The sequence below is a fragment of the Streptomyces sp. NPDC050658 genome (genome assembly GCF_044457025.1).
In the GTDB taxonomy this organism is placed as follows: domain Bacteria; phylum Actinomycetota; class Actinomycetes; order Streptomycetales; family Streptomycetaceae; genus Streptomyces.
This window is the reverse complement of record NZ_JBITGM010000005.1, coordinates 340,401-567,629: the sequence shown is the minus strand read 5'-3', so window position 1 is coordinate 567,629 and position 227,229 is coordinate 340,401. Positions and strand designations below refer to the sequence as shown.

General features: G+C 70.1%; 210 protein-coding genes and 3 pseudogenes (2 of these 213 running past the window's edge). 132 read left to right on the top strand and 81 right to left on the bottom strand.

What is annotated here, in order from left to right; translation table 11 throughout:
* A protein-coding gene (locus tag ACIBKX_RS20910; RefSeq protein WP_363275994.1) for a CHAT domain-containing protein crosses the window boundary here: on the top strand, positions 1-1,811 show its 3' end. Its footprint begins 2,383 nt before the window's first position; the window shows 1,811 of its 4,194 coding nt (coding positions 2,384-4,194); its start codon lies beyond the left edge, outside the window; the stop codon is at positions 1,809-1,811.
* A 19-nt stretch (positions 1,812-1,830) separates the two neighbouring features.
* Here ACIBKX_RS20910 and ACIBKX_RS20905 read toward each other — a convergent pair whose 3' ends face one another.
* Entirely contained in the window at positions 1,831-3,720 is a 1,890-nt protein-coding gene (locus ACIBKX_RS20905; protein ID WP_363275995.1) for a caspase family protein, read from the bottom strand.
* A 192-nt stretch (positions 3,721-3,912) separates the two neighbouring features.
* On the opposite strand from ACIBKX_RS20905, the gene ACIBKX_RS20900 reads away from it, so the two are divergent.
* From ACIBKX_RS20900 to ACIBKX_RS20875, 6 genes are all read left to right on the top strand, one after another.
* A complete protein-coding gene (locus ACIBKX_RS20900; protein WP_363275996.1) occupies positions 3,913-4,398 on the top strand; it encodes a hypothetical protein in 486 nt (161 codons plus the stop codon).
* Positions 4,399-4,502: 104 nt separating this feature from the next.
* A complete protein-coding gene (locus ACIBKX_RS20895; RefSeq protein WP_363275997.1) occupies positions 4,503-6,278 on the top strand; it encodes a hypothetical protein in 1,776 nt (591 codons plus the stop codon).
* A complete protein-coding gene (locus tag ACIBKX_RS20890) occupies positions 6,275-6,529 on the top strand; it encodes a hypothetical protein (RefSeq protein WP_363275998.1) in 255 nt (84 codons plus the stop codon). Before ACIBKX_RS20895 ends, ACIBKX_RS20890 begins: the two co-directional genes overlap by 4 nt.
* A complete protein-coding gene (locus ACIBKX_RS20885; protein WP_363275999.1) occupies positions 6,526-7,221 on the top strand; it encodes a hypothetical protein in 696 nt (231 codons plus the stop codon). Before ACIBKX_RS20890 ends, ACIBKX_RS20885 begins: the two co-directional genes overlap by 4 nt.
* A gap of 99 nt (positions 7,222-7,320) precedes the next feature.
* Positions 7,321-8,886: an AAA family ATPase gene (locus ACIBKX_RS20880; RefSeq protein WP_363276000.1), complete on the top strand. Its 1,566-nt coding sequence runs from the start codon at positions 7,321-7,323 to the stop codon at positions 8,884-8,886.
* 93 nt (positions 8,887-8,979) lie between these two features.
* Positions 8,980-9,432, top strand: a complete 453-nt coding sequence (locus ACIBKX_RS20875) for a phospholipase A2 (protein WP_363276001.1) — start codon at positions 8,980-8,982, stop codon at positions 9,430-9,432.
* 115 nt (positions 9,433-9,547) lie between these two features.
* On the opposite strand, the gene ACIBKX_RS20870 is transcribed toward ACIBKX_RS20875, so the two are convergent.
* Positions 9,548-10,900 (bottom strand): M14 family zinc carboxypeptidase, encoded by a 1,353-nt coding sequence (locus ACIBKX_RS20870; RefSeq protein WP_363276002.1) that lies wholly within the window; start codon positions 10,898-10,900, stop codon positions 9,548-9,550.
* A 166-nt stretch (positions 10,901-11,066) separates the two neighbouring features.
* Between ACIBKX_RS20870 and ACIBKX_RS20865 the strand changes: the two genes are divergently transcribed.
* Entirely contained in the window at positions 11,067-12,422 is a 1,356-nt protein-coding gene (locus ACIBKX_RS20865) for an Nramp family divalent metal transporter (RefSeq protein WP_363276003.1), read from the top strand.
* Positions 12,423-12,487: 65 nt separating this feature from the next.
* Here ACIBKX_RS20865 and ACIBKX_RS20860 read toward each other — a convergent pair whose 3' ends face one another.
* Positions 12,488-13,501, bottom strand: coding sequence for a chitinase (locus ACIBKX_RS20860; RefSeq protein WP_363276004.1), 1,014 nt, complete (start codon positions 13,499-13,501; stop codon positions 12,488-12,490).
* 315 nt (positions 13,502-13,816) lie between these two features.
* Here ACIBKX_RS20860 and ACIBKX_RS20855 point away from each other — a divergent pair, with 315 nt between their 5' ends.
* The 12 genes and pseudogenes from ACIBKX_RS20855 to ACIBKX_RS20800 all read left to right on the top strand — a co-directional run bounded on the left by ACIBKX_RS20855 (position 13,817) and on the right by ACIBKX_RS20800 (position 25,170).
* Positions 13,817-14,704, top strand: coding sequence for a hypothetical protein (locus ACIBKX_RS20855; RefSeq protein ID WP_363276005.1), 888 nt, complete (start codon positions 13,817-13,819; stop codon positions 14,702-14,704).
* Positions 14,705-14,797: 93 nt separating this feature from the next.
* Positions 14,798-15,514 (top strand): Flp pilus assembly protein CpaB, encoded by a 717-nt coding sequence (gene cpaB / locus ACIBKX_RS20850; protein ID WP_363276006.1) that lies wholly within the window; start codon positions 14,798-14,800, stop codon positions 15,512-15,514.
* Between the two features lie 138 nt (positions 15,515-15,652).
* Complete coding sequence (locus ACIBKX_RS20845; RefSeq protein WP_363276007.1) at positions 15,653-17,260, top strand: AAA family ATPase; 1,608 nt, start codon at positions 15,653-15,655, stop codon at positions 17,258-17,260.
* A gap of 77 nt (positions 17,261-17,337) precedes the next feature.
* A pseudogene (locus ACIBKX_RS20840) lies at positions 17,338-17,709 on the top strand (TadE/TadG family type IV pilus assembly protein); the annotation flags it as partial.
* Positions 17,710-17,832: 123 nt separating this feature from the next.
* The gene (locus ACIBKX_RS20835; protein ID WP_363276008.1) at positions 17,833-19,173 is read left to right on the top strand and encodes a CpaF family protein; all 1,341 of its coding nucleotides are present in this window, start codon (positions 17,833-17,835) and stop codon (positions 19,171-19,173) included.
* A gap of 175 nt (positions 19,174-19,348) precedes the next feature.
* Positions 19,349-20,299 carry a type II secretion system F family protein gene (locus ACIBKX_RS20830; RefSeq protein ID WP_363276009.1) on the top strand — a complete coding sequence of 317 codons (951 nt, stop codon included), beginning with the start codon at positions 19,349-19,351 and terminating at the stop codon, positions 20,297-20,299.
* A gap of 13 nt (positions 20,300-20,312) precedes the next feature.
* The gene (locus tag ACIBKX_RS20825) at positions 20,313-21,209 is read left to right on the top strand and encodes a DUF5936 domain-containing protein (RefSeq protein WP_399375850.1); all 897 of its coding nucleotides are present in this window, start codon (positions 20,313-20,315) and stop codon (positions 21,207-21,209) included.
* 315 nt (positions 21,210-21,524) lie between these two features.
* On the top strand, positions 21,525-21,746 hold the full coding sequence (locus ACIBKX_RS20820) for a hypothetical protein (RefSeq protein ID WP_363276020.1): 222 nt from the start codon (positions 21,525-21,527) through the stop codon (positions 21,744-21,746).
* Entirely contained in the window at positions 21,743-22,354 is a 612-nt protein-coding gene (locus ACIBKX_RS20815) for a pilus assembly protein TadG-related protein (protein ID WP_363276010.1), read from the top strand. The genes ACIBKX_RS20820 and ACIBKX_RS20815 overlap by 4 nt, the downstream gene beginning before the upstream one ends.
* Positions 22,355-22,386: 32 nt before the next feature.
* Complete coding sequence (locus ACIBKX_RS20810; RefSeq protein WP_363276019.1) at positions 22,387-22,977, top strand: hypothetical protein; 591 nt, start codon at positions 22,387-22,389, stop codon at positions 22,975-22,977.
* 2 nt (positions 22,978-22,979) lie between these two features.
* Positions 22,980-23,636 (top strand): OmpA family protein, encoded by a 657-nt coding sequence (locus ACIBKX_RS20805; RefSeq protein WP_363276011.1) that lies wholly within the window; start codon positions 22,980-22,982, stop codon positions 23,634-23,636.
* A gap of 4 nt (positions 23,637-23,640) precedes the next feature.
* Positions 23,641-25,170: a hypothetical protein gene (locus ACIBKX_RS20800; RefSeq protein ID WP_363276012.1), complete on the top strand. Its 1,530-nt coding sequence runs from the start codon at positions 23,641-23,643 to the stop codon at positions 25,168-25,170.
* Positions 25,171-27,550: 2,380 nt separating this feature from the next.
* Here ACIBKX_RS20800 and ACIBKX_RS20795 read toward each other — a convergent pair.
* Together ACIBKX_RS20795 and ACIBKX_RS20790 are read right to left on the bottom strand one after the other, a co-directional pair.
* Positions 27,551-27,742 carry a hypothetical protein gene (locus tag ACIBKX_RS20795; RefSeq protein WP_363271755.1) on the bottom strand — a complete coding sequence of 64 codons (192 nt, stop codon included), beginning with the start codon at positions 27,740-27,742 and terminating at the stop codon, positions 27,551-27,553.
* Between the two features lie 10 nt (positions 27,743-27,752).
* Positions 27,753-28,604, bottom strand: coding sequence for a helix-turn-helix transcriptional regulator (locus ACIBKX_RS20790; protein ID WP_363271754.1), 852 nt, complete (start codon positions 28,602-28,604; stop codon positions 27,753-27,755).
* 268 nt (positions 28,605-28,872) lie between these two features.
* On the opposite strand from ACIBKX_RS20790, the gene ACIBKX_RS20785 reads away from it, so the two are divergent.
* Complete coding sequence (locus tag ACIBKX_RS20785) at positions 28,873-29,385, top strand: ATP-binding protein (RefSeq protein ID WP_363271753.1); 513 nt, start codon at positions 28,873-28,875, stop codon at positions 29,383-29,385.
* Between the two features lie 16 nt (positions 29,386-29,401).
* Here ACIBKX_RS20785 and ACIBKX_RS20780 read toward each other — a convergent pair whose 3' ends face one another.
* Both ACIBKX_RS20780 and ACIBKX_RS20775 read right to left on the bottom strand, forming a co-directional pair.
* The gene (locus ACIBKX_RS20780; RefSeq protein WP_363271752.1) at positions 29,402-29,737 is read right to left on the bottom strand and encodes an antibiotic biosynthesis monooxygenase family protein; all 336 of its coding nucleotides are present in this window, start codon (positions 29,735-29,737) and stop codon (positions 29,402-29,404) included.
* A 56-nt stretch (positions 29,738-29,793) separates the two neighbouring features.
* Complete coding sequence (locus ACIBKX_RS20775) at positions 29,794-30,252, bottom strand: nuclear transport factor 2 family protein (protein ID WP_363271751.1); 459 nt, start codon at positions 30,250-30,252, stop codon at positions 29,794-29,796.
* A gap of 118 nt (positions 30,253-30,370) precedes the next feature.
* On the opposite strand from ACIBKX_RS20775, the gene ACIBKX_RS20770 reads away from it, so the two are divergent.
* Positions 30,371-31,168, top strand: a complete 798-nt coding sequence (locus ACIBKX_RS20770) for a class I SAM-dependent methyltransferase (RefSeq protein WP_363271750.1) — start codon at positions 30,371-30,373, stop codon at positions 31,166-31,168.
* A 131-nt stretch (positions 31,169-31,299) separates the two neighbouring features.
* Positions 31,300-32,145 (top strand): prolyl oligopeptidase family serine peptidase, encoded by an 846-nt coding sequence (locus ACIBKX_RS20765; RefSeq protein WP_363271749.1) that lies wholly within the window; start codon positions 31,300-31,302, stop codon positions 32,143-32,145.
* A gap of 80 nt (positions 32,146-32,225) precedes the next feature.
* Here ACIBKX_RS20765 and ACIBKX_RS20760 read toward each other — a convergent pair whose 3' ends face one another.
* Positions 32,226-33,407, bottom strand: coding sequence for a winged helix DNA-binding domain-containing protein (locus ACIBKX_RS20760; protein ID WP_363271748.1), 1,182 nt, complete (start codon positions 33,405-33,407; stop codon positions 32,226-32,228).
* A 60-nt stretch (positions 33,408-33,467) separates the two neighbouring features.
* On the opposite strand from ACIBKX_RS20760, the gene ACIBKX_RS20755 reads away from it, so the two are divergent.
* Both ACIBKX_RS20755 and ACIBKX_RS20750 read left to right on the top strand, forming a co-directional pair.
* On the top strand, positions 33,468-33,854 hold the full coding sequence (locus tag ACIBKX_RS20755) for a helix-turn-helix domain-containing protein (protein WP_363271747.1): 387 nt from the start codon (positions 33,468-33,470) through the stop codon (positions 33,852-33,854).
* A gap of 616 nt (positions 33,855-34,470) precedes the next feature.
* The gene (locus ACIBKX_RS20750) at positions 34,471-34,941 is read left to right on the top strand and encodes a hypothetical protein (protein ID WP_363271746.1); all 471 of its coding nucleotides are present in this window, start codon (positions 34,471-34,473) and stop codon (positions 34,939-34,941) included.
* Between the two features lie 41 nt (positions 34,942-34,982).
* On the opposite strand, the gene mgrA is transcribed toward ACIBKX_RS20750, so the two are convergent.
* The gene (gene mgrA / locus ACIBKX_RS20745) at positions 34,983-36,020 is read right to left on the bottom strand and encodes an L-glyceraldehyde 3-phosphate reductase (protein WP_363271745.1); all 1,038 of its coding nucleotides are present in this window, start codon (positions 36,018-36,020) and stop codon (positions 34,983-34,985) included.
* Between the two features lie 111 nt (positions 36,021-36,131).
* On the opposite strand from mgrA, the gene ACIBKX_RS20740 reads away from it, so the two are divergent.
* From ACIBKX_RS20740 to ACIBKX_RS20725, 4 genes and pseudogenes are all read left to right on the top strand, one after another.
* Positions 36,132-36,905, top strand: coding sequence for an isoprenyl transferase (locus ACIBKX_RS20740; protein ID WP_363271744.1), 774 nt, complete (start codon positions 36,132-36,134; stop codon positions 36,903-36,905).
* Positions 36,906-37,236: 331 nt separating this feature from the next.
* A complete protein-coding gene (locus tag ACIBKX_RS20735; RefSeq protein ID WP_363271743.1) occupies positions 37,237-38,559 on the top strand; it encodes a PhoH family protein in 1,323 nt (440 codons plus the stop codon).
* 411 nt (positions 38,560-38,970) lie between these two features.
* The gene (locus ACIBKX_RS20730) at positions 38,971-39,711 is read left to right on the top strand and encodes a lytic transglycosylase domain-containing protein (protein ID WP_363271742.1); all 741 of its coding nucleotides are present in this window, start codon (positions 38,971-38,973) and stop codon (positions 39,709-39,711) included.
* A 129-nt stretch (positions 39,712-39,840) separates the two neighbouring features.
* Positions 39,841-41,247 (top strand): annotated as a pseudogene (locus ACIBKX_RS20725) (AI-2E family transporter).
* A gap of 81 nt (positions 41,248-41,328) precedes the next feature.
* Here ACIBKX_RS20725 and ACIBKX_RS20720 read toward each other — a convergent pair.
* Positions 41,329-41,859: an alkyl hydroperoxide reductase gene (locus ACIBKX_RS20720; RefSeq protein WP_363271740.1), complete on the bottom strand. Its 531-nt coding sequence runs from the start codon at positions 41,857-41,859 to the stop codon at positions 41,329-41,331.
* Positions 41,860-41,877: 18 nt separating this feature from the next.
* Positions 41,878-42,432: a peroxiredoxin gene (locus tag ACIBKX_RS20715; RefSeq protein WP_363271739.1), complete on the bottom strand. Its 555-nt coding sequence runs from the start codon at positions 42,430-42,432 to the stop codon at positions 41,878-41,880.
* A gap of 128 nt (positions 42,433-42,560) precedes the next feature.
* On the opposite strand from ACIBKX_RS20715, the gene ACIBKX_RS20710 reads away from it, so the two are divergent.
* Positions 42,561-43,499 carry a LysR substrate-binding domain-containing protein gene (locus ACIBKX_RS20710; RefSeq protein ID WP_399375849.1) on the top strand — a complete coding sequence of 313 codons (939 nt, stop codon included), beginning with the start codon at positions 42,561-42,563 and terminating at the stop codon, positions 43,497-43,499.
* 35 nt (positions 43,500-43,534) lie between these two features.
* Here ACIBKX_RS20710 and ACIBKX_RS20705 read toward each other — a convergent pair whose 3' ends face one another.
* The 3 genes from ACIBKX_RS20705 to ACIBKX_RS20695 are packed head-to-tail and all read right to left on the bottom strand — an operon-like array spanning position 43,535 to position 47,159.
* Positions 43,535-45,952, bottom strand: coding sequence for an FtsX-like permease family protein (locus tag ACIBKX_RS20705; protein ID WP_363271737.1), 2,418 nt, complete (start codon positions 45,950-45,952; stop codon positions 43,535-43,537).
* A complete protein-coding gene (locus ACIBKX_RS20700; RefSeq protein WP_363271736.1) occupies positions 45,949-46,635 on the bottom strand; it encodes an ABC transporter ATP-binding protein in 687 nt (228 codons plus the stop codon). Before ACIBKX_RS20700 ends, ACIBKX_RS20705 begins: the two co-directional genes overlap by 4 nt.
* Entirely contained in the window at positions 46,632-47,159 is a 528-nt protein-coding gene (locus tag ACIBKX_RS20695; protein WP_363271735.1) for a PadR family transcriptional regulator, read from the bottom strand. Before ACIBKX_RS20695 ends, ACIBKX_RS20700 begins: the two co-directional genes overlap by 4 nt.
* Positions 47,160-47,455: 296 nt before the next feature.
* On the opposite strand from ACIBKX_RS20695, the gene ACIBKX_RS20690 reads away from it, so the two are divergent.
* On the top strand, positions 47,456-49,720 hold the full coding sequence (locus tag ACIBKX_RS20690) for a transglycosylase domain-containing protein (RefSeq protein WP_363271734.1): 2,265 nt from the start codon (positions 47,456-47,458) through the stop codon (positions 49,718-49,720).
* 70 nt (positions 49,721-49,790) lie between these two features.
* Here ACIBKX_RS20690 and ACIBKX_RS20685 read toward each other — a convergent pair whose 3' ends face one another.
* The 4 genes from ACIBKX_RS20685 to ACIBKX_RS20670 form a co-directional block, all read right to left on the bottom strand.
* Positions 49,791-51,971, bottom strand: a complete 2,181-nt coding sequence (locus ACIBKX_RS20685; RefSeq protein WP_399375848.1) for a SpoIIE family protein phosphatase — start codon at positions 51,969-51,971, stop codon at positions 49,791-49,793.
* Between the two features lie 55 nt (positions 51,972-52,026).
* On the bottom strand, positions 52,027-52,719 hold the full coding sequence (locus ACIBKX_RS20680) for a class I SAM-dependent methyltransferase (RefSeq protein WP_363271733.1): 693 nt from the start codon (positions 52,717-52,719) through the stop codon (positions 52,027-52,029).
* Between the two features lie 127 nt (positions 52,720-52,846).
* Entirely contained in the window at positions 52,847-53,533 is a 687-nt protein-coding gene (locus ACIBKX_RS20675) for a DUF402 domain-containing protein (RefSeq protein ID WP_363271732.1), read from the bottom strand.
* 64 nt (positions 53,534-53,597) lie between these two features.
* Positions 53,598-54,998 (bottom strand): class II fumarate hydratase, encoded by a 1,401-nt coding sequence (locus ACIBKX_RS20670; protein WP_363271731.1) that lies wholly within the window; start codon positions 54,996-54,998, stop codon positions 53,598-53,600.
* 133 nt (positions 54,999-55,131) lie between these two features.
* Between ACIBKX_RS20670 and ACIBKX_RS20665 the strand changes: the two genes are divergently transcribed.
* On the top strand, positions 55,132-56,679 hold the full coding sequence (locus ACIBKX_RS20665) for a ricin-type beta-trefoil lectin domain protein (RefSeq protein ID WP_363271730.1): 1,548 nt from the start codon (positions 55,132-55,134) through the stop codon (positions 56,677-56,679).
* A gap of 45 nt (positions 56,680-56,724) precedes the next feature.
* Here the strand turns inward: ACIBKX_RS20665 and ACIBKX_RS20660 are convergent, their stop codons facing one another.
* Positions 56,725-58,425: a fumarate hydratase gene (locus tag ACIBKX_RS20660; protein WP_363271729.1), complete on the bottom strand. Its 1,701-nt coding sequence runs from the start codon at positions 58,423-58,425 to the stop codon at positions 56,725-56,727.
* Positions 58,426-58,605: 180 nt separating this feature from the next.
* On the opposite strand from ACIBKX_RS20660, the gene ACIBKX_RS20655 reads away from it, so the two are divergent.
* Both ACIBKX_RS20655 and ACIBKX_RS20650 read left to right on the top strand, forming a co-directional pair.
* Positions 58,606-59,301, top strand: coding sequence for a DUF1707 domain-containing protein (locus tag ACIBKX_RS20655; protein WP_363271728.1), 696 nt, complete (start codon positions 58,606-58,608; stop codon positions 59,299-59,301).
* Between the two features lie 175 nt (positions 59,302-59,476).
* A complete protein-coding gene (locus ACIBKX_RS20650) occupies positions 59,477-59,854 on the top strand; it encodes a WhiB family transcriptional regulator (RefSeq protein ID WP_363271727.1) in 378 nt (125 codons plus the stop codon).
* A gap of 79 nt (positions 59,855-59,933) precedes the next feature.
* Here the strand turns inward: ACIBKX_RS20650 and glpX are convergent, their stop codons facing one another.
* On the bottom strand, positions 59,934-60,965 hold the full coding sequence (gene glpX / locus ACIBKX_RS20645) for a class II fructose-bisphosphatase (protein ID WP_363271726.1): 1,032 nt from the start codon (positions 60,963-60,965) through the stop codon (positions 59,934-59,936).
* Positions 60,966-61,176: 211 nt separating this feature from the next.
* Between glpX and ACIBKX_RS20640 the strand changes: the two genes are divergently transcribed.
* Positions 61,177-61,695 (top strand): DUF4245 domain-containing protein, encoded by a 519-nt coding sequence (locus tag ACIBKX_RS20640; protein WP_363271725.1) that lies wholly within the window; start codon positions 61,177-61,179, stop codon positions 61,693-61,695.
* A gap of 155 nt (positions 61,696-61,850) precedes the next feature.
* On the opposite strand, the gene ACIBKX_RS20635 is transcribed toward ACIBKX_RS20640, so the two are convergent.
* The 4 genes from ACIBKX_RS20635 to ACIBKX_RS20620 all read right to left on the bottom strand — a co-directional run bounded on the left by ACIBKX_RS20635 (position 61,851) and on the right by ACIBKX_RS20620 (position 65,890).
* Positions 61,851-62,441, bottom strand: coding sequence for a malonic semialdehyde reductase (locus ACIBKX_RS20635; protein ID WP_363271724.1), 591 nt, complete (start codon positions 62,439-62,441; stop codon positions 61,851-61,853).
* 141 nt (positions 62,442-62,582) lie between these two features.
* Complete coding sequence (locus tag ACIBKX_RS20630) at positions 62,583-62,849, bottom strand: exodeoxyribonuclease VII small subunit (RefSeq protein WP_363271723.1); 267 nt, start codon at positions 62,847-62,849, stop codon at positions 62,583-62,585.
* A 10-nt stretch (positions 62,850-62,859) separates the two neighbouring features.
* A complete protein-coding gene (gene xseA / locus ACIBKX_RS20625; RefSeq protein WP_363271722.1) occupies positions 62,860-64,077 on the bottom strand; it encodes an exodeoxyribonuclease VII large subunit in 1,218 nt (405 codons plus the stop codon).
* 388 nt (positions 64,078-64,465) lie between these two features.
* Positions 64,466-65,890: an APC family permease gene (locus tag ACIBKX_RS20620; protein ID WP_363271721.1), complete on the bottom strand. Its 1,425-nt coding sequence runs from the start codon at positions 65,888-65,890 to the stop codon at positions 64,466-64,468.
* A gap of 85 nt (positions 65,891-65,975) precedes the next feature.
* On the opposite strand from ACIBKX_RS20620, the gene ACIBKX_RS20615 reads away from it, so the two are divergent.
* Complete coding sequence (locus ACIBKX_RS20615; protein ID WP_363271720.1) at positions 65,976-66,959, top strand: 4-hydroxy-3-methylbut-2-enyl diphosphate reductase; 984 nt, start codon at positions 65,976-65,978, stop codon at positions 66,957-66,959.
* Positions 66,960-67,051: 92 nt separating this feature from the next.
* Positions 67,052-67,795: a polyphosphate--glucose phosphotransferase gene (gene ppgK, locus ACIBKX_RS20610; RefSeq protein WP_363271719.1), complete on the top strand. Its 744-nt coding sequence runs from the start codon at positions 67,052-67,054 to the stop codon at positions 67,793-67,795.
* Between the two features lie 13 nt (positions 67,796-67,808).
* Here ppgK and ACIBKX_RS20605 read toward each other — a convergent pair whose 3' ends face one another.
* Positions 67,809-68,456, bottom strand: a complete 648-nt coding sequence (locus tag ACIBKX_RS20605) for a DUF6542 domain-containing protein (protein WP_363271718.1) — start codon at positions 68,454-68,456, stop codon at positions 67,809-67,811.
* Positions 68,457-68,656: 200 nt separating this feature from the next.
* On the opposite strand from ACIBKX_RS20605, the gene ychF reads away from it, so the two are divergent.
* Complete coding sequence (gene ychF, locus ACIBKX_RS20600) at positions 68,657-69,745, top strand: redox-regulated ATPase YchF (RefSeq protein WP_363271717.1); 1,089 nt, start codon at positions 68,657-68,659, stop codon at positions 69,743-69,745.
* Positions 69,746-69,783: 38 nt separating this feature from the next.
* Here ychF and ACIBKX_RS20595 read toward each other — a convergent pair whose 3' ends face one another.
* A complete protein-coding gene (locus tag ACIBKX_RS20595; RefSeq protein ID WP_363271716.1) occupies positions 69,784-70,899 on the bottom strand; it encodes a tyrosine-type recombinase/integrase in 1,116 nt (371 codons plus the stop codon).
* Positions 70,868-71,629 carry a helix-turn-helix transcriptional regulator gene (locus ACIBKX_RS20590; RefSeq protein WP_363271715.1) on the bottom strand — a complete coding sequence of 254 codons (762 nt, stop codon included), beginning with the start codon at positions 71,627-71,629 and terminating at the stop codon, positions 70,868-70,870. The genes ACIBKX_RS20595 and ACIBKX_RS20590 overlap by 32 nt, the downstream gene beginning before the upstream one ends.
* Positions 71,630-71,725: 96 nt before the next feature.
* On the opposite strand from ACIBKX_RS20590, the gene ACIBKX_RS20585 reads away from it, so the two are divergent.
* The 3 genes from ACIBKX_RS20585 (at position 71,726) to ACIBKX_RS20575 (ending at position 74,091) form a co-directional block, all read left to right on the top strand.
* Positions 71,726-71,914, top strand: coding sequence for a helix-turn-helix domain-containing protein (locus tag ACIBKX_RS20585; protein WP_363271714.1), 189 nt, complete (start codon positions 71,726-71,728; stop codon positions 71,912-71,914).
* A 162-nt stretch (positions 71,915-72,076) separates the two neighbouring features.
* Entirely contained in the window at positions 72,077-72,976 is a 900-nt protein-coding gene (locus ACIBKX_RS20580; RefSeq protein ID WP_363271713.1) for a bifunctional DNA primase/polymerase, read from the top strand.
* Positions 72,973-74,091 carry an AAA family ATPase gene (locus ACIBKX_RS20575; protein ID WP_363271712.1) on the top strand — a complete coding sequence of 373 codons (1,119 nt, stop codon included), beginning with the start codon at positions 72,973-72,975 and terminating at the stop codon, positions 74,089-74,091. The genes ACIBKX_RS20580 and ACIBKX_RS20575 overlap by 4 nt, the downstream gene beginning before the upstream one ends.
* A gap of 189 nt (positions 74,092-74,280) precedes the next feature.
* Here the strand turns inward: ACIBKX_RS20575 and ACIBKX_RS20570 are convergent, their stop codons facing one another.
* The 3 genes from ACIBKX_RS20570 to ACIBKX_RS20560 are packed head-to-tail and all read right to left on the bottom strand — an operon-like array spanning position 74,281 to position 76,787.
* Entirely contained in the window at positions 74,281-75,075 is a 795-nt protein-coding gene (locus tag ACIBKX_RS20570) for a WbqC family protein (RefSeq protein ID WP_363271711.1), read from the bottom strand.
* Complete coding sequence (locus tag ACIBKX_RS20565; protein WP_363271710.1) at positions 75,017-75,706, bottom strand: YdcF family protein; 690 nt, start codon at positions 75,704-75,706, stop codon at positions 75,017-75,019. Before ACIBKX_RS20565 ends, ACIBKX_RS20570 begins: the two co-directional genes overlap by 59 nt.
* Positions 75,707-75,719: 13 nt before the next feature.
* The gene (locus ACIBKX_RS20560; RefSeq protein ID WP_363271709.1) at positions 75,720-76,787 is read right to left on the bottom strand and encodes a hypothetical protein; all 1,068 of its coding nucleotides are present in this window, start codon (positions 76,785-76,787) and stop codon (positions 75,720-75,722) included.
* A 119-nt stretch (positions 76,788-76,906) separates the two neighbouring features.
* Between ACIBKX_RS20560 and ACIBKX_RS20555 the strand changes: the two genes are divergently transcribed.
* The 8 genes from ACIBKX_RS20555 to ACIBKX_RS20520 all read left to right on the top strand — a co-directional run bounded on the left by ACIBKX_RS20555 (position 76,907) and on the right by ACIBKX_RS20520 (position 87,147).
* Positions 76,907-77,317, top strand: coding sequence for a hypothetical protein (locus ACIBKX_RS20555; protein ID WP_363271708.1), 411 nt, complete (start codon positions 76,907-76,909; stop codon positions 77,315-77,317).
* The gene (locus tag ACIBKX_RS20550; RefSeq protein WP_363271707.1) at positions 77,317-77,838 is read left to right on the top strand and encodes a hypothetical protein; all 522 of its coding nucleotides are present in this window, start codon (positions 77,317-77,319) and stop codon (positions 77,836-77,838) included. The genes ACIBKX_RS20555 and ACIBKX_RS20550 overlap by 1 nt, the downstream gene beginning before the upstream one ends.
* Positions 77,748-78,872 (top strand): adenosylhomocysteinase, encoded by a 1,125-nt coding sequence (locus ACIBKX_RS20545; RefSeq protein WP_363271706.1) that lies wholly within the window; start codon positions 77,748-77,750, stop codon positions 78,870-78,872. Before ACIBKX_RS20550 ends, ACIBKX_RS20545 begins: the two co-directional genes overlap by 91 nt.
* Positions 78,869-79,420, top strand: coding sequence for an NUDIX hydrolase (locus ACIBKX_RS20540; RefSeq protein WP_399375847.1), 552 nt, complete (start codon positions 78,869-78,871; stop codon positions 79,418-79,420). The genes ACIBKX_RS20545 and ACIBKX_RS20540 overlap by 4 nt, the downstream gene beginning before the upstream one ends.
* Positions 79,421-79,806: 386 nt before the next feature.
* Entirely contained in the window at positions 79,807-81,492 is a 1,686-nt protein-coding gene (gene vsr / locus ACIBKX_RS20535) for a DNA mismatch endonuclease Vsr (RefSeq protein WP_363271705.1), read from the top strand.
* Between the two features lie 123 nt (positions 81,493-81,615).
* Positions 81,616-84,708, top strand: a complete 3,093-nt coding sequence (locus tag ACIBKX_RS20530; RefSeq protein WP_363271704.1) for a helicase-related protein — start codon at positions 81,616-81,618, stop codon at positions 84,706-84,708.
* A gap of 695 nt (positions 84,709-85,403) precedes the next feature.
* Positions 85,404-86,408 carry a hypothetical protein gene (locus tag ACIBKX_RS20525; protein WP_363271703.1) on the top strand — a complete coding sequence of 335 codons (1,005 nt, stop codon included), beginning with the start codon at positions 85,404-85,406 and terminating at the stop codon, positions 86,406-86,408.
* A gap of 4 nt (positions 86,409-86,412) precedes the next feature.
* Positions 86,413-87,147, top strand: coding sequence for a phospholipase D-like domain-containing protein (locus tag ACIBKX_RS20520; RefSeq protein ID WP_363271702.1), 735 nt, complete (start codon positions 86,413-86,415; stop codon positions 87,145-87,147).
* A 359-nt stretch (positions 87,148-87,506) separates the two neighbouring features.
* On the opposite strand, the gene ACIBKX_RS20515 is transcribed toward ACIBKX_RS20520, so the two are convergent.
* Both ACIBKX_RS20515 and fusA read right to left on the bottom strand, forming a co-directional pair.
* Positions 87,507-88,286 (bottom strand): NAD(P)-binding domain-containing protein, encoded by a 780-nt coding sequence (locus ACIBKX_RS20515; protein WP_363271701.1) that lies wholly within the window; start codon positions 88,284-88,286, stop codon positions 87,507-87,509.
* A 117-nt stretch (positions 88,287-88,403) separates the two neighbouring features.
* Positions 88,404-90,491 (bottom strand): elongation factor G, encoded by a 2,088-nt coding sequence (gene fusA / locus ACIBKX_RS20510; protein ID WP_399375846.1) that lies wholly within the window; start codon positions 90,489-90,491, stop codon positions 88,404-88,406.
* 458 nt (positions 90,492-90,949) lie between these two features.
* Here fusA and ACIBKX_RS20505 point away from each other — a divergent pair, with 458 nt between their 5' ends.
* Positions 90,950-92,071, top strand: coding sequence for a S1 family peptidase (locus tag ACIBKX_RS20505; RefSeq protein WP_399375845.1), 1,122 nt, complete (start codon positions 90,950-90,952; stop codon positions 92,069-92,071).
* Between the two features lie 46 nt (positions 92,072-92,117).
* Here ACIBKX_RS20505 and ACIBKX_RS20500 read toward each other — a convergent pair whose 3' ends face one another.
* Positions 92,118-92,357 (bottom strand): hypothetical protein, encoded by a 240-nt coding sequence (locus ACIBKX_RS20500; RefSeq protein ID WP_399375844.1) that lies wholly within the window; start codon positions 92,355-92,357, stop codon positions 92,118-92,120.
* Positions 92,358-92,534: 177 nt separating this feature from the next.
* On the opposite strand from ACIBKX_RS20500, the gene ACIBKX_RS20495 reads away from it, so the two are divergent.
* Positions 92,535-92,798, top strand: coding sequence for a chaplin (locus ACIBKX_RS20495; protein ID WP_363271697.1), 264 nt, complete (start codon positions 92,535-92,537; stop codon positions 92,796-92,798).
* Between the two features lie 52 nt (positions 92,799-92,850).
* Here the strand turns inward: ACIBKX_RS20495 and ACIBKX_RS20490 are convergent, their stop codons facing one another.
* From ACIBKX_RS20490 to ACIBKX_RS20475, 4 genes are all read right to left on the bottom strand, one after another.
* Positions 92,851-93,735: a tyrosinase family protein gene (locus ACIBKX_RS20490; RefSeq protein WP_363271696.1), complete on the bottom strand. Its 885-nt coding sequence runs from the start codon at positions 93,733-93,735 to the stop codon at positions 92,851-92,853.
* A gap of 38 nt (positions 93,736-93,773) precedes the next feature.
* Complete coding sequence (locus ACIBKX_RS20485) at positions 93,774-94,232, bottom strand: tyrosinase family oxidase copper chaperone (protein WP_363271695.1); 459 nt, start codon at positions 94,230-94,232, stop codon at positions 93,774-93,776.
* A gap of 17 nt (positions 94,233-94,249) precedes the next feature.
* On the bottom strand, positions 94,250-94,756 hold the full coding sequence (locus ACIBKX_RS20480) for a hypothetical protein (protein WP_363271694.1): 507 nt from the start codon (positions 94,754-94,756) through the stop codon (positions 94,250-94,252).
* Between the two features lie 67 nt (positions 94,757-94,823).
* Positions 94,824-95,501, bottom strand: coding sequence for a vitamin K epoxide reductase family protein (locus ACIBKX_RS20475; RefSeq protein ID WP_363271693.1), 678 nt, complete (start codon positions 95,499-95,501; stop codon positions 94,824-94,826).
* Positions 95,502-95,636: 135 nt separating this feature from the next.
* On the opposite strand from ACIBKX_RS20475, the gene ACIBKX_RS20470 reads away from it, so the two are divergent.
* The gene (locus tag ACIBKX_RS20470; protein WP_363271692.1) at positions 95,637-95,831 is read left to right on the top strand and encodes a hypothetical protein; all 195 of its coding nucleotides are present in this window, start codon (positions 95,637-95,639) and stop codon (positions 95,829-95,831) included.
* Positions 95,832-95,927: 96 nt separating this feature from the next.
* Here the strand turns inward: ACIBKX_RS20470 and ACIBKX_RS20465 are convergent, their stop codons facing one another.
* The 5 genes from ACIBKX_RS20465 to ACIBKX_RS20445 form a co-directional block, all read right to left on the bottom strand.
* Positions 95,928-96,431: a DUF5949 family protein gene (locus ACIBKX_RS20465; protein WP_363271691.1), complete on the bottom strand. Its 504-nt coding sequence runs from the start codon at positions 96,429-96,431 to the stop codon at positions 95,928-95,930.
* Between the two features lie 213 nt (positions 96,432-96,644).
* A complete protein-coding gene (locus tag ACIBKX_RS20460) occupies positions 96,645-96,911 on the bottom strand; it encodes a chaplin (protein ID WP_363271690.1) in 267 nt (88 codons plus the stop codon).
* Positions 96,912-97,051: 140 nt separating this feature from the next.
* Complete coding sequence (locus ACIBKX_RS20455) at positions 97,052-97,336, bottom strand: hypothetical protein (RefSeq protein ID WP_363271689.1); 285 nt, start codon at positions 97,334-97,336, stop codon at positions 97,052-97,054.
* A gap of 245 nt (positions 97,337-97,581) precedes the next feature.
* Positions 97,582-98,283, bottom strand: a complete 702-nt coding sequence (locus ACIBKX_RS20450) for a hypothetical protein (RefSeq protein ID WP_363271688.1) — start codon at positions 98,281-98,283, stop codon at positions 97,582-97,584.
* A 230-nt stretch (positions 98,284-98,513) separates the two neighbouring features.
* A complete protein-coding gene (locus ACIBKX_RS20445; RefSeq protein ID WP_363271687.1) occupies positions 98,514-98,753 on the bottom strand; it encodes a chaplin in 240 nt (79 codons plus the stop codon).
* A gap of 347 nt (positions 98,754-99,100) precedes the next feature.
* On the opposite strand from ACIBKX_RS20445, the gene ACIBKX_RS20440 reads away from it, so the two are divergent.
* From ACIBKX_RS20440 to ACIBKX_RS20395, 10 genes and pseudogenes are all read left to right on the top strand, one after another.
* Positions 99,101-100,198, top strand: coding sequence for a DUF3344 domain-containing protein (locus tag ACIBKX_RS20440; RefSeq protein ID WP_363271686.1), 1,098 nt, complete (start codon positions 99,101-99,103; stop codon positions 100,196-100,198).
* A gap of 33 nt (positions 100,199-100,231) precedes the next feature.
* On the top strand, positions 100,232-101,401 hold the full coding sequence (locus tag ACIBKX_RS20435; RefSeq protein WP_363271685.1) for a glycosyltransferase: 1,170 nt from the start codon (positions 100,232-100,234) through the stop codon (positions 101,399-101,401).
* Positions 101,398-102,882 carry a sugar transferase gene (locus ACIBKX_RS20430; protein WP_363271684.1) on the top strand — a complete coding sequence of 495 codons (1,485 nt, stop codon included), beginning with the start codon at positions 101,398-101,400 and terminating at the stop codon, positions 102,880-102,882. Before ACIBKX_RS20435 ends, ACIBKX_RS20430 begins: the two co-directional genes overlap by 4 nt.
* 67 nt (positions 102,883-102,949) lie before the next feature.
* Positions 102,950-104,284: an O-antigen ligase family protein gene (locus ACIBKX_RS20425; RefSeq protein WP_363271774.1), complete on the top strand. Its 1,335-nt coding sequence runs from the start codon at positions 102,950-102,952 to the stop codon at positions 104,282-104,284.
* Positions 104,281-105,918, top strand: coding sequence for a lipid II flippase MurJ (gene murJ / locus ACIBKX_RS20420; RefSeq protein ID WP_363271683.1), 1,638 nt, complete (start codon positions 104,281-104,283; stop codon positions 105,916-105,918). The genes ACIBKX_RS20425 and murJ overlap by 4 nt, the downstream gene beginning before the upstream one ends.
* 61 nt (positions 105,919-105,979) lie before the next feature.
* Entirely contained in the window at positions 105,980-106,693 is a 714-nt protein-coding gene (locus tag ACIBKX_RS20415; RefSeq protein WP_363271773.1) for a polysaccharide deacetylase family protein, read from the top strand.
* Positions 106,690-107,469 (top strand): annotated as a pseudogene (locus ACIBKX_RS20410) (glycosyltransferase); the annotation flags it as partial. The gene ACIBKX_RS20415 and the pseudogene ACIBKX_RS20410, both read left to right, overlap by 4 nt.
* On the top strand, positions 107,458-108,474 hold the full coding sequence (locus ACIBKX_RS20405) for a glycosyltransferase (RefSeq protein WP_399375855.1): 1,017 nt from the start codon (positions 107,458-107,460) through the stop codon (positions 108,472-108,474). The pseudogene ACIBKX_RS20410 and the gene ACIBKX_RS20405, both read left to right, overlap by 12 nt.
* Positions 108,471-109,133, top strand: coding sequence for a lipopolysaccharide biosynthesis protein (locus ACIBKX_RS20400; protein WP_363271682.1), 663 nt, complete (start codon positions 108,471-108,473; stop codon positions 109,131-109,133). The genes ACIBKX_RS20405 and ACIBKX_RS20400 overlap by 4 nt, the downstream gene beginning before the upstream one ends.
* The gene (locus ACIBKX_RS20395; protein WP_363271681.1) at positions 109,133-110,254 is read left to right on the top strand and encodes a GNAT family N-acetyltransferase; all 1,122 of its coding nucleotides are present in this window, start codon (positions 109,133-109,135) and stop codon (positions 110,252-110,254) included. Before ACIBKX_RS20400 ends, ACIBKX_RS20395 begins: the two co-directional genes overlap by 1 nt.
* Before the next feature lie 27 nt (positions 110,255-110,281).
* Here ACIBKX_RS20395 and ACIBKX_RS20390 read toward each other — a convergent pair whose 3' ends face one another.
* Complete coding sequence (locus ACIBKX_RS20390; RefSeq protein WP_363271680.1) at positions 110,282-111,577, bottom strand: glycosyl hydrolase; 1,296 nt, start codon at positions 111,575-111,577, stop codon at positions 110,282-110,284.
* 172 nt (positions 111,578-111,749) lie between these two features.
* Between ACIBKX_RS20390 and ACIBKX_RS20385 the strand changes: the two genes are divergently transcribed.
* Positions 111,750-113,081, top strand: a complete 1,332-nt coding sequence (locus tag ACIBKX_RS20385) for an ATP-grasp domain-containing protein (protein WP_399375843.1) — start codon at positions 111,750-111,752, stop codon at positions 113,079-113,081.
* Positions 113,074-114,336: an NAD(P)-binding domain-containing protein gene (locus ACIBKX_RS20380; protein WP_363271678.1), complete on the top strand. Its 1,263-nt coding sequence runs from the start codon at positions 113,074-113,076 to the stop codon at positions 114,334-114,336. Before ACIBKX_RS20385 ends, ACIBKX_RS20380 begins: the two co-directional genes overlap by 8 nt.
* A gap of 220 nt (positions 114,337-114,556) precedes the next feature.
* Here ACIBKX_RS20380 and ACIBKX_RS20375 read toward each other — a convergent pair whose 3' ends face one another.
* The 3 genes from ACIBKX_RS20375 to ACIBKX_RS20365 all read right to left on the bottom strand — a co-directional run bounded on the left by ACIBKX_RS20375 (position 114,557) and on the right by ACIBKX_RS20365 (position 116,273).
* Positions 114,557-115,285 carry a chaplin gene (locus ACIBKX_RS20375; protein WP_363271677.1) on the bottom strand — a complete coding sequence of 243 codons (729 nt, stop codon included), beginning with the start codon at positions 115,283-115,285 and terminating at the stop codon, positions 114,557-114,559.
* Positions 115,286-115,381: 96 nt separating this feature from the next.
* Positions 115,382-115,639, bottom strand: a complete 258-nt coding sequence (locus ACIBKX_RS20370; protein ID WP_363271676.1) for a chaplin — start codon at positions 115,637-115,639, stop codon at positions 115,382-115,384.
* Between the two features lie 223 nt (positions 115,640-115,862).
* Positions 115,863-116,273 carry a rodlin gene (locus ACIBKX_RS20365; RefSeq protein ID WP_363271675.1) on the bottom strand — a complete coding sequence of 137 codons (411 nt, stop codon included), beginning with the start codon at positions 116,271-116,273 and terminating at the stop codon, positions 115,863-115,865.
* Positions 116,274-116,475: 202 nt separating this feature from the next.
* Between ACIBKX_RS20365 and ACIBKX_RS20360 the strand changes: the two genes are divergently transcribed.
* The 7 genes from ACIBKX_RS20360 (at position 116,476) to ACIBKX_RS20330 (ending at position 122,592) form a co-directional block, all read left to right on the top strand.
* Positions 116,476-116,886 carry a rodlin gene (locus tag ACIBKX_RS20360; protein WP_363271674.1) on the top strand — a complete coding sequence of 137 codons (411 nt, stop codon included), beginning with the start codon at positions 116,476-116,478 and terminating at the stop codon, positions 116,884-116,886.
* A gap of 653 nt (positions 116,887-117,539) precedes the next feature.
* Positions 117,540-118,439 (top strand): LCP family protein, encoded by a 900-nt coding sequence (locus ACIBKX_RS20355; RefSeq protein ID WP_363271673.1) that lies wholly within the window; start codon positions 117,540-117,542, stop codon positions 118,437-118,439.
* 111 nt (positions 118,440-118,550) lie between these two features.
* Positions 118,551-118,958, top strand: coding sequence for a rodlin (locus ACIBKX_RS20350; protein WP_363271672.1), 408 nt, complete (start codon positions 118,551-118,553; stop codon positions 118,956-118,958).
* A gap of 113 nt (positions 118,959-119,071) precedes the next feature.
* Positions 119,072-119,371 (top strand): trypco2 family protein, encoded by a 300-nt coding sequence (locus ACIBKX_RS20345; RefSeq protein ID WP_363271671.1) that lies wholly within the window; start codon positions 119,072-119,074, stop codon positions 119,369-119,371.
* An 11-nt stretch (positions 119,372-119,382) separates the two neighbouring features.
* Positions 119,383-120,450, top strand: coding sequence for a trypsin-like peptidase domain-containing protein (locus ACIBKX_RS20340; protein WP_363271670.1), 1,068 nt, complete (start codon positions 119,383-119,385; stop codon positions 120,448-120,450).
* 124 nt (positions 120,451-120,574) lie between these two features.
* Positions 120,575-120,742, top strand: a complete 168-nt coding sequence (locus ACIBKX_RS20335) for a hypothetical protein (protein WP_399375842.1) — start codon at positions 120,575-120,577, stop codon at positions 120,740-120,742.
* A 32-nt stretch (positions 120,743-120,774) separates the two neighbouring features.
* Positions 120,775-122,592: an HEXXH motif domain-containing protein gene (locus ACIBKX_RS20330; RefSeq protein ID WP_363271669.1), complete on the top strand. Its 1,818-nt coding sequence runs from the start codon at positions 120,775-120,777 to the stop codon at positions 122,590-122,592.
* Positions 122,593-122,652: 60 nt separating this feature from the next.
* On the opposite strand, the gene fxsT is transcribed toward ACIBKX_RS20330, so the two are convergent.
* The 3 genes from fxsT to ACIBKX_RS20315 all read right to left on the bottom strand — a co-directional run bounded on the left by fxsT (position 122,653) and on the right by ACIBKX_RS20315 (position 129,663).
* Positions 122,653-126,510 carry an FxSxx-COOH system tetratricopeptide repeat protein gene (fxsT, locus tag ACIBKX_RS20325; RefSeq protein ID WP_363271668.1) on the bottom strand — a complete coding sequence of 1,286 codons (3,858 nt, stop codon included), beginning with the start codon at positions 126,508-126,510 and terminating at the stop codon, positions 122,653-122,655.
* A gap of 440 nt (positions 126,511-126,950) precedes the next feature.
* Positions 126,951-128,438: a hypothetical protein gene (locus tag ACIBKX_RS20320; protein WP_363271667.1), complete on the bottom strand. Its 1,488-nt coding sequence runs from the start codon at positions 128,436-128,438 to the stop codon at positions 126,951-126,953.
* A gap of 118 nt (positions 128,439-128,556) precedes the next feature.
* Entirely contained in the window at positions 128,557-129,663 is a 1,107-nt protein-coding gene (locus ACIBKX_RS20315; RefSeq protein ID WP_363271666.1) for a threonine synthase, read from the bottom strand.
* A gap of 232 nt (positions 129,664-129,895) precedes the next feature.
* Between ACIBKX_RS20315 and ACIBKX_RS20310 the strand changes: the two genes are divergently transcribed.
* On the top strand, positions 129,896-131,470 hold the full coding sequence (locus ACIBKX_RS20310; protein WP_363271665.1) for a S8 family peptidase: 1,575 nt from the start codon (positions 129,896-129,898) through the stop codon (positions 131,468-131,470).
* Here the strand turns inward: ACIBKX_RS20310 and ACIBKX_RS20305 are convergent.
* Positions 131,467-131,640 carry a hypothetical protein gene (locus ACIBKX_RS20305; protein WP_399375841.1) on the bottom strand — a complete coding sequence of 58 codons (174 nt, stop codon included), beginning with the start codon at positions 131,638-131,640 and terminating at the stop codon, positions 131,467-131,469. The two genes, ACIBKX_RS20310 and ACIBKX_RS20305, sit on opposite strands and share 4 nt — an antisense overlap.
* Before the next feature lie 79 nt (positions 131,641-131,719).
* Between ACIBKX_RS20305 and ACIBKX_RS20300 the strand changes: the two genes are divergently transcribed.
* The 8 genes from ACIBKX_RS20300 to ACIBKX_RS20265 all read left to right on the top strand — a co-directional run bounded on the left by ACIBKX_RS20300 (position 131,720) and on the right by ACIBKX_RS20265 (position 141,252).
* A complete protein-coding gene (locus tag ACIBKX_RS20300) occupies positions 131,720-132,907 on the top strand; it encodes a DUF4190 domain-containing protein (protein ID WP_363271664.1) in 1,188 nt (395 codons plus the stop codon).
* Between the two features lie 119 nt (positions 132,908-133,026).
* The gene (locus ACIBKX_RS20295) at positions 133,027-134,244 is read left to right on the top strand and encodes an alpha/beta hydrolase (RefSeq protein WP_363271663.1); all 1,218 of its coding nucleotides are present in this window, start codon (positions 133,027-133,029) and stop codon (positions 134,242-134,244) included.
* Between the two features lie 209 nt (positions 134,245-134,453).
* A complete protein-coding gene (locus ACIBKX_RS20290) occupies positions 134,454-135,206 on the top strand; it encodes a GntR family transcriptional regulator (RefSeq protein ID WP_363271662.1) in 753 nt (250 codons plus the stop codon).
* Positions 135,207-135,384: 178 nt separating this feature from the next.
* Positions 135,385-137,088: a hypothetical protein gene (locus tag ACIBKX_RS20285; protein WP_363271661.1), complete on the top strand. Its 1,704-nt coding sequence runs from the start codon at positions 135,385-135,387 to the stop codon at positions 137,086-137,088.
* A 205-nt stretch (positions 137,089-137,293) separates the two neighbouring features.
* Positions 137,294-137,479: an SPOR domain-containing protein gene (locus ACIBKX_RS20280; protein WP_363271660.1), complete on the top strand. Its 186-nt coding sequence runs from the start codon at positions 137,294-137,296 to the stop codon at positions 137,477-137,479.
* 18 nt (positions 137,480-137,497) lie between these two features.
* Complete coding sequence (locus ACIBKX_RS20275) at positions 137,498-137,887, top strand: (deoxy)nucleoside triphosphate pyrophosphohydrolase (RefSeq protein ID WP_363271659.1); 390 nt, start codon at positions 137,498-137,500, stop codon at positions 137,885-137,887.
* Between the two features lie 154 nt (positions 137,888-138,041).
* Positions 138,042-138,458 carry an ATP-binding protein gene (locus tag ACIBKX_RS20270; RefSeq protein ID WP_363271658.1) on the top strand — a complete coding sequence of 139 codons (417 nt, stop codon included), beginning with the start codon at positions 138,042-138,044 and terminating at the stop codon, positions 138,456-138,458.
* 166 nt (positions 138,459-138,624) lie between these two features.
* Positions 138,625-141,252, top strand: a complete 2,628-nt coding sequence (locus tag ACIBKX_RS20265; RefSeq protein WP_363271657.1) for a SpoIIE family protein phosphatase — start codon at positions 138,625-138,627, stop codon at positions 141,250-141,252.
* 58 nt (positions 141,253-141,310) lie between these two features.
* Here the strand turns inward: ACIBKX_RS20265 and ACIBKX_RS20260 are convergent, their stop codons facing one another.
* Together ACIBKX_RS20260 and ACIBKX_RS20255 are read right to left on the bottom strand one after the other, a co-directional pair.
* A complete protein-coding gene (locus tag ACIBKX_RS20260) occupies positions 141,311-142,024 on the bottom strand; it encodes a PspA/IM30 family protein (RefSeq protein WP_363271656.1) in 714 nt (237 codons plus the stop codon).
* 103 nt (positions 142,025-142,127) lie between these two features.
* Entirely contained in the window at positions 142,128-144,194 is a 2,067-nt protein-coding gene (locus tag ACIBKX_RS20255) for a TPM domain-containing protein (protein ID WP_363271772.1), read from the bottom strand.
* A 247-nt stretch (positions 144,195-144,441) separates the two neighbouring features.
* Here ACIBKX_RS20255 and ACIBKX_RS20250 point away from each other — a divergent pair, with 247 nt between their 5' ends.
* Both ACIBKX_RS20250 and ACIBKX_RS20245 read left to right on the top strand, forming a co-directional pair.
* Complete coding sequence (locus tag ACIBKX_RS20250) at positions 144,442-145,149, top strand: SMI1/KNR4 family protein (protein ID WP_363271654.1); 708 nt, start codon at positions 144,442-144,444, stop codon at positions 145,147-145,149.
* A 98-nt stretch (positions 145,150-145,247) separates the two neighbouring features.
* Positions 145,248-145,916, top strand: a complete 669-nt coding sequence (locus ACIBKX_RS20245; protein WP_363271653.1) for a haloacid dehalogenase type II — start codon at positions 145,248-145,250, stop codon at positions 145,914-145,916.
* A gap of 61 nt (positions 145,917-145,977) precedes the next feature.
* Here ACIBKX_RS20245 and ACIBKX_RS20240 read toward each other — a convergent pair whose 3' ends face one another.
* The 5 genes from ACIBKX_RS20240 to ACIBKX_RS20220 form a co-directional block, all read right to left on the bottom strand.
* Positions 145,978-147,252: a hydrolase gene (locus ACIBKX_RS20240; RefSeq protein ID WP_363271652.1), complete on the bottom strand. Its 1,275-nt coding sequence runs from the start codon at positions 147,250-147,252 to the stop codon at positions 145,978-145,980.
* A gap of 109 nt (positions 147,253-147,361) precedes the next feature.
* Positions 147,362-148,168: a succinate dehydrogenase/fumarate reductase iron-sulfur subunit gene (locus ACIBKX_RS20235; RefSeq protein ID WP_363271651.1), complete on the bottom strand. Its 807-nt coding sequence runs from the start codon at positions 148,166-148,168 to the stop codon at positions 147,362-147,364.
* Positions 148,165-150,096, bottom strand: coding sequence for a fumarate reductase/succinate dehydrogenase flavoprotein subunit (locus tag ACIBKX_RS20230; RefSeq protein WP_363271650.1), 1,932 nt, complete (start codon positions 150,094-150,096; stop codon positions 148,165-148,167). Before ACIBKX_RS20230 ends, ACIBKX_RS20235 begins: the two co-directional genes overlap by 4 nt.
* Positions 150,096-150,929, bottom strand: a complete 834-nt coding sequence (locus ACIBKX_RS20225; RefSeq protein WP_363271649.1) for a hypothetical protein — start codon at positions 150,927-150,929, stop codon at positions 150,096-150,098. Before ACIBKX_RS20225 ends, ACIBKX_RS20230 begins: the two co-directional genes overlap by 1 nt.
* Before the next feature lie 73 nt (positions 150,930-151,002).
* Entirely contained in the window at positions 151,003-151,311 is a 309-nt protein-coding gene (locus tag ACIBKX_RS20220) for a hypothetical protein (RefSeq protein ID WP_363271648.1), read from the bottom strand.
* 409 nt (positions 151,312-151,720) lie between these two features.
* On the opposite strand from ACIBKX_RS20220, the gene ACIBKX_RS20215 reads away from it, so the two are divergent.
* The 13 genes from ACIBKX_RS20215 (at position 151,721) to ACIBKX_RS20155 (ending at position 169,216) form a co-directional block, all read left to right on the top strand.
* Positions 151,721-154,099 (top strand): ABC transporter family substrate-binding protein, encoded by a 2,379-nt coding sequence (locus ACIBKX_RS20215; RefSeq protein ID WP_363271647.1) that lies wholly within the window; start codon positions 151,721-151,723, stop codon positions 154,097-154,099.
* Between the two features lie 321 nt (positions 154,100-154,420).
* Complete coding sequence (gene typA, locus ACIBKX_RS20210; protein WP_363271646.1) at positions 154,421-156,295, top strand: translational GTPase TypA; 1,875 nt, start codon at positions 154,421-154,423, stop codon at positions 156,293-156,295.
* 562 nt (positions 156,296-156,857) lie between these two features.
* The gene (locus ACIBKX_RS20205; protein WP_363271645.1) at positions 156,858-158,486 is read left to right on the top strand and encodes an ABC transporter substrate-binding protein; all 1,629 of its coding nucleotides are present in this window, start codon (positions 156,858-156,860) and stop codon (positions 158,484-158,486) included.
* A gap of 81 nt (positions 158,487-158,567) precedes the next feature.
* On the top strand, positions 158,568-159,497 hold the full coding sequence (locus tag ACIBKX_RS20200) for an ABC transporter permease (protein ID WP_363271644.1): 930 nt from the start codon (positions 158,568-158,570) through the stop codon (positions 159,495-159,497).
* On the top strand, positions 159,490-160,446 hold the full coding sequence (locus ACIBKX_RS20195; RefSeq protein WP_363271643.1) for an ABC transporter permease: 957 nt from the start codon (positions 159,490-159,492) through the stop codon (positions 160,444-160,446). Before ACIBKX_RS20200 ends, ACIBKX_RS20195 begins: the two co-directional genes overlap by 8 nt.
* A gap of 11 nt (positions 160,447-160,457) precedes the next feature.
* Positions 160,458-161,519, top strand: a complete 1,062-nt coding sequence (locus ACIBKX_RS20190) for an ABC transporter ATP-binding protein (protein ID WP_363271642.1) — start codon at positions 160,458-160,460, stop codon at positions 161,517-161,519.
* Positions 161,512-162,669: a dipeptide ABC transporter ATP-binding protein gene (locus ACIBKX_RS20185; RefSeq protein ID WP_363271641.1), complete on the top strand. Its 1,158-nt coding sequence runs from the start codon at positions 161,512-161,514 to the stop codon at positions 162,667-162,669. The genes ACIBKX_RS20190 and ACIBKX_RS20185 overlap by 8 nt, the downstream gene beginning before the upstream one ends.
* Positions 162,670-162,858: 189 nt before the next feature.
* A complete protein-coding gene (locus ACIBKX_RS20180) occupies positions 162,859-163,152 on the top strand; it encodes a hypothetical protein (RefSeq protein ID WP_363271640.1) in 294 nt (97 codons plus the stop codon).
* A gap of 301 nt (positions 163,153-163,453) precedes the next feature.
* Positions 163,454-165,088: an ABC transporter substrate-binding protein gene (locus ACIBKX_RS20175; protein ID WP_363271639.1), complete on the top strand. Its 1,635-nt coding sequence runs from the start codon at positions 163,454-163,456 to the stop codon at positions 165,086-165,088.
* Positions 165,089-165,167: 79 nt separating this feature from the next.
* Positions 165,168-166,091, top strand: coding sequence for an ABC transporter permease (locus ACIBKX_RS20170; protein ID WP_363271638.1), 924 nt, complete (start codon positions 165,168-165,170; stop codon positions 166,089-166,091).
* Positions 166,084-167,061, top strand: a complete 978-nt coding sequence (locus ACIBKX_RS20165; RefSeq protein WP_363271637.1) for an ABC transporter permease — start codon at positions 166,084-166,086, stop codon at positions 167,059-167,061. Before ACIBKX_RS20170 ends, ACIBKX_RS20165 begins: the two co-directional genes overlap by 8 nt.
* A 6-nt stretch (positions 167,062-167,067) precedes the next feature.
* Positions 167,068-168,081: an ABC transporter ATP-binding protein gene (locus ACIBKX_RS20160; RefSeq protein ID WP_363271636.1), complete on the top strand. Its 1,014-nt coding sequence runs from the start codon at positions 167,068-167,070 to the stop codon at positions 168,079-168,081.
* Positions 168,068-169,216 carry a dipeptide ABC transporter ATP-binding protein gene (locus ACIBKX_RS20155; protein WP_363271635.1) on the top strand — a complete coding sequence of 383 codons (1,149 nt, stop codon included), beginning with the start codon at positions 168,068-168,070 and terminating at the stop codon, positions 169,214-169,216. Before ACIBKX_RS20160 ends, ACIBKX_RS20155 begins: the two co-directional genes overlap by 14 nt.
* Before the next feature lie 171 nt (positions 169,217-169,387).
* Here the strand turns inward: ACIBKX_RS20155 and ACIBKX_RS20150 are convergent, their stop codons facing one another.
* The gene (locus ACIBKX_RS20150) at positions 169,388-171,559 is read right to left on the bottom strand and encodes a prolyl oligopeptidase family serine peptidase (RefSeq protein WP_363271634.1); all 2,172 of its coding nucleotides are present in this window, start codon (positions 171,557-171,559) and stop codon (positions 169,388-169,390) included.
* A gap of 149 nt (positions 171,560-171,708) precedes the next feature.
* On the opposite strand from ACIBKX_RS20150, the gene ACIBKX_RS20145 reads away from it, so the two are divergent.
* From ACIBKX_RS20145 to ACIBKX_RS20110, 8 genes are all read left to right on the top strand, one after another.
* Positions 171,709-171,903, top strand: a complete 195-nt coding sequence (locus ACIBKX_RS20145; RefSeq protein ID WP_055698844.1) for a hypothetical protein — start codon at positions 171,709-171,711, stop codon at positions 171,901-171,903.
* 31 nt (positions 171,904-171,934) lie between these two features.
* Entirely contained in the window at positions 171,935-172,864 is a 930-nt protein-coding gene (gene mshB / locus ACIBKX_RS20140; protein ID WP_363271633.1) for an N-acetyl-1-D-myo-inositol-2-amino-2-deoxy-alpha-D-glucopyranoside deacetylase, read from the top strand.
* On the top strand, positions 172,861-173,346 hold the full coding sequence (locus ACIBKX_RS20135; protein WP_363271632.1) for a DUF6113 family protein: 486 nt from the start codon (positions 172,861-172,863) through the stop codon (positions 173,344-173,346). Before mshB ends, ACIBKX_RS20135 begins: the two co-directional genes overlap by 4 nt.
* Before the next feature lie 142 nt (positions 173,347-173,488).
* Positions 173,489-175,666 (top strand): hypothetical protein, encoded by a 2,178-nt coding sequence (locus tag ACIBKX_RS20130; RefSeq protein WP_363271631.1) that lies wholly within the window; start codon positions 173,489-173,491, stop codon positions 175,664-175,666.
* An 84-nt stretch (positions 175,667-175,750) separates the two neighbouring features.
* A complete protein-coding gene (locus ACIBKX_RS20125) occupies positions 175,751-176,662 on the top strand; it encodes an ABC transporter ATP-binding protein (protein WP_363271630.1) in 912 nt (303 codons plus the stop codon).
* A complete protein-coding gene (locus ACIBKX_RS20120; protein WP_363271629.1) occupies positions 176,659-177,429 on the top strand; it encodes an ABC transporter permease in 771 nt (256 codons plus the stop codon). Before ACIBKX_RS20125 ends, ACIBKX_RS20120 begins: the two co-directional genes overlap by 4 nt.
* A gap of 98 nt (positions 177,430-177,527) precedes the next feature.
* Positions 177,528-178,685 carry a histidine kinase gene (locus ACIBKX_RS20115; RefSeq protein WP_363271771.1) on the top strand — a complete coding sequence of 386 codons (1,158 nt, stop codon included), beginning with the start codon at positions 177,528-177,530 and terminating at the stop codon, positions 178,683-178,685.
* A complete protein-coding gene (locus ACIBKX_RS20110) occupies positions 178,682-179,350 on the top strand; it encodes a response regulator transcription factor (RefSeq protein WP_363271628.1) in 669 nt (222 codons plus the stop codon). Before ACIBKX_RS20115 ends, ACIBKX_RS20110 begins: the two co-directional genes overlap by 4 nt.
* Before the next feature lie 68 nt (positions 179,351-179,418).
* Here ACIBKX_RS20110 and ACIBKX_RS20105 read toward each other — a convergent pair whose 3' ends face one another.
* A complete protein-coding gene (locus tag ACIBKX_RS20105; protein WP_363271627.1) occupies positions 179,419-180,249 on the bottom strand; it encodes a transglutaminase-like domain-containing protein in 831 nt (276 codons plus the stop codon).
* 70 nt (positions 180,250-180,319) lie between these two features.
* Positions 180,320-180,784, bottom strand: a complete 465-nt coding sequence (locus ACIBKX_RS20100; RefSeq protein WP_363271626.1) for a DUF2000 domain-containing protein — start codon at positions 180,782-180,784, stop codon at positions 180,320-180,322.
* A gap of 49 nt (positions 180,785-180,833) precedes the next feature.
* Here ACIBKX_RS20100 and ACIBKX_RS20095 point away from each other — a divergent pair, with 49 nt between their 5' ends.
* Entirely contained in the window at positions 180,834-181,655 is an 822-nt protein-coding gene (locus ACIBKX_RS20095) for an AraC family transcriptional regulator (protein ID WP_363271625.1), read from the top strand.
* On the opposite strand, the gene ACIBKX_RS20090 is transcribed toward ACIBKX_RS20095, so the two are convergent.
* Together ACIBKX_RS20090 and ACIBKX_RS20085 are read right to left on the bottom strand one after the other, a co-directional pair.
* A complete protein-coding gene (locus ACIBKX_RS20090; protein WP_363271624.1) occupies positions 181,648-182,484 on the bottom strand; it encodes a transglutaminase-like domain-containing protein in 837 nt (278 codons plus the stop codon). The genes ACIBKX_RS20095 and ACIBKX_RS20090 overlap by 8 nt on opposite strands.
* A gap of 43 nt (positions 182,485-182,527) precedes the next feature.
* The gene (locus tag ACIBKX_RS20085; RefSeq protein WP_363271623.1) at positions 182,528-183,538 is read right to left on the bottom strand and encodes a GNAT family N-acetyltransferase; all 1,011 of its coding nucleotides are present in this window, start codon (positions 183,536-183,538) and stop codon (positions 182,528-182,530) included.
* A gap of 143 nt (positions 183,539-183,681) precedes the next feature.
* Here ACIBKX_RS20085 and fdxA point away from each other — a divergent pair, with 143 nt between their 5' ends.
* Positions 183,682-184,002 (top strand): ferredoxin, encoded by a 321-nt coding sequence (fdxA, locus tag ACIBKX_RS20080; RefSeq protein WP_030573070.1) that lies wholly within the window; start codon positions 183,682-183,684, stop codon positions 184,000-184,002.
* A gap of 97 nt (positions 184,003-184,099) precedes the next feature.
* The gene (locus tag ACIBKX_RS20075; protein ID WP_363271622.1) at positions 184,100-185,227 is read left to right on the top strand and encodes a bifunctional succinyldiaminopimelate transaminase/glutamate-prephenate aminotransferase; all 1,128 of its coding nucleotides are present in this window, start codon (positions 184,100-184,102) and stop codon (positions 185,225-185,227) included.
* Between the two features lie 76 nt (positions 185,228-185,303).
* Here ACIBKX_RS20075 and ACIBKX_RS20070 read toward each other — a convergent pair whose 3' ends face one another.
* Positions 185,304-185,774, bottom strand: coding sequence for an ATP-binding protein (locus ACIBKX_RS20070; RefSeq protein WP_363271621.1), 471 nt, complete (start codon positions 185,772-185,774; stop codon positions 185,304-185,306).
* Between the two features lie 303 nt (positions 185,775-186,077).
* On the bottom strand, positions 186,078-186,989 hold the full coding sequence (locus ACIBKX_RS20065) for a heavy metal transporter (protein WP_363271620.1): 912 nt from the start codon (positions 186,987-186,989) through the stop codon (positions 186,078-186,080).
* A 62-nt stretch (positions 186,990-187,051) separates the two neighbouring features.
* Between ACIBKX_RS20065 and dapE the strand changes: the two genes are divergently transcribed.
* Positions 187,052-188,143, top strand: a complete 1,092-nt coding sequence (gene dapE, locus ACIBKX_RS20060; RefSeq protein WP_363271619.1) for a succinyl-diaminopimelate desuccinylase — start codon at positions 187,052-187,054, stop codon at positions 188,141-188,143.
* 86 nt (positions 188,144-188,229) lie between these two features.
* A complete protein-coding gene (locus ACIBKX_RS20055; protein ID WP_363271618.1) occupies positions 188,230-188,979 on the top strand; it encodes a TIGR00730 family Rossman fold protein in 750 nt (249 codons plus the stop codon).
* Positions 188,980-189,009: 30 nt separating this feature from the next.
* On the opposite strand, the gene folP is transcribed toward ACIBKX_RS20055, so the two are convergent.
* Positions 189,010-189,870 carry a dihydropteroate synthase gene (gene folP, locus ACIBKX_RS20050; protein ID WP_363271617.1) on the bottom strand — a complete coding sequence of 287 codons (861 nt, stop codon included), beginning with the start codon at positions 189,868-189,870 and terminating at the stop codon, positions 189,010-189,012.
* A 160-nt stretch (positions 189,871-190,030) separates the two neighbouring features.
* Between folP and ACIBKX_RS20045 the strand changes: the two genes are divergently transcribed.
* Together ACIBKX_RS20045 and ACIBKX_RS20040 are read left to right on the top strand one after the other, a co-directional pair.
* On the top strand, positions 190,031-190,426 hold the full coding sequence (locus tag ACIBKX_RS20045) for a DivIVA domain-containing protein (RefSeq protein WP_363271616.1): 396 nt from the start codon (positions 190,031-190,033) through the stop codon (positions 190,424-190,426).
* A complete protein-coding gene (locus tag ACIBKX_RS20040; protein WP_363271615.1) occupies positions 190,423-191,004 on the top strand; it encodes a DNA-3-methyladenine glycosylase I in 582 nt (193 codons plus the stop codon). The genes ACIBKX_RS20045 and ACIBKX_RS20040 overlap by 4 nt, the downstream gene beginning before the upstream one ends.
* Before the next feature lie 76 nt (positions 191,005-191,080).
* Here the strand turns inward: ACIBKX_RS20040 and ACIBKX_RS20035 are convergent, their stop codons facing one another.
* Entirely contained in the window at positions 191,081-191,881 is an 801-nt protein-coding gene (locus ACIBKX_RS20035; protein WP_363271614.1) for an enoyl-CoA hydratase-related protein, read from the bottom strand.
* Between the two features lie 50 nt (positions 191,882-191,931).
* On the opposite strand from ACIBKX_RS20035, the gene ACIBKX_RS20030 reads away from it, so the two are divergent.
* On the top strand, positions 191,932-192,213 hold the full coding sequence (locus tag ACIBKX_RS20030) for a hypothetical protein (RefSeq protein ID WP_363271613.1): 282 nt from the start codon (positions 191,932-191,934) through the stop codon (positions 192,211-192,213).
* A complete protein-coding gene (locus tag ACIBKX_RS20025) occupies positions 192,201-192,368 on the top strand; it encodes a DUF3117 domain-containing protein (RefSeq protein WP_003966491.1) in 168 nt (55 codons plus the stop codon). The genes ACIBKX_RS20030 and ACIBKX_RS20025 overlap by 13 nt, the downstream gene beginning before the upstream one ends.
* 88 nt (positions 192,369-192,456) lie before the next feature.
* On the opposite strand, the gene ACIBKX_RS20020 is transcribed toward ACIBKX_RS20025, so the two are convergent.
* A complete protein-coding gene (locus ACIBKX_RS20020) occupies positions 192,457-193,155 on the bottom strand; it encodes an O-methyltransferase (protein ID WP_363271769.1) in 699 nt (232 codons plus the stop codon).
* A 153-nt stretch (positions 193,156-193,308) separates the two neighbouring features.
* Between ACIBKX_RS20020 and sigE the strand changes: the two genes are divergently transcribed.
* The 5 genes from sigE (at position 193,309) to ACIBKX_RS19995 (ending at position 198,361) form a co-directional block, all read left to right on the top strand.
* Positions 193,309-194,076 carry an RNA polymerase sigma factor SigE gene (gene sigE / locus ACIBKX_RS20015; RefSeq protein ID WP_363271612.1) on the top strand — a complete coding sequence of 256 codons (768 nt, stop codon included), beginning with the start codon at positions 193,309-193,311 and terminating at the stop codon, positions 194,074-194,076.
* Positions 194,073-195,059, top strand: a complete 987-nt coding sequence (locus ACIBKX_RS20010) for a zf-HC2 domain-containing protein (RefSeq protein ID WP_363271610.1) — start codon at positions 194,073-194,075, stop codon at positions 195,057-195,059. Before sigE ends, ACIBKX_RS20010 begins: the two co-directional genes overlap by 4 nt.
* A 126-nt stretch (positions 195,060-195,185) precedes the next feature.
* Positions 195,186-196,994: a trypsin-like peptidase domain-containing protein gene (locus tag ACIBKX_RS20005; protein ID WP_363271609.1), complete on the top strand. Its 1,809-nt coding sequence runs from the start codon at positions 195,186-195,188 to the stop codon at positions 196,992-196,994.
* Between the two features lie 82 nt (positions 196,995-197,076).
* Positions 197,077-197,529 carry a sec-independent translocase gene (locus tag ACIBKX_RS20000; RefSeq protein ID WP_363271608.1) on the top strand — a complete coding sequence of 151 codons (453 nt, stop codon included), beginning with the start codon at positions 197,077-197,079 and terminating at the stop codon, positions 197,527-197,529.
* 163 nt (positions 197,530-197,692) lie between these two features.
* Positions 197,693-198,361, top strand: coding sequence for a hypothetical protein (locus ACIBKX_RS19995; protein WP_363271607.1), 669 nt, complete (start codon positions 197,693-197,695; stop codon positions 198,359-198,361).
* An 87-nt stretch (positions 198,362-198,448) separates the two neighbouring features.
* On the opposite strand, the gene ACIBKX_RS19990 is transcribed toward ACIBKX_RS19995, so the two are convergent.
* The 3 genes from ACIBKX_RS19990 to ACIBKX_RS19980 are packed head-to-tail and all read right to left on the bottom strand — an operon-like array spanning position 198,449 to position 201,463.
* A complete protein-coding gene (locus tag ACIBKX_RS19990; protein WP_363271606.1) occupies positions 198,449-199,582 on the bottom strand; it encodes an Mrp/NBP35 family ATP-binding protein in 1,134 nt (377 codons plus the stop codon).
* A gap of 44 nt (positions 199,583-199,626) precedes the next feature.
* The gene (locus ACIBKX_RS19985) at positions 199,627-200,202 is read right to left on the bottom strand and encodes a DUF1003 domain-containing protein (protein ID WP_363271605.1); all 576 of its coding nucleotides are present in this window, start codon (positions 200,200-200,202) and stop codon (positions 199,627-199,629) included.
* Positions 200,189-201,463: a magnesium transporter MgtE N-terminal domain-containing protein gene (locus tag ACIBKX_RS19980; protein ID WP_363271604.1), complete on the bottom strand. Its 1,275-nt coding sequence runs from the start codon at positions 201,461-201,463 to the stop codon at positions 200,189-200,191. Before ACIBKX_RS19980 ends, ACIBKX_RS19985 begins: the two co-directional genes overlap by 14 nt.
* 199 nt (positions 201,464-201,662) lie before the next feature.
* On the opposite strand from ACIBKX_RS19980, the gene ACIBKX_RS19975 reads away from it, so the two are divergent.
* Entirely contained in the window at positions 201,663-202,436 is a 774-nt protein-coding gene (locus tag ACIBKX_RS19975) for a hypothetical protein (protein ID WP_363271603.1), read from the top strand.
* Between the two features lie 76 nt (positions 202,437-202,512).
* Here ACIBKX_RS19975 and ACIBKX_RS19970 read toward each other — a convergent pair whose 3' ends face one another.
* Entirely contained in the window at positions 202,513-203,022 is a 510-nt protein-coding gene (locus tag ACIBKX_RS19970; protein WP_363271602.1) for a hypothetical protein, read from the bottom strand.
* A gap of 34 nt (positions 203,023-203,056) precedes the next feature.
* Positions 203,057-204,172: a magnesium and cobalt transport protein CorA gene (locus tag ACIBKX_RS19965; protein ID WP_363271601.1), complete on the bottom strand. Its 1,116-nt coding sequence runs from the start codon at positions 204,170-204,172 to the stop codon at positions 203,057-203,059.
* Between the two features lie 514 nt (positions 204,173-204,686).
* Between ACIBKX_RS19965 and ACIBKX_RS19960 the strand changes: the two genes are divergently transcribed.
* On the top strand, positions 204,687-205,271 hold the full coding sequence (locus tag ACIBKX_RS19960) for a suppressor of fused domain protein (RefSeq protein WP_363271600.1): 585 nt from the start codon (positions 204,687-204,689) through the stop codon (positions 205,269-205,271).
* Positions 205,272-205,289: 18 nt separating this feature from the next.
* Here the strand turns inward: ACIBKX_RS19960 and ACIBKX_RS19955 are convergent, their stop codons facing one another.
* A complete protein-coding gene (locus ACIBKX_RS19955) occupies positions 205,290-206,543 on the bottom strand; it encodes an MFS transporter (RefSeq protein ID WP_363271599.1) in 1,254 nt (417 codons plus the stop codon).
* A 173-nt stretch (positions 206,544-206,716) separates the two neighbouring features.
* Between ACIBKX_RS19955 and ACIBKX_RS19950 the strand changes: the two genes are divergently transcribed.
* The 3 genes from ACIBKX_RS19950 to ACIBKX_RS19940 all read left to right on the top strand — a co-directional run bounded on the left by ACIBKX_RS19950 (position 206,717) and on the right by ACIBKX_RS19940 (position 209,076).
* On the top strand, positions 206,717-207,358 hold the full coding sequence (locus ACIBKX_RS19950) for a DUF6758 family protein (RefSeq protein WP_363271768.1): 642 nt from the start codon (positions 206,717-206,719) through the stop codon (positions 207,356-207,358).
* Positions 207,359-207,518: 160 nt separating this feature from the next.
* Positions 207,519-208,385, top strand: a complete 867-nt coding sequence (locus tag ACIBKX_RS19945; RefSeq protein WP_363271598.1) for a PHP domain-containing protein — start codon at positions 207,519-207,521, stop codon at positions 208,383-208,385.
* An 85-nt stretch (positions 208,386-208,470) separates the two neighbouring features.
* Positions 208,471-209,076, top strand: coding sequence for a MarC family protein (locus ACIBKX_RS19940; protein WP_363271597.1), 606 nt, complete (start codon positions 208,471-208,473; stop codon positions 209,074-209,076).
* Between the two features lie 72 nt (positions 209,077-209,148).
* Here the strand turns inward: ACIBKX_RS19940 and ACIBKX_RS19935 are convergent, their stop codons facing one another.
* Complete coding sequence (locus ACIBKX_RS19935) at positions 209,149-209,301, bottom strand: hypothetical protein (protein ID WP_363271596.1); 153 nt, start codon at positions 209,299-209,301, stop codon at positions 209,149-209,151.
* Positions 209,302-209,514: 213 nt separating this feature from the next.
* Here ACIBKX_RS19935 and ACIBKX_RS19930 point away from each other — a divergent pair, with 213 nt between their 5' ends.
* Positions 209,515-210,408, top strand: coding sequence for an NYN domain-containing protein (locus ACIBKX_RS19930; protein WP_363271595.1), 894 nt, complete (start codon positions 209,515-209,517; stop codon positions 210,406-210,408).
* 36 nt (positions 210,409-210,444) lie between these two features.
* Here ACIBKX_RS19930 and ACIBKX_RS19925 read toward each other — a convergent pair whose 3' ends face one another.
* The 3 genes from ACIBKX_RS19925 to ACIBKX_RS19915 form a co-directional block, all read right to left on the bottom strand.
* Positions 210,445-211,140 carry an ester cyclase gene (locus ACIBKX_RS19925; protein ID WP_363271594.1) on the bottom strand — a complete coding sequence of 232 codons (696 nt, stop codon included), beginning with the start codon at positions 211,138-211,140 and terminating at the stop codon, positions 210,445-210,447.
* A 70-nt stretch (positions 211,141-211,210) separates the two neighbouring features.
* Entirely contained in the window at positions 211,211-212,077 is an 867-nt protein-coding gene (locus ACIBKX_RS19920) for an alpha/beta hydrolase (RefSeq protein WP_363271593.1), read from the bottom strand.
* 347 nt (positions 212,078-212,424) lie between these two features.
* Positions 212,425-214,536: a DEAD/DEAH box helicase gene (locus ACIBKX_RS19915; protein ID WP_363271592.1), complete on the bottom strand. Its 2,112-nt coding sequence runs from the start codon at positions 214,534-214,536 to the stop codon at positions 212,425-212,427.
* 462 nt (positions 214,537-214,998) lie between these two features.
* Here ACIBKX_RS19915 and ACIBKX_RS19910 point away from each other — a divergent pair, with 462 nt between their 5' ends.
* Complete coding sequence (locus ACIBKX_RS19910; RefSeq protein ID WP_363271591.1) at positions 214,999-215,736, top strand: ferritin-like fold-containing protein; 738 nt, start codon at positions 214,999-215,001, stop codon at positions 215,734-215,736.
* Positions 215,737-215,831: 95 nt separating this feature from the next.
* Here the strand turns inward: ACIBKX_RS19910 and ACIBKX_RS19905 are convergent, their stop codons facing one another.
* From ACIBKX_RS19905 to ACIBKX_RS19890, 4 genes are all read right to left on the bottom strand, one after another.
* Positions 215,832-216,104, bottom strand: a complete 273-nt coding sequence (locus ACIBKX_RS19905; RefSeq protein ID WP_363271590.1) for a hypothetical protein — start codon at positions 216,102-216,104, stop codon at positions 215,832-215,834.
* 165 nt (positions 216,105-216,269) lie between these two features.
* The gene (locus ACIBKX_RS19900) at positions 216,270-216,497 is read right to left on the bottom strand and encodes a DUF3107 domain-containing protein (protein WP_055565193.1); all 228 of its coding nucleotides are present in this window, start codon (positions 216,495-216,497) and stop codon (positions 216,270-216,272) included.
* A gap of 143 nt (positions 216,498-216,640) precedes the next feature.
* Entirely contained in the window at positions 216,641-217,282 is a 642-nt protein-coding gene (locus ACIBKX_RS19895; RefSeq protein WP_360767695.1) for a TetR/AcrR family transcriptional regulator, read from the bottom strand.
* A gap of 144 nt (positions 217,283-217,426) precedes the next feature.
* On the bottom strand, positions 217,427-217,639 hold the full coding sequence (locus ACIBKX_RS19890; protein ID WP_363271589.1) for a hypothetical protein: 213 nt from the start codon (positions 217,637-217,639) through the stop codon (positions 217,427-217,429).
* 194 nt (positions 217,640-217,833) lie between these two features.
* Here ACIBKX_RS19890 and ACIBKX_RS19885 point away from each other — a divergent pair, with 194 nt between their 5' ends.
* The 8 genes from ACIBKX_RS19885 to pelF form a co-directional block, all read left to right on the top strand.
* Positions 217,834-218,853 (top strand): alpha/beta hydrolase, encoded by a 1,020-nt coding sequence (locus ACIBKX_RS19885; protein ID WP_363271588.1) that lies wholly within the window; start codon positions 217,834-217,836, stop codon positions 218,851-218,853.
* Between the two features lie 8 nt (positions 218,854-218,861).
* Positions 218,862-220,331, top strand: a complete 1,470-nt coding sequence (locus ACIBKX_RS19880) for a DUF3152 domain-containing protein (RefSeq protein ID WP_363271586.1) — start codon at positions 218,862-218,864, stop codon at positions 220,329-220,331.
* Positions 220,332-220,399: 68 nt separating this feature from the next.
* Positions 220,400-220,492 (top strand): Ms4533A family Cys-rich leader peptide, encoded by a 93-nt coding sequence (locus ACIBKX_RS19875; RefSeq protein WP_363271585.1) that lies wholly within the window; start codon positions 220,400-220,402, stop codon positions 220,490-220,492.
* Between the two features lie 165 nt (positions 220,493-220,657).
* On the top strand, positions 220,658-222,379 hold the full coding sequence (locus tag ACIBKX_RS19870; protein WP_363271584.1) for an ABC transporter substrate-binding protein: 1,722 nt from the start codon (positions 220,658-220,660) through the stop codon (positions 222,377-222,379).
* 19 nt (positions 222,380-222,398) lie between these two features.
* A complete protein-coding gene (locus tag ACIBKX_RS19865) occupies positions 222,399-223,391 on the top strand; it encodes an ABC transporter permease (protein WP_363271583.1) in 993 nt (330 codons plus the stop codon).
* 14 nt (positions 223,392-223,405) lie between these two features.
* Positions 223,406-224,395, top strand: coding sequence for an ABC transporter permease (locus ACIBKX_RS19860; RefSeq protein ID WP_363271767.1), 990 nt, complete (start codon positions 223,406-223,408; stop codon positions 224,393-224,395).
* Entirely contained in the window at positions 224,392-225,990 is a 1,599-nt protein-coding gene (locus ACIBKX_RS19855; protein ID WP_363271582.1) for an ABC transporter ATP-binding protein, read from the top strand. Before ACIBKX_RS19860 ends, ACIBKX_RS19855 begins: the two co-directional genes overlap by 4 nt.
* Before the next feature lie 201 nt (positions 225,991-226,191).
* Positions 226,192-227,229, top strand: partial view of a GT4 family glycosyltransferase PelF gene (gene pelF / locus ACIBKX_RS19850; RefSeq protein ID WP_363271581.1) — the 5' portion only. 732 nt of this gene lie beyond the right edge of the window; only the first 1,038 of its 1,770 coding nucleotides appear in the window; the start codon lies at positions 226,192-226,194; the stop codon falls past the right edge of the window.

Sequence of the window (227,229 nt, the reverse complement as noted above, 5' to 3'; positions counted from 1 at the left end):
TCCAGCGGGACCCGCGCGCCCGCGACCGGCATCTCGCCCAGGGCATCGCCAGGTTCGAGTACGCCTTCGCCGCCGTCGGCGGCCCCGAGCACCGCCTCTACGCCGCCACCGGCCTCGGCCTCGCCCGCGCCTACCGCCACCGCGGCTCGACGCGCCACGACGACCGGGCGAACGCCCGCCGCATCGGGCTCGACGCGCTGCGCGGCCACGCGTGGGCCGCGCTGCTCCAGTCCGGCACCGATCACGCGGCGCAGGCCGCCTCGCAGGCCACATCGGCGGCGCTAGAGGTCGCCGGGTGGTGTCTGCGGGACAACGTCCCCGAGGAGGCGGTGCGGGCCCTCGACGCCTGCCGGGGCCTGGTCCTGCATGCGGCGACGACGTCGAGCACCGTGCCCGAACGCCTGGTCGCGGCGGGCCACGCGGACCTGGCCGCCGAGTGGGACGACGCGGGCGTCCCGGACGGTCTGAGTCCCGCCGACCCCCTCTCCGCGACACAGGCCCCGCTGGCCGTGCCCAGCGCGCTGCGCCGCCGGGTGCTCGCCGCGCTCACCGGTGAGGAGGCGGCACCCGGCGACGGCACCCCGCAGGACCGGCTGCTCGACCCGCCCACGCCCGTGGAGATCGCCGCCGCGCTGCGCACCCTGCGCAAGGACGCGCTGGTCTACCTGGTGCCCGCGTCCGCCGACGGGGGCGGCGCCGCCGTCGTCGTCACCAACGGCGGCGACACGCACTCCGTGCCGCTGCCCAAGCTGACGGAGGACGCGGCGCCGCTGCGGGACTATCTCCCGGCGGGCGACGGGGCGCGCGAGATGGGCCCGGTGCCGGGGTACGCCGCCGCACACCGGCCGCTCGCGGGACCGTCCCCGCGCGAGCGCCTCGACCGGCTGTGCGGCTGGGCCTGGTACGCGGCGATGCGCCCCCTCTTCGACGCCTTCGAGGCACCTCGCAGGCCCGGCAGGGTGCCGCGCCTCGTCCTCGTGCCGATGGGCGCGCTCGGCCTCGTCCCCTGGCATGCGGCGTGGGACCACGGGGACGACGGCGGGCGGCGGTACGCGCTTGAGGACGCCGAGATCTCGTACGCGGCGTCGGCGCGGCTGCTGTGCGACGTGGCGGCACGGGACGCGGTGACGCACACCGGCCAGGCACTGGTGGTGGGCAACCCCACGGGGGACCTGCGCTACGCGGGCGAGGAGGCGGACGCGGTGCAGCGGGCCTTCTATCCGCAGGGCGTCTTCCTCGGCGGCCGCACCGGCGGCACGTCCGACGGCCCCGGCACCCCGGCGGAGGTGATGTCCTGGCTGCGCCGCTCGGGCGACCAGGACAGCGGGGCGGTGCTGCACCTGGCCTGCCATGCGGCGGTGGCACGGGGCGGGGCCCGCAGCAGCGCGCATCTCTCCCTGCACGGCGGCGAGTTGTCCGCGGAGCAGCTGACGGAGGCGCTGAGCGGGGGCGGCCGGGGCCGCCTGGGCCTGGTCCTCCTGGCGGCGTGCCGCAGCCATGTGTCGGGCCGGGGCCACAACGAGGCGTACACGCTCTCCACGGCATTCCTGGTGGCCGGAGCCCGCTCGGTGATCGGCTCCCTGTGGCCGGTCCCGGACGACGCGACATCGGTCCTGATGTTCCTGACGCACCACTACCTCCGCACGGAGGACGAACCCCCCGCGAAGGCCCTGCGCCGAGCCCAACTGTGGATGCTGAACCCCCACCGCACCCTCCCGGAGGCCCTCCCCCCTCTCCTCCGCGCAAGAGCCGAGGCCCTGACCCCGGACGACTTGACGTCTTGGGCGGGGTTCACACACCTGGGGCAGTAGGACATGTGCGGGGGCCGGGCTACTGCGGTACCACCGTCCGTATCGGAATGGTTCGGGTCGCCCACCGGCCCGGCGAACCGCCGCCCACCGGTCCCAACTCCCGTGTCGTGAGCGGGCGGTCGAAGCGCAGCACCCCGTCCCGTCCCAGGGGGCCGTCGGCGCGGGACGCAGACCCGTGCGGGTTCCATGCGGGGAGGTGGAAGGGAAGCGTGTTCAACTCCGTTTCCGCCACGATGAGTTTGAGCCAGTCCCTCGCCTGGGCTCCGGGGACGGCGGGGCGGCCCGGCGGCAGCGACAGCCGTACCGGGTCGCCGTCCAGCGCGTGCCCCGTGCCGCCCGGCGCGATGAAGTGGCCCGGGTAGAGCACCGGGTCGGCGGCATACGTGTCGGACAGGTCGAGCAGCACGCACCACAGCTGCCGGTCGGGGGAGCGGTTGTGCAGGCGGATCGAGACCCAGGGGTACTCGGGGCCGTCGGGGCCCGGCCGGTAGGGGCAGACGATCTCCCCGCTGCCGTCCGGCAACAGCGGCCCCGCCTCCGGGGCGTCCCAAGGCGTGATCTCCACGTTCACCAGGCCGTCCAGCGGCGACGGGCGCGACGTCAGGTCCCGCAGTTGATGCCAGCGCGCCAGATGGACCAGGCAGTCGGCCACACGGGCCGCATCGGCAGGGCCGCCGTCCAGCGGCAGCGGATCGACGAAGGGCGAGCCGTCCCGGCGTACGACGTGGGCCGTCCGGTCCCGCACCGCCACCCCGAAGTGCGGGTCCGCCGACTCGTCAGGGTCCGCCGCCATCCGGAGCAGGGGGCCGGCAGCGCGAATGACCGTCTCCAACTCCTCTGATATGTACGGCTGTTCAGGAACCGTCAGCGTCACACTCGCCGCCGGCGTCGCAACCGCCGACAGTGTCACCGGGTAGATCCGATCGGCGTCCGGCGTCCAGTCCACCGGGTCGACCAGCGCCCGGCGGGCATCCATCGACCGGACCCGCACGACCGCACCCGCACAACCGTCCACCGACCCCGGCAGCACAGTGAACTCCGTCCCCGAAGCCCGCAGTCCGTGCCCGCTCCCGCAGTCCACCTCCCACCCCTGCGCCCCGCACCGCAGCAGATACGGGCTCGGCGCACGGGACGCCGCGCCGCCCAGGAACGGCAGATCCGCCACACCCCCGGGCTCCGCCGGATACAGCACCGGCTGCTGACCGCCCCGGCAGCGCTGCAGCCGCGCGTCCGCCGCGGCCAGCAGCTCCCGGTACGTCGCCGAAGGGCCCGCGTCCCGTTCGGCACCGAGCAGCGCGTACGTGAACGCGCCGTGCCTGCGGCCCCCGAAGCAGCCCTCGTACGAAAGCTGGTCGAGCCTGCTCGCGGCGAGCAGCACATGGCGGGCGGGCCCGTCCGGCACCACCGCCTCGCGGGCGCCCGCGAGGGGCCACCCCGCGCCCGGCGGCGCGTACCGCGGCGTCAGGTCCGAATAGCGCGTCGCACCCCCGGAGAAGCAGCAGTCCAGCACCGCCGCGGTGTGCGCGCCCCGCGCGGCGACCGTGCCGAGCAGGGCGCCCAGGCGTTTGTCGGGCAGCGGCCCGTCCGCGCAGACCAGCGCCTGATTGCGGCCCGTCGCCTCGATCAGCAGATCGGCGCCGGTGGCCCGGTACTGCGTGCCGTGCCCGGAGAACCAGAACAGGGCAGTGTCGCCGGGACCCGCGGCGCCCAGAAACTCCCGGATCCCGTCCTCGACCGCCGCGCGGGTCACCGCGGCGTCGAGCACGACCCGGATCTCGGCCGTGCCGCCGGTCCGCGCCGTGAGCAGCGCGCGGGCCGCGTCGATGTCGTTGACGCAACCGGTCAGCGGGGTCGCGGTCTGCGCGGGATATGCGTCGATGCCCGCGAGCAACGCGTAGATCTGGCCCATGGCGGAGAGTCTGTCAGGGGCGGGGCACCCGTGGTGGGGATGAACTGGGCGGGAACGGGGCGTCTTCCGGCTCTAGTTGGGTCGGGTTGGGCCAATCACGTGCCAAGTCACCGACCAGGTACCACTATTGATGCAGCATCAAATAAGCAGCAAGAGACAGCGAGACCGGAACTCACCATCGTCGGGGGACACATGGGTCACTTCGAGCGGCCTCGGCGCGTCATGCGGCCCGGCCCGCAGTCCGCCCCGCAGCACTCACCCGGCGCCACCCCGCAGCACGCCGCCACCGCGGGGCCCCGTACCCGCCAGGGCTGGGCCCCGCGCTCGTCGGAGCTGCGCGAAGCCGTGGCCCGACTCGACGCGCACCTCGACGCGAAGGCCACCCAGGAGCTCTCGGACTGGATCCGCGAGCAGTACACGAACGCGCACGGCACCGTGCCGCTCGGCTTCTTCGCGCGCTGCTTCCTCGGCCCGCCCTACGTCGACCACCAGCTCAACCTCTTCGCCGTGATCGTCGAGCACTTCGCCCCCTCGGACAGGGTGCCCGCACCGTTCTCGGGCGCCCGGTCGATGGTGCGACCGGGCGGTTACGCGTACGTCGAGGTGTACTCCGACGGTCTGCTGGTCCCTGTCCTCGACGACGGAACCGCCGTACGCGGTGGAGACGTACTCCTCTGAGAGGCCGTCAGCCCGCTGGACCGTCAGCCCGCTGGACCGCTCGCTCCTTCGCCCGCTCCCGCGCCCCCCAACTTCCCCCGCCTCACGCTCGATCGGAGATTCGCATGCCCGATGTCGACTGGGCGCTGCACCGGCAGGTGCAGCAGGTCGCCAACCTCGTGAACGGTCTCAGCGAGCAGGTGCGCTCCGTGTCGGGCCAGGTCTCGGCCGTCGACGCCAACCAGCAGAACACCCGCAGCGAACTGCAGGCCCTGCGCGACGAGTTCCAGCAGTTCGCCCTCGCCGCGATGCTCACCGCCAATGTGCAGCGCGCCGAGACCCGCGTCGGCGTCGTCCAGGACCAGGTGGACCACGAGTTCGGCCACCACAAGACCGTGCGGCGCACCGCCGTCGGCATGCTGCAGGCCTTCGACCTCGGCATCGTGTCCGAGGACAACGTCCGCATGGTCGGCGACCAGCTGATGATCCAGACGCCCCGCTACTGGCTCGCCCCCGCTCTCGTGGCCCTCGCCTCCTGGTCGGCCGACGACCGTACGCTGTGCGAGCGCGCCGTGGAGGAGGCGTTCCGCCGCTCCCCGGACCGCACCTCGCTGTTCTTCGCGCTCGTCCTGCGCCGCCAGGGCCGCAAGGACAGCTCGGTGCGCTGGCTGCGCCACTACTTGCTCGCGCAGGACCCGAACGCGCTCGGCCGCGAGTTCGCCGTCATCCTGGAGTCCATCGCGCAGGGCGCCTTCGGCCTCGCGGGCCGCGAGCTCCTGAACGACAGCCTGACGAGCTGGCGCGAGCAGCTGATGGACCACACCGAGGCCCAGCAGAAGCAGATCAAGCGCTGGTACGACGAGGTCGAGACGCTGCGAGCGCCCACCGCCGCGAAGGAGTTCCCGCAGCTCACCGCGGTCTCCCCGCAGTGGCAGGAGCTGGACCGGGTGCTCGGCTCGGCCCGCGCGCACCAGCCGCTGCTCGACAAGTACCGGGCCGTCATGGACCGCGAGTTCGAGCCGTCGGCGCGCCTGGAGGACGCCGTGGACGACATCCTCGACCGGCTCGTCTCCGAGTACGACAACGAAGAGCTGCCGCTGCGCCGCGAACTCGCCTTCAACCACGCCGTCATCGACCACGCCGGTGACGTGGCCGCCGCCCGCAAGACCACCGACGCGGACTCCGCCTCGTACGACGAGACCCTCGACTATCTGACGGTGCAGACGACCGCCGCGCTGAACCCGCCCGCCATCGGCACCTCGCCCGCCACCCAGCGGCTCGCCGTGGCCGCCTGCCACGAATGGTTCCTGCAAGGGCACGCGGGCTTCACCCGTGACTACCGGGCAGCCGTCCCGCAGGACGTGCAGGCCTGCTTCCAGGTGGCCCAGAAGGTGGCCGGCGGTGTGATGCAGCTGCCGAAGTGGACCGGTTCGCTCAACCAACCCCTCGATGATCTCGAGAAGTCCCTCGGGAGCCACTGGGACCAGCACATCGACCCCTTCGTCGCCTCACTCGCGTACCCGATGGTGCGCAAGGTCGCCCCGCTCGTCCTCGTGCTGCTCGGCATCCTGGTGATCGTCGGCTCCATCCACCCCGGCTTCGCGTTCCTCGCCGCCCTGATCACCGGCGGCATCTGGGGCCTGGTCATCCACAACCGGGCCCGCGCCGCCGCCCGCAACCAGGACGCGGCCCGCGCCCTGCTGGAGCGCGCCAAGCAGGACTCGCTGCGGCAACTGCGCGCGGCGTCGGCCGAACTCGTCGACTGGCAGACGAATTTCCGCGACGCGGACGCGGTGGAGGCGCGCTGCCGTGAGCTGATCAAGTCCCTGGAGACCGCGGTCCGTTACGGCGGCTCGCCCTTCGAGGGCCGCACCGTAGCCAAGGAGGAGGCCGCTTCATGAGCAGCCAGGACCAGAACCAGGTCCAGAGCCAGGTCCAGAACCAGGTCCAGAGCCAGGTCCAGGACCAGAACCAGAGCCAGGACCTGTCCGTGGCTCCGCCGCCGCCCCGCGATTCCCCGTGGGCCGCGGGCCGCCGCGCGACCGGCGAGCGGGTCACGACACGGCTGCGCCGGGTCGCCGAGGGGCTGCCCGACTGGGAGCCGCTGCCGCCCGGCGAGACCGTGGTGCGGCGGCCCGGCAGCCTCGCATGACGTCCGGCGGGGGCCGCGGCGGGCGGTTCACCGGGAGGTTCGGCAGGAAGCGGCGCGCCGCCGCCCCCGCCAATCCCGAGCCGGACTCCTACTGGGGCCACGGCGGCGACTACCACGCCTGGGTGGACTTTCTGCGCCGCTGGACCGCCGAGGAGGACCACCTCCACCCGGAGGCGCTCCCGGTGCTGACCGAGACACAGTTCGCGGCGGAGACCTTGGCCCGGCTGACCACACACCTCGGCGACGCACTCGACGCCCGGCTGCAGGCCTGGTCCGACCGCCTGGTGGCGGCGCTGAACGCGGCGCGGGACGAGTTCTCGGCGGGCCGCGAGCTGACCCAGGCCAGGACGGGGCTCCGGGCGATCCGCGCCATGGCGCGACACCAGGGGCTGCCGGCCGGCGTACGGGACCGGCTCGGCACGCTCGTCGACGAGCAGATCGCGCTCCTCCAGGACCAGTTGGAACAGGGCCTGGAGGACAGCGCATGGGCCGGCGTCGACCCCCGCCTGGTGGAGCACCGCCGCCGCACGCTGCGGGAGAACGCCCTGACGGAGGTCACGCAGCCGCCGCCGGACACGAAGAAGAGGAGGCGGGGCGCCGCAGCCAAGGCCGCGGACGCGGCACGAGCCGACCCCGACCCCTGGTCCCACGACCCGGCGGCACGACCCCGCCGCCGCGTCATCCCGGATTGACCGTACGGACGGACCGTACGGATTGACCGTACGGACGGACCGAACGCCACCAGCCGAAAGATCACCCGCCGCAACCACCACCGCAGACCAAAGGTCCGAATGTCGAACTACGCCGAGAGCCTCCAGCACCTCGACAGCTACATCTCCGCCCGCGTGCCGGTGATCGCCATGCGCACCATCGAGCAGCAGCGGGCCCTGCGCCTGCTGCGCGAGTCGGCCACCCAGTCGCGCCGCAGCAGCATGCCGTTCTGGATCTACACGCGCGCCACCGGCCTGCGTGACCTGCGGACCAACGCGACCGTGCAGGACGACCGCTCGCTCACCGGCGCCATGGACTTCGCCGCCGCGCAGTTCACCAGCAGGGCCAACGCCACGGTGGTCTTCGTCGACCCCGACGGCCTGGAGTCGGACACCCCCGTCACCCGGCACGTCGCCGAGCTGGCCCGGCTCGCCGACAGCAACATGGGCAGCGTCGTCCTCATCACGGACACCCCGATCTGGAGCGGCCTCCAGCGGCTCGGCATGAGCCTGCACCTGGACCTGCCGGACGCCGACGAGATGTACGACATCCTCAGCGGTTTCCTCGGCGACCACCGTGGCCACATCCCCATCGAGTGGAGCGAGGAGGACGCGCGGCGCGCCGCCGAATTCCTGGCGGGTGTCACCGAGGCCGAGTGCGTGAACCTGATGGCGACCATCGCCGCCAAGGGCTCCATCAAGGAGGCGGACGTCCTCGGCCTCGCGCAGGCCAAGGACCGCATCTTCAGCGACCTCACCGGCCTGGAGCAGGTGACGCTGCGGGAGAGCGACTACTCCATCGGCGGCCTGAACGGCCTCCGTGAATGGCTGCGCCGCAAGAACGAGTTGATGCACGCCGACCTGCGCGGCACCGGGCTGCGGCCGCCGCGCGGTGTGCTCCTGGTCGGCGTACCCGGCTGTGGAAAGTCCCTCTCAGCGAAGGCCATCGCCCATGAGTGGGGACTCCCGCTCTACCGCCTCGACATGGCCTCCATCCACGGCAAGTGGCTGGGCGAGTCGGAGGGCCGCTTCCGGGAGGCGCTCGCCATGGCCGACCGGGTCGCGCCCTGCATCCTGTGGATCGACGAGATCGAGAAGGGTCTCGCGGGCCGCAACGACACCACGGGCGTACCGGAGCGGATCCTCGGCCAGTTCCTCTTCTGGCTCCAGGAGTCCTACTCGCGGGCGTTCGTCGTCGCCACCGCCAACGACGTCCGCAGCCTGCCGCCGGAGCTGCTGCGCAAGGGCCGCTTCGACGAGCTGTTCTTCGTGGACCTGCCGGACGCCGAGGAGCGCAAGGAGATCATCTCCCTCTACCACCACCGCTATCTGAAGACGGCCCCCGAGCAGCAGCAGGTGGACCGCCTCGTCGACCTCTCCGAGGGCTTCGCGGGCTCGGACATCGAGTCGGCACTCCACGACGTGGGCGCGGAGGCCCTCCTGAACGGCGGCGCCGCCAACCTGAAGCCCTCACTGCTCATGGACACCTTCGCCAACACGGTGCCGTTGAGCAGGGTCAACCCGGAGCAGATCGAGGAGATCAGGGCCTGGGGCCGCGAACGCGCGGTCCCGGCGGGCCGCGCCCCGACGAGCACGACCCAGGGGGGCGCGAAGCCGGCGCGGCGGATCGTGTTCATGGACGACTGACACGTCGCAGTCACGGAATGTGCCTGCGGTGATACGTAGAGTGCCGGCCGGGCGGGGGTCTCCCGCCCGGACGGACCCCCGAAGGACTCCCTCATGCCCGCACGAAGCACTCTGCGCACAACCCTCCTCTCGGCCGCGGCCTGCCTCGCCCTATTGGCGGGCGCGGCCCCCCAGGCGGCCGCTGCCGACGTCCGCGGCGAGGCCGATCGCATCATGAACCTCAACCGGATCGACTTCGTCAACCACCCGCACGATCCGCCGTTCGACTGGACCAACGACGGCTGTACGTGGTGGCCGGACGGGATCTTCTTCGAGGCCTGCGCGCAGCACGACTTCGGCTACCGCAACTACGGCAACCACGGCACGCTGAAGCTGAGTGCCACGCCGGAGACCAAGGCCTGGATCGACGAGCACTTCTGGCACCAGATGCGGGCCGCCTGCCTGGAGAACCACGCCGCGGGCACCGCCCAGAGCCTCTGTCTGGGCGAGGCGAAGGTGATGTACGACGGGCTGCGGGCCGGTGTCGCGGACGGCGCCTTCTACTAGGCCGACTGTGGTGTGCATGCACGCATGCACACAGCCACACGCACGTACACACGCACGTACACACGCACGTGGCCCCGAACCCCCGCCAGGGTCCGGGGCCACGCCGCGGCACCGGTCAGCCCGCGCAGTACTGCTCCTCCTTGCCGATGGACCGGTACATGCAGTCCGCGTTCTCCAGCAGCTGCAGCACCGCGTCCCTGTTGCGGTCCGTCTCCCGCTCGATCACCTCGTCGGGCGGGTAGAAGCCGCCGCCGCCCGACGACGACGGGTACATCTCGAAGGTGTACGAGAAGATCTTCTGGTCGCCCCAGAGCCAGTCGTCGATGGTGCCGTCCGTGATGTAGAGGTCACTGGACTGCTCCGGCGTGTAGCCGTTGCTCGCGGCCATCTTCTCGCCGACCGCCGCGTGCGCGTCGCGGTCGTCCTGGGTGAGGCCCTCCGCCGTGTCGTCGTAGGTGTAGCCGTAGGGCCACAGGACCAGTTCGCTGTACGTGTGGAAGTCGATCGCCGCGCTGATCTGCTGCTTGCCGCCGACGATCCGGCCGCGCACGAAGTCGGCGAGGACCTTGACCTCGGGCGCCGACTCGCCCGCCTTGCCGCGGTACGTCTCCGAGCCCGTGGAGCCCGAAGAGCCGCCGCAGCAGCCCCACTTGTAGGCCCAGTTGCGGTTCAGGTCGGTGCCGACGTTGGACGAACCGGAGTTGGGCTGACGGTTCTTGCGCCAGCTGCGGTAGGAGCCGGAGGCGATGTCGTACTCGCCGCCGTCCGGGTTCACGTCGGGCACGATCCAGATCTCGCGCTCGTCGACCATCTTCTTGACGCGTGCGTCCGTCGCGTAGTCGTCGCCGAGTTCCCGTACCAGATACAGCGCCATCTCCACCGTGAGGTGCTCGCGCGCGTGCTGGTGATGGGTGAACAGGACCTCGGGCTCGGCCTCGTCGGTGGCCGCGTTGTCGCTGATCTTGATGGCGATGATGTCGCGGCCCTCGTGGGACTTGCCGATGACTTTCTTCGTGATGAGGTCGGGATGCGCGGCGACGCGCTGGTCGATCTCCGCGTTCATCTCGGCGTAGTTGTGGTACTTGGAGTCGGCCGGCGGGAAGTCCCTGGGCTTGGCCGCCTTGCCGTCGGTGCGCTTGGGCGGCGCGGCGACGGCGGTCAACTCATAGCCCTGCCCGCGCAGTTCACGCACCTGAGCTGCCGTGGCCGACACCGTCACGACATGGCTGTCGAAGTCGTCGATGCTCACGCCGGTGCGGGCGATCGCGGTGCGTGTGGCGGGCGTGGAGTGCGTGGTGATCTCGTACTGCCTGGTGCGCTGCTCCTCCTCTGCCGCCGCCGTCCGCCCGGGTGTCTGGTCGGCAGGTGCGGCGTTGGCGGTGAGGGGTGCCGCCACGGCGAGGGCGAGGACGGCCGCCAGGGCGGCGGACCTTCTTCCGCGCAGGTGTCTGCGTATGCGAAGTCGCATGAAGTCTCCTGAAGGGTGGGGGGTGGCTCACTGCGACAGTGCGAACAATGCGGATGGTGCGATGTGCCGCCCCATGGTGAGGCAGTGGCATGTCCCGGTCAATGCAGTCCTCGGCCAATCCCTCCGACCCCTTGTGCACCAGGCGTCTTTACGCGAACTTGATCTCATGGCGGATAGCACAGGCAGCAGTGGAGTAGGCGCCGGACCGAGCGGCAGCGGCAATGGCGGCAGCACCGACCGTCCCCGCAACTCCAATTGGAAATACATCGGCCCCGGCATCGTCGTCGCCGCGACCGGCGTCGGCGCGGGCGACCTCGTCGCGACCCTCATCGCGGGCAGCAACTTCGGCTACACCTTGCTCTGGGCCGCCGTCATCGGCTGCGTCGTGAAGATCTCCCTCGCCGAGGCGGCCGGCCGCTGGCATCTCTCCACGGGCCGCACCCTCTTCGACGGCTGGGCCAGCATCGGCCGCTGGACGACGTGGTTCTTCGTCGTCTACGTCGTGATCTGGGGGTACGTCTACGGGGCGGCGGCCATGTCGTCGTCCGGGCTGCCCCTCCAAGCCCTCTTCCCCGACGTCATGGAACTGAAGTGGTGGGCGATCCTGACCGGCCTCGTCGGCCTGGTCTTCGTCTGGTTCAACAAGTACGCCGTCTTCGAGAAGGTCATGACGGTGCTCGTCGGCATCATGTTCGTCGTCACCGTCTATCTCGCGATCCGCGTGACACCCCACCTCGGCGACGCCTTCGCCGGCCTGCTGCCCGTCCTGCCCGACGAGAAGGACTCCATCCTCAACACGCTCGGCCTGATCGGCGGCGTCGGCGGCACCATCACCCTTGCCGCATACGGATATTGGGTCAACGCCAAGGGCTGGACCGACACCGGCTGGATGAAGGTGATGCGGCTCGACAACCGCGTCGCGTACATCACCACCGGCATCTTCGTCGTCGCCATGCTCTTCGTCGGCGCGGAGCTGCTGCACTCCGCGAACGTCGCGATCGCCAGCGGCGACAAGGGCCTGGTCCAGCTCTCCGACATCCTGGAGAAGGAGTACGGGGACGCCACCGCGAAGCTCTTCCTGATCGGCTTCTTCGCCACGTCGTTCACCTCGCTGATCGGTGTCTGGCACGGCGTGAGCCTGATGTTCGCCGACTTCGTCGAGCGCTACCGCAAACAGCGGGTCAAGGCGGAGGACACCTCGGTGACCGGCGAGGAGGTGGCCGCGGGCAAGCACGAGAAGTCGGTGCCGTTCCGCGCGTATCTGCTCTGGCTGACGTTCCCGCCGATGATCCTGCTCTTCCAGGGCCAGCCGTTCCGGCTCATCATCATCTACGGCGTCCTCGGCGCCGCCTTCATGCCGTTCCTGGCGCTCACCCTGATCTGGCTGCTCAACTCCTCGCGTACGCCCAGCGAATGGCGCAACGGCTGGCTCAGCAACGGCATGCTGGCCATCGCGGGCCTGCTGTTCCTGGTCCTGTGCGTCAAGCAGATCACGGACCAGGACTGGGGGAACTTCTTCTAGCCCGGACGTACGGCAGCGCCGCCGGGGGAGCGGCGGCGCTGCGGTTCTCGGAGGAGCCGATATGGCTACGGCAGCCCGTGGACGTGCGGCCCGACCGCCTTCGACCAGGCGCTCCCGTCCGCGGCGTCCCAGTTCGTGGACCACGTCATCGCGCCCCGGATGTCCGGGTACGTCTTGGACGGCTTGAAGGACCCGCAGTTCGTGCCCTTGGCCAGGCAGTCCAGGGCCTGGTTCACGACCGACGGCGGGACATAGCCGCCGCCCGCCGCCTTCGACGAGGCGGGGACGCCTATCCCGACCTGCGAGGGGGCGAGCCCGCCCTCCAGCTGGATACAGGCGAGCGCGGTGAGGAAGTCCACCGAGCCCTGGCTGTAGACCTTGCCGTCGCAGCCCAGCATCGAACCGCTGTTGTAGTACTGCATGTTGACGACCGTGAGGATGTCCTTCACGGCGAGTGCCGTCTTGAAGTACTCGTTGTTCGTCGACTGCATGTCGATCGTCTGTGGCGCCATCGTCAGGACGAGCCCGGAACCGGCCTTTGTGGCAAGTGACTTGAGCGCCTGCGTCATGTACGTCGAGTTGAGCCCGTTCTCCAGGTCGATGTCGACGCCGTCGAAGCCGTACTCCTGCATGAGTCTGTACGTCGAGTCGGCGAAGGCGGTCGCGGACGCGGAGTCGTTGACCGATATGGCGCCCTTCTCGCCGCCGACCGAGATGATCACGGACTTCCCCGCGGCCTGCTTGGCCTTGATGTCGGCCTTGAACTGCTCGACGGTGTAGCCGCCGAGCCCGGCCGAGTCGAGGTTGAAGGTGATCTCGCCGGGCGTGCCGGTCGCGTCGGCGAAGGAGACCGCGATGATGTCGTACTCGTCCTGTACGTCGCTCAGCTTCTGCACCGTGGCGCCGTTGTTGAAGTTCTGCCAGTAGCCGGTGACCGCGTGCTTCGGCACCGCGCGGGTGCCGGCGTCGGCCTCGTCGGCGCCGCCGGTGAGCAGTCCGGTGAGGGCGAGGGCGAGTGCCGTTGCCAAGCCGATGACGGTACCTGCCTTCCTGCGAGTCCTGCCGCGTACGTGGTCCATCTCTGCCTCCGGTGGGGGGAGTCGGGGCGGTGCGTGGGGAAACCCGGGGTTCGGAGCGCTCTCGGTCGGTCGTGCAAGCTGGTCCAGTGGTCGTACAAGCTGGTCCAGACCAATTGAGTTGTCAAGACCTCTGACACCACCGGCACCCCGCGAGACCGGCCAACCTCTCCGTGAACAGTGCGAAGTTGGGTGTTGAGGTGAGGCTGACCTGGATATGGTGCTGAGGCAGAAGTGCACGAAGACCGACCCGAAGCGCACGGAGTCCGACACGAACGGATTCCGGCGCGAAACGTGCGAAGACCGGGGGGTGCAGGCATGCCGACCGCCATAGCCGTCACCGGCCCGGACCTGGTGCTGCCGTCGCCCGACCGGCATACCCCGTCCGCCGCCGTCCTGCAGAGCGCCGTCCAGTCACCGAGGACGTACTCGCTGGACCAGTCGCTCACCGAGATGCACACCCTCGTCGAGCACCACGGCTATGTGATCGTCCTCTGCCCCGCCTCCGCGCCCCCGGCGGTCCTGCACCGCCTGCACGCGATCCGCTCGGTCCTGGAGAGCGACCGCATCGCGATCCTCCGCCCCGAACTGCCCCCGCTGGGCCTGGCGGTCCTGGCCCTACAGCTCCGCCAGCTCTCCATCTGCGACTTCAGCCCGGGAGTCCTCGCCTCCGCGGCCCGCCTCCTGTCCCACTACATCTACGCGGGCGCCCTGCTCGGCTCGGTGGCCAAGCTGGACCGCGTCCCCGTCACCCTCCAGTCGCACGCCAAGTCCTGGGTCCCCGGCAGCCAGTTCGCCGTCCTCGCCACACCCCGCCCCGAGCTGGTCAAACTCACCTCAGACGCTCTCCTCGCCGGCCCCGGATTCGGTACGAAGATGCTGTACGCCCCCGGCCAACTCGCCCCCGACTGGGTCACCGGAACACTCGCGCCCGCCTGGCGCACCCAGGGCGTGACCGAGGCCCGGCTGCCCGCGGAGTCGGCGCGCTGGTGGGCGACACCGAAGCTGGTCGAGTTCGCGGCGGCGATCCCCGACATCTCCGTCCTCTACCAACTGGTCACGTCCGTGCGCAGGGACGACTGCCACTGGTGCGGCCTGGAACTCATCGGCGACCGCTGCGGATTCTGCGCGGCACCGCTGCCGCCGGCCCCGCAACGCTCGTCGCCGCCGACCGGCGTACGCGCACTGCCGAGAGGCGCGACGTAGGGCGCCGCCCCTCTCGCGTACGAGACCGCCCGACCGCGCACCACACCCCTCACTGTCCGTAACCATCCGCACCCGATCGAGGTAGTCCGGTCCATGAACTCACGCCAGCGCCGCGGCGTCATCCTGCTGGTCCTTTCGGTCCTGGCCGCGTTCGGCGCGTTCGCGGGCGTCCTCGCGGTGATCCGGGACGTGAACTCGAAGGTGGGCCCGGAGGTCGCGGCGTACAAACTCAAGGGGGACATCGCCCCCTACAAGGAGCTCAGCGCCGACCAGTTCGAGAAGGTCGAGATGCCCGAACGGTGGCTGTCCGACAACGCGGTCACCGACCTCCGCCAGATCCGCGGCAAGATCGCCGTCACGGAACTGCGCAAGGGTTCGCTCCTCCAGACGGACATGATCGTCAAACGCCCCGAACTCGCCCCCGGCCAGCAGGAGATCGCGATCCTGATCGACGCGGCGACGGGCGTCGCGGGCAAGATCACGCCGGGTTCGACGGTCAACATCTACGCCACGTTCAAGGCCGAGACGGACTCCGGCAAGGACCAGTCGAAGGTGATCGTCGAGGCCGCGAAGGTGATCGACGTGGGCAGGCTGACGGCCCTGGACCCCGACCGCGACGACGACCGCGGCAGCCGCCGCACCCAGACCGAGGCCGTTCCGATCACCTTCGCCCTGGACACGGCGGACGCCCAGCGCGTCGCGTACGCGGAGTCGTTCGCCACGCATGTGCGGCTGGCGCTGGTCGGCCAGGGCGGGGACGCGGCGGTGCCGCGGGGGGACAGGACGTACACGTTGGACGAGGACAAGTAGGGGGCTGGGGATGCGCTGTATGTCTGAACCGCCAGTCTGCCTCGCTGTGGGCAGGCGTTCCGCAGGGCGGAACGGGTGGGCACAGCGCCAGGCGCCGGGTAGCGATACACGAGGCGTCCAGGCCAATGGGGGAACCAAGTGACGACAAGAATCCTCCCGGCGGTGGGCGACATCGACGCGGCCCGCGCCCTGTCCACCCTCATAGGACAACTCCCGGACGCCGAACCCGCCCTCCCGGTGGCGGACTCCACAGCCCTCCTCGACACGCTGGCAAGACTCGCCACAGAATCCCTGGACGAGCTCCCCGAAGTAGTCCTCATCCACGAACGCATCGGCCCGGTCCCCGCCCTGGACCTCATCCGCGACCTGGTCCTCCGCTTCCCCGCGGTAGGCGTGGTCCTCATCACCGCCGACACCAGCCCCACCCTCCTCACCGCCGCCATGGACTCCGGCGCCCGAGGCATCGTCGGCTTCCCCCTCGCGTACGACGCACTCGCCGAACGCGTACAGGCCGCCTCCGCCTGGTCCGCGGGCATGCGCCGCCACCTCGGCACCGGCACGATGGAGCTCTACACCGGGGGACCGGGCGAGCCCCCCGGCGGCGGCAGGGTCGTGGCGGTCAGCGGCGCGAAGGGCGGCGTCGGCACCACCCTCACCACGGTCCAGCTGGCCCTCGCCGCCCGGGCCTCCGGCCGCACCGTCGCCCTCCTCGACCTGGACCTCCAGTCCGGGGACGTCGCCTCCTACCTGGACGTACAGTTCCGCCGCTCCATCGCCGACCTCGCCGCGATCACGGACATCAACCCCCGGGTCCTCCAGGACGCCGTCTACACCCACGAGACCGGCATCGGCCTCCTCCTGGCCCCCGCCGACGGCGAACGCGGCGAGGAGATCACGGACAGGGTGGCCCGCCAGACGATCGGCGCCCTGCGCAGCCGCTACGACGTCGTACTGGTGGACTGCGGTACGTACGTCACGACGGCGACCGCGGCGGCCATCGAACTGGCCGACCAGGCACTGCTGTTGGTGACCCCGGACGTCGTGGCGGTCCGCGCCGCCAAGCGGATGGTGCGCCTGTGGGACCGCCTCCAGATCCGCAAGGCGGAGGAGACCCTGACGGTCGTGAACCGCCACGGCAAGGGTACGGAGATCCAGCCGTCCCTGGTCGAACGCGTCACCGGCACGAGGATCGCCCGCACCACCGTGCCGGCCGGATTCAAGGAGCTGCAGGGCGCGGTCGACGCGGGCCGGATGCAGGACCTGGACAGCAAGTCCTCGGTGAAGCAGGCACTGTGGGCCCTGGCGGGCGAGCTGGGCCTGGTGGACACGGAGGCCACAGCGGGTGCGGCAAGGCGGAGCCTGCGCAAGCGGGGCGGCGGCGACCGGGGCGCGGTGACCCTGGAGTTCGCCGGCATGTTCCCGCTGCTCCTGGCGGTGATGGGCATCCTCTGGCAGTGCGCCCTGTACGGCTACACGTTCTCCCTGGCGGGCAACGCGGCCGACGAGGCGGCCCGCGCGGCGACAGCGGCGTACGCGGCGGGCGAGGGCGCGGAGGCGGCCTGCACGGCGGCGGCCCGCGAGCACCTTCCCTCGGCGTGGCAGAGCGCGGCGGTGTCCTGCACGGACGAGGGCACGGTCTGGAAGGCCCACGTGGACGCGAAGGTCCCGCTGTTCTTCCCGGGCGTCGACACGGGCTGGGAGGTGTCCGGGGAAGCGGGCGCGGCGAAGGAGGGGGAGGAGCCGTGATCTTTCCTCGCCGTCGGCGGTTGCGGCCTGGCACTGAGCCGCCGCTTCGCGGCGGATCCTTCCCGCCCACCCACTCGATGGTCCGGCGTCTGTCGGCCCGGGCAAGGAAGCCGGCCTTCAACGACCGCGGCGTCAGCATGCTGGAGTTCGCCGGATTCCTCCCCATCCTGCTCCTGATAGGCCTCGCGACGATCCAGCTGGGCCTCGTCGGCTACGCCGCCAACCAGGCTGGCTCCGGCGCCCGCGCAGCGGCCCGCGTCGCCTCGCAGGGCGAAGGCGGCGAGGCGGCGGGCCAGGCCGCCATGGACGGCAGCCTCGACGCCACGATCGGCATCAGCGGCGGCGCGGAGACGACCAAGGCGACCGTCACGGTCCAAGTCCCCACGCTCCTCCCCTTCGTGGACGCGGGCTGGAGCGTGACGAAGGAAGCCACGATGCCCAATGACGACGCCGATGACGCTGACGCAGCCGGCGTCGAGGCCGACGAAGCCGGTATTGACGCCGACGCAGCCGGTACCGACGCCGACGAAGCCGGTATCGACGCCGCGGCCGACGGGAGCTGAGCAGAGAAGATGAGCCTCCGCGACCGCGTGGCACCCCCGCACGACCCGGGCCCCGCCCGAGACGACACCCTCGTCGCCGTCTACCGCTCCAAGCTGCTCGAAGAGATCGACCTGGCCGAGATGTCGTCCCTGACGGCAGCGGACCGCCGGGTCCGCCTGGAACGCGTACTGGGCCACATCATCAGCCGCGAGGGCCCGGTCCAGTCGACCTCGGAACGCGCCCAGCTGATCCGCCGAGTGGTGGACGAGGCTCTCGGCCTCGGCGTACTCGAACCACTCCTGGCGGACGCCTCCATCACGGAGATCATGGTCAACGGACCGGACTCGATCTTCGTGGAGAGAGCCGGACGCGTAGAACAACTCCCCCTCCGGTTCGCCTCGAACGACCAACTCATGCAGACGATCGAACGCATCGTCTCGACGGTCAACCGCCGCGTGGACGAGTCGAACCCGATGGTCGACGCCCGCCTCCCCACGGGCGAACGAGTCAACGTGATCATCCCGCCCCTGGCCCTGACCGGCGCGACGCTCACCATCCGCCGCTTCCCGCGCGCGTACACGCTCCACGAGCTGATCGGCCTCGGCTCACTCGACGAGCACATGCTGCTCCTGCTCTCGGCCTTCGTACGCGCCCGCTTCAACATCATCGTCAGCGGCGGCACGGGCTCCGGAAAGACGACGCTCCTCAACGCCCTCTCCGGCCTGCTCCCCGCCCACGAACGCATCATCACCATCGAGGACTCGGCGGAACTGCAACTCCAGCAGGACCACGTCATCCGCCTCGAATCCCGCCCCGCGAACGTCGAGGGAAAGGGCCAGATCACCATCCGCGACCTGGTCCGCAACTCCCTCCGCATGCGCCCGGACCGCATCATCGTCGGCGAGGTCAGAGGCGGCGAGACCCTGGACATGCTCCAAGCGATGTCGACGGGCCACGACGGCTCACTCGCCACGGTCCACGCGAACACGGCGGAGGACGCCCTGATGCGCCTCCAGACCCTCGGCTCCATGTCGGAGGTCCAGATCCCCTTCGAGGCGCTGAAGGACCAGATCAACTCGGCGGTGGACGTGGTCGTCCAACTGGCCCGGCACGCGGACGGCTCCCGCAAGATCGCGGAGATCGTCCTCCTCGTCTCGCACGGCCGCGAACAGTTCCGCATCGCCCCGGTGACCCGCTTCGTCCCCCGCCAGGCGGCCACGGTGGACCGCCGGGTCCACGGCTACTTCGAGCACCTGCCGCTGCCGCGCCCGGTCGCCGAGCGCCTGTACCTGGCGGGGGAGCCGGTCCCGCAGGGCTTCGGCGTGGCGCAGGCCATAGACGTACTGAACACGCGAGAGGCAATCGGATGAGCACGACTCGGGGCCGACGTACGGGAGGAACCATGTCCTGCCGGCGTACGAGAAGGACTACGGCCTACCGGCGTACGGGAGGAACCATGTCCTGCCGGCGTACGGGAGGAACCATGTCCTGCCGGCGTACGAGAAGGACTACGGCCTACCGGCGTACGAGAAGGACCGCGACCTGATGGAGAACAAGGCAGCCCTCCTGGCCCTGGGCGCGACGATCCTGACCTGCACGCTGGCCGTGGCCGGTGTCCACGCGTTCGCGTCGGGCCGCGCGCAGCGCCAGGCGCTGGTCGACCGCCTGTCGATCGGCCCCGGAGCGGGCGAAGGCGGCCCCCCGGCCCGCAGCCGACGCTTCTCGGCGGTGGACCGCCGCCTGCGCCGTACCCGGTTGGGCCGCTCGATCCACCGCCGCCTCTCGGCGACGGGACTGGACCTGACGGCAGGCGAATTCTTCGTGTACGTCGTGGCAGTCGTCGCCGCTCTATGGCTGATGGCGGCGGCGACGCTGGCCCCGTTCTTCGGCCCGATCGCGGGCGTGGTGGCGGTGTGGAGCGCGGTGGTGTTCCTCAACTGGCAGCGCCAGAAACGAATAGAGGCGTTCATCGCGCAACTCCCTGACGTGGCCCGCATCTTGGCGAACGCAACGGCGGCGGGCCTGGCGCTCCGTACATCGCTGGCGATGGCGGCGGAGGAACTGGACGCGCCGGCGGGCGAGGAACTCTCCATGGTGGCGGACCAACTGAGCCTGGGCCGCTCGGTGGACGACACCCTGGGCGAACTGGCGGAACGCCTCCCGTCCCGTGAACTGGTGGTCCTGGTGACGACATTGGTGCTGTCCAACAAGGCAGGCGGCTCGGTCGTCAACTCTCTCCGCAACCTCACGCAAACGCTGGAGGACAGGAAGGAGACGCGCAGGGAGGTCCGCACGATGCTGTCGGAGGTCCACGCGACGGCGTTCACGGTCCCGTTGCTGGGTCTTGGTTCACTGCTCCTGATCAACTCCTCCAATGAGGGCGCGCTGGAGCGGGTGACGGGCTCACCGGTGGGCCAGATGCTGATCCTGATCGCTTTGGGCCTGTACGCGGTGGGCTTCTTCGTGATCAGACGCCTTGGCAAGATCGAGGTATAGGAGGGGAGTTGAGGTGCAGGCAGTGACTCTGGCGCTGGCGGGTGTGATGGGCCTGGCCGTGGCGGGCGTATGCCAGGGCATCCGCATGTACCGCGCGGAGGTGAAGCTCCCGTCCGACCTGGCGATCGCCCTGGAGGTGGGCGCGACCCGCGTCTCGACGGCGGGCTCGGCGGTGGACCGCATGGGCATGCGGTTCGCGCCCCTGGTGCTGCGCCTGATGGGCCCGAAACGGGTGGACGCCAAACGCCGCAAGATCGACATGGCGGGAAACCCCGGCGGCCTGACGATCGACCGCTATGCGGCACGCAGGGCGGTGTACGGGGTCTTCGGCCTGGTGATGGGCCTGGTCTTCTTCACGAACGGCTCGCCACTCTTCGGCCTCCTGACGTTCGCCTTCGGCGTGACGGCGGCGGACGCCCTCATCTGGCAGGCGATCCGCGAACGCCGAGAGGTGATCGACCGCACGCTGCCGGACTTCCTGGACGTACTGGCGGTGGTGGTCTCGGCGGGCCTCGGCTTCCGCCAGGCGCTGGACCGGGTGGCGGAGCGGTACGAGGGCCCTTGGGCGGACGAACTCCGCATCACGCTCCGCCAGATGGACATGGGCGTCTCCCGCCGCCAGGCCTTCGACGAACTCCGCCGCAGAAACGCGTCGGAACAGGTCTCCCAATTCGTCTCGGCACTGCAACAGGGCGAGGAGTTGGGCTCCCCCATCGCGGACACGCTGATCCAACTGGCAACGGACATGCGCCGCACGGACGCCCAGAACTCCCGCCGCAGGGCGGCGAAGACGATCCCGAAGGCAACGATGGTGACGCTGGTCTTCATGCTCCCGGCGACGATGATTCTGATCGCGGCGGGGATGTTCCTGGGCTCGGGGTCGGACTTCGGCTCGATTCTGGGGAAGTGAGGGGTTCCTGTGCGGGTTCCTGGGCGGGTTCCTGGGCGAAAACTCTTCGCGGCTGCAACGAGATGTGGGACAGTCGCTCGATGGTCCCAACTGCTCTCTGCGAAGGACGAGTTCAGGGGAGGGAAGTCGTGAAACGCAGATGCGTGATGACCTCGCGACCAGGGAAGGGAACTCGCCAACTTCCGCGACTGAAGCGGCATTGGTTGCGGAGAGTGGCTGTCGGGTCACATGATCTCGCGTACGTTGCCAAGAGCGCGTATAGCGGTGCGTGTGGTGCGCGTGGTGCGTGTATCGGGTGGGAGAGAAGGGGCCGTCGTGCTGAAGGATCGCGTACTCAGAGTCTGGGTCGACTGGACCGTGACCGTGGGTTCCCGTATGCGGGGGAGGGAGCGGGATGCGGGGGCTGGGTTTGTGGAGTATGCGGGGTTGATGATTTTGATTGCGGGGATCTACACGTTGATCGACGGTCTCGCACTGGACAACAAGATCTCCACGGCGATCGGCAATGCGGTGAACAACGTCATCGGGGGCGGGTGACCGGGCGCAGCCGATTTCGCAACGACAGTGGGCAGACCCTCCCCATCTATATCTGGATGACGGGGATTCTGCTCTTTGTTGCGTTCGCGTTCTTCGCGTTCGCCCAGGCCGCATCCGCACGCAATGGCGCACAATCGGCCGCCGACGCAGCGGCGTTGGCGGCGGCGCAGGACGCCAGAGACGAACTCATCGACGGGCTTGGGGAGTCCATCGGCGAGGGCGATGAATGGATCGACTGGCTCGACGGCGACAAGTTCACCGGTGACGGCGCTCGCGGTGCGGCGGAGGCGCTGGCCGGCGACAACGACTCGAAGGTCATCGGATTCGGCCCGGAGGGATTGAACGGCTATCCGGGCTTCTGGGCGAAGGTCGAGACCAACTACACCGTCGGCGACTCGATCATTCCGGGCACGGAGTCCAAGCACGCCAGGGCAGAGGCGGTGGCCATCATCAAGCCGCGCTGCGATGTCGCTCCTTCCGCAGACCCCGAGAAGGTCGTGGAATTCGACTGCGACGGCGGCGATTCCTTCGAGATCGATCCGGACGACTTCAGGCTGGATGATCTACCGGACGCGTCCACCCTCTTCTCCGTTCACCTGGCTGACTGATGAGCGATCGACGAAAGAAGGAAGTCGTACCGATGAACATTCGGCGCACCATGAAGACGCGCAGGGCAATGACCGCTGTGGCGATCACTACTGGGCTGGTCCTCACGGTCGCCGGTTGCGGTGGTGGTGGGGACGATGACACGTCCGACAAGGATTCCAAGTCCTCCGCTTCAGCAAAGGACGACGAGGTCAAGGAGAACGAGTCGCAGGCTCCTGCTGTCGACCAGACTCTGGCTGAGTCGAAGGGAGACGGCGTGACTCTCGTCATCAATTCCGCCAAACGTGATGAAGGCGGATTCCTCACCGTTTCAGGCCAGGTGACAAACACGTCTGGAGGCCTCTGGACCGGTGGTCAATGGCGAGGGGACGAGCAGGAGCTGCAGAAGAACGGCGGTTCTATAGCTGGCGCCAGCCTGGTGGACGAGCAAGGGAAGAAGCGGTACCTGGTTCTGCGCGATACCACTGGACGTTGTCTCTGCACCAAGTTCGAGGGGGGCATCGACTCGGGCAAGACGGTTGATTGGTTTGCCCAGTTCCCGGCCCCGCCGGACGGTACGAACAAGGTGTCGTTCCAGGTGGGCGGAATGCCCCCTGCCGCAATAGAACTCACCGAGGGCGAGTGACCATGACCACGGCCCACTCACGATCCCTCGCCGCAGCGGCAACCCTCACGCTGCTCATCCTCCTGGCCGGCGGCACGGCCCACGCCGATGACGAAGATCCCAGCGCGCCCCCGGACAGCACGACCTCCACGCCGCCCCAGGAGGTCGACTCCAACAGCCCCGGCCTGAAACTGGCGGACGGCGCGACCCTCGCCCCGGCGAAGGTCCTGGACATCAAGTCCGTCGTCGAGGACCTCGGCGGGGAGGAACGCCGCGAGGACACGAACACGGACGTCAAGTTCGCGCTGCAGGCGGAGGTGTTGTTCCCCAAGGACAGCCCCAAGCTGAATCCGGAGGCGAACGCCCGGATCAAGGCGATCGCGGAGGAGGCGAAGGCGCAGAAGGCGACGAACGTCAGGGTGTTCGGCTTCACGGACGACCTCGGCTCGTACGCGCACGGCAAGAAGCTGTCCCGCGACCGAGCGGAGGCGGTACACGACAAGCTGGCGAGCTACCTGGGTCCCGAGGTCACGTACGCGGTACGCGGCTACAGCGAGGACTACCCGATCGCGGACAACGGCTCCGAGGAGGGCCGCAAGAAGAACCGCCGCGTGGAGGTGTCCTTCCCGAGGGGCTCCGGAGCGGACACGGGCACGACCCCATCCGGGGGCCAGGACTGACCAGTTGACCAACTTTGCCCACCGGGTCGTCGTGCTGCTCAGCGTGAACGGCCTGCGTACCGACTGCGAGGCGTTCGAGGCGGCATGCGCAGAGCAAGGCTGGGCGATCCTGGAGCAGCCGGAGCATCCCACCGGGCGGCAGTTGTCCGTGGTTCCGTACACGGTGGAGATACGGGTTCCGGGTGCGTACAGAGGGGCAGTACGTGGGGCGCGGCTCGCCGTGGTGCGGGTCGGCCAGCAGCGTCGGCTGGACCTGAACGTACGGGTGGCCGACCGCCTGCAGCCCGACAGCAGGAACCGTGCCTTGTGGTATTCGTACGTGGAGATGCCGACCGCAGCGCCTCGCCACGTGCCCGACTGGGCCTGGCGCCGGGTCCGCCGCACGGCCACCAGCGCACGCCTGCGTGACACGGAACGCGGAGTGTGGGCGTCGACCGAGGCGGAGGCGCTGCGTCTCGCACGCCATCCGCTTCCGGGAGTGACACCAGCGCCTCCCGGCATCAGGGTGCGAAGCGTCGCCAAGAACCCCGAGACCGCCTGGGGGATGAAGTGGGCCAGCCGCATCAATGAGGGGCGCCTGGCGCATCTGTGTGCCGTGGCGCTCCTGAGCGGGGCGTTCGTGCCCAACGCACTGCTCGGCGGGATCCCCTTCCTGATGGTTGCCGCTGTCCTCGGTCTGACGGCTGTCTGCGTGTGGTGCGTCATGCTCGTGCGCAACCAGCGCGGGAAGGGTGAGGGGACGTACAAGGACACGCTTCTGATCTGCGGCGCGAGTACGTCCATGCTTGCCCTCGGCGCCGGGACCGCGGTTGTCGCCGACTGGAGCGGCTTCTGGCTGATCGTGCTCCTGGCGGGTGTCACCGCGGTCGCCCAGGGCCTCTACTTGTTCATCCGGCAGCGGACGTGGCAGACGTGGGTTCCGTGGGTGCTTCCGGCCCTGCTGCCTCTGGTGTTCGGCGTGTTTCCCGGAATCGGGTCGTTCGTCCACCTTGCCTATCTGGACGCGTTCGGCGTGAGCCTGGGGGATGTGGGCGTGCCGGTGCACTGGCAGCTTGCTGCGGCGCTTCGGTGGGGTGTGCTGGTCCTGATCCTGCTGGTCGGGCCCGCTGTGTACGGCTACCTTCGGCATCACCATCTGGCGGTGGAGAACCGCCAGGCGTTCGGTTTCGCGATCGCCTTCGGCCTGGTGGCCTCGTGTGTGACGGCCGGCTCCAACATCCTGGACGACGCCAGGTGGTCCGGCACCGAGGCGCGGCGCGTGGCCGCGAGCGGCAAGACACCGCCCACGTACTACGGAATCGACCCGGAATGGGTCTGCGTCAAGCCCTTGAAGGGCGTCGATCCGGCCGAACTTCCCGTGCAGGGAGGCGAATTCGACCCGTCCCGCCGCTACCTCATGCTCGGAGACTCCGGCGGAACGGTAGTCCTCTGGGACCGCGGAAGCAGCGCCAAGCCTTCCCGCACCACCGACGACCAGACCCTGAAGCTACCTCTTGCCGAACTCCGCGTGGCTCCGGCGGGGAAGCGGTGCTAGGGGCGGCGCGTTGCGCACTGGGCCGGGGACGCAGTGCCCTGAGCCCGGGGCCCCGTCATGCCCCCCACCCACCCGCCCACCCGCCCCCACCTGAGCTGAACTGCCGTCTCTGGCATGGGTGGAGGCCCAGCGTGGGGCTGGGTAGGGCGGCTGCTTTGGGTGGCCCGGTGTCGTTGATGGTGGCCGGGGCCGCCCGGTGCTCCGGAGTATGGCGGTTCCGGCGTGCCTGTAAAGGGCGCTCCCTTCGGTCGCGTCGGCTTCGCCGATTCCGCTTGCGCTCCACCCTTGACAGGCCCGCCTCCACCGCAGAGACCTTTCTGACCGGGCGGCCACGGGAGGGGGCTCACGGGGAGGGCCGGTAGGGCGGTTCGGTCTTCGTGCCGGGTGCGGACTGGTTCGGAGCGGCTCGGTCAGGCGGGGAGGGGCCGCCCGACAGACCGGCTCCGCCCCGGTGCCTGGGCCGGTCGTTGTTCCGTCTGCGGACTTGTTCGTTTGGGGCTCGGTCGCTGGGTGGGGCCGGGGTAGGGGCGGCTGCTTTGGGTGGGCCGGTGCCTTCGATCGTTGCCGGGGCCGCCCGGCTTCTGCGGAGTATGGCGGTTCCGGCGCCCCTGTAAAGGGCGCTCCCTTCGGTCGCGTCGGCTTCGCCGATTCCGCTTGCGCTCCACCCTTGACAGGCCCACCTCCACCGCAGAGACCTTTCTGACCGGGCGGCCCAGGGGAGGGGGCTCACGGGGAGGTCCGGTAGGGCGGTTCGGTCTTCGTGCCGGGTGCGGACTGGTTCGGAGCGGCTCGGTCAGGCGGGGAGGGCCGCCCGCCAGACCGGCTCCGCCCCGGTGCCTGGGCCGGTCGTTGTTCCGTCTGCGGACTTGTTCGTTTGGGGCTCGGTCGCTGGGTGGGGCTGGGTAGGGGCGGTTGCTTGGGGTGGGCCGGTGCCTTCGATGGTGGCCGGGGCCGCCCGGCTTCTGCGGAGTGTGGCGGTTCCGGCGCCCCTGTAAAGGGCGCTCCCTTCGGTCGCGTCGGCTTCGCCGATTCCGCTTGCGCTCCACCCTTGACAGGCCCGCCTCCACCGCAGAGACCTTTCTGACCGGGCGGCCACGGGAGGGGACTCACGGGGAGGGCCCATCGTGTGCCCGGTCTTCCTGCCGGGTGCGGACCAGTTCGTGCTGGGCACCGCCCGCTGGGAGGGGCGGGGCCCGGCAGACCGGCTTCGCTCCGGCGGCAGCGACAGGTCTCTTGCCGGGTGCGGACTGGTTCGGTGCAGCTCGCCCATTCGGCGAAGGTGCGGCCCGCCAGACCGGCTTGGCTCCGGTGGCGGGACCGGTCTTCCTGCCGGGTGCGGACTGGTTCGTCGGGCCTCGCTCACATGGAGAAGGCGCCGCCCGGCAGGCCGTTTCCGGCCCAGCGGCGGGGGTGTGCGCGGGCCAGTTCGGGAATGGGGCGCGGCTTCGTCAAGCGGGTGCGGACCGGCTGGTTCTTCCGGCGCGTGCCTTACGGGGAGAGCGGATAGAGGTGGGCCGGGTGGTCTTACGGGGTGGGTTCGGGGAAAGTCCCGCGCCGCGCCCCAGTTCACGGCCTTTCGGCGGGACTTATTGCGGTCCGGCCGTCCGAGGGGGGAGGGGACCGTCCGAGGAGGGCGGGTGCCTGCCGAGGCTGGGGGACCCTACTTCCCCCCCACCCCCTCGCCTACGACCTCCGCAAACACAAGCGGTCGACGGGGTCCCCGTCCTGCCGGGGCGGGCTCGCGGTCAGGGGCTTCTGGGATTTTCTTGGGTTGCGGCGTGTGTTGGGCGTACTGCCGCCAGCGTGTGCCCCTCTATTGCAGGGCTGTGCCTGCGCGGAGGCGGGTGTCGGAGGGGCGGGGTGGAGGAAAGTCCCACCCGGCCCCGCTTTTCCTTCTGTTTCTCGGTGGTGGGTTGCCGGTCGCCCCGGAAGCTCCGGTCGGTCGGGCCCGGTCGGTCCGTCGGCCGGTAGACGCTTGACGAAGCCGGGGCCCGTCCCCGGAGCGGCCGCGCATCCCGGCCCGTCTCGCCCGTCGGCGGTGCCTGCTTCGGACTAGTCCGCAGGCGGCACGAAGCCTTGCCCCCACCGGGGCTCTTCCGTTTGCCGCCCGCCCTCCCGTCCGGCGGTGCCTGCTTCGAACAAGTCCGCACCCGGCACGAGACCAAAGACACCGCCCACACCCCCCGTGAGCCTCACCCCTGGGCCGCTCGGTCATGCGTTCACCGGCGGTGGAGGGGTGGGTGTCAAGGGTGGAGCGGAGCGGAATCGGCGCAGCCGACGCGACGGAGGAGCGCCCTTGACTCCCACCCCGGAACCGCCAACCTCAGAGAGGCCGGGCGGCCCCGGCGCCGATCGAAGTCGCCGGGTGCCGAAGTCGCCGTTACAGCAAGTGATCCGCCCTGCCCGCCTTGATCTCCCGGATGAGGGTGCGCAGGGCTTCCTCGGTGTCGGTGAGGCAGCGGTCCTCTTGGCCTGCCACGGCGATATAGGCGTTGCCTTCGCCGTCCGTGCCGAGGCGGAAGCAGTTGTTTCCCTCGCCGCAGTACGGGTCTTCCCAGCTGATGCTCGGCACGGTCTCTCCCCTAGTGTTCGCGTGCGACCTTGTGGATGAGATCGCGGGACGCCGCAGCGGGCAGCGAGGCCTCGTCCATCCAGTCCAGATGGGAACGGTACTTCGTGAGCTGAGCCTCGGCGTGGGTGAATTCCGGCCCATGCGCGGAGTCCAGCTGCACTGTGTCGAGTTGGGGCACCGGCCCGTCCGCGTGCAGCAGCGCGTGGCCCGCCCCCGGGAATCCGCCTGCCGTGTTGGGGACGATGCGTACGTCGATGGATTCGTGCTCGGACCTGGCGGCCAGGTCCACCAGTTGCTGCCGCGTTACTTCCGCGCCGCCGAACGGCATGCGCAGCGCGGCCTCATGCACGTACGCGACGTACGGCAAAGAAGCCCGGCGGTCGAAGACTTGCTGCCGGTCCATGCGGTTGGTCACGCGCAGCTCGATCTCCAGCCGACTCAGCGGCGGCAGGACAGCCGCGAAGACAGCGCGGGCGTACTCCTCGGTCTGGAGCAGGCCGGGTACGTGCATGACCTGGACGGTGCGTACACGTGCGGCGTGCCACTCCAGTTCGGCGATGTCGAGCAAGCCCGACGGCAGCGTGCCCCGGTGCTTCTCCCACCAGCCGCGCTCCTTGTTCTCGGCCATGTCGACCAGGGCATCGGCGTAACGGGCGTCCGCACAGGCGTAGTTGCAGGCCAGCGTGCGGATGCGCTCGGGGGAGAAGGGGCGGATGCCCGACTCCATGTTGGAGAGCCTGGTCCGGTCGATGCCGAGCAGTCCGGCGGCGTACTCGGTGGTGCGGCCGGCCGCGAGGCGCATCTTGCGGAGCTCGGCCCCCAGTCGCTTCTGCCGCTCAGTAGGCGTGGTTCTGGTTGCCATGCCGCCCCTTCTCGTGCCGTGTGGCCTCAGTCTGCCCGCCGCAGAGAGGGCGGGTCCAGCACGGTGGGGGTAATTATCTCCAAAGTCATGGACACCGTGACCCCGGCTCTCTTACGTTAAGTAACGCCACAATCACGCACCGCCCAGCCGGAAGCGCATCGCGCGAGCCTGCCCAGAAGCTCCCTCCCTGGGAGGGGCAGGCGCGCGTCAGGGAGACAGGCCACCGGTCGCGCGGCAGTAACTCACCCGTCAGACGAGGGAGTCAGCCATGCCCGCAGTCGTCACAGCCTGCCCCGATCAGCTTCAGCTCGACGTACCGACGAAGGGGCCAGTCCCGCCGCCCTCCGCAGAAAGCCTGGCCTACAGCCTCACCCTCCCCGCCGGCCTCGCCAGCCCCGCGGTCGCCCGGCAGGCAGCGAAGGCGATTCTGCGGGCCCACGACCTGCTGGACGTCACGGACGCGGCAGCGCAGGTGCTCGGTGAACTCACCGCCTGCGCCTGCCGGTTCACGCCCACCGCCGAGGTGTACGTCAGTCTCCGTTACCGCGACGGCGCCCTGCGAGTGATCGTCTACGACGGGCACCCACGCCATACGAACCCCCGCCTCGCCGCAAACTGCGACACCCGCCACCGCGCAGCCCTCCGCGTCCTCGCCTGCGTGGTCCGTGCCTGCGGGGGTGAATGGGGGTTCGGGGACGCGCGCCAGCCGGGCGGCGGTACCCGCATGTGGGCCGTGCTGCCGAGGCAGGGAGCACGGGGGTACGGGCAGCCGCCCGGCTGAGGCAGGTCAGGTCAGGTCAGGGGAAGCGGACCACCACGTCGTACAGGCCCGGATTCGCCTTCACCGGAGTCTCCTCGGAGTCCCGCGCCGCATGCGCACGCGTGGCGAACTCCGGGTCGGCGCCGGCCTCCGCCCAGGCCTCCTCGCTCTCCCAGTGGGCCACGTTCACGAGCTGGAAGCGTCCGTCCGCGGCGCGGGCCCGGTGCAGCTTCGTATCGATGAAGCCGGGCTTCTTGCTCATGATCGCGGCCCGCTCCTCCCACTTCTCGGCGAAGGCGGGCACGTCCTCCTCGGCAATCTCGAAGATGTTGATGAAGGTGACGGGCTCTCGGTCGTCGCTCGATGTGCTCATGATCGGACTCTATAAGTGTCCTAATTAAGCCCGGATAAGCGGGAGTTGGGGTCGAATCAGGCCTCCGTGGCGCCGTGCGGCGTGAACGCCTGCGCGACCGCCAGGCTGTCCTCGTACACGTGATGGCGCGTCACGAGTCCGTCCAGCACCGTCAAGTGCATCGCGAACCGCGCACGGTAGGCGACGCCCGTCGAACGCGCCGTCTGGCGGATCTCGCCGAGGACGACCGCGTGGTCGCCGTCCACCAGGACGTGCTCGACCTCCGTGCCGACCGCCTCGGCTACGTGATGCTCGGCGAGCTCGCGGTAGTGCGCGGCGGCGTCCGCGCGTGAGGAGCGGTGCCGGATCCACGGAGTGGCGGGACGGCCGTGCTCGGCCTCGGGCCAGTTCAGCTTCCAGTCCGCCCCGTCGGCGTACAGCTCGGCGATGCGCTCGGGGTCGCCCTCGCCGATGCGGCGCAGCAGGGCCTCCACCACTGAGCGGGTGGTCGGGGGTACGGGGGCGGCGCCGGGCATCGGGTGGTCCTCTCGGGTGGGCGGGGTGCGGTGGGCCTCGCGATTCTCGTCGGCACGGGCAGCCGCTGCCAACGGATATTGACGTGAGCCGAAGCCCCCGCGGTGCGAGGATCGGCTCATGAGCAGCACCAGCAACAGCGGCCCCGTCCAGCCGCCGCAGCCCCGCTCCTTCGACGCCCTCCTCGCCGAAGCCGAAGCCGCCCCCACCGAAGGCTGGGACTTCTCCTGGTTCGAGGGGCGGGCCACCGAGCAGCGGCCCTCCTGGGGGTACGCCCGTGCCATGGGGGAGCGGCTGGGGCAGGCCCGCGCCTCGCTCGACGTCCAGACCGGTGGCGGTGAAGTCCTCGCCTCCGCGCCCGTGCTGCCGCCGATCGCCGTCGCCACCGAGGGGTGGCCGCCGAACGTCGCCAAGGCCACCGCGCTGCTGCATCCGCGCGGCGCGGTCGTCGTCGCCTCCCCGGAGGACGCGCCACTGCCGTTCGCGGACGGGGCGTTCGACCTGGTCACCAGCCGGCATCCGGTGAAGGCCGACTTCGGGGAGATCGCGCGGGTGCTGACGCCGGGCGGTACGTACTTCGCGCAGCACGTCGGGCCCTCCAGCGTCTTCGAGGTCGTGGAGTACTTCCTCGGGCCGCAGCCCGAGGAAGTACGGAACGGGCGCCACCCCGACCACGAGCGCGCTGAGGCGGAAGCCGCCGGGCTCGAGGTCGTGGACCTGCGGGCCGAGCGGCTGCGGATCGAGTTCTTCGACGTCGGCGCCGTCGTCCACTTCCTGCGGAAGGTGATCTGGATGGTGCCGGACTTCTCCGTGGAGAAGTACCGGCCGCGGCTGCGCGAACTGCATGAGCGGATCCAGTCCGAGGGGCCGTTCGTGGCCCACAGCTCGCGGCATCTCTTCGACGTACGGAAGCGCTGAGACCCTTTCACCCGGAGGGACTGGGACGTGTTCACCCGGGGGGACTGGGGCGTGTTCGGCAGCCGGCCGAAGGCGTTTCGCTCCGGGCGATAGCCAATCGCCCGCCGGCCGCGCGGACCTACCGTGAGGGCATGAACCCACCGATCACAGGTACGGCCGCCGGAGTGCCGTTCACCGCACTGCCGCCGGCCGGCACCGGCACCGCACCGCTGATCGTCACCTGGCACATGCTGGACGCGCCCCGGTCGGACGCCGCGTTCGCCGCGGCCCTGCCGATGGACGGCGTGCCCGCGTGGCGGGTGCACCTCGGGATGCCGATGTGCGGGGCACGCATGGTCGACGGCCGTACGGACGCCATCATGGAGCTGGCCCGCGAGGACGTGCTGATGTCCTATCTCCATCCGTTCGTCCGGCAGGCGGCCGAGGAGTTCCCCGCCGCGCTGGCCTCACTGCGTACGCAACTGCCGGTCGACGACGGCGCCATCGGCGTGCTCGGCGGGTCGCTGGGAGGAGCCGTGGCGCTGCGGGTTCTCGCGGACACGGACATCCCGGTCTTCGCCGGGGCCGTGGTGAACGGCGCCATCCGGATGCGGTCGGTCGTCGACCTGTTCCCGGAGGCCTATCCGTACGACGCCGAGTCCGAGGCGGCGGCGGACAGCCTGGACTTCGTCGCCCGAGCGGAACGCATCGCCGACCGCGCGGCACCGCTCCTTGTCGTGAGCGGCGAGTCGGACCACCCGGCGCTGAGGGCCGATGCGTCGGCGCTGGTCGAAGCGCTGGGGAAGCAGGCCGAGCTGTTCTCGATCCCTGGGCTGGCCCATCCCCTCGCCGACGAACCCGGCATCGATCCCGCACCCCAGCTGCCACGGACCCGCGAGGTGGACGCGGCGCTGACTGACTGGTTCCGACACCGGCTGGCGGCTGCGGGAGCTGCGGGAGCCGCGGGAGCCGCGGGAGCTGCGGACGCTGTGGGCTAGGGCGGCCGGTCTCTCTCCCTCCGCCCCCGCCAGATCAGACCCTTTCAGACCAGCCACCAGCAGACCAGCCCCCGGCAGCGCTACGCATGCGCCCCCACCGTCACCTCCCCCACCACCAGCTCCGCCCGTCCCTCCAGCACCTCGCCCACCCGCTCGACCTGCCCCGCCAGTTCCCGCTCCTGCCTCGCGGTCAAGCGGCCCAGCGGCTCGACCGTCACCGTCACCCGGCGGCCCGAACGGCGCTGGTGCCATACGCCCGCCACGACCCCGTCGACCAGCAGGACGGGGAAGTTGCCCGCCTGACCACCGGCCAGCGCGCGCTCGTAGGCGCGACCGGGGAAGAGCCTGGCCCGGGGGTGTGAGGCGATGACGTACGCATCGAAGTAGGGGAGGAGCCGTACGCCCCGTGCCGGTTCCTCCGGGAACGCCGTGTCGCCCGCGACCACCCACGACGCGGTGCCGCCGTCGCCCTCCTCCTCGCCTGCCATCGTGACCGCCTCGATCTCGTCGGCCCCGGCGAGGGACGAGAAGAGGTTGGAGGCCCAACCCGTCGGAGCCGCCGCCCACTTGGCGAACTGGTGGGGTGTCGCGGGGCCGTACGCGTGCAGGAAGCGGCGTACGAGGAGGGCCGACGCCGTCTCGGGGTCCAGGGGTGCGTCGACCGCCGGCGGGCGGGTGTACGTCACCTTGCGGCCGCGGTTCGGCGCGAAGCACAGGGCGCCGCGCTGGGCCGCCAGGTGCATGACCTGCCGCCAGCGCGGCCACATGCCCTGGAACGCGGGCATCACCAGGTCACCGGCCCAGGGGCCGGTCCGTGCCACCACCTCGTCGCCGAGCTCGTCGATCGTCAGCGCGGCGCCGTCCAGGGCGTCGCCGATCGCAGCGACGACCTCTTCCGTCTGGTCGGGGGTCATCCGGGCGTCGGCCTTGAAGGGGTTCGGGCCGCTGGGTACGGCGGGCAGCGCGCCGGTCCAGAGGGGGAGTTCGGCGGCCGGCAGGAGGTGGATCGTGCCGCGCGGGCCGTACGTCTTGATCAGGGACGGCTCCTCGCTCCACAGCGCCTCGCGTACGTCCGTCCGCGTCGCGCCCTCCATGCGCAGGCCCACCGACAGCTCGGCGGCGGAGAGTACCTGTGCCTGCGCGGCGAGCATCGCGTCCACGACCTGCGCGGGGCCCGCCTCGCCGGGCTTCGCGGGCGTCAGGAGAAACTGCCGCGCCATGCGCCGGGCATTGGCGCAAGTCCACGGAACGGCGACGCTCATCGGGAATCTCCTCTGTACTGTCGATGGGGCAAGTGGCCCTGTGGACAAGAGGAGTGGACCATGCCGAAGCACGACGTGGAGGGCAACCAGGGGAGCCAGCCGGTGTACGCGTGCGGGCTCGACGCCGCCGTGGACGTCGTGGGCGGCAAGTGGAAGCCGATGATCCTGTGGGCACTGCACTCGGGCAAGGTGATGCGCTTCGGCGAGCTGAGGCGGCACCTCGCGGGCATCAGCGAGAAGGTCCTCATCCAGCAGCTGCGCGAGCTGGAGACGGACGGCATCGTGCACCGCGAGGTCTACCGGGAGGTCCCGCCCAAGGTCGAGTACTCCCTGACCGACCTCGGCCAGTCCCTGAACACGGCGCTGGTTCCGCTGGGGCTGTGGGGGGACGAGCACATGCAGACGCTGGTGGCGAACCGGCAGGAGAAGTGCGACAAGGTCGCCTGACGGCTGACGCTTGGCAGCTGATATCTGACAGATGACAGATATCAGACGGCGATAATTGTCAGTCGGCAGCCGAGGCCCCCGACGACGAAAGCCCCCACCCGGTTCCCCACCCACCCCACCGTTAACCAACTGATGCCAACCCAGGCCACGTTGATTCCGCATCGTTATCGGGGCTGGCTCGATCCAGTCGCCCGGTCGCGTAAGTTCAGACCAAGGCGAATTCGCGTGAGCAAAGCCACGTGTGCGGTGCCGCGCGGTGGAGGGGGCTGCGCGGCACCGCGCGCCCTCATTCATCAGCGGGGTCCGTCAATCACGCGCCCCACCCCTCATCCCTCCTATGGGCTATCGCCCCGCACGGCCTGATTTCTCCCCTGGGGCCGAAATCCGGTGGTGGGGCAGGGTCGCGGAGTCGTCGGGCGGTCTCGGAGAGTAGTTGTCTCGCGTCGATGCGCGCGCCATCCCTTACGAAGGGTTATGGTGGAAACCCCCCCTCGGGCCGGTCCATCTCCCCCCCATGGACCGGCCCGATTTTTTTGTGCCCCGGAGTCGGCCTCCTGCCGGCCGCCCACCGGCCCTCATGATCACGGACTCGATGCCTCCGGATATGGTCAGGGACATGTCGAACCAATTCCCCCCACCGCACGAGAATCCGCAGGCCGGCCTCCCCACCTACACCGGTCCCGCCCAGGACCCCGGCTACGGATACGGCCAGGGCCCGGCCGTCCCGCACAAGATGCCCGGCGTCGTCCGCGCCGCCCAGATCGTTCTCTGGTCCCTCGGCGGACTGCTCATCCTCGGCTCGATCGGCCTGATCTTCACGGTCAACCCGGAGACGGCGGGCGCGGCCCTCGGGGTCAACGTCTGCCTGCTGGTCTCGGCCGGTATGGCTTTCCGCTTCGGCAGCGTGGGCCACGGCATCCGCGTCACCTGCATCGTCCTGATGAGCGTGCAGATCGTTCTCGCCCTCGGCGGCGCGGCCAACGGCAACCCGGCAGGACTGATTCCGCTGCTCGCCGCCATCGCCGTCGTCATCCTGCTCTCGCAGAGCATCGCGGGCGCCTGGTTCAAGCGCCCGCGCGCCCTCTAGGGGCGTCCTTCGGACACGCCCCCTCCATAAGAGAGCCGTCGTCAGCCTCGCCCGGCCCAGATGTTGGTGCCGGGCGTGGACACCGCGAACGCGTCGATCTCGGCCAGCTCCTCGTCCGTCAGCTTCGGACCGGTCAGCGCCGCCACGTTCTCCTCCAACTGCTTCACGCTGGACGCGCCGATGAGTGCCGAGGTCATCCGCTCGTCCCGGAGCACCCAGTTGAGCGCCAGTTGCGCGAGCGACTGGTCGCGGCGGGCGGCGATGTCGTTCAGGCCATTGAGGCGGCGGACGACCTCGTCGCTCAGCAGCTCCGGGTCGAGCGATTTGCCCTGAGTTGCCCGCGAACCCTCCGGAATGCCCTTCAGGTACTTGTTCGTCAGCAGGCCCTGCGCCAGCGGGACGAAGGAGATGCAGCCCATGCCCGCCGCCTCCAGGGTGTCGAGGAGGCCGTCGTCCTCCGTCCAGCGGTTGATCATCGAGTACGACGGCTGGTGGATGAGGGCCGGGACGCCCATCTCCTTCAGCAGCCGCGCCGCTTCGGCGGTCTGCTCGCTGTTGTACGAGGAGACGCCCACGTACAGCGCCTTGCCCTGCTGGACGGCGGACGCGAGCGCGCCCATCGTCTCCTCCAGGGGGGTGTCCGGGTCGAAGCGGTGGGAGTAGAAGATGTCGACGTAGTCGAGGCCCATGCGCTTCAGCGATGCGTCCAGGGACGACATCAGGTACTTCCGCGAACCCCACTCGCCGTACGGGCCGGGGTGCATGAGGTAGCCCGCCTTGGTCGAGATGACCAGTTCGTCGCGGTACGCGGCGAAGTCCTGCGCGAAGAGCTTGCCGAAGTTGAGCTCCGCCGAACCGGCCGGCGGCCCGTAGTTGTTCGCCAGGTCGAAGTGCGTGACGCCCAGGTCGAAGCCGCGGCGCAGGATCGCGCGCTGCGTCTGAAGGGCCTTGTCGTCGCCGAAGTTGTGCCAGAGGCCGAGGGAGATCGCCGGGAGCTTCAGGCCGCTGCGGCCCGTTCGCCGGTACTCCATGGAGTCGTAACGGTCCGTCGAGGCGACGTAAGGAGAGATGTCGTTCATGGTTACGAAGCTACGACAGTCCCCGGCCGCCTCGTGGCGCTCGGCCCCGTTTTACGGCGGTAGGCTTTCGCCTTCGGGGACTGCCGTCTGCACGGAGGGGCTGAAAACACCGTGAACCTGCGGGACAGGCTGCGCGGCCTGCTGGTCAGGCTGTACGCACGCCGGGTGGAAGGTCATCTGGACCATGACCAGGTGCCCAAGCACATCGGGGTCATCATGGATGGCAACCGACGCTGGGCCAAGGCCGCCGGATCCACCACAGCCCAGGGCCATCAGGCGGGTGCCGCCAAGATCGAGGAGTTCCTCGGCTGGTGCAGCGAGACGGACGTCGAGGTCGTCACGTTGTGGCTGCTCTCCACGGACAACTTCGACCGGCCCCAGGAGGAACTGGGCCCGCTGCTCGGCATCATCGAGGACACGGTCCGCTCGCTGGGGCGCGACGGCCGCTGGCGCGTGCACCACGTCGGGGCCAACGACATCCTGCCCTCGGGGATGCAGAACGTGCTCAAGGAGGCGGCGGAGGCCACCGCCCACGTCGACGGGATAGTGGTCAACGTCGCGATCGGTTACGGCGGCCGCCAGGAGATCGCCGACGCCGTCCGCTCGATGCTGCTCGACGCCGCCGACAAGGGGCATTCGCTCGACGAGGTCGCGGAGAAGGTGGACGTCGACCTGATCGGCAAGCACCTTTACACGCGGGCCCAGCCGGACCCGGACCTGGTGATCCGTACGAGTGGTGAACAGCGTCTGTCCGGATTCATGCTCTGGCAGACCGCTCACTCCGAGTACTACTTCTGCGACGTCTTCTGGCCCGCCTTCCGCAAGGTCGACTTCCTGCGTGCGCTGCGTGACTACGCGGCCCGTAACCGGCGATTCGGCGGCTGACCCCGCGTAACACCCTCACGAGGGTGCTCACGAGGTGAGGCGTGAGTAACCCAGAGTTCACGGACGCGCCGTCATATGCCATGGCATGGCTGCGCTTGTTCGAGGGAATAAGCCTTCCAGGTCGACATCCGAATCACGGATGTCGTATCTCAGCGGGCGGCATGGGGCCGTCCGCCCGGGAGGCCCTTTGCACCAGGACGACCGTGCGGTGAGCACGGGCGAAGTGGAGGGCCGGGACTCGGCCCGCGCACTGGGGTCCGAGACCGGTCCGGATTCCTCCCGGCATCCTTCCCGTCGCTCCCCGACCTCATCCGAGGGGGTACGTCCTTCCGTGGTGACCAGCACAAAGCGCCGCATGCCCGACAGGCGCACCTATGTTCTCGACACCAGCGTTCTGCTCGCGGACCCGAACGCCCTGACCCGCTTCGACGAGCACGAAGTCGTGCTGCCGATCGTCGTGGTGACGGAGCTGGAGGCCAAGCGGCACCATCCGGAGCTCGGCTACTTCGCCCGGCAGGCGCTGCGCCTGCTGGACGACTTCCGCGTCCGGAACGGACGCCTGGACGCGCCGATCCCCATCGGCGACCTGGGCGGCACACTGCGCGTCGAGCTCAACCACTCCGATCCCGGCGTGCTTCCGGCCGGCTACCGGTTGGGGGACAACGACTCACGGATTCTCGCCGTCGCGCGCAATCTCCAGGCAGAGGGATACGACGTCACGGTCGTGTCCAAGGACCTGCCGCTCAGAATCAAGGCGTCGTCGGTCGGTCTGCTCGCGGAGGAGTACCGCGCGGAGCTCGCCATCACGGACTCCGGCTGGACCGGTATGTCCGAACTGACCCTCTCCGGGGAGCAGGTGGACCTTCTCTTCGAGGAGGACCATCTGTACGTTCCCGAGGCGGCCGACCTGCCGGTCCACACGGGCCTGACCATCCAGTCCGAGAAGGGCAAGGCGCTCGGCCGGGTCACGGCCGACGGCAACGTCCGTCTCGTACGCGGTGATCGTGAGGCCTTCGGCATCAAGGGGAGGAGCGCGGAGCAGCGGGTCGCGCTCGATCTGCTCCTCGATCCGGAGGTCGGGATCATCTCGATGGGCGGCCGCGCGGGAACCGGCAAGTCGGCGCTCGCGCTGTGCGCGGGCCTGGAGGCGGTCCTGGAGCGCAGGCAGCACCAGAAGGTGATGGTCTTCCGGCCGCTGTACGCGGTGGGCGGGCAGGAGCTCGGTTATCTGCCCGGCACCGAGGCCGAGAAGATGGGGCCCTGGGCGCAGGCCGTCTTCGACACCCTCGGTTCGGTGGCGGGGAAAGAGGTCATCGAGGAGGTCAGCGCGCGCGGCATGCTGGAGGTCCTGCCGCTCACGCACATCCGGGGGCGTTCGCTGCACGATGCGTTCGTGATCGTCGACGAGGCCCAGTCCCTGGAGCGGAACGTTCTGCTGACCGTTCTGTCGCGTATCGGGGCGAATTCCCGTGTCGTACTGACCCATGACGTCGCCCAGCGCGACAACCTGCGGGTGGGTCGGTACGACGGAGTGGTCGCCGTCGTCGAGAAGCTGAAGGGGCATCCGCTCTTCGCGCATGTCACGCTCACCCGGTCCGAGCGTTCGCAGATCGCGGCGCTTGTGACCGAAATGCTGGAGGACGGGCAGATCTGATGTGAACTGCTGGTTCTGCTCTACCTCGTAGTGGTTACGCGGTAGTTGGCGCCGCCCGGCGAAGCGATGGAGCCTAGCCGGGCGGCGTCTTGGCGTGTGCCACTTTCCTGAAAACTCCTGGTGCAAACGAGGTGTGAGCTTTCACACGCAACGGGGAATTGCCTTGCGGCGTCCGGCTGCGGCAGAGTCTGGGTCCTGTCAGGCCCCGCATGCGACACACCTGTACCCCCAGCGGTACCGCAACTCAGGAACAGCAGAACTTCATAGTGGCCGTCGCATGCCGCCCGAAGCACCACGCGGCGCTCCCTTCACGGGAGTTGTCCACCGGGCCCGTGCCTCCCGTGACCGAGTACCAAGCGGAGGCCAGCGTCCAGGGGCACGATTGCGTCCGCGAGGTCACCTATGCGGGCGATGCTGGAAGGAAACCGTGTGAGCCGGATTTCGGTCCGGGGATTCGCCGTGGCATCCGCCACCGCGGTCACCACCGTCGGCGCTGTCGTTGGTGTCGCCTCGGGCAACACCCAGGGCGCCTCGAACGACAACGACTTCGAGGCGACGGCAAGCGACGCGACTCTCCTCGCAGACATACCCGCGGGTCAGCAGGCCCAGGTACAGACCGCGTCCCTGACGCAGCAGGCCGAAGCACAGGCCACCGCTGCCGACACGGCCGCGAAGAAGTCCGCGGCGGAGGCGGCGCGCAAGCAGGCCGCCGAGTCGGCGATCGCGAAGCAGAAGGCCGCGGAGAAGGCGGAGGCCGCCGAGAAGGCCGCCGCGGAGAAGGAGCGCGAGGAGGCCGCCGAGGCCAAGGCGAGCCGTTCCTCCACGCGTGACGCGGGCGACTTCGCCAAGAAGTCCTCGTACTCCGTCGCGGACGTCCAGGCGATGGCACGGCAGATGGTCCCCGGGGACCAGTTCCAGTGCTTCAGCAACATCGTCAACCACGAGTCCACCTGGAACTACCAGGCCAGCAACCCGTCTTCGGGTGCGTACGGCCTCGTCCAGGCGCTGCCCGGCTCCAAGATGGCCTCGGCCGGAGCGGACTGGCAGACGAACCCCGCCACGCAGATCAAGTGGGGTCTGAACTACATGAACGACCGCTACGGAAGCCCCTGCGGAGCCTGGGACTTCTGGCAGGCGAACAACTGGTACTGAGTCGCACCGCGCTCAACCTTTTGCGGACCCCTCACCGTCCTACGGTGGGGGGTCTTTGCCGTGTACGGTCAGTCCGACAACTTCCAGGAGGGAGTGGTGGGGAAGCAAGACGGGGGAAGAGGACGGATCATGTCGCGAGTGCCAGGGTGGCTCGGCCGGCTCGGTGCCGGTCTTTCGCGGATGGGCGAGCGGATGGACGGCGGTTCGGGTCCGGACAGCGGTTCGGGAACGGACGGCGGTTCGGACGCCGAGTCCCGGGAGGCGGCCAAGGCGCCGCGGCGGTCCGCCGCGGATGACGCTGCCGCCGCCGAGGGCGACGCGGCGGCCGTCGCAGCCGCCGGGGCGGCCGAGACCGTGGTGCCCGCGCCGCCCGCCTACGCGCCGGCCATAGCGGCCAGGCCCGATCCCGTGGCCGCGGTGCCGTGGGGGATGCGGGTCGCGGCCGAGGCCGGCTGGCGCCTCCTCGTCCTCGCGGGCACGCTCTGGGTGTTGATGAAGGTCATCAGCGCCGTGCAGCTGGTCGTCTTCGCCTTCGTGGCCGCGCTCCTCATCACAGCGATGCTGCAGCCGACGGTGGTGCGGCTCAAGCGGCTCGGGCTGCCGCGCGGGCTCGCGACCGTCCTCACGGCCGTACTGGGCTTCGTCGTCATGGGGCTGGTCGGCTGGTTCGTCGTCTGGCAGGTCATGGAGAACGCGGACACGCTCTCCAGTCAGGTCCAGGACGGCATCGACGACTTGCGCAACTGGCTCCTGACGAGTCCGTTCCATGTCACCGAGGACCAGATCAACGACATCGCCAAGTCGCTGCGGGAAGCGGTCGCGGGGAACACGGAGGAGCTGACGTCGGCGGGGCTCGAAGGGGTCACCGTGATCGTGGAGGCCCTGACCGGCATCCTGCTCACGATGTTCTCGACGCTGTTCCTGCTGTACGACGGGAAGCGCATCTGGCAGTGGGTCCTCAAGCTGGTGCCGGCGCCGGCCCGGCCGGGGATCGCCGGGGCGGGGCCGCGGGCGTGGCGGACGCTGACGGCGTATGTGCGGGGCACGGTGATAGTGGCCCTCATCGACGCGATCTTCATCGGGCTCGGGATCTTCTTCCTCGGGGTGCCGATGGCGGTGCCGCTCGCCGTCTTCATCTTCCTGTTCGCGTTCATCCCGCTGGTGGGTGCGGTCATTTCGGGCGCGCTCGCGGTGGTGGTGGCGCTGGTGACGCAGGGCGTCTTCACGGCCGTCATGACGCTCGCCGTGGTCCTGGCCGTGCAGCAGATCGAGGGCCACATCCTGCAGCCGTTCATCCTCGGCCGCGCGGTACGCGTGCACCCGCTGGCGGTGGTCCTGTCGGTGGCCGCGGGCGGTCTGGTCGCGGGGATCGGTGGCGCGGTGGTGGCGGTACCGCTGGTCGCGGTGACGAACACGGTGGTGGGCTACCTGCGGGCGTACTCCCGAGAGGCGGCCCTCAAGCAGGCGCCGCAACCGCGGGGTGCGACGGCGGTGGAGGTGGCTCCGGTGGATCCGGCACGGAGCCTGGACGCGTAGCTTCCGGAAAGGACGCATAGCTTCCGCAAAACCAGAGCGGCCCCGCCCGGCAACTGCCGGGCGGGGCCGCTCTGTCGGGCCCTAGGCCAGGGACTCCTCGGAGTCCAGCGTGACGCCCACCGCCTGGATCACCGCGGCGATCTTGAAGGCTTCCTGGATCGTCTCGCGGTCGACGCCCGCCTTGCGGAGCACCTGCTCGTGGGAGTCCAGGCACTGGCCGCAGCCGTTGATCGCGGAGACCGCGAGCGACCACAGCTCGAAGTCGACCTTCTCCACGCCCGGGTTGCCGATGACGTTCATCCGCAGACCGGCCCGCATCGTCCCGTACTCGGGGTCCGAGAGCAGGTGGCGCGTGCGGTAGAAGACGTTGTTCATCGCCATGACGGCGGCGGCCGACTTGGCGGCCGTGTACGCCTCGGGGGAGAGGTTCGTCTTCGCCTCGGGCTCCAGCTCGCGCAGGACGCGCGGGGAACGGGAGGCGATGGCGCAGGCGAGGACCGTGCCCCACAGCTGCTGCTGCGGCAGGTCCGAGTTGCCGATGACCGAGCCGAGGTTCAGCTTCAGGTCCTTGGCGTAGTCCGGTACGGCGGACTTCAGTTCGTCGAGAGCCATGTCAGATCAACCGTCCCGTCACTCGCCCGAGAGGAGCGCGACCGGGTCCAGGGTGTCCTCGCCCTTGCTCCAGTTGCACGGGCAGAGCTCGTCCGTCTGCAGCGCGTCGAGGACCCGGAGGACCTCCTTCGGGTTACGGCCGACGGAACCGGCGGTCACCATCGTGAACTGGATCTCGTTGTTCTGGTCGACGATGAAGACGGCGCGCTGCGCGAAGCCGTCCTCGCCCTCGATGCCGAGGTCACGCATGAGCTCGTGCTTCGAGTCGGCCAGCATCGGGAAGGGCAGGTCGGTCAGGTCCGGGTGGTCCTTGCGCCAGGCGTGGTGCACGAACTCGGAGTCGCCGGAGAAGCCGAGGACCTGGGCGTCACGGTCGGCGAACTCGTCGTTCAGCTTGCCGAAGGCCGCGATCTCGGTCGGGCACACGAAGGTGAAGTCCTTGGGCCACGCGAAGACGATCTTCCACTTGCCCTCGTAGGTCTTGTGGTTGATCTGCTCGAACTCCTTGCCCTTCTCCAGCGAGACACAGGCAGTCAGGTCGAACTCGGGGAACTTGTCACCGACAGTGAGCACGGGCTCTCCTTGCAGCACAGGAACCCGGTAAGGGGCTCCAAGGGGTTGGACTGCTGTCGATCGTGGCACAGAGTGCATTGATTATGGAAATAGCTACACTCTGTTCTGTTGATCGGAGGTGGCTATCAGTGCGAGCCATAAATAGGGGCAAGCAGCCCAGCCTGGCGCAGTTGCGCGCCTTCGCGGCCGTCGCCGAGCATCTGCACTTCAGGGACGCCGCGGCAGCAATCGGGATGAGCCAGCCGGCACTCTCCGGAGCCGTGTCCGCCCTGGAGGAGACACTGGGTGTCACCCTGCTCGAGCGTACGACCCGGAAGGTGCTGCTCTCGTCGGCCGGTGAACGGCTCGCGGTGCGGGCGCGGGCCGTGCTCGACGAGGTCGAGGCGCTGATGGAGGAGGCCGACGCGGTGCGCGCGCCGTTCACCGGGGCGCTCAGGCTCGGCGTGATCCCGACCGTGGCGCCGTATCTGCTGCCGACGCTCATAGGGCTCGTACACGAGAAGTATCCGGATCTCGATCTTCAGGTGCACGAGGAGCAGACCTCGTCGCTCATCGAGGGGCTCGGCGCCGGGCGGCTCGATCTGCTGCTGCTCGCCGTGCCGCTCGGCGTGCCCGGTGTCACCGAACTGCCGCTGTTCGACGAGGACTTCGTGCTCGTCACGCCGCTCGACCACTGGCTCGGCGGCAGGGAGGGGATTCCCCGCGAGGCGCTCAAGGAGCTGAATCTGCTGCTGCTCGACGAGGGGCACTGTCTGCGGGACCAGGCGCTCGACATCTGCCGTGAAGCGGGGCGCGCGGACGCGCCCGTCACCACCACCGCCGCCGGACTCTCCACCCTCGTACAGCTGGTGGCCGGCGGGCTCGGGGTGACCTTGCTGCCGCGGACCGCCGTGCGCGTCGAGACCAGCCGCAGCAACCAGTTGCTCACCGGGTTCTTCGCGGACCCCGCGCCCACCCGGCGGATCGCGCTGGCGATGCGTACGGGGGCGGCGCGGGCCGCCGAGTACGAGGAGCTGGCGGCGGCGTTGCGGGAGGCCGTACGGCCGTTGCCGGTGCGGGTGGTGTGACCCCGCACCGGCAACGGCCGTACCGAAGGACGGAGTTACTCCGTGCGCAGGCCGTCCGGGCGCATCATCCGCCGCAGCGGCGGCAGGCTGAGCAGTGTCACGACCACGACCATCGCCGCGCCCACGCCCGTCAGGGGCACGAAGGCCCACCAGTCGGTGACTTCCTTGCCGATCATGCGGGTCATCACCACGCCGAGACCCAGGCCGCCCGCGATCGCGAGGGTGAGCCCCACGGTGACGGGGAGCGCCGTCTGCCACAGGAGCGACCAGGCCATCGCCGAGCGGGGAGTGCCGAACGCGGTGAGGGCCGCGAGCAGCCGCTTGCGTTCACGGAGTTGCTCCAGCATCGACACCAGCATGGACGCCGCGATCAGCGCCATCGTGGCGCTCGCGCCGATCTGCAGGCCGCGGGCGATGGAGGCGTACTGATGGTCGCGGTCGACGTCGTTCATCGAGTTCACGCCGAGCAGCGGGCTGATGCGGGCCGCCGTGTTGCGCACCCGCTCCTCGGCCTCCGGCTGCTTCGGGTCGAGCTTGACCCAGGCGGTGGTCTCCGCGTCGGACAGCTTCTTGATGTCGACGGCGCCGGGGGTGGCGAGGACTCCGTCGATCTTGCTGCCGGACGGGTTGGGCCTGGCCTTGACGGTGCGGGAGTCCTTGGGCAGCGTCCACAGCGTCGGCTCGGCACCCCTGTTGAAGTCGGGGTCCTCTCCGACGTTGATCGCCTTGCCGGGGCGTGCCGTCCGGTCCACCCAGGTGTTCTGCTCGCGGCTGTTCGTGTGCGAGACGAAGGTGTCGCCGTCCTTGCAGGAGCCGATGTCCGCCAGCTCGCGCAGGGTCGCGCAGCTGCCGACGGTCAGCTGGGTGGTCGGGGTGATGTCGTTGACCTTCACGTTCCCGGGCCGCGTGACGTACGACTGCACGGTGCCGATGACCTTGGTGACGCCCTCGGTCTCGCTGAAGTCGTCGATCATCCGCTGGGCGAGCGGGCCGTTGCCGCTGACGCTGTGGACGGTGAGCTGGGCCCGCGTGGTGTCCTGGCCCGTCATCTTGTTGAACTCGTCGTGCATGGACGCGAACATCATCTGCAGCGCCACGGCGCCCGCCACCGCGACGGTGATCCCGCTGACCGCGCGGGCCGCGGTGCCGCTGGTCAACTGGAGCCTGCGCACGGCGAGCTGCCACGCCACGGGCCCTCCGCGCAGCCGCCCCACGACGGCCTCGACCAGCCACGGAAGCAGCGCGCTGAGACCGATCAGGGTGAGCGCCGAACCCGCCGCGATCGTGGGTACGTCGACGGCTCCGACGGCGTCCCGGTCGATGCGGCCCGACGCGAGCAGGATGCCGATGCCGACGACCGGAAGCAGCACCCGCCACACGAGACGGCGCCCGCGCTGCTTGCCGCCCCGGACCACGCCGAGCGGCTCGATGGCCACGGAGCGCAGGGAGAGCAGCGTCACCAGGACCGCGCAGACCGGCACGGCGAGCGCGACCAGGGCGACCAGGGCGGGCTCGGGCGTCATGTCGTACGGATAGGCGCTGACGTTCGTCAGGTCGACCACGCCCACCAGTTGGCGCAGGAGCAGGAAGAAGACAGCGCCCGCGGCAAGACCGACCAACGCCCCGAAGAGCGCCTCGCCCGCCGCGATCCTGCGGACCGTGCCGGTGCTCGCGCCGACCAGGCGCAGCGCCGCGAGCCGTCGGTCGCGACGGTCGCCGCCGAACCGGACCGCCGTACCGATGAAGATCGCCACCGGGGTGAGCAGGACGACGCAGATCAGTACGACGAGGGCCATCAGGAACGGGTCGAGGGGCAGGGAGTTGTCCTGTCCGAAGCGGTCGAGGCGATGGGCGCCGTCGGCCGACGCGAGCTTGTCGGAGCCCGCGTAGTAGTAGAGCTCAAGAGGGGAGAGTAGTCCGGCCTCGCCGATGGTGCCGGTGATGCGGAAGTCGCCGAAGCGCTCCTTGAGGAGCTTGTTGTCCGGGTCGTCGATCAGGTCGCGCAGCGCGGGCGAGACGACCATCTCGCCGGGCGCCGGCATCTTGTCGACGCCGGGCGGCAGGACCGGGTGGTCGCCGTCGGCCTGGAGGAACGCGCCGGTCGCCGTCTTGCCGTGGAACTCGGTGCCGGTGTTGCGGAGCAGGATCGACGCGTCGCTCGCCTTGGGCGGCTTCATGTCCATCGAGGCGTACGGGGTGCGCGCGTAGTCCCGGTCGTCGCGGTTCTGCAGCAGGTTCGGCACGGAGGCGGCGCCGAGCAGCAGCGCGACGCCGAGGCCGACGCCGAGGGCGGTCAGGATCGTGCGGGTCCAGCCCTCCCGGCCGCCGCCGACGGCGAAGCGTATGCCCATCGCCAGATCGCGGACCCAGGCGTGCACGCCGGTGGGCGCGGTGTCCCCGGCGTGCGGCCGGAGGGCCGCGGTGGCGGACTCGGGGCGGGTGTCGAGGCTCATATGACCCGCTCCATGTCGCGGGACCTGCCGTCGCGTACGACGATCTCGCGGTCGGAGTAGGCGGCGACCCGCGTCTCGTGCGTCACCAGGACGACGGCGGCGTTGGTGGAGCGGGCGGCTTCGGTGAGCAGCTCCATGACGCGCTCGCCGTTGAGGGAGTCGAGCGCGCCGGTCGGCTCGTCGGCGAAGAGCACCCGGGGGCTGGTGGCGAGTGCGCGGGCCACGGCGACCCGCTGGCCCTGGCCGCCGGAGACCTCGCCGGGCCGCTTGGCGGTGACGTCGTCGACCTCCAGGCGCTCCATCCAGGTACGGGCGGTGGCCTCGGCGTCCTTGCGCTTGGCGCCGTTGAGGCGCAGCGGAAGGGCCACGTTCTCGACGCAGGTCAGCTCGGGGACCAGCTGCCCGAACTGGAAGACGAAGCCGAACTCGCTGCGGCGCAGCGCGCTCAGCGTGGCGTCCGGCAGTCCGGTCAGTTCGCGGCCGTTGTACGTGATGGACCCGGCGTCCGGCCGGACGATCCCGGCGAGGCAGTGGAGGAGGGTCGACTTGCCGGAGCCGGAGGGGCCCATGACGGCGACGACCTCGCCGGGGTGGATGGAGAACTCGGCGTCGTCGAGCGCGTTCGTCGTGCCGTACGCCTTGCGGAGGCCGGAGGCGGTGAGAAGGGAACCTGCGGGGGTCATGCGGAGCGCACCTCCTGGGCGAGCTTGCCGAGGCGTGCGGAGGTCAGTTCCAGCCAGCGCAGATCGGCCTCGAGATGGAAGAGCGCGTGGTCGCAGATCAGCTGGTCCGCGAGGTCGCCCTTGCGCTTGCGGTCGGTGAGGATCCGCATCAGGCGCAGGTGCTCGGCCCGCTGGGAGTCGAGTATCTCCGTCGCGTCGCGCTCGGTGAGCAGGGCGAGGACGACCTTCGTGTAGAGGGTCGACTGGAGATAGGGCTCCGGCTTCTCCGGCGTCGCGAGCCAGCGCCGGACATCGGTGATGCCCGCATCGGTGATCGCGTACCGCTTGCGTTCGGGGCCGCCGCCCGCCTCTATGCCGTCGACCTCGACGAGGCCGTTCTTCAGGAGGCGGGACATGGTCGAGTAGACCTGCCCGTAGTGCAGCGGTTTGTCGTGACCGAACTTCTCGTCGAAGGTGCGCTTGAGGTCGTAACCGTGGCGCGGGCCCGACTCGAGGAGGCCGAGGAGGGTGTGACCGATGGACATGCGGAGGACTCTACACCGTGTGTATACGTGCCATGTATACCCCTCGGGTATACCCCGAGGCGGAGCTCACAGGTTCGAAAGGCGGGCAACCTTCTGGGGCCCAGGATCGTCGGTTTCATAGGGGCAATCGTCGGCTTCCGGTGGGACAGGTACCGAAGGTTCCTAAGGGACAGGTGCTGATTGTCACGTCCGGAAAAGGCCGGATCGGCAGGAGTTTGCCCCAGGGTGCGGTGTTAGCTTCATGAGCTGACTCGACGTACGCATGAGGACTAGACGGAAGCGGAGCACTCAGAGCCATGGGCCGAGCGGAAGAGCGACAGGCGCGGCAGCGCGGTGCGCGCCGGGCAGTCGGGCGCGCGGCCGGCGGCGGCAAACCGAAGCGCACGGGCATACGCCGCTTCTTCACCCTGAAGAAGATCCTCGGTACGTTCTTCGGGCTCTGCCTGCTCGGCATGCTCGGCTTCGTCGTCCTCTACATGGTGGTCGACATACCCGAGGGCAATGCCACGGCCAAGCTGCAGAGCAACGTCTACAAGTACAAGGACGGCGAGGTCATCGCCAGGACCGGCGAGCTGAACCGCGAGGTCGTCGATCTGGAGAAGGTGCCGAAGGCCGTCCAGAAGACGTTCGTGGCCGCCGAGAACAAGTCCTTCTACAAGGACCAGGGCGTCGACTTCAAGGGCACGGCCCGCGGCCTGATCAACACGGTCAGCGGCAAGGGCAAGCAGGGCGGCTCGACGATCACCCAGCAGTACGTCAAGAACTACTACCTGACGCAGGACCAGACCGTCACCCGCAAGCTCAAGGAACTGGTCATCTCGCTGAAGGTGGACCGCGAGAAGAGCAAGGACGACATCCTCGCCGGGTACATCAACACCAGCTACTACGGCCGCGGCGCCTACGGCATCCAGGCCGCCGCCCAGGCCTACTACGGCGTCGACGCCGAAGAGCTGGACGTCTCGCAGGGCGCCTATCTGGCCGCCCTCCTCCAGGCGCCGAGCCAGTACGACTGGACGTCCGCGACGCCCGCCAGCCGCAAGCTGGTCAAGGAGCGCTGGAACTACGTGCTCGACAACATGGTCGAGGAGAACTGGCTCGACGCGGGCGAGCGCGAGGGCCTGACGTTCGATGTGCCGATCGAGCCGAAGGCGGCGCCGGGACTTGAGGGCCAGGCCGGCTATCTCGTCAAGGAGGCCAAGGCCGAGGTCATGCGGGCCGGGCACCTCACCGAGGAGCAGTTCGACGCGGGCGGCTACACGATCACGCTCAACATCGACAAGAAGAAGCAGAAGCTTCTGGAGAAGGCCGTCGACAACAAGCTGAACGACCAGCTGGACCCGGAGAAGAACAAGGCCGACGCGCGGGTGCAGGCGGGCGCCGCGTCCGTCGACCCGAAGACCGGCAAGGTCCTCGCGATGTACGGCGGCCGGGACTATGTGAAGCACTACACGAACAACGCGACCCGGCGCGACTACCAGCCGGCGTCCACGTTCAAGCCGCTGATCCTCGCCGCGGCCCTGGAGAACGGCGCCCAGACCCAGTCCGGCCGGCCGATCACGGCGGGCACGGTCTACGACGGCACCAGCGAGCGCAAGGTCGAGGGCAGCGACGTCGCCTTCGCGCCGCCGAACGAGGACGACAAGAGCTACGGCCCGGTCACCGTCCAGAAGGCGATGAACAAGTCCGTCAACTCCGTCTTCGCGCAGATGGGCGTGGACGTCGGCATGGACGACGTACTGAAGACGGCGGGCGATCTCGGCATGGACGTCGAGGGCCTGCCCGCCGTGCCCGCGCAGACGCTGGGCACGATGGGCGCGAGCCCGCTGGAGATGGCGGGCGTGTACGCGACGCTCGACAACCACGGCAAGAAGGTCACCCCGGCGGTCGTGGCGTCCGTCGAGCACAAGGACCGCACGATCGAGCTGCCGGACCCGATCGGCGAGCAGGTCGTCGAGCGCGGCACCGCCGACTCGCTCACCTCCGTCCTGACCGGCGTGGTCGACGACGGTACGGGCCGCGCGGTGCGCAGCCCCGTGCAGGACGTCGCGGGCAAGACCGGCACGTCCGACGACAACAAGTCGGCCTGGTTCACCGGCTACACGCCGAAGCTGGTCACCTCCGTCGGCCTGTTCGGCGAGGGCGCGGCGGGCACGGCCGAGCAGAGCAAGCAGGTCTCCATGCGGGGCGCGGGCGGTCTGCCGCGCGTCGACGGCGGCAGCTTCCCGGCGCAGATCTGGGCGGCGTACACCTTCGACGCGATGGGCGCGCCCAGCGAGTTCGACCTGGACACGTCTATGGGCGCGGCCATCGCGCCGCCGCCGGACCCGACGACGCAGGCCCCTCAGGAGCCGACGGAGGAGCCGACGGAGCCCGAGGACAAGCCGACGACACAGGAGCCGTCGGACGAGCCGACGACGCAGGAGCCGACGGACGAGCCGTCCACGGAGCCGCCCACGGAGGACCCGACGACGGCACCCCCGACGGGCGAGCCCGAGGAGCCGGACCCGTCCGGGTCGATCGAGATCCCGGAGAACCCGAACGGGCGGCCCAACCGGGACTGAGGCAGAGGGCCGGGCCCCGAAGGGGCGCGGGGAACTGCGCGACCAGCCCCCACGGCCCGCGGCAAGAGAACTACCGCTTGGTCCTGCTCGAATCCGGGTTCGAGCCATGATTCAGCTCGAACCAGACCACTTTCCCGGTGCTCAAGCGCGTAGCGCCCCACCGCCGCGCAAGCCGGTTGACGAGGTAGAGCCCGCGCCCGCCCTCGTCGGTGGCGCGGGCCTGCCGCAATCGCGGCAGCTGCGGCACGTCGTCGCCGACCTCACAGCGCAGTACGTCGGTACGCAGCAGCCGCAGGGTCACCGGGCGCGACGCGTACCGCACGGCGTTCGTCACGACCTCGCTGACGAGCAGCTCCACGGAGTCGGTCAGCTCCTGCAGGCCCCAGCGCTCCAGGGCGCTGCGGGCCAGCCTGCGGGCGCGCGACGGTGTCGCGTCCTCCGGTTCCAGGAACCAGTACGCGACGTCGCTCGGCGCGATCCCGTCGAAGCGGGCGGCGAGCAGCGCGATGTCGTCGTCCCGGTCGCCCGGTCCGAGCATGTCGAGCACCTCGTCGCAGAGCGCCTCCAGGGGCGGCGGATGGTCCGGGCCCGTCAACTGGGCGGTGGCGGCGAGCCGTTCGCGCAGCTGCTCTATGCCGGTCCACACGTCCCGCAGGCGGGACTCGACGAGGCCGTCCGTGTAGAGCAGCAGCGTGGCACCGGCGGGCGCGTCCAGCTCCACGGCCTCGAAGTCCACTCCGCCGACGCCGATCGGGGCGCCCGGCGGCACCCGCAGCACCTCGGCGCGGCCGCCCAGATGCAGCAGGACGGGCGGCGGATGCCCGGCGTTGGCGATGGTGATGCGGTGCGCGACCGGGTCGTAGACGGCGTACAGGCAGGTGGCCATGCGGTCCGAGCCGAGGCGCTGGGCCTGCTCGTCCAGATGGTGCAGGACCTCCTGGGGCGGCAGGTCGAGCCCGGCCAGGGTCTGCGCGGTCGTCCGCAGCTGGCCCATGATCGCGGCGGACGTCATGGAGTGCCCCATGACGTCGCCCACGACGAGCGCGACCCGGCTGCCGGGCAGCGGGATCGCGTCGTACCAGTCGCCGCCGACGCGGGCCGTCTCGGCGGCCGGGAGGTAGCGGGACGCCAGGCGCACGCCCGTCGGCCGCGGCAGGGTCTCCGGCAGCATGGTGCGCTGCAGCTCGTCCGCGATGTACGCCTCGCGGCCGTACAGGACGGCCTTGTCGATGCCGAGGGCGCTGTGCGTGGCCAGCTGGGCGGCGACAAGGAGGTCGTCCGCCTCGAAGGGGTGGCGGTCGGGGCGGCGCAGGAACACCGCGGCGCCGATCACCCGGCGCCTGCCGCGCAGCGGGGCCAGGATCGTGCGCTGCCCCGTCGGTACGGTGCGTCCCTCGCCGAGGAGTTCGGGCAGCGCGGCACGGGCCCCGGGGGAGTCGGCGAAGACCGGGCGGACCCCGCGAAGCACCTCGGCGAGAGCGCCGCCGGGCCGCACCTCGCACAGCTCGGCGGTGGTCACCAGGTCCGGCTGGAGCTGGAGCGCGGGCATGGTGCCGCCCTCGGTGTCGGGCTCCTCCGGGATCCGGTCGGTGCGGCGCAGGCGGAGCACCAGGGCGCCGCTCGGCCGCTCCTCGCCGACCGGCAGCGGGTCGCGCAGGTAGACCAGTATCGCGTCGGAGAACGTCGGCACCGTGGCCCGGCACAGACCCATCACGATCTCGTCCAGGTCGATGCCGCGGGCGATGCGCCGCGTGGCCGCGCCGACGAAGCGCAGCCGGTCACCGTCACGGCGCATGGCGGCGGGCCCCGATCCGGGCGGCCGGGGCTGGCCCGTGCGCCGCTCCTCGCCGCCGGGGCCGGGGCCGGGGCCGGGGCCGCCCGGGCCGCCCGCCGGCCTGGACGGCTCGGCCCCCGGCTGGGACGGCACCCCTTCGGGGGCGGGGCGCGGGCGGTGCGGATCGGGCTGCGGGCCCGCCGCTCCGGACGACTGCGCGTGCTCGTCGCTGGGGCTCGCCGCAGGGTCGCCGGTGCGGGACGACGCGGGGTCGCCGGTGCGGGACGACGCGGGATCGCCGGTGCGGGAGGCGGTCGGGGTCGGGTCGTTCGTCCGTGCCTGTGCGGGTAAACCGGGCGCGCCCGTGGTGTTCCGCGCCTCCGGGGCACGCACCAGCGCCCCGCGCGGGTCCGCGGGGGCGATCGGCCGGGCAGCTCGGGGCTGTCGGCCTTCGTCGGGGATGGGGTGCTCCGTCACGCGTTTCGAATCCGTCCGTCCGGGGCTGCGCCGTGGTCTCCGGGGGCTAGGTGGGTCAGCCGCGTCGGCAGTGCAGGAAGAGCTGGTGCTCGGGTGGGGCATCGGTGCTCGCCGGGGCGTATGCGTACGTGTCCTCTTCGAGGATCTCGAAGCCCGCGTCACGCACGACCTGCCGCAGTTCGTCCCGCAGGTAACCGGATACCCGGATCGTGTGCCCCAGGAACGGAATTCCCGCGTCGTCCAGGTCGGCCTCGACCATGGACAGCGTGAGCAGGCCACCGGGCCGCAGCAGTCCGCGCAGCAGCCGCAGCGCGTGCGGGATCTCCTCGCGAGGCAGCATGAGCAGCGCGAAGAAGGCCGCGATCCCGTCGAACAGCCCCACGCCGTCCGGCCCTTCGGCCCGCAGCGCGGCCACGTCGAGCCGCCGGAACTCGGCGCTCGACGCGGCCACGTTCTTCCTGGCGAGGTCGAGCATGCCGGTCGAGAGGTCGACGCCGAGCACGGTGTGCCCGGCGTCCGTGAGCTGGCGGGCGGTGGGCAGACCGGTCCCGCATCCCACGTCGAGGACCCGCGATCCGGGCGCCAGCGCCTCGGCGAGCCTGCGCCCGGCGGCGAGCTGGCCCTCCTTGTGCGGGAAGGCGTCGTCGTAGTGCTGCCCGATGGCGTCGAACGCTTCGGCCTGGCCCGTGCGGTCGGGCAGCGGGCCGGATGGCCCGCCGTACCTGTCGAACTCGCTCGCCTCGCTCACGTTCAGCCGCCCCTCGATGACCATCTGTCAGGCAACGCGCAAGCTCAGGGAGTTGCTGCTGAGTTGCTGCTGTGCGCCCTTGCGGAGGACGATCCTACGTTTGAACCATGGGGGCGCATCAAGGGTCTCATGACGTCACATGCGCGGGCGTGCGGTCCCAGTCATCCGGAAGGGGCGGAATCGCCCAGTCCGGATCGGGTCGCCACTGCTGCCAGTTGTCCGAAAACGGCGCTCCCCACGCCCGGATCAGATCGATCACGGCGAGCCCCGCGGCCCGCACTTCCTGCGCTTTTCCCTCCGCCATCAGTCCGGCGCGCTGTGCCTGTGCGAACTCATCCTCGTCGTGCCAGCGCCAACTGCGGTCCGGTCGCACAGAGATGTCCAGAAAATGATCCTCGGAATCGACGCCTCCGGCCCAACGGGCGCGCGGCTCCTCGAGGTTCACGTACCAGTTCTTGAACCGCCAGCCCGGCTCCCAGAACAGCCACACCGACCAGGGCTCGGCCGGGCGCGCCAGTTTCAGCACGCCGGAGCCGCTCCAGTGGTCCGTGCGCAGGGCTCTGGGCTTCGTGTAGCGGGTCGCGAGGGGTTCGTGGTGGACGGGCGTACCGTCCGCTATCACCGGTTTGACGCACTCGGTCCCGGGTGCCATCCACACGGCGAGCAACTCGTCGGTGTCCTGCACGACGGTGACGGGCCGGCAGATGTGGAACCGCTGCCCGGCGTTCTCCTTGTACCGCCACAGCACCTGGGAGCCGGGGGCCCAGCGTGCGGAGTCGCTGCTCGTCGTTGGCGGCGTGATGTGGTCTGTCATGAACAGATGTTAATGGCCCGGGCTCTTCGGGAGGGCTCGGGCCATCGCGGCGCTCCGACGGCTCCTACGGCCGGGTCATCCCCAGCACGTCCAAGGCCTCGTCCAGCTGCTCCACCGTGAGGTCGCCCCGCTCGACGTACCCGCCCTCGATCACGACCTCCCGGATCGTCTTCCGCTCGGCCAGGGACTTCTTGGCCACCTTCGCGGCCTCCTCGTACCCGATGTACTTGTTCAGCGGGGTCACCACGGAGGGCGAGGACTCGGCGTACTCCAGGGCCCGCTCGCGGTTGGCGGTGATCCCGTCGACAGTACGGTCGGCGAGCAGCCGCGACACGTTCGCGAGCAGCCGCACCGACTCCAGTACGTTCCTCGCGATGACCGGCAGCATCACGTTCAGCTCGAAGTTGCCGGCCGCGCCCGCCGCGGCGACCGTCGCGTCATTGCCGGTGACCTGCGCGGCGACCATCAGCGCGGCCTCCGGGATGACCGGGTTCACCTTGCCCGGCATGATCGAGGAACCGGGCTGCAGATCGGGCAGGTTGATCTCGGCGAGCCCGGTCCGCGGCCCCGACGCCATCCACCGCAGATCGTTCGCGATCTTCGTCAGGCCGACTGCGATCGTCCGCAACTGCCCGCTGGTCTCGACGATCCCGTCCCGCGCGCCCTGCGCCTCGAAGTGATCCCGCGCCTCGGTCAGCGGCAGCCCGGTGGCCCGCGCCACCTCGGCGATGACGGCCGCGGAGAAGCCGGGCGGCGTATTGATCCCCGTCCCCACCGCCGTGCCGCCCAGCGGCAGTTCGGCGAGGCGGGGCAGAGACGAGCGCAGCCGCTCGATGCCGTACCGCACCTGCGCGGCGTACCCGCCGAACTCCTGGCCCAGCGTCACCGGCGTCGCGTCCATCAGATGCGTACGACCGGACTTCACGACGTCCGCGAACTCCTCGGCCTTGCGCTCCAGGGCGGTGGCGAGATGTTCCAGGGCCGGGATCAGATCGCCGGTCACGGCGGCCGTCGCGGCGATGTGGATTGAGGACGGGAAGACGTCGTTCGAGGACTGGGACGCGTTCACGTGGTCGTTGGGGTGGACGTCGCGGCCGAGCCGCTCCGAGGCCAGCGTCGCGAGCACCTCGTTGGTGTTCATGTTGGACGACGTGCCGGAGCCCGTCTGGAAGACGTCGACCGGGAAGTGCTCGTCCCAGCGGCCCTCGGCGACCTCGCCGGCCGCGTCCGCGATGGCCTCGGCGATGTCCTTGTCGAGCACGCCGAGCCCCGCGTTCACCTTCGCGGCGGCCGCCTTGATCTGCGCCAGGGCCGCGATGTGCGCGCGCTCGATGCGCTGTCCGGAGATCGGGAAGTTCTGCACCGCCCGCTGGGTCTGGGCCCGCCATTTCGCGTGCGCGGGGACCCGTACCTCGCCCATGGAGTCGTGCTCGATCCGGTACTCGCCGCTGGCGTCGCTGGTCATGCCTCGAACCTACCTCTCCGTCAGATCCCGCTCGGATCCCGGTGAAAAGTTGAGCACTTGTCTTGTTCTAACTATTCCCAAGCGCCTTACTGACCAGTAAAAACCGTGGGTAACACCAGACCGGGGAGGCGCGATGAAGCGCATCAGACGTAGTCTGCAAGGCAGGCTGAGATGTACGTTCGCGGCGGCCGTCGCGATGGCGGCGGTGCTCGGCACGGCCGCCGCCGTACCCGCCCAGGCGGCGGACGGCGGTGCGGCGAAGGCGGCACCGTCGGCCACGCCGCTGCCGCCCGAGCTCGAGAAGATCCGGGCGGACGAGGCGACCAAGCTCTACGGCAGTCCGGCCGAGCGTCCGATGGCCGACCGCAAGACCGGCCTGATCTCGCTCGGCGACAGCGAGATCTCCGGGGAGGGCGTCGGGACGTACGAACCCGGCACCGACGGCCCCGACAACTGGTGCCACCGCTCCCCGGACGCCGCGATCCACCGCACCGGCATCCCCGCGGACGTGACGTACAACGTCGCCTGCTCGGGAGCGCAGACCGCCAACATCAGGATCGGCGGCCAGAAGCAGTACGCCGACGAGCTGGTGCAGAGCGACAACCTCGCGATCAAGGCCCGGAACACCAGGATCAAGTCGATCCTGCTCGTCATCGGCGCCAATGACGACCTCGACTTCTCCGGCGTGATGACGGACTGCGTGACCCGCTTCCTGCTCAGCCAGGGCGCCTGCGCGGGCAAGTACCACGACGGCTGGCAGGCGCGGGTCGACGGCCTCGTGCCCAAGGTCGAGCAGTCCATCCGCGACCTGAAGACCGTCATGAAGGACGCGGGCTACGCCGAGGGCGACTACAAGCTCGTCGCCATGGGCTACCCGAGCCCGATCGGCCCGGACTTCCGCGACAACCCGAACTTCCCCGGCAAGCTGGCCTGCGGCGGCCTCGGCTACGACTCCGACACCGAGTGGGGCCGCAACTACGCGGTGCCGACCTTCGAGACCGGGATGCGCAAGGCCGCGAAGAACGCGGGCGCGACCTACCTCGACAACTCCCGCCTCTTCCACGGCCACGAGGTCTGCATGGAGGACACCTGGGCGCGGGGCCTCTACATAGAGCTCTCCAACCCCTTCCCGCCGGACTCCAATTCGGTACGGCAGTCCTTCCACCCCAACGCGCGCGGCCACGCCGCCTTCGCGTCCTGCCTGACGCAGATCTACAACTCGGGCGCCCGCGAGGCCAGTTGCGCCGACCCGGCGAGCTCGGGCAAGCCGAAGCTCTACCCGGGTGGCTGGGACGACGCGTACAAGCCCCTGAAGAACCAGGGCACGGGTACGTGTGTGGACGTCGACGCGTCGAGCAGCCGCAACGGCACGAAGGTCCAGGGCTGGGACTGCACCGGCAACCGCAACCAGACGTGGTGGTACGACGGTTCGTCCGGCGGGCAGCAGTCGCTGCACACCGGATTGACCCAGGACCGCTGTGTCGACGTACCGGGAACGGCGAAGGAAGGCACCGCCGTCACGCTGTGGAACTGCCACGGCGGCGCCAACCAGAAGTTCGTCCGCGAGGCGGGCACGATCCGTCCCGCCTCCAACGCCGGGCTCTGTCTGACCCTGGCGGGGGCGAAGGAGCCGCTGAAGCTCCAGAAGTGCACGGGGGCGGCGAACCAGCGGTTCGCCTAGGGCACTTGGTGACCGCGGCGGCGCTCGCCGCCGCGGTCACGGGCGCTAGGCCAGACCGGGGCCCCGTACCGGAATGTGCGTGAACGTCGGCTCCGGGGCCGGGTTCTGGAAGAAGTCGTTGCCCTTGTCGTCGACGACGATGAACGCGGGGAAGTCCTCGACCTCGATCTTCCAGACCGCCTCCATGCCGAGCTCCTCGTACTCGACGACCTCGACCTTCTTGATGCAGTCCTGCGCGAGGCGCGCGGCGGGGCCGCCGATCGAGCCCAGGTAGAAGCCGCCGTGCGCGTCACAGGCGTTGGTGACCTGGGCAGACCGGTTGCCCTTGGCGAGCATCACCTTGGAGCCGCCCGCGGCCTGGAACTGCTCCACGTAGGAGTCCATGCGGCCCGCCGTCGTCGGCCCGAAGGAGCCGGACGCGTAACCCTCGGGGGTCTTGGCCGGACCGGCGTAGTACACCGGGTGGTCCTTCAGGTACTGCGGCATCTCCTCGCCCGCGTCGAGCCGCTCCTTGATCTTGGCGTGCGCGATGTCGCGGGCCACGACGAGCGGGCCGTTGAGCGAGAGGCGGGTCTTCACCGGGTACTTGGTCAGCTCGGCGAGGATCTCGTCCATCGGCTGGTTGAGGTCGATGGTGACGACGTCGGAGGCCTCGGCGCTCTCGTTGAGGTGCTCGTCCGTGGTCTCCGGAAGGAAGCGCGCCGGGTCCGTCTCCAGCTGCTCCAGGAAGACGCCCTCGGCGGTGATCTTCGCGGTGGCCTGGCGGTCGGCCGAGCAGGAGACGGCGATCGCGACGGGCAGCGAGGCGCCGTGCCGGGGCAGCCGCACCACGCGTACGTCGTGGCAGAAGTACTTGCCGCCGAACTGGGCGCCGATGCCGATCTTCTGCGTCAGCTCGAAGACCTTCTCCTCCAGCTCCTTGTCGCGGAAGCCGTGGCCGGTGGGGGAGCCCTCGGAGGGCAGCTCGTCCAGGTAGTGCGCGGAGGCGTATTTCGCGGTCTTCAGCGCGAACTCGGCGCTGGTGCCGCCGACGACGATCGCCAGGTGGTACGGCGGGCAGGCCGCCGTACCGAGCGAACGGATCTTCTCCTCCAGGAACTTCATCATGGAGGTCTCGTTCAGGACGGCCTTCGTCTCCTGGTACAGGAACGACTTGTTGGCCGAGCCGCCGCCCTTGGCCATGAAGAGGAACTTGTAGGCGCCGCCGTCGGTCGCGTACAGCTCCACCTGGGCCGGCAGGTTGGAGCCGGTGTTCTTCTCCTCCCACATGGTGAGCGGAGCCATCTGCGAGTACCGCAGATTGAGGTTCTGGTAGGCGTCGTGGATGCCCTTGCTGAGCGCCTTCTCGTCCTCACCTTCGGTGAGGACGTTCTGTCCGCGCTTGCCCATGACGATCGCCGTGCCGGTGTCCTGGCACATGGGGAGCACGCCGGCGGCCGCGATGTTCGCGTTCTTCAGGAGGTCGAGCGCGACGAACTTGTCGTTCGACGACGCCTCGGGGTCGTCGATGATGCGCCGCAGCTGGGCCAGGTGGGCGGGCCGCAGATAGTGCTGGATGTCGTGGATCGCCTCGGCGGCGAGCTTGCGCAGCGCCTCCGGATCGACCTTGAGGAACGTACGCCCGTCGGCCTCGAAGGTGGAGACACCCTCGGAGGTCACCAGCCGGTACGGGGTGGTGTCCTCTCCCAGCGGGAGCAGTTCGGAGTACTCGAACGCCGGGGCGGGCGGGCGGGAGCTAACAGACATTACGGCCATTCCTCACTCGGCAGACAGCGGCGCGGCCTCCATTGGCGACGCGCCAACCAGCGTAGAACGCCCCGGGACGCCGGAGTCTGTGAGGTAAGGCTCAGTACGGGCCGAGTGCGGGCCGAATGGGGGCGGCCGGGGGGTGGTCGCGATCTATCGCGTCTGGGTACGCTGGCTGGTGTGGACCTAGAGAAGCGCCCCCAGCAGTCCTCGGACCCGGCCCCGCGGCCGGTCGACCTCCGCGCGTCGGACGCCGACCGGGACCGCACGGCGGACATCCTGCGCGAGGCGCTGGCCGAGGGCCGGCTGACCGCCGAGGAGCACGGCGAGCGGATCGACGGGGTCTATCGCGCGAAGACGCTGGGCGAGCTGGCACCGCTGGTGAGCGATCTGCCGGCGGCGGGCGGGCTCTCCTTCGGGGCGGCAGGCGGCGCGGCGGTGCCCGAGCCCGCGCCCTCGCGCCCCTCGTACGGGGCCGTGCCCGCGGTCGCGGACGAGAACATGGTGGCGGTCTTCAGCGGCTCCGTCCGCAAGGGCCGCTGGCGGGTCGGCCGCCGCACGCACGCGTACGCGATCTTCGGCAGCGTCGAGATCGACCTCAGCGAGGCGATCTTCGAGCAGCAGCAGGTCGTCATCAAGGCGTTCTCCGTCTTCGGCAGCGTGGAGATCCGCGTGCCGGAGAACGTGTCGCTGCGGGGCAACGGCACGGGCGTGTTCGGCAGCTTCGAGGTGGACACGTGCGACTCGGCCGAGCGTGACGCCCCGGTGGTCTTCGTCGACGGCTTCGCGGTGCTCGGCTCCATCGAGGCTCGACCCGAGCGGGGCAAGCTGGTCCGGGATCTGCACCGGCAGCTGCGCAGGCATCTGGGGCACTGACACGGCTCGACACGGCTCGACACGGCATCGACACGGCATCGGGCGCACCGAGGCTTTCCCCGGCGGGCGGGGCGCGGGCTTTCGCACATCGGAACTCAGTGCATAGGCGCGTACACAGCGGGTAGAGCTTGCTGCATCGTCTCTCGCTCGCGAAGCCGTCGTCAGGAGTAGACCCGTGCTGCAGCCGTCGCATCAGTCCCTGCAGGTCGCCGCCGTTCCGGCCCAGCGGGTGCCAGTGCGCGATCGGAATCAGGACTCCCCATGGCACACCGAAGCGGTGTGCAGGCGAGACGAGGCGGGGCTGTTCTTCGCCCCGTCCAAGGAACCGACCGCCTCCCGGCTCTCCCGAGAGGAAGCCGCCAAGCGGGTCTGTGCCCGCTGTCCCGTGATGGTGGAGTGCCGGGAGCACGCCCTGCTCCAGCCCGAGCCGTACGGCGTCTGGGGCGGGCTCACGGCCGCCGAGCGCCGCGTGGTGCTCGCCCGCCGTCGCAGGCGCGACCTGGAGCTCAAGAAGGCGGCACACGCGGCGGGCCAGATCGCCGCCGCGGGCTGACCGCTTTCCGCTACGTACGCCGAAGGGGGCGTCCCCCGCACGGGGCGCCCCCTCCGTCGTACGCGAACGCGCTTGACGTCTACTTCGCGCGGTCGAAGTCGATGGCGCTGTACGCGCGCAGCTTCGCCAGGCGGTGGTCGGAGTCGATCTTGCGGATCGTGCCCGACTTGGAGCGCATGACCAGCGACGAGGTCGAGGCGGTCTCCGCGCCGTAGCGCACGCCCTGGAGCAGCTCGCCGTCCGTGATGCCGGTCGCCACGAAGAAGACGTTGTCGCCGCGGACCAGGTCGTTCGTGGAGAGCGTGCGGTCCAGGTCGTGGCCCGCGTCGATCGCGCGCTGACGCTCCGCGTCGTCCTTCGGCCACAGCTTGCCCTGGATCACACCGCCCAGGCACTTGATCGCGCAGGCCGAGATGATGCCCTCGGGGGTGCCGCCGATGCCCATGAGCAGGTCGACGCCGGTGCCCTCGCGCACGGCCATGACCGATCCCGCGACGTCGCCGTCCGAGATGAACTTGATGCGGGCGCCGGTCTCGCGGATCTCCTTGACGATGCCCTCGTGGCGGGGACGGTCGAGGATCATCACCGTGACGTCCTCGGGCGCGGAGCCCTTGGCCTTGGCGACGCGGCGGATGTTGACGGAGGCCGGGGCGTTGATGTCGACGTAGTCGGCGGCCTCCGGGCCCGTGACCAGCTTGTCCATGTAGAAGACCGCGGACGGGTCGAACATGGCGCCGCGGTCGGCGGCGGCGAGCACGGCGATCGCGTTCGGCATGCCCTTGGCGGTGAGGGTCGTGCCGTCGATCGGGTCGACGGCGATGTCGACCTCGGCGCCGGTGCCGTCGCCGATGTGCTCTCCGTTGAAGAGCATCGGGGCCTCGTCCTTCTCGCCTTCTCCGATGACGACGACGCCGTTCATCGAGACGGTGTGGACGAGGGTCCGCATGGCCCTGACGGCGGCGCCGTCGGCGCCGATCTTGTCGCCGCGGCCGACCCAGCGGCCGGCGGCCATGGCGGCGGCCTCCGTCACCCGGACCAGCTCCAGGGCGAGGTTGCGGTCGGGAGCCTCGGGGGAGACCTCGAGCTCGGACGGAAGATGATGCTCGGTCATCGGAGCGCACCTTTCTGCTTGATACGACGACGGCCGGATGAGGGATTGTGAATGACTCTATCCGTAGGTCGACAAAATGAGCAGAGGGCCCCACGCATGAGCGATCCGGGCGCCGATCCGGGCGCCGATCCGGGCGCCGGTCGGGGCGCCGATCCGGGAGTAAGGAGACTCCGGGGGAAGAGGCGCGTCCGCCGCCTGAGACCATGGGTGGGTGGCTGGAAGACAAGGCAAGCAGACCGTGCGGAACATGCTGTGGTCGATGGTGGTGATCGGCCTGTTCGCCGGCGTCATCTACATCTTCGTCCCGCATGACGAGACCGAGACCCCCGTCAAGCGCGTCGACTACCGCGTGGAACTGCTGACCGCGCGCCGGGCCGCGGCGTATCCGGTGGCGGCGCCCGAGGGTCTGGCCAAGGCGTGGAAGCCGACGTCGGTCCGCTTCGACGGCGCCAAGCACGACAGCTGGCACCTGGGCTTCCTGGACCCGGACGGCGAGTACGTCGCGGTGAAGCAGTCCACGGCGAAGCCGTCGGAGTTCATCGACGAGGCCACGCAGCGCGCGGTGCGGACGAAGGCGACCGCGGAGATCGGCGGCAAGACGTGGCACCGGTACAAGGGCCAGACGTACGACGCCCTGGTGAACGAGGACAAGGGCGCGACGACGGTGGTCGCGGGCACGGCGTCGTTCGGGCAGCTGGAGAAGATGGCGAAGGCGCTGAAGACGTCCTGAGGTCAGAGGCCTGAGGTCAGAGGCCTGAGGCCTGAGGTCAGAGGTCAGAGGTACGTACGTGAAGGGCCCCCGGCGGTTGCCGGGGGCCCTTCACGTACGCGTATGGCCGCGTGGGCGAGTCAGACGGCCGTCTCGACTCGGACGTTCGTCTCGACTCAGACGGTCGTGATGACCTGGTCGATCTCAAGGCGCGGGGAGCGCGGGAACCAGGCGTCCTCGCCCGGCTTGCCGATGTTGATGACCATGACCGGGGTGTGGTCGTCGTCCAGGAACTCCTTCTGGACGCCGGCGAAGTCGAAGCCGGTCATCGGGCCCGCGGCCAGACCGGCGGCGCGCACGCCGATGATGAAGTAGGCGGCCTGCAGCGCGGCGTTGAGGTGCGCGGCACCCTCACGGACCGGGCGCTCGGTGAAGAAGACGTCCTTGGCCTGCGGGAAGTGCGGGAGCAGGTCGGGCAGCTCCTCGTGGAACTCGTTGTCCGCGGAGAGGATCGCGACGAGCGGGGCGGAGGCGGTCTTCGGCTGGTTGCCCTCGGCCATGTGCTTGACCAGACGCTCGCGGGCCTCGGCGGAGCGGACGAGCGTGATGCGCAGCGAGGAGAGGTTGAAGGCGGTCGGGCCGAACTTGATCAGGTCGTAGATCGCCTGGACCTGCTCCTCGGTGACCGGCTCGTCGGTGAAGGTGTTCGCGGTGCGGGCCTCGCGGAAGAGCAGGTCCTGGGCGGCGGGGTCAAGGGCGAGAGACATGAATCAACCTTCTCGGTGCGTACGTGGATCAACTTGCTTGATCGACGGTACGACGTTTCGGTTTAAGGTTCAACAAAAAGAGGGGCATGGTGATCCGGTTCACAGGAGTGCGCGATCGGTGGGCCGCCCCGCCCCGCCCCGCTACCCCTCTGCCCCTGCCCCGTCCCCCTCATCGCCCTCATCGCCCTCGGCTCCGGCCAGGGCCGCGTCCAGGCGGGCGCGGGCGCCGTCCAGCCAGCGGCGGCAGACCTTCGAGAGCTCCTCGCCGCGTTCCCACAGGGCGAGCGACTCCTCCAGGGTCGTGCCGCCCGCCTCCAGGCGGCGTACGACCTCGATGAGCTCGTCGCGCGCCTGCTCGTAGCCGAGCGAGTCCGCGGGGCTCGTCGCTTCGTCCGTCTTGCTGGTCATGTGCCCCACCCTAATTGTCGACTTGCACGGTTCGTACGGTGAATTCGCCCTCGGCCACGCGGGCCCGCAACTCCTCGTCGGCGGCGACCTCGTCGGCGGCGCGCACCACGGCGCCGTCGGCCTTCTGCAGCACGGCGTATCCCCTCTGGAGGGTCGCGGCGGGGGAGAGGGCCACCACGCGCGCGTGGGTGTGCGTCAGCTCCGAACCGGCGCGGTCGAGCAGGTGCCCGAGGGTGCGGCGGCTGCGGTCGACGAGGGCGGAGACCTGCTCCTCGCGCTCCTCGACCATGCGGTGCGGGTTCTCCATGGAGGGGCGGGCGAGGGCGTGGGCGAGTCCGCGGTCCTCGCGCTCCAGGAAGGCGTGGATGCTGCGCCGCGCCCGGTCGCGCAGCCACCGGACGCGCTCGTGCTCCTCGCCGACGTCCGGGACGACTTTCTTGGCGGCGTCGGTGGGGGTGGAGGCGCGCAGGTCGGCGACGTAGTCGAGGAGGGGGTTGTCGGGCTCGTGCCCGATGGCAGAAACAACGGGTGTACGACATGCCGAGACGGCCCGCACGAGCTGCTCGTCCGAGAACGGCAGCAGATCCTCGACGCTGCCGCCGCCGCGGGCGACGATGATGACGTCGACGTCTCCGTGGGCGTCCAGGTCCTTCACGGCCTGGACGACCTGGGGGACGGCGTGCACGCCCTGCACGGGGACGTTGCGCACCTCGAAGCGGACGGCGGGCCAGCGGTGCCGGGCGTTCTCGAGCACGTCGCGCTCGGCGGCGGAGGCGCGGCCGGTGACGAGCCCGATGAGCTGAGGCAAAAAGGGCAGACTCTTCTTCCGCTCGGCGGCGAAGAGCCCCTCCCCGGCAAGACTCTTCTTCAACTGCTCAATACGGGCAAGGAGTTCTCCGACCCCGACGGGCTTTATCGCGGCGGCCCGAAGGGACAGCTGCCCGCGTGGCGCGTACCACTCGGGCTTGGCGTGTACGACGACACGGGCGCCCTCGGAGACGACGTCCGCGACGGCATCGAAGACCTGCCGATAACAGGTCACGCTCACGGAGATGTCGTGCGAGGGATCGCGCAGGGTCATGAACACGACGCCGGCACCGGGCCGCCGGGACAACTGAGTGATCTGCCCCTCGACCCAAACGGCCCCGAGCCGATCGATCCACCCCCCGATGAGCCGCGACACCTCACCCACGGGCAAGGGCGAATCAGCAGACGTATTGAGAGCCATGAGCCGAGCGTATAGCCCACCTCTGACACGCCCCCGAAGGTCCCGCAACGCCCCTACAAACCAACGAGCCCCTCCGAACGGGCCACAGCTCCATGCTCCACGACCCGCCCCGAGCCCCAGTGCCAATAGCCCGCCCCAACCCCGCAACCTGCTCGGCGTCCCAAGCCCTGAGGCCACTCGCCCACCCCAGCCCCGCGGGCTGCCCCCTTCCCACCCGACATCACCGGGTCAACGGGTGGGCGGGTGGGAGACATCCGCCGCGAAGCGGCGGCCCAGTAAGGAGCCGACCCGCACACACCGCGCAGCGGCGCTCAGGCAACTACCCAGGGTCACGCCCCCCCGCCGAGCCCCCGCTCACCAGGATCACGCCCCCCGCCAAGCCCCCGGCTCACAAGGGGCCCGCCCCCCGCCGACCCCCCTGCGCAACAAGCACCACAACCCCCACCCCGAACCAGATCGCCCCCACCACCTGCGCCGACCCCGCCGCCTCCACGATCACCGCAACAGTGATCGCCGCCCCCAGCACAGGAATCAACCCGTGCCGCCACCAACTCGCCGCCCCACCCCTCCGCCGCACCACGAACCACCCCACGACACTCGCGTGCAACAGCACGAACGCCGTCAGTGCCCCGATGTCGACGACCGACACCAGGTGATCCATCCCGTCGTCCCGCCGCGCCGCCCACACCGCCGCAACCATCGTCACGACGGCCGCGCACAGCAGCGCGACCCGCGGCGTACCGGAATCCGTCCGCGACAGCGCCCGCGGCAACCGCCGGTCCCGCGCCATCGCGAACAGCAGCCGCCCCGCCGCCGCCTGCCCCGCCAGCGCCGCGAACGCCGCGCCGATCGCCTTGCTGACGGCCACCAGATCGTGCAGCCAGTCACCCACCGCGGAGTCGACCGCATCGTAGAAAGCAGACCCCTGCTTGACCGGCTCCGCCGCGAGCTGCGCGGACGACACCGGCTCCAGCAGCGCCACCAGATACGTCTGGGCGATGAACAGGAAGCCCGCTACCGCCAGACAGAACAGCACCGCCCGCGCCACCTTCGCCGAGCCCCCCGTCACCTCCTCCGCGAACGAGGCGATCGCGTCGAACCCCAGATACGACAGGACCGCCACCGACACCGCCCCCACCACCGCGGACAGCGCGAACGCACCCTGGGACCCGTCCCCGGTCAGCGGTGACAGCCACCCCCGCTGCGCCCCGTCCTGCACGAGGACGACGACCGCCGACACCAGGAACACGAGAAGGACCACGATCTCCATGGCGAGGACCAGGAACCCCACCCGCGCCGCCGCCCGCACCCCCCACAGGTTCAGCGCGGTGGTCACCAGAACCGCGATCGCCGTCCACACCCACCGGGAAACGGACGGAACCAGCGCCTCCATGGCGATCCCGGAGAAGAGATAGGCGACCGCCGGGATGAGCAGATAGTCCAGCATCGCCATCCACCCGGCGATGAACCCGGCCCCGTTTCCGAGCCCCACGCGCGCGTACGCGAAAACGGAGCCCGCCTGAGGGACGACCTTCACCATCTGCGCGTAGCTGAAAGCGGTGAACGCCATGGCGATCGTCGCGATGACGTAGACGAGGGCCACGGCCCCGTGCGACTTCGCGTCGAGCGTCCCGAAGACACCCACCGGCGCCATGGGAGCGATGAACAGCAACCCGTAGACGACAAGATCACGGAAGCCGAGACTGCGCCGCAGCCCGCCCCCCTCGGCAGCGGTGCCCGCATCCTCGGCAGCGGTGCCCGCATCGACACCGGCACCGGAGCCCGCCGTACCGTCTGGTGGATTACCGGACATCGCGCCTCCGTAAGTGAACGCCCGTGCCCAGTCTCCCCAAGAAGGCGATCTTTGACGCGCTGGGCTCGGCCTTACGATGGTGGGTATGACTGCTTCGACTCCTGCCCGCCGAGTCCTGCTCGCCGCCCCCCGCGGCTACTGCGCGGGTGTGGACCGTGCCGTGATCGCCGTCGAGAAGGCCCTTGAGCAGTACGGGTCCCCGATCTATGTCCGCCACGAGATCGTGCACAACAAGTACGTGGTGCAGACCCTGGAGAAGAAGGGCGCCATCTTCGTAGAGGAGACGGCCGAGGTCCCCGAGGGCTCCATCGTCATGTTCTCCGCGCACGGCGTCGCCCCGACCGTCCATGCCGAGGCCGCCGAGCGCAAGCTCGCCACGATCGACGCGACGTGCCCCCTGGTCACGAAGGTCCACAAGGAAGCGGTCCGGTTCGCCAAGGACGACTTCGACATCCTCCTGATCGGCCACGAGGGCCACGAGGAGGTCATCGGCACCTCCGGAGAGGCCCCCGAGCACATCACGCTGGTCGACGGCCCGGACGACGTGGCGACCGTCGAGGTCCGCGACCCGGACAAGGTCGTCTGGCTCTCCCAGACCACGCTCTCCGTGGACGAGACGATGGAGACGGTCGACGCCCTGAAGACGAAGTTCCCGAACCTCCTCTCTCCGCCCAGCGACGACATCTGCTACGCCACGCAGAACCGCCAGATCGCGGTGAAGAAGCTCGCCGAGGACGCCGACCTCGTCATCGTCGTCGGCTCCAAGAACTCCTCGAACTCGATCCGCATGGTCGAGGTCGCCCTGGAGGCCGGCGTCCCCGCCTCGCACCTGGTGGACAACGCCGAGGAGATCGACGAGGCCTGGCTGGAGGGCGTCACCACGGTCGGCCTCACCTCGGGCGCCTCGGTCCCCGACGTCCTGGTGGACGGCGTCATCGAGTGGCTCGCCGAGCGGGGCTACGGAGACGTGGAGACGGTCAAGACGGCCGAGGAGTCCATCACCTTCTCGCTCCCCAAGGAGCTCCGCCGCGACCTGCGCGCGGAGGCGGCGGAGCTGTCCAAGAAGTGACCGCAGGGCTGTCCCTGAAGTGACGCACGGGCCGGACGCCGACTGTCCCCTTCGGGGAGTGACGGTCGGCGTCTGGCCGTAACGTGGGCCTCATGCAGATCTTCGGTGTGGACATCGGCGGATCAGGGATCAAGGGCGCACCCGTCGACCTGAACCGCGGGGACCTGGCCCAGGAGCGGCACAAGGTCCTGACCCCGCATCCGGCCACGCCCGACGGCGTGGCCGAGAAGGTGCGCGAGGTCGTCGAGCACTTCGGCTGGACGGGCCCGGTCGGCGCCACGTTCCCCGGCGTGATCACCGACGGCACGGCACGCACGGCCGCCAATGTCGACAAGAGCTGGATCGGTACGGACATCCAGGCGCTGGCATCGGACCGGCTCGGTGGCGTCCCGGTGACCGTCCTGAACGACGCGGACGCGGCGGGCGTCGCGGAGATGCACTTCGGCGCGGGCCGCGGCCGGACGGGCACGGTCATCCTGCTGACCTTCGGCACCGGCATCGGCAGCGCCCTGTTCACCGGTGGCCGCCTGGTCCCGAACACGGAGCTCGGCCACCTCGAACTCCACGGCCACGACGCCGAGAAAAGGGCCTCCTCCAAGGCCAAGGAGGACGAGGATCTGAGCTGGGAGCACTGGGCGCGGCGCGTCCAGAAGTATCTGGCGCATGTGGAGATGCTGTTCTCGCCGGAGCTGTTCATCATCGGCGGCGGAGTGAGCCGCAAGGCCCACAAGTTCCTGCCGCTGGTCAAGGGCATCAGGGCGGAGCTGGTCCCGGCGGAGCTGCAGAACAACGCGGGAATCGTGGGCGCGGCGATGGCAGCGGCGGGCGACGCCTGAGGACTGCTCGTCCCTATGTGGCGGGCATCTGCCGCTGAGGAGGCCGGGGAGTACGGGGAGGCCGGGGCGGGCGCGGCCCGGCGGCGGCCCGCGCCCGACGCCGCTGTGCGAGCAGCCGGACCCGCCGGACGATGACGATCACCCCGGCGGCGAGCGTCCCGCCGTACAGCCAGCCCGCGTGCAGCGCGAGCGCGGTGACGAGCCCCATGAAGTGCCCGCCGAAGCCGCCGCTGCCCCCGGAGACCGGCACGAGCCCGGCCACGAAGGCGATCGGCACGGCGACCGGCGCGGTCACGAGGTCGACGGGTCGCACCCAGAGCGCGGTGAGCGCGCTGACGGGCACGAAAAGCACCCCGTACGCGACAAGCGAGCCATTGCCGACCCCGAAGAACAACCACAGCAAACAGCCGAAAACGAACATCACGGCGGAGGAGAAGAGCCCGCTCCCGAGCCCGGTGAGCCGAGGATTCGGCATCCGCCGCACCGCACGGTAGACGGGCAGCTCGCGCAGCTTGCGCACGAAGGGCGGGGCGGGGCGGCGGGGACGGGACGCGGCGCGGTAGACCGCCGACGATTCGGCGGGCCTGCCCTGCGGGGGCAGGGGCGCGGTCCGTCGTGGCCGGGCCGGATGCTGAGGGGGACGCGTCCTGTGTTGCTCCACTTGACCAACCTAGGTCGGACCACACCGATAATCCTGCATGGGACACGCCCTTTGGCCGAGCTTGGCCAAGCGTTCGATACGAGAGCGGCACGCTGACGATGGCCGGACGCGCACGCCGTAGACTGGGGGATCGCCCCAAGGTCGCTCCGGCCCACCGGGCCGCCCACCATCCACATCCCTCACGTACGGGAAGTCGCAACGTGTCGCTCACGATCGGAATCGTCGGTCTGCCCAATGTCGGCAAGTCGACCCTGTTCAACGCCCTGACCAAGAACGACGTGCTGGCGGCCAACTACCCGTTCGCCACGATCGAGCCGAACGTCGGAGTGGTGGGCGTCCCCGACCCCCGCCTGACGAAGCTGGCCGAGGTGTTCAGCTCCCAGAAGATCCTGCCGGCGACGGTCGACTTCGTGGACATCGCGGGCATCGTGAAGGGCGCGTCGGAGGGCGAGGGCCTGGGCAACAAGTTCCTCGCGAACATCCGCGAGTCGGACGCGATCTGCCAGGTCATCCGTGCCTTCAAGGACGAGAACGTGGTCCACGTGGACGGCAAGGTCTCGCCGAAGAACGACATCGAGACGATCAACACCGAGCTGATCCTCGCGGACCTCCAGACCATCGAGAAGGTCCTTCCCCGCCTCCAGAAGGAATCGCGGATCAAGAAGGACATCGCCCCGAAGGTGAAGGCGGTGGAGGAGGCGAAGGAGATCCTGGAAAAGGGCGACACGCTCTTCTCCCAGGGCATCGTGCAGGGCACGGACCGCTCGGAGCTGCTCCACGACCTCCACCTCCTCACCACCAAGCCCTTCCTCTACGTCTTCAACGTCGACGAGGACGAGCTGACGGACGACGCCTTCAAGGCCGAGCAGAGCGCCCTGGTGGCCCCCGCCGAGGCGATCTTCCTCAACGCCAAGCTGGAGGCGGACCTCGCCGAACTGGACGACGAGGAGGCCCTGGAGCTCCTCCAGTCGGTAGGCCAGGAAGAGCCCGGCCTGGCCACCCTCGCCCACGTCGGCTTCCGCACCCTCGGCCTCCAGACCTACCTGACGGCGGGCCCGAAGGAATCCCGTGCCTGGACGATCCCCCAGGGCGCCACGGCCCCCGAGGCGGCCGGCGTGATCCACACGGACTTCCAGAAGGGCTTCATCAAGGCCGAGGTCATCTCCTTCGCGGACCTGATCGAAACGGGTTCGGTGGCCGAGGCCCGCGCGGCGGGCAAGGCCCGCATGGAGGGCAAGGAGTATGTGATGCAGGACGGGGACGTCGTGGAGTTCCGCTTCAACGTGTGATTGATCAACGGAGGGCCCGCTGACCTGCACCGGAGCGGTTAGCGGGCCTTTTCGGTCCGCACAGGGTCCGCATGATCTTGAAAGGCCTTGTCGACTGCCTGCCGAGTCCGCTCCTCGGAGTCCGGGAACAGATGGCTGTACGTGTTCAAGGTCATCGCCGCATTGGTGTGCCCGAGCCGCTCGGACACGACCTTGACGGACTCGCCGCCCGCGATGAGCAGGCTGGCGTAGGCGTGGCGCAGTGCGTGCATGCCGGTGCCGGCGGGTAGGTCGGCCACTTTCACCGAGCCGCGCCATACGTGGTCGAAGAACGAGGTACGGATGATCGGCCCGCCGCGCTCCATGCGGAACAGGTGGTCGTCTCTGTCCGCCGGGAACTTCTTCAGGTGGAGCGCGAGCGCGTCGGCGACGACCTTCGGCAGGGGCACCGTGCGGTACGACTGCTTCGTCTTCGGCGGGCAGACGTAGACGCTGCTGCCCGCGGTCTGCTGTAGCTGCTGCTCGACGCGCACGGTGCGCTTGAGGAAGTTCACGTGCCGTACGCAGAGGCCGAACAACTCCCCAGGGCGCAGGCCGGTACCGGCCCCGGTGAGGACGAGCGCCCGGTAGCGCTCGGGCACGGTGTCGGCGAGCGCGTTGACCTGCTGCACCGTGAACGGCACAACTTGTCGACGCGGCACGGGAGCTGACTTCACGCCCTCGCACGGAGTGTGCGCGATGATCCGGCCTTGTCCTGTCGCGGCGGCGCGGAACACAGCCTTCACGGTGCTGAAGACCGTACGGGCGGTACTTGGCGCGAGGCCCGTCCTGGCGGTCAGTCCCGTCACCCATGCCTGAACGTCGCTCGTGGATATGCGGCCGATGGGCCGGTCGCCGAATGCCGGGTAGGCGTAGCAACGAAGGTGCTGTTCAACGGCCTTGGCGGTGCTGACGCGGTGAGGCTGCGCCTTGCGCCACTGCTCGGCGTACGTCTTGAACGTGATCTTCCCGGCTTTCGGGTCGACGTACTGCCCGGTGATGACACTGGTCGTCACCTCATCAAGCCACCGCTGTGCATCGACCTTCTTCGTGAAGTGGCGTGCGTGCTCCTTTCCCGCGTCGTCGCGGTAGCGCGCCCGCCACTTACCGTTTGGGCGTTTCTGGATGTTCGCCATTCGGGTCCCCCTCCTGCGGCGCAGGTCGTTCGGCGTGGTCGCGCACGAGCGCGACCAACTTCTCGGCGTACAGGGCTTGGTAGTCCTCGGAGTCGCGCACCATGCGCAGGTAAGTGCGGCGCGCCTTGGCGTCAGTTGTCAGGTTCGGCATGCGGCCGACAGGCCATGGGCCGAATTGCTCGAGGTCGACCCGCGACCACGATTCGCTATCGGCCTGCTCGATCACTTCTGCGGGCAGGCCGGCGGCGCGCAGCAGCTCAGTTCCGCAGTCGCTCCCCATCGTGGAGCGCACTGCGGCTCGGGCCCCGTCCCTGAGCGATACCTCGTTCTGCGTCTCTCGGTACTCGATGAGCAGTTCAAGCGCAGTGATGCGCTCTTGCGTCATTTGGATACGGTCTTGCTGCGTCTTGACCTTCGACTCGAGGTTCCGCAAGTCGACTTGGAGTTCGGGTAGGTCGGACTTCGTCTGTGCCAACCACTGCTGCATCTCCGGCAGGTCGCCGCTCAGCATGTCCTGCAACTTGCTGCCGAAGATCCGGGTGATGGCCGCGGCCTCCTGCAAGGAGACTGGTCGACGACCCTTTTCAAGCCTGGTGATCGTGGTCGGGTCGTACTTCTTGCCCATGATTCGGCCGAGTTGCTCGGCCAGTTCGTCTTGGTTCCATCCTCGGCTCGTGCGTAGGTCACGGACCCGAGCGCCGAAGATTGCTCCCACATCTTGCTCCTGCATGAGATGCAGTTTGATTGCTGCTTGCCATGCAGGTCAAGTCCTGGTTAGCGTTTGCTGCGTGAGGTTCAGCTTAAGTCCTGCGGGAGGGGCAGTTTCGTGCAGCGTTACTACACGACAGACGAAGTCGCCGAGAGGTATCGGACTACCTCGGCGACCTGCCGTTACTGGCGACACATCGGGTATGGCCCGAAGGGGGTCAAGGTCGGCCGCCGAGTGCTCTACACCGAGGTCGAACTCGAGAGGTTCGACGTCTGGCTCAAGGAGCAAGACGAGACGGCAGCGTAGGTCGAGCCGCGCCCCGGGGATAGCGATTCCGGCGCTGCCCGGGGCTGCGGCTCCCGAAGTTTCCCAGTAGATCAAGCACTGACCTTGGACGGCGGCGCCGGGTTGCAGCCCTTATGGCGTCGCCCCCTCATTGGGAGGAACTCCTTTGGACCCCAGTACAGCATGCCCCCGCAGGAGGGGGCGACCAGTCGCACGGAACGGGTCGAGCAGGTGCTCGCCCTCGCCGCGCGCGGCTGGCACGTATTTCCTCTGCGCCCAGACGACAAGCGCCCGGCCGTGAAGGAGTGGGAGCAGCGCGCCACCCTCGATCCGGACCGCATCGCGCGGGCCTGGACGGATGGGCCGTACGGCGTGGGCATCGCCTGCGGACCTTCCGGCCTGGTTGTCGTCGATCTCGACACGGTGAAAGGCGACGAGGCGCCGCCGGCGCCGTGGGATCTGCTCGGTGTCATCGACGGTTCGGACGTGTTCGCCGAGCTGTACGCGCGCCAGGGCGACCGCTTTCCGTTCGGTACGACGCCGATGGTGCGCACGCGCTCAGGTGGGTTGCACGTCTACTACGCCGCTTCTGCGCAGGTGGTTCGCAACTCCGCTTCCAAGGTGGGCTGGAAGATCGACGTACGGGCCAACGGCGGGTATGTCGTGGCTCCGCCTTCGACTGTCGAAGGGCGCCCGTACACGTGGACCACACCGCTCGACGCGCAGCTCGAGTCCGTGCCGGGGTGGTTGTTGCCGTTGCTGCTCGGTACGCCTGCGCAGTGGCGCGGTACTGCGCACGACGTCACGGTGCGCGAGGCGCATGCCCCGTCAGTGCGGCCAGTCGACAGCCTCGCCGGTCTCGTGCACTTCGTCCTCAAAGCCCAGCCAGGGGAGCGCAACAGCCGCTTGTACTGGGCTGCTTGCCGCGCCCTCGAGTTGGTGCGCGGCGGGGGAATAGACCAGGCGGGGGCGGTCGCATCGCTCATCGACGCGGGCACGTATGTCGGACTCTCGCCGACTGAGGCAGACGCCACGGTGCGCAGTGCCGACCGTGCCCCGGCGCGTGCGGTGGTAAGCGTATGACGTCAGACCAGCGTGCGGCGGCTGCGCAGATCCTCGCCGCCAACGGCATCACTGGTGAGGAGGCTGCGCAGCAACCGGAACGACGACTGCGCATCACGCCCCTGTCCAAGATCCGGCTGCGCGGCACGTATTGGCTGTGGGACAACCGGATTCCGATCGGCGGTCTGACGCTGTGGGCGGGGCGAGAGGGAATCGGCAAGTCCACGTCGGCGGCGTGGTTGGCTGCACGGGTTACCCGCGGCGAACTGCCCGGCGTACACCTCGGGAATCCGCGGTCGGTCTTCTACGCGGCGTCCGAAGACTCTTGGGAGCGCACCGTAGCGCCCCGTCTCGTCGCCGCCGGGGCGGACCTTGAGCGGACGTTCCGAATCGATGTGGTCGAGGAGGAACGCCCCGGTGTTGCCGCCCCGCTCACCCTGCCCGCGGACACCAGCACCCTCGGGAAGGAGATGCTCGCTCATGACGTCGGGCTGTTGGTCGTCGACCCGCTCGTGTCGGCGCTGAACGGGGCGATCGACACCCATCGCGACCGTGAGGTGCGTTCGGCTCTTGAGCCGCTCGGGCAGATCGCCGACCAGGCGGGCGCGGCGGTTCTCGGTCTGGTGCACTTCGGGAAGGGGAGCAGCACTGACCCCCTGTCGCTGATTCTCGGCTCGAGGGCGTTCGCAGCCACGGCACGAGCCGTGATCGCCATGGCGCGCGATCCGCAGGCTGAGGACGGGGCGGTGATCCTGTCGCAGGAAAAGAACAACCTCGGGCGGCTTGACCTGCCCTCGCTGACCTACGTCGTGCAGGACACGCCTGTCGAGACGGAGGACGGCCGTATCTCGGTGGGACGCGTCGAGTTCACGGGGGAGTCCTCGCAGAGTGTCGGGGATGTCCTTGCCGACTCGGGGACGGCCCCAGAGGAACGGAGCGAACGCGCTGAGGCTGTCGCCTGGTTGCGGGACTTCCTGACGCGTAGCGGCGGTGAGGCATCAGCCGAGGACGTCTTCAAGGCCGGGGCGCAAGCGGGGTTTGAGAAGCACACGCTGCGCCGCTGTAAGCCCAAAGCCCAAGTCAAGTCGGAGAAAGCGGGATTCGACGGCGGTTGGGTCTGGCGTATGGACCCGTAGGCGGTCGAGAAGGTGACACCAAGGTGACGAAGACGACAGGGCACAGAGAGCTGTCGTCTTCTCATCTTCGCTGTCATCTTGGGCACTGGAATGTCCGTCCGCGACCGGTCGCGTCCTTACGCGCGCGGGCGCGCGCGAGTACAGCCCGCCACTGACATCAACCGGGTGCATCGACCGTCGATACCGTCCCTACGCGCGTGCAAGGTTCGCAGTCACGGCGCGTAGCTCATCGGCGAGACTGTGTGTGCCTGCTGCGGCGAGCGCACGAAGGACACTGACCTTGTGAGCGGACTGCCATATGCCCTCCGAGGTGGGGGCGCGGAAGGGTGCCACGGTGACGCCTTGGGCCGCGAACGGCTCGGCCTCGAGGTACCGCAGTCCGCCCGTGCCACACAGGTAGCGACTGCGGCCCGTGGCTGCGGCGAGGTCGGCGAGGCGCTGAGACCGCTCCTTGCGGGCCGGTAGGTCGTTGCTGCGCAGTACCTCGCCGCGCCAGCCGAGCGCGGCGAGGAGAGCCAGGGCAGAGACTTCGGCGATGTCGGCAGTGCGGTCCGTGGTCTCGAAGCGGTCGAGGACCGGCTCGAGGACCTCCTGTACCGCCTGCCAGTGTTGGCCGCGCCCGTAGTGCTGCCGCACGAGTTGTTCGACTCTGCGCCGACACCGTTCCGGTTCGGCGAGCTGAGCCTCGAGGATCAACGTCGGTCGTCCGCGGGGAAGGTGCGTCGCGACTGTCAGCCACTGCCGGTCGCTTGGGTCCGTCAGGCTCGCCAGTCGGGCGCGGTGCTGGTAGTCCCGTCGCGCGAACTGAACATCGTCGAGGACGATCCACCGGTCTGCTGCGTACAGCTTGGCCAGGGTGGACAGCCTCGGGAACAGGTTCGGCTGGTGGATCGCGCACACCGCGCCCGGTGAGGTCAGCGGTGCTTCACGCGTTGATGAGTCGGCTGTCGAACCCAGAGCGTAGGAGGCGCTCGTAGGCGTCATGAACTTCCCCCGGTACTTCCTGCTCGATGGCGAACCCGAGCTTCGGGTACTCGATCACCCTTTGCAGGTCGCCGACGAGCATGTCTACGACGAGCTTCTCGTCGCCGATGGACTTGATGTAGTCGTCGAGCTCAAGCGGTTCGGAAGCGCAGACGACTTCGATCTCAGGCCACAGCTTGCGGCAGGTGGCGTAGGAACGGCGCTCCATGTACGGCTTGGAGATCAGGAGCAGTGAGTCGACCTCGACCCCGGCCGCGCGCAGCACCTCGCGCGAGAGCGTGATGTTCTGCCCGGTGTTGCCCGCCTCGGTCTCGATGAGGATCGCGTCGTCGGGCACACCCAGGTCGAGCGCGTGCTCGCGGTAGTGCACCGCCTCGCCGCGCGGGAAGCGGGCCGCGGTGGTCGGACTGTTGCCGCCGCTGAACACGACCACGGGGAACAGTCCGGCCCGGTACAGGTCGGCTGTGGTCGTTGCGACGCCGAGATCGTGGCTGCCGAGGCCGATCGCCGCCGAGCAGGGGCGCGGTTCGTGGTGCATCTGGTGGTACTGCCAGATCAGGTGGGCGTCGTTCCACTGCGCGTCGTTGATCGTGCGCTTTTCGCGGTCCGGCACGGGTGCTCCCTGGTTCATCGCTACTGGCCACTTACCTCGACAGGGCGGCCGGCGGGCCGTCGTACGGCCGCCGGATGCGCTCGATGCTGCGGAGTTGGTGACTCAGGCCGTACTGCGTGGCCACCTGCGCCGCTTGGTCGAGGACGGACAGCCCATCATTCCGGGTTGCCGAGTCGGACAGAAGGATGTGCCCATGTGCGGTGTCCAGTCGAACGCGCTGCATCGGCGAGTCGACGGTGCCGCTCCGTCGTGCGATGTCGATGTAGTGCAAGGCGCGGGTGAGGTCGCCGGTGCCACGGTGTGCCAGGGCGAGCTTCTGGTGCGCTACCGACCAGTCGTCGGGCTCGCCGAGGTCTTCGAATTCCAGGGTGGCCGCTGTCATGACGCGGGTCGCGTATTCGTTGTTGCCCTCCTTGCTCAGCGCTGTACCGACCCAAAGGCGGGCGCGTGCCCGGTCGCGCTGGCTCAACCGCTCGTCGTCGGCGAGTTGCTCGTACTGGCGGGCGGACGCCTCGAGTCGACCGGACATCTCGTTGACCACAGCGAGCGACAACTCGATCTGTGCCGTACGGCGCGGGATGTCAAGTTCAGCGAAGAGGCTGTGCGCGCGGGAGTACGAATGACGGGCGGAGAGTGGCCCGAGGATCGCCCCTTGATCGCGTTGTAGATCTCCGAGCAGCACGAGAGACCGGCCGTAGAGGTACCGGCCCTTGTCGTCGAGGCCGCGCGGGTCATGCGGGCCGAGCCACCGGTTCAACAGGCTTGAAGCGAACGTGAAGTTCTGACGGCTCAGGCACACGATCGTGCGGTCGATGTCCTCCGTCCACGTCTCGTAGTCCGAGCGGGCCCGGGAGTCCCGGGTGGTCCCAGAGAGCAGAGTCTCGAAGCGGGTGTGCACGGCCGGGGTGGCGCGTGCGAGCGCGGTGTCGAGGATCGCCTGAGTGTCCGGACGGGGCTGTGTGTCCTCGCCGAGCTTCTCCCACTTGGCCACCGTGCGCAGCGCGACACCCAGATGATCTGCGAACGCGCGGGTGCTCATCCGGAGAGCGGAGCGCAGGGCTCTCGCTTCTCGGCCGGTCCACTGTTGCACGCTGACCACGGGCTGCCTCCCTCTGTGACGTATCGAAGCACGCTGAGTGAGGGCGAGAGGGCGGAAGTGCAACGCAAGTGCAACAGGCGGTCATTTCAAGGCCGTTGGCCTGACACGACTCTCGAGCCATGGAACCCATCACGGAGCAGCTTCAGGTCAACGGCCCCTATGTCTACGGCTATTTGCGTCACACAGGGAGCGGCACGGCCCGACACACGGCCCTCGCGGAGTCGCTCGTCGAGTACTGCCGACAGCACGAACTGACACTGTGCGGCCTCTTCACCGAGCGTGAGGCGACCGCCGACGTTTCCTCGCCGGCCTTTGTCGGGCTGCTTGATGTTCTCGCCCTGCCGGACTCCTACGGGGTGGTACTTCCCGCGCGCAGTCACCTCGGACCGAAGCGCCTCGCTGCTGAGCGCGAACGCCAGATAGCGGTGTTGAGCACACGCCTGATCGTTGTCCGGTCCGCTAAGCCGAGGCGCAGCCGCAAGCTTCCCGTCGAGGTGGGCCCGATCGTGCGGCAGCGAGGCGGTGCGTGATGTCCGTGCGTGAGGCTCTGCGCGGCGCCCCGCTCGTCGACAACATCCCCGGCCTGCATCTGCTCGCGCTCGGTGAAGCCTGGGACGTCGTTCGAGTGCCTGCCGAGGCCGGATTCCTGGCCCTCGCGCGGCTCAGAGCAGCCGAGGAGCGACTCGGCCCCGTGCTGTACGACCAGCCGAGTCAGCGGCTCTACTACGCCATCCCGACCGGCAGCCGTGACACCTGGTGCGACCTGCCCGTGCGGGTCCTGTCCTCGGGCTCATGGCTTGTCGCCCCGAACCCCTACCGCTCCGACGAGTGGTTCGGCGGATGGTGCGAACTGCCCGACGACGACACCCTCACGGACCCTGCTGCGCTGCGCCATGCCCTTGAGGAGCAGCACGCCGAGACCGCCGAGCGTCCGACCGCCGAACCGAAGGAGTCACCCTCATGGAAACCTCCGAACGAGCCCGCCTCGATGCCTACTTCGGACGCATCGCCTCACGCTTCGTGCCTGCCGAGCGCCCTGCCGCGTTCCTGATCACGCACCTGTTGCCCGAGCGCCCGGCGTTCGTGCGCGGGGTGGCGGGCGTAACGGAGCTGCGCGCGGTATTGCCCAAGCCGAAGTCTGTGCACGCCGAGGCGCTGCGCCAGGTCGAGTGCGACGGGTACGCGTGCGACAAGCTGTCGCGTGAGCTGTTCGCCGACCCCGAGCGCGCCGTGCGGTACCTCGAAGCTCGCGCCGCCGGCCGCGCGGTCGTCCTGCTCGATGTGGGCGGGTACTTCGCCCTGTCACTCGAGGCGCTGTGCGATCGCTTCTCAGGCCAGATCCTCGGCGTGGTCGAGGACACCGAGAACGGCCACCGCCGTTACGCCGAGCTCGACAAGCTGCCCTGTCCGGTCGTCTCGGTGGCCCGCTCACCGCTCAAAGATCCCGAGGATTTTCTCGTCGGGCAGTCGGTCGTGTTCTCGACCGAGGCCCTCATGCGTAGTCGCGGCGACATCCTGCACGGTCGTACCGCGCTCGTGATCGGCTTCGGCAAGCTCGGCTCGAGCATCGCCCGCCTGCTGCACGCCAAGGGCGTCAGGGTCACCGTGTACGACATCGACCCGGTACGCCGTACACAAGCCCTTTCGCAGGGCTTCACGGTGGCTCGGGCGCTCGCCGGCGGCCTCGAGGGCGCCGGACTCGTGCTCTGCGCCACTGGGGCGCTCTCGTTGCGTGGCGAGGACTTCGGCCGACTGCGCAACGGGGCGTACGTCGCCACAGTGACGAGCAGCGAGGACGAGCTCGAACTCGCGAGCCTGCCGGACGTGTACGAGCGCGCCACGACCGGCGAGAACGTGACCCGGTACCTGACGACCGGCCACTACTTCTACTTGCTCAACGGCGGGAACGCCGTCAACTTCCTGCACGGCGCCAGCGTGGGCCCGTTCATCTTCCTGGTTCAGGCCGAGATACTCGCCGCCTGTGCCGCGCTCGCCCGCGGCGGCCTCGAACCTGGCATGCACGAACTCGACGCGACCGACCGCGCCGCCATCGCGGCGACCTGGCTCGACTACTTCAACAGGTGATCCCCATAGCCATCACGGCAGACCACATCCGAGAGACCCTCGACGCCTACCTCGAGGCGTACCCCGACGACAAGCCGAGCCTTGCCCCCGTCCTCGAGCTGCTCGACGCCGAGGCGGACCTCACCACCCGCAAGGAGTTCCGCGGCCATGCCACCGCCGGGGCGATCCTCGCCGACCCCGCCGGCCGCGTGCTGCACATCCGCCACCGCGCCCTTGAACGCTGGCTCCTGCCCGGCGGACACCTTGAGCCCGACGACGCCCGGCTCCTCGACGCCGCACAGCGGGAGTTGACCGAGGAGACCGGCATTCCCGCCTCGGCCGTCGTCCCCGCCGGAATGCTGCCCGTGCACATCGACGTACACCCGATCCCCGCCAACGACGCCAAGGGCGAGCCCGCGCACCGGCACTTCGACTTCCGGTATCTCTTCCGGACTGCTGCCGAGGTGGGCGAGCTGCAACTCGAGGAGGTCACCGCCGCGGCTTGGCGTGACGCGGATGACATCGCGGACGGCGTGCTGCGCCATCGAGTCAAGGGCGCGCTTCGCTGATCGTATTGCCGTGCAAGATTTCGCCGGTCCCGCGGACCGATGCGACGCCAGACGCGCATCAGGTGCGGCAGGCGCCATGAGGCAGAGCCTCTGATCGCTATGGCCTGGCCAACCAGCTCATGTCTTGATCGACGCAGCGATATGCTTCTGTTCGACTCGACACTGCGTCGAGGGGGCAGACGGCGATACACAGGCCGACATAGGTTACTGCGGCGTGGGTCAGTCCAAATGCGTGGGGAGACACGGTAAGGGGCCGTCCTGGTGGTGCGTGTGAAGTCAGGTCGTGACGAGGGCAGTTCCCCTGGCGCGTGGGTCCGGTCCGCGAGTGCTTGGGAGCCGAGGACCGACGTGCCGTGGTGCCTGCCGAGCCTGGTCAGGTCACGACGATGACTCCACGGCACCAGGTCGAGCTAGCGACCTGCATGGTGTGTCACGAGGACAGTGACTTCTTGCGCCGGGCCGAGCGCCCGACGTACGAGACCCTTGAGCGGCCTGTCAGAGTTGTCGACCTCTTCTCCGGCGGTGGAGGTCTGAGCCTCGGTGCCGCCGAGGCGGCACGACGCGTCGGCCGTGGGACGACAATTGCTCTGGCGGTTGAGTACGACCAGTCCGCGGCAGATGTCTACGCACTGAACTTCCCTGACGCGGACTTGCGTCAAGAGGATGTGAGCGGTCTCTTCGACGGAGAACTTAAGACACGGCCGACCCGGACAGAGCGAGCACTTGCCCAGACTCTCGGGCACGTCGACGTACTAGTTGCCGGCCCGCCCTGCCAGGGTCACTCGAATCTCAACAATCACACAAGACGCCAAGACCCACGCAACGCTCTGTATCTCCGTGCGGTTCGTGCAGTGGAGATCCTCAAACCGACCTTTGTGCTCATCGAGAACGTGCCCGCCGTGCAGCACGATAAAGGCAAGGTCCTGGATAAGGCCGTCGACGCGCTGGAGATGAGTGGCTACACCGTGGCGGGCGCAGTCCTGGACTTTGTCCGATTTGGTGTGCCGCAGCGTCGTCGGCGCCACATTCTGCTTGCGGTCCGTGGCCAACAGGTCGACCCCAAGGTGCTACTTGAGACCCGATCACCCTGCGATGATCACGACGAGCGCAGTGTGAAATGGGCAATTGGTGACCTCCTCGGTGTGATCGCTGAAACTGGGCCAGACTCGCCCTCGAAGCCGACGGCCGAGAACCAGGCACGCATGGACTGGCTGCACGCAGAGCAAGGAAGAGTCGATCTTCCGAACTCCATGCGGCCGACGTGTCACCGTGACAAGGCGCATACCTACAAATCGATGTACGGACGGCTGAGTTGGGGCCAGCCCGCGCAGACGATGACGAGTGGCTTCGGCTCTATGGGGCAAGGGCGCTTCGTCCACCCCGGGCTACCGCGTACGCTCACGCCGCACGAGGCCGCCCGTCTGCAGACCCTTCCGGACTTCTATGACTTGGACACCTCGAAGAAGCGGGGTGCATGGGCCAAGGTGATTGGCAACGCGGTTCCGCCGCTCCTTGGCGTCCACCTCATCGAGCCTTTGCTCTGTGCCCTCCCCGCAACGGATGACCACAGGACTGCGGTCGAGGCGGCGCCGAAACAGGCTCGCCCAAGCGTCAGTACCCGTCCTCCTGCTTCCAGCGAGCTGATCCGCGTTCGCATGACTAACACCAAGCGACGCGACACGAAGCCCGAGCTTGCTCTGCGCTCCGCGCTGCACTCAATGGGACTGCGGTTCAAGGTCGATCTTGCAGTTGAGGGCAATCGTCGGATTGACGTTGCTTTTCCGACCGAACGTGTGGCCGTGTACGTGGATGGATGCTTCTGGCACGCCTGCCCTGTCCATGGAACAACCCCGAAGCAGAACCGAGAGTGGTGGGCCACCAAGCTGGCAGCAAACAAGGCACGCGACCTCGCGGCCACCGAGGACCTTGAGGCAGCGGGCTGGCTGGTTCTGCGCTTCTGGGAACACGATGCCCCCATTACGGCAGCCGAAAAGGTGTGCGAACAAATCAAGTTGATTCGAGCCAGCGGCACGGGGAAGCGCCGTGGATCTCGCCACCGGAGCGTAGCTTGATGAGTAGCACGGACGCCGGGCTCATGAGTGCTGACCTGCGGGAAGCAAAGCGGCGGTCGTCGCGGTCACGGCGGCGGGTGCGGAGTCTGTCCCCGTCAGGCTGCTCGGAATCCTGGAGGACCGATGGCTCAATTCACCGAAGCCGACGCCACACGATTCATCGACTGGATGCTCGATGGAGTCGTTGCTGAAGCTCGTGGGGACCACATGGCGACCCTGCCCGTTGCGCCTGATGGCAGGCTCTGGCTCGGCAGGCTCGCACCTGAGGTCGTCGTGCAGAACAGCCGACTCGGTGAGCGCAGCGAGCGACTTGAGCCCTGCGAGGTTGGCATGCGGCTCCGGCCCGACGCCATCGATGGTCGTCCGGTCAGATGCCATGCCCGGCTTGTCGTTTGGAACGAGTTTGACGGGGGTGATGCCCCGGACGCGCCGCGCTGGCGTAAGAGCGAACCCATCGAGGTGATAGCTGACCTTCAGACGCCCACATGCATCGGCGATGCTACGAGCGCTGGTAGAGACGACTTCGAGGCTGCTCTCCGGGCCATTGGTGCCGATGGCATGGCATGCGAGTTCCATGCAGAGCTGGAAGTCGGCAAGGATGGCCCTGAGCTGGTGGTCACCCTCGTGAACGTCTCACCCGAGCAGATCCCGCACTGGGACACCAATGTCTACGAAGCGTGCCTCACAGTCCGTGCCGGCCAAACTCGGCCATTCACCCTCGACAATCTTCCCGACTCGTTCCGCTATAGCAGGGATGTTCCCGCCTACGGGGTCAATGGCGGTGTAGTCCAGGTCTCCTTGGGCACGTTCCGCACCGAAGACGCAGCTTCCCACGATCAGCCGCGGCCCTCGTATTGGGACCCGGATGCCGGACATGTGCCGGACCTGAGTTTCGCAACGCTCGCCGCTGACCCTCTTCCGTCGTTGCGGGCCCTGGTCACGGCGTGCGAGGAGTGGGGAGTCGCGCACTGGGCGGAGGACGTGCTCGACCGTCGCGCTGACGAAGAAGAATGGGATGCCGGGATGCGGCAGAACGCCGCGAGTGAGGCGACCTTGTTCGAGGAGGAACTGCAGCGTTTGCGTGCCGGATTGAGGTTGCTCGAAACCAACGCCGAACTGCGGCGCAGTTTCATGCTCGCCAATCGCTCGTTCTCTGTCTCTCCGCTTATCACCCACACTAGCTGGCGAGCATTCCAGCTCGGCTTCGTACTCGTGAACGCTACTTCCATCGTCGATGATTCCGCTGACGGTGATCGATCGATCGTCGACACTCTCTGGTTTGCGACTGGTGGCGGAAAGACTGAAACATACCTGCTGTACGTCGTGACCACGGCCTTCTACGACCGCTTGCGAGGCAAGGGCGAAGGCATCACATCTTGGGGCCGGTTCCCTCTGCGAATGCTCTCTCTTCAGCAGACCCAGCGCTTTGCCGATGTCCTGGCAGCTGCCGAACTGGTCCGCGACGGTGAGGGAATTGGCGGTCGGGAGTTCTCGCTCGGCTTCTTCGTCGGAGCCAGTGGTACGCCGAACCGCATCCAGCGTGTCGGTAACACTCGCTCTGCGGATGTCGATCCGAATGATCCTGAAATGCCCAAGCGTTACCAGATCTTGCTGCACTGCCCTTTCTGTGGATCAGAAGAGCTGCGCATGAGCTTCAATCAGCAATACTGGACACTCGATCACATTTGCGTAGCCTCTGGGTGCCCGCGGAATGGGCGCCCTCTGCCATTCCGAATAGTCGATGACGAGATCTTCCGTTCACTCCCGACAGTGGTTCTAGGAACTCTCGACAAGGCCGCGAGCATTGCCATGCAGGCAGCGATGCGGGGCTTCTATGGCCCACCGTCGGGCCGCTGTCCGGAGGCCGGGCACGGTTTCACCTATGCACCACGAAGCAGCACCCCCGGCGGCTGCCTCTTCCCAGGGTGCCGAGCCGCGACCGGGCCTCTTTCTCAACCCGCGGCGCTCTACGCTCCTACCGTGCGCATGCAGGACGAGTTGCATCTCCTTCGAGACAGCCTCGGTGCTGTCGACTCGCACTACGAAGCTCTACTCGACGCACTGCAGCAACACTATGGATCTGTCCCGAAGATCATCGCTTCCTCAGCGACCCTCGCTGGTCACGACGCTCAGGTGAGCGCGCTGTACCGGCGAGACGGTCGCACTTTCCCCCGTCCCGGTCCTCGGGCAGGCTGGTCGTTCTGGTCGCGCACAGGCAACACTCTTGCTCGCCGTTATGCGGGAATTGCTCCGCGTGGAGTCACGCTTGAGTACGCGACCGACCAGTTGACAGAGTCGCTCCAGCGGGCGACACGGAGCGCTCTCGAGGACCCCAAGGCTGTCGCTGAGTCGACGGGCATAGACGCCTCGGTGATCCCGGAATTGGTCGACGCCTACGGCGTCGACGTCGTGTATGGCTCCAATCTCAAGGACGTCGAGGCCGTCGCCAGGTCTTTCGACACACAGATTCAGCTTGACCGCTCGGTCAATGCGGCCACGCTTACCGGACGCACGCCGCTCGACGAGGTTCGCGCCAACCTTGAACGGCTCGTCACCCCTGAACCCGACTTCTATGACCGCGTCCACCTCGTTGCAGCGTCCTCGATGCTCTCCCACGGGGTCGATGTGAACCGCCTCAACGTCATGGTCATGCTTGGGCTGCCACTAGCGACGGCGGAGTTCATCCAGACGACGTCGCGTGTCGGCCGCACGCATCCTGGGCTTGTGATCGTTCTCCACAAGATCGGGCGTGAGCGGGATGCTGCTGTCTACCGAACGTTCCCGTCTTTCGTCGCGCATGCTGACCGACTGATCGACCCCATCCCGATTACGGCGAAGAGCCGCCGCGTCCTGGAACTCACCTTCGCCGGCCTTGTCCAGGCCCGGGTCTTCGGCATCCACGAACCCGCAGCGATTGCGGCAAACATGCGTCAGCTGACCAAGCCTATGCCGGTGAGGCGTGCCTTCAGTCAGCTGCCGGTGCTTGAGCAAGACGAGTTGACTGCGCTCATCGAGATTCTCGATTTTGAAGGACCCCTCGACGAGAACCTCCGGTGCGACCTTGAGTGCTATCTGCGCGAGTTCTATCGAGCTCTCAATGACCCAGCGAGCAACGCTGAATGGGTCGCCGATCTTTTCCCAACTGGGAGTCCGATGCGTTCTTTGCGGGATGTCGAGGAACAGGCACCTGTCTTCTCACGGGGAGGGCGGTCGTGAAGGTTGAGCGAGGCGCGTCGCAGATACTCTTTGGCCTCCTTCCGGGGCAGACCGCTGACCTGGAGGGGCGGATCTGGAAAGTCGCGCAGTGGCTGGATCCGAATCCCATGGCTCTTGACCAAGATGCAGTACGGGGAGCGCTCCTTGGTGCCATCACGCCCTGGTCGGCGACTGGTAATGATGACGGACTGGAACGCGAATTGCGTGCTCGCAACAGTGTCGAGGTGGTCGAGCTAAACAAGCATCGTGGTGTCCTCGTCGAGCCGTTCCCGAGGCAGTGGCGTTGCAAGAGCTGCGGCAGTATCGCCGGATCCCGTGACGAGCGATGCCGCTGCGGCGGCGCTGCTCGGGCACAGATGCAGTTCGTCACCTACCACACGTGCGGCGCCTCCGGCGAGCCGTACCTGCGGCGATGCAGGACGCACAATGCTGTCGCTGTCCGCCTCCCTGGCACTGCGACGGCACGCGAGCTGCATATCTTCTGTCCGCAGTGCCAGCAGCCGTTGACTCAGGGAGGCTTCCCTTTCCAGGCATGCAACTGCGGAGATGGTGGTATGTCAATCACCGTCCATCGTGCGGCTCAGGTCTTCTCGCCGCACTTTGCAGTACTTGTGAACCCACCGGATCCTGCTGAGGCAGCGCGGCTACGTGCCGGCGGTGGAGGAGCCCGTGCGCTTGCGTGGGTCCTGGACGGGATGACCTCGAACGACCCTGCGGCAGGGAGGCAGACCTTCGCCGGGCTCGTCGAGACCCTGCGCCTCGCCAACATCTCTGAGGACACCGCGCAACGAATGGCGCAGGAAGCCGTTGTCAATGGCGACGTCGACGCCGGACCGGGTGGCGCCGAGGTCGTTCTGCCCGACGCCAACCGTGACAAGGTGCACGAGGAAGCGCTGAGTCTTGCCTCTGCCGTCCATGGCGGCCGGACGAGGGTCGACGACATGGTTGTGGCGACGACGCCACCGTTGCGGACGCTCTATGAGGGCGCGTACTGGAATGCGATGGGGCAAGCGCGGCTTGAGGGGGTTGAGCTGCTCGCCAACTTCCCTGTGGCGACACTGGCCTTCGGGTACACGCGAGGAGATCTCTCGCCCGGAGCCGCTCGCTTGGTGCCGTTCCGCGAACGCGGACGCATCCGGGCCTATGGATCACTGTCTCGCACGGAGGCTCTGCTCTTTCGACTGGATCCGCTCCAGGTGTATCGACACCTAGTGAGTCGGGGGCACGCGTTGCCTGAAGTGGCTGATGCACGGGAAGCACGTATCGCTCTGCTGCAGAGGATGGAGCTACCTTTCCCGACGCAGGAGCAGGTGCAACCGCTCGGCGGAGATCTGCTCCGGCTCGTGCACTCGTACGCCCACCGGGCGATCCGTCGGCTCGCCTCCTTCTCAGGTATCGAACGCGACGGCCTTGCCGAGTACCTCGTACCTCACCACCTCAGCTTTGTCGTCTATGCCGCATCGCGAGGTGACTTCGTGCTCGGTGGGCTCCAAGCCGTCTTCGAGTCCTCGCTGCACCGCTTCCTCGCGGACCTTGCCGAGGGAGAGTCGCGCTGCGCGTTGGACCCTGGGTGTCGTAGTGGTGGCGGCGCCTGCATGGGGTGTCTCCACCTCGGCGAGCCGTCCTGCCGCTGGTTCAATCGCTTTCTAGACCGGTCGGAGCTCTTTGGCGCTGGCGGCTATTTCACGACCGGGATGTGACGAGGTGGATGACGCCGAACTCGTCGGTGGTGTGCTTGTCGATTGCGTCGACCCGAGAGCGTCCGCTGCCCACCTCACCCAGTTCCTGATGGTGGCGCGGCTAGACCATGCCGCGGCAATTCGTGCCGGGCTGGAGCCGGAACTCGTCGAGGTACTGCGCAGACGGTTTGCCAATGACCGTGAGCGCATCCCTGTGGTGTGCCAGGAGGCTGCGGCTTGGGTGCTGGGGCGGAGGTCGAAGGTCAGCGCCGAGCCATGGGATCTTGTGGCTTCCCTACCGAGAGCGGACCTGCCGGAGGGCTTGCACCGCACGACGGGGGAGACTCTGATCCAACTCGTAGCCCAGGCGACACGGACCCTACGCCTGGTGGCTCCCTTCATCGACCAGCCCGGTCTTGCGTTTATGGCCGAGGCGCTCGCAGATGCCACGGCGCGAGGTGTGCGGCTAGAGGTCCTTCTCCCTACCCGCTCGACTCGCGCCGACGATGCCCTCGACGACCTGACTGCGGCCATCGCAGAAGAGGGACGCTCGGTGAACTTCTCAGTGTCGAGACTCCGAGACGATGCGCCCTGGGCACACCTCAAGGTGCTCACGTCAGACTCTGCGGCGGCTTACATCGGCAGTGCCAACGTCACAGGAGCCGGCATCGGCGGTCGCAATCTGGAGCTCGGTGTTCTTGTCCGAGGTGAGCCTGTCATTGTGGTCGAGCGCGTCCTAGACCTCTATCGCAGTTCCTGACTGGACAGAGTCATTGAGGGCATATCTGGCGTTCGAGGACGGCCGCGGGCTGACTGCGCTGGCGGCTTCTTGACGCAGAGAAATCTGGACCGGGCGACGCCCGGCCCTGGCCCGTCTGTCCGCGCGGTCCGCAAGGAGTCCGCGGGATCTTCGAACGGGCTCAACTTTAACCAACATCACCAACCGTAGTCAGTTCAGGTCAGACGGGGCCTGGTGCCTCCAGTGCAGGTCAGCGGAACCGGTCATGAGTTCCGCTTCAACGTGTGGCGGGGGACATGACGTCACGTCGCTGATCTGGCGAAAATGCAGGTCAGATGGGGTCCGGCTCTTCGGAGCCGGACCCTTCGGCATTCCCGTGCCTACTCTTCGCCCGGACCCCGCAGATCGGTGAGAAGGCCGTCGAGTGCGCTGTCGAGGGCGGTGGCGTTGGCCCGGTCGAACCATGTGGTCCGGATGCGTTCGTTGTTGCCCTTCGGGGTCTCGTGGTCGGCCGCGAGTCGCTGCAGGGAGCGGGTCTCGTCGGCCAGGGCGCGGCCCACCGCCTGGAAGAGGCCGCGCACATAGCGTTCCGCGTCGGCGGCGGGGATTCCGTGCCCGGCCGCCCACGACGTGAGCGCCGCGAGGTAGGCGTAGTGGGTGGTCAGCGTGCCCGTCAGCGTCGAGAAGACGTCGAAGGCCGCCTCGTCCGCGACCGGCAGCGCCCCGCCGAGCTGCTTGAAGAAGGCGTCGACCGCCGGGTGCGACGGGTAGGTCACGGTGACGGAGCGGCGTTCGCGCACAGAAGGCAGCGGGATGGCGCGCACCAGCGGGGCGTCGGTGGCGAGCGTGGCGCGCAGGTCGTCGTTCGGGACTCCGGCCATCACGTTGACCACGGTCTTGGTGGCGTCCACCCGTAGACCTTCCAGTGCCTCGTGCCGGTCCTGACGCCGTACGGCGATGATCACCAACTCGGCGCGGTCCACTACCTGTTGGTTGTCGGCGCAGACGTGGACACCCTCGTACTGCTCGGACAGTTCGGCGGCGGTGCGGGCGCCGCGCGGCGAGAGGAGGACCTCAGGCGCCGGGCCGCTCCCGTCGCACAGTCCCTCCACGAGGGCGCGGCCGATTTCTCCCACTCCGATGATGCCGATGCGTTGCATGGTGGCTTCCCTTCTGGTGTGTCTCCGCGATGCGTGCGGCCGGCCCGAGCGGAAGGCTCGCGTGCCGACACCGGCCCGGGGCGGCCCCGCCCCCAAGGGCAGGGCCGCCCCAGCCCCCTACCGAACAGCAGCCACCCCCACCGGCACCACCGCATATCCCGCAGCCCTGGTGGTGAACGTCCCCCGTCCCTGCGTGCGCCCCCGCAGCTGCGAGGCGTAGCCGAACAGTTCCGCCAGCGGCACCGTCGCCGTGAGGATCGCCGTACCGGAGCGGGCCGCCTGGCCCGTGACCCGGCCCCGGCGGGACGCCAGGTCGCCCAGTACGCCGCCGACCGTGTCGTCAGGCACCGTCGCCGTCAGCTCGACCACCGGCTCCAGGAGCGCCATCCCGGCGGCCCGCAGCGCCTCACGCAGCGCGAAGCGGCCCGCTGTTCGGAACGCCATCTCCGAGGAGTCCTTGGAGTGGGTCGCCCCGTCGGTGAGGGTGACCCGCACTCCCGTCACCGGGTGACCGCCCAGCGGCCCCTCGGCGAGCGCGTCCCGGCAGCCGGCCTCCACCGCGCGGACGTACTCCTGCGGCACCCGCCCGCCGACGACGGTCGAGGCGAAGGAGAAGGGCTGACCCTCCAGCGGCTCCACGTCCAGTACGACATGCGCGAACTGGCCCGCACCGCCGTCCTGTTTGACATGCCGGTACGTCAGTCCCGACACCCCGCGCACCACCGTCTCCCGGTACGCCACCTGCGGGCGGCCCACTGCGATGTCGAAGCCGTGCGCACGGCGAATCTTCTCCACCGCCACGTCCAGATGCAGTTCGCCCATGCCGGACAGGACCGTCTGGCCCGTCTCGGGGGAGACCTTCACCGTCAGCGACGGGTCCTCCTCGACAAGTCGTGCCAGCGCCGACGACAGGCGCCCGGTGTCGACGCTCCTGCTCGCCTCGACCGCCACGGACACCACCGGCGCGGCCACCGTGGGCGGTTCGAGGACCAGCGGCGCCCCGGTCACGCACAGCGTGCTGCCCGCGCGGGCCGTCTTCAGGCCGACCACCGCCACGATGTCGCCCGCGCTCGCCCGGTCCAGCTCCGCGTGCCGGTCGGCCTGGACGCGCAGGATCCGGCCGATCCGTTCCGTGCGGCCCGTGCCCGCGTCCATCACCGTGTCTCCCTTCGTGATCGTTCCCGAATACACCCGTACGTACGTCAGTCGCCCCGTCGCCGTCGCGTTCACCTTGAACGCCAGGCCCGCGAAGGCTTCTGCCGGGTCCGCGCCGCGCTCCTGGACCGTGTCGCCCCAAGTCCCGCGCACCGCCGGCACGTCCACCGGCGACGGCAGGTACGACACCACCGCTTCCAGCAGCGGCTCGATGCCCCGGTTGCGGTACGCCGAGCCGCACAGCACCACCACGCCCTCACCGCTGAGCGTGAGATCCCGCAGCGCCGCCGCCAGCGTCGGTGTGCGGAGCGCCGAGTTCGCGCAGTACTCCTCCATCGCGGCGGAATGCAGCTCCGCCACCGCCTCCTCCAGCGCGCGCCGCCCCCGGTCAGCCCGCTCGCGCAACTCCTCGGGGATCGCGGTCACTTCGTACGCGGCAGAATCCGTACGCCAGACCTGGGCGCGCATCCCGAGCAGGTCCACCACACCCGTGAACCCGCCCTCCTGACCGATCGGCAGCTGCACCACCAGCGGGACCGTGTGCAGCCGTTCCCGGATCGACGCGACCGCCGCGTCGAGATCGGCGCCCGTGCGGTCCATCTTGTTGACGAACGCGATCCTGGGTACGTCGTACCGGTCGGCCTGCCGCCACACCGACTCGCTCTGCGGTTCCACGCCCGCCACGGCGTCGAACACCGCGATTGCCCCGTCGAGCACCCGCAGCGAACGCTCCACCTCGTCGGCGAAGTCGACGTGGCCCGGAGTGTCGATCAGGTTGATCCGGTGGCCGTCCCAGTCGCAGCTGACCGCCGCCGCGAAGATGGTGATCCCGCGGTCGCGCTCCTGCGCGTCGAAGTCGGTGACGGTCGTGCCGTCGTGGACCTCGCCCCGCTTGTGGGTGGTGCCGGTGAGGAACAGGATCCGTTCGGTGACCGTCGTCTTGCCCGCGTCGACGTGGGCGAGAATCCCGATGTTGCGTACGTCGGCAGCGGAACCGGAAACGGAACCGGCAGAGGAACGGGCAGACAAGCGTGGCAAGTTGGTGCGCATGGCCCAAGGCCTTTCGGTGCAAGGGAGCCAGGAGAGAGCAGGGCAGCGCGATGTCCGGACGGAACTCCCGCAGAAGACAGCGGAGTTGAGAACTCAGCTGGTCGAGTGCTCAGTTGGTCGAGTACTCGGTCACTCGCGTCGCGGATTCTCAGTGACGGCCGCGCAGCCGGCACCGGACGCCCCGAGACACCAGGATCACGTCGTACCGCGACAGGGGGACACGGACGCGGACAGCGGTGCGGTCACACATGGCCCGGCCCCCTCACTTGACTCGCTCGGCTCGGTCGACTCACTCGACGAAAGGCACACCCGCCGGTGGTCGGGGTGCGCCCGGCGAGTCTAGAGAGACGGACCCGGCGCGGGCACCGCATTTTTCTTCGGCCCTCGCACACATTGAGTCCCACGCGCCTCACATCCGTGTAAGGGGGTGGATTCAACCCCCAGGAGAGGTCAGTGAGTTGAGCCATCGACGAGTGAACAAGAGGACCGGCGCGCTGATAGGCGCGGGTGCCGTCGCGATCGCCGCCGCGGCGACTCTGCTCCCGCACGCCAACGCGAGCGGCGCCAAGGAGCAACAGGGCGGGCAGAGCCGGCCGGGACAGCAGAACCAGGAAGCGCGTACGTTCAACTCCCGCTCCGCCGCCACCCTCGGCACCACCCTCGCCGCGGACCTCGGCGGCGACGGCGCCGGCTGGTTCTACGACGCCGAGCGGCGGCAGCTGGTCATGAACGTCACGGACGAGCAATCGGCGTCCCGCGCACGCCAACAGGGCGCGGTGGCCAGGGTGGTGGAGAACAGCACCGCCGAGCTGAAGGCCGCGAAGGGCACCCTCGGCGAACAGGCCTCGGTGCCGGGCACCGCCTGGTCCATCGACCCCCGGACCAACAAGGTGTCCGTGGTCGCGGACCGGACCGTCACCGGAAACGACATGGCGCGGCTGAAGGCCGCCGTCGACGGCATGGACGGTCTGGTGACCGTCAAGCGCTCGGCGGGGGAGTTCAAGCCGTTCGCCGAGGGCGGCGACGCGATCTTCGGCGGCGGTTCGCGCTGCTCGCTAGGGTTCAACGTCACCCTGCAGGGCGAACCGGCCTTCCTCACCGCGGGCCACTGCGGAAACATCTCGCAGGCCTGGACCTCCGACCAGGAGGGCGGTCAGCCGCTGGGCACGGTCGTGGAATCGGTGTTCCCCGAGAGCGATTTCGCCCTGGTGAAGTACGACGACCCGGCCACCGAGGCGCCCAGCTCGGTCGACCTGCAGAACGGGTCGCAGCAGGAGATCACCCAGGTGGCCGAGGCGAGCGTCGGCATGCAGGTGGTCCGCAGCGGAAGCACCACGGGCACCTCCGAGGGCACGGTGACCGGCCTGGACGCCACGGTGAACTACGGCAACGGCGACATCGTCGACGGACTGATCCAGACGGATGTGTGCGCCGAGCCCGGCGACAGCGGCGGCGCCATGTTCTCGGGCGACGCGGCCGTGGGCCTGACCTCGGGCGGCAGCGGTGACTGCACGCAGGGCGGCGAGACGTTCTTCCAGCCGGTCAGCGACGCGCTGGCCGCCACCGGGGCCGAACTCTGACCGCCACGGGGGCCGAACTCTGAGCCGGCCCCCGACGGAACGCCGGCTACTGCACCGCGGGAACGAAGCCCATGACGGGCGCGGCCAGGTCGGTCACCTGGTGCAGCTGGTTCAGGTCGTTCAGCCCGCCGAGCTGGCTGGAGAGGGTCGGGAGCTCGTCCCGGTGCTCCTCGGGGAGCGCGCTCGTGGCGAGCGCGTCGACCGTGTCGGTGGGGGAGATGGCGGCGTTCGCGGCGGGGGCGGCGAGGGCCGTGGCGCCGGCGGCGAGAGCCAGGGCGGTGACCATGCGTCGAGTTGAAATCATGCTCTGCGCAACGGATCGTTCCTGCGGTGGACACGGTCTGGCGGCCGATTTCACCAATGATGTACCTATCGGTGCCGTTACCTGCCGTCTGCGTCGCCGTTGAAGTGAGGGTACGGACGCGTCCATGCGGCCGTACTCGTCAATTCGAAGGAGAACGTGATGTCTCGCATCGCGAAGGCAGCCGCTGTCGCCCTCGGCACGGGCGCCGTGGTGCTCGGTGGCGCCGGTCTGGCCGCGGCGGACGCAGGTGCTCAGGGCGAGGCCGTGGGCTCGCCCGGCGTCCTGTCGGGGAACCTCGTGCAGGTTCCGGTCCACGTCCCGGTCAACGTCTGCGGCAACACCGTCGACGTCATCGGCCTGCTGAACCCGGCGTTCGGGAACCAGTGCGTGAACACCGACGGCGGCAACGGCTACGGCAAGTAGTCGCCGCGCGAAGCCCCCGGCGGGGATCGACGATCGACCGCCGGGGGCTTTCTCATGCGTACCGATAGATCCCCCGATGGCCGAGCAGCTCGGACGGTTTCACGTCCCACGGCGGCATGCCCTCGTGGAGCGCTACGACTCGGCCGAGCGTCGTGCCCCCGCGGCCCGTCCCCGGCGGCTTCTCGGGCAGATAGGGCGCGGACCGCGGATGCCGGGCCTGCCAGCGGTCCCACAGCAGGTCCACGAAGGCGTGGTTCAGCCAGAAGACGGGGTCGTTGACCGAGGCACCGCCGAGCATGTGGCCACCGACCCAGCGGTGTACGCGATTGTGGTTGCGCCACTTGGCGTTGCCGATGCCGGAGGCCCACCCCTCCAGCTTGTTCCGGTAGCCCTCGTCGGACGTGGAGTCCCAGGGTGCCGAGTCGTAGAGGGGATCGCGCAGGGCGCCCTCCAGCTCGTCCTTGGTGGGCAGTTCGATCGGGTCGTGCGGCCGCCCGAAGTCCCGCATCAGGAACTCGCCGTCGGCCGCCCCCTCCTTGATCTTCCAGTGGCCGTTGGCGTGCGCGAACGGGCCCGTCATCACCTGCCGGTCGGAGCGCCGTCCGTTGCCGCCGAGGAGCCCCGCCCCCCAGAGCGACGAGCGGGCCGTCCTGTCGACGGTCCAGTCCCAGTACGGGACGGTCACCGAGGAGTCCACGCGCTGCAGCGCCCGCTCGAACTCCAGCAGGAACCGGCGGTGCCAGGGCAGGAACGAGGGCGTCATGTGCGCCACCCGCAGCCCGTTCTCGCCGTCGGACACATAGTGCTCGATGTGCATGCGTACGAACTCGTCGTACCGCCCCTTGCGTTTGAGCTCCAACAGGGCGTTGACGAAACGCCGCTTCTCGGCGCCGGTGAGCCTGCTCTGGTTCTTCCGGGTGTAGACGGTGGAGTCCACGTCGGTTCGCTCCTCGGGTCCGGTGCGCGGGTCGGTCGTCAGACGGCGGCGGTACGCAGTTGCTGCGTACGGCCGAGCTCGTCCACGGCCCCGCGGGTGGCGAGGAGTGGCGTCGGAAAGGACTGGTAGTGGTCGATCATGCTGAGGTAGCCGCCGTCGGCGCGGCGCATGAGGTGGAGCGGCCGCCCGTCGACGGTGACGACCCAGGTCCCGGTGCCTGTCCCGGTCCCGGAGGCGAGCGATCCGCGGATGCGCCGCCCCTCGTAGACCTCGTCGAACGCGTCGTCCCCCGCGGCGACTTCACCGGAAGGGCCATGGCCCTTCCCGTCCGGTGACGTTGTCCGGCGCTCTCCCTGAGCGCCGTCCCGAGTGGCCCAGAACAGGGCGGCCTGCGCCCCCACCGCGGCGACGGCGACACCGATGAGGTTCCGCGCCGCTCCCCGGCGCGTGAACCGCCGTGCGAAGAGTCCGCCGACCGCCCTTGCTCTGTTGACCACGTGTTTCTCCTTATGGGTTACGAGAGTCCGACCTCGGCCCCCGGCTGTGCCCGCAACAGCGGTGCGTGCAGGGCGGCTTGCGGAAGCGCCGCTCCGGGAAGGCCGAAGTGCTCGGCCCGGGGGCCGGTCAAGGGGGCGTCGAGCGAGGCCCCCGGTGTCGCGGTGTCCAGGTCCGATTCGGGTGCGGTGACGTCGAGTTGGTCGGGACCCGACTCGCCGAGCAGCTCCGATACGGGCGCCGTGACGCGGGTCGCGGGCAGTGCGGTGCCCAGCGGGAACTGCGGCAGTGCCCGACCGGGGACGAGCCGGTTCTCGCCGATCTCCGGCCGGTCGGGGCCGCCCGGCATGGGGACCGGTACGCCGGTGCTCAGCTCGGGGGCCTGGGTCTCCAGGGCCCATTCCAGACCGTTCAGCGGGATGGCCACGGGGGCGTGCTCCGCGGCCTGGGCCGGGGTGGCGGCGGCGGTCGCGGCGGCCACACAGCTGACGAGGGCGGCGAGCGTTCCACGAGTAGTCGTCTTCATGCCCGGCAAACGATCCCGGCGTCCGCACCAGCGCAGAATTCCCCCGGCGGCACCAATTCCCCGATATTCAGCTCGTCCAGAAGTCCCACCAGCGCGTGAGCACCAGCATGCCGATGATGCCGACGTGCAGCACCGGGAGCACCCAGGTGAATTCGCCGAGGAACGTACGCAGCCCGGAAGGCGCGGGCAGGAATCCGTTGCGGACGTTGAACGACGTCACGTACCAGAACATGACGATCGTGGCGACCCAGGCCAGCGAGCACCACAGGCAGAGCGAATTGATCTCGTACAGCGACTGGTACTGCAGCCAGGTGCAGAATCCGACCCCGAAGAGCGTGCCCGCGTTCAGCGAAAGCCAGTACCAGCGCGGAAGGCGCGCCCCGCCGAGCAGGCCCATGCCGACGCAGATCACGACCGCGTAGGCGGCGATCCCCAGCATCGGATTGGGGAAGCCGAACGCCGACGCCTGCTCGCTCTGCATGATGTTGCCGCAGGAGACCACGGGATTGAGGCTGCAGCCCGGTGTGTAGTCCGGGTCCTCGAGCAGGTGGAACTTGTCCAGCGTGATGACCCACGCGGCGAGCAGCCCCGCCGCACCCGTGACGACGAGGAGCAGCGCGAAGGCACGGCCGGCGCCCACGCCGTGTGGCGGGTCCGCGTGCGGTGCGGACGTCTGAGGCGTACGGGATTCGGGCGTACGGGATTCAGACTTCCGGGCTTTCGGCAGTGGCGTCATGGTGCGCATGGGCGGCGCTCCTCACTGAATTCAGGGGCGGTGTGCTCGACACCCTTTTGCAGTAGTCGTGTGTCTCTCGGCACGACAGCTTCTGTGCGGCTGATTAGCGTCGGATCTGTCCCCGACGGATCTAGGAGATCCCCCATGAAGACCACGTTTCGTCGTGTCGCAGCGACCGCCATGCTCACTCTGGCCGTGGCGGTCCCGCTCACAACCACCGCTCAGGCAGCGGAGGTTCCGGCAAAGAAGGTGACGTCTCACCCGTGCGACTGGCACGGCTGCTGGCACCACCACGACCACGACCTCCTGGACGTGGACCTGGGCATCGGCCTGCTCTGACAAGGGCGCCGTACCATCGCGTCACACGATCGCTGGGGTCCGCCGGTCCGTCCCGACCGGCGGACCCCGGTCGTCTGTCGGCCGGTGTCCGCCGGCTCAGCCGCGCAGGCTGCGCGCCGTCAGCAGGCAGTGCGCGGAACGGGCGATGGTCTCCTCGTCCCCGGCGAACGCCGCGAGGTCCTCCTCGGAGAGCGGCTCTCCCGGCGTCGCCTGCGGCCAGGGCCGCGTGGTGAACATGAAGTAGGCGTGGCCGCGCTCCTCGATCGCGTCGAGCCACTCGGGCGGGACGACGCACTGGGCGTTGAGGTGCGGCATGTTCAGCACGGCCTGGCCCGCCTCGACGAGGAGGGTGACGGGCAGGCCCGGATTGCGGGAGCTCTCCACGACCGGCCCGCCGACGGGCAGCCCGGTGTTCCGCAGCAGCATCTCGACGGCTTCGGACGCGGCGTCCGGGCCGCCGGCGCCGTCGCCCAGGGAGTAGGCCAGCAGGAACGGCATGTCCTCCTGGTCCTCGGGGTGTTCGCCGCTCCAGGCGACCACGGTGAGGGTGCCGAGGTCCGCTGCGCGGAACGTGCTTGATGCGCTGGATGTCGAGGTCATTGCGGAACCGTACCGATGGACCGTGATGTCCCGGGTGCGCCCGTCACTTGACTGGGTGATTGCGGGCGGGCGATCACACGATCGGGGCACGCCGGTCGAACAGAGGCAGGGGTCGCAAAGCCCGAGGGCCGGTTCCGCGGATGTGCTCCGCGGAACCGGCCCTCACCGTCGCGCGCCATTTGCGGCCGCGACGGGACTCCTCGGGGGAGTGCCTCAGCTGTTGGAGGCCTGGTTGCCGAACGCCGGGTTCAGGGCGCCGATCAGGTTGGCCGTGTTGCCCGAGACGTTCACCGGGACGTGCACCGGGACCTGGCCCAGGTTGCCGGAGAGGACGCCGGGGGAGCCGACGGCCGCACCCTCGGCGGTGGCACCGCTGCCGCCGTTGCCGCCGACGCCGGTGGCGAAGGCGCTGCCGGAGGCGGCACCCGCGGCCATCCCCGCGGCGGCGATGACCAGGGCAGCCTTCTTGGCAGTGTTCATGGTTAAACCTTCCCTTCGGTTTTGCTTTACCTTATGGACCGGCCTACGGGAGTTTTCGCAGGAACACGCCCATGTCATTGCTTCCTTCATTCGGCGTAATTCGCCGCGAGGAGAGAGAGCGAAAGGGCTCTGTTTCGGCCCTAGTTCGCGAGGGGAAGTCCACCGAGAAGCTGCGACGGCGCGCCGTTGCCGCCCTTGCCGACGTCGTCCGTGGCACCCTTCACCGTGCTGACGAGCGAGTCCGCCTTCTCGGGGTCGAGGGCGTTGGTCGCCACCGGAGCGGCCTCGAGGGTTGACTGGCTGGTGATCGTGTCCAGGGCACCGTTCAGGCTGGTGGGCGTGAGGTCGGCGGCGAAGGCGGGTGCGGCGGCACCCGCGATGACCATGGACCCGGCAACGACGGCGGCAGCCTTCAGGGGCTTCATCGTGTTCCTTTCTTTGGGCGACGCTTGGTCGCCACAGGGATTTTCTGCGTTCACTTCGCCGTGGCTAACGAGCGCTCTGTACAGCGGAAACTCTGTGCGGCGGGAAATTCCCGGAACCCACCCGAACGAAGGCCGAGTCTCATTCTCGTATGAGATGGGCGGTCGGCTGGGCCGACTTCGGCGGGCATGAAAAAGCCGCCGCGCCGGCCCTTGCGGAGGGCCGGCGCGGCGGGAGTGCTGCTGATTCAGGTCCCGGGCAGCTTCGGGACCGGGACCGGCAGCCCGTCCGTCGGCAGCTTCGGCAGCGCCGGCAGCCCCGCGAGGTCGGGGACGGGGAGCCCGCCGCCGAGCAGCGTGGCGGCGACGAGGTTGACCAGGCCGGTGAGTACGGCCGGTACCGCCGCCGCCACTGCCGCGACGTCGCCGGCCGTGGCCGCCTTGACCAGGGTGTCGACCGCGGTCTGCAGAGCCTTCAGGGCGTCACCCTTCAGGTCGGCGGCAGCCGGGGCCTTGGAGTCGTCGGACATCGCCTTGGGCAGCGCCGGTGCCTCCGGGAGCGCCGGGGTCTCGGGCAGCGCCGGAGTCTCGGGGACGGCCGGGGTCTCGGGGAGCGCGGGGGTCGCGGGGGCCGCGGCCGAGGCATTGGTGATGGCCTCCTTCACCGCGTCGGCCAGCTTCGTGGCGTCCTCGGCGGGGAGTTGGCCGTTGGCGGCCTTGAGGACGGCGTTGAGCAGGTCGGTGACCGGGGTGAGCACACCGCCCACGTCGCCCAGTGACTTGACCTGGGCCAGCAGCGCGTCCGCTCCGGGGACCGGTGCGCGGGCCGCCTCCTGGGCGCTGCCGTGATGTGAGTCGTTCTCGGCGGCGATGACGGGACCGGCCGTCCCGAGGAGGAGTGATGCGCAAAGGACGGAGGTCGCGATACGCCGTGCGGGCAGAGCACGCATGGATGTTCCCTTCGGTGATGCGTTGGATCTGTCGGATCCGTCAGATCTTGTTTTCACCGTGAAAGCGGGAAAGAGCGTCCGCAACCGAGCGACTGCCATTCGGGGCACGGTCGGCGCGGCTGCCCCGAATGGCGGCACAAATAAAGGGAACACATGCACGACGGCCGCCCTCCTCGGGGGAGAGCGGCCGTCGCGGAGAGCCGGCTGCTGACGTGTCAGCTGCCGAGGTGTCAGCTGTTGACGCAGGTGTTGCCGAACGCCGGGTTCAGCAGACCGATCACGTTGACGGTGTTGCCGCAGGCGTTGACCGGGACGTGGACCGGAACCTGGACGACGTTGCCCGAGCCGACGCCGGGGGAGTTGGTGGCGGCCCCCTGGGCGCCGGCGTCGGCGGCGGCGATGCCGGCGCTGCCGGCCAGGGCGGCAGCGGCAACGGAGGTGAGGGCGAAAGCCTTCGCGGTACGCGACATGGAGAGTTGCTCCTTGGTCAGTTGATGCTTCGGCTGGGCGGGGTGCCCGGCCCATGGATCAACGGGCGTCGCTCGCCGGGGTTGTGGGCCCATAAGGGTGATCTGCTGGCGCGGTGTTAACGCGGCGGCCCCCGCGCGGTACTCCCGGCGGGCGGTGGACGTGCCGTACTTCACGATTCCGACACACTTGTCAGCCTTCCTGGATAAATAAAGAAAGCAGCTAGTGTTGCTCTCCTCCTGAAGCCATTTGACAGAACGAGTGCGGGAACTTTCCGAGGTTGGTGTGACTTTCGCATTCTCATTCTCCCTCCTGGTTCGGAACCTTTCCCGAAAGGGCAACGCCGGTCATGCGTAATTCCCTGGGCCCCCTTCTGCGGCGTGTGATGGTGTGCGCCCTTTCCCTCGCGGCCGTATCGGCGCCGGGCGGCGGCCCCGCCGTCGCCGCACCTCCCGCCGCCGAGGCCCCGAGCATCAAGTTCGCCGAGCGCTATCACGCGCTGCAGCGCGGCGGCATCGTCCGCGCAGCCAACTCGGCCATCACCTGTCGCAAGCCGATGACCGCCCGCGCGGTGTCGTGCCCCGCGGCGCGCGGCGGCTCGACCGCCGCCAACAACGACTTCGACATGTTCTACGTCGACATCGACAACGACCCGAACACCTACAACTCCAGCAGCGGCGAGGTCCGGCTCCCGGCCGGCTCCCGTGTGTCGTACGCGCGTCTGTACTGGGGCGGCAACCTCCGCGTCGGTGAGCAGAAGCCCCCGAAGGACAACGGCAAGGCGCTGATCGCCGAGCCCGGCGGCAGCTACCAGCACGTCACCGCGGACACGATGGTCGGACACCGCACCGCCAACGGCGCGGACGCCTTCCAGGCATCGGCCGACGTCACCCCGCTGGTCAGGTCGAGCGGCGCGGGCCTCTACACCGTCGCCCAGGTCAATGTGGCGATGGGCCACTCCAAGGCCGGGGCGTGGGGCGGCTGGACGCTCGTCGTCGCGTACGAGAACGAGTCGGCGCCGCTGCGTCATCTGTCCGTCTGGGACGGCTTCGACTCCTTCGACGCGCGCAGGCGCAGCCAGGCCGTCCGGACCACCGGCGCACCGCTGCCGGCCCGCGCCAAGGGAACGGTCGGGATGGTCACGTACAACGGGGACCGCGGCAGGACCGGCGACACGCTCACCGTTTCCGGCGGTCGGCGCGGTCCGACGCTTCTGTCCAACGCGGCGAACCCGGCACGCGACGTACTGAACTCGACGATCAGCGACCCCGGCCGGCAGATCGCCCGGAAGCCCGCGTACGCGAACACGCTCGGATACGACTCCGACGTCTTCCGGCTCGACGGGTCCCTCGGGGCCGACCGGAAGGGTCTGCTCATCCGGCTCGCCTCGCAGCGGGAGTCCGCCTGGGCGGGTGTCCTCTTCGCCGCCGTCGACGCGAAGCGGTAGCGCACCTCTTTCCCCCTGAGCAAGGCGCCGTGCATGCAACTGTCATCAACTGCCCCCCGGCCCCGGGTCCTTCACGTCACGCAGCCCGTCGACGGCGGAGTGGCCCGGGTGGTCGCCGACCTGGTGAGCTCCCAGCTGTCCGCCGGGCTGCGGGTCGACGTGGCATGCCCGGACGGCGGCCGGCTTCCGGCCGCCCTGCGCGATCTGGGCTGCGGCGTGCACCGCTGGGAGGCGACGCGTTCGCCGGGGCCGCGGCTGCCGGACGAGGTGCGCCGCATCGCCCGCCTCGTCGACGAGCTGCGCCCCGACGTGCTGCACGCGCACAGCGCCAAGGCCGGGCTCGCCGCGCGGATCGCGGTGCGCGGGCGGCTGCCCACGGTGTTCCAGCCGCACGCCTGGTCCTTCGAGGCCGTCGGCGGTGTCACCGCAGGGCTCGCCCTGCGCTGGGAGCGCTTCGGGGCGCGCTGGGCCTCGCACGTCGTCTGTGTCAGCGAGGCCGAGCGGCGCACCGGGCAGCGGTCCGGGATCGCCGCCGCCCGCTGGTCCGTCGTACCCAATGGCGTGGACGTCGGGCGCTTCTGGCCCGGTGACACCGCGTCGGGGCGGGCCGAGCTCGGGCTGAGCGATGTCGTCGCGCCGGACGCGCCGCTGGTGGTGTGCGTGGGGCGGCTGTGCCGGCAGAAGGGGCAAGACGTGCTGCTGCGGGCCTGGCCCGCGGTGGTCGAACGGCTGCCGCGGGCCCGCCTGGTGCTGGTGGGGGACGGGCCCGACGGACCCGCGCTGCGCGCCCAGGCGCCGCCGTCCGTGCTGTTCGCCGGGGACATCCGGGACGCCGCGCCCTGGTACCGGGCGGCCGACCTGGTGGTCCTGCCGTCCCGCTGGGAGGGCATGGCCCTCGTACCGCTCGAGGCGATGGCCTGTGCCCGCCCGGTCGTGGTCACCGACGTCGACGGGGCCCGCGAGAGCCTGCCGCCCCCGCTCGCGGCGCACGGCCTCGTCCCGCCGGAGGACCCCGCGGCCCTCGCCCGCGCCGTCGCCGGACTCCTCGGCGACCGGCCGCTGTGCGCCTCGCTCGGCCACCAGGGGCACCGCCACGTACGGAACACCCATGACGTGCGGCACACCGCGGACGCTGTCGCGGCCGTGTACCGGGAGCTGCTGGGCACCTCGCCCACCGAGTGCAGGGAGTCCATCAACCCGTGAGTGCGGAACGAACCGTCGCCACCCCTGCCACGCAGCCACGGGCGGCCGACCAAGCCATCGCCGCCGCCTCGGTCGTTCCTCCCCGCGGCGCCCGCCGGACCCTGCGGACGGCCATCGGCCGGGGCACCTCGGTGCGCCGCCCCGCGGCCTTCCCGCTGCTCGCCGTCGACTGCGCGGCGGCGCTCGTGGCCACGCTGCTGCTCACCGAGTCACAGCGCCATCCGCTGCTCGTGGCCGTGCTGCTCACCGCCGTGACCAGCCTGAACACCCGTGCCGAGCTGTACCACCGGGTGGCCGTGCCCGCGGCGCTCGACGAACTGCCCGCGCTCGCCGCGCAGATCATGGTGAGCTGGTGCGCCGCGGGGCTGCTCGCGGCGAGCTTCTCCGCACTCGACCCCGTCTCGCTCGGCACCCTGGCTTCGGCGGCCGCGCTGCAGTGTCTGCTGTGCGTGGCCGGACGCGGCGCCGTCCACTTCCGTGTGCGCAGGGCGGCCCAGCGGCAGCCGCGCGCGGCCCTCGTCGTCGGACCCGGCGCCGTCGCGCGGCGCGTGTCGGACGCGGTCCTGCGCCACCCCCGGGCCGGGGTGCGGCCCGTCGGCATCGTCGGCGACGGGCACGGCGAGCGCACCGAGACCGCCGAGGGAGCCGAACTTCCGGTGCTCTCCTCGCTGGAGGAGCTGCGCCGCGCCGTCATCCAGAACTCCGTGCGGACCGTGCTGGTCGTCGGGCCGACCCCGGCCCCCGAGCAGCTCGCCTGGCTGCGGTCCATGGGCGAGTCCGGCTGCGACCTCTGGGCGGTCGACGCGACCAGACCACCCGGTTACGACGTGCCGGGGCGCAGGCACCGCTTCGGGCGGCTCGCCGGGTTCCCCTGCCGCCCGCTGGCACCGGCCGGGCCCCGGCACCGGAGTCTCAGCAAGCGCGGCCTCGACCTGGTGACCTCCGGGATCCTGCTGCTGCTCCTGAGCCCCGTGCTCCTGGCCTGCGCCCTCGTGCTGCGGTCCACCGACGGGCCCGGCGTGATCTTCCGGCAGGAACGCATCGGCAGGGACGGCAGACCCTTCACCCTGCTGAAGTTCCGCACCCACCGGCCCGCCGATCCGCACGAGGCGGCCACCCGGTGGACCGTCGCGGGCGAGCAGCACATGAGCGGCTTCTGCCAGTTCCTGCGCCGTACCTCGCTCGACGAGCTGCCGCAGCTGTGGAACGTGCTGCGGGGCGACATGAGCCTGGTCGGCCCGCGCCCCGAACGCCCTTATTTCGTGGCCAAGTTCAGCCAGACGTATCCCGGCTACGCGGAACGCCACCGGATGCCGACCGGCATCACCGGGCTCGCCCAGATCCAGGGGCTGCGCGGCGACACCTCGATCGAGGACCGCTGCCGCTTCGACAACGCGTACATCGACGGCTGGTCGTTCTGGCAGGACGTCTGCATCCTGCTGCGGACCGCCGCCTCCCTCGTACGCCCCACGGGGAGTTGACCCGGTGAACAGCGCTTCGATCAGTGTCTTCCCGCCGGGCTCACCGGCCGCGGCGATCTCGTCGGCGCTGCGCGGGGCCGCCCCCGTGCTGCCGGTCATCCTGCTCGTCGCCCTCCTCGCGCTGCCCGTGCCGTCGGGCGGCGAAGGCTCGGGGGGCGGCACGATCGCCGACGCGGCGTCCGGGCTCGTGGTGCTGTACGCCATGGGCCGCGCCGTGCGCACGGCGCGGCGCCCGCTGACCCGAACGGCGGCCGTGGTACTGGGACTTCCGGTGGTCGGCATCGCGGTCGCGGCGGTCGGCGCGAGCACCGTGTCCGCCGGGGTGACGGGCCTGGTGCGCTATCTGCAGATCTTCGTCCTGGTGCCCGCCGCGGTCCTCATGCTCGTACGGGACCGCCGCGACTTCCGTGTCGTCGCCTGGTCGCTCATCGGACTCGCCCTGTTCCAGGGCGCGTTCGGCGTCTATCAGTACGTCACCGGGACGGGCGCCACCTACATGGGCTCGGACATCCGGGCCGTGGGCACCTTCGGGGCCTCGGACGTCATGGGGATGGCGACCGTCGTGTCGTACGGAATGGTGTGCGCGGTCGCGCTCGCGCTCGGGCCGGCCGTCCCGAAGCGGCTCGGCCCCTCCGTATCGAAGCGGCTCGGCTCCTCCGCCCCGACGCAGCGGCAGGCCGCCCTGGTGTGCGCGCTGCTCCTGGTCGTCCCCCTCGCGCTGTCCTTCAGCCGCGGGGCGTGGATCGCCACGGCCGTGGCGTGCGGGGCGCAGCTGGCGTTCGCGGGGGCGCGGCGGGCGCTGAAGGCCCTGGCCGCGCTGACCGCGCTGGCCGTGGTCCTCGTGGGCGGCTTCGGGATCGGTACGGCGATGCTCCAGGAGCGGATCACCAGCATCACGCAGGTGGCCGACGCCCCGGACCAGTCGGTCACCGACCGGTACACGATGTGGGCCGCCGCGGTGGACATGTGGCGGGACAAGCCGCTGGCCGGGGTGGGGCTCAAGGCCTTCCCCGACCACCGCGACAGCCATGCCTCGCTCGCGCTCTCCTCGGGCAGCGACACCGGCGGCGCGGGCGCGGAGTTCCGCCGCCAGCCGCTGCTCTCGCCGCACAACATGTATCTGCTCATCCTCAGCGAGCAGGGCCTCCTTGGACTGTGCGCGCTCGTGGGCAGTTGGGGCGCCTGCCTCCTGCTTGGCGTGCGGCGGCTCTCCCGCGTGCGCGGCGGGCCGGGCGGCATGGACTGCGCGCTCGTCGCATGCGGGCTGCTCGGCTGGCAGCTGGTGGACTTCGTGTACGCCGACATCGGCGGGCCGTCGACCGTCCTGATGGCCGTGGTCCTCGGGCTCGCGGCCTGGTGGGCGCTGTCCCGGCGGGCGCTCGCGGGGGAGGTGCCGCGATGACCTCGACGACCCGTCCCGTGACCACCGCCAAGGTGCCCGCACCGGCCTCCGAGGTGACCCCGCGCAAGGGTTCCGACCCCTCCAGCGGGTTCCTCGCCAAGGCGGCGCTGGTCACCGCCGTGCTCACCGTCGCCGGGTCGGTGCTGGGGCTCGGGCGGGACCAGGCGCTCGCGCACTTCTTCGGGGCGGGCTCCGAGACCGACGCGTTCCTGGTCGCATGGACCGTGCCCGAGGTGGCCACCACGCTGCTCATCGAGGACGGCCTCGCCTTCGCCCTCGTACCGGCGTTCAGCCTGGCGCTCGCCCGCCGCGGACAGGGCGCGCAGGACGACCCGGTGCGGGCGCTGGTCGCCGCGACGCTGCCCCGGCTCTCGCTGGCGTTCGCGGGCGCGGGGCTCGTCCTGATGGCGGAGGCGCCGCATCTGGTGGCGCTGCTCGCGCCGGGCCTGCCCGATCCGGGCCTCGCCGTGGACTGCACCCGGCTCACCGCCACCTGCGCCTTCAGCTTCGGGCTCGCCGGGTACTGCAGCGCGGCGCTGCGGGCGCACCGCAGGTTCGTGGCACCCGCGGCCATCTACGTCGCCTACAACGTCGGCATCATCGGCACCCTGTTCGTCCTCGACGGGCGCGGCGGCGTCCGCTCGGCCGCGCTGGGCGTCGCGCTCGGCGGCGTACTGATGGTGGCCGTGCAGGCTCCCTCGCTGTGGCGGCAGCTCCGCAAGCGGCCATCCGTCGGGTCGGCCGGCGGGGCGGTGGGCGCGGCGGCGACGGCGCAGCTGATGAGCGGCGCGGTCATCGCCACCGTGCTGCTCTTCGCGCTGTGCCGGCAGTCGCAGGTGCTCATCGAGCGGTTCCTCGCCTCGTCGCTGCCCGCCGGGGCCATCTCGCACCTCAACTACGCGCAAAAGGTCGCCCAGGTGCCGATGATCCTCTCCCTGATGCTGTGCACGGTCACGCTGCCCGTGGTCGCGCAGGCCCTCGCGGAGGGGGACGTCAAGCGCGCCCGGTCCCGCGTGGAGCGAGATCTGGGTCTTGCCGCGTGCGTCGTGCTGCTCGGCACCGCCGTGGTCATCGCCTGCGCCCCGCAGCTCATCCAACTCCTCTTCCAGCGCGGTGCGTTCACGCCCGACGACACCGCCGCCACGGCGTCCGTCATGCGGGTGTACGCCCTGGGGCTGCTCGGCCACACGCTGGTGGGCGCGCTGGTCCGCTCGTACTTCTCCGGCGGCCGCGCCACCTGGTACCCGCTGGCTGCGATGGCGGTCGGGGTGGTCGCGACGGCCGCCATCGGCAGCCGGGCGGTGGACCTGTGGGGCGTACGCGGCATCGCGCTCGCCAACGCGGCCGGGATCACCGTCACGGCCCTCGTGCTGCTCTGCGGGATGGGGCCGCGCAACGTGCCGATCCGGGTCCGCCGCGTCGTGGGCGAACTGGCCAAGCCCGTCGCCGCGATGGTGTGTGCCACCGGGTTCGGCGGGGCCGTCGCGGTGCGCGCCGGATCGCCGCTGGCCGGTGTCGCGGTGGGGAGCGTGGCCGTCGCCGCCGTCTTCGTCCTGGTGCTCTGGGCGCTGCGTGCCCAGGCCCTGGCGCCCGTCATCCGTTCCGTCACACGAAGGCTCCCGCATGGCCGCTGACACCGCACTGGGCGAGCCGCCCCGATCACGCGCCGGGCGGCGGCTGCTGCCCGAGGCGCCGATGTGGGTGGCGATGTACCACTCCGTGGACGACTGCCCGGACGACCCGTACCAGATCACCGTCACCGCCGAACGGCTCGACGCCCAGCTCGGCTGGCTGCGGCGGCAGGGGCTGCGCGGCGTGAGCATGACGGAGCTGCTCGACGCGCGTGCCCGTGGCGAGGGGCGGGGCCTGGTGGGTCTCACCTTCGACGACGGGTACGCCGACTTCGTCGATCACGCTCTGCCGCTCCTGCACCGCCACGACTGCACGGCCACCCTCTTCGTCCTGCCGGGCAGGCTGGCCGGCGAGAACGCCTGGGACCCGCTCGGGCCGCGCAAGCCGCTGCTCGACGCCGACGGCATCCGCAGGGCCGCCGCCGAGGGCACCGAGATCGCCTCGCACGGAATGACCCACGTCGACCTGACGCGGGCGGACGAGCGCCTGCTGCGGGCGGAGACGAGTGGCAGCAGGGCCGCCCTCGCCGAGCTCGTCGGTCGCGAGGTGACCGGCTTCTGCTACCCCTACGGCACGGTCGACGCCCGCGCCGTCGACGCCGTGCGCGAGGCGGGCTACCGCTACGCGTGCGCGATCTCCCCCGGCCCGCTCACCGGGGTGCACGCCCTGCCGCGCGTCCACATCGGGCAGCAGGACACCGCGCTGCGGCTGCACCTGAAGCTGCGCCTCAACAGGTTCCGTCGTCGGGCGGTCCATGAACCGGCGGTGGCCCGGTGAGAGCCCTGCACATCATCACCGGCCTCGGCACCGGCGGCGCGGAACAGCAACTGCGGCTGCTGCTGCGGCACTTGCCGGTCAGCTGCGACGTCGTCACGCTCACCAACCCCGGTCCGGTGGCCGACGGCCTGACGGCGGACGGCGTACGCGTCGTCCACCTGGGCATGGCGGGCAACCGCGACGTGGCCGCGCTGCCCCGCCTCGTCCGGCTGATCCGGGGCGGCGGCTACGACCTGGTCCACACCCACCTGTACCGCGCCTGCCTGTACGGACGCGTCGCCGCGCGCCTCGCGGGAACCCGCGCGGTCGTGGCCACCGAGCACTCCCTCGGCGACTCACAGATGGAGGGCCGCCCGCTGACCGCCGGGGTCCGCGCCCTGTACCTGGCCGGTGAACGCCTGGGCCGGGCCACGGTCGCGGTCTCACCGTCCGTCGCCGAGCGGCTCAGCCGGTGGGGCGTCCCCCCGCAGCGCATCCACGTCGTACCGAACGGCATCGACGCCGCTCGGTTCCGCTTCGACCCGCGGGCCAGGACCGCGGCCCGCCGCCAACTCGGCCTTCCGGACGAGGCGTTCGTGGTAGGCGGCGTCGGCAGACTCGCACCGGGCAAACGCCTCGACACCCTGCTCCACACCCTCACGACGCTCCCCGCCGACGCACACCTGCTGCTCGTCGGCGGCGGCCCCGACGAGGGCCGACTACGCGCGAGGGCACGCGAACTCGGCGTGATGGAGCGGGTGGTATTCGCGGGGGAGCGTCCGCATGTGGGGGCGGGTGGCGGTGACTCGGAGGCGGGGCGGGGTGGGTTGGCTGCGGGGAGCGGTGGCCTGGTGGCGGGGAGCGGTGGCCTGGCGGCGGGGCGTGGTGACCTGGTGGCGGGGAGCGGTGGCCCGGTGGCGGGGAGCGGTGACCTCGCGGTGGGCGGTGGCCTGGCGGGCGGGGGCCTTGACCTGGTGGCGGGGAGCGGCGGTCTGGCTGCGGGTGGCGGTGAGTCGGCGGCCGGGAGTAGCGGCCTGGTGGCGGGGAGCGGCGGCCTGGTGGCAGGGAGCCTTGACCTGGCGGCGGGGCGTGGTGACCTGGCGGGCGGGGGCCTTGACCTGGTGGCGGGGAGCGGTGACCTGGCTGTGGGCGGCGGTGACCCGGCGGCCGGGTGTAGCGGCCCGGTGGCGGGGAGCGGTGACCTCGCGGTGGGGAGAGGCGGCCTGGTGGCGGGGAGCGGTGACCCGGTGGCGGGGAGCCGTGACCCGGCTGCGGGCGGCGGTGACCCGGCGACGGGGAGACTTGACCTGGCGGTCGGGAGCGGCGGCCTGGTGGCCGGGCGTCGTAACCCGGCGGCAGGAAGCCGTGCCCCGGCGGCCGGGAGTGGCGGCCTCCCGACCAGTGGCCCCCCGACCAGCGGCCTCCCGACCAGTGGCCCCCCTGCGGACGGTCTCGACCTTCCCGCCCTGCTCGCCGCGATGGACGTCCTCGCCTCGCCCTCGCCCGAAGAGGCCTTCGGGCTTGCCGTCGTGGAGGGGCTGGCCGCCGGGCTTCCCGTGGTCTACGTCAGGTGCCCGGCCGTCGAGGACTTGCCGCCGGACACGTCCGGCGGCGCCCTGCGTGTCCCGGGGGACCCGGACGCGTTCGCCCGGGCGCTGCTGCGGATCCGGGACGCGGGTCCGCGGCAGCGGCTGCCGCTGGCCGCCGCGCATCACTACAGCATCACGCGCAGCGCCGACCAGCTGATGCGTGTGTACGAGACAGCTGCCTCCGGCTCGACCCCGAGAGTGAGTTCCCGATGACCGATACCCTCAGCAGAAAGCGCCGCCCGGCAGGACCGCAGGCCCCGATGCTCGCCCGGGTGAAGCGGCTGCCCGCATGGTGGCTGCTGCCGGCCGGCGCCCTGGCCGGCGCCCTCGTCGGCGGTGTGTACGGCGCGGCGAAGACGCCGACGTACACGGCCACGAGTTACGTGATCGCCGTACCGCAGGAGAAGTCCGACCCCACCGCGGCACTCGGCTTCGCCCAGGCATACGGGCGGGTCGCCACCCAGCTCGCGGTGCTCGGCGACGCCCAGGTGGAGTCCGGGATCTCCGCGCAGACCCTGCGCGACAGCGTGCAGGCGGCGACCTCGCCGGACGCCCCGATGATCGCCGTCTCGGCGACCGCCGCCAAGCCGGGCAAGGCGGCCGACATCGCCAACGCGGTGTCGCGGTCGCTGACGAGGAACGCGAACCACACCAAGGACAGCACCCAGGTCCAGCTCCTCCAGCTGTCCCGCGCGGTCAAGCCCGAGGCGCCCGCGTCGGCGTCGCCGCCCATGACGGCGCTGGTGGGCGGCTGCGCGGGCGGACTGCTCGGCGGCCTCGCCCTGCTCGTGCGCCCCCGGCGCGGCCAGGAGCCGGTGGCGGCACCCGTGCCGGGTCCCGCGCAGGCCGCCGACATCGACCGGGAGATGTGATGGCCCCACACGATCCACGTTTCGCCGTCGAACTCTGCACCGACCAGGAGGAGTTCGGCGCCCTCGCGCCCGCCTGGGCGCGGCTGCACCGCCGTTGCCGGACGGCGACACCGTTCCAGAGCCATGCCTGGCTGCATTCGTGGTGGCTCTCCTACGGAACGCGCGGCCGGCTCCGCGTGGTGCTGGTGCGCCGGGACGGCGAGCTCGTCGCCGCGGCGCCGCTGATGCGCAAGCGGCTTCCCCTCCCGGTGCTCGTGCCGCTCGGCGGCGCCATCTCCGACTTCACCGATGTGCTCCTCGACGACGAGTTCGCCGCCGAGGCCGCGCAGGCCCTGGCCGGCGGTCTCGCACGCCTCGCCCGCGGCGCGCTGATCGACTTCCGCGAGGTCAGGTCGGGTGCCGCGGTGGAGCGCATCTACGACCGCTGGCGCGGGCCGAGGCTGCGCCTGACCGACTCGCTCTGCCTGGAGCTGCCCGCCGCCTCCATGGACGAGCTGCTGGGGCGGCTGCCCACGCCGCGGGCGCAGCGGGCGCGCGCGAAGATGCGGAAGATGGACGCGCTGGGCGTCGAGCGCAGGATCGTACGCCATGACGAGGTGGACGCCTCGGTGCGCACACTGCTGCACCTGCACCAACTCCAGTGGCAGGGACGGAAGGTGACGTCCGAACACCTCCAGCCGCGGTTCTCCGAGCACCTGATCCGGTCGGTGGGCCTGATGGTCAGGGCGGGCGACGCGGTGGTCACCGAGTTCCGGCTCGACGACGCGGTGGTCGCGGCGGATCTGACGCTGCTCTCGCCCGGCCTGGTCGGCGGCTACCTCTACGGCGCGCATCCGGAGCTGCGGGAGCGCAAGGTGGACGTGGCGACGATGCTCCTGAACGCCTGCACCGAGCACGCCGACGGCTCCCCGGAGACCGACGGCCGCGTCCTCAGCCTCCTGCGCGGCAACGAGCCGTACAAACACCACTGGCGCCCCGAGGCGGTCACCAACCACCGCTTCCTGCTCGCCCGCAGACGGACCGCCCCCGTGCTGCGGGCGGCCGCCTGCGACGCGGCGGCCCGTGACCGGTGCAAGGAATACCTGCGCCGCCGCGAGGAGCGGCGCGGCGGCGGTTCCTGAACGGTGCCGCCGCCACGCCGTGCCCGATCAGCGGCGGCTCCACCAGTCGAGCCGCATGCACAGCTTGCCGCCGAGCCAGTACTCGACCCAGTCACCCAGGTCCAGCGGGGAACAGTTCGGCGGATTCGTGGGAACGGCCGGCTGGGTCGGCTCCGGGACCGTACCGGTGTCCTTGCGGCCGAAGAGCAGCGAACGGTACGCCTTGGACGCCTTGGGATTGTCCTCGCACTGCCACACGCCGTGCGGGCAGTAGTCGGTGACGGTGTTGTAGAGCGGCTTGTGCTTGTCCATCCAGGTGAGCATTTTCCGCATGTACTCCTCATTGTCGCCGTTGCGGAAAAGCCCCCATTCCGGGTAGGAGATCGGCTTGTTGTGCTCGGCGGCGAAGTCCACGTGTTCCTGGAGCCCGTACGGCTCGCTGATCTGCTCCGCGAATTTCATGCCGCTCGGCTGGTCGTAGGAGTCCATGCCGACGATGTCGACGACGTCGTCACCGGGATAGCACTGCGTCCACGGAATGGCGTCACGACCCCGGTTCGGCGTGAAGTCGAACTTGAACTTCTGGCCGGGCACGGACCGCATGGTGGTGATGATGCGTTTCCAGTACGCCTTCCAGGACTCCGGGTCGGGACCGCACCGGTGGGTGTACGTGACGCCGTTCATCTCCCAGCCGAGGACGATGACGGTGTCGGGTACCTGGAGCTTCACGAGGCGCTCGGCCAGGGTGCGGAAGTGCTCGTCGTAGTCGCCGGCGGCGCCCTTGCGGAGCTGTCGGCGCACCTCGAAGTCGCCGACGTTCTCCTCGTTGCGCTCCAGCATCGGGACGTTGAGCACGAACAGCCGGTCGTCCTTGGCGCGCCGCCACTCGGCCCAGCTCTCCAGGAAGTCCGGGGCGCCCTCGATGTTGCTCCACCGGTCGCCCGGCAGATAGGTGTGGCCGACCTGCAGCTCCGCGCCGCCCAGCCAGGTGCTGAGCTCCGTCATCCGCTGTACGCCCTTGGGGCCGTAGTCCAGATAGGCGCCGAACGCGGGCAGCCGCTCGGCCGGAGCCGGCGGCTCGGTGCTCGGCGTCGGCCCGGTCGGTGGCGTGGCCGCGGGGGGCGTGGCCGGAGTCGAGGGGAGCGGCGCGGCGGGGGACGGCGCCGTGGGCGGTGTCGGCGCGGGCAGCGTCGTCGGCAGCCCCGGCCGGAAGCCCGGCGGATCGGGCTCCTGGCCGGCGCCCCAGGCGTAGCCCGGGCCGATCGCGAGCGCCGCCGACACGACGATTCCGATGGCGATGAATGCGGGTCGCTTAACTCTGGGTTTGCGTCTCTGCGGGTCCATGGCCGCTCCTCAAGGTGCTCCTCCATCCACTGACACTCAGTCATATGTATTTCTATTGCGCCAATCGAGCCGCTAATCCTCTGGGCGTGCCCATCGCCCGCATGGGGGATCGAATTGAGAGGATTTGACCGTGCTAACTCTCGATACCCGGGTCCCCGCCGTCCTGCTGCGGATGGACCCTAATCCCTTTCATCACGGCACACTCGGCGCTGTTCGGTCACTGGGCCGTGCGGGAGTGGAGGTGCACGTGGCCGCCGCGGATTCTGGGAGAAGTCCCGTACGCAGATCCCGCTATCTGCACCAGACGCATCCGCCGCCGGATCCCGGCGCCTCGCTCGGCGAGATCTCCGCGGAATTGCGCCGCATTTCCCGGCGGGTGGCCCGCCCGGCCGTGCTCATTCCGATGGACGACGCGGGCGCCCTGGCGATCGGGCGCCTGCAGCGGGAACTCGCCGACCTCTATCTCCTGCCCGACCAGGCGAGCGGCCTCGCGGAACGGGTCGCCGACAAGGCGGCGCTCGCCGAGCTGTGCCGGACCGCCGGCATCCCGCACCCGCTGACGCTCACCCCGGAGTCACCGGCCCAAACAGCTTCAGCCGTACGTCAGTTGGGGCTCCCCATGGTGGCCAAGTGGAGCCGCCCCTGGCTCGTCCCGCCGGGGGCCGGGCTGCGCAGCACCGTCCTGGTGCGCTCGGTGAAGGAGGCGCAGGAGCTGTACCGGCGCAGCGACGAGGCGGGCAGCAGGCTCCTCCTCCAGGCCTTCCTGCCGGACGGCCCCGGCCGCGACTGGTTCGCCCACGGCTACGTCGACCGGACGGGCGCCGTGCGCGGCGGCGGCGCGGGCCGCAAGCACCGCTCCTGGCCGCGTGGCGCGGGCCTGACGGCGGTGGGGCGCTGGGCCCCGGACCCGCGGCTCGAGGCGGACACCGCGCGCCTGGTCGGCACCCTCGGCTACCGGGGCATCTTCGACCTGGACTTCCGGGTGGACTCCGCGACCGGCGAGCACTGCCTCCTCGACTTCAATCCGCGGCCCGGCGCCCAGTTCCGGCTCTTCGCCGACGGGGCGGACCTGGACGTGGTGCGGGCCCTGCACCTCGACATGACGCACCGCCCGCTGCCGCCCGCCGCGGCCCTGCAGGGGCGCACGTTCGTCGTGGAGAACTACGCGCCGCTGACCGCGCTGCGGGCCCTGCTGACCACGGGCCCCGCGGCCACCGCGGCGCACCGCCGCGAACTGGCCTGGCTGGCCCGCGACGACCTGGCGCCCGCGTGCGCCCTGTGGCTGCTGTGGTCCCGGCATGTGACGCGCCGCCTGCTGGGGCGGCTGCGCCGGGGACGCCCCGTGCCAAGGAGGCCCGCACCGGAGACGCCCGCACCGGAGACGCCCGGATCAGAGACGCCCGGATCAGAGACGTCAGGCCCGAAGAAGCCCGGCTCGAAGGCGGTGCCCGGCCCGGAGATGCCCGGATCGACGACGAGAGAGCGAGCAGTTGCTGATGTATGACCTGTTGGTGGTCGGGGCCGGTCCCTACGGCCTGTCCATCGCCTCGCACGCCGCCCACGCGGGACTCGACGTACGCGTCTTCGGCAGACCCATGGCGTCCTGGCGCGACCACATGCCGCCGGGCATGTTCCTGAAATCGGAGCCCTGGGCGTCCAACCTCTCCGACCCGCACGGGCGGTACGGACTCGCCGAGTACTGCGCGGGCCACGGGATGACGGCAAGGCACGGCGAGCCGATCCCGGTCGCGGCCTTCGCCTCATACGGCCTGTGGTTCGCCCGGCACGCCGTACCGGACGTCGACGAACGCATGGTGACGTCGGTCGCCGCCTGCCCCGACGGCTTCGCGGCGACGACGCAGGACGGCGAGGTCTTCCGGGCCCGCACCGTCGCCCTCGCCGTCGGGGTGATCCCCTTCGTCGAGATCCCCGCGGCCCTGCGCGGCCTCGGCGCACAGCACGTCACGCACAGCAGTCACCACCGGGACCTGGACCGCTTCCGGGACAAGGACGTCACGGTGATCGGCGGCGGTCAGGCCGCCCTGGAGACGGCGGCGCTCCTCGCCGAACAGGGCACCCGCGTCCGCGTCCTGGCCCGCTCCCGCGCCCTCAGCTGGAACACCGTGCCCCCGCCCTGGCACCGCCCCCTGCGCCAGTCCGCCCGCGCCCCGCACTCCGGCCTCGGCTGCGGCTGGCGCAACTGGTTCTACTCCGAGCTGCCGGGCGGCTTCCGACGGCTCCCGGAGACGACCCGCGCCCGCATCTCGGCGTCGGCGCTCGGGCCCGCCGGGGCCTGGTGGGTGCGCGACCGGGTCGAGTCCCGGGTCGACGTGCTCCTGGACCACGAGGTCGCGGCGGCGTCCGTGGCGGGAGGTCAGGTACGCCTGGAGATCAGGGGCTCGATGAGCAGCGACCCCGTCTTCGAGACGGACCACGTCATCGCCGCCACCGGATTCCGTGCGACGAGCGACCGGCTGCGCCTGCTGTCCCCCGACGTCCGCGCGCACCTGCGGGTGAACGGCGCCCAAGAGCCGTACACAGGAACCGAGTTCGAGTCCTCACGGCCCGGTCTCTTCCTCGCGGGACTCGTGACCGCGTCGAGCTTCGGGCCCGCCATGCGGTTCGTGCACGGCGCCTCGTTCACCGCGGACCGGCTCGTACGGGGTGTGCGGCGCAGGCTGCGCGGCGTCGAGGGGTGGCGCGACACCGACGGACGGCGTCGCCCTCGTACCCAGGAGGAACCCGTACAGGTGATGTGACCGGCGAACGGGTGAATCGGTTCTTCGGTGGCGGCGGTCAGATGGTGGACTGTGCCCTCATGGGACGGGCCAGGTTGTCCTCCGCCAGCCGTCGGCGTATCCGCCGTGGGTGGGCAATACCCCTTGCCGGGCCGGCTCGCTCTCCCTCCGGCGGGGAAGAGGCTTCAGGGCGTCTCTTCCCCGCCGTTCGGCATGCCGGGCCGCGACCGCCCGGTGCCGCTCAGTGGCGTGAGGCGGCCGCTCCCCTGCGGTAGAGGATCCCGCCGCCGATCAGCAGGGCGGCGCTCCCCGCGGCGACCGCCGCCAGGTTCTCGTCGCTGCCCGTCGCCGCGAGGCTGCTGTGTGCCTGCGGGCCGGGCGCACCGGCGGGCGACAGCTCCGTGACGGCCGGGTCCGACTCGTACCGGGCCGCCCGGTCCGTCTGTCCGGGCACGTGTACGTCGGGCCGGTGCGGGGCGGGCGGTGTCTCGTGCTCCGGGATGGCCGTCGGGGACGGCGCCTGCGCGTCGTTCGCGCAGCTGTTGCCGGTGCTCGGGTTGAGGCCGGCGGCCGCGTCGGCGGTGTTGCCGCAGAGGTTGACGGGCACCTTCACCGGGGCCTGCACGCTGTTGCCCGACAGGATGCCCGGTGACCGGCCGGCCTCGCCCTCGGCGGCCGTCGTGGCGGCGGGCCGCTCCTGCGGATTCGTCGAACCCCCGGAATTGGCACAGGAGTTGCCGGTCGTCGGATTCAGGGCGGCGGCCGCGTCGGCGGTATTGCCGCAGGCGTTCACCGGCACTTCCAGCGGCGCCTGCACGCTGTTGCCCGACAAGATCCCGGGCGAATCCGCCGCCGAGCCGTCCGCGTCCGCGGCGAAGGCGCCGCCACCGGAAAGGGAGAGGATTCCGGTCGCGGCGGCGGCCGTGAGCATTCCCTTGCTGATGACCTGCCTGCTGATGACCTGTCGCACTCTGGTTGTCTTCCTCTGAGCAGTGGAAAGCCGGCCTTGGAGTCGCAGCGACAGTCCAAGGCCGGCCCTGAATCAGCCTGTCGGCCGGGGGCTACGTCACTCGTTGACGCAGGTGTTGCCGAACGCCGGGTTCAGTACGGCGATCACGTCGACGCTGTTGCCGCACACGTTGACCGGGACGTGCACGGGAACCTGGACGAGGTTGCCGGAGAGGACGCCCGGCGACCCGACAGCGGCGCCCTCGGCACCGGCGTCGGCGAACGCGGGGGCCGCCATGCCCATCGCCATGACGACACCGGCGATGAACGTCGCGCTCTTCTTGTGCTTCACAGATCTTCCCTTCTCAACGGTCATGCCCATATGGCAGTCGAAACCGAGCGGGCCCATCATTTGTGACCCGCACCATGACCGGCAATCTGCAAACGAGATAAAGGTGCGGAGGAAACCGGCGGATTTCATCCCGTCGGTAAATTCACCCGAATTACCGCAAGGGGCAGCCGCATTAACGAGGAAAAAGAAGGAGCTCGGGCCGCCGGCCTGGGACAGGCGGCGGCCCGAGCGGCCTCACGTCTGAGGGTCAGCCGTTGAACTCACCGTTGCCGGAGAGCACCGGGATGTCGTTCAGGATGTGCGACAGCGGCTCGTCGCCCTTGGCCTGCGTGGAGTTCTCGGTGCACTGCTGGTTCTGCGGGGCGGACAGCACGTTGATGTCCTGGACCGCGATCGGCACGAGGCCGACGATCGAACCGACGTTGCCCTTGACCGGCAGGCCGACACAGGGCTTGTTCAGCGAGCCCTGGACGAGCCCGAGCTGCGGGCTCATGTTGCCGTGCGTCTCGGAGTTGCCGAACTCCTGCATGGCGCCGTTGCCACTGGCGGAGGTCGTGCCGTGGTCGTCGCCGATGGCGAGCGCCGACGGGGCGGCAGCGGCCGACATGCCGACGACGGACGCGGCGACGGCCGCTGCGGCCATAGCCTTCTTCATCATTTCGTGTTCCTTTTCTGACGGACGCATAGGTCACTGCGCCCTACTCAACCCATCGGTGTGAGTTTGGGTTTCGGGGCTTCACTCGGTTGGCCGCGACCGCCCCCGCGCTGCTCCGAAAGAGTGAAGCGGAGCAACCATGCCGGGGGCACGGAGTTAATCAGAGCGCTCCGGCGAACGGGGTTTCTCCAGAAGGGAATTACTTGTGATCAAGAAGGGTATGGCTGCGGCTGCGGTCGCCGTCTCCGTCGTCGGTATGTCGGCCGCCGCGGCCCCCAGCGCGCTGGCCATCGGCAACGACAGCGGCACCACCTCGGCGAGCGGCAACGGCGCCCAGCAGGCGTTCGGCAACTCCGCCACCTACGGCAACATGAGCCCGCAGATGGCGCTCATCCAGGGTTCGCTGAACAAGCCCTGCATCGGCCTGCCGGCCAAGGTCAACGCCGGTTCGATCGTCGGTGTCGTGCCGATCGCCGTGCAGGACATCCCGGTCCTGTCGTCGCCGCAGAACCAGCAGTGCGTGGAGAACTCCACCCAGGCCAAGGGTGACGAGCCGCTGTCGCACATCCTGGACGACATCCCGGTCCTGTCCGGCAACGGGGCGGGCAACCACTGATCTCCCCAGCATCGCCCAGCGGGCCGCCGGTTCACCGGCGGCCCGCTGTTCGTCGCCCGAGGCGCCCGCGTCAGCCGCGCGGCCAGTGGTCGCGCGACATGAGGGCGTGCCATTCCTGGTCGGGACGGCCCGGCACGGTCCTGCCCTGCCGCTCCCAGGAATCCTGCAACGACGAGTAGATGGGCTCCGGAGCGCGATGCTCCCGTGAATTCCTGCTCACTGGAATGAGGCCCTGCCGTTTCCAGCGCCTCGAGAAGTCGGCCATGTCCCCTCGCCTTCGACGGGAGTGTGTCGAGCAATCTGTTCCTGTTTCGGAAACCGGCGAAACTGCACGGCTTAGGGCGAACGAGTTGTTCTTCGTGCGCGCCGCGAAGTCCGCGCACCCGGCGACGCCGTCGATCGGCTTACCGTCTCTGCGTTCCTGTTCCCCCGCGGCGGAGTTCAGTTTGCGCACTCACCTCAACTCATCCACCGGCTCCAGGGGGAATCGCCGGCTGCGCCTGGCGATCCCGGGGGTCGTACTGCTCGCTGTCGCGGCCGCCGTCGGAACCGCGAAGGCCCTGCCGCAACCTGTCCAACGCGTCGATGTTTCCGGCGTTTTCGGCGACGTACAGAATCGTCCGAAAGAGGGACCGGGCACGAACATCCTCCTGATGGGCACGGACGGCCGCGACACCATCACGGAACAGGAACGGCGCGAATTCCACGCGGGCGGCGTCGCCTGCAATTGCACGGACACCCTGATGCTCGTCCATGTGTCCGAGGCGCGTGACCGCGTCAGCGTGGTGAGCCTGCCCCGCGATTCCTACGCCGAGATCCCGGCCCACCGCGACGCGGTCACGGGAAAGCGGCGCGCCGCCCATCCCGCGAAGATCAACGGCGCCTACGCGGAGGGCGGGCCCGCGCTGTCCGTGCGCACCGTCGAGGCGATGACCGGCGTACGCGTCGACCGGTATCTGCAGATCGACTTCCGGCGCTTCATGGACAGCGTGGACACCGTCGGCGGCGTACGGGTCTGCACGCCGCGGCCCCTCAGGGACAAGGTGACCAAGCTCGACCTGCCGCCCGGCGAGCACCATCTGGCGGGCGGCCAGTCCCTGCAGTACGTGCGCTCCCGGCACATGGACGCGACCGCCGACTTCGGCCGGATCCAGCGCCAACAGCGGTTCCTGATCGGCGCGTTGACCGCTCTGCGTACGGAGAACGTGCTGGCCGACCCGATGCGGGCGGCGGAGCTCGGCCGGACGCTGCTCGGCGCGACCAAGGCCGACCAGGCCTTCGGCGAGGAGGAGTTGATGTCCCTCGTGTCGGAGTTGAGTCAACTCCCGCCGTCGGCAATGGAGTTCACGACCGTTCCGATCGCGGGCTTCAACCACACGGTGAAGGGCGTCGGATCCACTCTCAAGTGGGACCGCGCCAAGGCCGCCAGGCTGTTCGCGAAGCTGACCCGCGACCGTCCGCTCGTGCCGCGAAACGCGCAGGTCAGGCCCAACGACCCGCCCAGAGTGGGCAGTCATGTCACCGTCCGCGGCGACACCTTCGCCTGCGGCTGAGCCAAACCAATCGCTAGGCCAACCGGGTCATACGCCGAAACCATCGCGAGATCAGGCAGTTGATCATCATGCGGCTCTGCCAACGGAGCCCGCTCCTTGAAGGGAATCAAAATGAAGAAGCTGTGGGCATCCGCCGCCATCGCCGCCTCCGTCGCCGGAATCTCGGCGGGCGTTGCCTCCCCGGCCATGGCCATCGGTGACGACTCGGGCACCACGTCCCTGAGCGGCAACGGCGCCCAGCAGGCGTACGGCAACTCGGCCACGCACGGCGACATGAGCCCCCAGCTCGGGCTCGTCCAGGGCTCGCTGAACAAGCCCTGCATCGGCCTGCCCGCGAAGGCGAACGTCGGCTCGATCGTCGGCCTCGTGCCGATCGCCGTCCAGGACATCAACGTCCTGTCCGCGCCGCAGAACCAGCAGTGCACCGAGAACTCCACCCAGGCCAAGGGTGACGAGCCGCTGTCGCACATCCTGTCCGACATCCCGGTCCTGTCCGGCAACGGCGCCGGCAACGGCTGAGCCGTCGGCTGAGCAGTCCCATGAGGGCCGGCCGTCGTCGTGCCGGCCGGCCCTTTCGGGCTCCCGGGCCCGGCCTCCGTGTGGGGGCGACATACCGGGGGTAGGGGCTCGGCGTGATTGAACTCGCCGAGATGATCGCGCAGTTACGTGGGGAACTCGCCGCCGCCATGACCGCGGCCGAGCACGAGGAACTGCGCTTCGAGCTGAGCGCAGTGGAGCTGGAGGCCGAGTTCGCCGTCGAGCGGACCGGCGGAGCGGACGGCAGGATCCGCTTCTGGGTCGTCGAGGCGGGAGCCTCCGGCCAGCGGACGAAGAGCACCACCCATCGGGTCACGCTGACGCTGGATCCGCGCGTCCGCGGCACGGGAGAACGGCCCTACGTCGCGGGTGACACGACCCCGCGCGAGCGCTGAACAGGTTCGCCGTGCCGGGGCCAGGGGGGCTTGAGGCGGCGCGCGTCGCCGAGGTGCTGGTGAGCAGGCCGGGCGGGCAGCCCGGCAGGCGCGGGTCCGGATATCGCGTGGGGGACCGCTGCGTACTGACCGCCGCGCATGTGGTCGCCGGCCCGGTGACATCGGTGCAGGTGCGCTTCGACGCCGATCTGCCAGGGGAGTGGAGCGCCGACGTCCGCGTCGTACTGCTCTCGGCAGCCGTGGACGTCGCGCTCCTGGAGATCGTGGGCCAACCGGCGGGGCCACCGGGCGTCGGGCATCCGCGGTACGAGGCCGTGCCCGAGGCTGATGTGGTGCTGAACTTCAGCGCGCTCGGGTTTCCCCGCTTCAAGCTGCGCGAGGACAGCATGCGGCTGCTCGACGACGGATCGCCCAGCCAGTACCGCGACTCCTGCCATGTCACGGGCACGGTCTCCGTCCTCTCCAACCGCCGTGAGGGCACCCTCGAACTGGCCGTCCTGGCGCCGGGCGCCGACCCCGAACCGGCGCACTCGCCCTGGGAGGGGATGTCCGGCGCGGTGGTGTGGTGCGAGGGCGCGATCGTCGGCGTGGTCAGCTCGCATCACCGCTCGGACGGTCTGGGGCGGCTCGCGGCCAGTCGTGTCGAGCGGTGGTACGACGTGCTGTCCTCGGCCGAGTTGATGCAGTTCCGCCACCATGCGGGACTGCCCGTCCGGGAGGCGGGCGGGGCCGCCGCGGCGCCCGAGGGGCCACCGGCGCCCCCGAGCCTGGTCGGGCTTCCGTCCGACCTGCCGCTCCAGGAACTCCTGGGTCTGGTCGACGCGTTGGTGGAGATCCCGGCACTCCGTGACACCAACAGCCTCAATCTGGTGCTCGCCATGATCAGTTCGGAGATCGCCGCCAACCGGCCACGTGACACGCGGCTCAGAATGGACATCTACGGCATCGTGCACACCTGTCTGCGCTATCAGGGCACGCTCGATCAGCTGCTCGAAGCCGTACGTCTGATGGAAGGTCCGTCGTCGGAAGTGGCCCGCATGGACCGGGAAGCGGCCCAACTGGCCAAGAGGTACTGCTGACTTGATGTCGGGGGCGGCTCGGATGCGGGGTTTCGCGGCGTGCCGTGCTGGGTCATCATGAGGGAGAAAGGGACAGCGCATGCACGGAATCGCGGGAGGGGACTTGGCAGCCGTGGAGCAATCGATGCCTGCCGTCGAGTCCGATCTCGTAGATCTCTCGGGGGTTTCTCTTGAAGCGCTGCGTTCCATGGACGACAGTGCCATCGCGGGGTCGCTCGGCTCGCTGCTGCACCACATCGACGAGGCCAGGGCCATCACGATGTCGTACGGCGGGCCGTCCCGCTTCGACTGACGGGGCCACCGCGACGCCGCGGCGGACGGCTCATGCCGGATAGGCCCGCGGCGCTGCCGCACCACCGGCTTTCGGCCGCCGGATTCCACGCCCTCGCCCGAGGTGAGGGCGGCAGGGCCGTGGTCGAGGAGCTGCTCGCCGCCGAGCGCAGCCGCCGTCTGCTGTTGCTGCGCGCGCTCTATGACGGGCTGCCGGAGAGCGGTGGCGCGCTGCCCTCGCACCGGGAGGCGTGGTCGCTCCTGGAGGCCGCCCAGGGGCATTCGCCGGACGTCTTCGAGGACATCCTGATGTCTCCGCACACGGGGATGTGGCTGTCCATGGCGCTGCGCCGGCTGCGGGGCGCGCCCTCCGAGGACGTACCGCTGTGGGCCGTCGCGGGGCATCTCTCGGCGCTCGCCGCGGCCGCCGGCGCCCGCTGTGACCTGGACTTCTCCATTACCGTGCCGGTCCGTCGCGGCGTCGCGTTCCTGCCGACGCTGGGGTGTGCGGAGCTGTCCGTGGCGGAGCCGTGGAGCACCGCGCGGGTCGAGGCGCGTGCCGGGAAGGTGCGCATCGCCGGGGCGGGCGGTGCGGTGGTGGTCTCGCCGGGGAACGGACGAGGGGCCCCTGGGTGGCACTCAGTGCGCCGACTGGAGTTGGGAGCGGCGCGGCCTCAGAAGCGGGTGGCACTGGAGGAGTTGGATCCCTACCGGACGTTCCCCCGGCCGACCGAGCCGATGCTGCTGTCCGCCGCCGAGGCGCGCACCTGGGAGAGCCTGCTCCGGGAGGCCTGGGAGGTGCTGCTGCGGGACGAGCCGGAGACCGCGGAGGCCATGCGCGTCGGGCTGAAGTCGGTCACGCCGACCCCGGCGAGAGAAAGGTTCCGGCCGCACAGCGTGACCGCCGGTGATGCCTTCGGCGGTGTCATGGCCTCGTACCCGGACGACGCGGCACAGCTCGCCGCCACGCTGGTGCACGAGTTCCAGCACATCAAGCTGGGCGGTCTGATGCGGCTGCGGCCGCTGAACCGGAACGACCCGGAGGAAGGGGCCGAGGAGCTGTTCTACGCCCCCTGGCGCGACGATCCGCGTCCGCTGGGCGGACTGATGCAGGGCATTTACGCCTTTGCCGGGGTCACCCGCTTCTGGCGCGCGCACCGGTTCTCGGCCCGGGCGGCCCAGGCGCCGCTGGCCCACTTCGAGTTCGCGCTGTGGCGCACCCAGGTGGCGGCCACGGTGCGCCTCGTCCGCAGTCATGAGCGGCTGACCCCGCTGGGTCTTCGCGTACTGGACGTGCTCGGTGAGCGCTGCGACGCCTGGGAGGCGGAGGTGGTGCCCGCCGCCGAGCTGGCGCTCGCACGGGAGGTGGCGGCCGACCACCGGGCCCGCTGGCGCGCCCATCATCTGCGGCCGCCCGCCGGTGCGGTGGAGGAGGCGATGCGGGCCTGGCAGCGCGGGGACGAGCGGCCTCCCGCCGGGCTTGCGGACGAGCCGCTCCTCGTGCCGGACACGGAGAGCCGCTTCCTGGACACGGCGGCGGTGCTTGCCCGCTACCGGCTCAGCGGCGCCGACGCCGACATGCGGGACGTGGAGGGCGCCGACGACGCGGACGTGCTGCTCGCCCGCGGTGACGGGGACGCGGCGCGGGACGCCTACGTCGTACGACTGACGGGGAAGGGCGCGCCGCCGGCCGCCTGGTCCGGTCTTGGGCGGGCGCTGGCTCTGGCCGGGACGGAGGCGCACAGGGGCGCGTCACGGCTGCTGCGGGACTTTCCTGAGCGGGCGTGCGCCGTGCAGGGGGCGCTGGAGAACGCCACGGGGGAGTGCGCCGATCCCGTGCGCCTCGCGGTGTGGCTGGGGCGGGGTGCCTAGGACTGGGCAGGGCGCCTAAGGCTGGGGCGGGGCATCTGGCACCCCGCCCCGCCCGGACGGCTACAACGGCACCGGGTCGATGTCGCAGTTGAGCCGCTGGCCCGCCTTGGCCTGCAGCGTCGCCGGGTGCGGAGTCGCGGGGTCCGAGAGCAGCCGGGGCGCGTCGAGGACCCGCTCCATCCGCGCCAGGGTGTCGGCCCGCAGCGCGCGGCCGTCCGCTTCCTCGCCCAGCTCGATGAGGTCCATCGCCAGGTTCCCCGCACACGCCAGCGTGGTCGGGTGGTCGTCGCCGAGCACGGAACGGCACAGGTCCAGCGTCTGCGCGCCGATCGCCCGTGCCTCGCGGTGATTGCCGAGCGCGGCCAGGTCGCTCGCCAGGTTGATGGCCGTGGCGAGCACGATCGGGTGCGACTGGCCGAGCCGCTCGGTCAGTGACGACAGCGCCGCCTCGTCGAGCCGCCGGGCCTCCTCCGGCTGGCCGAGCAGCCGCAGCGTGACGGCCAGGTCGACGTCCGCCGACAGCACGTGCGGATGCTGCGGCGCGAAGACGTTGCGGTACTCCTGGCAGGCCTTCACGCCGCGCTCGCGGGCCGCGTTCAGGTCGCCGTTCTGGCGCAGGGCCACCGACAGGGTCAGGGCGGCGATCAGGGACGAGGGGTGGGAGTCTCCGTAGCGCCTGGTGAACTTCGAGTACGCCTCTGTGGCCAGCTCCAGGGCCTGTGCGTGGTCGCCGGCCTTGCGGCAGGCCTCGCTGAGCTGACGTACGTTGCCGATCGTCGCGGGATTGCCGCGGCCGAAGACGTCGCGATAGGCGTCGAGCACGGCCTGCTGGCGTGCGCGTGCTCCTACGTAGTCCCCCGTTTCGCGTACGTCGATGGCGACGTTGTTCTCCGTGAGCAGGGTCCGCTGGTGGTCCTGGCCGAGCACGCGCAGACGCAGGGCCAGGGTGCGCTCGTCGAGCTCGAGCGCCTTTCGGAAGTCACCGGCCTGGCGCAGGCTCGTGCCGAGGTTGTGGGCGGCTTCGAGGGTCGTGGGGTCTTCTTCACCGAAGGCGATACGGGCCCGTTCGTACACCGTGGCGTCCAGTTGGGCGCCCGCGGCGAAGTCGCCCTCGACACGGCGCACGGCCGCTTCGAGGTTGATCGCGGCCAGTGCGTCCTCGCGGGTGTCCTCGCGGCCTTCGGGGGCGGTGCGTTCGTAGATCTCCTTGAGCTTGGCCATCAGGTCGACGGCCTCGCGGTGCCGGCCGAGCACCCAGTAGAGGTAGCAGAGCCACTGGCCCATCAGCAGCGTCTGCTGGTCCTCCTCGCCGAAGACGGCCTGCCAGGTCTCCCAGGCCTGCTCGGAGAAGTCCAGCGACACCTCGTGGTCGCCCCAGTAGTAGAGATACCGGGAGATGTTCATGACCAGCTGACGCACCCAGGGCTGGTCGGACTTGATGGCGTCAGAGGCGATGACATGTCCGTAGAGCTCCGCGTAGCGCGGCCAGTTGGCGGCCGCGTTGGGCGCCTTCGGGTCGGCGGCGGCCAGCAGGGTGTGGGCGCCATGGCGCATGCGGGACTGCTCCTCTGGAGTCATGCGGTTGTTCAGCACGAGCTGGACCAGACGGTGCATCTCGATCGAATTCGTACGGTGGTCGATGCGGGCGAGGGAGTAGCGGTTCACCTCCCTTATGGCGCGCGCCAGGCGCATCGGGTCGTTCAGTGTGGCGTCGAGCTCGGGGAAAATGCTGCTGTTTCCGAGCCCGGAGAAAATGGAACGTGAAATCGGGTCCGGCGCGAAGTACGAGCACAGCTGCAGCAGACGGAGGGCCGAGGGGCTGCGGGTCTCCAAATGGTCCAGCGACACGTTCCAGGCGGCCGCGACCGGAAGTTGATAGTCCGGCGGCGGTGCCACCTCGAGAAGTTCCGTCCGCTTGTTCTCGAAGAGCCGCAGATATTCGGACGCGGGCATGCCCGTCTCGGCACGCCAGGCGGCCGCCTGTTCCAGTGCCAGCGGCAGGTCTCCCAGCGCCTCGGCCAATTGGTCCGCTTCCTCGTCCTGGAGCGGCGGGCCCGAATGGCGCAGGAGTTCCTTGCTCTCCTCACGCGTGAAGACGTCCACTTCGAGGGAGCCGCCGACCAGACCCCAGCGCCGGTTGCGGGAGGTCACCAGGATCGTGCCGTTGCCTCCGGTCGGGAAGTAATGGCGTACCTGCTCGGGATTGTCGGCGTTGTCGAAGATGAGCAGCCAGCGGGAGAAGGGGCGGCCCTCGCGCAGTGCCTCACGCACCGCGGGACCGGCGATGTTCGCCTCCGTGCTGGTCTCCAGGCCAAGCCGTCCGGCCAGTTCCACGAGGGCCTGACCGATCTGGCCCGGCCGTTCGGAGGGAATCCACCAGACGATGTCGTACTCACTCTGATGGCGATAGGCGTACTCGATGGCAAGCTGGGTCTTGCCCACACCCCCCATGCCGTGAATGGCCTCGGGAAGCACGGTGGTCGTGCCTTCCCGCAACCGCTCGCCGAGCAGTTCCAGCAGCTCTGTGCGGCCGGTGAAATTGGGGTTGCGTGGCGGCAGATTTCCCCAGACGCGCGGCTGTGATGTGCGGTCCCCCTCTACCGTTTGCTGGGGCGTTGTCGACATCACCGATGCTCCTTCAGAATCGGGCCGAGAGACAGGGGTGGAACCGCTTTTCTCCAGGCTGACGGCGTACCGACGATCGTGCCAGCCAAGTACGCCTGCCAGCAGGGCGGCGCGCTGCATAAAGCGACCGGAGAGTGCCCTCAGCGCCGCTAATTCCACGCGGAGGAAACCGATGTTGCGGCTGTTCACCCGAGGCATGGCCAAGGTGTCCAGGGGTTCTGCGGGGGATGGGAGTAACGAGGCGGCCTCCGTGCCGTCACCGGCCACCAACGCGCGTACGTCGTGCATGATGCGAGCCGTGTCACTGCGGCGGCCCAATGCCAGCAGTTCCTCGCGGATGTTCGGCGCGAAGGAGAACGCCACATCCGTCACCTCGTCGCCCTGTGCCCCGCTGGGCCGGACGAGTCCGCTCATCAGCAGCTCCGAGGCGTGCACGGGGCCTGCTCCCGGTGTGGTCTCGAGGACCTTGCGGATCAGCGGGAGGCTGAGGGGTACGGCTGATAAGCGGGTCGCGAGAGTGAAGGCCGTGGGTGAGGCTCCGGCCCGGAAGTCCGAGACCCGCTCCGCCGCGGGAACGGTGCTGTGCGGGTCGGGGACGTCGTCCGTCCAGGGCAGGGCGCGCGCGGCGTCGGGCCTGCGCTTCCACTCGCGGGCGCGGATGGCGGAGAGTTCCAGCCAGGGGGTTGGGCCGGTCGGTGGGCCGGTTGGCGGGCCGGCCGTGGGACCGGCTGTGGTTTCGGCGGCTTCGGGACCTTCGGGGGCTTCGCGGGCTTCCACGGCTTCGAGAGCTTCGGGGCTCATCACCAGGTGGGTCCAGGCCTCGGCCCAGCGGTTGGTCAGTGCCAGGACCGGTACCAGGACCGCGTCCTGTTCGACCTCCGGCTCGTCCGGGTCGCGTGACTCCACCGGAGCCTCACGCAGCTCCCATTCCAGCTCGCTGTTGGCGGCCCAGGGGCGGGCGGCGCGCAACCGGACGCGGCTGACGTCCAGCCCCGTGCGGTACCAGAGGTGCTGCGGCAGCACATGCACGACGGCGACCGGGCACATGCGCCCCCAGGCGCGCAGCAGGGGCATGACGGCGCCCGAACGCCACGCGGCACCGAGCCCGTCGGTCACCACGAGCACCACGCGGCGCAGTTCCTCGTCGGAGCCGCCGAGTGGTTCCTCCGGGCGTAACCGGGCGGGATCGGTCTCGTCGGTGCCGAGCAGGCGCAGCACGCGTACACGTGAGAAGTCGCCCACCCGGTTCAGCTCGCCGATCAGTTCGCCGACCGCCTGGTCCCACACCCGCATCGTGACGTGTGTGTCTATGACCAGAACCGCTTCGGCGCGCTCCTGTCTGCCCGACCGGCCGGGTCCCGACTGCCCGAGCCTGCCGAGAACGGACGCGGCTTCACGACGTGCCCGCGTAGCCGGTCCTTGTCGCTGCCCATCGTCATCGTGCCGCATATGCGCCCTCAAGGCGTCGTGGTGACACTGACAGTTGTGCGGAGTCCCGCAGAGCGCGGGCGTGCGTGACATCCACACGCGAAGCGTGACAGTGCGCCCGCTCCGCAAGCAAGTCCGCAAGCAAGGGGGTACGGCGGCATGGACTGGGGCGCACGAAAAGCATGCTAGGAGACGCACTGTGGGCGGGTAAAAGCCGCACGGCAGCGGAGACTTGCCGGTTCATGGCGCGGCACCCCCTCTCGCCGTTTGCGGGAGGTTCATGGACATGTGGCCGGTGGTCCCGTTCAAGTCGTCACCGGCGCACGGTCGGGGCCCGGCGGTCCGGGTCTGCGTTCCGGATCGTCGAGCAGGATCGCCAGATGGCGTCCCACGTGGTTGTCCCAGCCCTCGGGGCCGAGCGCCAGTGCTTCCCTCCGCCAATTTCCGGCGCGTGCGAGAAGCCCGGACAGGCCCCGGTCCTGGACCAGGTCGGCGACCGCTTCCTTGAAGTCGGGATCGCCGCAGTCGCCCCTGTGCCAGATCATCGCCGGGACACCCGCGCGCAGGCCCGCCATGAACTCCCGGTGGCTGGAGGGGGAGTCGGTGCCGGGCGGCTGGCTGAGGACCAGACAGACCGCGTGGTCGTCCTCCTTCAACTCGCGCTCCAGGTGGAAGTGCGACTGGTCGGGCCTCTTCCAGTACGAGTGGCTGTCGGCCGGCTGTTCCTTCAACTGCCGCCATTTGTTGTGCCAGGGGCGGTGCCAGGCGGCCTTGCGCAGGCGCTCGAAGCTGCGGACGAGAACGGAGTAGTCCATCACCAGCGGAGTCGGAGATTCCGTCGAGGACTCCTTGTGCCACCACTCCACCGGTTCTGAGAGCAATTCCCACGGGAGAATGAATTCCAGGACGACGGGCTGTCTCAGATCCGCCCACCGCTCCTCGGTCTGCTCGATGAGCGTCTCCACCTCGGCGGGCAGGTCGTCGCGGTGAAGATGCAGGGTCTCGCCGGGGACCGGATGCCAGCCCTCCGCGTCCGACTGCCTCCAGTGGGAGAGGAAATAGCGTTCCGGATCCACTCCGTCCGGCTCGAACTGGATCATCAGGTAGGCGGGCACCATCACGGGCTGCGGAGCGTGCCGGTCCACGAGGCCGCGCTGCCAGTCGGCCATCGTGTCCTCCAGGCCCCAGGCGCGGGCCTGTTGCCGGTTCCAGCGACGCAGGTCCTCCGCTGCCTCCATCTTCCTTTCCTCCACCAGCCGGTCGGCGGCCAGGGCCAGGAACGCCATGCACACGGGGAGTTCCTTCGCGGCTGAGTTGCCGCCGGCCAGTCGTAGGAAGACTGCCCATCCCGTGTCGCACCACGCGGGCAACTCCTGTGTACGGGAGCGGCTGGCCCGCCGTGCCAGTGTGGCGAGGGTGGATGAAGAACTGATGTCCCGCAGGACAGGTTTGAGTGGCCGCAGGTCGGCGCCGTCGAAAAAGTCCACGGCCTCCCACTCGTCCACCAGGCGCAAGAGCGACGAGATGGCCGTGGACCACTGTTCCAGATACCGCAGGCAGCGCACGAGGCACGGGAGCCCGTCGGGGATCTCGGCGCAGTGCTCCACCAGGCGCAGCAGCCAGGGCCGCAGCGCGTCGTTGCGCGGAGGTTCCACCGGTGAGCTCAGTTCTTTGTTGAGCATGCTCACCCAGAGGTCCGCGCTGTTCCCCTGGCGTACCGTGCTCGATTCCTGCAGTACGTCGACGATTTCGGCGACTAACTCGTTGCGAACCCTCGCAGGGCTGCGTTCCACCCCCGTGACCTCCCGATCGCCACCAGCACTCAGCACTGTCGTATCGATGGTGCCGACAAGCGTACGACCACTGTTCCGCCCATGGCAGGTCTCCGGCCATCACCGGACAGCTCGGTTGTCAGTCGTGCGCCAGTCCTGATTTCAAACCCGCCCCGCACAACGGGATCACGGCCGTGCGTTCGCCCAACGCCCCGTCTCGAACGGCTGCCCAGCACGCCACTCCTGTCGACTCGACGTACAGCCCCCGACCGGCCAAATCGAGCTGTGCGTGCCGGATCTGGTCCTCCGTCACCGTCAGGAAGGCGCCGCCGGAACCGCGTACCGCACGCAGGATCTGCCGTGCGCGGGGCGGCCGTGGAATCGCGATGCCCTCGGCGAACGTGGGCGCCTGCGGCGTGGTCCCGAGCGGCTCGTCGGCCCCCGCGCGCCACGCCTCGGCCAGCGGGGCGACCGCCGCGGCCTGCACGGCGTACAGCGCGGGGGCCTTCGCGATCAGCCCCGCGGCGTGCAGTTCGCGGACGGCGAGTGCCGCGCCCAGCAGGAGCGTGCCGTTGCCCACGGGGACGACCAGGACGTCCGGCAGCCGGCCACCGAGGTCCTCCCACACCTCATGGACGTATGTCTTGGTGCCGTGCAGGAAGTACGGGTTGTACACGTGCGATGCATAGAACGTGCCGGGCTCGTCGGCCACCGCGCGGGCCGTCAGGGCCGTCTGCTCGCGGTCTCCGGAGACGACCTCCAGGCGTGCCCCGTGCGCGCGGATCTGTTCCAGCTTCTTGGCCGACGTACCGGCCGGGACGTACACGGTGCAGGGCAGTCCGGCCCGCGCGCAGTACGCGGCGATCGCCGTTCCCGCGTTGCCGCTGCTGTCGGCGATCACCCGCTGCGGTCCCAGTCCGAGGGCGAGCGCGGCGAGCATGACCGCGCCGCGGTCCTTGAAGGAGAGCGTCGGTGTCAGGTAGTCGAGCTTGGCCGAGATCCCGCCATCCATCGATACGAGCGGTGTGCGGCCCTCGCCGAGCGACCAGGAGGGGGTCGGGAGCGGCAGGCATTCCGCGTACCGCCACAGGGAATTCACCCTTCCGGCAAGGGACTTCAGCGGCGCTGGATTGGGGGAGAAGTCCAGGTCGAGGGGGCCGCGGCAGACCGGGCAGCACCAGGCGAGGGTGCCCGCGGGGACGCGCGTGCCGTCGGTGGGGCAGAAATAATCCGGCAATGCTGTCATGTGGGCAGGCTAGTTGTGGCAATTGGGGCGGATGTGTCATGGCGGGTGCGTGGCGGTCGTGTTACGTCCGGTCCTGACCCTTGTGGGATTCCTATGGATCCGCCAATCTTTCGTCCCGACGAAGGCGGGGCGGGTCGTTGATTGACATGTCCCTGCCGTTCGCCTCCGTGAAAGTGGGCACCACCAGCACCATCCCCCACTAGCGCACCACCTATTGAGGAGGACCCCTCAGATGGCAGTGATGCGTCATACCCGCCGAAGACTGGCCGGGATCAGCGCGACAGCGGTCGCGGCTCTCGCCCTCGGCGTCGTCTCCGCGCTCCCGGCGACCGCTCAGCCGGCCCAGGCGGAAGGCAGGATCGAGAACGCCGGAGCGCCCGGCACGATAGCGGGAAGCTACATAGTCAGCCTCGACGAGGACGCCGCGAAGGCGGGCTCCAAGGCGGGCAAGGCACTCGCCAAGGAGTACGGCGCCGACATCAAGCGCACGTACAAGAAGGCCCTCAACGGGTACGCGGTCGAGCTCTCCGAGGCCGAGGCCAAGCGGTTCGCGGCGGACCCGGCGGTCGAATCCGTCGTGCAGAACCGCACGTTCACGGTGGACGGGACGCAGCCCAACCCGCCCTCCTGGGGCCTGGACCGCATCGACCAGAAGACGCTCCCGCTGAACAACTCGTACACCTACCCGGACTCCGCCGGTGAGGGTGTCACGGCGTACGTCATCGACACCGGAGTCCGCATCAGCCACAGCGACTTCGGCGGACGCGCCTCCTACGGCTATGACGCGATCGACAACGACAACACCGCTCAGGACGGCCACGGCCACGGCACGCATGTCGCCGGAACGGTTGCGGGCGGTGCCTACGGAGTCGCCAAGAAGGCGAAGGTCGTCGGCGTCCGCGTGTTGAACAATCAGGGGTCCGGCACCACCGCGCAGGTCGTCGCGGGCATCGACTGGGTGACCCAGAACGCGGTCAAGCCCGCCGTGGCGAACATGTCGCTCGGCGGCGGCGCGGACAGCGCACTGGACACCGCCGTGCGCAACGCGGTCGCCTCCGGCATCACCTTCGCGGTAGCGGCGGGCAACGAGAGCGTCGACGCCTCCACACGGTCTCCCGCGCGCGTGGCCGAGGCCATCACGGTCGGCGCCACCACGAGCACCGACGCCAAGGCGAGCTACTCCAACTACGGCACCATCCTGGACCTGTTCGCCCCCGGCTCGTCCATCACGTCCGCCTGGAACACCAGCGACACGGCGACGAACACCATCTCCGGTACGTCGATGGCGTCCCCGCACACCGCGGGCGCGGCGGCGCTGTACCTCGCGGACAACCGCACGGCGACCCCGGCGCAGGTGTCCACGGCCCTGGTCAACGCCGCTTCGACGGGCGTCGTCACCAGCCCCGGATCCGGCTCGCCCAACCGCCTCCTGAACGTGGCCGGTGGTTCGACGACTCCTCCGGGACCCAAGTTTGAAAACACGACCGACTTCGCGATCAGCGACAACTCCACCGTGGAGTCGCCGGTGACCGTGAGCGGCGTGGCGGGCAACGCGCCGGCCGCCCTGAGCGTTCCGGTCGCCATCAAGCACACCTACGTGGGCGACCTCCGGGTGCAGCTGATCGCACCCGACGGCACGGCGTACACCCTGAAGGGGTACGGCACCGGCGGCAGCTCCGACGACATCAACACCACGTACTCGGTGAACGCGTCGTCCGAGACGGCCAACGGGACGTGGAAGCTGCGGGTGAGCGACAACGCCGCGCAGGACGTCGGGAAGATCGATTCTTGGGGCTTGCAGTTCTAGGGCGTCGGCCCTGAGCTGAGCGGCTCCTCCTCGTCCTCGCCCTCGCGGTACGGCTCCGGGTCGGTGACCCGGCCTGCCGCGAGGGCGAGGCGTGAGGTGCGGTGGACGGTCAGGAAGCCGCAGGGGCGGTCGAAGGTGGCTTCTACCTCGATTACGCCGGATATCCCCATTTCGTCCCCTGCCTGTGTCCCGCATACGATGCGAAGTCGCCGCCCCGAGCGACCCACCCGAACCTGGAGCACCGTAGTCGTGGACATACCCCCGCCGCCCCACCTCGGCGGACGCCCGCAGCAGCCGTACGGGCAGCAGGTTCCGTACCAGCGGTGGCCCGGCGCGTACTCGCCCTACTCGCGTCCGCCCGTCAACGGCTTCGCGATCGCCTCCCTCGTGCTCGGCATCCTGTGCTTCCTGCCCGCCGTCGGGCTGATCCTCGGGCTGATCGCGCTGGCGCAGATCTCGAAGAAGGGCGAGCGCGGCAAGGGGCTGGCGATCGCGGGAAGCATCCTCTCCGTGGTCGGCGTCGTGCTGCTGGTGCTCGCCGTCGTCACCGGAGGCGCGCGGGACTTCGTCGAGGGCTTCAAGGAGGCCGCGCGCGAGTCACGGAACGCCTCCGCGTTCCCCGTCGGCAAGGGGGAGTGCTTCAACGTCCCGGACAGCAAACTCGACGACGTGCGGTACGCCTTCGAGATCGACAGGGTGCCCTGTTCCTCGCGGCACGACGGCGAGGTCTTCGCCTCGTTCCGGGTGAACCACGAGACGTTCCCGGGAGACGCCGCGCTCGCGTCGCTCGCCGAGCGCAAGTGCGTCGACCTGGACGCCGCCTACGTCCTCGACACCTGGGTCGATCCGGGGGACTCCGAGCTGACGTACTACGCGCCTGACCGGGAGACCTGGCGCCAGGGGGACCGGCACATCACGTGCCTCTACGGAGACGCGGAGGACAAGCGCAGCCTGAAGGGGTCGTTCCGGAGGGACGCGACCAATCTCGACGCCGATCAGCTCGCCTACCTGAAGGCGGACAAGGCCCTCTACGAGGCGTACGGATCGGACCCCGTAGAGGACAAATTCGAGGACGACCTGAAGGGCTACAAGGAGTGGGCCGGCCGCGTCGACAAGGGGCTCGCCGAACAGGCGCGGCTGCTGCGCGCCCGCGACTGGCCCGCGACGGCGGACGCCGGCATCAGCGCCCTCGTCGACGCCATCGAGCGGAACCGCGAGCAGTGGGCGAAGGCGTCCGGCGCGAAGGACGCCGATGCCTTCAACGCGCACTACGTAGTGGCGCAGCAGCACATCAGCGGCAAGCGGGAAGCGGCGGCCCGCAAGGCACTTGACCTGGCGACCACTTCGCCTCGGGACGCCACTCCGGGGGGCGAGGGCGGCTTTGACGAGGACCACGAAGACGGGGGTTCTGGCGATGGGGAAGGTTCGGCGGTCTGAGGCGGGCGCTGTCTGAGGCGGGTCCGGCGTGAGGTGAGCTCGGCGTGAGGCGAGCTCGGTGGGGGGAGCCTTTGCCGGCCCTGAGGGCTTTTTGTCCTCTTCTGTGATATTTCTTCGGAGTGACGTCCGCCCTGACGCCAACCGCCCGGCCCCGCCCCGGGGTTCCCCGCTCCGCGCACCTCACCCGCGTCCTCCTCGTCACCCTCGCCCTCCTGAACGCCGCCCTGGTGGTGCTCGTCGCCGCCCCGCTGCCCCGCATCCCGCTCCTGGTGCTCGTCGCGGCGGCGGTCACCTCCTGGGGGCTCGTCCTCGTGCTGCCGGCGGCGCTCGGGCTCGTCGCCGCCATGGCCGCGGGGCGGCGGCACCCCTGGTGCGGCGGGCTCGCCGCGCTCTGTGCGTTCGCGGCGCTCGTCTACGGAGTCATGCCGTACGCCGCAGCCCACCGCACCGCCGAGGACTACGGGCAACCCCTGGCCCCCGGCGACTACTTCGAAGGCGTCAACTACGCCAAGGTCCCCGACCTGGACCGCACCCGCCGTTACGCCCGCACCGGGGAGCGGCGCGGAAAGCTGGACCTCTGGACGCTGCCGAAACGCGACGGGGTGCGGCACCCCGCCGTGGTCTGGGTGCACGGAGGCGGCTGGAACAGGGGGCACCGCAGCCAGACGCCCGAGTGGAACCGCTGGTTCAACGCGCGCGGCTGGTCGGTGTTCGACATCGACTACCGGCTCGCGCCCCGCGTGACGCAGCTCGACCAGATCGGTGACGTGAAGTGCGCGGTGGGCTGGGTGCGGCGGCACGCGCGCGTGTTCGGCGTCGATCCGGACCGCCTTGTCCTCGCGGGGAGTTCGGCGGGCGGCAATCTCGCCCTCGCGGCCGCGTACACGGAGGGTGACGACCGCGTCCCCGCGTCCTGTGCGGTGCGTGACAGCTCGGTCTCCGGGGTGATCTCCCTCTACGGGCCGACGGACATGCGGCGCCTCATCGCGGGGACCGCGCTGCGCCGCGACCCGATGATCCCGCGCCTGATGGGCGGTTCGGCGAAGAAGCGCGGCGGCGTGACCGTCCCCGCCCGCTACCGCCTCGGCTCGCCCGCGCGGCTCGTGCGGACCGATGTGCCGCCCACGCTGCTCCTGCACGGCAGCGCGGACCGTGCGGTGCCGGTGGGGCAGGCGCGGGAGCTGGCGCGGCGCCTGAAGGCGGCGGGGGCTCCGGCGACGTATGTCGAACTGCCCTGGGCGGACCACTGTTTCGACGTGAACTGGGGCGGCTGGGCGAGCCAGATCGCGAGGTCGGCGATCTCCCGGTTCCTCGCCCTTCGAGGCGCGAGCGCCTGATGGACGTACTCTCCAGGAACTGATCCTCGTGCTCCGGGGATTGATCGCCGCCGTCCCGGAAAGCCGTCGCCATAGCTCCGCTTCGGCCCCGGCGTAAAGACCTGCACACCCAGAAATCATCACTTCGGGTGATTCCTTGGCCTTGGGTTGCGGTCAACAACCCACGGTTGCCACGCTGTTGCTGTCTGTCAACCTGATGGGAGTGGCCAGTGACTTTCGGTGAGCAGCCGGCGTATCTGCGCGTCGCGGGTGATCTCCGCAAGAAGATCGTCGACGGTTCGCTGCCCCCGCACACCCGACTCCCCTCGCAGGCCAGAATCCGCGAGGAGTACGGGGTTTCGGACACGGTCGCCCTCGAAGCGCGCAAGGTCCTGATGGCCGAAGGCCTGGTCGAGGGGCGCTCCGGCTCCGGCACGTATGTGCGTGAGCGACCCGTGCCCCGCCGCGTCGCGCGGACGGGCTATCGGGCTTCCGGCGGCTCGACGCCCTTCCGCCAGGAGCAGGCCGAGGACGGCGCGCGCGGCACCTGGGAGTCCCGCAGCGAACAGGTCGAGGCGAGCGCCGCGATCGCCGAGCGCCTCGGCATCCGCGCGGGCGACCGCGTGATGTGCACCAAGTACGTCTACCGGGACGCGGGGGAGGCGATGATGCTCTCCACGTCCTGGGAGCCCCTCGCGGTCACCGGACGCACCCCGGTGATGCTCCCCGAGGAGGGCCCGCTCGGCGGCTGCGGAGTGGTCGAGCGCATGGCGGCCATCGACGTGATCGTGGACAACGTGGCGGAGGAGGTCGGCGCGCGTCCGGGGCTTGCGGAGGAGCTCATGGCGCTCGGCGGTGTCCCCGGCCATGTGGTGATCGTCGTCCAGCGGACGTACTACGCGTCGGGGCGGCCGGTGGAGACGGCCGACGTGGTGGTGCCCGCCGACCGCTACCGCATCGCATACCACCTGCCGGTGAGATGACCGCGCGCTCCGGCGCACGCCCGGATTCCGGACGGGCCCGTCCGTGCGCCGTGACCGCGAGTTAACGCACGCTCAACTTCCTTAACGCCGGGGCAATCGCGGCTTGCAACAAAATGTCATGCACGGCTCCTAGCTTCGTCGCCCGTACCCGCAATCCGGTCGGACGACAGGAACCCACATGACGGATACGGCCACGCGTGACACCAGCGCCGCCGCAGGCCCGCCGCCCAAGCGCAGCTACGCCAGGATGGCGGCCGACGAGAGCCGCGAGGACTACTCGCTGCGCTACGCACCGCACTCCTTCCGGCGCTGGTCCCCGACGATGGTGGCGTCCACCGCGCTCGGCGGCATCGCCTATCTCGCGGACTTCGCAATCGGCGCGTCCATCGTCTTCACGTACGGCTTCACCAGCGGACTCGCGTCGATCCTCTGCGCCGCGACGATCATCTTCGTCACCGGCATCCCGATCGCACGGGCCTGCGCCAAGTACGGCCTTGACATGGACCTGGTGACGCGAGGTGCGGGCTTCGGGTACTTCGGCTCGACGCTGACGTCGCTCATCTACGCCTCGTTCACGTTCATCTTCTTCGCGCTCGAAGGCTCGATCATGGCGCAGGCCATGCATCAGGCCGTCGGACTCCCGGTGGAGATCGGCTACTTGATCACGACGCTCATCGTGATCCCGATCGTCTTCCGCGGCATGGGCGCGCTCGCCAAGGTGCAGGCCTGGACGCAGCCGATCTGGCTCATCGGCATGGTGCTGCCCTTTGTGGTGCTCGCCTTCGAGGCGCCGGACGCCTGGGGGGCCTTCGGCTCCTTCGGAGGCACCGAGGGCGCCGGCAGCGGCTTCTCCTGGCTCGCCTTCGGGCTCGGCACGGGAGTCGCGCTCTCGCTCATCGCCCAGATCGGCGAACAGGCCGACTATCTGCGCTTCATGCCCGCCAAGACCGAGCAGAACAGGCGGCGCTGGAACCTGGCCGTGCTCGCGGCGGGACCCGGCTGGGTCGTCATCGGCGCGGCCAAGCAGCTCGGCGGCGCGTTCCTCGCCTTCGTGGCCCTGGAGGCGGTCGGCAAGACGCACGCCCTGGAGCCGATCGCCCCGCAGATCGAGGCCCTGAAGCCGTGGCTCGGCTCCTTCGCGCTGCCGGCCGCCGCCCTCTTCGTGATCGTCTCCCAGATCAAGATCAACGTGACCAACGCCTACAGCGGCTCGCTGTCCTGGTCGAACTTCTTCTCCCGTGTGACGCACAAGCACCCCGGCCGGGTCTGGTACATCTTCCTCAACCTCGCCATCGCGCTGACGCTGATGGAGATGAACATGTTCGCGGCCCTCAACAAGCTCCTTGGCTTCTACTCGAACGTGGGCATCGCGTGGATCGCGGCCGTCGCCGCCGACCTCGTCATCAACAAGAGGATGGGCTGGAGTCCGCCGTACATCGAGTTCAAGCGGGCGTACCTGTACGCGGTGAACCCGGCGGGCTTCGGGGCGATGGTGATCGCCTCCGTAGTCTCGATCCTGGCCTTCTTCGGCCTCTTCGGAGAGTACGCCGAAGCCTTCTCGACGTTCATCGCGGCCGGACTCGCCGTCGTCCTCTGCCCGTTGATCGCCTGGGCGACGAAGGGCAAGTACTACCTGGCGCGGCCGAACCCGGTGAACGGCCCGCACGTCGAGGTGCCCGACGTGACGGCCACGCACGCGTGCGGCGTCTGTGAGACGGCGTACGAACTCCCGGACATCGCGGACTGCCCCGTCCAGTCGGGGCCGATCTGCTTGCTGTGCTGCTCGCTGGACGCCGAGTGCGGCGATGTCTGCCGTACGGCGCCGTCGGGCGAGCCGGTGCTCATGCCGATGCCGACGATGCCCGCGGTGCGCGGCGACTGACGGGGGGCGTACCGGCCGAGCCGGTGCCGCCAAGGGGGGCGCATCCGGCCGGATGCGCCCCCGGCTCATGGCCAATTGCGTACCTCTTTGTGCAAAGGCGTATCCGCTGAGTGAAGGTCGGGCGTAGGCTCGGGCATATGCGGATTGCGGTTTCCTTACTGATCGAGGCGTGGCGCGCGCCGGGGGCGGCGAGCGGAGGGGCGCGATGAATGACGGCACGGTCGTACTTCCCTGGCTCGTGATACGCCAGGACGACAACGGCAACCGCTACCGCGTGGGCAGGTACGCGACGAAGGCCGAGGCCGAGAAGATCGCCGACAGCCTGGACGACGACGGCCGCAGGCAGCTGTACTCGGTCGAGAAGCTGAGCCAGAACGGCAGCGCGCACTGACCGCATAGGCTCCGGCGCATGACGGAACGGATCGTGGTCGGCGCCGCCCTGTATGACGACGGACGCCTCTTGGCCGCCCGGCGCAGCGCGCCCCCGGAGCTCGCGGGCCGCTGGGAGCTGCCCGGCGGCAAGGTCGAGCCGGGGGAGCACCCCGAGGAAGCGCTCGTGCGGGAGCTGCGCGAGGAGCTCGGCGTCGCGGCGGAGCCGGTGGCGCGGGTGCCGGGCCAATGGACGCTCAAGCCGGGATACGTCCTGTGGGTATGGACCGCGAAGCTCCTGTCGGGGGTCCCGGAGCCGCTGGAGGACCATGACGAGCTGCGCTGGCTCGCCCCGGACGAGATCTGGTCGGTGGACTGGCTGGACGCCGATGTGCCCGCGGTCGAGGCCGTCGTCGGTGGGTCCCGCTGAGGGGCGTGCGCGCTCGCACCTTGGGGACCTCAAGCCTCACGTACGCCGTTCGTGCCACAGTGCGCCCTAGTAAGCGGTAATTCCGCCGGGATATCGGGTATGTGCCCATTAACCCCATGAAACCGGACAGGGTTCCGCTGCTGCTGGTCTGGAAGTGATCGGCGTGATCGACACCGAAGGCGACTGCGCCGAGTGGGATTTTCCCGCGGATCCCGGCGCCGTGCGCACCGCCCGGGCTGTCGTCCGCAAGCAGCTCGGCGACTGGGGCCTCGCCGCCCTCGGTGACATCACCGTCCTGCTCGTCAGCGAACTGGTGACCAATTCCCTGCGCCATGCCTCGGGCCCCATCGGCGTACGCCTCGTGCGCCCCGCCGATCCGTCGGGGGCGCTCCTCGTCGAGGTCTCCGATCCGCTCCCCGATCCCCCGCAGGAGCGGACCGCTGCCCTTGATGACGAGGGCGGCAGAGGGATCCAATTGGTGGCCCGCTCGTCGCGGCGCTGGGGCACACGGCAGGGCCGGACGGGGAAGACGGGGAAGACGGTGTGGTTCGAGCTGGTGCTGCCGGGTTAGAAGACTGGCAGCGTGGGGCGGACACAAGACGGTCACGGGCCAAAAAGAGTTGAGTCCGTGCTGTGATCGTGAACGCCGTGTGGCGCGGCGCCGTAGTGCTGGATACTGTGGGCAGCCGCATCCGGTGACCGGTGCCGGACGTGGTGAGCTGGAGGGGACGGTTCGCGTGAGCGAGATACCAGCGAAGGCGACGGAGCAGGACGGGCCGTCGGGTGACGCTAGGGGCGAAGCTGCAGATGACGTGATGTGGCAGAGCAGTCCACCCGGTTCGATCTACGACTACATCAAGGTGGCCTCGTTCTCGATCGGTCCCGACGGACTGATCGACCAGTGGAGCCGGCGCGCCGAGCAGCTGTTCGGCGTGTCTGCCGAGGACGCCGTGGGCAAGGACCCGATCGAGGCGTTCGTGCCTCCGGAGCTGCGCAGCAGCGGCCATCGCAAGATGGCGGAGATCCTGGACGGCAGGGAGTGGACCGGGTCCGTCCGCTTCCGTGTTCCGCAGGAAACCGATGACTCCGTAGGGGCCGTTTCCGGGGTGGGCGGTGTCTCCGAAGGCATCGCCGAGGTCTATGTCATGCCGACCTCCACGGAGGAGGGCGAGCAGGCCGCCGTCTGTATCGTCGTCGACGTACGGGCCCTGCGTCAGATAGAGACGGACCTCGCCGCCTCGCAGGCCATTTTCGGCCAATCTCCCTTCGGCTTCCTGCTGTTCGGCACGGATCTCAAGGTGCAGCGGGCCAACCGCCGCTTCGCGGCCGTCTTCGGAGGCGCCGTCGACGACCACCGCGGCCGCACCGTCCACGACTATCTGCCCCGGCATGAGGCCGACCGCATGGCCGCCGCCCTCAGGCGCGTCCTGGAGACCGGCGAGGCCGTCACGGACATGCAGATCGTCGGCCCCGCCCCCGGCAGCAACGAACGCCGCCACTGGTCGATCAACCTCTACCGCGTGCACAGCGGTTCGGGCCGCCCCATCGGCATCGCAGGCCTCGGCACCGACGTCACCCGGCGGCACGCCGCCGCCCGCGAGGCCGCCCACGCCCGCCGCAACCTCGCCCTGCTCAACGAGGCCGGTGCCCGCATAGGCAACTCCCTGGACCTGGAGACCACCGCGCGGGAACTGCTCGACGTCACCGTCCCCGGCTTCTGCGACCTCGCCTCCGTGGACCTCTACCAAGGACTGCTCGACGGCGACGAGACCCCGCCGGGCCTCGCCGACGGCAGCGCCGAACTGCGCCGCGTCGCCTTCGCCAGCGCCGTCGCCGACGCGCCCTTCCCGGACGGCGGCCGCCCCGTGGACGTGGGCGCCGTCCACCGCTTCGCCTTCACCTCGCCGTGCGCCGACGCCCTGCGGACCGCGCGGCCGCGCCTCGTCTCCGCCGTCGACGACGGATCCGCGAGCAGACTCACCGGAGGGCTCGTCCAGTCGACGCTCGCCGTCCCGATGGTCGCCCACGACACCGTGGTGGGTCTCGCCCAGTTCTCCCGTACGAAGGGCAGCGAACCCTTCGGGGACCGCGACCGCTCCCTGGCCGTCGAACTGGCCGCCCGCGCAGCCGTCTGCATCGACAACGCCCGCCTCTACCGCCGCGAACACGAGCGCGCGCTGATCCTCCAGCGCTCCCTGCTGCCGCCCGGCGACCCCGAGGCATCCGGCCTGGACATCGCCTGCCGCTATCTGCCGGGCAACGCGGCAACAGAGGTCGGCGGCGACTGGTTCGACGTCATCGAACTGCCGGGCCACCGCACCGCGCTGGTCGTCGGCGACGTCATGGGCCGCGGCCTGCGCGCCGCCGTCGCCATGGGCGAACTGCGCACCGCCGTACGCACCTTGGCGCTCCTGGACCTGGAGCCCGCCGAGGTGCTCTCCGCGCTCGACGAGATCGCCCGCGGCCTCGGCGACCCCTCGGGCACCCAGCAAGCCACCCGAGCGGCCCGTCAGACGCGTGTCACGAGCGAGACGGACCTCTCCGAGGTCTACCTCGCCACCTGCATCTACGCGGTCTACGACGCCGTCACACGCCGCTGCACGTTCGCCAACGCGGGCCATCTGCCGCCCGTTCTCGTCGAGCCCGACGAATCGGCGCTCATGCTCGACGTGCCGCCCGGCATGCCGCTCGGCGTCGGCGGCGAACCCTTCGAAGAGGTCGAGGTCGAACTCCCCGAGGGCTCCCTGCTCGCGCTCTACACCGACGGCCTCGTCGAATCCCGCGACCACCCGCTCGACGAGGGCCTGAACGCCTTCGTACGCGCCCTCGACACCCCGCTGTCGGCCCTGGAGGACGTCTGCGACCACGTCCTGAACACCCTCGACACACACCACGGAGAGGACGACATCGCGCTCCTGATGGCGCGCGTCCAGGGCCTGCCCTCCGAAGCCGTCGGCGACTGGACGCTGCCGCGCGACCCGAAGTCGGTGGGCCGGGCCCGCGAACTGGCCTGCGCGCAACTGCGCTCCTGGGACCTCGAACCACTCTGCGACACCACGGAACTGCTGGTCAGCGAGCTGGTCACCAATGCGCTGCGGTACGGCGAAGGCGAGATCAGGCTCCGACTCCTTCTCGACCGCACCCTGGTGTGCGAGGTGTGGGACGCGGGCCTCGTCCAGCCGCGCCGCCGCAGGGCGCGGGACACGGACGAGGGCGGCCGAGGGCTGCAGCTGGTCGGGCTGCTGAGCGCCGCGTGGGGCTCGCGCAGGACGCCGCGCGGCAAGACGGTGTGGTTCGAGCTGCCGCTGCCGGACAGCGGGGTGGAGCCGATGGATGCGGCGGAGGCGTTGCTCAGTCTGTTCTGAGGCCTGGTCTCTTTTGGGGCTCTACGTAGTCGTCTACGTAGTCGTGATTGGAGGGCTTCTACGTCGTCGCCTTGAGGGCGGCGAGTCGCGCCGCGACCTCCGCCTCGTCGCCCAGGCTGTCCAACTGCTCAAACTGCGCATCCAGGGAGGACGCGGCAAGCTCCTGCTTGCCCAGCGCCCTGGCCTCCTCGCGGCGCACCTTGTCCTCGAACCGGCTCAACTCGCTGGTCGGGTCGAGGACATCGATGTTCTGGACGGCGTCCATCATCTGGTTCTGCGCCTGCGCCGTCTTGGCCCGCGCGACCAGCTGATCGCGCTTCGACTGCAGCTGGGTCAGCTTGATCTTCATCTGGTCGAGCCCGGCCTTCAGCTTGGCCACCACCTCCGTCTGCGCGGCGATCGTCGGCTCGGCGTCCTTGGCCTCGCGTTCCGACTGCAGCTGCCGCTGGAGTGCCACCTTGGCCAGACCGTCGAACCGGTCGGCCTCCACCGCGCTCCGTTCCGACCGCAGCCCGTCGGCCTTCCTGCTGGCCGCGATCGCCTTGGAGCCCCACTCCTTGGCCGCGTCGAGGTCCTCCTTGTGGTCGAGTTCCAGCATCCGCAGACTGCCGATGGTCGTCGCCACCGCCTCCTCGGCCTCCTTGATGTTGTTGGAGTAGTCACGGATCAGCTGGTCGAGCATCTTCTGCGGGTCCTCCGCCTGATCGAGGAGGGAGTTGATGTTGGCCTTCGCGAGCTGGGCGACGCGGCCGAGGATGGTCTGCTTCGTCATGAGGCTGCTCTTCCTGTGAGGTCTCTAGGTCTGGAGGTCTGGAGGTCTGGAAGTCCAGCGGTCCAGAGGGGCAGAGGTCTATGGGGTCGACGGGTGCCTGGGCTCAGAACCGGCCGCCTCCGCCCATTCGCCCCCGCGTACCCCCGCCGCCGAAGCTTCCGGGGCTGCCGCCGCCGAAAGCGCCCCCTCCGTAGCCGCCCGCCCCACGGCCCCTGCCTCCTCCCAAGAGCTCGCCGAGGATGATGCCGCCGAGCACCGCGCCGCCCATGCCGCCGCCCGCACCGCCACCGCCTCCGTAGGGGTTGCCGAAGCCCCGTACGTCGCGTTCGGCGAGCTGCTGCGCCTGCCGGGCCCTGCTGTCGGCCTGCTGGGCCTCGGTGAGCGCGGCGGCGGGATCGGGGTCCTGGGCGGTCTCCGCCGCCGCGAGGTGCCGCTGGGCCTCGGCCAGGCGCGTCCTGGCCTCGCTGCCCACGGCCCCGCGGTGCGTGCCGACGAAGTCGGCCGCCGCGCCCACGGCGCTGCGCGCGGTGAGCAGGGCCTGGCCGAGCAGGGCTACGGTGCGGCGGTCGGCGGTCTCGCGTTCGCGGGCGCCCGCCAGGGACTCGTCGAGGGCGGCGTCGGCCTCCTCGACCCGGCGCAGGGCGTCGATCGGGTCGTAGGCGCCGGCCGCCAGCTGCTTGCGGACCCCGGCGACGACCGCCTCCGCGCGGGCGATACGTCCGTGCAGGTCGGCCGTCGGAACCCCGTCCTTCGTGCCCTCGACGAGGCCGTGCGCGTCGGCGAGATCGGTCTCCGCCTCGGTGAGCGCGGCGGGCAGCTTCTCCTCGGCCAGCGTCAGCTCGTCCGCGAGCCGGTCGACCGCGTCCACGAAGGTGCCCGCCTGGTCGACGGCGCCCTCGGCGGCCCGCAGATGGACGGCCGCCGTGCCGTTGTCTCCCGCGTCCACGGACTGCCGCGCCTGGTTGAGGTGCGTCGTCGCGAAGACGAGCCGGTCCTTGGCCTGCTCGACATGGCCCACGACCTGGGCCGTCGCGGACGGGGCGTACTTCTGGCGCAGGGCCGCGAGGGTGCTCTCGGCGGTGGCGGTACGCCCTGTGACCTGCCGGAACACCGTCTGGGCCTGCTCCAGGGCCTGCGCCGCCTCGCGTTCCAGGGCGCGCAGCTGGTCGAAGCCCGCGGCCTCCGCGTCGAGCTTGCGGCCCGCCTCCGTGCAGCGCGTGACGATCTCCTCCAGCATGGCGCGCCGGGTCGCTGCGTCCTCGGGGTGGGCGTCGTCCAGCTGCTGGCGCAGCCGGAAGGCCGTCGTCAGCTCCGATCGGGCGTACGCGAGCGCGTCGGTGAAGGGCCGCACCGCGTCGTCGCCGAACTGGGCGGTGGCGAAGCCGAGCTCCTCGGCGCTGGTGCGGATCGCGTCGTCGGTCTCCACCAGGAGCCGCTTCGACCGCTTGTCCAGCTCGGGGAGCGAGACCGGCTGCTCGCCTCGGGCCCAGCCGCCTCCGGGCGTCGTCCGCGTGGCCGCACGCCGTCTGCGGCGGCCGTAGGCGACCGCTGCGAGGGCGCACGCGCCGCCGGCCACCACGATGGGCAGGACCAGGTCGCCGGTGGCCGTGTCGCCGCCGGCGCCGTCTTCGGAGCCGCCCGGGTCGGGGTCCCCCGGAGTGATCGCCGGGGTGGGCACGGGGCGGCCCGCGAGGACCGCGCTGTATCCGTCGGCGGCGCCGATGGCCGCGCCCGCCCAGTCGTTCTCACGCAGGGCGGGCCGGATCGCGGTGGTGGCGACGTCCCGGAGCTGGGCCTCGGTGAGCCGCGAACCGCGGTCTACGGAGTAGGCGTACTGACGGTCATGGGTGGCGACGGCGAGCAGCACGTCGTCCAAGCCGAGGCCGTTGCGCTCGGCGGTGGTGTCGGTCCAGTCCTGTGCGGAACGGCCGGAGAAGTCGCGTACGTAGACGACGAAGAGCTGCAGGCCGCGATCGTCGTAGAGGCGGTCGAGCGCCTGCTCGGTGGCGTCCGCGCGGTCGCCCAGCGCGCCTGACTTGTCGGTGATCTGGCCGTCACGGGAGAGCCTGACCGGGTCTTCGGCCGGTACGGCGCAGGCCGCGGGGGCGGACAGAAGCAGCAGGCACCACGTGAGCAGTGCCGCGGCCACCGCTGTCGCCCGCACGGCCATGTGTGAGGGCGGCGTCACATTTGGGAGCGTATGGCCGTATTCGGGGGTGCGCGACTGGGGGCATTCGGGGGCGTGACCGGTGGCCGTTCAAGGACGTGGTCGGGGGCGTTTCAGGGCCTAGGCCGTGCTGCCGGGCCCCCGGGTCTGCGCCCGGATTGCAGGCGCATGCGCAGTAGGCGCGCGCGTACGGTGACTTCGGGCAAGGCCGGTCCGCGGTGGGTGGCTGCCGTGTGGGGGAGGAGTGCAGGTGGGCGGGGTCTGGACGGGAGTACGTGAGCGGGTGCTCGCCCTGCGGGGCGCGCCGAACCGGGCAGCCGTCTTCGGCGCGGAGTTCGGGACGTACGGCCATGGCTTCGAGCTGAGCCCCGTCCTTACCGAGGAGCAGGTGAGCGCGGTGGAGCGAGGGCTCGGCCACACGTTCCCCGCCGAGTTCCGCAGCTTCCTCCTTGAAGTGGGCGCCGGGGGTGCGGGACCCGACTATGGACTCTTCCCGGTGAAGCCGCCGGCCGCTCCGGGCGACACGGCCGCTGTCCCGCCGCCCGGCCCGCCGCCGTTCCGCCCCGAGCTCACCCAGGAACTGGACGCCCATGAGCGCGCGGAGCCGCAGCGCCCCGACTACTCCGACGACGACGCCTTCCTGCGCGCCCACCGCGCTTGGGACGCGCGGTGGGAGACGCTGCACGACACCCTGTCCGACGGCACCTTCTGCGTCGGCGAGCAGGGCTGCGCCTACTACACACTGCTCGCCGTCACCGGCCCCGAGCGCGGCACGATGTGGGACGACGTGCGGGCGGTGGGTGAGGGCGTGCTGCCCATCCGGCACAGGGACAGGGAGACGGGCAACGAGACGGAGCGGGTGACGTTTGCCGAGTGGTATCTGGGCTGGCTGCATCGCGCGGAACGTGTCGCGACGCGCGTCAGGAATCACCGGCCGACCGGGCCGGTTGGCATGTGAGCGACTGATGTGTGAGCAACCGGCATGTGAGCAACCGGCATGTGAGCGACATCGTGAAGCAGCCCCCGGGAGATGCTGCCCTCTAGAAGGAGAGTCCGTTGAGCCGTCCAGCGCCACAGTTCATCACCTTCGACATGTACGGAACGCTGACGGACTTCGCCATCGGGGCCGCCGCGCGAGACGTCATCGAGGACGTGGCCCCGCCCGAGAGGCTGGCCGCCTTTCTCCACCGGTTCAGCTGCTATCAGCTCGATGAAGTGATGGGCGACTGGCGTCCCTACGACGAGGTGATCCACCGGGCCTTCGAGCGAGCCTGCCGGAGCACCGGGGTGGCCTTCCGGCCCGGCGATCCCGCCAAGATCTTCGCGGCGGTCCCGGAGTGGGGACCCCACCCCGATGTTCCGGGGCCGCTCGCGAAGCTCGCCGAGCACTTTCCTCTCGTGATCATCTCCAATGCCGCGGACAGCCACGTCGACCGGAACGTCGCGAAGCTCGGCGCGCCGTTCCACGCGGTCTACACGGCCGAGATGGCACGGGCCTACAAGCCGCGACTGCGCGCGTTCGAGTTCATGTACGAGCAGTTGGGCTGTCGGCCCGAGGAGACGATGCATGTGTCGTCCAGCCCGCGCTACGACCTGCAGTCGGCGACCGACCTCGGAGTGAAGGACACCGTGTATCTCAACCGGGGGACTGAGCCGTCGGCCCCCTTCTACCACTCCCACGAAGTCACCTCCCTCGACGGAGTTCTGGACATCCTGGGCCTCTGAGGTCTGCTCGCCGCCTCAGCCACGAGAACCGTCCCGCCTCAACGACGAGAACCCTCCCGCCTCAACCCGCGAACTCCACCTCCGGGTATCGGCCCGAAGGCCCGTCCAGCAGATGGTCGTCCCGGTCGCGCAGCCAGCGGTCGAAGAACGAGGTCACATAGGCGCGTTGGGCCGCCGTCGCTCGCGCGGGGGCGACCTTGCCCATGTTCTCCTCGATCACCTTCTGGCTTACCCCGGCCTGGGGCAGCAGCGCGGCCAGGTCCGTGTACGTCTGGTGCTTCGAGCCGCGCAGGGTCAGGTTTCGCTTCCAGGCCGTCGTGTGGGACCAGAACTCGCGCCATGACGGCTCAGTCGTGCGGTCGCTGCCCTGCCTGCCCATCAGGAGGAACGGGCGGTCCAGGCCGTGTCGGGCCACCGGCATCAGGTTCGTGCCGTTCGGCTCGGGATTGAACTCCATGGTGCCGTCCAGGTCTATGCCCGCCTTCACGCGCCGGTCCTCGTACATCGTCTCGGCGGCCGCGATGCCGCCCGCGGACTGGCCGAACATGCCCGTGCGCCCGCGGTCGACGACCTTGGACAGGCCGTGCGGCAGAGAGTCCAGGCGGTCGAGGACGAACTTGGCGTCGGCCACCCGGACGTCGAGGACCTTCTTGAGCAGGGCCGGCATCGAGTTGTTCTCCTGCGCCTGCGCCAGCGCCTTCCGCAGCGGGGCGTCGTCCTTCACCGAGCCGTCGGGGAACTGCACCGCCGGTGCCTCATAGGTGTGGTCGACGGTCACCACCACATAGCCCCGGCTCGCCAGCTCCTCCACCGCTGAAGTGCCCCACGTACGGGGGTCGTTGGCGCCCGAGGTGTAGATCACCACGGGGCGTCGGCCGCCGGTCGTGTCGGGCGGGGCTCCCTCGCGGGCGTGGGTGCGCATCGCCGCGAAGTCGATCGCGCCCTTGGGGATGCCGTGCGGAGACATGGAGTCCCAGTGCTTGGCCGCGCCCGCCGCCATGTACGGAGCAAGGGGGTGCTTGGCTCCGTCCGGCTTCCGCGCCGCCGGGTACCAGACGCTGATCATCAACTCGCGGTACGGCCGCGACGTCACCCACGGGTCCTTGCGGGAGCGGTCGACCAAGCGGGTCGACACCGTGCCGATCTCATGCGGGCCGGTGGGTGGGGGCAGCCGTGCCTCCACGCCCGTGGGCCCGGGTGTGGGTGCGGGCCCGGCCTCTGCCAGGGCCGGGACGGTCAGCGCCGCCGCGACGCCGACCGCCGTCAGGCCCAGCACCGAGCGTCGGGTCGGCGCCGAGCGGGATTTCGAGTGCGTACCAGTCGCGGAAGAGTTCATGCCTCCATGTTGATCTCGCCCCACGCCCGTGACCATGTGGGAAATCCCGAGACTTCGGCCTGGGGGATTACCCCCACAAGCCGATCACCCGCGCCCCGCCAGGCGCCCCTCACCCATCCTCCGCCGACCGCCGCCGAATCTTGTTCCCCAGCCAAACCAGCGGATCGTACTTCCGGTCAACCGCGCGCTCCTTCAGCGGAATCAGCGCGTTGTCCGTGATCTTGATGCCCTCGGGGCAGACCTCCGTACAGCACTTGGTGATGTTGCAGTAGCCGAGCCCGTGCTCGTCCTGGGCGGTCCGCTTGCGGTCGAGGCCGGTGTCCGACGCCGCGTCCAGCGGATGCATGTCCAGCTCCGCGACCCGCATCAGGAAGCGCGGTCCTGCGAACGCCCCCTTGTTCTCCTCGTGGTCGCGCACCACATGGCAGGTGTCCTGGCACAGGAAGCACTCGATGCACTTGCGGAACTCCTGGGAGCGGTCCACGTCCTCCTGCATCATGCGGTACTCGCCGGGACCGAGATCGGCGGGCGGCACGAAGGCCGGGACCTCGCGGGCCTTCGTGTAGTTGAAGCCCACGTCCGTCACCAGGTCGCGCACCACGGGGAACGCCCGCAGCGGAGTCACCGTGATGACGTCGTCGCGGCCGAACACCGACATCCGCGTCATGCACATCAGCCGCGGCCGACCGTTGATCTCCGCCGAGCACGAACCGCACTTGCCCGCCTTGCAGTTCCAGCGCACCGCGAGGTCGGGGGCCTGGGTGGCCTGGAGGCGGTGGATGATGTCGAGGACGACCTCGCCCTCGTTGACCTCGACCTTGAAGTCCTCCAGGCCGCCGCCGTCGACGTCCCCGCGCCAGACCCGGAAATGAGCTTCGTACGCGGTGCCGGAAGCGTTCGCCGTACTCGTACTCACTCGTAGAGCTCCTCTTCAGCCAAGTACTTGACCAGCTCCTCCTTCTCGAAGAGGGCGAGCAAGTCGGGACGGATGGGCTCGGTCGTGACCCGCACCAGGTCGATCTGGCCGCGTACCGGGTCGGTGGCCGCCAATCCGCCCGTGGGATCGGCGAGTTGGCAGAGCAGATTGGCGCGGCGCCACTCCCGGTTCATCGCCGGATGGTCCTCGCGGGTGTGCCCACCCCTGCTCTCCGTGCGCTCCAGGGCGGCCCGTGCCACGCACTCGCTGACCAGCAGCATGTTGCGCAGGTCGAGCGCGAGGTGCCAGCCGGGGTTGAACTGGCGGTGGCCCTCGACGCCGGCCCGCCGGGCCCGCACCCGCAGCTCGGCGAGCTTCTCCAGGGCCTGCTCCATCTCGGCCTCGCGGCGGATGATGCCGACCAGGTCGTTCATGGTCTGCTGCAGCTGCTGGTGGAGCGTGTACGGGTTCTCCGGAGTCGCGCCCTCCTCGGGGCCCTCCGCGCTGAACGGCCGCAGTGCCTCGGCCGCCGCCGTGTCCACCTGGGTGTCGTCGACCAGGGGCCTGGCCCCGGCGAGCGAGGACGCGTACCGCGCGGCGTGCAGTCCCGCGCGCCGCCCGAAGACCAGCAGGTCGGAGAGGGAGTTGCCGCCCAGCCGGTTGGAGCCGTGCATACCGCCGGCCACTTCCCCGGCCGCGTACAGCCCCGGCACCCGCTGGGCCGCCGCCGTGTCCGAGTCGACCGAGATACCCCCCATCACGTAGTGACAGGTCGGCCCGACCTCCATCGCCTCCGCCGTGATGTCGACGTCCGCCAGCTCCTTGAACTGGTGGTACATGGACGGGAGTCGGCGCCGGATCACCTCGGCGGGCATCCGCGTCGACACGTCCAGGAAGACCCCGCCGTGCGGCGATCCGCGGCCCGCCTTCACCTCGGAGTTGATGGCACGCGCCACCTCGTCGCGCGGCAGCAGCTCAGGGGGGCGGCGGTTGTTGTCCGGATCCTCGTACCAGCGGTCGCCCTCCTCCTCCGACTGCGCGTACTTCTCCTTGAAGACGTCGGGTACGTAGTCGAACATGAACCGCTTGCCTTCGGAGTTGCGCAGTACGCCGCCGTCACCGCGCACGGACTCGGTGACGAGGATGCCCTTCACGGAAGGCGGCCAGACCATCCCCGTGGGGTGGAACTGCACGAACTCCATGTTCACGAGGGGCGCCCCGGCGAGCAGCGCGAGCGCGTGACCGTCGCCCGTGTACTCCCAGGAGTTCGACGTCACCTTGAAGGACTTGCCGATGCCACCGGTCGCGAGGATGACGCTCGGCGCCTCAAGCACGAAGAAGCGGCCCGATTCACGGTCGTAGCAGAAGGTGCCGCCGACGCGCTCGCCGTCCTTGAGGACCCGCGTGACCGTGCACTCCTGGAAGACCTTCAACCGCGCTTCGTAGTCGCCGAATTCGCGCTCGTCCTCCTGCTGGAGGGACACGATCTTCTGTTGAAGCGTGCGGATCAGTTCGAGCCCGGTGCGGTCGCCGACGTGCGCGAGGCGCGGGTACTCGTGTCCGCCGAAGTTGCGCTGCGAGATCCGCCCGTCCGCCGTGCGGTCGAAGAGCGCGCCCCAGGTCTCCAACTCCCAGACGCGGTCCGGCGCCTCGCGCGCGTGCAGCTCGGCCATCCGCCACTGGTTGAGGAACTTTCCGCCGCGCATGGTGTCGCGGAAGTGGACCTGCCAGTTGTCCCCGGAGTTCACATTGCCCATGGAGGCGGCGATGCCGCCCTCCGCCATCACCGTATGGGCCTTGCCGAACAGGGACTTGCAGATCACGGCCGTACGGGCGCCCTGCTCGCGTGCCTCGATCGCGGCCCGCAGCCCCGCGCCGCCGGCCCCCACGACGACAACGTCCCACTGCTGCCGCTCCACTTGAGACATCAGAACAACCTCGGATCGTCGAAGGCGCCGGACGCGATCAGATACACGTAGAAGTCGGCGAGCGCCACGCTCACCAGGGAGGCCCAGGCGAGCAGCATGTGGCGTGCGTTCAGTTTTCCAACCCACTGCCACATGCGGTACCGGACGGGATGCTTGGAGAAGTGCTTGAGCTTGCCGCCGACGATGTGCCGACAGGAGTGGCAGGAGAGGGTGTACGCCCAGATCAGCGAGATGTTGACCAGGAAGATGAGCGTGCCGAGGCCCATGTGGCCCCACTCGTAGTGCTCGTCACGGAACGAGAGCACGGTGTCGTACGTGAGGATGCCCGCCACCGGGACCGCCGCGTAGAAGAAGTAGCGGTGGATGTTCTGCAGGATCAGCGGGAAACGGGTCTCTCCGGAGTACTTCTTGTGCGGCTCGGCGACCGCGCAGGCGGGCGGTGAGGCCCAGAATCCGCGGTAGTAGGCCTTCCGGTAGTAGTAGCAGGTCAGCCGGAAGCCGAGCGGGAAGATCAGGATCAGCAGCGCGGGGGACAGGCCCCACCAGCTGCCGAAGATCTCCCAGTTGGGCCCGTTCCGCATCGGCTCGCAGTTCTCGGCGAGGCACGGCGAGTAGAACGGGGAGACGTAGGGCGCCTCGTAGTAGTCCGCGTTGGCGAAGGCCCGCCACGTGGAGTAGACGACGAAGGCGAAGAGTCCGGCGGCGGTCGCGGCGGGCGCCAGCCACCAGCGGTCGGTCCGCAGATGGGCAGCGCTGATCGCGGCGCGCGTTCCCGCTCGTACGCCGCCTGGGGCCGGGCCGCTCTTCAGATGGGGTTCCGTGCCAGTGGCCAACGAGGCTCCACTCCTTTGTCCTCAGGTCGGCGTGCGGGGGCGGGCGTGCCGGGATTCCGTGGCAGACCGCGGCTCAGGGCGCGTGCCGGTCGCTGGCGCCCAGGCCCTCGTCGTCCGAATCCGTCCACAGGGTGCTGTCGTACGGCGTATCGGGGATGGTGACCATGTCGGGCCGCTTCGGTGGCGCGCCGCCCGCGGGGGCCGCCGCGCGCAGCAGTGCGACGCTCTCGCGCAGATGGTCGGCGTCCGTGCGGACCCGGCGGACGTCGATCCCGGCCAGGCCCTTGGCGTCGTCGCCGACCTGCTGTTCCAGCTTGCCGATCGTGCGGACCAGGTCGTCGACGCAGCGCTGAACAGCCGTCAGATCATCCTGCAGAGCCATGACTTGCCCTCACTTCAGGTGTGCGGTGGCAACGTTCATGCGCCTGCGAGTGTCGCGCGTCACATCGCCGCTTGTGAAGGGATCTGCCGGGATTCCCGGCTCGTACGTACGCAAACGCGCCGTGGTGCGCGCCGTCGCCGCGCCCCGCCATACGAAGGCCACCGCGCCCCGCCATTCGAAGGCCGCCGCGCCGAGCTCCCGCCACGCGAAGCCCCGTAACGCACCGTCACCCCCGATTGCGCCGCACGAGTGGGATCTGCGCGTGCCCACGTCGTGTCGCCGTCACCGGCCGGGTCCCGTCCCCTTCAGTGGGGCGATAGATGTGATCAGCTCCATATACCGCCAAACGTGATCAAACCCGGCCCGGTCCTGGTAGCGGGCGGCCGGGCGAGCCCCGGAGGTACCTGTCATGTCCCAAGAAGGCGTCAGATTGCGATCTGTCGTGTTCCTCGCCACGGGCGTGCTGGCGCTGCCCGCCCTCGCCGCCTGCAGCTCCCACGACGAGGCAGGATCCCCGACGGCGGGCCAGCAGATCGCGCCCGCCGCACGGGATCTCGTCGCCGACGGGGGGACCATGAACTGGGCCGTCGACGCGGTTCCGGAGACCCTCAACTCCTTCCAGTCGGACGCCGACGCGGGCACCTCGCGGGTCGCGGGCGCCGTCCTGCCGTCGATGTACCGCCTTGACGCGCAGGGCAGGGCCCAGCGCAACGCCGACTTCCTGGAGTCCGCGGAGGTCGTCGAGCGCGAGCCCAAGCAGGTCGTGCTCTACAAGCTCAACCAGCAGGCGGTGTGGAGCGACGGCCGGGAGATCGGCGCCGACGACTTCGCCGCGCAGCAGCGCGCCCTGTCCGGCAAGGACACCGCGTACTGGACGGCACGCAACGCGGGCTACGACCGCATCCAGAAGATCGAGCGCGGCGCGAACAACCTGGAGGTGCGCGTCACCTTCGACAAGCCGTACGCGGACTGGCGCTCGCTCTTCTCGCCGCTGTACCCGAAGGAGGTCATGGGCACGCCCGACACCTTCAACGACGGGGCGCGGCGGGCGCTCAAGGTGAGTGCGGGTCCGTTCGCCATCCAGGACTTCGACCGCAAGGCGGGCGAGGTCACGCTGGCCCGCAACCCCCGCTGGTGGGGCAGGCCCGCGAAGCTCTCCAAGCTGGTCCTGCGGGAGGTGCCGCGCGCCGAGCGGGCCGCCGCGCTGGCCGCGGGGAAGGTCGACCTCGCCGAGATCGACGCTCCCGAGGCGGCCCGCATCGCGAACGCCGCCCGCGACAAGGGCGTCCAGGGGCCGCTCGCCCACGGGCCCGAGGCGCAGCTCACCCCCGGCAAGGCGCTGCGCTCCTGGGCGGTCGCCAACGGCTCCGACGAGGAGGCGGCCGACACCGAGCAGCAGGCCCGCGAGAAGAACCAGAAGGCGATCAAGAGGTACGCCGACGAGCAGACGGGTCTGCGGGGCTACACCGTCCGCAAGTCCCTCGAACCGGCCTACACCCAGCTCGCCCTCAACGGCACGGAGGGGCCGCTGGCCGACGACAGGGTGCGGCGCGCGGTGGCCCGCGCCCTCGACCGGGACGCGATCGCCAAGGCTGTCCTGGGCCCCCTCGGCCTGCCCGCCGAGCCGGTCGGCAGCCATCTGGCGCTCGCCGGACAGCAGGCGTACGCGGACAACAGCGGAGCCCTGGGTGAGCAGGACACCACCGAGGCGCGGGCGCTGCTCGCCGACGCGGGGTGGGTGCCGGGCGGCCCGCTGAAGGGCGAGAAGGAGAAGAAGGGGAAGGCGGCCGGAAGCGAGGCGGACGCCGAGAAGGCCGACAAGAGCAACGAGAACGCCGACAAGAAGAACCAGAACGCCGACAAGAAGAACGAGAGCGAGTCCGGCGACGGCACCTACATCGTCGGCGAGGAAGACCAGAAGCCCGGCGACAGCGGCACCTCCGTGCTCGCGCCCGCCCCGGTGGCGGCCTACCAGGAGGCGGCGCTGAGCCGCCAGGCCGCCTCCCTCACGGCGCACCGCGAAGCGGCCCACCGCAAAGCGGCATCCCGCGAGGCCGACAAGGAAAAGAAGAAGGACCCCGGCGAGCACGCCCGGCAGCACACCGGCCGGCAGGCGAAGGAGCACGCAGGCCAGCAGGCGAAGAAGGGCGGCGCCCCCGGCGCCTACGCCCCCAAGGGCACCGCGGCTCCCGCCGCTCCCGCAGCGGCCGCGGGCGGCCCCATGGCCAAGGACGGCAAGCCGCTCACCCTCCGCTTCGTCCTGCCGTCGGGCGAGGGCTCGGAGTCGCTGCGCACGGTGGCGGATCGTATCTCCGCGATGCTGGAGAAGATCGGCGTACGCACGGAGACGGCGAAGGTCGCCGACGACAGCTACTTCAAGGACCACATCGCGTCCGGTCAGTACGACCTCGCGCTGTACTCCTGGCCCGCGTCGGCCTTCCCGGCCACGGACGCGCGCCCGATCTTCGCCAAGCCGGTGCCCGCGGCGGACGGCTCGCTGAACGTCGAGCAGAATTACACGCGGGTCGGCACGGACCACATCGACCAGCTCTTCGACCAGGCGATGGGGGAGCTGGACGAGGACGAGGGACGCGCCCTGGTGCGGAAGGCCGACGCCCGTATCTGGGCCGAGGCGGGCTCCATCCCGCTCTACCAGCGCCCCCAGCTGGTGGCAGCCCGGCCGAACCTGGCCAACGCCGGGGCGTTCGGTTTCCAGTCCCCGAACTACGAGGACATCGGCTTCCTGAAGCCGGGCACGAAGCCCTCGGGGAACCCGTCGGCGAAGTGAACACTCCGTGACGAAGTGGGCCTGCCCGGATGACGAAGTGAGCCTGCCCTAAGTTCGTCGCTCAGATTCCGCTCAACTCCCTTGCCCGCCGGTGACCCCGGCGGGCAAGGTCGTTCCTACCCATTGACCTGGCCCGCCCTTCCCCCCCCGTTGGCCCGAGCAAAACCCCAGCTCAAACCCCCTGCGAGGGTCCCGCGGAGGCTACCTCCGCGGGAGCCACGTAGACTGGGGTAAGGCCGTGGCGTGTTGTCTGCCCGGCAGGGCACGCGTACCGGACCGTACGCGCCGCCGTCCACTCTTCCCGGGAGAAGCGCAGCTCGTATGCCCACGCGCCATGACATTCGTAACGTCGCCATCGTCGCCCACGTCGACCACGGCAAGACGACCATCGTCGATGCCATGCTCAAGCAGGCCGGTGCCTTCGCGGCGCACGCCGCCGAGTCGCTCGACGACCGCATGATGGACTCGAACGACCTGGAGCGTGAGAAGGGCATCACGATCCTGGCCAAGAACACGGCCGTGAAGTACCACCCCAAGGATGGTGGCGAGCCCATCACCATCAACATCATCGACACCCCCGGTCACGCCGACTTCGGTGGCGAGGTCGAGCGCGGTCTGTCGATGGTGGACGCGGTCGTCCTGCTCGTCGACGCCTCCGAGGGTCCGCTGCCGCAGACCCGCTTCGTGCTCCGCAAGGCCCTCCAGGCCCGGATGCCGGTCATCCTGTGCATCAACAAGACCGACCGCCCGGACTCCCGGATCGACGAGGTCGTCAACGAGACGTACGACCTGTTCCTGGACCTGGACGCGGACGAGGACCAGATCGAGTTCCCGATCGTCTACGCCTGCGGCCGTGACGGCATCGCCTCGCTGACCAAGCCGGAGGACGGCACCGTCCCCGCGGACAGCACCAACCTGGAGCCGTTCTTCTCGACGATCCTGGAGCACGTCCCCGCTCCGGAGTACGACGAGCAGGCCCCCCTCCAGGCGCACGTCACCAACCTGGACGCCGACAACTTCCTCGGCCGTATCGCCCTCTGCCGCGTCGAGCAGGGCGAGCTGAAGAAGGGCCAGACCGTCGCGTGGATCAAGCGTGACGGCACGATCCAGAACGTCCGCATCACCGAGCTGATGATGACCGAGGCGCTCACCCGCAAGCCCGCGGAGAAGGCCGGCCCCGGTGACATCTGCGCCATCGCCGGTATCGCGGACATCATGATCGGCGAGACCCTGGCCGACCCCGAGAACCCGATCGCGCTGCCGCTGATCACGGTCGACGAGCCCGCGATCTCCATGACCATCGGTACGAACACCTCGCCGCTGGTCGGCAAGGGCGGCAAGGGCCACAAGGTCACCGCCCGCCAGGTGAAGGACCGTCTGGACAAGGAGCTGATCGGTAACGTCTCGCTCCGCGTCCTCGACACCGAGCGCCCCGACGCCTGGGAGGTCCAGGGCCGTGGTGAGCTCGCGCTCGCCATCCTGGTCGAGCAGATGCGCCGCGAGGGCTTCGAGCTCACCGTCGGCAAGCCCGAGGTCGTCACCAAGCAGGTCGACGGCAAGACGTACGAGCCGATCGAGCGCATGACGATCGACTCGCCCGAGGAGCACCTCGGCGCCATCACGCAGCTGATGGCGACCCGCAAGGGCCGCATGGAGACGATGACCAACCACGGCTCCGGCTGGATCCGCATGGAGTGGATCGTTCCGTCGCGTGGCCTCATCGGCTTCCGTACGGAGTTCCTGACGCAGACCCGTGGTACGGGCATCGCGCACTCGATCTTCGAGGGCCACGAGCCGTGGTTCGGCGAGCTGCGCACCCGTCACAACGGCTCGCTGGTCGCCGACCGCTCGGGTTCGGTCACGCCGTTCGCGATGGTCAACCTCCAGGAGCGCGGTGTCATCTTCACCGAGGCCGGCACCGAGGTGTACGAGGGCATGATCGTCGGCGAGAACTCGCGCGCCGACGACATGGACGTGAACATCACCAAGGAGAAGAAGCTCACCAACATGCGTGCGGCTTCCGCGGACACGACCGAGAACGTCGTGCCTGCCCGCAAGCTCTCGCTCGAGCAGTCCCTGGAGTTCTGCCGCGACGACGAGTGCATCGAGGTGACCCCGGAGACCGTGCGTATCCGCAAGGTCGTCCTGGACCAGAAGCAGCGCGGCCGCACCGCTTCGCGCGCCAAGCACAGCTGAGGCTCGCGCCAAGTCTCCCTAAAAGCTTGGCGAATTCAGCATCCGAGGCCGGTTTCCGCCCCTCCGCGAGGGGGGTCGGGAGCCGGCCTCTCGCGTATCTCCCGGCGATCACCCCGTACGCGGCTCGCGGCGGCGCTACGCTGGCCCCCACCTCCCGGGGTCTACGCGTGTCCACTCGGCGACCCGGGAAGGCCTCGCCGACTGTCCCCGACTCGGCTCGCCGCAACCGGTTTTCGTGGACGCTCCGTCCGGAATGCGGACACCGTTGACCGTTAGATGTGTAACACGTCCGTTTCGCAACCATCTATCTCGGATCGGTTTGTCCGGATTTTGGAAGTTGTACGCACCAGGTGTGATTGAACCGAGACCAAAAGACTGTGGTCGACCCCTGCCTCATGGCTAATAGTTGACCGCGTATAGCTCGGGTCAATGGGTCACGCGCTGTGGGGAGCGCCGACTCACGAGCACACTGGGGTATGTCGATCTTCGCCGTCAGGGGTGTCGGCGCGGTTTCTCGTACCCCCTCTCGTAGTGAACAAGTGGACTCATGAGGAGGAACCCCATGCGTGGTGCCAAGAGCGCCAAGTGGGTCGCGATAGCCGGTGTTGTGGCTCTGACTGCCACCGCTTGTGGCGGCGGCAGCGACAGCAGCGACAACAGCAACCGCAAGGTCGACCCCAAGGGGATCGTCAGCTACGCCAATGGTGAGCCGCAGAACGCCCTGCAGCCGGCGAACACCATGGAGGCGTACGGCAGCGTCGTCATCAACTCCCTCTTCACGGGGCTTGTCAACTACGACAAGCAGGGCAACATCACCTACGAGAACGCCGAGTCGGTTACCCCCGACAAGGACAACAAGGTGTGGACCGTCAAGCTGAAGCCGGGCTGGAAGTTCCACAACGGCGAGGCCGTCACGGCCAAGTCGTACGTGGACGCCTGGAACTTCGCGGCCAACCCCGCCAACGGCCAGCAGAACAGCGCCTGGTACCGCGACATCGTCGGCTACGACAAGGTGCACCCCGAGAAGGGCAAGGGCACGGGCAAGACCATGTCCGGCCTGAAGGTCGTCGACGACAACACCTTCACCATCACGCTGAACTCGGGCATCCCGTACTACGCGTACAAGCTCGTCTACGCGCCCTTCTACCCGATGCCCTCGGCGGCCCTGAAGGACCCGAAGACGTACGGCGAGAAGCCGGTCGGCAACGGTCCCTACAAGTTCAAGAGCTGGGACCACAAGAAGTCGATCCAGGTCACCGCCTGGCCCGAGTACAAGGGCTCCAACAAGCCCAAGAACGGTGGCGTCAACTTCAAGGCGTACACGACGCCGCAGGCCGCGTACAACGACCTGCGCTCGGACAACGTCGACACGATGCCGCTGATCCCGGACAGCGAGCTGGCCAACTTCAAGCAGGACTTCGGCGACCGCGCGATCCAGCAGGACTTCTCCGCGATCAACACGGTCAACCCGGCCTTCTACAGCAAGACGTTCAAGGACGTCGACGTGAAGGTCATCCAGGGTCTGTCCATGGCGATCGACCGCGACACCATCGCGAAGACCACCTTCGCCGGTACGCGTGAGTCCGCCACCGGCTGGGTCGCCAAGGGCGTCAAGGGCTACAAGCCCGGCGCCTGTGGTGAGTTCTGCAAGTTCGACCCGAAGAAAGCCAAGCAGTTCGTCAAGGACGGCGGCGGCGTTCCGGGCAACAAGATCTCCATCCAGTACAACGCCGACCAGCCGCACAAGGGCTGGGTCACGGCGGTGTGCAACTCCATCACCAAGTCGACCGGCGTGAAGTGCGTCGGCGACCCGAAGACCGACTTCCAGGCCGACACCGAGGTGCGGGACAAGAAGCAGGTCAAGGCGATGTACCGGTCGGGCTGGGTGCTCGACTACCCGTTCAACGGCAACTTCCTCGCCGACCTCTACGGCACGGGCGTCGACGGCAACAAGGGCGGCTTCTCGGACAAGAAGTTCGACGAGCTGACCAAGAAGGCCGACGCGGCCAAGACGATCGACGAGTCCGCGGAGCTGTACAACGAGGCTGAGAAGCAGCTCGTGAACACGTTCCCGGGCATCCCGCTCTGGTACAACAAGACGCTCTCCGCCTACTCGCAGAACGTCAAGCACGTGCAGTTTGACCAGGCCGGTGACCCGATCCTCACCGACATCGAGGTCTTCAAGAAGTAGGCGTCGGAGGCCAGTTCCCGAAGCGACGCCCGGCGATCCCGGGCGTCGCTTCGGGCGGCTCCGGATTGGACGGAGGCACCAATGGGGCGCTATGTCGCGCGGCGACTGCTCCAGATGATCCCGGTCTTCATCGGGACAACCCTGTTGATCTTCATCATGGTCAACGTGCTCCCCGGCGACCCCGTACGGGCGCTGTGGGGAGACAAGCCGCCGGACCCGGCGCAGGTGGCGCAGATTCGCCACGACCGTGGTCTGGATCTGCCGCTCTGGCAGCAGTATCTGCACTACATGGGCGGGCTGCTGCAAGGCGATTTCGGCAACACCATCGCCGGTAACCGGCCGGTGCTCGACGAGATCACCCAGGCCTTCCCGGTCTCGATCAGACTGGCCTCGATGGCCTGGACGTTCGAGCTCATCGTCGGCATCACCCTGGGCGTCCTGGCCGGCATCAAGCGCGGCCGTTTCGTCGACAACACGGTCACGCTCTTCACGCTCCTGGTGATCTCCGTACCGATCTTCGTGGTCGGTCTGCTGTGCCAGCTGTTCTTCGGCAACGAGCTCGGGTGGATCACACCCACGGTTCAGGACTCCGAGAACATGAGCCAGCTGATGGTTCCCGCGATCGTGCTCGGCATGGTCGGACTCGCCTATGTGGCGCGACTGACCCGCACCTCGATCGCCGAGAACCGGCAGGCGGACTACATGCGTACGGCGGTGGCCAAGGGCCTGCCCCGGCAGCGCATCATCACCCGGCATCTGCTGCGCAACTCGCTGATCCCCGTGGTGACTTACCTCGGCACCGACGTCGGCACCCTGATGGGCGGCGCGGTCATCACCGAGGGAATCTTCAATGTGACGGGCGTCGGCAACCTCCTCTTCCAGGCTCTCGCCCGCCGTGAGGGCGCGGTCATCGTCGGTGTCGTCACCGTCCTGGTGCTCGTGTACCTCGCAGCCAGCCTGATCGTCGACCTGCTTTACGCGGTCCTGGACCCGAGGATCCGTTATGCCTGACCTCACCAAGACCCCGGCCGCGGACGAGAAGACCGTGGCTCCCGACGTGGTGGAAACGGCCGCCGCCGCCGGTCCGGCGCCGGGCAAGCCGCGCAGCCTGTGGAACGACGCGTGGCGGGAGCTGCGCCGCAATCCGCTCTTCGTCGTCTCCGCGTTCCTGATCGCGATCCTGCTCGTGGTCGCGATCGCCCCCGGGCTCTTCACCAACGCGGACCCGGAGTCCGGCGACCAGGTCAACCACTTCCTGGGGAAGCCCGAGCTCAGCCACTTCTTCCAGGCCGAGTGGTTCGGATACGACAGGACGGGCCGCAGCATCTACGCCCGGGTCGTCTTCGGCGCGCGCAACTCGATCCTCGTCGGCGTCGGCGTGACCGTCCTCGTCACCCTCTTCGGCGGACTGTGCGGCATGCTCGCGGGCTACTTCGGCGGGTTCTGGGACAGCCTCATCTCCCGGCTCACCGACGTGTTCTTCGGCATCCCGTTCCTGCTCGGCGCGATGGTCGTCCTGAACGCCTTCACCGACCGCACCGTCTGGGTCGTCATGGGCGCGCTCGCCTTCCTCGGCTGGACGCAGATCGCGCGCGTGATGCGCGGCGCGGTGATCACCACCAAGCACGCCGACTATGTGGTGGCGGCGCGTGCGCTCGGCGCCGGGACCAAGCGGATCCTGTTCCGCCACATCCTGCCGAACGCGCTGGCTCCGGTGATCGTCGTAGCGACCATCTCGCTCGGTACGTACATCGTGGCCGAGTCGACGCTGTCCTACCTGGGCCTCGGCCTCGGCGACGGCGCGATCTCGTGGGGCGGCGACATCTCCGACGCCACGCAGGACATCCGGAACAACCCGCACACGCTGTTCTTCCCGGCAGGAATGCTGAGTATCACGGTGCTGGCGTTCATCATGATGGGTGACGCCGTACGCGAAGCCCTCGACCCGAAGCTGCGCTGAGGGAGGCGTACATGACCAGCATCGACATCAAGGAAGACTCGGTTCCCGCCCCCCGCTCGGGCGAGGAGAAGAGCGGCAGGCTGCTGGACGTCAAGGACCTGCACGTCGAGTTCCACACCCGCGAGGGTGTCGTCAAGGCAGTCAACGGCGTCAACTACAGCGTGGACGCGGGCGAGACGCTCGCCGTCCTCGGTGAGTCCGGCTCCGGCAAGTCCGTGACCGCCCAGGCGATCATGGGCATCCTCGACATGCCCCCCGGCAAGATCCCGCAGGGCGAGATCCTCTTCCGGGGCCAGGACATGCTGAAGATGTCCAACGAGGAGCGCAGGAAGATCCGCGGCCGCAAGATCGCCATGATCTTCCAGGACGCGCTGTCGTCCCTGAACCCCGTGCTCTCGGTGGGCTACCAGCTCGGCGAGATGTTCCGGGTGCACGAGGGCCTCTCGCGCAAGCAGGCCAAGGCCAAGTCCATCGAGCTGATGGAGAAGGTCAAGATCCCGGCCGCCAAGGAGCGGGTGAACGACTACCCGCACCAGTTCTCCGGCGGTATGCGCCAGCGCATCATGATCGCGATGGCGCTCGCCCTGGAGCCGGACCTGATCATCGCGGACGAGCCCACCACGGCGCTCGACGTGACGGTCCAGGCGCAGGTCATGGACCTGCTCGCCGAACTGCAGCGCGAGTACAACATGGGCCTGATCCTGATCACCCACGACCTCGGCGTCGTCGCCGACGTCGCGGACAAGATCGCGGTCATGTACGCGGGCCGGATCGTCGAGACGGCCCCGGTCCACGAGCTCTACAAGCGCCCCGCGCACCCGTACACGCGCGGTCTGCTCGAGTCGATCCCGCGGCTCGACCAGAAGGGCCAGGAGCTCTACGCGATCAAGGGCCTGCCGCCCAACCTGCTGCACGTCCCGACCGGCTGTGCCTTCAACCCGCGCTGCCCCAAGGCGCAGGACATCTGCCGTACGGACATCCCGGCCCTGGTGCCGGTGAGCGAGCAGGACGGCGCGGAGCTGCCGGGCCGCGGCAGCGCGTGCCACTTCTGGAAGGAGACGATCCATGGCTGAGCCGACGAAGGCTTCGAAGGCCGACGAGCCGCAGGACGCGACGCCGAACGTCTCCGAGGTGGAAACGGTCGACGCGACCACCGCCGAAGAGGCCGTGGCCGCGATCGAGGCGCCGGCGGAGCGCGGCGAGCCGATCCTCCAGGTCCGCAACTTGGTGAAGCACTTCCCTCTGACCCAGGGAATCCTCATCAAGAAGCAGATCGGCGCCGTCAAGGCGGTGGACGGCATCTCCTTCGACCTGTACCAGGGCGAGACGCTGGGCATCGTGGGCGAGTCGGGCTGCGGCAAGTCCACGGTCGCGAAGCTGCTCATGACCCTGGAGCGGGCGACGGCGGGTGAGGTCTTCTACAAGGGCCAGGACATCACCAAGCTGTCGGGCCGCGCGCTGAAGGCGGTCCGCCGCAACATCCAGATGGTGTTCCAGGACCCGTACACCTCGCTGAACCCCCGTATGACGGTCGGCGACATCATCGGGGAGCCCTTCGAGATCCACCCCGAGGTGGCTCCCAAGGGCTCGCGCCGCCAGAAGGTCCAGGACCTCCTGGACGTGGTGGGCCTCAACCCGGAGTACATCAACCGCTACCCGCACCAGTTCTCGGGCGGTCAGCGCCAGCGCATCGGCATCGCGCGCGGTCTGGCCCTCAACCCCGAGATCATCATCTGCGACGAGCCGGTCTCGGCCCTGGACGTCTCCGTCCAGGCCCAGGTCATCAACCTGATGGGGAAGCTGCAGGACGAGTTCAACCTCTCCTACCTCTTCATCGCGCACGACCTGTCGATCGTCCGGCACATCTCGGACCGCGTGGGCGTGATGTACCTCGGCAAGATGGCGGAGATCGGCTCCGACGAGCAGATCTACGAGCACCCGACGCACCCGTACACTCAGGCGCTCCTGTCGGCGGTCCCGGTGCCGGACCCGGAGGCCCGCGAGGGCCGCGAGCGGATCATCCTGACCGGCGACGTCCCGTCCCCGGCCAACCCGCCCTCCGGCTGCCGCTTCCGCACCCGCTGCTGGAAGGCGGAGGCGAAGTGCGCGGAGGAGATCCCGCTGCTCGCGATCCCGCAGCGCTTCGCGGGCCAGGACACGCCGGCGGCGCATGAGTCGGCGTGCCACTTCGCTGAGGAGAAGGACGTCGTGCACGCGGCGTGAGCTTGGACCTCACTTGAGGGCGCCCGGAAGCGTCGGCTTCCGGGCGCCCTTTCGCTTGCCCTGCCGCGCGTCCGCAACCTGTGAGTTCTCAGGTTCCCGCTGGGGCCGGACACCGCCAGAGTGAAGGCATCCGGAGACGCGGAAGAAGGTCTCCGTGGAAGCGAATCCGAAAACGGGGGAGTGAGCTCAATGGCAGGCACATCCAGGAAGACGCTCGCGAAGGTCGCGGGAGTGGTGGCGGGCGCGGCGATGGTGGCCGTACCGATCACGACGACTACGGCATCGGCGGCACCTTCGCCCGAGGCTTCGGCTTCGACCTCGGTCCGGACCCAGGCCGAGGCGAAGGGGATGAAGTTCTACGACGACTACTGGACGAAGAAGTCGTGCGTGAAGGTCGGCAAGTGGGGCCTCAAGAAGGGCAAGTGGACCATCTACACCTGCTCGTGGGAGGGCTGGGACTGGAACCTCTACTACGACAAGTAGCCCTGCGCCCACCGATGGCCGCGTCCCCATGGGGGCGCGGCCATCCGGCTTGCCGGGGGTCCGCGTGTGCCCCGTGAATGCGGGGGTGTGCCCGTCTCCCGCACCCGCTCCGCCTCCACACCTCCGCCACCGCCCCTGCGCCCCCCCACCACCCCCCATCCGGACGCATCCCCGTCCTACTACTCCCGGAAAGGCGCCCCAAAGATGCGGTACACCCCTCTCTGGGGTGTATTTGGGCCTAAGTACCTAATGAGTACCCAAGTACCCGAACTCGGACTCAGGCCTGAAAGAGAGGCACTCCATGCGTGGAGCCACGCACGCCAAGTGGGCCGCATGTGCGGTGACCGTCGCGCTTGCGGCGACCGCCTGCGGTGGTGGCGGTGACAGCGGTGGTGGTGGCGGTGACGGCTCCGGGATCGTGGGGTCGTCCTGGGGGGACCCGCAGAACCCGCTGGAGCCCGCGAACACCAATGAAGTGCAGGGCGGCAAGGTCCTCGACATGATCTTCCGGGGTCTTGTGCGGTACGACCCGAAGACCGGCGAGGCCAAGAACATGGTCGCCGAGAAGATCGACAGCAAGGACTCGCAGAACTTCACCGTCACGCTCAAGGACGGGTGGAAGTTCAGCAATGGGGAAGCCGTCACCGCCAAGTCGTTCGTCGATGCCTGGAACTACGGCGCGCACCTGAAGAACAACCAGAAGAACGCGTACTTCTTCGGCTATATCGAGGGATACGACAAGGTCCATCCGGAGAAGGGCGACGCCAGCGCCGACACCCTCTCCGGGCTGAAGGTCGTCGACGACAAGACCTTCACCGTCAAGCTCACCCAGAAGTTCTCCACCTGGCCCAAGACCCTCGGCTATCCCTCCTTCGCGCCGCTGCCCAAGGCGTTCTACGACGACCACGACGCCTGGCTCTCCAAGCCCATCGGAAACGGGCCGTACACGGTCGACTCGTACACCAAGGGCTCGAAGATGGCCCTGCGGAAGTGGGACGGGTACAGCGGCGACGACAAGGCGCAGAACGGCGGCGTCGACCTCAAGGTCTACACCGACAACAACACCGCCTACACCGACCTGATGGCGGGCAACCTCGACCTCGTCGACGACGTTCCCGCGTCCCAGCTCAAGAACGTCAAGAACGACCTGGGTGACCGCTACATCAACACCCCGGCCGGCATCATCCAGACGCTCGCCTTCCCGTTCTACGACAGTGAATGGTCGAAGCCGGAGAAGGCCAAGGTCCGCCAGGGGCTTTCCAGGGCGATCAATCGCGAGCAGATCACCGACACCATCTTCCAGAAGACGCGTACGCCCGCCACCGACTGGACGTCTCCGGTACTCGGCGAGGACGGCGGCTACAAGGAAGGGCTGTGCGGTGACCCCTGCGAGTACGACGCGGACGACGCGAAGAAGCTGGTCGAGGAGGGCGGTGGCATCCCCGGCGGCACGCTGAAGATCACGTACAACGCGGACACCGGCTCGCACAAGGAATGGGTCGACGCCGTCTGCAACTCCATCAACAAGGCCCTGGGGAACGACAAGTCCTGCGTCGGGAATCCCGTCGGTACTTTCGCCGACTTCCGTAGTCAGGCGTCCCAGCAGAAGCTCGACGGTGCCTGGCGCGCGGGCTGGCAGATGGACTATCCGCTGATCCAGAACTTCCTGGAGCCGAACTACTTCACGGACGCCTCGTCCAACGACGGCAAGTTCTCCGACAAGGAGTTCGACAAGCTCGTCAACGAGGCCAACGCGGAGACGGACACCGCAAAGGCGGTCGGCACGTTCCAGGACGCCGAGAAGATCCTCGCCGAGCAGATGCCGGCCATCCCGCTCTGGTACCAGAACGGCAGCGCCGGCTATTCGGACCGGGTCTCCGACGTAGAGCTGAACCAGTTCAGCGTCCCCGTCTACAACGAGATCAAGGTCAGCTGAGGACCGGGGAGCGGTCGTCCGGCGAAGGAGCAAGCGAAAACCTCGCCGGGCCACCGCTCCCACTACTTCCGGAGCCCCCATGGGACGTTATGTGATCAGGCGTCTGCTGCAGATGATTCCGGTCTTCTTCGGCGCCACGTTGCTGATCTTTCTGATGGTGAACGTGATGGGCGATCCCATCGCGGGGCTGTGCGGGGACCGTAAGTGCGACCCCGCCACAGCCGCTCAGCTGAAGAAGGAGTTCGGCCTCGATAAGCCCGTGTGGCAGCAGTACGTGACGTACATGGGCAATGTCTTCACCGGTGACTTCGGTACCGCCTTCAACGGGCAGAAGGTCACCGAGCTGATGTCGACGGCCTTCCCGCTCACCATCCGGCTCACCATCGTCGCGATTCTCTTCGAGATCGTCATCGGGATCACGCTGGGCGTCGTCACGGGGCTCCGGCGCGGGCGGCCCATCGACACCGTCGTACTGCTCGTGACGCTCGTCGTCATCGCCATCCCCACCTTCGTCACCGGCCTCCTGCTGCAACTGCTGCTCGGCGTCGAATGGGGAATCATGAAGCCGTCGGTCTCGGCGGAGGCGCCCTTCAACGAACTGATCGTGCCGGGGCTTGTTCTCGCCTCGGTCTCGCTCGCCTACGTGACCCGGCTGACCCGGACCTCCATCGCCGAGAACCGGCGCGCCGACTACGTCCGTACCGCCATCGCCAAGGGACTCCCCAGGCGCCGTGTCATCACCCGGCATCTGCTGCGCAATTCGCTCATCCCGGTGGTCACCTTCATCGGCACCGACATCGGCGCGCTGATGGGCGGCGCGATCGTCACCGAGCGGATCTTCAATATCCACGGCGTCGGATTCCAGCTCTACCAGGGAATTCTGCGGCAGAGCACACAGACCGTCGTCGGGTTCGTGACCGTGCTCGTCCTCGTCTTCCTGGTGGCCAATCTGCTCGTCGACCTCCTGTACGCCGTACTCGACCCGAGGATCCGTTATGCCTGATGCACAGGAGCCAGGAGGAGCAATCGCCCCGACCGGTGCCGGGGGTGCGATGGACCTCGCGGCGACCGAAGGGGCGACGCTCGAGAAGACGCCGGGCGGGCCCGAGGGCACCGGGCCGTCGGCCCCCGCCCGCAGCCTCTGGTCCGACGCCTGGCGCGAGCTGCGCCGCAACCCGGTCTTCATCATCTCGGGCCTCATCATCGTCTTCCTCGTCGTCATCTCGATCTGGCCGTCCCTGATCGCCTCCGGCAACCCGCTCGACTGCGATCTCGCCAACGCCCAGAAGTCCTCGATCTCCGGGCATCCGTTCGGTTTTGACGGGCAGGGGTGTGACGTCTATACGCGGACCGTGTACGGCGCCCGTGCCTCGGTCACCGTCGGTGTCTGCGCCACGCTCGGCGTCGCCATCCTCGGCAGCGTGCTCGGCGGGCTCGCGGGGTTCTTCGGCGGGTTCTGGGACGCGATCCTCTCCCGGATCACCGACGTCTTCTTCGCCATCCCCGTCGTACTCGGCGGCCTGGTGCTCCTCTCGGTCGTCACCAGCAACACCGTCTGGCCGGTCATCGGCTTCATGGTGCTGCTCGGCTGGCCGCAGCTCTCCCGCATCGCCCGCGGCTCCGTGATCACCGCCAAGCAGAACGACTACGTCCAGGCGGCACGGGCGCTCGGCGCCTCCAACTCGCGGATGCTGCTGCGCCACATCGCGCCGAACGCGGTCGCCCCGGTGATCGTCGTCGCCACCATCGCACTCGGTACGTACATCGCGTTGGAGGCGACTCTGTCGTACCTGGGAGTGGGGCTGAAGCCGCCGACCGTCTCCTGGGGCATCGACATCTCCGCCGCCTCCGCCTATATCCGCAACGCCCCGCACATGCTGCTCTGGCCCGCCGGGGCGCTCGCGATCACCGTGCTCGCGTTCATCATGCTCGGCGACGCGGTGCGCGACGCCCTCGACCCCAAGCTGAGGTAGCCGCCCATGTCACCCACATCGCCCACGCTGCTCGAAGTGCGCGATCTGCACGTGGAGTTCCGGACCAGGGACGGAGTCGCGAAGGCCGTCAACGGCGTCGACTACAGCGTCAGCGAGGGCGAGACGCTCGCCGTGCTCGGCGAGTCGGGCTCCGGGAAGTCGGTGACCGCCCAGGCCATCATGGGCATCCTCGACATGCCGCCCGGGAAGATCACCGGCGGCGAGATCGTCTTCCAGGGGCAGGACCTCCTCAAGCTCAAGGAGGAGGAGCGGCGCAAGACGCGCGGCGCCGGCATGGCGATGATCTTCCAGGACGCCCTGTCGTCCCTGAACCCGGTGCTCAGCGTGGGCGCGCAGCTCGGTGAGATGTACGTCGTCCACCAGGGGATGTCGAAGAAGGACGCGCGGGCCAAGGCCGTCGAACTGATGGACCGGGTCCGCATCCCGGCCGCGAAGGAGCGGGTCGGACAGTATCCGCACCAGTTCAGCGGCGGTATGCGCCAGCGCATCATGATCGCCATGGCGCTCGCGCTCGAACCGAAGCTGATCATCGCCGATGAGCCGACGACCGCCCTCGACGTGACCGTCCAGGCCCAGGTGATGGATCTGCTCGCCGAACTGCAGCGCGAGCTGCACATGGGCCTGATCCTCATCACCCACGACCTGGGTGTCGTCGCGGACGTCGCCGACAACATCGCCGTCATGTACGCGGGCCGCATCGTCGAGAAGGCCCCCGTGCACGAGATCTACCGGCGCCCCGCGCACCCGTACACGCGCGGACTGCTCGACTCCATCCCGCGTCTCGACCAGAAGGGCCAGGAGCTCTTCGCGATCAAGGGGCTGCCGCCGAACCTCATGAACATCCCGCCCGGCTGCGCCTTCAACCCCCGCTGCCCGATGGCCCAGGACATCTGCAGGACCGATGTGCCGCCGCTCGCCCAGGTCACCTACGAGGGCCTGACGGCCGATCGCCGGAGCGCCTGCCACTTCTGGAAGGAGACGCTCGATGCGACACGGTGAGGGCGGTGCGCACGTCAGCAAGAAGCATCTGGAGGAGGAGGGGCAGACGGCGCGGCAGCTGCTCGACAAGGCGCGCGGGGAGGCCGAGTTCGCCGCGCACGGCTCGGCGTCCGGCCATGAGCCGATCCTTCAGGTGCGGGGCCTGGTCAAGCACTTCCCGCTCACCCAGGGCATCGTCTTCCGCAAGCAGGTGGGCGCGGTCAAGGCCGTCGACGGCGTGGACGTCGACCTCGGTGAGGGCGAGACGCTGGGCATCGTCGGGGAGTCGGGGTGCGGCAAGTCGACGGTCGCGAAGATGCTGGTGAACCTGGAGCGGCCGACCGCCGGGGAGATCCGTTACAAGGGCGAGGACATCAGCAAGCTGTCGGGGCGCGCGCTGAAATCCGTCCGCCGCAACATCCAGATGGTCTTCCAGGACCCGTACACCTCGCTGAATCCGCGCATGACGGTCGGCGACATCATCGGGGAGCCGTACGAGATCCATCCCGAGGTCGCTCCGAAGGGGTCGCGGCGCGGGAAGGTCCAGGAATTGCTGGACGTGGTGGGACTGAACCCGGAGTACATCAACCGTTATCCGCACCAGTTCTCGGGCGGGCAGCGGCAGCGGATCGGGATCGCGCGGGGGCTCGCGCTGCGGCCCGAGATCATCGTGGCCGACGAGCCGGTGTCCGCCCTCGACGTGTCGGTGCAGGCGCAGGTCGTGAACCTGCTGGACAAGCTGCAGAACGAGTTCAATCTGTCGTACGTCTTCATCGCGCACGACCTGTCGATCGTGCGGCACATCTCCGATCGGGTGGGGGTGATGTATCTGGGGCGGATCGTCGAGATCGGCACGGACGCGGAGATCTACGAGCATCCGACGCACCCGTACACGCAGGCGCTTCTTTCGGCGGTGCCGGTGCCGGATCCCGATGCCCGCGAGCAGCGCGAGCGGATTCTGCTGAGCGGGGACGTCCCTTCGCCGGCCAACCCGCCCTCGGGCTGCCGCTTCCGCACCCGCTGCTGGAAGGCGCGGGAGCGGTGCGCGCTGGAGGTTCCGGCGCTGGCGGTCCCGGCGGAGTTCCGGGATGTGGAGGGGCCTGCGGCGCATGACTCGGCGTGCCACTTCGCCGAGGAGAAGCAGGTCGTTCCGTAGGGACGTGCGGGGCTTGGGCCTTAAGGGGCCGGGGCCTTAACACGGGAGCAATCGCGCCGTCGCCCCCGCGATATACGTCGCCCGCACCATGGGAGACGTACGGCCGTGCGGGTGCCGTAGATCGGCCGGGGTCTGCCATGTCGCCCCGGCCGATCGCCGTCTCCGGGAAGGTCAGGAAAGACCCAGCGAACGCTTCAGGAAGTCGACCTGGAGCAGCAGGAGGTTCTCCGCCACCTGCTCCTGGGGGGTCATGTGCGTGACGCCCGAGAGGGGGAGGACCTCGTGGGGGCGGCCCGCTGCCAGCAGGGCCGAGGAGAGGCGCAAGGCGTGGGCCACGACCACGTTGTCGTCCGCCAGGCCGTGGACGATCATCAGGGGGCGGTGCGGGTCCTCGGGGGCCGCCAAGCCCTCCTCCGTGACGAGGGAGTTCAGGGCGTACGGGGCCGGGTCCGAGGCCGGGTCGCCCAAGTACCGCTCCGTGTAGTGCGTGTCGTAGAGGGTCCAGTCCGTCACCGGAGCCCCGGCCACCCCAGCGTGGAACACGTCGGGGCGGCGCAGGACCGCCAGCGCCGCCAGATAACCGCCGTACGACCAGCCCCGGACGGCCACCCGGTCGAGGTCGAGGGGGTACGAGGACGCCAGGTCCCGCAGCGCCTCCACCTGGTCGTCCAACGTGAGCGTGAAGTCCCGCAGGATCGACTTCTCCCAGGCGGGGGAGCGGCCCGGAGTGCCCCGGCCGTCCGCCACGATCACCGCGAAGCCCTGGTCGGCGAACCACTGGGACGTGAGGTACGGATTGTGGGCCGCGACCACCCGCTGGCCGTGCGGACCGCCGTACGGATCGAGGAGGACGGGCAGCGGTCCCGAGCCCTCCTTGTAATCCGTGGGGAGCAGGACGGCGCACGGGATCTTGCGTGCGCCCCCCTCCGTGAGCGTCACGCGCGGCGTGAGCCCCGGACGCTGGGCGTATGAGGCGACGGTCGCCAGCTGCTTGCCGTCGCGCAGTACCTGGACGCGAGTGCCCGGCTGGTCCAGGGTGGCCGACACGAGGACCGTGAGGCCGCCGGAGCGCACCGCCGAGTGCACTCCGGGCTCGGTGGAGACCCGCTCGACGCCCAGTTCATTGACCCGGTAGACATGCACCTCGCCGGTCTCCGGGGCCGTGGCCGCCGCGCCCGCCGACGCCGAGACCAGGACATCCTCGTCCGCCACGTCGAGCACCGCGCGGACGTGCAGCTGCGGTCCCGTCAGCGGGCGTTCACCCACCGCCAGGACCCGGGCGCCGCCCTCGTCGACGATGCGTACGAGCTTGCCGCTGGGGGACCAGGACGGGGCACCGGGGAAGAGTTCCAGCCATTCCGGATCCTCCTCCGCATGCACCATGCGGGTCGATCCGTCCGCCGGGTCAACCGCCAGATAGAGCTGGCTGAGCTGGTCCCGCGACTGGACGAGGAGCAGCGGCGCGCCCGCCGAGGACCAGTGCACCCGCGCGAGATAGGGGTAGCGGGCGCGGTCCCACGTCACCTCGGTGCGCTCGCCCTCCAGGGACACGACGAAGAGGCGTACGTCCGCGTTGGGCGTGCCCGCCGCCGGATAGGCGACCCGCGCCGGCTCGCTCTCCGGGTGCGCGGGATCGGCGATCCACCAGCGTCGTACCGGAGCGTCGTCGGCGCGCGCGACCAGCAGCCGGTCCGAGCCCGGCGACCACCAGAAGCCCCGCGAGCGGCTCATCTCCTCGGCCGCGATGAACTCCGCGAGGCCGTAGGAGACCGTGTCCTCCTCGTCCGGCGCGGGGCCGGCAAGAACCCGGTCACCCTCGCCGTCGGCGCCCGTCACCCGCAGGGCGCCCTTGGCCACGTACGCGATGTGGCGGCCGTCCGGCGAGGGGCGCGGGTCGATGACGGGGGAGGGCGTGGACAGCTCGCGTGCCGTGCCCGCGCGCAGCTCCGCGGTGAAGAGACGGCCCGACAGGGCGAAGGCGGCGAGCTCCACCGCCGCGTCCGTCGCATAGCCCACGATGCCCGCGCCGCCCTCGCGGCTGCGCTCACGCCGGGCCCGCTCCGCGGCGGAGAGCCGCTCGGCGGCGCCGTTCAGCAGGGCCTGCGGGTCCGCCGCCACCCGCTCGGCGACCCCGTCCGCCAGGTCCAGGACCCAGAGCTGGTTCGCCCGGTCGGTGCCCGAGGACGAGCGCAGGAAGGCCACGCGCGACCCGTCCGGCGCCACCGTGAACGCGCGGGGCGCACCGAGCGTGAAGCGCTGTGTGCGGGCGTGCTGTCGAGGGAAGGAGAGCCGCTGCGCGGGACGCTCGGCGGGCCCGGTGATTCCTTGGGTCTCGGTGGTCATCCCCCGAGCCTATGGGGCATGCGCCCCCTTGTGCTGCCGTGCTCCGAGTCATGCGTACCCACGGATAGTTATGATCCGTAGCGCTTGGTGGGTATGAACCTGCTGGCGTCCGCACTGGTGCAGGGTCTGGGACTTGGAGGTGAGCCGCCGTGGCACTCTCGATTTCGGCGGTGGTGCTGCTGGCGATCATCGTCTTCTTGCTGGTCAAGAAGTCAGGGCTGAAAGCGGGGCACGCGGTCGTGTGCATGCTGCTCGGCTTCTATCTGGCGAGTTCCTCCATCGCCCCGACGATCAACGAGCTGACGACGAACGTGGCGGGGATGATCGGCGACATCAAGTTCTGACCTGCCGTCGGGGTGCTCGTAGGGTGGTCCCATGACGGAACTGCCCGCCCGGCGTCTGCTGCTCGTGCACGCGCACCCCGACGACGAGTCGATCAACAACGGCGCGACGATGGCCAAGTACACGGCCGTCGGCGTCCATGTCACGTTGGTGACCTGCACGCTCGGCGAGGAGGGCGAGGTCATCCCGCCCGAGCTCGCCCATCTCGCGCCCGACCGCGAGGACGCGCTCGGCGCGCAGCGCATCGGCGAGCTGGCCGCCGCGATGAAGGAAGTGGGGGTCACCGACCACCGCTTCCTCGGCGGCACCGGGCGCTACCGCGACTCCGGGATGATGGGCGTCGAGCAGAACCGGCGGGCGGGCGCCTTCTGGTCCGCCGACCTCGACTCCGCCGCGGCCCACCTCGTCGAGGTGATCCGCGAGGTGCGGCCGCAGGTCCTCGTGACGTACGACCCGGACGGCGGCTACGGCCACCCCGACCACATCCAGGCGCACCGCGTCGCGATGCGCGCCGCCGACCTCGCCGCCGAGGCGGCCTTCCGCTCCGATCTCGGCGAACCGCACACCATCTCCAAGATCTACTGGAACCGCGCGCCCCGCTCCGTCGTCGAAGAGCGGTTCCGGTGGATGGAGGGTGCCCTGCGGCACTCGCCGTTCACCACCCCCGCCGTGGTCGCCGACGTGCCCGGTGTGACGGACGACGAGCGGATCACGACGGAGATCGACGGGACCGCCTTCAAGCAGGCGAAGGCGGCGGCGATGCGCGCGCACGCCACCCAGATCGAGGTGCAGGGGCCGCTGTTCGTCCTCTCGAACGGGCTCGCGCAGCCGATCTTCGACGTGGAGTACTACGAGTTGGTGCGAGGAGAGGCCGGTGCGATGAACGGCGGACGTGAGACGGATCTGTTCGCGGGGCTCGACGGTCTCGAAGGTGTGGGCCACGAAGGAGTGACGGCGTCGTGAGTTCCCGTTCCCGCGCGTCATCGGCGTCCTCCGCTTCCGGCAAGCCGAAGGGTTCCGGTCCGGCCTCCGCTTCGGCCACCGCCACGGCGGGCGGCAGCGCGCTCGCGCAGCCGCTCAACCCCGGCCGGATCGGCGCCTACATCCTGCTCTTCGCGCTCGGCGCGGTGATCGGCACGGCCGGTGCGCTCGTCCAAGGGGGCTGGTTCCCGGGCGGGTTGCTGCTCGCGCTGCTCGGCGCCGCCGGGCTGTTCCACGGAGGTTCGCGCGCCGTCGGCACCAGAGCCGGGGCGGTGGCGCCCGCGGCGGGCTGGCTCGTGGCCGTCATGCTGCTCACGGCCACCCGGCCCGAAGGGGACTTCCTCTTCGGCGCGGGGCTCGGCTCCTACGCCTTCCTGCTCGGCGGAATGGCGGTCGCTGTGATGTGCGCCACCCTCGGCCAGCGGCCGCAACCAGGCGGGCCCGCCGCCCGACTTGGCAAGTGACGTACCACTTCAGCCCGTGCCCCGCACGGGTTTGACGGCGGTCACAGGATGAGTGCCGACGGCGGCCAGTATGGTGGTGCGCGCCGCCGAGCCGCCCGCGTTAGGTCGAGACGGGCGGCGGAGCCAACCGGGAGAACCTGCCTTGAGTCGTGAAACTGACAGTTCGTCCTCCGGGCCCCAGGGGCGCGGTGGAGCCGCTTACCCCTCGGGGACGCCGCCGTACGGCTCCTCCGCGCAGGGGCCCGCGTCGGACGGCGCCGCGGACGGTGCGCAGCGGCAGGCCGCCGAGGGGCGGCCCGACGAGCCCAAGACCGAGACCACGCTGACCACGCGCATCCGGATCAACATCCCCGGGTCGCGCCCCATCCCGCCGGTCGTCATGCGGACGCCCGTCGGTGACGGAGACGCGGGCCCCGGACGTCCGGAGGACGCGGCCGGTGCGCCGGAGCGTCCCGCCGCCGGGAACGGCTCGGGTCCCTCCGCTTCTGCTTCCGGGTCCGCTTCGGGCATGACCGGCGGCTCCACGGGCGGTCCCGGCGCGGGGGGTTCCGCGCCTGCGGGCGCGACGTCCTCGGGCGCTTCGGGTGCCTCGGGCGCTTCGGGCGCCCATGGGGCTCCGGGTGTTCCGGCCGCTCCGGCGGAGGAGAAGACCAGCGACTGGTTCGCGCCGCGCAAGAGCCCCTCGGGCAGTGGGGCGAACGGCGCGGGCGGCGGTGCCGGTAGTGGTAGCGGTAGCGGTGCGGGCAAGAGCGGCAACAACGGCTCCGCGCCCGCCGGTTCGGGTTCCGGCGGCAGCGGCTCCGGCACCGGCTCCTTCGACGTGTCCGGCGCGGTGGCCTCCGGTCCTCTCGGTACGCCGCAGAACGGAGACCGGCAGCGCGGCGACCTGCCGTACTTCTCCGGAGGCGGCGCGGACGAGACCGGACCGAACGGCCCGACCGGACCGACCACCGGTCCCGTGACGGGCGACGCCCCCCTGGGCCCGCCCCGCAGCCTCACCGGCCCTCCCAACGGCGTCACCCCCACCCCCCGTTCGGGCGCGGGCACTGGCACCGGCACCGGCATGAGCGACGACACCGCCATCCTCACGCCCCAGAAGCCGGGCCCCGTCACGGGCCCCGGCGGCGCCCCGCGTCCCCCGGCCCCCGGCCAGGGCGGCCCCGTCTCCATCCCCGGCGGCCCGACCGCGCCCGCCCCCGGTGCCAACGTCTCGGGCGACACGCTGACCAGCGGCATCCCCGTCGTACCGCCCGCCCAGAACTCGCCGTTCGCCACCGGCCCGCACCCCGACGAGCCGGTGCCGCACACGCCGCCGAAGCTGCCCGAGCCGGTGCAGCCGAACGTGCCCGCCGCCGCGCCCGCGCCCAAGAAGAAGGGGCGCAACAAGCTGGTCCTGGTCGGCGTCGCGGTGGTCGTCGTGGCCTGCGGTGCGTACGGCGCGGGCCTGTTGATGAACCACGCCGACGTGCCGAAGGGCACCACCGTGCTCGGCGTCGACATCGGCGGCGGCACGCGGGACGAGGCCGTCAAGAAGCTGGACGCGGCGATCGACGAGCGCGTCGAGAAGCCCCTGAAGCTGTCGGTCGACGGCGAAGAGGTCACGCTCAACCCGGTCCAGTCCGGCCTGACGGTGGACAGCCAGGCCACGGTCCGCGAGGCCGCGGGCAGCGACTACAACCCGGTGTCGGTGATCGGCTCGCTCTTCGGCGGCGAGCGCGTCGCCGAGGCCGAGATGCCGGTGGACGAGGAGAAGCTGGCGGCCGCCCTGGAGCGTGCCGCGGGCGCGTCCGGTTCGGCGAAGGAGGGCTCGGTCAAGTTCGTGCCCGGCAAGGCCGTGCCGGTGTACGGCAAGGCGGGCAAGGGAATCGACGTCGACGCCGCGACGACCGCGGTGGCCGAGGCGTACAAGAAGCAGGTCGAGACCGGCAGCGCGGGCACCGTCGAGCTGCCCGTCACCACGCGCAAGCCGACGGTCTCGAACGCCGAGGTCGACAAGTTCATGACCCGGTTCGCCGAGCCGGCGATGTCCGCCAACGTCACGATCAAGGCGGGCTCGAAGTCGATCCCGTTCGGCCCGGCGAAGTCGCTCCCGAAGGTCCTGCAGACCCAGGTCCTCAAGAACGGCACGCTGCAGCCGCACTACGACCTGGTCGAGCTGAAGAAGCTGTACGGCAATGTCTTCGACGGCGTCCTGATCCAGCGCGGCAACGGCGACAAGACGCCGGTCCAGCCGACGGACGTGGCCAACGCGATGAACAAGGCGCTGGTCGGCAAGACGCCCGCGGAGCGCGTCGGCGTCATCGCCACCAACGGGAGCTAGCGCCTGTGCCGAGTGCGGGATGACAGATGTCATCCCGCACTCCCCACACACGACACTGCCGCCATCACCCCGCGTCCCGCGACGATGGATCACATGACAGCAGTGACCTTCGAGCAGGTGACCAAGCGGTACGGGGACGTCCGCGCGGTCGATGCCCTCACTCTCGACCTCCTTCCCGGCGAGACCGTCGCCCTCCTCGGGCCGAACGGGGCCGGCAAGTCCTCCACGCTCGATCTGCTGCTCGGGCTGCGGCAGCCGGACAGCGGCAGCGTCCGCGTCTTCGGCACGAGCCCGCGCGACGCGATCACCGCGGGCAGGGTCGGGGCGATGCTGCAGAGCGGCGGGCTGATGGGCGAGGTCACGGTGCGCGAGCTGGTGCGGCTCGCCTGCGATCTGCACCCCAGGCCGCACCGCGTGAGCGACGTGCTCGCCCACGCGGGCGTCACCCAGCTCGCGGAGCGCAGGGTCGACAAGCTCTCCGGCGGCCAGGAGCAGCGCGTCCGGTTCGCGCTCGCGACCGCCGGGGCGAACGACCTGATCGTCCTCGACGAGCCGACCACCGGCATGGACGTCACCGTCCGCCAGGCCTTCTGGGCCACCATGCGCGAACAGGCGGACCAGGGCCGCACGGTCCTGTTCGCCACGCACTATCTGGAGGAGGCCGACGCGATCGCCGACCGGGTCCTGGTGCTGCACCGGGGCCGGCTCATCGCGGACGGCACGGCCGCCGAGATCAAGGCGAAGGCGGGGGCCCGCAGGGTCTCGTTCGACCTGGCGGACATCGACGAGGCCGGGGCCCGCGCGCTGCGCGCACTGCCCTTCCTCGCCGCCCTCGACGTGTCCGGGCACACGGTCCGGCTCCAGTCGACGGACGCCGACGCCACCGTGCACGCGCTGTACGGGCTCGGCCTCTACCCCCGCAATCTGGAGGTCACCGGTCTCGGCCTTGAGCAGGCCTTCGTGGCGATCACCGAGGCCGAGGAGGCCAGGGCATGAACAACGTCATCGCATCCGCCGTCGCCTCGCGCGCGCTGATCAAGCTGGAGATCACCCGCGCCCTGCGGAACAAGAAGTTCCTCTTCTTCTCGGTGCTCTATCCCTCCCTGCTCTTCCTGCTCATCGCGGGCGGCCAGGACGCCACGGACAAGGTCGGCGGCACAGGGCTGAGCGTGCCCGCCTTCATGATGGTGTCGATGGCCTCGTTCGGCGCCCTGACCGCCGTACTGATGGGAAACAGCGAGCGCATCGCCAAGGAGCGCGAGAGCGGCTGGGTGCGGCAGCTGAGGCTGACCAGCCTGCCGGGGCGCGGCTATGTGATCGCCAAGACGGCCAGCGCCGCCGTGGTCAGCCTGCCGTCGATCCTCGTGGTGTTCGCGGTCGCCGCCGCCGTCAAGGACGTGCGGCTCGACGCCTGGCAGTGGCTGGCGCTGACCCTCTCGATCTGGGCGGGCAGCCTCTGCTTCGCGGCGCTCGGGGTGGCCATCGGCTATCTCGCGACCGGCGACGCGGTCCGGCCGATCACGATGATCGTGTACTTCGGTCTCTCCGTGCTCGGCGGCCTCTGGATGCCCACGGCGACCTTCCCGCAGTGGCTGCGCGACATCGCCGCCTGGCTGCCGACCCACGCATACGCTGCCCTCGGACAGGCCATCGAACTGGGCGACGCCCCGCACGTGAAGGACATCGCGCTCCTCGCCGGGTACTTCGTCCTCTTCGCGGGCGGCGCGGCGTGGCTGTACCGGAAGGACACCCTGAAGGCGTGAGCGGCACCGGCAAAGGCGTGAGGGACACCGGCAAAGGCGTGCGCGACACCGACCCCATCGAGCAGGCGCACCCGCTGCACGTCCTCGGGCAGCCGATCATGGACCGCCGCCAGGTGCTGACGAAGGGGCTCTGGATCGGCATCTGGCTGGTCTTCCTCGCCAGTCCGGTGCGCGACCTGGTGGAGAGCGACCGGAGCGTCGCGGTCACCGTGCTCGGCTGGCTGGGCCTCGCCGCCTTCGTGGCCTGCTATCTGTCCGTGGTGTTCCGCTACACCGCCAGGATCTTCGACTGGGGTGTGGTCCGCTGGTCGCTGTCCCTGCTCCTCGGGCTCGCCGTGCTCCTCTCGCTGGCCTTCGGGACGGCCTGGCTCGGACTCTTCGTGTACGTCGCCGTGTCCGTCGGCGCGGTGCTTCCGATGCGGCAGTCGATGTGGGCCATCCCGGCTGTCACGGGGGTGATGGTGGCGATCGGCCTGCGCACCGACAGCGTCGAGGACCTGCTGGGCAGCCTCGCCGTCCTGACGCTCCTGGTCGGCTTCGCGATGACCGGGGTGCGCGAGTTGGTGCGTACGACCGTCCAGTTGCGTCAGGCGCGGGCGACCGTCGCCCAACTGGCCGCCAACGAGGAGCGGTTGCGGCTCGCCCGCGATCTGCACGACCTCCTCGGCCACTCGCTCTCCCTGATCACCCTGAAGAGCGAGCTGGCCGGGCGGATGCTCCCGGACCACCCCGATCGGGCCGCGCGCCAGGTGGCGGACATCGAGCAGGTCAGCCGCCAGGCCCTGGTGGACGTGCGCGAGGCGGTCTCCGGCTACCGCAGGCGCACGCTGGCCGGTGAGCTCGCGGGCGCCAGGACGGCGCTCGCCGCCGCCGGGATCGAGGCCGACGTACCGCTTCAGGCGCCGTCGGAGCTGCCGGGCGAGGACGGGGAGGCCGCGCTCGCCTGGGCGCTTCGCGAGGCGGTGACGAATGTCGTGCGGCACAGCGGGGCACGGCGGTGCACGGTGGCGTTCACCGCGCGGGAGACGCTCGCGGGGCCCGTACTGGAACTGGCGGTGGAGGACGACGGCGCGGGCGGCGCGGGCACCGCACCGGGCAACGGACTGTCGGGCCTCGCCGAACGTCTTGAGGCGGTCGGCGGTGTCCTGGAGACCGGTCCCGCCGCGCGCCGCGGCTTCAGGCTCGCGGCCCGGGTGCCGCGGGGCGAGGGCGCGGCGGGGGGCCGTGGCGCCTCCGCTCTAGGATCTTCCGCATGACCGGCGCGAACAGTGAAGTGGGCCAGGGCGGCACGGGCGGTGCGGGCCAGGGCGGCACGGGCATCAGGGTGCTGCTCGCCGAGGACCAGTCGATGGTCCGCGAGGCGCTCGCCGCGCTGCTCGGCCTGGAACCGGACATCGACGTGGTCGCCCAGGTGGCCCGCGGCGACGAGGTGCTCGCGGCGGCGCGGGAGCACGCGGTGGACGTGGCGCTGCTCGACATCGAGATGCCGGGCCTGACCGGCATCGAGGCCGCCGCCGAACTGCACGCGCAGCTACCGGAGTTGAAGATCGTCGTCCTCACGACCTTCGGCCGCCCCGGCTATCTCCGCAGCGCCATGGAGGCCGGCGCGGACGCCTTCCTGGTCAAGGACGCGCCCGCGGCCCAGCTCGCCGACGCGGTCCGCAAGGTGCTCGCGGGGGAGCGGGTCATCGACCCCACGCTGGCCGCGGCCGCCCTCGCCGAGGGCGCGAACCCGCTGACGGACCGGGAGCGCGAGGTGCTGCGCGCGGCGGCCGACGGCTCCACCAACGCCGAACTGGCCACGGCCCTGCACCTCTCCCAGGGCACGGTCCGCAACTACCTCTCCACGGCGATCCAGAAACTGGCGGCCCGCAACCGCGCGGAGGCGGTGCGCATCGCCCGCGACAAGGGCTGGCTCTGAGCCCCGAGTTCTCTGAGCCCCGAGTTCTCCGAGCCGAGTTCTCCGAGCCCCGAGTTTCTGGTGAGGCATCAGTTCAGCATCGCCCGCGCCGCCCTCGCCTCCCGGCGCAGGGAATCGGCGGCGGCCTCGTCGGTGGCGGCCACCCCGTCGGCGTACGTCTCGATCTCGATCGCACCGGCGCGGAACTCACCCCGCCGCACGAGCAGTTGGGCCCGCTCGTAGTGCAGCAGGTCCTGCGGTGACGGGAGCAGGAGGGACAGCTCGACCGCCCACAGGGCGACGTCCGAGCGCTCGGGGCGGGCCGCCGCCCAGGCGCGGATGTTGTTGAGGACGCGCAGCACGATCTCGACCGGATCGGCGGGGCCCAGCATCGCGGGCTTGGGCGGCGCGCCCGTGGCGCCCACCACGAGCAGCTCCACGTCCGCCCGCGACAGGATCCGGCCCCCGTCGAACGGATTGGCCAGGATCCGCTCGTCGCCCGCCCCGAAGCCGACCACGAAATGTCCCGGCAACGCGACACCGTGCACGGGCGCGCCCGCCCGCCGCGCGACCTCGATCCACACCACGGAGAGCAGGATCGGCAGCCCGCGGCCGCGCCGGAGCACCTCGTGCAGCAGCGCCGACTCAAGGCGCTGGTAGTCGCCGGGCCTGCCGCGGAACCCGCAGCGTCCGCCGAGCAGTTCGGCGAGCTCCATGGCCCACCAGGCCGGGTCGCCCGGCGGCGCGGGCAGCAGCTCCGCCAGCCGGTCGAGCCTCCGGCATGCCGCGTCCATGCCCGCGTCGTCGAGCGCCGCGTCCGCCTCCGCGCCGATCAGCAGGCACAGCCGCGCGAGATCGGGCCGCGCGGACCGTGCCTGATCGGCGAAGAGGCGGCGCCGCTCCGGGGATCGGGGGTGCATACGTCCCTCGTGCCCGGCCGGGCCGATCGATAGCGCTCCGATTCCGGTTCACCGGCGCCCCGATGCCGGTTCAAGGGTGCATCCGGGCGCCCTTCAGGACCTTGTCCACGGCATTGCGCGGCCCGTACACGAGCAGTCCGACCAGATCGAGCTGGCCGGTCGGCACGGCCCGCACCGCCGCCCGGTTGTCCCGGTCGTTGCCGGTGGCGAACAGGTCCGAGGTGAAGACGGCCCTCGGCAGCGAGCGGGACAGGGCCCGGCCGTGCGCGGCGGTCAGCGTCTCCTTCGAGCCCTCGAAGACCAGGACGGGCTGGCGGAACATCTGCAGGTAGGGGGTGCCGTCGGCGTCCTCGTACGGCTCGCCGATCACCTCGGGCGCCGCCGTGCCGAGCCCGCTCACCAGGAACGCGGTCACGTTCAGGCGCTGCCAGGGCTCCAGGTCGTCGCGGAGCAGCACGGCGATCTTCGTGTCGAAGCGGACGGGCGCCCTGTCGGCGGCGGCCCCGGCGGTCTCTGTCTCAGCGGTGCTTCTCATGCACTGAGACTGCCGAGTGGGGCGCTGCCACGTCTTGTACGTTCCTTGCATGGTGGCCCGGCAGGAGATCTCCGCATGGCGCCCGCCGGTCGCGGGCGTCGTCGAGGTCTTCCACGCCCGCTTCACCGAGCACGCGTACCCGATGCACGTCCACGACGCGTGGACGCTGCTGATCGTGGACGACGGCGCGGTCCGCTACGACCTGGAGCGCCACGAGCACGGCACTCCCGGCGACACCGTCTCGCTGCTCCCGCCGCAGGTCCCGCACAACGGCTCGCCCGCCACCCCCGAAGGCTTCCGCAAGCGCGTGCTCTACCTGGACATGACGCAACTGGACGCGAGCTTCATCGGCCCCGCGGTGGACGGCCCCGACCTTGTGGACCCCGTCCTGCGCAGGCGCGTCGGCCAGCTGCACACGGCCCTCGCGCGCCGGGGCGACGAGCTGGAGGCCGAGAGCCGCCTCGCCCTGATCGGTGAGCGGCTCCGCGGCCATCTGCGCCCCAGGCTCACCGAGGGCGCCCCCGCCCCCGCCGGTCACGGCGTCGCCAGGAACCTGCGCGAACTCCTCGACGAGCGGCTGCTCGACGGTGTGACCCTGGCCGAGGCGGCCCGTGTCGTGCACGCCCACCCCACCCATCTCGTACGCGCCTTCAGCGGGGCCTTCGGCATCGCGCCGCACCAGTACCTGATGTCCCGCCGCGTCGACCGCGCCCGCCGTCTGCTGCTCGCCGGACAGCCGCCCGGCGAGGTGGCGACCGCCGCCGGTTTCTACGACCAGTCGCATCTGACCCGGCACTTCAAGCGGGTGGTGGGCATCGCGCCGGGACGCTACGCGCGCACCGCCGGCGCCCTTGCCCCGCCCGTCAGTTGAGCATCGCGCGGGCCGCCCGCGCCTGGTCCCGCACCCGGTCCGCGGTGGTCGGCTCGACCGGCGTCACCACATCGGCGTACGACTCCAACTCCGCGGCGCCGCCGAGGAAGTCACCCCGCTGGACGAGGAGTTGGGCCCGTTCGTAGCGCAGCCGTGCCGGGTGCGCGGGCAGCAGGAGGGAGAGTTCCACCGCCCACAGGGCGACGTCCGAGCGCTCGGGGCGGGCGGCCGCCCAGGCACGGATGTTGTTGAGGATGCGCAGGATGATGTTCAGCGGCTCGGCGGGCTTCAGCGTCGACGGGTTCATCGTGCCCCCGGACGAACCGGCGACCAGCAGCTCCGCGTCCACGCCCGTCAGCAGCCGCCCGCCCGCGAACGGGTCGGCGAGCACCTGCTCCTCGCGCGCGCCGAAGCCGACGACGAAGTGGCCGGGCAGCGCGACCCCGTAGACGGGCGCGCCCGCCCGCCGCGCCACCTCGATCCACACCACCGAGAGCAGGATCGGAAGCCCGCGCCGCCGCCGCAGCACCTCATGCAGGAGCGAGGACTCAAGGCGCTGATAGTCCGCCGGTACGCCCATGAACCCGCAGCGCGCGCCCAGGAGTTCGGCGAGTGCGGCGGCCCACTCGCGCGCTCCGCCGGGCCGGAACGGCAGCTGTCCGGCGAGCTCGTCCAGCTCGATCTGCGCCGCGTCGATGCCCGCTTCGCCGAGTTCCGGATCGGCCTCCGCACCGACCAGGAGGCACATCAGGGACAGGTCGGGCCGCTCGGACCTGGCCTCCTCGGCGAACCGCCGCCTCGTTGCGGCGGTTCTGGACTCCTCGTGCATGCGTGCCTCGTGCCTTACTTACCGAGCCGGCCCCGGCAGGAACCTACCGAGCCGACGGGTATCGATAGTGGTGGTACGCGTGATGCGCCGCGAAGCCGAGGCCGGCGTACAGCGCCCGCGCACCCTCGTTGTCGTTCTCGACCTGCAGCCAGGCCGCCGAAGCGCCCTCGGCGAGCGCCTGCCGGGAGAGCGCGGTCATCACCGCCGTCGCGAGCCCCTGACGCCGGTGCGCCGGATCGACCTCGACCGCCATGAACCCCGCCCAGCGCCCGTCCACCACGCACCGGCCGATCGCCGCGGGCCCCGCGTCGGGAGAGGCCCCGGGCACGGAAGCGAACCACACCGAGGGGCCGCTTGCCAGCACCTTGAACACATGCGGTCCCGGCACCCCGAATCGCTGGTACCGGCGCAGCCACGCGTCGTCGAAGGAGCGCGTCAGCTCCACCCGTTCCGCTTCCGCCTCCAGATCGGCGAGCGGCGCGAGCCCGCCGATATGCAGCTCCGCGCTCACCTCGCGCTCCCAGCCGCGCTCCTCCAGCTCGGCGCAGAGCAGCTCCTGGGTGCCCTCGGCGCCGGTCGCGGTCTGGATGTACGCGGGCAGCTCCCGGTCGGCGTACCACTGACGTGCGCGTTCGAGCGCCGCGTCCAGCGGGAGACCCGGATCGCCGAGCGGCAGCACGGAGTTGGCGCGCCGGGTGAAGCCGGACGCGGCCCGCAGCTCCCACTCGCCGAGCTGCTCGCTCTCGACGGGCTGCCAGGCGCGCGCGGAGACGCGGGCCAACTCGGCGTAGGACGCGGCGGGACCCCGCCTGCGGGCCGGGGCGGCGGGCACGACCTTGCCCGCGACCAGAGCGTTCTCCGCGATTCGGACACGCTCGCCGTCGCGACGTGTGATCAGTACCACACCGTCGTTCCACGATGTGAGAACACCCACCGTGTCAGTGAACTTACCGGCTGTCTCCGGCCCTTCGTTGAGGCGCCGTACCGAGACTCGTCTGCCCACGTCAGCAGGGGTGATACGAACCTCTAGCCGTCCGCCCGCAGTGAATTCCACAGCTGTGTGCGCCCCTCCTGTTCGGATCATGCCCGGGAACGGAGATACTAGAGGTGGGCATCGACGACGCCGCGCTCCCGCGCGCCAGGCGAGCGGAGCCTGAGGACGGCCCGCCAACGCCCGTATCGAGGAGGAACGACAGCGTGACCTACGTCATCGCGCAGCCTTGTGTCGACGTCAAGGACAAGGCGTGCATCGAGGAGTGCCCGGTCGACTGCATTTACGAGGGCTCCCGGTCCTTGTACATCCACCCGGACGAATGCGTCGACTGTGGAGCCTGCGAACCGGTCTGCCCGGTCGAGGCGATCTTCTACGAGGACGACACTCCTGAAGAGTGGAAGGACTACTACAAGGCGAACGTCGAGTTCTTCGACGAGCTCGGCTCGCCCGGTGGTGCCAGCAAGCTCGGCCTGATCGAGCGCGACCACGCCTTCATCGCCGCATTGCCGCCGCAGAACCAGTAACGGCGGCTTGAAGCGCCGCCCCGGTCCCGTACGGCAGGACATGCCGTACGGGGCCGAGGCATTTGTCCACCCTCGCCGCCGCAACGGGAGTCAGTACGTGTCCGCAGTCTCCGGTCTTTCCGGCCGCCTCCCCACCTTCCCCTGGGACAAGCTCGAGCCCTACAAGGCCACGGCCGCCGCGCACCCCGGCGGCATCGTCGACCTCTCCGTGGGCACCCCGGTCGACCCGGTGCCCGAGCTGATCCAGAAGGCGCTGATCGCCGCCGCCGACTCGCCGGGCTATCCGACGGTGTGGGGCACGCCCGAGCTGCGCGACGCGATCACCGGCTGGTGCGAGCGGCGCCTCGGGGCGCGCGGCATCACGCACCGCAATGTGCTGCCGATCGTCGGCTCCAAGGAGCTGGTGGCCTGGCTGCCGACACAGCTCGGTCTGGGTCCGGGCGACAAGGTCGCCTACCCGCGCCTGGCCTACCCGACGTACGAGGTGGGCGCCCGGCTCGCCCGCGCCGACTACGTCGCGTACGACACGGAGACATTCGCGGCTGCCGCCGCCGGGATGGACCTGGACCCCACGGGCATCAAGCTCCTCTGGCTCAACTCGCCCTCGAATCCGACGGGCCGTGTCCTGTCCAAGGACGAGCTGACCCGCACCGTTGCCTGGGCCCGCGAGCACGGCATCCTGCTCTTCAGCGACGAGTGCTACCTGGAGCTCGGCTGGGAGGCGGATCCGGTCTCGGTGCTGCACCCGGACGTGTGCGGCGGTTCGTACGAGGGGATCGTCGCCGTCCACTCGCTCTCCAAGCGGTCGAACCTGGCGGGCTACCGCGCGGCGTTCGCCGCCGGTGACGAGTCCGTCCTGGGTGATCTGCTGCAGATCCGCAAGCACGGCGGCATGATGACGTCCGCGCCCACGCAGGCGGCCGCCGTCGCGGCGCTCGGCGACGACGAGCACGTGCGCGAGCAGCGCGAGCGGTACGCCGCCCGCCGCACCGCCCTGCGCGACGCCCTCCAGAAGCACGGCTTCCGGATCGAGCACAGCGAGGCGAGCCTCTACCTCTGGGCGACCCGCGGCGAGTCCTGCTGGGACACCGTCGGGCACCTCGCGGAGCTGGGCATCCTGGTCGCGCCCGGCGACTTCTACGGCCCGGCGGGCGACCGGTTCGTCCGCGTGGCGCTGACCGCCACCGACGAGCGGGTCGCCGCGGCGGTCGAGCGGCTGGCCTGACGCACCTAGTCGCCTGACGCACGAGGAGGGCCCCGGAGTCGGTGACTCCGGGGCCCTCCTCGTGTCCGCCGGGCGGTCAGCCGAGCGGCAGGCCCTTGACCGGGAGCTGGTCGGTGGGCAGGCCGCCCTTGGTGACGGCGTCGGTCGGCAGGCTGCCGCCCAGGTCGTCCGTCGGCAGCGCACCCTCGGTGGCCGTGCCCGCGGTCTCGCCGAGCACCTCGCCCGCGCTGCCCGCGACACCGCCGGCGGCCTTCTGCGCGGCGGGGGTCGTGGTCTTGGCGCCGGAGCCGACGGTCTTGCCCGCGGCCGGGACGGCCTTCTTGACGGCCTTGCTGCCGGTCTCGCCCGCGAGACCGGTGACGTTCTGCGCCGCGCCGTCGACGGTGTTGCCCAGACCGGCACCGTCGAGGGCGGTCACGCCGCCCAGGTCGGGGGTGGCCGGAAGTTCGGCGGCGCTTGCGGAGCCGGCCGCACCGACCACGGGAGCCGCCCCCGCTGCGATGAGCAGCGCGGCACGGGCGATCCGGCGGGTCAGGGGGAGGGACATGATGCTCCTTCAGACGGGAGAGAACGTGGGTGTGTCCGGCCGGATGGGGCCCGGCGCTCGGACGCAGTGACTACCGCTCGAAGCCCGCGAAGGTTGCGGTGGCGCAACGTAAAGAGTTGGCAATGCATCGCATTATCGGCTGCGGATAAAAACGGGCAAAGGGATCACTTCGCGCGCGGCTGCTGAATCGTCAATGCCCAGTGCTCGCAAGGGGTTTGACGGTTCAGGAAAGGGCGGCGCGAAAGGCCGGACACCACGTCGTCCCCCAGTGATCAATGTGGTCCGATCGGGTGATGCGCCGCACTACTGCCCAGTGACGATTCGGACCTCGCCGACGCCCCCGCCGGCCTCCCCGCCGCTCTCGCCGGTCCTCTTCTTGCGCCACTCCTCGACGGAATCCCCGACACGCCATTCCCGGCCCGCGTACGAGACGCGCTCGATGCCGAGCGCGGACGCCTGGGCCACCGCCCAGTGCGCCAGCTCCCAGCCGCGCTGCCCCGCGCCGCCCTCAGTGGCCCGTGCCGTGCCGGACGCAGCCACCGTGACCGTACGGCCGCCGGACTTCGCGGCCACGTCCTTGCCGAAGTCACGGACGAGGGCCGCCCGCACCTTTGCCGGGTCGCCCGGCTCCTCGGGCGCCCGGCCCTCGCAGCTGAGCGTGGCCGGGGCGCGCCCGGTCAGCGCGGCGGCCAGCAGCACGGCGTCCGGCTCGTGCTTCGCGTACGCCTGCGGATAGCCGCTGCGCTGCACGCGCTGGGCGGCCACCGTCAGGGGCAGCCGGGAGTAGCCGGGGACCTTGTCGAGATGGGCGTAGAACCGCGCCGCCGAGTACGCCGGGTCCATGATCTGGTCCGCATCGCCCCAGCCCTGCGAGGGCCGCTGCTGGAAGAGGCCGAGCGAGTCGCGGTCGCCGTGGCTGATGTTACGCAGGCCCGACTCCTGGAGGGCCGTCGCCAGGGCGATCGTCACCGCGCGCTCGGGCATGCCACGCGAGGTGCCCACCGCGGCGACCGTCGCCGCGTTCTGCGCCTGCTCGGCGCTGAACTCGTACGTCGCACCGTCCCCGTTGCCCGAGACGACCTCGCAGCGCGGCTCGGCCTTTCCCCCGAAGACGTACTGCACCGCCACATAACCGACGAGGGCGAGCAGGACCGCGACCGCGGCCCCCTGACGGAGGAGGCGGCCGCGCCGGACGAGGGTGGGGGGCTCAGGCACGCGACCAAGGTACTGGAGGCCACTGACGGGGCCGCGCGCCGAGGGGCGTTAGGGTCGCTGCCATGGCCCAGACCTCGCAGAACGCCCCGCTCGACCTCACGCTCGACGCCGCCGAGCTCACCGCGCGGCTCGTCGACTTCCCCTCGCCCAGCGGCCAGGAGAAGGCCCTCGCGGACGCCATCGAGACGGCCCTGCGCGCACTGCCGCACCTCACGGTCGACCGGCACGGCAACAACGTGGTCGCCCGTACGAATCTGGGCCGGGCCGAGCGCGTGATCCTCGCCGGGCACATCGACACCGTGCCGATCGCGGACAACGTGCCGTCCCGCCTGGACGAGAACGGCGTCCTGTGGGGCTGCGGCACCTGCGACATGAAGGCGGGCGTCGCGGTGCAGCTGCGCATCGCGCAGAACGTGACCGAGCCCAACCGCGACCTGACCTTCGTCTTCTACGACAACGAAGAGGTCGCCGCCCACCTCAACGGCCTCGGCCACGTCGCCGAGGCCCACCCCGACTGGCTCGCGGGCGACTTCGCGGTCCTCCTGGAACCGACCGACGGCCAGGTCGAGGGCGGCTGCCAGGGCACGCTGCGGGTCTTCCTGAAGACCAGGGGCGAGCGCGCGCACTCCGCGCGCGCGTGGATGGGCTCCAACGCCATCCACAAGGTCGCGCCGATCCTCGACAAGCTCGCCGCGTACGAGCCGCGCAAGCCCGTGGTCGACGGCCTGGAGTTCCACGAGGGCCTCAACGCCGTACGCATCGAGGGCGGCGTCGCCAACAACGTGATCCCCGACGAGTGCACCGTCGTCGTCAACTTCCGCTACGCGCCGGACCGCACCGAGGACGAGGCGCTCGCCTTCGTCCGCGACTACTTCGCCGACTGCGACATCGACGAGTTCATCGTCGACGACCACACGGGCGCCGCCCGCCCCGGCCTCACCCACCCCGCGGCGGCGGCCTTCATGGCGGCGGTCGGCGGCGAGGCGCGGCCCAAGTTCGGCTGGACGGACGTCTCCCGCTTCAGCGCGCTCGGCGTGCCCGCGGTGAACTACGGGCCCGGCGCCCAACTGCTCGCCCACAAGGTCGACGAGCGGGTCGAGGCCGCGCTGGTCCCCGAGGCCGAGCGGCGGCTCACCGCCTGGCTGACATCCTGAGTTCCCGTGAGGATGCCCCGCCTGTAACGCCCGTAGATCTACGCTGAAGCTGCAAGTGAGCGAGACCGCAGCGGAAGGGGATGTTCATGGGTAGTCCAGAAGCGCAGGGTCCGCCGGAGGAGCAGTACTTGGGGCCCGTGGTGCGGCGGCGTGAGCAGATCACCCCCGGGACCACCGACCAGCGGCTCCTCGACACCGAGGGCGACTCGGAGTGGGTGCACACCGACCCCTGGCGGGTCATGCGCATCCAGTCCGAGTTCGTGGAAGGCTTCGGCGCCCTCGCCGAACTCCCCAGCGCCATCAGCGTCTTCGGTTCGGCGCGCACGCCGGCCGGTTCGCCCGAGTACGAGGCGGGCGTGCGCATCGGCAAGGCCCTGGTCGAGGCGGGCTTCGCGGTGATCACCGGGGGCGGCCCCGGCGCGATGGAGGCCGCGAACCGGGGCGCGCGCGAGGCGAAGGGCGTCTCCGTGGGGCTCGGCATCGAGCTGCCCTTCGAACAGGGGCTCAACGACCACGTCGACATCGGCGTCAACTTCCGCTACTTCTTCGTGCGCAAGACCATGTTCGTGAAGTACGCCCAGGGCTTCGTGGTGCTTCCCGGAGGTCTCGGCACGCTGGACGAGCTCTTCGAGGCGCTCACCCTCGTCCAGACCCGCAAGGTGACCCGCTTCCCCATCGTGCTCTTCGGCTCCCAGTACTGGGGCGGCCTCGTCGACTGGCTCCGGGACACGGTGGTCGGCGGCGGCAAGGCCTCGGAGCACGACCTGCACCTCTTCCACATCACGGACGACGTGGACGAGGCGGTGGCGCTGGTCACCAAGGAGGTTGGCAGGTGATGCTCGGGGCGGGCCGGCAGACCCGCCCCGTTACGCCAGCCCCCGCCGCGCCACAGCCGGCTCCCGGTGGCCCGCGATCGTCGCCACCATGTCCAGGACCTGCCGGGTCTCGGCCACCTCGTGTACGCGGTAGACCTGGGCGCCCAGCCACGCGGAGACCGCGGTGGTCGCGAGGGTTCCGATGACCCGCTCCTTCACCGGCCGGTCCAGCGTCTCGCCCACGAAGTCCTTGTTCGAGAGGGAGACCAGGACCGGCCAGCCCGTCTCGACCATCTCGCCGAGCCGCCGGGTCGCCTCCAGCGAATGCCGGGTGTTCTTCCCGAAGTCGTGGCCGGGATCGATCATGACGGACTCACGCGGCACCCCGAGCGCGACCGCCCGCTCGGCGAGACCGACCGTCACCGCCAGGACGTCGGCCATCACGTCCTCGTACGCGATCCGGTGCGGACGCGTCCGCGGCTCCGCGCCACCCGCGTGCGTGCACACCAGGCCCACCCCGTACCGCGCGGCGACCTCCGCCAGCTTCGGGTCGACGCCGCCCCACGCGTCGTTCAGGAGATCCGCGCCCGCCTCGCAGACCGCCTCGCCCACATCGTGCCGCCAGGTGTCGACGCTGATGACGACGTCCGGGAAGCGCCGCCGCACCTCGGCGACGAACCCCACCGTCCTGCGCGCCTCCTCCTCGGCCGTCACCTCCTCGCCGGGGCCCGCCTTCACCCCGCCGATGTCGATGATGGCGGCGCCCTCCGACACCGCCTGCTCCACGCGGGCGAGCGCGGGCTCGTCACGGAACGTCGCGCCCTGGTCGTAGAAGGAGTCAGGGGTCCGGTTCACGATCGCCATGATCACCGGCTCGTGCGTGTCGAATTCACGCCTGCCAAGCCTGAGCATCCCCTGTGAACCTCCTCTGTCGGTGCCGCGCTTCGGCCGCCTGCGACCTTAACTGTCAGAGCCACATGGCACGATCGGACCCTGACAGTTTCAGCACCGGTGCGGCGTCGGACCCGGCAGCACCGTTCAGCACGGCAGTCGAGCGTGGGGGCCCGAAGAGATGGTCTTGTTCTTGTTCCTGGTCATCGCCCTCGTGGTGGTGGTCGGCGCGGTGACGCTCGCTGTGGTGGGCGGCGGCGAGCGCGCCGTGCTGCCCGAGGTGTCGCCCGAGCGGCTCACCGATCCGCTGCCCCACGACCGGCCGCTGCGCCGCGCCGACGTCGACGAGGTGCGTTTCCCGCTGACCGTGCGGGGCTACCGCATGGCGGACGTGGACGGGGTCCTCGGCCGCCTCGGTGCCGAACTGGCCGAGCGGGACGCCCATATCGCGGAGCTGGAGGCGGCCCTGGCCGGTGCGCAGGCCACGGCGGTCGGCGGGCCCGGACTGTTCAAGACACACGGGCCACAGGACAAGGAGCCGGGTCAGGACGCGGCCGACGAGGAGGACAGCAAGTGAGCGGCGACGCGGTGGCGGGCCCGGACGGCAGACCGCGCTGCCCCTGGGGCCTATCGGCCGATGACTATGTGGCCTACCACGACGAGGAGTGGGGCCGCCCGGTCCACGGGGACGACGCGCTGTACGAGCGGCTCTGCCTGGAGGCGTTCCAGTCGGGCCTCTCCTGGATCACCATCCTGCGCCGCCGCGAGGGCTTCCGCTCCGCCTTCGCCGGCTTCAAGATCGCTGAGGTGGCCGAGTTCACGGACGCCGACCGCGAGCGGCTGCTCGCCGACCCCGGCATCATCCGCAACCGGGCCAAGATCGACGCGACGCTCGCCAACGCGCGCGTGCTCGCCGACTGGGCGGACGGCGACCTGGACGCCCTCATCTGGTCGCACGCCCCGGACCCGGCAGGACGCGAGCGGCCGCGCAGGCTGGCCGACGTACCGGCGATCACGCCCGAGTCCACGGCCCTGTCCAAGGCCCTGAAGAAGCGCGGCATCCGGTTCGTCGGCCCCACCACGGCGTACGCCCTGATGCAGGCGTGTGGATTGGTCGACGATCACTTGGAGGACTGCGTGATCCGCGTCCCCTGACAGAATCTCGGTTCTGTCATCTGTCATCTGTCATCTGTCAGGTGTCAGGCGTCGTCTGTCCGGTGTCGACTGTCGGCTATCGGCCCAGATACTTCGGCTTCGCCTTGTCCAGAAAGGCCTGCACGGCGATCATGTGGTCCTCGGACGCGCCCGCCTTCGTCTGGAGTTCGTCCTCCTTCTCCAGGGACTCCTCCAGGGTGTGCGCGGCCGCGTAGGCGAGCGACTCCTTGATCGCGCCGTAGGCCAGCGTCGGCCCCTCGGCCAGGGTGCGGGCCAGCTGCTCGGCCTCGGCCGCGAGATCGTCCGCGGGTACGACCTTGTTGACGATCCCCAGGTCGTACGCCTCCTGCGCGCTGATGTTGCGCGGGAAGAGCAGCAGGTCGGCGGCGCGGCCGGGACCGATCAGGCGCTGCAGCGTCCAGGAGACCCCCGAGTCGGCGGTCAGCGCGACCCCGGCGAAGGAGGTGTTGAAGCGGGCGGTGTCCGCGACGATCCGGTAGTCCGCGGCGAGCGCGAAGCCGAGCCCCGCGCCGGCCGCGACGCCGTTCACGCCCGCGACGACCGGCTTGGCCATCCCGGTGAGCGCCCGAAGGATCGGGTTGTAGTGCTCGCGCACCGTGCTCATCGTCTGCCCGGAGCCCGACTCGCGGTCGGCCATCAGCAGACCCACGTGCTCCTTCAGGTCCTGCCCGACGCAGAAGGCGCGCCCGGTCGCGGTGAGCAGCACGGCGCGGACCGCCGGGTCCGCCTCGGCCGATCGCGCCGCCTCCCGCAGGGCGACCTTGGCCTCGGTGTTCATCGCGTTCATCGCCTCGGGGCGGTTCAGCGTGATCGTCGCGAGTCCGTCGCTCACCTCGTAGAGCACGGTGTCGGCCATGTGAATCCCCTCCGGTGGTCCTGCCCTAGCCATCTCTGTCCGAGCCCAGCATGACGGAGATCATCAGTCTCCGGCATGAGGGGAGATATGTGACCTGCGTCAAAGAATTCCGTGCCATGGAAGGCTATGAGGCGGCGAAGTATCGCAGCCACATCGCCGAATTGAGTGGTTTTGCGGATGCGCGTTGCGCAAGCGATGCAGACCGATGTTGGTCATCGGGTCCCGCCATGCGGGATAATGGCCTGGAAGCAATGTGTTCGATGCCGGTGACACCTGGGTTGTCGGCTGCGATGAGCTGGTTTCAGGAAGGGGAACGAGCATGGCGGCCATGAAGCCGCGGACGGGCGACGGCCCGCTCGAGGTGACCAAGGAGGGGCGGGGCATCGTCATGCGCGTTCCGCTCGAAGGCGGCGGACGACTTGTCGTCGAACTGACTCCGGACGAGGCCGACGCACTCGGCGACGCCCTGAAGAAGGTCGTCGGCTGACGCGGAAGCGCGCCCATACTTTTTCACTGCCCCGGCATCGTAACGATGCCGGGGCAGTGGTGTTTTTCCGGGCCCCGGAGCGGGATCGCTACCGTTTCACGGCGCAGAGCAGCCCGTCGCCCACCGGCAGCAGCGACGACAGCAGGTCCTGGCTCTCGCGGACCGCGCGGAGCAGCTCGCGGATGCGCAGCACGTCGGCCGGCTGCGGTCCGGAGTCCACGGTGCGGCCGTCCGCGAAGGTGCCCTCGAAGCAGACGAGGCCGCCCGGACGCAGCAGGCGCAACGATTCAGCGAGGTAGTCCAGGTACTCCGTGCGGTCGCCGTCGCAGAAGACGAGGTCGTAGCCCCCGTCCGCGAGGCGGGGCAGTACGTCCAGGGCGCGGCCGGGGATGAACCGCGCGCGGTTGCCGGCGAAACCCGCGGCGCGGAAGGCCTGCCGGGCGAACTGCTGGCGCTCGGGCTCGGGGTCGACCGTGGTCAGCACTCCGTCCGGCCGCATTCCGTGCAGGAGATGGATTCCGGACACGCCCGTGCCCGTCCCGATCTCGGCCACCGCCTTGGCGTCCGCGGTGGCGGCGAGCATCCGCAGCGCGGCGCCGGTACCGGGCGACACCGAGGGCAGCCCCGCTTCCCGGGCCCGGTCGCGGGCCCAGCGCAGAGCTTCGTCCTCGGCGACAAAGGCGTCGGCGAACGCCCAGCTCGTCTGCCGGTTGCCGGTAATGGCCCTCTCCTGTCCCCGTGGATGCCTGGCCGTGACTGTATCCGTTGGGGGCGGGAACCCGCAGATGGGACCGGGCGTTTAGTAGGGGTGGGAGGACAGCGGGGGTAACGAATGGATCAAGACTGGATGCGAGCGCTTCGACCAGGTGGGACACCCGGCAGGAAGCCCGTACCAAATTCCAGTAAAAACGCTTATCCGGAGCTAACGGGCGAGGTGGTTATGGTAGGGGCTCCACTGGACACCACCAGAGCCGACAGGGGAGGTGCGGCTGCGTCTGCGGACCGGAGGGGAGCGCTGAGGCGCTTTCTCGGGTTGGCGGGTGAGCCGAAATCCGTGACCGACACCGCTGACCGATCCCACGCAGCCCACTCCGCTCAGACCGCGACCTTTGCCGCTGAAGCGGAATCGCAGGCGTGGACTCCGCCCACCTGGGAGGAGATCGTCAGCACGCACAGCGGCCGGGTCTATCGCCTCGCGTACCGACTGACCGGCAATCAGCACGACGCCGAGGACCTCACGCAAGAGGTCTTCGTCCGTGTCTTCCGGTCCCTTTCCACGTACACGCCCGGCACCTTCGAGGGTTGGCTGCACCGCATCACGACGAACCTGTTCCTGGACATGGTCCGCCGCAAGCAGCGCATCCGCTTCGACGCCCTCGGGGACGACGCGGCGGAGCGGCTGCCCAGCCGCGAGCCCTCGCCCCAGCAGGTCTTCAACGACACGCACTTCGACGCGGACGTGCAGCAGGCCCTGGACACCCTGGCGCCCGAGTTCCGCGCCGCCGTGGTGCTCTGCGACATCGAAGGCCTTTCGTACGAGGAGATCGCCGCGACCCTGGGCGTCAAGCTGGGTACGGTCCGCAGCCGTATCCACCGCGGCCGTTCCCAGCTGCGCAAGGCCCTCCAGCACCGGTCGCCCGAGGCCCGCGCCGAGCGCCGCTCGCTTGCCGGAGCCGTGGCGCTGGGGGGAGGGGGCGCGACCGCGTGAGTGGATCACGGTCGAATCCTGCCGAACGGCGTATCGCCGAGGCCGAGCAGCATCTGGGGGACCGACTCGCCGCCCTGGTGGACGGCGAGTTGGGCCATGACGCGCGTGAGCGGGTTCTCGCTCATCTCGCGACCTGTCCGAAGTGCAAGACCGAGGCCGACGCCCAGCGGCGGCTGAAGAGTGTCTTCGCCGAGGTGGCGCCGCCGCCTCCTTCCGAGAGTTTCCTCGCCCGCCTCCAGGGTCTGCCCGGTGGCGGCAGCGAGCCGCCCGGCGGTCCCCGTTCGCCGGGCGGCGGCTTCGCGACCGCCGACTCCGAGTCCGGGCTGCCCCCGACCGGCGTCTTCGGCGTGAAGGGCGAGAGCTTCGGCTATGTGCCCTCGGGCGCCCATGCCGCGGTGCTGCCCGGCGAGGGGCGCGGTTTCCGCCTCCATGACCTGGGGCGGCACGACGTGGGCCGGCCGGACGCCGAGCGGTCGCTGTGGCGCGGGCGGCGGTTCGCGTTCGCCGCGGCGGGCGCGGTGTCACTGGCCGCGATAGCGCTGGGCGGTGTCACGACGGGCATCCCCGCCGATCCGGGCGACTCCCGCGCGGGCGGCTCGGGAAGCAGCAGCAACAGCAACGCGTCACCGGTGCGCTCGCAGGGCTCGGGTGCCAGCACGGCCCCGGACTCCTCGCGGCGGCGCGGCAGCGGTCCGCTCTCCGCGCAGGGGCAGCGGCCGGGTGTCCTCGCGGCGCCGGTCGCGCCGACGGAGGTCACGGGTCCGCTGCTGCCGGGCGGAGCCGGGCAGGGCCCCCGGGTGCAGGAGCCCGTGCAGTCCGCGGCGGCGCCGCTCGTCGCCGGTGCGGCGGTCATGTCCCCGCTCATACGGCCGGTGACCCCGGTCCCGCTGGGCGTCACTCCCGTACCGGGAGCGGATCCCAGGCGGACCGCCGCCTCCTCGCCGATCGAGGGCACACTGCAGGGCACTTCGCAGATCCGCTGACGTGCCCTGCGCTTCGGCGGGAGAACCTGATTGAATCCTGGGTGGACCGTGTCCGCCCAGGATTTTTGGCGGTCGCGGAGTTGAGTACGTAATCGGCGCCCGCCGTAGGCCAGTTGTGGGGAGAGCATGGACGAGGGCAAGCCCACGAAGGCGAAGTGGTGGAGCCGGCCCCGGTCGGCGTCGGCGCCTGTGCCCGACGGCTCCGGCGAGGAGATATCCACCGCACCGGCGGCGGACCCGGACTCGGGTGACTTCACCCTGGCGGCGGCGACCCCACCGGACACGACGGCGACGGCGACGGCGGCCGAGTCCCAGGCGACTCCGGCGCAGGCGTCTCCCGCCCAGCAGCCCCCCGCCCAGCCCGCTCCAGAGCAGCCCGCAGCCGTGCAGTCAGAGCAGCCCACAGCCGTACAGCCAGAGCAGCCCGCAGCCGTTCAGGACGCGCCCGCCCCGGAGCGCTCCGAGCGCCCCCGCCCGCTGCACGACCCGGACCCGTACGGCACGCCGCCCTACGGAGAGCCCGGCCCCTGGGCCCCCGCCCCGCCCGTGCAGCACCCCGCGACGACCCCGGCCCACGGCACCCAGCTCCCGGCGGCCCCCGCGGGCGCGACCCCGCCCCACGGAACCCCGCCCCACGGCACCGCGCACCAAACGCCCCCGCAAGCCGTCATCCCGCAGCCGCAGCCGCAGCCGCAGCCGCAGCCGCAGCCGATGCAGCCCCAGCCGCACCCCCAAGCAGCCGCAGCCCCGCCCCGTCAGCCGTACGACCCCTGGAACGCGCCCCTGCAGCAGAGCGGCGCCGTCCCCGTCGACCCGGTGAAGAAGCGGAAGCGGGCCAACAGGACGCTGCTCGTCTTCGTCCTCGTCATCACCCTCGTCTCCGGCGGCATCGGCGGAGCCATCGGCGCCTACCTGGAGCGCAACGGCGGCACGGAGGTCGAGCTGCCGCAGGCCGACGCGGAGGCGAAGGGCCGCGCCAAGGACAGCGTCGCCGGTATCGCGGCGAGCTCGCTGCCCGGCGTCGTCACCCTGCACGTCACGGGCGACTCGGCGGCCGGCACCGGAACCGGCTTCGTGCTCGACGACAAGGGCCACATCCTCACCAACAACCACGTGGTCGAGCCCGCCGGCACCGGCGGCGAGATAACGGTGACGTTCAGCGGCGGCGAGACCGCCGACGCGGAGGTCATCGGCCGCGACTCCGGCTACGACCTGGCCGTGGTCAAGGTCTCCGGCGTACGCGGACTCAAGCCGCTGCCCCTCGGCAACTCGGAGAACGTGCAGGTGGGCGACCCCGTCGTCGCCATCGGCGCGCCCTTCGACCTCGCCAACACCGTCACCTCCGGCATCATCAGCGCCAAGGAGCGCCCGATCACCGCGGGCGGCGAGAAGGGCGACGGCAGCGACGTCAGCTATGTCGACGCCCTGCAGACGGACGCGCCGATCAACCCGGGCAACTCCGGAGGCCCCCTGGTCGACTCCCAGGGCCGCGTCATCGGCATCAACAGCGCCATCCGCTCCGCCGACGACAGCTCGGCCCCCGGCGGCGGCCAGGCCGGCTCCATCGGGCTCGGCTTCGCCATCCCCATCAACCAGGGCAAGCGCGTCGCCGAGGAACTGATCAACACCGGCAAGGCCACGCACCCTGTGATTGGCGTCACGCTCGACATGGAGTTCACCGGCGACGGCGCCCGCGTCGGCGCCAAGGGGAAGAACGGCGGCCCGGCGGTGAACAAGGGCGGTCCCGGCGACCGTGCCGGAATCGAACCCGGCGATGTCATCACCGAAGTGGACGGCCAGCGCATTCACTCGGGCGACGAGCTCATCGTCAAGATTCGCGCGCACCGGCCGAAGGACAGCCTGGAACTGACCGTCCAGCGGAACGGAAAAGACCGGAAAGTGACCCTCGTGCTCGGCTCGGCGGGCGGCAGCTGATCCCTGCCGGACGCCCGGCGGCTACCGGAGGGACAGGATCGCCGGGTACCGTGGACCCGGTCCGGATGGCAAGGAGTTCAAGGTGTTCTCAGACATTGGCCCGCTCGAGGTAGTGGCGCTGATCATCCTCGCCGTGCTCGTCTTCGGCCCGGACAAGCTGCCCAAGCTGATTCAGGACGCCTCGCGCACCATCCGTAAGATCCGGGAATTCTCGGACAGCGCCAAGGCGGATATACGCAGTGAACTCGGCCCGGAATTCAAGGACTTCGAGTTCGAGGACCTGAATCCGAAGACCTTCATCCGCAAGCAGCTCGACAACGACGAGCTGGGCCTGAAGGAAATCCGCAACGGCTTCGACCTCAAGAAGGAGATGGCCGAGGTCACGGACGCCGTGCACGGCCGGGAGAGCGAATCCGACGCGTCCGAGGGCTCCGGCGGCGGCGCCGCGTCCGGCGGTGGCCGGATCGACATGTCGAAGAAGCCCGCGAAGGCCCCGGCCGAAGAGCACCCGCCGTTCGACGCCGACGCCACCTGACCTGGCGCGGAACTCTCCTCGCGACGCCGCGAGAACCACCCGTCCGCCGACCGGTGTCCCAGCTTCCGGAACGGGTGTGGCTATCCTGCCTTGTTGTCCGGCTGAGGACGCCCGAGGGGGGCGGGCCCTGCGGACCGATGAGAACGAGGAGGCGGCCGGGTACATGGAGACGACAAGTCGCGTAGGCGCACAGGCGCCGGCCGCGGACGGTGACGCGCAAGCGGCGCCCTCCGCCCGGCACACGGTCGACGGCTATCTGCAGGCGTCCTTCCCCTGGTACGGCCTGGACGAGGCCTTCACGGGGCCGCGCTGGCTGATGCAGGTCGGCACCGCGGATGGCGTGGTGGCGCACGGCTCCATCGGCCACGGCGACGAGCCTTCGGTGCGCAGCGAGGGCCCGCTCGGGACCAACGACAAGGAGCGCTTCGCGGTCGTGGTGACCGTCGAGGCCAACCCGGTGCGGCGCAGCGCGGACGGCACGGGCCTCCTGGAGGCGACCTCGGTGTCGTCCGCGGCCTGGCTCGCGGGCGTGGGGCTGCTCGCGGTCACCTGGCCGGGCCAGATGGACCACAACCTGCGCAACGACTGGCTGGACCAGCAGACCGAGACGGCCTGGGTGCTCGCCGACGATCTGCAGGGCGCCGACTGGTCGACGCTCTCGCTGCCGGTGGACGGGGTGCCGACCTCGTTCCACTACCGCGAGTCCGAGTTCGGCTGGGTGCTCGCCGGGTCCACCGACGAGGGCGTCCACCTGGGCGCCTACGGCCGCGGCATGAGCGCGTACGGCCTGGGCTTCTCGGTGGTCAAGAACATCGCCGAGTACGGCGGCTGACGGCTTCCGGATACGCCGATGGGGGCGCCGCTCATTACGAGCGGCGCCCCCATCGGCGTACGAGGAGGAGGCCCTTTGCGAGGAGCCTCAGAACTTGTTGCGCGGTGTGATGCCGAGCGTCATGCCCGCGAGGCCGCGCTGACGGCCGCCCAGCTTGCCCGCGATGGCGCGCAGGGCCGAGCCCGCCGGGGAGTCCGGGTCGGTGATGACGACCGGCTTGCCCTCGTCGCCGCCCTCGCGCAGCCGGACGTCGATCGGGATGGAGCCGAGGACCGGGACGGTGGCGCCGGTGGTCTTCGTGAGGCCCTCGGCGACCTTCTGGCCGCCGCCGGTGCCGAAGACGTCGACCATCTCGTCGCAGTGCGGGCAGGGCAGGCCCGACATGTTCTCGACGACGCCGACGATCTTCTGGTGGGTCTGTACGGCGATGGAGCCGGCCCGCTCGGCGACCTCGGCCGCGGCCTGCTGGGGCGTCGTCACGACGAGGATCTCGGCGTTCGGGACCAGCTGGGCCACGGAGATCGCGATGTCGCCCGTGCCCGGCGGCAGGTCGAGCAGCAGGACGTCCAGGTCGCCCCAGAAGACGTCCGCGAGGAACTGCTGGAGCGCGCGGTGCAGCATCGGTCCGCGCCACACCACCGGCGCGTTGCCCGGCGTGAACATGCCGATGGAGATGACCTTCACGCCGTTCGCGGACGGCGGCATGATCATGTTCTCGACCTGGGTGGGCTTGCCGTCGGCGCCCAGCATGCGGGGCACGGAGTGGCCGTAGATGTCCGCGTCCACGACGCCGACCTTCAGGCCGTCCGCCGCCATCGCCGCCGCCAGGTTCACCGTCACCGAGGACTTGCCGACGCCGCCCTTGCCGGACGCGACGGCGTAGACACGGGTCAGCGAGCCGGGCTTGGCGAAGGGCACCTCGCGCTCGGCGGTGCCGCCGCGCAGCGCCGCCGCGAGCTCCTTGCGCTGCTCGTCGCTCATCACGTCGAGCGTGACGTCGACGCGCGTGACGCCGTCCACGCGCGCGACCGCGTCCGTCACGTTCTTCGTGATCGTCTCGCGCATCGGGCAGCCGGAGACCGTGAGGTAGACCGTGACGGCCACGGCGCCGTCCGCGCCGATCTCCACCGATTTGACCATCCCCAACTCGGTGATGGGTCGCTGGATCTCGGGGTCGTTCACTGTCGCCAGTGCTTCGCGCACCGCGTCTTCCGTAGCCATAGAACCGATAGTACGGCGCGGTAACGGTGGGTCGGAAAGCCCCGTCAGCGGTCGCCTACATCACGTCCGCCGCGCTCCTCCGACGGGAATACGACGCGGTTCGCCGTCCGGTGCTCCTCCAGCTCCTTGACCAGGTCCTGGAGCTCGGAGCGGATCCAGTCGCGGGTGGCGACCTCGCCGAGGCCCATCCGCAGCGAGGCGATCTCGCGGCTCAGATATTCGGTGTCCGCGATGGACCGCTCGTTCTGCTTGCGGTCCTGTTCCAGGTTGACCCGGTCGCGGTCGTCCTGCCGGTTCTGCGCGAGGAGGATCAGCGGGGCGGCGTACGAGGCCTGCAGGGACAGCGCGAGCGTCAGGAACAGGAACGGGAAGGGGTCGAAGCGCCACGCGTCCGGCGCCGTCACGTTCCAGACGACCCAGACGGTGATGGTGACCGTCATCCAGACGATGAACCGCCCCGTGCCGAGGAACCGCGCGATCCGCTCGGAGAGCCGCCCGAACTCCTCCGGGTCGTACTCCGGCAGCAGCTTGCGGCGCGGCGGCCGCGGCTGGTCGAGCCGGAAGCGGGGCGCGGGGCGCGGCTCGGCGCGCGGGTCGCGCTCGCGGTCAGCCGGCGGCACCGGGCGCCTCTTCCTGGTGGAACTCGGTCTCGCGCCAGTCGTCCGGGAGCATGTGGTCGAGCACGTCGTCGACCGTGACCGCCCCGAGCAGCGAGCCGCCCTCGTCGACGACGGGGGCCGCCACCATGTCGTACGTCGCGAAGAACCCGGCGACCTGCGGCAGCGCCGTCTCCGGGGCGAGCGTCTGCAGGTCGTCGTCGAGGATCGAGCTGACCAGCGTGTACGGCGGATCGCGGAGCAGCCGCTGGAAGTGCACGGTGCCCAGGTACTTGCCGGTCGGCGTCTCGTCCGGCGGCCGGCAGACGTACACCTGCGCGGCGAGCGCGGGGGAGAGGTCCTGCTGGCGCACCCGTGCCAGGGCGTCCGCGACGGTGGCGTCGGGCCGGAGCACGATCGGCTCGGTCGTCATCAGACCGCCGGCGGTGCGCTCCTCGTACGCCATCAGACGCCGCACGTCCGCCGCGTCGTCCGGCTGCATCAGGGTGAGCAGCCGCTCCTTGTCGTCCTCCGGGAGCTCGGCGAGCAGGTCGGCGGCGTCGTCGGGGTCCATGGCCTCCAGGACGTCCGCGGCGCGCTCCTCCTTCAGCTTCCCGAGGATCTCGATCTGGTCGTCCTCGGGCAGCTCTTCGAGTACGTCGGCGAGCCGGTCGTCGTCGAGCGCTGCCGCCACCTCGGCCCGCCGTTTCGCCGACAGGTGGTGGAGCACATTGGCGAGGTCGGCGGGGCGCAGCTGCTCGAAGGTGGCGAGCAGGCTCTCGGCGCCCTGGCCGTGCTCCTCCAGGGAGAATCCGTCGACGGCGGACCACTCGACGGTGAGCGTCTCCCCCTTGCGCCGGAAGGTGCCCCCTTTCCCCTTCCGTACGAAGACCTTGTCGATCTCCCAGTCGCGGCGGGCCGGCAGCTGCTGCACCGATACGTCGAGGACGGTCACCTCCTCGCCCGTCTCGACCAGCTTGACCCGGCGGTCCAGCATCTCGCCGAGCACGAGGCGCTCGGTGGGCCGCTGTTCGAAGCGCCGCACGTTCAGTACGCCGGTCGTGATGACCTGGCCCGACTCGATGCCCGTCACGCGGGTCATCGGCAGGAAGATGCGGCGCCGTGTGGACAGCTCGACGACCAGGCCGAGCAGCCGGGGCGGCCTGCGGCTGACCCGGAGCATGGCGACGAGGTCGCGCACCCGGCCCACCTGGTCGCCGTTCGGGTCGAAGACGGCGGTGCCGGAGAGGTGCGAGACGAAGATCCGGGAGGGGCTTGCGGCCATCACGCGCGCCTCCTTCGCCGCAGAGAATTGTGTCGTTCTGTCCGGTAATGCGGGCTTCAGGCTAGCCCGTCCCGGTCGGATCCGCCCTGGTGGGGCGTCCGGCGGGACTGGCGCCGAAGCGAGTGGTCAGCACGGGTACGCTGCCGTACTGCCGAAGCCGTAGCCGTAGCCGTCGTCCCCACGAGAGGCAGTGCCACCTGTGACTGCGATTCCCCTGGCCCGCCGCACCCGCAGGGCGACCGTCGTGAGCGCGCTGTGCGCGGGTCTGGTCGTGGGGGTCACCGGTCTCACCGGGTGCAGCAGCGAGGAGGACCCGGACGCGGGCACCAACGGCGTCGGCAAGCTCTCCGCGAAGAAGATCCAGAGCAAGTCCCTCGCGGCGGCCGACGCGGCGGACGCCGTGCGGCTCTCGGGCACGCTGGTCAGCAAGGGCCACACGTACAAGCTCGACATGCGGCTCAAGGGCGAGGGCGGCGAGGGCTCGGTCACCTCCAAGGGCGATACGTTCAAGCTGCTGCGGGTCGGCAAGGAGCTGTACCTGATGGCGGACTCCGCCTTCTGGACGCACGCGAACGCCAAGGACGGCGAGAAGCCCGGCAAGGCGGACGACGAGGCCGCGGCGAAGCTCGACGGCAAGTACGTGAAGGTGCCCGAGGAGGACGCCTCCTACAAGCAGCTGAGCGGCTTCACGGACAAGGACGTACTCCTGTCGGGCATGCTCACGCTGCACGGCGAGCTGGAGACGGGCGAGCGCGGCAGGACCGGCGGCATCCCCAGCATCAAGCTCACCGGCGACCAGGGCGCGGGCGGCACCCTGGACGTCTCCCTGGAGGGCAGGCCCTACCCCCTGCGCCTCCAGCGCGCGGGTGACGCGGGCTCCCTCCGCCTCACCGACTGGGGCAAGGACTTCACGCTGGAGGAGCCGCGGAAGGACGAGATGGTGGACTACGGGGAGCAGCTGCCTACGAAGTAGGCGCGCGGGCCGGCGCCCCGTAGGGCGCGGGGAACTGCGCGCCCAGCCACGAGTCACCCGCGGACGAATACTCCGCTTACCGCTTCTTCCGCCTGAAAAGCAGCCGAGGCAACGCATCCGGCACCGGCTGCCGGGTGGTCGCGGAGGTCGGCAGGGGCGGCGCCGCCAGCGACCCGTCCGGCAGCTCCGTGACCGCGTCCTTCGGGGCGAGCCGAACCACCCTGCACTCGGCAGCCCAGCGCTCCGTCATCCGCTCCGCGTCCGGCGCGTTCAGCCGCTTGCCCTTGAGCTCCCCGACGGCCGCCTCCCACTCCTCGGAACGCGGCGCAAGCTCGGTCACGGACGCAGTCCAGGCAATGACACGGCCGCCCTTGTCCTTGCTGCGCACGGTCACCTCGGCGGTGGAGCCGTCGGCGAGACCCGGCAGCGGTTGCTCGCCGGGCCCGTCGCCGACCAGGCAGGCCGCGCCCTCGTGCCAGACGTGCCACAGGGCGCGGGCAGCAGGTCCGTCGCCGCGCACCCAGATCAGCCCCGACTTCTTGGTGGCCTCCTCGACGAGGGCCCGGGCGAGCAGCGTTTCTGTCATGCGCGCAGCCTACCGAGTGGGGTGCCGCGGGGAATCAGAGCCAGCCGTTGCGCTTGAGGGTGCGGTGGATGGCGAAGCAGATGCCGCCGATGAGGGCGAGCACCATCGGGTAGCCGTACCGCCAGCGCAGCTCCGGCATGTGGTCGAAGTTCATGCCGTAGACCCCGCAGACCGCCGTCGGGACGGCGATGATCGCCGCCCAGGAGGTGATCTTGCGCATGTCCTCGTTCTGCGCGACCGCGGCCTGCGCGAGGTTGGCCTGGAGGATCGAGTTGAGCAGTTCGTCGAAGCCGACGACCTGCTCCTGGACGCGCGCCAGGTGGTCGGCGACGTCACGGAAGTACTTCTGGATGTCCGGGTCGACAAGACGCATCGGCCGCTCGCTCAGGAGCTGCATGGGGCGAAGCAGCGGGGACACGGCCCGCTTGAACTCGAGCACCTCGCGCTTGAGCTGGTAGATCCGCCCGGCGTCGACGCCGCGCGCGGTCCCCTTGCCCTTGCTGGGTGCGGAGAACACCTCGGTCTCCACGTCGTCGATGTCGTCCTGCATCGCGTCGGCCACCGCGAGATAGCCGTCGACGACATGGTCGGCGATGGTGTGCAGCACGGCCGAGGGGCCCTTGGCGAGCAGCTCGGGCTCCTCCTGGAGCCGCCGCCGCAGCGCCCGCAGCGAGCCGTGCCCTCCGTGCCGCACGGTGATGAAGAAGTCCCGGCCGGTGAAGCACATCACCTCGCCGGTCTCCACGACCTCGCTGGTCGCGGTCAGTTCGGTGTGCTCGACGTAGTGGATCGTCTTGAAGACGGTGAAGAGCGTGTCGTCGTAACGCTCCAGCTTGGGCCGCTGGTGCGCGTGCACCGCGTCCTCGACGGCCAGCGGGTGCAGCCCGAACTCGGCGGCGATACCGGCGAATTCGGCCTCGGTCGGCTCGTGCAGGCCGATCCAGGCGAAGCCGCCGTCGCGGCGCACCTGGAGCATCGCCTCGTGCGGGGTCAGAGTGTCGTCGCACGCCGCGCGTCGGCCGTCGCGGTAGACCGCGCAGTCGACTACGGCGGACGCGGCCTCGCGGGTCGCGTCGTACGAGATGTAGGTGTTGCCGTCCTTGCGGGGCGCGGGACGGACGGCGGCACGCAGGTCGCGGATCATCGACATGGGCAGGCTCCTTTGACGGAGGCCGCCGGCGACGGTTGGAACTGCCCGGAATGGGGACGTCCTGCTGAGGATGTTCGGCACGTCCACAAAGCGGGGAGCACCGCACCGTCGCGGTGGCAGCTTCGCTACTGACTCAGACCGGAGAACTCGGGGAGATCAAGCTCGGAGAGATCAAACTCAGCGAGATCAGGTGGAAACGAAGTGCTCTTCCGTCGCACGCGGCACGAGGAGTACCCACGCACAGTGGCAGCTACAGGGCTGCGTGAGGTGTCAGACGGAAGAACGGGTGGTACTGCACGGTCGACTTCGGTCCATTGCAGCCCCACCTCCTCCGGCCGGTCCCCCGTAGGGGAAGTCCCTGGCGCGTAAGCGCGCGAAGTCATCTGCCCGGGCTGGAGAGCACGCTCTGCGTGCTGCCCGGAACCAGCTGCCAACACTATCAGCCGACTGAAGTGTCAAACCCCCGCCTTTACCCATCACTGACGACTTCTATGCCGAGTTCTATGCTCGCGTCATGGCTGATGTTCTTGCTCTGGTGGAGGCCCGTCTCCGTACTGGCCTCGGCGAACCCGACGCGCGCGCCGCGGTGACCTTCCTCGGCACCGACCGGGTGGAAGTGCTGCGCTTCACAGACGGGGACGTGGTCAGATACGCCACGCTCGGCATGTCGGCCCAGCCGATGACCGACCCCACCGCCGCCCTGGCCGATCCGGTCAAGGGCCCTCGCGCGGAACTGGTGTTGTCGGTACGAGGAGGCCTCGCCGACACCGACAAGGTGCTCCGCCCGCTCGCCGTCCTTGCGGCCTCCCCGCAGGTCGAGGGCCTGATCGTGGCCCCCGGTGCCTCGCTCGACGTGGGCGAACCGCTGTGGCCCGGCGCGCAGTTCACGTCCGTACTGGTCGCGGAGCCCGGCGGCCTGGTGGAGGACCTCGACCTCGACGAGCCGATGGACCCCGTACGTTTCCTGCCGCTGCTGCCGATGACGCCGAACGAGGCCGCGTGGAAGCGGGTGCACGGCGCGGGAGCCCTCCAGGAGCGGTGGCTGAACAGCGGAACGGACCTGCGCGATCCGTTGCGCAGGTCCGTTTCCCTGGACTGAAGTTCCTTGCCGGGGGCTTCAGTTGGCGAAGACGGCGACGCCGTCCTCCGTCGCGTGCTTCGGCTCCAGCTCCTCGGCCTCGTGCGTGAGGGCGCTGCGGCGGACCCACACCACGACCGCGCCGAGCACCGCCGTGACGGCCGCGACCACGAACGGGACGTGGATGTTGCTCCACTCCTCGATCTTCGGCGCGAAGAACGGCGCGGCGGCCGCGGCGAACCACCGGACGAAGTTGTACCCGGCGCTCGCCACTGGGCGCGGCGCGTCGGAGACCCCGAGCGCCAGCTCGGTGTAGACGGTGTTGTTCACGCCGATGAAGGCGCCGGACAGGATCGTGCAGACGACGGCGGTGGTGTGGTTGCCGTACCCGAGGACCAGCACGTCCACCGCGAGCAGGACCAGCGAACCGCCGAGCACCTTCAGCGAGCCGAGCCGTGCCTGTAGGCGCGGGGCGACGAGCACCGAGAACACCGCGAGCAGCAGACCCCAGGCGAAGAAGATCGCGCCCGACTTGTACGGCGTCATGTTCAGCACGAACGGCGTGAAGGCCAGGACCGTGAAGAACGTGTAGTTGTAGAAGAACGCGGAGGCCGCAGCCGAGGCGAGCCCGCCGTGGCCGAGCGCCTTGATCGGGGCGAGCAGCGACGTCTTCTGGGCGGGCTTCGGCTGCTCCTTCAGGAACGCCGAGATGCAGAGGAAGCCGACGGCCATCAGCGCGGCGGTGCCGAAGAACGGGTAGCGCCAGCTCGCGTTGCCGAGCACCGCGCCGAGCAGCGGCCCGCACGCCATGCCGAGGCCGAGCGCCGACTCGTACAGCAGGATCGCCGCGGCGCTGCCGCCGGCCGCCGCGCCGACGATGACGGCGAGCGCGGTCGACACGAAGAGGGCGTTGCCGAGGCCCCAGCCGGCCCGGAACCCGACGAGTTCGCCGACCGATCCGGAGGTTCCGGCGAGCCCCGCGAAGACCACGACGAGGGCGAGGCCGAGGAGCAGGGTCTTCTTGCCGCCGATCCGGCTGGAGACGAACCCGGTCACCAGCATCGCGACGGCGGTGATCAGGAAGTACGAGGTGAACAGGAGCGAGACCTGGCTGGCGCTCGCGTCCAGGCCCTTGGCGATGGAGGGGAGGATCGGGTCGACGAGCCCGATGCCCATGAAGGCGACGACGGACGCGCCGGCCGTGGCCCAGACCGCCTTCGGCTGCCGGAGGAGGCTGGTCGCGCCCTCGTCGAACGGATCCCCTTCGGCGGGGCCTCCTGTGCTGCTGTTCATGCCTGCTCCTTCATGGCTGCCGGCGGGATCGTTGACGTATACACATATTAGTTAGCAAGGCTAAAAGATGCAAGCTACATCTAATTTCCCCTGGTCGCGGGGGGTACGCCACCGACTCCGGACGGGTGATCAGTCCTTGACGCGGCGACGACCGGGGAGGACCGTTGAGCACCATGAGGGGCGAACCCAGTTGCCCGAAGTGTGGTGGCCGGGTCAGGGCTCCCGGTCTCTTTGCCGACTCCTGGCAGTGTGATGTGCACGGGACCGTGCATCCGCTGCAGCCTGTGATCCCGCCCAGCGTCGAGGCCCTCCAAGTGGTGGTGCACCGTGCGCAGGTGCCCGTGTGGATGCCGTGGCCGCTGCCGGTGGGCTGGCTGTTCACGGGCGTGGCCTGTGCCGGCGACGACAGGAGCGGCGGCCGTGCGACCGCCGTGGCCTGTTCGGGCCCGGCCCCGCTCGGCGGCATCGGCGAGCTGATCCTGGTCGCCGAGGAGCTGGGCGTCGGGCTCGGCGCGCGGTACGCGGGCATCGACGGACCGGACCCCGGCCCCTATCTGAACGTCGAGAAGCCCCCGCAGGCCAAGGTCCTCGCGGCGGGCCGGCCGACCCCCATGTGGCATGTGGCGGGCACGCCGGACGACCGCGCGGTCTTCGCGGGCGAGGCGCGCGGCCTGTGGCTGTGGGCGATCGCCTGGCCGGAGCAGTCGGGCCTCTTGATGTACGACGAGCTGGTCCTGACGGATCTGCGGGACGCGGGGGCAGAGGTGGACCTGCTGCCGTGCGGGGCGCTCTCGCCGCGGCTGCTGATGCCGTGACGGTTCCCTCCGGAGGCCTGTCGGGGGAGTGAGCGGTGCCTCTTCCGCGGCGGCCGGGGGAGTGAGCGGCGCCTCTCCCGTGGCGGCCGGGGGAGCGATTGATTCCCGTTATCCTTGAGCGTCCCCCTCGTCCGCCCCGTCAGAGCCTGGAGTCCGCGTCGTGCGCATCGATCTGCACACCCACTCCACCGCATCCGACGGCACGGACACCCCGGCCGAGCTGGTGCGGGGCGCCGCCGCTGCCGGGCTCGACGTCGTCGCGCTGACCGACCACGACACGACCCGGGGGTACGGAGAGGCCATCACCGCCCTCCCGGCCGGGCTGACCCTGGTCACCGGCGCCGAACTCTCCTGCCGGCTCGACGGCGTGGGCCTGCACATGCTCGCCTACCTCTTCGACCCCGAAGAGCCGGAGCTGGCCCGCGAGCGCGAGCTGGTGCGCGACGACCGCGTGCCGCGCGCCAAGACGATGGTCGGCAAGCTCCAGGAGCTGGGCGTCCCCGTCACCTGGGAACAGGTCGCGCGGATCGCGGGCGACGGCTCCGTCGGCCGCCCGCACATCGCCGAGGCCCTGGTCGAGCTGGGCGTCGTACGCAGCGTCTCGGACGCCTTCACGCCCGACTGGCTCGCCGACGGCGGCCGCGCCTACGCCGAGAAGCACGAGCTGGACCCCTTCGACGCGATCCGCCTGGTCAAGGCGGCCGGCGGCGTCACCGTCTTCGCGCACCCGGCCGCCGTCAAGCGCGGCCAGGTCGTCCCCGAGGCCGCGATAGCGGAACTCGCCGCGGCCGGTCTCGACGGCGTCGAGACGGACCACATGGACCACGACGCGGCCACCCGCGCCCGGCTGCGCGGACTCGCCGCGGACCTCGGTCTGCTGGTCACCGGGTCGAGCGACTACCACGGCAGCCGCAAGACGTGCGTGCTCGGTGAGTTCACCACCGACCCCGAGATCTACGGGGAGATCACGCGCAGGGCCACCGGGGCGTTCCCGGTTCCGGGCGCCGGCGGACCTGCGACCGCGTAGCCCGCGCGCCCCCCACCCTCACTTCCCCTCATCGCCGCTGCCCTTCCGCGCGGCGTTCTCGCACCACTCTCTGCAAGGCATCACTGTGTTCGACGTCGCCGTCTTCGGATCCCTTTTTCTCACCCTTTTTGTGATCATGGACCCCCCTGGGATCACCCCGATCTTCCTCGGACTCACCTCCGGCCGCCCGGCCAAGGTGCAGAAGAGGATGGCCTTCCAGGCCGTCTGCGTCGCCTTCGGCGTCATCGCGGTCTTCGGGCTCCTGGGCCACCAGATCCTCGACTATCTGCATGTCTCCGTCCCCGCGCTGATGATCGCGGGCGGGCTGCTGCTCCTGCTCATCGCGCTCGACCTGCTCACCGGCAAGACCGACGAGCCGAAGCAGACCAAGGACGTCAACGTCGCCCTCGTACCGCTCGGCATGCCGCTCCTCGCCGGGCCCGGCGCGATCGTCTCCGTCATCCTGGCCGTGCAGAACGCCGACAGTGTCGGCACGCAGATCTCCGTATGGACGGCGATCGTGGCGATGCACGTCGTGCTGTGGCTGGTGATGCGCTACTCGCTGCTGATCATCCGCGTCATCAAGGACGGCGGCGTCGTCCTCGTGACGCGGCTCGCGGGCATGATGCTCTCCGCGATCGCCGTGCAGCAGATCATCAACGGCGTGACCCAGGTGATCCAGGGGAGCTAGCCGCCGCCCCGCCCCCGGGCATGCGAAGGGCCCCCGTACGACATGTGCGTACGGGGGCCCTCGACGTCTGCGTTACGAGGCCGGGGAGTCGGCCGGGCGGATGTAGATGCGCTGGCCGATCGCTGCGGCCTGCTGCACGATCCGATTGACGGAGGCGGCGTCTACGACGGTACGGTCCACGGCGATGCCGTCGACGTCGTCGAGTCGCATGATTTCGAAGCGCACAGGGCTTCTCCCTTCGTCTGGTCATCCTCCTGAAGGAGAACTACTGGAGTGATAGCGGAGCGCGGGGCAACGGTGTCCCGCGTTCCATACGGGTACAACGGGTTGCTCCCAGCAAACATTCCCTACGCTAAAGAAATTTTTCGACAGCCTAATTACTCACGGGTAGCGAGAGCGGTTGTGTTCGCAGCGTGACCAGCGGGACAATGTGCGGCAATGGACCACGAGATCGAGATCAGAGCCCAGCTGGAGCGCGCCAACGGACTGCTCGAGCGGATGCTCGCAGAGGTGGCGAAGACCCCGTCCACGCACGCGATCTTCGTCGACGCCGGGTATGTGTACGCGGCGGCGGGCAGGCTCGCGGTCGGCACGGAGGACCGGCGCGCCTTCGACCTGGACGCGGAGGGTTTGATCGAGGCGTTCATCGACAAGGCGCGGACGATCTTCGCGGACAGCCGGCTGCTGCGCGTCTACTGGTACGACGGTGCGCGGCGCCGCATCCACACGATGGAGCAGCAGTCGATCGCCGAGCTGCCGGACGTGAAGGTCCGCCTCGGCAACCTCAACGCGAACAATCAGCAGAAGGGCGTCGACTCCCTGATCCGCACGGACCTGGAGTCACTGGCCCGGCACCGCGCGATCAGCGACGCGGCGCTGGTCGGCGGCGACGAGGACCTGGTCTCGGCGGTGGAGGCGGCGCAGGGGTACGGGGCGCGGGTCCATCTGTGGGGCATCGAGGCGCCCGACGGCAGCAACCAGGCGGAGCCGCTGCTGTGGGAGGTCGACAGCCAGCGCACGTTCGACCTCGAGTTCTTCAAGCCGTACGTGTCACGGCGCACGGCCACGTCGTACGAGACGTCGACGACGCCCCGGCCCTCGCGCGACGACGTGCGGTTCGTGGGCGCGCAGATCGCCGCGAAGTGGCTGGCCGCGCGGGGGCGCGAGGCGCTGGTGGACCTGCTGCCCGGCCACCCCTATCTGCCCGGCTCGGTCGACCAGGAGCTGCTGGTGGAGGCGGAGAAGCTGCTCGCGTACTCGCTGCGGGGGCAGTCGGATCTGCGGCGGGCGTTGCGGGACGGCTTCTGGGAGCATCTGCGGACGCAGTACTGACCGCGGTGCCGACAGGGCTCGGCTCGGGGTGCGGGGTCAGGCCTCGACGACGCCCAGCTGCTGCATGAGGCCGAGGTCGTCCACGTTCCACCAGCTCTCCGCGAGCTTGCCGCCCGCGCAGCGGAAGGTGGCGTGACCGGTGCCGGCGACATCCCGGCCGGTCGCCTCCAGGCCCTGGTACGCGGCGACGTGGCGGCCCTTGAACGAGAACCGCGCGCACACCAGATCGCCGTCGGCCAGCAGGCTCTCCACGGTGACCGCCGGGTGGAAGCCCTCCATGATCTCCCGGTCCGCGATCTTGGTCTCCGCCAGGCTCATGTCGTAGGAGGGCTGTGAGGGGTCGTGCTCCCGGTAGTCGGCGGTGCACATCCCGTCCAGCGCGTCGATGTTGCCGTTGTTGACCACTTCCTCGAAGAAGTCGCTCACCGCGCTCTTGTTGAGCTGCTCGTCGCGCAGCACGTCGAGATCGGTGAAGGACGGCGCCTCGTCGCAGAGCGCGACCATCTCCCGGAAGATCCGGTCCGTCTCCGGCAGGCTCGAGTTCTTCATCGCCTCCTCGTAGGAGGGAAACTCCACGATCTCCACCACGTGGCTGGAGTCGGAGCGGTCCTTGGCCATGATCGAGTGGGTGGCCGTCCGCTTGCCCCGGGTGGCCTCCACCCAGGTGTCCATCAGCTTGTTCATGGCATCGAGTTGGTGTGTCTTGCACTCGATGACCTGGACGAATGTCATGACGCCCGCCTCCTGTGCTGAGGTCTTAAGGGGGGCAACTTCAGCCTAGGCCTGTGGTGCGCCCCTGTCCTCACGGTCCCGGTCGGCGGTCGCCGCCCCGCTCCCAGAAGGCGAGGAGGGCGGCGGCGGTCTCCGCCGGGCGGTCGGTGTTGGGGGAGTGCTCGGCGCCGGTGACGACGGTGCGGTGGGCGCCCAGGCGCTGCGCCATCTCGTCCAGCCAGGGGACGAGCCAGGTGTCGTCGCGCTCGCCCGAGATGACGTGCACGGGCAGCGGGAGCGCGGCCAGTTCGGCGACGCGGTCGGGCTCGACGCGCAGCTGGTTGCCGGTGGCGATGAGCTGGGCGGGACTGTGCCCCAGCCAGCGATTGCGGAGCGCCTCGCCGTCCAGGGCCGTCTCCTCCGGCGGGTCCTGCGCCTGGATCGCCTCCCATGCCTCCTCCATCGACAGGACGGCGAGCGCGTCGGTCAGCATCTTGGCGCGGGCCTGCTGGGAGGGGGTGATCCGGGCGGGGCCGGACGACATGAGGGTGAGTGAGGCGAAGGTGCCCTCGGGGGCGACGAGGGCGGCGGCGCGGGCGATGTGGCCGCCGAGGGAGTGGCCGAGCAGGTGGATTCCGCGGCCGCCGAGGGCTTCGGCCTGGGCGAGTACGTCCTTGGCCAACTCGGGCTGGGCGTACGGGGATTGGTCGTCGGCGGGACCGGGGCTCTGGTACTGGCCGCGGCCGTCCACGGAGACGGCCCGGTAGCCGCCCGCCGCGAGGGGCGCGAGCAGCGCGATGAAGTCTTCCTTGCTGCCGGTGAAACCGGGGATCAGCAGGACGGTCCCCTTGGCCTCGCCGGCCGGGCGGGCGTCGAGGGCGGCGAAGTCGCCGCGCTCCGTGCGGAGGGGGCGGGCGTCGACGCCGGGGGGCGGGGTGAAGGTGGGCGGCCTGCTCATGGGTCGAGGCTAGCCGTTGCACGGGGCTTGGCGGTGACGGGCGCGGGGGCGTGCTCCTGCCGGAGGGGGCGGTCTGCTCGTCGGTGCCCGGCGGTGTGGTGCCGTTACCCGCCGCTGCGCGGCGGGCCTGTCCATCCGCCCGCCCGATTGCCCGGTGATTGCTGGGTGGTTGTGTGGGGTGGCTGCTTGGGGGGGGGCGTGGTGTTGCTGCTCGTCGGTCAGGGGGGGCACGCCTCGCCCGCCCGCTCCGCAGTGCGGAACCTGCCCACAACGGGCGGGTGGGTCGTGTCCGCCGCGCACGGCGAAGGCCCGGCACCCCGTGGGGTGCCGGGCCTTCAGCGGCTTCCTCAGTCGGCGGCGGGCGCCGCCGCCGACTTCTTCGTGCGGCGGCGCGGCTTCGACTCCTCCGTCGCCTGCGCCGGGATCTCCGCCTCGACGACGGGCGCGGCCGCCTTCTTCGTCGTGCGGCGACGCGGCTTGGCGACGGGGGCGTCCGCCTCGACCGTGTCCACGACGGCCTCCGCTGCCTTCTTCGTCGTACGACGGCGGGGCTTGGCCGGGGCCTCGGCCTCGACCGTGTCCACGACGGCCTCCGCTGCCTTCTTCGTCGTACGACGGCGGGGCTTCGCGGGGGCCTCCGCCTCCGCGGCCTCGACGACCGGCTCGGCTGCCGCTGCCTTCTTCGTGGTGCGGCGGCGCGGCTTCGCGGGGGCCTCGGCCTCGACCGTGTCGACGACGGCCTCGGCGGCCTTCTTCGTGGTGCGGCGGCGGGGCTTCGCGGGGGCCTCCGCCTCCGCGGCCTCGGCGACCGGCTCCGCGGCCTTGCGCGTACGGCGGCGCGGCTTGGTCGCGGGCGCCTCCTCCGCCTCGGCCACCAGGGTGGCCTCGACGGTGTCGACGACCGCCTCCGCGGCCTTGCGGGTCCGGCGGCGCGGCTTGGCGGGCGCGGCCTCGGCCGCCGCCTCGACGGGCTCCGGAGCCGTCACGGGAGCCTCGACCACGGCCTCCGCGGCGACCGCCTCGGCGGCCTCGCCACCCCGCGTCCGGCGACGACGGCGCGGCGTACGCGGCTCCGTCGGCTCGGCGGAGGGCGCGGCGGCCTCGGGAGCGGTCGCGGCGGGAGCCGCCGCGTCCAGCGGGGCGCCGGAGCGCGTGCGGCGACGACGGCGCGGCGTACGGGCGGGGCGCTCGGCGGCCGGAGCGGAGTCCGACGCGCGGCCGCGCTCCTGCGAGCGGCCGGAACGGCCACCGCGGGCACCACGCCCACCGGTCTCGCCCAGGTCCTCGATCTCCTCGGCGCCCAGACCCGCACGGGTCCGCTCGGCACGCGGCAGCACACCCTTGGTGCCCGCCGGGATGCTCAGGTCCTCGAAGAGGTGCGGCGAGCTGGAGTACGTCTCGGCCGGGTCGCTGAAGCCCAGGTCGAGCGCCTTGTTGATCAGCTGCCAGCGGGGGATGTCGTCCCAGTCGACCAGCGTGATCGCCGTACCCGAAGCGCCCGCGCGGCCCGTGCGGCCGATGCGGTGCAGATACGTCTTCTCGTCCTCGGGGGACTGGTAGTTGATGACGTGCGTGACGCCCTCGACGTCGATGCCGCGCGCGGCGACGTCGGTGCAGACGAGCACGTCCACCTTGCCGTTGCGGAAGGCACGAAGGGCCTGCTCGCGGGCGCCCTGGCCGAGGTCGCCGTGGACGGCGCCCGAGGCGAAGCCACGGCGCTCCAGCTGCTCGGCGATGTCGGCGGCGGTCCGCTTCGTACGGCAGAAGATCATCGCGAGTCCGCGGCCGTCGGCCTGCAGGATGCGCGCGATCATCTCCGGCTTGTCCATGGAGTGCGCGCGGTAGACGAACTGCGCGATGTTCGCGACGGTCGCGCCCTCGTCGTCCGGCGCGGTGGCGCGGATGTGCGTGGGCTGCGACATGTAGCGGCGGGCGAGGCCGATGACGGCGCCCGGCATGGTCGCCGAGAACAGCATCGTCTGGCGCTTGGCCGGCAGCATGTTGATGATCCGCTCGACGTCGGGCAGGAAGCCCAGGTCGAGCATCTCGTCGGCCTCGTCGAGGACGAGGCACTTGATGTGCTTGAGGTCGAGCTTGCGCTGACCGGCGAGGTCGAGCAGCCGGCCGGGCGTGCCGACGACGATGTCGACGCCCTTCTTGAGCGCCTCGACCTGCGGTTCGTAGGCACGGCCGCCGTATATGGCGAGGACGCGGACGTTGCGCGCCTTGCCGGCGGTCAGGAGGTCGTTCGTCACCTGCTGGCACAGCTCACGCGTCGGTACGACGATGAGGGCCTGCGGTGCCTCGGTCAGCTGCTCGGGCTTGGCCCGGCCCGCCTCGACGTCCGCGGGGACGGTGACGCGCTCCAGGAGCGGAAGTCCGAAGCCGAGGGTCTTGCCGGTGCCGGTCTTGGCCTGGCCGATGACGTCGGTGCCGGAGAGGGCAACGGGGAGCGTCATCTCTTGGATGGGGAAAGGGCTGATGATGCCGACGGCCTCGAGGGCCTCGGCCGTCTCGGGGAGAATCCCGAGATCGCGGAAAGTCGTAGTCAGGGCATTGCCTCTTCTGTGAGACGCGGCGCGAGGCGAACGCTGGGGGTCGTGACCGTGCCACTACCGCCGGCTGCTTGGGGGGCGGGCCGGGGGCGCGGGACCACTGCCTGCGCTCGAGCGCTCGTACCGCTGAGGTTCCCTCCTCGTGCCGTACGCACTGTGCGCACTGCCTGGAGGGCTGTCGGGTCGGAGCCGATCGGGCCTCCGACCGGGCATCCTCATTCGTACGGCCCGTCGAATATTCGGCGGGCGCTTTATCACTGTACCCCGGAATCGCGCAGCCGTGTCTGGGGAATTGGTCACGTCGTCGTAGTCACAGTCACTGACCAGGCCCTTACGCGTTGCTGCGAGCGGGCTATTGTGCGGTTTATGGAGACGCCTGACACCGCCGCTGACACGCCCGCCGAACCGACCGGAGTCGCCGCCCAGGACTGGGCGACCGCTTCCGCCGAGCCGCACTACCGCGCCGCGGTGGTGGATCTGCTCGGCGCGCTCGCCTATGGAGAGCTCGCGGCGTTCGAGCGGCTCGCCGAGGACGCGAAGCTGGCGCCGACGCTCGGCGACAAGGCGGAGCTGGCGAAGATGGCGTCGGCGGAGTTCCACCACTTCGAGCAGCTCAGGGACCGGCTCTCGGCGATCGGCGCGGACCCGACCGAGGCGATGGAGCCGTTCGTCGCCGCGCTCGACGGCTTCCACCGCCAGACGGCGCCGTCCGACTGGCTCGAAGGGCTTGTCAAGGCGTACGTCGGTGACTCGATCGCCAGTGACTTCTACCGCGAGGTCGCGGCGCGGCTCGACGGTGACACGCGCGGGCTGGTGCTCGGCGTGCTCGACGACACGGGGCACGCGAGCTTCGCGGTGGAGAAGGTGCGGGCCGCGATCGAGGCGGACCCCCGCGTGGGCGGCCGGCTCGCGCTGTGGGCCCGGCGGCTGATGGGCGAGGCCCTTTCGCAGTCCCAGCGGGTGGTCGCCGATCGCGACGCCCTGTCGACCATGCTGGTCGGTGGCGTTGCCGACGGGTTCGACCTTGCCGAGGTCGGGAAGATGTTCTCGCGGATCACTGAGGCACACACGAAGCGGATGGCCGCGTTGGGGCTTGCCGCCTAGGCCGACGCCTCTTCTGCGGGTGCGTTGCGGCTTGTCGCGCGATTCCCCGCGCCCCTTCGGGGCGCTCCCCGCGCGGGGCGGTCAAGCGCGGACTCCTACGCCGTCGCCGAGCGACGGCGCAGTCTGCTGCGGCTCGGGCGGAGCAGCAGGGACAGCAGGGCCGCCGCGATGGCCACCGCGCCCGCGATCGTGGCGGGTGCGTGGCCCGCGCCCAGGGCCATGTGGGCTACGAAGGAGCCGATCAGCGCGCCCACCGCGCCGGTCGCCAGGACCAGGCTGCGGGCCGGGAGCCGGTGTGGCAGGCGGTGGGCCACCGCCCACGCCAGGGCGAAACCGAGCAGTGCGGAGCCGAGTGCTTCCAGGATCACAGGGGTCCCTCCCTCGCGGCCGGGTGCGGAACGGTCGTAGCCGGTATTACCCCTGGCAGCCGGAACGCAACCCTCCGGCCGGGATCGGGAACGGCGCACAACGAGAACGGCCCGGTGGTCATCCACCGGGCCGTTCTCCTTGTGCGCCTTGCGTGCGCACCCTGACTACAGGGCGCTGAAGCCCACCTTGCGCGCGGTCGGCTCGCCGAGCTCGACGTACGCGAGGCGGTCGGCCGGAACCAGGACCTTGCGGCCGTGGTCGTCCACGAGGCTCAGCAGCGGCGACTTGCCGGTCAGCGCCTCGGACACCGCGTGCTCGACTTCCTCGGCGCTCTGGCCGCTCTCCAGCACGATCTCGCGGGGCGCGTACTGCACGCCGATCTTGACCTCCACGGCTATGTCCCTCCGACGGTCAGTGATGTGCGCGGCCGTCCGCGCCGTACTCAGCACACATTAGCCCGGTGAAGCGATGCTCACGGCTGCGCCGCCGCACGCCGGTAGCGAACAGAAACCGGGAACAGAACGCGCCCCGGCGATCAGTGGCCTTCCGTGCCGTGCAGCGGGAAGCCCGCGATGCCGCGCCAGGCCAGCGAGGTGAGCAGCTGTACCGCCTTGTCGCGCGGGACCGTGCTGCCGCTGGAGAGCCAGTAGCGCGCCACCACCTGCGAGTAGCCGCCGAGGCCCACCGCGAGCAGCATCGCCTCGTCGCGGGGCAGGCCCGTGTCCTCGGCGATGACCTCGCAGATCGCCTCGGCGCACTGGAGCGTCACCCGCTCCACGCGCTCGCGGACCGCCGGTTCGTTGGTCAGGTCGGACTCGAAGACCAGGCGGAAGGCGCCGCCCTCGTCCTCCACGTACGCGAAGTACGCGTCCATCGTGGCCGCGACCCGCAGCTTGTTGTCCGTCGTCGAGGCCAGTGCCGTACGGATGGACTGCAGCAGTGACTCGCAGTGCTGGTCGAGCAGCGCGAGGTACAGGTCGAGCTTTCCGGGGAAGTGCTGGTAGAGCACCGGCTTGCTGACCCCGGCCCGCTCGGCGATGTCGTCCATCGCCGCCGCGTGGTACCCCTGTGCGACGAAGACCTCCTGCGCCGCGCCAAGCAGTTGATTGCGTCGGGCACGACGCGGCAGGCGTGTGCCCCGCGGGCGTGCCGCCTCTGTCTGCTCGATGGCTGTCACGCCGCCTCCCATGATCGTGAATGTGCGGTGTGCGCCGCGCGGCCATCGTACTTTTCGGTAACCGTGATGTGCGCGGTACGAGCGGAGAATTTCACGGACTGGATGGCCGTGGAAGCCGTGCGTAGCAGGGCAAACACGGGCAGGTCAGCGATAGTCGTCCTCGTCGAGGCTGACGACGCGGGCCTGCTCGGCCAGGTCGCCGACGTCGGCGGTGTCCTGGTCGGTGTCCCGCAGGGTGTCGTCCCGGCTCGGGGCGAGGTCCGTGTGCTGTTCGGCGGCGTCGGCCTCGGGGGTCTCCGCGCTGCTCTCGGTCTCTTCGACCTCGAAGGTCTCGGGGTCGGACGGGTCGACGGTCATCGTCACTCTCTTCCCTGGCGCACTGCCAAGCGCACCACTGATGGTGCGAGTGCCCTGTTCGCCCTCTGTCTATGAGCCTAGGAGACGGCCGGAGCGGGCGCTATGCGATCTTCCGTCGGTGCCGGCCGGACATCGGCCGGATCTGTGACCGCGAACACACGAACCTCCGTGTGATCGTCTCGTAACATTGCCGCATGTCTTCGACCGAGTTGCCGCACGTGCTCGCCGCCGCCGTCGCGCCCAAGCCGGGTGCCGTCGCGGTCGCCGCGGGCGAGCGGCTCGACCCGGTCGGCCTTCCGGGGCTCACGCTGAACGTGCGGTCCAGGCCGTCGGCCGGTGCGGGGCTGCCGCCAGCGCTGTTCGTGCACGGTCTCGGCGGCTCCTCGCAGAACTGGTCGGCACTGATGCCGCTGGTCGAGTCCGCCGTCGACTGCGAGGCGCTCGATCTGCCGGGCTTCGGGGACTCGCCGCCGCCCGACGACGGCGACTATTCGGTCACCGGACACGCCCGCGCCGTCATCCGCTACCTCGACGCGAGCGACCGGGGCCCCGTGCACCTGGTCGGCAACTCGATGGGCGGCGCGGTCACCACGCGGGTCGCCGCGGTCCGCCCCGACCTCGTCCGCACCCTCACGCTGATCTCGCCGGCGCTGCCCGAGATCCGGGTGCAGCGCACGGCGGTGCCGACCGGACTGCTCGCGGTGCCCGGTGTCGCCTCGCTCTTCACCCGGCTCACCAAGGACTGGACGCCGGAGCAGCGGGTCAGCGGCGTCATGGCGCTCTGTTACGGCGATCCCTCCCGCGTCTCGCCGGAAGGTTTCAGCGCGGCGGTGCGCGAAATGGAGCGCAGGCTCGCGCTGCCGTACATGTGGGACGCGATGGCGCGCTCGGCGCGCGGCATCGTGAACGCGTACACGCTGGGCGGCCAGCACGGGCTGTGGCGGCAGGCCGAGCGGGTGCTCGCGCCGACACTGCTCGTGTACGGCGGCCGGGACCTGCTCGTCTCGTACCGCATGGCCCGCAAGGCGGCCGCCGCGTTCCGTGACTCGCGGCTGCTCACGCTGCCCGACGCGGGGCACGTGGCGATGATGGAGTATCCGGACACGGTCGCCACGGCCTTCCGTGAACTCCTCGCCGACACGGGGAAGTTGACTGATTCCACGTCGACCGGAGCCCGGTCGGCTGATTCCGGCAACGCTGGTTCGGGGAGCTGAGGCGGCACGTGGGACGTCACAGCCGCCGGGGTCCGGCCGACCTCGCAGACAACACGGGAAGCACGGGCAACACCGGGATACCGCAGGCACAGGGCGCACGCCCCGCGCCGGGCCCCGGCACCGGCCGCCGCAGGCGCGTGGGCCCGCCGGCCGACGGAACTCCCGCGCACGGCGTGCCCCAGGCGACACCCCCGCACGGCGTGCCGCACGTCCGCGGCGGCCACCCCGAGCAGCGCGAGCCGGGCGGCGGCTGGGGGACCGGGCCGCGGCTCGGCGCCTCGTACGGAGCGCCCGGAGCGTCGACGGTCACGGGTACGGGGGCCGGAGCCTACGTGCCGGGGCCGCGCCGCGAGTACGTGGACGCCTTCGACGGCGAGTTCGCCGAGGAGAACCTCTTCGCACCGGGAGCACCGGGAGCACCGGGAGCGCCTGGGGTGCCCACAGCGCCCGCAGCACCCGCCGGCCCCGCGGCGCCGGGCGCCATGCCCCCCATGCGGACCCCCGACGACCCGTACGCCCCCCGCGACCCCTACGCCTCCGTCACCGACTGGGACCGCGCGGTCGACGAGGAGGAGGCGGCCCACGGCGACCTCTGGTCCACCGGGACCGGCGGGACCGACGGACCAGACACCTACACCTACGCCGACGACGCCGACGCCTACGACGAGGGCGGCAAGAGCGGCAGGGGACGCGCCTTCACCGGCATCGCCGCCGCCGCGGTCACCACTGTGCTCGCCGTGGTCGTGGCGGGCCAGGTGACCGACGATCCCAAGGACTCGGAGCCCCGGGCGCAGGCCGCGAACGGCGGGGAGCCCCGCGAGACCGGTGACTCCGCGTCCCGTTCGGACGACCGCCCCACTCCGCCGGACGCCGCCCCTGCGACGTACGAGAAGAAGATGGGTCAGAAGTACCCGCTGGACGCGAAGCTCGCCGCGTCCGGTGACTTCGAGGTGATGGCCGGGTTCGACAAGGCGCCGGGCAAGGGGCAGAAGTTCCGCTACCGAGTCGACGTCGAGAAGGGCATGGGCCTGGACGGCGAGCTGTTCGCGACGGCCGTACAGAAGACCCTGAACGACGACCGGAGTTGGGCGCACGGCGGCGGCCGGACCTTCGAGCGGATCTCCTCGGGGAAGGCCGACTTCGTCATCACCCTCGCCAGCCCCGTCACGACGGCGAAATGGTGCGCGAAGTCCGGGCTCGACACGTTGGAACAGAACGTGTCCTGTGACTCCGCGGCCACCGACCGCGTCATGATCAACGCCTATCGCTGGGCGCAGGGCGCCAAGACGTACGGCGACAGCATCCATCCGTACCGCCAGATGCTGATCAACCACGAGGTCGGTCACCGGCTCGGCTTCAATCACGTCGACTGCACGAAGGACGGCGAACTCGCGCCGGTCATGCAGCAGCAGACCAAGTTCCTGGAACACGACGGGATCACGTGCAAGGCCAACCCCTGGGCTTTTCCCAAGAGTTGAGCCGACGCCGGGCGTCATGTGGTCGGCGGCTTTTGACATCCGCCGGAAGTTCGTTCATATTTCTCCGCATGTCGCCTCGTCACGCCTCCTCGCGCACAGCCCTTGAGCTGGCGCTCTTCGGCGTGACCGCGCACTGCGTGTCCGACATCCACTGTTGCTGACGCCCGCCCCTGGCGTGTGCGTCGCTTTCTCATGACCTTTCGTCGTGCCATGACACCTTTCGCGGTATTCATGGCCGTTCGTCGGTCCTGACGACTCCCTTTCGGCGACCCCGGGGCGAGCTCTGCTCTTTTTCCCCTGCCTGAATCTCCGAGAGGTCCTTTCCCATGCGTCAATCGTCCGTCATAGCCCGCCGCGTGGCAGCGGCATCCGTCAGCCTGGTCCTGGCCGCGGGCGCCGCCGCCTGCGCGGGCCCCGAGGGCAGCGACGCCGGGAGCGGCGGCGCCGCCGGCAAGCCCGCCGAGGGCGGCACGCTCACCGTCCTCAACAGCGAACCGCAGGTCGACTTCGACCCGGCGCGGCTCTACACCTCCGGCGGCGGCAACGTGCCCTCGCTGGTCTTCCGTACGCTGACCACGCGCAACCGGGAGGACGGCGCCGCCGGTTCGAAGGTCGTGCCGGACCTCGCCACCGATCTGGGCAAGCCGAGCAAGAACGCCACCGTGTGGACGTACACCCTGAAGAAGGGGCTCAAGTACGAGGACGGTTCGCCGATCACCTCCGCCGACATCAAGTACGGCATCGAGCGCTCCTTCGCCGGTGAACTCTCGGGCGGCGCGCCCTACTTGAGGGACTGGCTGGTCGGCGGCGACAAGTACGCGGGGCCCTACAAGGACAAGGGCGGGCTCGACTCGATCGAGACCCCGGACGAGCGGACCATCGTCTTCCGCCTCAACAAGCCCGAGGGCGAATTCCCCTATCTGGCCACCCAGACGCAGTTCGCGCCCGTGCCCAGGAGCAAGGACAAGGGCACCAAGTACGAGGAGCACCCGGTCTCCTCGGGCCCGTACAAGGTCGTCGAGAACGAGAACGACGGCGAGCGGCTCACCCTGGAGCGCAACCCGCACTGGTCCGCGAAGACCGACCCGGAGCGCAAGGCCTACCCGGACAAGATCGACGTACGGTCCGGGCTCAACCCGTCCGTCATCAACCAGCGGCTCTCCGCCGGGCAGGGCGCCGACGCCGCCGCCGTCACCACCGACACCAACCTCGGCCCCGCCGAACTCGCCAAGGTCACCGGCGACAAGGAACTCGCCTCGCGCGTCGGCACCGGGCACTTCGGCTACACGAACTACCTGGCCTTCAACCCGAAGGTGAAGCCGTTCGACGACCCGAAGGTGCGGCAGGCTATTTCGTACGCCGTCGACCGTTCGTCGGTCGTCAACGCCGCCGGCGGATCGTCGCTCGCGGAGCCCGCGACGACGTATCTGCCCGATCAGAAGTCCTTCGGATACACGAAGTACGACCACTTCCCGGCGGGCGCGGACGGCAACCCGAAGAAGGCCAAGGAGCTGTTGAAGGAAGCCGGTCACCAGGACGGGCTCACCATCACGCTGACCCATTCCAACGCCAAGGACTTCGAGACCAGCCCGGAGATCGCCACCGCGGTCCAGGACGCCCTGAAGAAGGCGGGCATCACCGTCAAGCTGGAGGGGCTCGAGGACAACGACTACAAGGACAAGACGCACAGCGCCGAGGACGAGCCGGGCCTCTTCCTCGCCCACTGGGGCGCCGACTGGCCCTCCGGCGGCCCGTTCCTCGCCCCGATCTTCGACGGCCGGCAGATCGTGCGGGACGGCGCCAACTTCAACACCGGCTTCCTCGACGACAAGTCGGTCAACGACGAGATCGACGCGATCAACAAGCTCACCGACCTGGAGGCCGCCGCCAAGCGCTGGGGTGCCCTCGACAAGAAGATCGGCGAGCGGGCGCTGACCGTGCCGCTCTTCCACCCGGTCTACAAGCGCCTCTACGGCAAGGACGTGAAGAACGTCGTGATCAGCGACTGGACGGGTGTCCTCGACATCTCCCAGGTCGCGGTCAAGTAGGGCGAACGGTCAAGTCACCATGAGCGAGGCCCTGTTGGCCTCGGAGACGGGGACGGGCGTACCGGCGCCCGCCCCGGCCTCCGGTGCCCGTCAGTTCTGGCGGCGGCTGCGTGCGCAGCGCGCCGCCCTCGTCGCGGCGGCCGTCGTCGCGCTGCTCGTCCTGGTCGCGCTCGCCGCGCCGCTGCTCACCGCCGTCGAGGGCCAGGACCCCAGTACGTACCACCCCGAACTCATCGACTCCGGACGCGGCGGCGTGCCGATCGGACCGCTCGGCGGGATCAGCGCGGACCACTGGCTCGGCGTCGAACCGCAGACCGGGCGCGATCTGTTCGCCCGGCTCGTGTACGGCGCGCGGGTCTCCCTCGGCGTCGCGCTCGCCGCGACCCTGGTGCAGGTGCTGCTCGGCGTCGGCGTCGGCATCGCGGCCGGGCTCGGCAACCGCTGGGTGGACCAGGCGCTCAGCCGCGCCACCGACGTCATCGTCGCCATGCCGCTGATGGTCCTCTCGCTCGCCCTGATGGCGATCGTGCCCGACGGCTTCCCGCGCCCCGCCCTCGTCGCCCTGGTCGTCGGGCTCATCGCCTGGGGCGGCACGGCCAAGATCGTGCGCGCGCAGACCATCACCCTGAAGGAGCTGGACCACGTGGCCGCCGCCCGGCTCAGCGGCTGGAGCACCTGGCGCGTCGCGCGCCGCGAGCTGCTGCCCGGACTCGCGGCGCCCGTCATCACGTACGCGGCGCTGCTCGTCCCGACGAACATCACGGTCGAGGCCGCGCTGTCCTTCCTCGGCGTCGGCGTCAAGCCGCCGACCGCGTCCTGGGGGCAGATGCTGACCTCGGCCGACATCTGGTACCAGGCGGCGCCGCAGTATCTGCTGCTTCCGGCGGGGGCGCTGTTCGTGACGGTGCTCGCGCTGACCGTCCTCGGCGACGGGGTGCGCACCGCGCTCGATCCGCGGGCCGCGTCCCGGCTGCGGATCGGCACCGGGCGGAAGCGGGAGGGCGCGTCATGACCGGCTTCCCGGGAATGACCGGCTTCCTGCTGAGGCGTGCGGTGGGTGCGCTCGTCACCCTGCTCGTCATCTCCGTGATCATCTACGCGGTCTTCTACGTCGCTCCGGGCGACGTCGCGCAGATCACCTGCGGGTCGCGCTGCTCACCCGGCCAAGTGGCGCAGGTCGCCGAGCAGTTGAGGCTCGACGACCCCGTGTACGTACGCTACTGGGACTTCCTCCAGGGCATCGTCGCCGGTCAGGACTACTCGACCGGCACGGGAGTGGAGCACTGCGACGCGCCCTGCCTCGGGCTCTCCTACCAGAGCGACCAGCAGGTGACCCGGCTGATCCTCGCGAAGCTCCCGGTCACCGGCTCGCTCGCGCTCGGCGCCATGGTGCTGTGGCTGATCCTCGGCGTCGGCACGGGCGTGCTCTCGGCGTGGCGGCGCGGCCGGGTCAGCGAGCGGGTGCTCACCGCCGTCACGCTCGCGGGCACGGCCACGCCCGTCTTCGTCATCGGCCTGCTGCTGATGATCGTGGTCTGCGGGCAGCTGCGCTGGCTGCCCTTCCCGCAGTACGTCCCGTTCACCGACGACCCGCAGCAGTGGGCGTGGAACCTGCTGCTTCCCTGGCTGTCCCTCGCCCTGATCGAGGCCGCCAAGTACGCGCGCCTGACCCGCGCCTCGATGCTGGAGACCCTCGCCGACGACCATGTGCGCACCTTCCGGGCGTACGGCGTGGGGGAGCGCTCGATCGTCGGGAAGCACGCCCTGCGGGGCGCGGTCGCGCCGGTCATCGCGCTCAGCGCCAACGACTTCGGGTCGATGTTCGGCGGCGCGGTGCTGACCGAGACGCTCTTCGGTCTGCCCGGCATGGGGCGCGAACTCGTGCACGCGGTCGGCGTCGTCGATCTGCCGGTCGTGGTCGGCATGGTCCTGGTGACCGGCTTCTTCGTGGTGCTCGCCAACGCCGTCGCGGATGTGCTGTACGCCGTCGCCGACCGAAGGGTGGTCCTGTCATGAGCCTCGTCGAAGTGACCGACCTGGTCGTCGACTTCGGGGACGTCCGCGCCGTCGACCGGCTCTCCTTCACGCTGGAGGAGGGTGCCGCGCTCGGCCTCGTCGGCGAGTCGGGGTCCGGCAAGAGCACGGTGGCGTCCGCGCTGCTCGGGCTGCACCGGGAGACCGGGGCCGCAGTCGGCGGCGGGGTGCGGGTCGACGGCATCGACGTACAGCGGGCGGGCGGCGAGGAGCTGCGGCGGCTGCGCGGCGGACGGGCCGCGATGGTCTTCCAGGACCCGCTGTCGTCCCTCGACCCGTACTACGCGGTGGGCGACCAGATCGCCGAGGTGTACCGCGTGCACACCGGGGCCTCGCGGCGGGCGGCACGCGCGCGTGCCGTCGACGTGCTCGACCGGGTGGGCATCGCGGACGCGGCACGCAGGGCACGCGCCCGGCCGCACGAGTTCAGCGGCGGCATGCGCCAACGGGCGCTCATCGCCATGGCGTTGGCCTGCGAGCCCGCGCTGCTGATCGCGGACGAGCCGACGACCGCCCTGGACGTCACCGTGCAGGCGCAGATCCTCGACCTGCTGCACACGCTGCGGGCCGAGACCGGGATGGGGCTGCTCCTGGTCACCCATGACGTGGGCGTCGCCGCCGAGAGCGTCGACGAAGTCCTGGTCATGCGGTACGGGCGTGCCGTCGAGCGGGGCTCCGTGCGCGAGGTCCTCGGGGCGCCGGCCAAGGCGTACACGCGGGAGCTGCTGGGAGCGGTGCCGCGGCTGGACTCGCCGCGTCCCGCCGCATCCCGCGCGCCGGGCGACGTCGTCCTCGAAGCCGTGGGCCTGCGCCGGGAGTTCGGGCGCGGCAAGCGGGCCTTCGCCGCCGTGGACGGGGTGTCCCTCACGGTCCGCGGGGGCGAGACGCTCGGCGTCGTGGGGGAGAGCGGCAGCGGCAAGACGACGCTCGGCCGGATGCTGGTCGGGCTGCTCGAACCGACGGCCGGTGAGGTCAGGCACGGGGATGACGTCGCGGGCCGTGGCGTGCGGCCCGACGTGCAGATGGTGTTCCAGGATCCCGTCGCCTCGCTCAATCCCCGGCGCGGCGTGGGGGAGTCCATCGCCGATCCGCTGCGTGCGCGGGGCGGGCGCGACGAGGCTGCCGTGCGCGATCGCGTACGGGACCTCATGACGCGGGTCGGCCTCGATCCGGCGCACTACGGGCGCTATCCGCACGAGTTCAGCGGCGGCCAGCGGCAGCGGGTCGGGATCGCGCGGGCCCTGGCCGCCGAGCCGAGGGTCATCGTGTGCGACGAGCCGGTGTCGGCGCTCGACGTGACGACCCAGGCCCAAGTGATCGCCCTGCTCGCCGAGTTGCGGCGGGACCTGGGGCTCGCACTGGTCTTCGTCGCCCACGATCTGGCGGTCGTACGCCAGGTCAGCGACCGTGTCGCGGTGATGCGGCAGGGCCGGATCGTCGAGTCGGGCACGGTCGACGAGGTGTACGGCGCGCCCCAGGAGGCGTACACCAGACAGCTGTTGGCGGCCGTCCCCGCGCTCGACCCGGACGCGGCGGCGCACCGCCGCACGGCCCGCGGGGAGCTGGCCGCAGCATGACGCTCCGTGACGAAAACGGGCGTTCCTGAAGCTATAGCGCGACGGAACGCTACCGGCACGGGAAAGTTACGGCCGTTCACCCCTTTTGGTGGCGTGATGGACAACCGTCCATCACGCCACCGTCATGTCCGCATACGTTCGTCCCGCTGCGAGCCGCCGGTCCAACGGCGGCTCCCCACATGGGAGATCGGGGGTGTGCGCGTGCGCATCGGACTGCTGACGGAGGGTGGCTATCCGTATGTGAGCGGTGACGCCAGGCTCTGGTGCGACCGGCTCGTGCGCGGGCTCGGGCAGCATGAGTTCGACGTCTACGCCCTCAGCCGCAGCGAGCGGCAGGAGGCGCGGGGCTGGATCGAGCTGCCGCCCCAGGTCGGCCGGGTGCGCACGGCGCCGCTGTGGACCGTCGACGACGACGGCATCACCTACGGCCGCCGGGCCCGGCGGCGGTTCGCCGAGCACTTCGACGAGCTGGCCGCGGTGATCTGCTCGGCAGGCCCCGGTGCCGCGGGCGAATCGGCCTCCGGTGAACTGGCGGACCGTTTCGCCAGTGCGCTCTACGGCCTCGCCGAACTCGCCCGCGACGAGGGCGGACTCGTCGGCGCCCTGCGCTCCGAGTCGGCCGTGCGCGCCCTGGAGACCGCCTGCCGCGCGCCCGGCGCACCGCGGGCCGCGCGCGCCGCGCGGGTGCCCGACCTGCTCACCGTCGCGGCGCTCGTCGAGCGGGCGCTGCGGCCGCTCTCCCTCGACTGGTACGAGGCCGGGGACCTCGGCGCGGCCGACCTCTGCCACGCCACATCCGGCGGCCCCGCCGCGCTCCCCGGCCTGCTGGCCAAGCACTTCTCCGGAGTGCCGCTCCTGGTCACCGAGTACGGCGTACAGCTGCGGGCGCACTATCTGGCGGCCGGCGACGAGGCGCCGGGCGCACCCGCTCGGGCACTGCTCACCTCCTTCCACGGGCAGCTCGCCGGGGAGGTGTACCGGCAGGCCACGGTCATCACCCCCGGCAACACGCACGCACGGCGCTGGCAGGAGCGCTGCGGCGCCGAGCGGTCCAAGCTGCGGACGGTCTATCCGGGCATGGAGGCGTCCCGCTTCGCGGAGGTCGGCGAGCGGGAGGATCCGGGCGACCCGGACGCCCTGCTGTGGGTCGGGCGCATCGAGCCCGCCAAGGACCTGATCTCGCTGCTCCACGCCTTCGCGGAGATCCGAAAGGAGGAGCCGAAGGCAAGGCTGCGGATC

Bases quoted from the DNA above. Each gene is read 5' to 3' on its own strand.
- ACIBKX_RS20905 (WP_363275995.1), bottom strand. From the start codon at position 3,720: ATGGGCCAGATCTACGCGTTGCTCGCGGGCATCGACGCATATCCCGCG.
- ACIBKX_RS20900 (WP_363275996.1), top strand. From the start codon at position 3,913: ATGGGTCACTTCGAGCGGCCTCGGCGCGTCATGCGGCCCGGCCCGCAG.
- ACIBKX_RS20895 (WP_363275997.1), top strand. From the start codon at position 4,503: ATGCCCGATGTCGACTGGGCGCTGCACCGGCAGGTGCAGCAGGTCGCC.
- ACIBKX_RS20890 (WP_363275998.1), top strand. From the start codon at position 6,275: ATGAGCAGCCAGGACCAGAACCAGGTCCAGAGCCAGGTCCAGAACCAG.
- ACIBKX_RS20885 (WP_363275999.1), top strand. From the start codon at position 6,526: ATGACGTCCGGCGGGGGCCGCGGCGGGCGGTTCACCGGGAGGTTCGGC.
- ACIBKX_RS20880 (WP_363276000.1), top strand. From the start codon at position 7,321: ATGTCGAACTACGCCGAGAGCCTCCAGCACCTCGACAGCTACATCTCC.
- ACIBKX_RS20875 (WP_363276001.1), top strand. From the start codon at position 8,980: ATGCCCGCACGAAGCACTCTGCGCACAACCCTCCTCTCGGCCGCGGCC.
- ACIBKX_RS20870 (WP_363276002.1), bottom strand. From the start codon at position 10,900: ATGCGACTTCGCATACGCAGACACCTGCGCGGAAGAAGGTCCGCCGCC.
- ACIBKX_RS20865 (WP_363276003.1), top strand. From the start codon at position 11,067: ATGGCGGATAGCACAGGCAGCAGTGGAGTAGGCGCCGGACCGAGCGGC.
- ACIBKX_RS20860 (WP_363276004.1), bottom strand. From the start codon at position 13,501: ATGGACCACGTACGCGGCAGGACTCGCAGGAAGGCAGGTACCGTCATC.
- ACIBKX_RS20855 (WP_363276005.1), top strand. From the start codon at position 13,817: ATGCCGACCGCCATAGCCGTCACCGGCCCGGACCTGGTGCTGCCGTCG.
- cpaB (WP_363276006.1), top strand. From the start codon at position 14,798: ATGAACTCACGCCAGCGCCGCGGCGTCATCCTGCTGGTCCTTTCGGTC.
- ACIBKX_RS20835 (WP_363276008.1), top strand. From the start codon at position 17,833: ATGAGCCTCCGCGACCGCGTGGCACCCCCGCACGACCCGGGCCCCGCC.
- ACIBKX_RS20830 (WP_363276009.1), top strand. From the start codon at position 19,349: ATGGAGAACAAGGCAGCCCTCCTGGCCCTGGGCGCGACGATCCTGACC.
- ACIBKX_RS20810 (WP_363276019.1), top strand. From the start codon at position 22,387: ATGAACATTCGGCGCACCATGAAGACGCGCAGGGCAATGACCGCTGTG.
- ACIBKX_RS20805 (WP_363276011.1), top strand. From the start codon at position 22,980: ATGACCACGGCCCACTCACGATCCCTCGCCGCAGCGGCAACCCTCACG.
- ACIBKX_RS20790 (WP_363271754.1), bottom strand. From the start codon at position 28,604: ATGGCAACCAGAACCACGCCTACTGAGCGGCAGAAGCGACTGGGGGCC.
- ACIBKX_RS20785 (WP_363271753.1), top strand. From the start codon at position 28,873: ATGCCCGCAGTCGTCACAGCCTGCCCCGATCAGCTTCAGCTCGACGTA.
- ACIBKX_RS20780 (WP_363271752.1), bottom strand. From the start codon at position 29,737: ATGAGCACATCGAGCGACGACCGAGAGCCCGTCACCTTCATCAACATC.
- ACIBKX_RS20775 (WP_363271751.1), bottom strand. From the start codon at position 30,252: ATGCCCGGCGCCGCCCCCGTACCCCCGACCACCCGCTCAGTGGTGGAG.
- ACIBKX_RS20770 (WP_363271750.1), top strand. From the start codon at position 30,371: ATGAGCAGCACCAGCAACAGCGGCCCCGTCCAGCCGCCGCAGCCCCGC.
- ACIBKX_RS20765 (WP_363271749.1), top strand. From the start codon at position 31,300: ATGAACCCACCGATCACAGGTACGGCCGCCGGAGTGCCGTTCACCGCA.
- ACIBKX_RS20760 (WP_363271748.1), bottom strand. From the start codon at position 33,407: ATGAGCGTCGCCGTTCCGTGGACTTGCGCCAATGCCCGGCGCATGGCG.
- ACIBKX_RS20755 (WP_363271747.1), top strand. From the start codon at position 33,468: ATGCCGAAGCACGACGTGGAGGGCAACCAGGGGAGCCAGCCGGTGTAC.
- ACIBKX_RS20750 (WP_363271746.1), top strand. From the start codon at position 34,471: ATGTCGAACCAATTCCCCCCACCGCACGAGAATCCGCAGGCCGGCCTC.
- mgrA (WP_363271745.1), bottom strand. From the start codon at position 36,020: ATGAACGACATCTCTCCTTACGTCGCCTCGACGGACCGTTACGACTCC.
- ACIBKX_RS20730 (WP_363271742.1), top strand. From the start codon at position 38,971: ATGCTGGAAGGAAACCGTGTGAGCCGGATTTCGGTCCGGGGATTCGCC.
- ACIBKX_RS20720 (WP_363271740.1), bottom strand. From the start codon at position 41,859: ATGGCTCTCGACGAACTGAAGTCCGCCGTACCGGACTACGCCAAGGAC.
- ACIBKX_RS20705 (WP_363271737.1), bottom strand. From the start codon at position 45,952: ATGAGCCTCGACACCCGCCCCGAGTCCGCCACCGCGGCCCTCCGGCCG.
- ACIBKX_RS20700 (WP_363271736.1), bottom strand. From the start codon at position 46,635: ATGACCCCCGCAGGTTCCCTTCTCACCGCCTCCGGCCTCCGCAAGGCG.
- ACIBKX_RS20695 (WP_363271735.1), bottom strand. From the start codon at position 47,159: ATGTCCATCGGTCACACCCTCCTCGGCCTCCTCGAGTCGGGCCCGCGC.
- ACIBKX_RS20690 (WP_363271734.1), top strand. From the start codon at position 47,456: ATGGGCCGAGCGGAAGAGCGACAGGCGCGGCAGCGCGGTGCGCGCCGG.
- ACIBKX_RS20675 (WP_363271732.1), bottom strand. From the start codon at position 53,533: ATGACAGACCACATCACGCCGCCAACGACGAGCAGCGACTCCGCACGC.
- ACIBKX_RS20670 (WP_363271731.1), bottom strand. From the start codon at position 54,998: ATGACCAGCGACGCCAGCGGCGAGTACCGGATCGAGCACGACTCCATG.
- ACIBKX_RS20665 (WP_363271730.1), top strand. From the start codon at position 55,132: ATGAAGCGCATCAGACGTAGTCTGCAAGGCAGGCTGAGATGTACGTTC.
- ACIBKX_RS20660 (WP_363271729.1), bottom strand. From the start codon at position 58,425: ATGTCTGTTAGCTCCCGCCCGCCCGCCCCGGCGTTCGAGTACTCCGAA.
- glpX (WP_363271726.1), bottom strand. From the start codon at position 60,965: ATGACCGAGCATCATCTTCCGTCCGAGCTCGAGGTCTCCCCCGAGGCT.
- ACIBKX_RS20635 (WP_363271724.1), bottom strand. From the start codon at position 62,441: ATGTCTCTCGCCCTTGACCCCGCCGCCCAGGACCTGCTCTTCCGCGAG.
- ACIBKX_RS20630 (WP_363271723.1), bottom strand. From the start codon at position 62,849: ATGACCAGCAAGACGGACGAAGCGACGAGCCCCGCGGACTCGCTCGGC.
- xseA (WP_363271722.1), bottom strand. From the start codon at position 64,077: ATGGCTCTCAATACGTCTGCTGATTCGCCCTTGCCCGTGGGTGAGGTG.
- ACIBKX_RS20620 (WP_363271721.1), bottom strand. From the start codon at position 65,890: ATGTCCGGTAATCCACCAGACGGTACGGCGGGCTCCGGTGCCGGTGTC.
- ACIBKX_RS20615 (WP_363271720.1), top strand. From the start codon at position 65,976: ATGACTGCTTCGACTCCTGCCCGCCGAGTCCTGCTCGCCGCCCCCCGC.
- ppgK (WP_363271719.1), top strand. From the start codon at position 67,052: ATGCAGATCTTCGGTGTGGACATCGGCGGATCAGGGATCAAGGGCGCA.
- ACIBKX_RS20595 (WP_363271716.1), bottom strand. From the start codon at position 70,899: ATGGCGAACATCCAGAAACGCCCAAACGGTAAGTGGCGGGCGCGCTAC.
- ACIBKX_RS20590 (WP_363271715.1), bottom strand. From the start codon at position 71,629: ATGCAGGAGCAAGATGTGGGAGCAATCTTCGGCGCTCGGGTCCGTGAC.
- ACIBKX_RS20580 (WP_363271713.1), top strand. From the start codon at position 72,077: ATGCCCCCGCAGGAGGGGGCGACCAGTCGCACGGAACGGGTCGAGCAG.
- ACIBKX_RS20575 (WP_363271712.1), top strand. From the start codon at position 72,973: ATGACGTCAGACCAGCGTGCGGCGGCTGCGCAGATCCTCGCCGCCAAC.
- ACIBKX_RS20570 (WP_363271711.1), bottom strand. From the start codon at position 75,075: ATGACGCCTACGAGCGCCTCCTACGCTCTGGGTTCGACAGCCGACTCA.
- ACIBKX_RS20565 (WP_363271710.1), bottom strand. From the start codon at position 75,706: ATGAACCAGGGAGCACCCGTGCCGGACCGCGAAAAGCGCACGATCAAC.
- ACIBKX_RS20555 (WP_363271708.1), top strand. From the start codon at position 76,907: ATGGAACCCATCACGGAGCAGCTTCAGGTCAACGGCCCCTATGTCTAC.
- ACIBKX_RS20550 (WP_363271707.1), top strand. From the start codon at position 77,317: ATGTCCGTGCGTGAGGCTCTGCGCGGCGCCCCGCTCGTCGACAACATC.
- ACIBKX_RS20545 (WP_363271706.1), top strand. From the start codon at position 77,748: ATGGAAACCTCCGAACGAGCCCGCCTCGATGCCTACTTCGGACGCATC.
- vsr (WP_363271705.1), top strand. From the start codon at position 79,807: ATGACTCCACGGCACCAGGTCGAGCTAGCGACCTGCATGGTGTGTCAC.
- ACIBKX_RS20530 (WP_363271704.1), top strand. From the start codon at position 81,616: ATGGCTCAATTCACCGAAGCCGACGCCACACGATTCATCGACTGGATG.
- ACIBKX_RS20525 (WP_363271703.1), top strand. From the start codon at position 85,404: ATGACCTCGAACGACCCTGCGGCAGGGAGGCAGACCTTCGCCGGGCTC.
- ACIBKX_RS20515 (WP_363271701.1), bottom strand. From the start codon at position 88,286: ATGCAACGCATCGGCATCATCGGAGTGGGAGAAATCGGCCGCGCCCTC.
- fusA (WP_399375846.1), bottom strand. From the start codon at position 90,491: ATGCGCACCAACTTGCCACGCTTGTCTGCCCGTTCCTCTGCCGGTTCC.
- ACIBKX_RS20500 (WP_399375844.1), bottom strand. From the start codon at position 92,357: ATGGTCACCGCCCTGGCTCTCGCCGCCGGCGCCACGGCCCTCGCCGCC.
- ACIBKX_RS20495 (WP_363271697.1), top strand. From the start codon at position 92,535: ATGTCTCGCATCGCGAAGGCAGCCGCTGTCGCCCTCGGCACGGGCGCC.
- ACIBKX_RS20480 (WP_363271694.1), bottom strand. From the start codon at position 94,756: ATGAAGACGACTACTCGTGGAACGCTCGCCGCCCTCGTCAGCTGTGTG.
- ACIBKX_RS20475 (WP_363271693.1), bottom strand. From the start codon at position 95,501: ATGCGCACCATGACGCCACTGCCGAAAGCCCGGAAGTCTGAATCCCGT.
- ACIBKX_RS20470 (WP_363271692.1), top strand. From the start codon at position 95,637: ATGAAGACCACGTTTCGTCGTGTCGCAGCGACCGCCATGCTCACTCTG.
- ACIBKX_RS20465 (WP_363271691.1), bottom strand. From the start codon at position 96,431: ATGACCTCGACATCCAGCGCATCAAGCACGTTCCGCGCAGCGGACCTC.
- ACIBKX_RS20460 (WP_363271690.1), bottom strand. From the start codon at position 96,911: ATGAACACTGCCAAGAAGGCTGCCCTGGTCATCGCCGCCGCGGGGATG.
- ACIBKX_RS20455 (WP_363271689.1), bottom strand. From the start codon at position 97,336: ATGAAGCCCCTGAAGGCTGCCGCCGTCGTTGCCGGGTCCATGGTCATC.
- ACIBKX_RS20450 (WP_363271688.1), bottom strand. From the start codon at position 98,283: ATGCGTGCTCTGCCCGCACGGCGTATCGCGACCTCCGTCCTTTGCGCA.
- ACIBKX_RS20445 (WP_363271687.1), bottom strand. From the start codon at position 98,753: ATGTCGCGTACCGCGAAGGCTTTCGCCCTCACCTCCGTTGCCGCTGCC.
- ACIBKX_RS20440 (WP_363271686.1), top strand. From the start codon at position 99,101: ATGCGTAATTCCCTGGGCCCCCTTCTGCGGCGTGTGATGGTGTGCGCC.
- ACIBKX_RS20435 (WP_363271685.1), top strand. From the start codon at position 100,232: ATGCAACTGTCATCAACTGCCCCCCGGCCCCGGGTCCTTCACGTCACG.
- murJ (WP_363271683.1), top strand. From the start codon at position 104,281: ATGACCTCGACGACCCGTCCCGTGACCACCGCCAAGGTGCCCGCACCG.
- ACIBKX_RS20415 (WP_363271773.1), top strand. From the start codon at position 105,980: ATGTGGGTGGCGATGTACCACTCCGTGGACGACTGCCCGGACGACCCG.
- ACIBKX_RS20400 (WP_363271682.1), top strand. From the start codon at position 108,471: ATGACCGATACCCTCAGCAGAAAGCGCCGCCCGGCAGGACCGCAGGCC.
- ACIBKX_RS20395 (WP_363271681.1), top strand. From the start codon at position 109,133: ATGGCCCCACACGATCCACGTTTCGCCGTCGAACTCTGCACCGACCAG.
- ACIBKX_RS20390 (WP_363271680.1), bottom strand. From the start codon at position 111,577: ATGGACCCGCAGAGACGCAAACCCAGAGTTAAGCGACCCGCATTCATC.
- ACIBKX_RS20385 (WP_399375843.1), top strand. From the start codon at position 111,750: ATGGACCCTAATCCCTTTCATCACGGCACACTCGGCGCTGTTCGGTCA.
- ACIBKX_RS20380 (WP_363271678.1), top strand. From the start codon at position 113,074: ATGTATGACCTGTTGGTGGTCGGGGCCGGTCCCTACGGCCTGTCCATC.
- ACIBKX_RS20370 (WP_363271676.1), bottom strand. From the start codon at position 115,639: ATGACCGTTGAGAAGGGAAGATCTGTGAAGCACAAGAAGAGCGCGACG.
- ACIBKX_RS20365 (WP_363271675.1), bottom strand. From the start codon at position 116,273: ATGATGAAGAAGGCTATGGCCGCAGCGGCCGTCGCCGCGTCCGTCGTC.
- ACIBKX_RS20355 (WP_363271673.1), top strand. From the start codon at position 117,540: ATGGGCACGGACGGCCGCGACACCATCACGGAACAGGAACGGCGCGAA.
- ACIBKX_RS20350 (WP_363271672.1), top strand. From the start codon at position 118,551: ATGAAGAAGCTGTGGGCATCCGCCGCCATCGCCGCCTCCGTCGCCGGA.
- ACIBKX_RS20335 (WP_399375842.1), top strand. From the start codon at position 120,575: ATGCCTGCCGTCGAGTCCGATCTCGTAGATCTCTCGGGGGTTTCTCTT.
- ACIBKX_RS20330 (WP_363271669.1), top strand. From the start codon at position 120,775: ATGCCGGATAGGCCCGCGGCGCTGCCGCACCACCGGCTTTCGGCCGCC.
- fxsT (WP_363271668.1), bottom strand. From the start codon at position 126,510: ATGCGGGTGTGGGACCAGGCGGTCGGCGAACTGATCGGCGAGCTGAAC.
- ACIBKX_RS20315 (WP_363271666.1), bottom strand. From the start codon at position 129,663: ATGACAGCATTGCCGGATTATTTCTGCCCCACCGACGGCACGCGCGTC.
- ACIBKX_RS20310 (WP_363271665.1), top strand. From the start codon at position 129,896: ATGGCAGTGATGCGTCATACCCGCCGAAGACTGGCCGGGATCAGCGCG.
- ACIBKX_RS20305 (WP_399375841.1), bottom strand. From the start codon at position 131,640: ATGGGGATATCCGGCGTAATCGAGGTAGAAGCCACCTTCGACCGCCCC.
- ACIBKX_RS20285 (WP_363271661.1), top strand. From the start codon at position 135,385: ATGACGGATACGGCCACGCGTGACACCAGCGCCGCCGCAGGCCCGCCG.
- ACIBKX_RS20280 (WP_363271660.1), top strand. From the start codon at position 137,294: ATGAATGACGGCACGGTCGTACTTCCCTGGCTCGTGATACGCCAGGAC.
- ACIBKX_RS20275 (WP_363271659.1), top strand. From the start codon at position 137,498: ATGACGGAACGGATCGTGGTCGGCGCCGCCCTGTATGACGACGGACGC.
- ACIBKX_RS20260 (WP_363271656.1), bottom strand. From the start codon at position 142,024: ATGACGAAGCAGACCATCCTCGGCCGCGTCGCCCAGCTCGCGAAGGCC.
- ACIBKX_RS20255 (WP_363271772.1), bottom strand. From the start codon at position 144,194: ATGGCCGTGCGGGCGACAGCGGTGGCCGCGGCACTGCTCACGTGGTGC.
- ACIBKX_RS20240 (WP_363271652.1), bottom strand. From the start codon at position 147,252: ATGAACTCTTCCGCGACTGGTACGCACTCGAAATCCCGCTCGGCGCCG.
- ACIBKX_RS20230 (WP_363271650.1), bottom strand. From the start codon at position 150,096: ATGTCTCAAGTGGAGCGGCAGCAGTGGGACGTTGTCGTCGTGGGGGCC.
- ACIBKX_RS20220 (WP_363271648.1), bottom strand. From the start codon at position 151,311: ATGGCTCTGCAGGATGATCTGACGGCTGTTCAGCGCTGCGTCGACGAC.
- ACIBKX_RS20215 (WP_363271647.1), top strand. From the start codon at position 151,721: ATGTCCCAAGAAGGCGTCAGATTGCGATCTGTCGTGTTCCTCGCCACG.
- typA (WP_363271646.1), top strand. From the start codon at position 154,421: ATGCCCACGCGCCATGACATTCGTAACGTCGCCATCGTCGCCCACGTC.
- ACIBKX_RS20205 (WP_363271645.1), top strand. From the start codon at position 156,858: ATGCGTGGTGCCAAGAGCGCCAAGTGGGTCGCGATAGCCGGTGTTGTG.
- ACIBKX_RS20200 (WP_363271644.1), top strand. From the start codon at position 158,568: ATGGGGCGCTATGTCGCGCGGCGACTGCTCCAGATGATCCCGGTCTTC.
- ACIBKX_RS20195 (WP_363271643.1), top strand. From the start codon at position 159,490: ATGCCTGACCTCACCAAGACCCCGGCCGCGGACGAGAAGACCGTGGCT.
- ACIBKX_RS20190 (WP_363271642.1), top strand. From the start codon at position 160,458: ATGACCAGCATCGACATCAAGGAAGACTCGGTTCCCGCCCCCCGCTCG.
- ACIBKX_RS20185 (WP_363271641.1), top strand. From the start codon at position 161,512: ATGGCTGAGCCGACGAAGGCTTCGAAGGCCGACGAGCCGCAGGACGCG.
- ACIBKX_RS20180 (WP_363271640.1), top strand. From the start codon at position 162,859: ATGGCAGGCACATCCAGGAAGACGCTCGCGAAGGTCGCGGGAGTGGTG.
- ACIBKX_RS20175 (WP_363271639.1), top strand. From the start codon at position 163,454: ATGCGTGGAGCCACGCACGCCAAGTGGGCCGCATGTGCGGTGACCGTC.
- ACIBKX_RS20170 (WP_363271638.1), top strand. From the start codon at position 165,168: ATGGGACGTTATGTGATCAGGCGTCTGCTGCAGATGATTCCGGTCTTC.
- ACIBKX_RS20165 (WP_363271637.1), top strand. From the start codon at position 166,084: ATGCCTGATGCACAGGAGCCAGGAGGAGCAATCGCCCCGACCGGTGCC.
- ACIBKX_RS20160 (WP_363271636.1), top strand. From the start codon at position 167,068: ATGTCACCCACATCGCCCACGCTGCTCGAAGTGCGCGATCTGCACGTG.
- ACIBKX_RS20155 (WP_363271635.1), top strand. From the start codon at position 168,068: ATGCGACACGGTGAGGGCGGTGCGCACGTCAGCAAGAAGCATCTGGAG.
- ACIBKX_RS20150 (WP_363271634.1), bottom strand. From the start codon at position 171,559: ATGACCACCGAGACCCAAGGAATCACCGGGCCCGCCGAGCGTCCCGCG.
- mshB (WP_363271633.1), top strand. From the start codon at position 171,935: ATGACGGAACTGCCCGCCCGGCGTCTGCTGCTCGTGCACGCGCACCCC.
- ACIBKX_RS20125 (WP_363271630.1), top strand. From the start codon at position 175,751: ATGGATCACATGACAGCAGTGACCTTCGAGCAGGTGACCAAGCGGTAC.
- ACIBKX_RS20120 (WP_363271629.1), top strand. From the start codon at position 176,659: ATGAACAACGTCATCGCATCCGCCGTCGCCTCGCGCGCGCTGATCAAG.
- ACIBKX_RS20115 (WP_363271771.1), top strand. From the start codon at position 177,528: ATGGACCGCCGCCAGGTGCTGACGAAGGGGCTCTGGATCGGCATCTGG.
- ACIBKX_RS20110 (WP_363271628.1), top strand. From the start codon at position 178,682: ATGACCGGCGCGAACAGTGAAGTGGGCCAGGGCGGCACGGGCGGTGCG.
- ACIBKX_RS20105 (WP_363271627.1), bottom strand. From the start codon at position 180,249: ATGCACCCCCGATCCCCGGAGCGGCGCCGCCTCTTCGCCGATCAGGCA.
- ACIBKX_RS20100 (WP_363271626.1), bottom strand. From the start codon at position 180,784: ATGAGAAGCACCGCTGAGACAGAGACCGCCGGGGCCGCCGCCGACAGG.
- ACIBKX_RS20095 (WP_363271625.1), top strand. From the start codon at position 180,834: ATGGTGGCCCGGCAGGAGATCTCCGCATGGCGCCCGCCGGTCGCGGGC.
- ACIBKX_RS20090 (WP_363271624.1), bottom strand. From the start codon at position 182,484: ATGCACGAGGAGTCCAGAACCGCCGCAACGAGGCGGCGGTTCGCCGAG.
- ACIBKX_RS20070 (WP_363271621.1), bottom strand. From the start codon at position 185,774: ATGTCCCTCCCCCTGACCCGCCGGATCGCCCGTGCCGCGCTGCTCATC.
- dapE (WP_363271619.1), top strand. From the start codon at position 187,052: ATGGCCCAGACCTCGCAGAACGCCCCGCTCGACCTCACGCTCGACGCC.
- ACIBKX_RS20055 (WP_363271618.1), top strand. From the start codon at position 188,230: ATGGGTAGTCCAGAAGCGCAGGGTCCGCCGGAGGAGCAGTACTTGGGG.
- folP (WP_363271617.1), bottom strand. From the start codon at position 189,870: ATGCTCAGGCTTGGCAGGCGTGAATTCGACACGCACGAGCCGGTGATC.
- ACIBKX_RS20045 (WP_363271616.1), top strand. From the start codon at position 190,031: ATGGTCTTGTTCTTGTTCCTGGTCATCGCCCTCGTGGTGGTGGTCGGC.
- ACIBKX_RS20035 (WP_363271614.1), bottom strand. From the start codon at position 191,881: ATGGCCGACACCGTGCTCTACGAGGTGAGCGACGGACTCGCGACGATC.
- ACIBKX_RS20030 (WP_363271613.1), top strand. From the start codon at position 191,932: ATGACGGAGATCATCAGTCTCCGGCATGAGGGGAGATATGTGACCTGC.
- ACIBKX_RS20025 (WP_003966491.1), top strand. From the start codon at position 192,201: ATGGCGGCCATGAAGCCGCGGACGGGCGACGGCCCGCTCGAGGTGACC.
- sigE (WP_363271612.1), top strand. From the start codon at position 193,309: ATGGTAGGGGCTCCACTGGACACCACCAGAGCCGACAGGGGAGGTGCG.
- ACIBKX_RS20005 (WP_363271609.1), top strand. From the start codon at position 195,186: ATGGACGAGGGCAAGCCCACGAAGGCGAAGTGGTGGAGCCGGCCCCGG.
- ACIBKX_RS19995 (WP_363271607.1), top strand. From the start codon at position 197,693: ATGGAGACGACAAGTCGCGTAGGCGCACAGGCGCCGGCCGCGGACGGT.
- ACIBKX_RS19990 (WP_363271606.1), bottom strand. From the start codon at position 199,582: ATGGCTACGGAAGACGCGGTGCGCGAAGCACTGGCGACAGTGAACGAC.
- ACIBKX_RS19980 (WP_363271604.1), bottom strand. From the start codon at position 201,463: ATGGCCGCAAGCCCCTCCCGGATCTTCGTCTCGCACCTCTCCGGCACC.
- ACIBKX_RS19970 (WP_363271602.1), bottom strand. From the start codon at position 203,022: ATGACAGAAACGCTGCTCGCCCGGGCCCTCGTCGAGGAGGCCACCAAG.
- ACIBKX_RS19965 (WP_363271601.1), bottom strand. From the start codon at position 204,172: ATGTCGATGATCCGCGACCTGCGTGCCGCCGTCCGTCCCGCGCCCCGC.
- ACIBKX_RS19960 (WP_363271600.1), top strand. From the start codon at position 204,687: ATGGCTGATGTTCTTGCTCTGGTGGAGGCCCGTCTCCGTACTGGCCTC.
- ACIBKX_RS19955 (WP_363271599.1), bottom strand. From the start codon at position 206,543: ATGAACAGCAGCACAGGAGGCCCCGCCGAAGGGGATCCGTTCGACGAG.
- ACIBKX_RS19950 (WP_363271768.1), top strand. From the start codon at position 206,717: ATGAGGGGCGAACCCAGTTGCCCGAAGTGTGGTGGCCGGGTCAGGGCT.
- ACIBKX_RS19930 (WP_363271595.1), top strand. From the start codon at position 209,515: ATGGACCACGAGATCGAGATCAGAGCCCAGCTGGAGCGCGCCAACGGA.
- ACIBKX_RS19925 (WP_363271594.1), bottom strand. From the start codon at position 211,140: ATGACATTCGTCCAGGTCATCGAGTGCAAGACACACCAACTCGATGCC.
- ACIBKX_RS19920 (WP_363271593.1), bottom strand. From the start codon at position 212,077: ATGAGCAGGCCGCCCACCTTCACCCCGCCCCCCGGCGTCGACGCCCGC.
- ACIBKX_RS19915 (WP_363271592.1), bottom strand. From the start codon at position 214,536: ATGACGCTCCCCGTTGCCCTCTCCGGCACCGACGTCATCGGCCAGGCC.
- ACIBKX_RS19910 (WP_363271591.1), top strand. From the start codon at position 214,999: ATGGAGACGCCTGACACCGCCGCTGACACGCCCGCCGAACCGACCGGA.
- ACIBKX_RS19890 (WP_363271589.1), bottom strand. From the start codon at position 217,639: ATGACCGTCGACCCGTCCGACCCCGAGACCTTCGAGGTCGAAGAGACC.
- ACIBKX_RS19885 (WP_363271588.1), top strand. From the start codon at position 217,834: ATGTCTTCGACCGAGTTGCCGCACGTGCTCGCCGCCGCCGTCGCGCCC.
- ACIBKX_RS19875 (WP_363271585.1), top strand. From the start codon at position 220,400: ATGTCGCCTCGTCACGCCTCCTCGCGCACAGCCCTTGAGCTGGCGCTC.
- ACIBKX_RS19870 (WP_363271584.1), top strand. From the start codon at position 220,658: ATGCGTCAATCGTCCGTCATAGCCCGCCGCGTGGCAGCGGCATCCGTC.
- ACIBKX_RS19865 (WP_363271583.1), top strand. From the start codon at position 222,399: ATGAGCGAGGCCCTGTTGGCCTCGGAGACGGGGACGGGCGTACCGGCG.
- ACIBKX_RS19860 (WP_363271767.1), top strand. From the start codon at position 223,406: ATGACCGGCTTCCTGCTGAGGCGTGCGGTGGGTGCGCTCGTCACCCTG.
- ACIBKX_RS19855 (WP_363271582.1), top strand. From the start codon at position 224,392: ATGAGCCTCGTCGAAGTGACCGACCTGGTCGTCGACTTCGGGGACGTC.